The following is a 230,686-nucleotide window of genomic DNA, read 5'->3' as shown; positions in this document are numbered from 1 at the left end:
CATCTTCATCACCTACTTTCTTAAAAAAAGAATAGCAAACCAAGCCGCAAAGCCTAAAACCACAACATCTGAGATGAGCATAAGCATGAACTCCAAATCTGGCATTATGTGAATGTAAATCAACAATGACAAAGTTGTCAAAGCCAGTGCCGCCAGCTTAGCAACTGCTGGCAAGCCCGGAATCAAAGCTGCTCCGATTAGGACAAGGATGAGACCTCCGACTAAAAATGACTGAAAATCCACACTCAAACTGAAACCAACTGTCACACCACCGTAGCCAATGGTCAAAAGACCAATCGCGACCAGACAGATACCTAAAATAGCCAATCCGCTCATGGCAAATCCTCCTTGCTTATTCATTCTTTTCCTCACTTTCTGTTTTTGAATGAACAGTTCCTAATATTCATTCAAAACTTTCTAAAAAAATAATTCACTTTATACTTATCCAATCACATTTCTTGAATACCTTCCAATTCCTATTCGCACTACATAAGACATCACCTCCTTTGTTAATGAATGAATCTCCTTAAATATTCATTCACTTCAGCTTCTAAGTAAAGGAATTTCCTCTATTTGGAAAAAATTCCCTTAACAAAATATTTCACTAAAGTCTCAAGACTATCGAAGTAGCCTGAAAATTCCTGCTCTGTGACATGCATGTCTATGTAGTAAATCAAGTCATAAACCTTCATGATCTCAGCTATTTTCTCCTTCGAAAACCCCTCTTCCTGCAAGCGCTGGCTGAAGGTCTGAATCAGAAACTGATGAAAGGCATTGGATCCTCGGCCGGAATCCTGATTATAGTAATCGTGCAGAATATGAGAAATGCCCGGCTTGTTCCACTCAGCCAAAATTTTATTGGGTGAAATCAACTCAAAAGTGACTGCAAAAAGTTGTTCAACGATTGCCTCGGGCTCGCCCTGCCAGTCTACGCGTTGCATGATTTCCTCACGTATACGGCTATTTTCAGCTACATAAACCTCCAAGAAGATAGCTTCCTTAGACTCATAATACTTGTAAAAGGATCCGACAGCCATCTGACTTCTCTTAGCAATATCAGAAATTCCAGCTGCCTTATAGCCTTTTTCTGCAAAGACTTCTCTAGCCGCAGCCAGGAGCTCATTTTTTTTATCCATTTCCATGCCTCTTTTGTGAATGAATTTATTTTTATGTTCATTCATATTTTAACACAATCTTGCCACTTGTCAAGCATTTATGTTATACTATACAAAAAAAGATAGTTTGGTAATCAAATTATCTTTTAGAATATATTTTGGAGGTTGAGCTATGCTCAAGGAAAGACGAAACCAGGGTACCATCGCCCTACTGGTAATTTCTCTTATTTTTCTAGTTGTTGCTGCAGTGATGGGCTTTATCCAATACCAAAAAGTCAACACCAAGACTGCCTATGACCGAAATAGCGAGTCTGGAGCAGATTCAGCAGTCTATGCTGAAGTGTCATATATTTTCCCAGAGGCCCTGATTGAAGTAGAAGATAATACTCAAGTTTGGCTGGTTGCCTACCAAGACGGATATGTTGGTCTGCAGGCTAAAAAAGGGGACAAGCAGATTGCCCAGCTCTTGGAAAAAGAGAAGAGTGGAGAGCTAGAAAAAAATCCTGTCCGAATTGTTGGCTCCTACGTTAATGCTAACTCCCCTAAGAAGAATCAGGGATATATTTCTAATTATGGCAGCCTCGTTCGCGGTCTCCTAGCAGACAATCCCGAAGTCATCACAGTAATGTCAAGCAGCTCCTATATCTCTATCACTGAATTTGAATCTGACAATCTTGCATTCATGTTCTATATTCTGTTTTTGATTGGACTCAGTGCTTTCTTTGTCGTTATAGGAATTATCGGCCGCAAGAAAAATATCGCTGCCTACGAAGAAATCTATGCAGCCTATCCAGAGACCAAAGATAATCTCAATATCCTGCTTGAGCAAGCTTCTTTCCACGACGATGTGCTGAAAATTGCTGTTTATAAAGACCATCTCATTACCTACTATCGAGGTTTCAAGGCGATTGATCTCAAACAGGTCATCCATCTCTACCACCACATTCTTACCATGCATCGCGGCTTCGTTGCTTCAAACAGAAACTCAACCTTAGTTGCTATTCGAAACAATCAAAAGAAATACCAAATGCCTATTAAGAACATTGGTAAAACAACAGATACCAAACTCCAGTCAACCTTTGACTATCTCTACAACCACTTCCCTCATATCAGATTGGGAGTGTAATAGCACATAAAACTCAAGCTAGAAAATTTAGCTTGAGTTTTTTAGATATAAAAAACAGGAGCAGGATATAGTCCAGCTCCATTTGTTTTTATGATATGCTTGTCAGAACGTTTTTCAGTAGATTAGTTGCCTTCTTTTTCCTTTCTGCGCTTGGCCAAGGCACTGTTAATCTTCTTGGTCTTAAGATTTGTATCCAAGTAACGAAAGAGCCATACAAAGAGATAAATCAGAATAAAATTAAACCAGAAATGCCAGCTGGCAATTAAAAATCCCCAGTTATTATAGACCATGAAACAGCATACTAAGACTGCGACAGCGACGAAATGCAGTAAAATCGAGACTGAAAAAGAGAATCGGTCTTCAAGAGTTTTTAACATTGAACTGATAATCCCAATCAAGCCGCTCATCACCATGACACTGATGATATTACTTGTTGTGGGCGGATTTTTTTGAATAGAGAGAGCAAGGACAATCAGATAGACTGCACTCCCCCTCTGGATGCCCATCAATATAGCGTGTAGACATTTTTTTATACTCATCACTTACCTCCTAGATTCCCAGATATTCCATCAAGAGCTTGACATAGCGACGGCTGACTTCGGTTTTGATTTGATTAGTCAGCTTGGCCGTCATATTGCCAGAAAAGCTGTCAGACAAAGACTCCAGATGGTCAATATTGATGACAGCATGCCGGGAAACCTGGATAAAGTTCGAGCTGCTAATCCGCTGCTGAAAGCGAGTCAAGGTCTCTGTCGTCTGGTAAATGCCTTCTCTGCTGTAAATCATCAACGTTGTCTGGTTGATGTCTGCTAGGATAATATCTTCAGTCTTCAGCATGACCAGCTTATCGTCCGACTTGATAGGCAGGACGCCACTTGGCCCTGCCTTGTACTGTTCTAAATAATCTAAGATGGCCTTGGCTTCTGCCCCTAGCTGGTCTGCCTTGACCACAACCAGCGGATCCTTGGAAGAAATAGTCGGATCTGTTTCAAATTTTGCTTGCAAGAGGAAGCTCCCTATTCACATTCTATTGTAGTTTCAGCCGGCGGATGGCAATCATATTTTGCACCATCCAAATAAGCGCTATTGCAACTAAAACTATTCCAACTATATAGAAAGTTTCTGTCCTTGTCAAGAGCTCCTGCCATTCAATGCGAATTCCCATTGTTTTTTCAAAAGCTGCTTGTGACTGGCTGCTATTAGCAAAAGTATCTGCTAGACTTTCTTTCATGAGAACCTGTCTGAAAAGAGATGCCATGTAGTTAGAAGGCGTAAGCATCATCAGGTTTTGCGCCATATTCGGCAAGGTTCCAATGGGGATATAGGTACCCACTAGAAAACCAGAAGTTGCTCCGACTACTGTTGCCAATTTCCCTAAACTATCCACTGATTTGAAGCATTGAACAATCAGAGCATTTATCAGTGTGGCCAAGAGGCTGTTTAAGAGCATCAGAAGAACCAGGTAAGGAAAGATTCCCCACTCAAAGGAAATGTTATCCGCCAGCGTAAAATAGCTGAGCATAAAGGCAAACATAGTGACCTGCATCAAAAAGCCGATAATAACAGAGCTGACAAGATAACTAAGCTGCAAGCCCCATGGTCCCAAGTCTGTGATAAAGAGGTCGTCTGTCACCTTCCGCTCCCGGTCTTCGACCTGCCGGGAGAAAGCTGCCAATGTGGTCGTTAATCCTGTAACTGCCAACACGCCGCCAATCAGCCACAAGTCCATCAGCTGGCTGGAATGGTCTTTGTAATTATTTTTCAAAAAAACGATATAAAGCATAAAGGGAATAATTGCTCCGAAGAGGGACAAAATTACCCCACTGCGGTTGCGGAAATAAAGTAAAAAATTACGTTTTATCAAAGCGAGCATATTAGCGTACCTCTCTTCCTGTCAGTGCCATAAAGGCATCGTCCATGGTTCCGGGTTGGAATTCAAATTGTTCAATATAGGGACCAGCCTGAGCCAATAAGGTCAGAGCTTCTTGAGTCGTTTTAGGGTGGAGGATAAATTCCCCTTCCTTGACTTGCTCCCAAGCGCAGCCTCTTGGCAAGCTTTTCTCTAAACTTGCTGCATCTTGACTTAAAATCCGTAAGACATTGCGGGCATAGTTTCCCTTAATCTGGTCTGCAGAGCCTTGGGCAATGACCTGACCATGATCTACGATATAGATCTTATCTGCATCATCAGCTTCATTGAGATAGTGGGTTGTCAAGACAATGGTCATCTGCTCTTCTTTCTGAATCTGCTTGAGCAGGCTCCAGATACTCTCCCGAGTCTGAATGTCCAGGCCTGTCGTAGGCTCATCTAGAAAAAGCAGGTCGGGACTATTGAGCAGGGCTCGAGCAATGTCCACCCGACGCTTTTGGCCGCCAGATAGCGTTCCATAAGGCTGCTTGACAAAGGCTGACAAGCCTAGCTGAGAGACCAAGCGCTCAATTCTACCTGCCGTCATCTCCTTGTACTGCTTGGCCCTGATAGTCAGATTTTCCAAAACTGTCAGCCGGGCGTCCAACACACTGTTTTGGAAAACCACACCCAACTTAAGCTTTTCAGCATAGCAAATCTGCCCGGATGTCGGCCGCAAGAGACCTATCAACATCTGAATAGTCGTAGACTTTCCTGCACCATTAGGGCCTAGAATAGCTGTAAAACTGCCTCTCTCAATCTGAATATTCAGATCATTAACTGCAACTTGATCGCCATAAACCTTGCTAAGATTTTTCGTTTCTACTAACATGATCTTTTCTCCTTTTCTTTACTTCTGAGACTATGATAGCAAGTCTTTTTTGAAAAATCTCGGCTTTTTGGACAAGCGGTAAAATGAAGGAGATGAGAGGTAAAAATCCAGACATCAAAAAATCCCCGACCAGAGGTCAGGGATTTGCTCTTAGCGGGCGACAATCTTGCGGTAGCTGCGTGAAGTCAGAAGAAAGACCAGAATATAGGTTAGGAGGAAGACTCCACAAGTTGCAAGTGTTGTCTGAATCAAAAGAGGAAGATTGGTCACACCCAATAGAGCAACTATCAAGCGCAACATATGAAAGACCGCTGCTACATGTAGAAAAGCAAAGATGAGAGGTAGGAAGAAAACAGTCAAAATCTGTTTTCGAATGGTACTTCTAGTCTGCTTTTCATCTAAACCAACTTTTTGCAAGATGATAAAGCCATCTCGGTCTTCATATCCTTCAGAAATTTGCTTGTAGTAAATCACGAGAACAGCTCCCAGAAGGAAGATAACCGAGAGGAAGACACCGATGAAGAGCAAGGTTCCAGTAAGTTCCTGATAGCTCTTTTCTGCGCTGTAACGGTCACTAGCCATTGCGAAGCTACCATCTTGAGCTTGTTCCTGATCCAAAGCGTCCCTCAACCCCAGTTGGACTTGCTCGACAAACTTTTTACTGCCCTTAGTCTCTGAAGCAACTCCAATGTAGTAGTAATGTTCCACATCGAGATTAACATCTTTGCTATCATTGACCACCATATAGAGCCCCTGTTCCATGGTTACATCGTTTGGATTAGGGATTTCCCCATGCGTGAAATTCGACGATAAAAGCTGCTTAATCTTCCAGTCCTTGCCATTCACTCGGAGAGGCTTGTCCTTATTTAAGGAAATATTTTTCCCGTAAACTAGGGTTTCATCGTCTGCTAAGTCTATCTTTTCCCCTGTCATTTTTTCATAATCCTGGCGATTGATGACTGTAATCGTGCCTGCAGACTTGGTCAAGATACTTGTATCTGACTCCAGCTCTCTTTGCATTGGAACTGTCACATCATTACCAGCCAGTTTCGTAATGAAGGCTGATTGGTAGAGATAGGTAGTATAGCTTGGCTTCTTCAGATCTGTGTCCTGAGCGACTTGCTGGACCTTGTCCAACAGATCCTCCTTCTGATCGGTCGATTTCGGCAAGACGATACTGACATTATAATCCTTCGGATGCAAGGTAGTAATATAATCCTGACCTCCAACATAGATATTGATTGTACCGACCAGAGTCACTAAGAGCATGGTAGATAGAATGGAGATAGTTGCCAATCCTGCTGCATTTTTACGCATCCGCGAGATAAGATTGGAAACAGAAATGAAATTCTGCGTTTTATAGTAGTAGCCTTTGCGCTTTTTGAGAAATTGTAATAGTGTAATCGAACCTGCATTAAAAAGCAGATAGGTTGCGATGATAACCATGACCACAGCTATAAAGAAATTGCCGATAGCAGCGACAGGCTTGGTAACGGTCAAAGCCATATAATAAGCCACACCCATGAGCAGGAGCCCCAGCAAGGTTTGCAGAAAAAGGAAGCGTCCCTTCTTCTCGCCTGCTTTCTTTTCTTTTACAAGATGCAGAGAGCTATAGCGTAGAAGACGCGTAGAGTTGAGCAACAAAATCACCGCAAAAGCGACACCTAGACTAGCTAGAGTCATCCAGACATTCTGCCATTGAAAGGTCGAGGCAAGAACTGCCGGCATTCCCATCAATTTCAAAAGGACTGCGTAGAGCATCTTATCTAAAGCTAGACCAGACAAGATACCCAGACCAACTGTAGCTAGATAAAAAACACAGAGCTCAAAGAAGGTCATGACTAGCAGATGCTTTTTCTCCATGCCCAGCAGACTATAGACTCCCAACTCTCGGGAGCGGTTTTTCATCACGAAGCTATTGGCATAGGTAATGAGGATAAGGACGGCAATCTGAATGACATGGATGCCAAACTGCAAGGTCATGCGAGCTGCCGAACCGCCATAAGAGGTCTCCATATTCGGGCTATAAGCTAGTGAGACAAAACTATACAAAATTGCTGTTGCCAGTACCGTCGCCAAAGCAAATGGATAATACAAACTGCGATTTTTAACCAGATTGGACAAAGCCAGTTTACTCGTTAGTTTGAACATGATTGCCCACCTCACTTGCCATAACTGTCAGAGTGTCAGAAATCTCTTGGAACATCTGCCGCTCTGTCTTGTCACCGCGGAAGATTTGATTATAAAGAATCCCATCCTTGATAAAGAGCACCCGCTTTGCCCGGCTAGCCGCTGCTGTTGAGTGGGTCACCATGAGAATGGTTTGACCGCGGGCATTGATATCGTCAAAGACATCCAACAAGGCTGCCGAAGACTTGGAATCCAAGGCTCCCGTCGGCTCGTCCGCCAGCAGAATCTCAGGATCAGTGATAATGGCCCGAGCTACTGCGACCCGCTGCTTCTGGCCTCCAGAAATCTCATAAGGAAACTTCTCTTGCAGCTTGTTAATCCCCAGCTCATTACAGGTCGTAACCAGCTTTTGCATCATCTCGGTAATGGGACGGCGAGAGAGGACTAGCGGCAGGAGGATATTATCCTTGACCGACAGGGTGTCCAGCAGATTGAAATCCTGAAAGACAAAGCCTAATTTCTCCCGGCGGAAGCTGGAAGCCTGACTATTTTTGATGGTTGCCGTGTCAGTTCCGTTGAGAAAGACGCGGCCCTCAGTCGGCTTGTCCAACATGGCTAGGATGTTGAGCAGGGTGGATTTCCCGGAGCCTGACTCCCCCATGATGGCGACATATTCACCTTTTTCTACCGTAAAGTGAATGTCCTTCAAGGCCTCTACTTGGCTGCCCTGAAAGCGGGTTTTATAAATCTTTTTCACGTGTTGTACGTCTAATAATGTCATCTTGCTTCCTTTCTGTTTAGCAGGAACCTATCAAAGCCCTGCTTTTAGCAGTTTTTATAAACTGCCTCCTAATTGATAAGTCTATTTTATCTCAATACCAAACGCCCAGCCATAACCTAAGCTTACATTTTAAAGTGCAATCTTACACTTTTGTAAGATGAGATGGAGTTTATTTTACCCAAAAGGCAATCAAAGCAATTAGCCAAAGGTGGGCTGGATAGAAAATATAGAAGAAATATTTGCTCCACTTGCTGCTGGATCCTCGCTCACCATTATAGAAGTGCAAGAGAGGAAGAACACTGATAAAGAGCCAGTCTGAATTATAGAGCAGCATAGACAGAGTGTCCTGTAAGGTTGGATAAATTTGAATACTCATGGCAAAGAGAACTCCCGCCCAAACTACATAGGACAAGTTTCTGAAAAAGACTTGGTTTCTAAAAAGGTAGGTCAAGAGCATGAAAGGAAGCAGAGCCATGCCACCTTCGCTAAAGAGAAGCCCAGCCAGCAAGACTAATACTCCTGCCGCTATCCGCAAACCACGCTTCCTATCCTTAGCAGCTCCGCCATTTTCAGAAAAGCCAAAGAAAAGACTCAGCATGAGGACCCCGCAGGCCAAGGTCAGGAAGATGTTGTGAGTGAGGTAGATGCCCTTCTCCTGAAAGAGAAGCGTCAGGATACAGTTTCCTGTCTGCATCAGGGCTGCCCAAAAGAAGAGCCGCATATTGTAAGCCAGACGGTTGTGAGTGTGGAGAAAACCTTCCACTGCCATGAAGGCAAATGCTGCTCCGACACAGCGAGTTAGGGCATGCAAAACGCCATCCCATCCGTCCGGCACCAGCCCTGGTATCTGGCTGATATGGTCAAAAACCATAAGAAATGCCATGAAGAGCTTCAACTGAAAAGCATTTATACCTTTTGATTTCATTTTTCTGTCTCCTTCTTATTTCTTGACTCTATGATAATAAAAAAGAAAGGCCGGTACCATAACCTAACCTTTCATTTGCTAGTTTTATTCTTACAATTTTGTCACTTTTAAAAATCATGCAAAGCATCTACCTAAAATAGCTCAAAACCTAGTGACTTTTATGAAAACTTTCTTCCATCTGCAACTGTTCTAAAAAGTATTTGACCGCTTGTCGGTCTGCTTCCGTTCCAGAGCCCTCTATATTACGAATATGACGTAGACCATATTGCTCCACTATCTTATCCGTTGCCCCACAAAAGGTCCGCGGATAACGCTTCTGGTTGCCATTGATGACAAAGCCTTTGATTAGATGCTCATACTTTCTGATGAAGCGCTTAGTCGTCCACGGAATCTGCCCTGCTCCGCTATTTCTGCTGACTAAAATGCAAGGCTCCTCCAGCTTTTTCCAGACTGACTGGCTAGGCAGTCCCAGACTTTTAGCAAACTTCTTGCCCAAACCAGTCAGACTATCATAAACCACTACTAGCAACTTTCTTCCTCCTACTCAAAGATCAATTTCTTCTCAGGAAAGGCGATGGAAACCGCCGTTCCCTGACCAACTTGAGAGTCTATAGCAATCTTATGTCCCAGCTGATCAGCAATTTTCTTGGACAGATAAAGACCTAAGCCTGATGACTGCTGGGTCAGACGACCATTGTAGCCTGAGAAACCACGCTCAAAAACCCGCAGCAAATCAGCATTTTGAATCCCCAGACCCGTGTCCTTGATGTAGAGGCTGCCCTCATGAAAATAAATCTCTATGCTGCCTTCTTTGGTGTATTTAAGACTATTGGATAGGACCTGCTCCAAAATCACTAGAAACCACTTTTTATCAGTGACAATCGTGTGGTCTAGGTCATGAAGATTGAGGCTGAGTCCTTGCTGAATAAAGAAAAGGGCGTATTTCTTGACAACTTCTCTGACCAAATCAGCAAGATTTTCCTGCTTCAGAACTAGATCGTCATGGAAGCTTTCCAGACGGAGGTACTGGAGCACCAGATGAACGTAGGATTCGATCTTGAAGAGCTCCTGCTCCAGCTGAGACTTGGCTTCCTTATCTTTCAAGTCTCCAATCAAGAGTGAACTGGCAGCAATAGGTGTCTTGACTTGATGAACCCAAAGAGTATAGTAGTCCAGCAAATCATTGTATTTTTCCTGCTCAACCAAGAGCTGATTCTTCTGTTCATACTCCAACTCTTCCACTCTTTCCTGCAAAAGCTTTTCTAGAGGAGTCTGCGCCTGAGCAGAGGCTTGCAGCTTCTGGCTGCGATAAGCCTTATAGGCCGTCCAAGCATCTGCTCCGATAAACAAGAAAGACAGAAAAGCCAGCAAGAGCGCAACGTATTCCAGCAGACTGCGGTAAGCATCAAAGACAAAGGCAAAGAGCAGAATAAAGCCTAGCAGCAAAATCAGCAGAGCTAGAAAAAATCGCCGTGAATAAAGGTAAAATCTAAGAAAGAAAAATTTATCCTGTGTGTCCATTGATGAGACCGTATCCTATTCCTTTTTTGGTTTCGATGAAGTTTTTCAGTCCGTGCTCTTCAAGCTTCTTACGCAGGCGAGCGACATTGACCGATAGGGTATTGTCATCAATGAAAAAGTCACTGTTCCAGAGTTCCTTCATCAGGTCATCACGCGCCACGATACCATCAGAATGCTCGAAGAGAACCCGTAAAATCTGAAATTCGTTCTTTGTCAAGGTCACCACTTTCCCATCAAAGACCAGATCTGTTGACTTGAGATTGAGAATGACACCTTGGTGCTCCAAGAGACTTTGGTCATTTCCAAATTCATAGGAACGGCGCAGCAAGCCCTGAACTTTAGCCAGAAAGACATTGTTGTCAAAAGGCTTGGTCACATAGTCATCTGCCCCCATATTGATAGCCATGACAATGTCCATGGACTGATCACGGGAAGACAGAAACATGATAGGCACCGTTGAAATCTTGCGGATTTCCTGACACCAGTGATAGCCGTTAAACAAGGGCAGACCGATATCCATCAGCACCAGATGCGGCTCCTCTCGGACAAAGACAGTCAGCACATCCATAAAGTCCTCAACTGCCACTACCTGAAAGCCCCATTGTTCCAGCATCTTTTTAATCATTTGACGGATGACTGGATCATCTTCTACTAGTAAAATCTTGTGCATCTTTCCCTCCCGATTGCTTGCTAGTAACATTATACCAAAAAATGCGATTGCTTGTTTATCATCCTCAGTCTAAGGTAGGATTTTTCTGGAAAAGAGAAATTCTATCAGAAAAATATGCTATACTAACTAGTAGAAATTGGAGATATAATATGAGCAATATTTTTACTTACCTTGAAGAAGTTCAGCATGACAGCATTTATGATAAACCTTTCAATGAACTGGATCTGCTGATTCTGACAGAGATGACCTACTTGCCTTTTGACCAACTAGTGCACGAGGACATGTCCCCCTACTGCGACTGTCGGCTGCTGGATTTGGCCAATCAAGTACCGCGCGACCTCTCCATGATGGTCAGCAAAAACCGACTAAAACTGCTAGATTCGGCCGCAGCCTCTACCCGCTTTAAAAATCTAAAACTGATGGGCTATGTCAATGACGTTGACCAAGATATCCAGAAGCAATTCGCTGCCTTGATTTTCAAAATCAAGCCTGATACCTATGTTCTGGTCTTTCGCGGTACGGACGACTCCATTGTCGGCTGGAAGGAAGACTTCCACATGACCTATATGGCTCAAATCCCTGCTCAGAAAATGGCCGCCCGCTACCTGCAGAAAGCCTTAGAAAATCTGCCCGGTAACTTTATCCTAACCGGCCATTCCAAAGGAGGAAACCTGGCTTCCTATGCAGCCAGTCAGATGGAAACGTCGCTTCAAGACCGTATTGAAGCCATCTACAGTTATGATTCTCCCGGTCTCAATCACTCTGTCACCGAAAGCGATGGCTATCAGGCCATAGTTGAAAGGATGAAACGCTACCTGCCTCAGAACTCCATCGTCGGCATGATGCTGGAAACACCTAAGGAAGCTAGGATTGTTAAAAGCAGTGCCATCGGCGGCTTTGCCCAGCACGATACCTTTTCATGGAAAATCAAGGGAGACTCTTTCCTATTGCTGGATACACTAGATGCAGAGAGCCTGCAGATTGACAAAACGTTTAAAAATTGGGTGAGCACCGTTTCAGATGAAGAACTTAAAGACTTTTTCGACCTCTTTTTCGGACTGATTTTGGATGCTGGTATCCAGTCTGTCGACGAACTGTCCAATGTTGAAAACTTTAACAAAGTCCTTGATATCCTGAAAAATGCTCAATCTCTATCAGACCAAGAACGTGACATGCTGCTGCGCTTGTCCAAGCTCCTTCTGAATATGCGTGTTCAAAGCTGGAAGGATGACATTAGCATACCTAATCTTTCTGAAATTGGCAAAGATATCCGAGAAAATCTATCACGCTGGAGTAGGCAGTTGCCTTTCGGCCAGTCTGAGACTGACAAAAAGGAAGAGACTGCTACAGAAGTTCACGAGTAAAATCGCAAAAGTCCTCTTTATCTTATCCAACAGAAAACTTGGCCTTTCCATACCAAAAAAGAAACAAGCTCTTATCTTGACAGCTTGTTTTTTCTTTGTTAAAATGTAACAAAAACATTTACAACTAAGTAGTGATAAAAACAGAAAGGATACCATCATGAAATCTATCAAAGGAATCGCCCTTATCGCCGTCAGCATAATCCTGACTATCTATGCTTGGGCTTCAGCTGGGATGACCAACTTTATCGTACCTGGTCTAGCCTTGACTACCCTCTCGCTAACTTTTTTACTTGCGACTCGGAACTCCCTATTGGAAAAATGGTTCCATGGCATCGAAAAGATGTACGCCTATCATAAGTTTACAGCTATCTTTTCCGTCGTCCTGCTTGCTCTCCACAATGTTGCCATGGGTGGCAGTCTCTGGGGCTCTCATCTAGCAGCCCAGCTTGGAAATGTCGGCATCTATCTCTTTGTCAGTATTGTTCTGGTGGCCTATCTTGGCAAGCACATCAAGTATGAGGCTTGGCGCTGGATTCACCGCTTTGTCTATCTGGCCTATATCTTTGGTCTCTTCCACGCCTATATGCTGATGGGCGGTCGACTCCTGACACCGACCTTGCTAGGCTTCGTAGTCGGATTCTACGCTATCATCGGTTTAGCTTCTGGCTTTTATATCATCTTCCTCTATCAAAGTTTGGCCTTTCGCCATCTGGGAAAAATCATTCAGGTCAAACGCCTGAACCACGATACCGTGGAGTTGAAGATCCAGCTTAGTCAAAAGCTAGACTACCAGTATGGGCAGTTTGCCTTTGTCAAGATTTTCCAAGAGGGATTTGAAAAAGCGCCACATCCTTTCTCTATCTCTGGCGGTCATGACAACATTGTTTACTTTACTATCAAGAACTCTGGTGACCATACTAAAAAACTTTATGACAAGATCCAAGAGGGAACCAAGGTCACCATTGACCGAGCTTATGGCCACATGATACTTGACCAAGGGCAGGAAAAGCAGATTTGGATTGCTGGTGGGATTGGCATTACGCCCTTCATCTCCTATATCCGAGAAAATCCTAATCTGAATCGTCCAGTCAGCTTCTACTATGCTTATACTGGAGCAGAAAACGCTGTTTACCTAGACCTACTCAAAGACTACGCAGCCAAGAATCCGCAGTTTGACCTTCATTTGGTCGATAGCAAGGTCTCCGGCTATTTGGACTTCAAGAATTATCCTCTGGACGACAAAACTACGGTCTTCATGTGCGGACCTGTCAAGATGATGGATAAACTAGCCAACGAATTTAAAAAGACCAATCCTAAAGCAGATCTGGTCTATGAAGGCTTTAAATTTAAATAAAGAAGGCAAAAAGAGGAGTTCAATCCTCTTTTTTACTCTATTTGAATTTAACTAATTTTGAAAAAGATAAAATTTCTATCACTCAATATCCAAAAATAGACTTTTCAAACTACAAAAATATACGGAAAAGATTAATTCCAATCAGAATGAGAAAGAAAATAGAAAATCCGATAAACAAATATTTAAAATACTTTTCATTGCTGATGTAGCGCTCAACATATGCCTCTTCTGGATTCTTAGGATTATAATAGACCGTCATACCTGAGCCGACGGGAAATATTTTTTTCAAGTCTAGACTCCTATCCGAGCCGTAAACATAGTCACTTGAAAAGACATCTTTTTGGATTTTTCCTGAAGATGCAGGGATAAACTGTTTATACTTAAGACTTTTTCGATATTGTTTGCCGCGAACGGTATACTCTACAATAGGCAAGGCTACCTGAGGTGGCTTACCATGGCGACTATAGATAGTACTGTTATATCCTACTACTTTGCCTGATACTAAAGATGTAGATTTACTTCTAAGAGTAGCCCAAGCACCACAATCATAAACATAGGATTCATTACTATCTCCTTCGTTACTTTGATATTCAATACATATTGTATCAAAATTGTCATCGATACCAAATCCTCTATAAGATATCCTTTTGGTCTCAAAAAAATTATCGTTTTTCGATATATTTTTCTTGAAACACAATAAAAAATAGATTATAATAAAAGGAAAAGAAAATCTACTGCCGGCTGATTTTCGATAGAGGTAAGCATCATGAAAAAGATTGAATTAAAAAATAATTTTTTGCTCAAAGATATCGTTACTCTTCTGAATCTTATCATAGTGGGTTATGCTGCTATTTTGGTGTTTCTTACTATCCTAAGTGTGATTTCTTACACCGGTCTTTCCGACAGGTTGGGAATAAAGCTCAATGTTCAATTTCTGCCCTCAGTTGATTTTTCAAATTTGTGGAGTATTCTAACCTTTGTTATAAATCTTCTCACAGCTTCTTTGACTATTTATCTCATCTATCTTGCTCGTAATTTCATCAAAAATTTGATTGGTGGAAAGATTTTTGATTCATCAAACACGCAACTAGCTGATAGGGCATGGAAAGTCTTTCTGGCTCTGACCTTTCTTTCCGTTAAGGTTGCTGCATCAGGCAATCCCATCGCCCTCCCCTTCTCTTTTAACGCCAGTATGAGCTTTACACCTCTCTTGGGTGCTCTGATTATTTGGCTGATGATGAAAATTCTGGAAAAAGGGATTGATATAGCTGAAGAAAATGAATTTACTATCTAGGAGGCTGCTATCATGATTATCGTTAATCTTGATGTTCAGCTGGCCAAGAAAAAGATGAAACTGGGAGAACTAGCCGATATCATCGGCATCACAAACGCCAACCTTTCCATCCTCAAAACAGGCAAGGCTAAGGCTATCCGCTTTAGCACCCTCAATGCTATCTGTAAAGCCCTTGATTGCCAGCCCGGAGACATCCTAGAATTTACAGATGATGAAGAATAAAAAAACTCCCGTCCTAGCCGATTTTATTTAGCTAAGAATGGGAGTTTTGCTTTTCTATTCAATCATTTGTGTTTCAGCTAGTTTCTTATACCAGCGAGCGGATTTCTTCGGATAGCGTTCCTGCGTTTCGAAGTCTACGTAGAATAAGCCGTAGCGTTTTTCATAACCGTTAGACCAAGAAAAGACATCCATCAGAGACCAGATAAAGTAGCCCTTGACATTAGCCCCATCCACAATCGCATCAGATAAAACTTCCAAATGCTGCTTGACGTAGTCAATACGAGCATCGTCGTAAACCGTATTGTCCACAAATTCATCCTTATAACCCAGACCATTTTCTGTGATATAGATCTTCTTGTAGTTGGAATAATCTTTCTTAATCCGCATGATTTGGTCATAGAGACCTTGCGGATAGATAATCCAATCCCAATCAGTTTTTGGTATATGGGTTGGAGATTCTCTGCGCCCTACACCCTTAATCTGGTACTTGGAGCTTCCCTTTTCGCCTTTTCCGTTATGGATAATTTCTGTTTCACCGTCAAAGTCGCGCATCCAGTCACTCATATAGTAGTTGATGCCAAGGAAGTCATTGAGGTCTTTAGCCGCTTCTAGAGCCGCGAAGTCTTCATCTCGCAGATCCAGCTGGCCACCATTGACCTTAAGGATATGATTCACTCCTGCCAGAGTTACATCTGAATAGTGTCCCAGATAAGTCGCATCTAAGATGAACTTGTTATGAATAATATCTTCCAACTCTGCCGCTCTGACATCTGCTGGATTTTCTGGATCATAAGGATATTTTGTCGGAAGTGCATGAACGACACCGATTTCACCCTTGTATCCCTTGTCCTTATAGAGCTTAACAGCACGAGCATGGGAGACCATCATGTTGTGATGGGATTGGAAAACCTTGGCCAAGTCATACTGGATACCCGGAGGGAATTTTCCAACTAAGTACTGGCCATCGCCAATAGGGCCAATTTCATTGAAAGTCGTCCAATAGCGAACTTCTGGAAATTCTTCAAAACAGAAAGCCGCATAGTCTACAAAGTGCTCAATATTTTCCCGATTGAGGAAATCGCCATTTGAATGAAGAGCCTCTGGTGTATCAAAGTGGTGAAGGGTCACAAAAGGTTCTACATGACGCTTGTGACATTCTGCGAAAAGATTATGGTAAAATTCCACACCTTTTGGATTGACCTCGCCAAAGCCTGTCGGGAAAATCCGTGACCAAGCAATGGAAATTCGAATACCATTGACGCCATACTCCTCAGCCAATTTCAGATCCACTGGGTATTTATGGTAAAAGTCACTGGCAGGTTCTGCCGTGTACCAGTAGTTATCCTCTAGGTACTTATCCCAGGCAACAGGTCCTTTTCCATCTGTGTGGGTTGCTCCCTCAGCTTGATAGGCTGCTGTTGCACCACCGAAAATAAAATCTTTAGGTAAGCTTTTTGTCATCTTATTTTCCTTTCAATAGCCTTTGAGGTGAAACAAGTAAGTAAATAGGTGAATAACAGGGGAATTGAACTTTGCTTCACCTCAAATGAACTAACAAATTAGTTGTTGAATTGCTCCTGAACGAAGGCTAGCGCTCCTTTGCCATCACGGGTGAGTTTGATGTATTGGCCGCCTTCAGTCTTAGCTAGCTTGATGCCTAATTTATCTGTTTCCGCCTTCATGTCTTCAAAGTTGGAGGCAACTTGAGGAGCCAGGATAACCAGGTCAAACTCAGGCAGCATTTCACGGTGAGCACCGTATCCACCCGCTGCTGCTTTGACAGGGACATTGTATTCAGCTGCTGCTTTATTCAAAGCGTTGGCCAGCAATCCGCTAGTCCCACCACCTGCACAGAGCACCAGAACATTGGTTTCTTCGCTAATATTGTTTTGCGCTGGAGCTTCTTCCTCCACTCCTGCTTTTTCAAGGATAGCATCTGCTTTAGCAGTGTTAAAGTTGGCTGCTACTTTTTCTTTAAGAGCATCATTAGCTTTGCCAGAACGTTCTTCTTCTAGGATTTGTTCGTCATAAACCTTGACAAATGGATAGTAAATAATCACATCTACTACGACAAGGAGGGCTGCTAGTACAAAGGACAGAAGCTGGAAGTTGGTACCCAGCACAATTCCCAGAGGTCCAGGTGTTACCCAAGGAAGGTTGGCTGAGAAGGAGTTCATGTTTAAGGTATCAACAAAGAATTTAAAAATCCATACGTTTGCGATAGGTGCAAAGATAAATGGAATGAAGAAAATCGGATTCAGTACGATTGGTGCTCCAAAGAGAATAGGCTCATTGACACCAAAGAAAGTTGGGACAACAGATGCCCGTCCAATTGCACGGTTACGCTCGGACTTACAGATCCACATGAAGAGGAATGGAACAATCAAGGTCGCACCAGTACCACCCATGGTAACGATGAACATTTGCGTACCAGAAGTGATGACCTTATCCGCATGCTGACCAGCTTGAACTAGAGCCAAGTTAGCATCGATATTGGCATAAGTAATGGCAGCAATGGCAGGCTCAACGATAGATGGACCGTGAATTCCCACAAACCAGAAGAAAGCATAAGCACCAAAGATAAGTGTGATTCCCAGATAGCCATCTGCCGCTGAGAAGAGTGGAGCAAGAAGTGTTCCGATGGATTCAGCAACCGTCACTCCCAGACTTGCTTTAACAAGCAGTTCCAAACCGTAGAGCAGAACGACTGAAACAGTAAATGGAATCAAGTCTTTAAATACTTGCGAGATATTTGGTGGAACTTCTTCTGGCATGCGGATGGTGACATTATTTTTCACACAAACCTTGTAGACATTAACCGTAACGAAGGCTGCGATGAAGGCTGTCAAAAGACCTTTCGTTCCCATGAAGGCAGTTAGGAAGCCACCTTCCTTGGCAGGTTCAGCCGCCATGAGGAGGAAGCCGACCATAGAAGCCAGCATAGTAGACAAGAAGTTAATCTGGTTTGTCGCAGGCAGGTCGCGGTTGACAGAGTCTGTCAGCGCCTTAGCAGTGGTCCCACCCACAAAGAAAGCCAGAATCCCCATCGAATAGCTATAAGGGGTCATTAGGAAAGTTTCAATGTCCTTAGACCAGTGGAAGCCCCAAGCATTTGGCACATAGGCAATCAAGATAAAGATAGATGAGAAGAGGATGACTGGCATACCAGCGATAAAGCCATCCCGAATAGCACGGAGATAGATATTCCGAGAAATCTTCTCAAAGAAAGGCTTCCCTTTCTCAATAAGTCCGATGAGTTTGTTCATTATTTCACTCCTCTTTTGTATAGTTCAATCAAATGGTGCATCATGTCTTTTAGCAAGATAGTAGTCATTAAGTGATCTTGGCCGTGCATCATGGTCACACTGTAAGCCAAGTCCTCACCAGCAGCTTCTTTTGTCAAGAGACTGGTCTGAGCGTGGTGTGCTTCAGCGATGCAACCATTGGCTTCTTCTACCAAGGCATCTGCCTTAGCAAAATCCCCAGCTTCTGCGGCTTTCAAAGCTTCTAAGAGCTTGGAGCGAGCGTCACCAGCGTAGGCCACAATTTCAAAACCGAGCAATGTTATTTCTTCTCTATTCATGAGAGTTCCTCCTTGTATTCTTGTGTGAAATGTTATTATTATTTTCTACTATAAAAGGCGTTGAATATGCAGCACCAGGTAGACCCGTTCGCTGCGGTAAAGATCAATTCCTGTCTTCTGGGCAATGATGTGGTAAATATCACTTCCGACCTGATAGGCTTGAGGGTAGGTCATCTGGATCTGACTTTCCATTTCCAGCAGGGAAACATTGTCATCACGGCTTCTGTCCAGATAGTCCAAAAAGTAGTTCAGGTGAATCATAAAACGGTCATAAAAGTTGCTGTTTTCTGCACTTCTTTTAATGCCATTTTTCTTCAGCTCTGCCTCAACTGCAGCCAGAATATCTTTTCGCCTGCCCAAATGGCTTTGTCCCTCAGGATTGGTCTCCCCTTCGGCATTGATAAAGTGATAGGCAATGCGATTGACCTCGTCGCCAGGGAAATTATCCAACAACCGCTCGCGGTATATGGCTACCGCTTCCTGGGCAATCTGATAAGGGACAGGGTATTTGTCCGAAGCATCTGGCAGGCCACTCTCCTTGTACCGCCCCTGCTGCAGAGCCTGATATGAACAGTAAATGTGATCCGTCAGCGTGACATAGATATAGTCCTGGACAGGGTAATCATACTTCTTAGAAAGGGTATCAATCACATCATAGGTCACTGTGATAAAGTCCAGTGGAACATCTTTGAGCAAGGCCACAAAGTTTTCTTTAGACTCTTCCGTTCTTAGGCGAAAGATTTTCTCAATCTTACTTTCCAGAACGATGTCACCCTTCTTTTTATTAAAAGCTATGCCACTGCCAATCAGAACAACCTCTTCACCATTTTCATGTTTGGCTAGAGCAACATTGTTGTTCATAGGATGTATGATTCGATACATATCTCCTCCTCTTCATTTTCTAGGGTTCTGGCAAAACAAAAAGACCACAAACAAACCGAGGCTATATCTTCCCTCAATTTATTTGCGGTCACGCCTAATCCAACTTAGTAACGCTCACCCTATTCAATTTCTGATTTCATTATAGCATATCAGTCTCGGAATGTAAACCCTTACTTTATTTATTTTTTAACAAATTTTAGGCTCTTTCTTTCCAAGAGGTAGCTGTTTTTTGAAGAACCTTGTTGAGCTCATCAATATTTTCAAATCCTGTTGTACGAAGCCACTTGCGAGCTGCTTCTTCACCTTGCTCAATGTAGTCTTTGACACTGCCAGCCCAAGTCGCACGTCCGCAAAGAACACCGTTGAAGTTAGCACCTGACTCATGAGCAAACACAAGTGTTTCTTGGAAAAGTTTCGCAGATACACCCGCACTCAAGTAGATGTATGGCAAGTTCGTTGCCTCATCTTGTTCCTTGAAGAAGGCAGCTGCTTCAGCTTTTGTATGCACCACTTCACCATCGCCAAAGCCTTCAACGTATTTAACATTGACTGGAACTTCCACTTTCAAGACATCAATGTTGAAACGTGGATCTGAGAAGACCTTCATGGCACCGATAACCTTGTGAGGTTTAATTTTAGCGTACTCAGCGCTGGAAGCATCCGCAATCTTTTCATCGTAAGCCAAGATTTCAAGGAAGAAAGGAATATCTTCTGCCACACACTCTGAACCCACACGCTCGATATAAGCCTGCTTTTGCTGGTTGAGTTCTTCAGAGCTGTCTACATCATAGTAAAGAAGGAATTTCACCGCATCCGCACCTTGTTCTTTGATGCGTTTTGCTGACCAAACATCCAGACAGTCTGGCAGGCGCTTGGTACTAGAAGTATCATAGCCTGTCTTTTCATAGGCCAATAGCAAGCCAGCGTTCTTGTCCAAAGCCTTAGTAGCAGGCAGTCCATACTCAGGGTCCAGCAGCATAGATGAAGCGTAAGGAGTCAGCTCTTCTGCAACCAAAACTTTCAGTTCTTCCATTTGAGCTACTGTTGGTTCTGCTTCCTGGTGTTGAGCCATAAGGCGTTTCAAAGCACCGCGTTGGTCAAATGCCAAGGCAGAAATGATGCCATTCTCATCAGAAAGTTTTTCCATGTACTTGCGTTTTTGTTCTGTTAATACCATTCTTTATACCTCTTTTACTGTAATTTGATTATATAAATTATCATAATTGTAGACATTGACATGTCCAGTCATTTTTTCTTGGGCATTGAGCATGCCCAGAACATTTGCTTTTTTGAGCAGAGAGACATCATCTTCTTGATGACTCAAGGCTGAGGAGATCCCTGCAACAGTTGAGTCTCCAGAGCCAACTGGATTGACCACTTGGATTTTAGGAATATCTACTTTATAGAAAGTATCCCAGTGCTTAGCAAAAGCTCCATCTGCACCGAGTGATACGATGATCCACTCGATTCCATCAAAGAGCGGTTCTGAAAGGACAGCTTTTAACTCATCCAAATCTTTGGAAACTTCGCGACCCAATAACTGAGAAAGTTCCTCGTTATTTGGTTTGATGGCAGTTGGTTTGACATCTGATTTGAGTACAGCTTCCAGAGCTGCTCCGGAGCAATCCAGCACCACCTTATTGCCAGCTTGATTAGCCATTTCAATCAGCTGAATATAGTAGTCTTTCGGTAGGCCCGCTGGCAGACTGCCCGAGATACTGACAACATCTGCCTCAGCCATCAAAGACCGGAAGTGTTCTTGAAAATCCCTCGCCTCATCTGCTGTAATAGTCGGACCGGCTTCCAGGATTTCTGTTTGCTTACCTTCGTGCAAGACAGCAATGCAATTTCTCGTATCTCCCGAAATATTATAAAAGCATTGTCTAACATTAGGATGGAGATTTTGTAATAAAAATTCTCCATTGGTTCCACCGATAAGTCCCGTCGCAGCGACATAGTCTCCAATTTCTGCCAAGACCCTGGTCACATTGAGACCCTTGCCTCCTGCTGTCTTACTGACTTCAGCAACACGATTAACAGTATTTATTTTCAATTCTTCTAAGGGATAGGAAATATCGATAGAAGGATTCATGGTCACTGTAAGAATCATCTGGCTACCTCACTAGTCGTGGTACTCTCCACGATCCCATTTTTCAAGAAATTCTGTAAAGAAGTTGGCATCTGTTTGATGAGCATTGTGAGTCTCAACGTGCTCAATTTTTGCGATCAATTTTTTATTTTCTTCAGTCGGCTTGTACTCCGCATGAATGAAAGCTTCGATGATGTCACACATAAGGAGCTCACCAGTGATTTTTCCGCCAAAACCGATAACATTGGCGTTGAGTTCTTCCTTAGCATAGAGAGCTGAAGTCATGTCACGTACCAAAGCTGAACGAACACCAGGAACTTTATTTACAGCGTTGTTGATACCGACACCTGTACCACAGATACAAACACCAAGATCAGCTTGTCCACTAACGACTGCCTCCCCTACTTTTTTACCAAAGATTGGGTAGTGAGTACGTGTATGGTCATAAGTACCAAAATCAAGAACTTCATAGCCTTTTGATTTTAGAAAATCAGAGACTGCCATTTTTTCATTGGTAACGATATGGTCACATCCAATTGCAATTTTCATTTGATTTCTCCTTTTCTTAGCACATCTTGTTGAGCATGTCGACCCGGATTTGGTGACGGCCGCCGTCGTATTTACCATTGACAAAGCCTTTGGCAATGTTCTTAGCCAGCCCTTCACCAACGATTTCAGCTCCCATCGTAATCATGCGAGAGTTGTTATGACCGCGAGTCATGTAGGCAGAGCGTTCATCTGAGACTTCCGCCGCTACCATGCCTTTGATTTTGGTCGCTACCATAAATGGACCAGCTCCATAAGCGTCAATGACAATACCAAGATTTTCCTCTTGTTTATTCACCTCAGCCGCAACTGCAAGGGTCACATCAACAAAATCCTGATCTTCTTTCGTCACATCCACCACTTCAAAGTTTTCTCCAACGAGAAAATCCTTAACCACATCTTTCAGCTTACTTCCAGCAGTATCTGCTCCAATAATAATTGCCATGAGCATTCTCCTTTGTTTGATTTTTTGCACAGAATATTGTTTATAAAAAACACTTTCTGTTTCCTATAAGCATACTATACTCCTTTAAAAGTTATTTGTCAACAGATTTTTGTTTGTTTTAATCAAAATATTTTTAAATATGATTAAAATAAACAAAAAAAGCCCTAAAAAGAGCTTTCTGATAATTTTTTCATCTATTTAAAATAAACTAGGAAATAATCTTGGTATAAACCTCAAGTTCTTCTTGAGCATTTTCAGACATCTGGTCTGTGATAACAGCTGTAATATCAGCCAAAGGACAGATAGAGGTAAAATCTTCCTTGCCAATCTTAGAAGAATCAATCAATAGGTAAGTCTCTGTCGAGCGCTCCAAAGCTAGCTTCTGAGTGTAGGCTTCTTCAAAAGAAGAGGTCATAATCTGTCCGTTTTTGATGCCATTGCCACTAAAGAACATCTTGGTAAAGTACATCTTATCCATGATGGCATTGGTCATCTCGCCAACAAAGGCTTGAGTCGCTTCCCGCATCTCCCCACCAAGGAGAAAGACTTTGAAGGTATCCGACTTCTTTTTTAAAAGATCGTGAAAAATAGGCAGACAATTTGTAATCACGCGCAGATGCTGATTGCTGATTTCCTCAGCCAGCACCTCCACAGAAGTCCCCGGCCCAAGAAAAATAGTATCGCCATCTTCAATCAGCTCCACAGCCTTCTTGGCCACAGTCCGCTTGGCCTCGATATTCTGATAAAGCTTCTCTTCATGAGGGATTTCTCTGTACTTGAGGTGCTGATTACTTTTAGCCCCACCGTGAACACGAGTCAGAAGCCCTTTACTTTCCAGCTGAATCAAGTCCCGCCGAACCGTCATGTCGGAGACCTTCATACTCTCTACAATATCAGCAACCGTCACCGTCCCAGCTCGATCCACCAGCTTAACTATTTCGCCCTGTCTCTGATTTTTACCCATACTATTCCCTCTCTACACTCTAGTTTTGTTTATTATAACTCATTTTTCTGTTTTTTTCCATATTTTTTGTTTGTTTTAAACAAAAATGAGGGTTTGCGATATGGTATAGGAGATAAAAAAGCACCTCGCAATGATGTGCAAGATGCTTTCCCCAGTTGATAGAACGACACATTTCACTATCAGCTAAACTGTAACAATACTCAAAAAGTTATGATTCCTATTTATTCATATTTTTAAAAGTTACTTTAGCCTCTGAGTCAATACTAGTCACGATATTTGTATAATAGGCTTCCGCTGATTCTGTAATAAGATTTTTATACTGTTTAATGTATGCTTCTTGTTCTTTATTGCTAAGAGATTTCGCAACATGCTCTCCAGTATCAATATTTTCTGTTGAACCGCTCAACAGCTGTCCACTCATATCATAGAGTTTATATCGATCTTTTGGATTATCTGAGACCTCTACACCTATGACTTCATATTTAGGTATAGTTAGCTCGTACTCATGTTCAGAGATTTTCCTAACCTTGACTCCTTCCTTAATCCCAAATTTAGCCGTATAATTAAGAATGATAATAGCTTTCTTAACAGACAGTGGAATACTGATATTGGTACCAGGAATCTTCTTATCTTTCTCAATCGTTTCAACCTTTTGAATCCCTATATCCAAAAAAACACTTTCGTTGACTTTCTCTAAGCGAGTTATTTGAGTATAGATTTGACTTCGCTCATCTGAAGCATTTTTCCCTTGAAAATATCCAATGATATTATAAGTTTTCGCAACAACAAAAAAGATAGCAAGAACGGCTACCACAATCCATATGTAAACTTTAGCCCCCAAAACTTTTTTTATGAAATCCTTAACTATTTTCATTATATTACTTCCTCCGAATCAAAAATGCTACTCCAAGACTGATGATAGCCAGAAAAGCTGCCAAATAAGGATTCAGCGGAAAGAGAATGACAATTAAAAGCAACAACAAAACAAGTGATGCAATTTTTACTATTTTCATAATATAACTCCTAAAACTTTTTCAATAAAAATTATATAAATATATATACCTTTTGTCAAGCGGTTTCAAAAAGAATATTACATCAAAAATCCCCCAGCAGCCTCCTGCTGGGGGATTGTCATTAGATAAAAACTTGCTATCCAATCAAACTGCCATTTGGGACTTTCTCGTCTACAGTAAGGAGAGTCAGTTGGTCGCCGTGCTCGGCTGATAGAATCATACCTTGGCTGATACGGCCCATCATTTTGCGCGGTTTGAGGTTGGCTACGATTTGGACTTTCTTGCCGACCAGTTCTTGCTCATTTGGATAGTGTTTAGCAATACCAGAGAGGATTTGGCGGTCCTCACTGTCTCCTGCATCCAAGCGGAACTGGAGAAGCTTATCAGATCCCTCAACTTTAGACACCTCTTTGACTTCTGCGACACGGATTTCTACCTTATCAAAGTCGTCAAACTTGATTTCCTTGCGGTTAAGTTTGAGCTCGACTTCTTCTGGATTCCATTCTTTTTCAACCGCAGGTTTGTTGCCTTCCATTTGTCCCTTGATATAAGTAATTTCTTCTTCCATATCCAGACGTGGGAAGATTGGTGTCCCTTTCTCTACAACTGTCAGACCTGCTGGGAGTTGGTCAATTGCTAGATTTTCCAGAGACGTTGCTTGAGGCAAGCCTAGTTGACTGAGGACAGCCTTGCTGGTTTCCATCATGAAAGGCTCAATCATGTGGGCCACAACACGAAGGCTAGCTGCTAAGTGGCTCATGACACTTGCAAGTTGATTGCGGAGGGCTTCATCCTTAGCCAAGACCCAAGGAGCAGTTTCATCAATGTATTTATTGGTGCGGGAGATGAGCATCCAGACTGCTTCTAGGGCGCGTGGGTAGTCTACTGCATCCATGTGTCTGTAGTAGTCAGCGATGGATTGTGCTGCTACCTGAGCCAAAGCTCCGTCAAAATCCGTTACATTTTCTTCGTAGACTGGTATTTGACCGTCAAAGTACTTGTTAACCATGGAAACAGTACGGTTAAGCAGGTTCCCAAGGTCATTAGCTAACTCATAGTTGATACGACCTATATAGTCCTCAGGAGTGAAGGTTCCGTCTGAACCAACAGGAAGACTGCGCATAAGGTAATAACGCAATGCATCCAAACCATAGCGTTCTACCAGCATTTCAGGATAGACCACATTGCCCTTAGACTTGGACATCTTGCCATCTTTCATGACAAACCAACCGTGGGCAATCAAGCGGTCAGGTAGCTTAATATCCAGCATCATGAGCAGGATTGGCCAGTAGATAGAATGGAAACGCAGAATGTCCTTGCCCACCATGTGGAAGACTGTCCCATTCCAGAATTTATCGTAGTTAGCGTGATCATCCTGACCGTAGCCAAGAGCAGTCGCATAGTTAAGCAGGGCATCAATCCAGACATAAATTACGTGTTTAGGATTAGATGGCACTGGCACGCCCCAAGTAAAGGTCGTCCGAGATACAGCTAGGTCTTCCAGACCTGGCTCAATGAAGTTTTTCAGCATTTCATTAAGACGTCCGTCTGGTGTGATAAAGTCTGGATGAGATTTGAAAAATTCTACCAAGCGGTCTTGGTACTTGCTGAGGCGCAGGAAGTAAGACTCTTCTGATACCCACTCCACTTCATGTCCAGATGGCGCAATTCCGCCAGTTACTTTCCCATTTTCATCACGGAAGACTTCTGCCAGCTGGCTTTCTGTGAAGAATTCCTCATCTGATACAGAATACCAGCCTGAATATTCACCCAAGTAGATATCATCTTGGGCTAAGAGTCGTTCAAAGACATCGGCTACAACCTTTTCATGGTAGTCATCGGTCGTCCGGATAAACTTATCATAAGAAATATCCAGCAGTTTCCAGAGTTCCTTGACCCCAACTGCCATCCCATTGACATAAGCTTGAGGACTGATACCAGCTTCTTCAGCTTTTTGCTGAATCTTCTGTCCATGCTCGTCAAGGCCAGTCAGATAGAAAACATCGTAGCCCATGAGACGCTTGTAGCGAGCCAGAACATCACAAGCAATGGTCGTATAGGCAGACCCGATGTGGAGTTTACCGCTCGGATAGTAGATAGGGGTTGTAATATAAAAGTTCTTTTCAGACATGATTTCTCCTTACGAGGCAAATGAGACCTCTTTTTATTCGGAAATTGCCATTTATCACGCAGATAAACCACAAACTTCAACACTTTATTTTATCACCATTTGAAAAATAAAACAATTGATTGCTAACCTGGATGTATCTGCTAAGCAAAGGTGAAAATGGATGTATTTCTAAAAACAAAAATTAAATTGCAATATTTAGTGATTTATAATATAATAAGATAAATAAAATTATTTAGGAGATTATTATGATTTATGCATATCTTGATTTTTGGCGGAGAGCTTTTGACTTCGCTGGGCGGTCAGATCGCCCAGATTATTGGTGGGCTGTATTTGCCAATATGTTGATAGCTGTCTTATCTTTAATTTTCTTACTTATGGTTGGAGAGGAAGCAGCTCCTCTTCTATCACTAATTCAGATTTATGGTTTCTTTACTATCATTCCAAATCTATCTCTGTCCATTCGCCGTCTGAGAGATGCGGGTTACCATTGGGCTTTTATCTTCGTATCTTTTATTCCAGTTATTGGTAATTTCATTCTACTCTTCCTCCACTGTCAACCTTCAGAATACTAAAAAATTAACATTAATCACTTTCTGATAATCAGACCAACCCAAACTGTACTGCCCCCAAAAGTTAGATTTTTTGTATCTAACTTTTTTGGGGGTATTGCAAACAGGTTGGTTTTTATGTTACACTATTTCACTAAAACGCCCTGTATTTTCTGAAAACTTGCAAATATAAGCCAAATATAGTACACTAAATAAAAAAATAATAAAAGGATTTTTAATATGATTGATGCATATAAAAAGTTTTGGAAGGGCTATGTAGACTTTACTGGTCGCTCAACTCGTTCAGAATATTGGTGGCCCGTTCTGTGCCATATCTTGGTGATGATACTACTTCCTAGTTTTGCTCTTGTGATTGAAACAGCCTTAAATTCCGAGACTGGAGGAGTCTTATCTACCATCTTTGCTGGCCTGTTAGTTATCTATTTTATTTCGATTCTGCTTCCCTATCTCGCTATTCAGATTCGACGTCTGCGGGACGCTGGCTTTCATTGGGCACTTATCTTTTTATCCATTGTTCCATTTGGCCGCTTGGTTTTGACTATTCTTTATTGCCAACCTACAAAATATGAACCCGTTATAAATAATTACTATAATAATCAGAATTACCAAGAACAACAATTTGTCCAAAATTCTTATCAAAATCAGCAAAATTACCAAGGGCAGCAATTTGATCAGAACTCCTATCAAAATCAGCCCAATCCTCAACAAAATTTTGCATCAGCTGAAAACGAGCAAAGTCCATTTGAATAAAGCAAAAGCCATTCCGCTTCTGGAATGGCTTTCTCTTTGCAAGATTTTCTCAATACGTCACAACATTCAAGTTGCCACTTTCATACTCTGCGATGAAGATATTCGAAATATCGGTGTATCCGTCTTTAGCCAGTCTCTCCACCAGCCACTCTTCTGTTTTGTCAATAGACTCTAAAATATCAATCTGGACAACACCATCTGTGATAAGGGGATATTTAGGATTCTCTTCACCAGCTTGTACAATAATCAGCTGGCCGTTTTGCTCTATAACCGCCCGTTTGACCTGCTTGAGCTGGAAAATACCTTGGCTGCGTAGCTTCAAAGCTACATCTGCTGCTGAAAGACCAACAGAACGGCAGGCTTCGGGACTCAATTTCCCGTGCTGAATCAACGTTGTCGGCTTGCCATCAATCAAATGCTTAACCGCACGAACATTGTTATTGAGCCACTTTAGGGTCAAGACCAAGATGGTCCACATGATGAGAATGACCGCATACTGGAGGATGTTAATGGAGCTATTGTAAATCACCCCACCGATAATACCACCAAGAACATAGTTTTGAATCTGGTCGATTGCTGAATTAGGCGCCAGATTGCCTTTTCCCGTCACGTTGATGACAAAAACTAGTGAGAAAAGCCCCAGCGCTAGTTTAATTAGGATTTCAAGAAAATTCAATGTCATTTTTCAACCTCCACTATTTCGATATCTGTCGTCTTATGCAAGTCAATTTTTTCAAGCAGATATTTATCCGGCTCACTACCGCTCATAGCCCGATAAAAGTTCTTTCCGACCTTCAAAATCGCTCCATCCGTCGCGGCTGAAGTATTGACATAGACCTCCGACTTATCTACACCCAAGTCTTCTGAAATGACCTCAATAAAATGCAGAGAGGTTTGAAACTGGTTGTTAGAGTCTTGGTCAGTCTGAAAATTGCTAATGCCAATCAAGACCATGGCCACCAAAGCCAAAACAGAAATGATGGCTAGTTCCCGGAATTTTGAATCACGCTTATTGCGATAGGCCTTAAAAGCAAAAAATCCTGTCACAAGCAGCAGCAAGACAGAAAGTGCAACTGTCACCCAGTTTTGCTGACTAATCTGACTCAAAACATAATCATAAGAATAGAATTTCATGGCTTCCCCCTATTTTCTCGCTCTATTATAGAAAATCTTTCCTACTTTTTCAAGTCTCTTACAATCTCTTTGCTATAAATCAGTTCTAAATTTTGTTATAATAAACTCAGCAAACTTCTACTAGAAAAGGAAATTTTATGAAACTCATCTCTTGGAACATTGACTCTCTCAACGCTGCATTGACCAGTGATTCTGCCCGAGCTCAGCTCTCTCAGGCTGTCCTTCAAACCTTGCAAGCGGAAAATGCTGATATTATCGCCATTCAGGAAACAAAACTGTCTGCGACAGGTCCGACAAAAAAACACTTGGAGATTTTGACAAATCTTTTCCCAGACTACGAAAACACTTGGCGTTCCTCTCAAGAGCCGGCCCGCAAGGGCTATGCAGGAACCATGTTCCTCTACAAAAAAGAACTGACCCCAACCGTAACCTTCCCTGAAATCGGCGCTCCGTCAACTATGGATGTTGAAGGCCGCATCATTACGCTGGAATTTGACGACTTCTTCGTCACTCAGGTCTATACACCCAATGCTGGTGATGGCCTCAAACGCTTGGATGACCGTCAAGTCTGGGATGCCAAATATGCTGAATACTTGGCAACACTAGATGGACAAAAACCAGTCCTCGCTACTGGCGACTACAATGTGGCCCACAAGGAAATCGACTTGGCCAATCCAGCCAGCAACCGCCGTTCACCAGGATTTACCGATGAAGAGCGTGCTGGCTTTACCAACCTGCTGGCGAAAGGCTTCACCGATACCTTTCGCCACTTGCACGGCAATATTCCTAACCAATACACTTGGTGGGCGCAACGCAGCAAGACTTCTAAAATCAACAATACAGGCTGGAGAATCGACTACTGGCTGACCAGCAACCGAGTGGCTGACAAGGTGACCAAGTCTGATATGATTGACTCCGGTGCGCGCCAAGACCACACACCCATTGTCATGGAGATTGAACTCTAAGGAGAAAACGAATGGACTATCAAGCTGTCATTCCTGAATTTGTAGTATCTGACATCGAAAAATCACGCCAGTTCTACTGCGACCTGCTAGGATTCTCTGTCGAATATGAGCGTCCAGAGGAGAAATTTCTCTTCCTCTCACTTGAAGACTGCCAACTTATGCTAGAAGAAGGCAGCGTAGAAGAATTAGCCCAACTAACCTATCCTTTCGGGCGCGGTGTCAATATTTCCTTTGGCATTGAAGATGTCCCTCAGCTCCACCAAAAACTACTGGAAGCTGACTATCCCATCCATCGTCCTCTGACGAAAAGAGAATTTCGAGTGGGAGATAGCTTTATTTATCCCCATGAATTTGCGATTTTGGATCCAGATGGTTATTTTTTAAGATTTAGTGAATAAGAAAGCGAAGTCATCAGACCTCGCTTTTTAAATGTCTTTAAAGTTATAGAGTTGCGGATAGTGATCGCACTCGGGATTTTTAGGATGGCAGATGGCACGTCCAAAGTAAATCATGGCCTGATGGGCTGGCAGCCAACGTTCCGGTGGAAGGACATCCATAACTCGCTTTTCTACTTCCAGTGGCGTTGCCGACTTTTTAACGATATCATGGTGCTTGCAGATGCGCTCCACATGGGTATCGACAGCAAAGGCTGGAACGCCAAATCCCACACTCATGACTACATTGGCCGTCTTGCGACCAACTCCCGCTAGACTTTCCAATTCTGCCCGCGTTTGTGGTACTTGACCGTCAAAGTCGTCCAAAAGCTGCTGGGCGCATTTCTTCAAAAACTTGGCCTTGTTGCGGTAGAGCCCTAGGCGGGAGATGTATTTAGCAATGTCTGCTTCACCAGCCATAGCCATGTCTTGAGGACTTGGATAGGCTTCAAACAGAGCCGGCGTTGCCTTATTGACAGCAGCATCCGTCGTCTGAGCCGACAGCATGACCGCTACCAAAAGCTCAAAGTGATTGCGAAAATCCAGACTGGGCTTGGCGTCAGGGAAAAGAGCAATAATCTCTTCAATCACATGACGAGCCCGTTTTTTTGATAAAACCATGATTCTTCTTTCTAAGATTGAGATAGATTTATTATATCATGAAAGGATGAAGCATCCAAAAAACATGATTGAGAAAGCAGCTGGTCTTAATATTTCACAAACCTAACTCTTCATACGCCTTTCGGTAGCCAATCTGCAAGATCTGGTTATCTCGAACCAGGAGCGGTCGTTTAATCAGCATGCCGTCTGTCGATAATAAATCTGCAGCTTCCTGAGCTGTCATATGTGGCACCTGTTCTTTTAGTCCCAGTTCACGGTATTTGAGCCCGCTGGTATTGAAAAAGGCCTTGATCTCAAAATCAGAATTCGAAATCCAGTCTAGGAGCTGATCCCGGCTAGGTGTATTTTGGACAATATCCACCGCTTCAAAATCCACTCCTAATTGATTGAGCTCAGCCTTGGCCTTGCGGCAGGTAGAGCATTTGGGGTATTCGATAAATTGTAACATTGTTTTTCCTCCGTCCCTATAATAGCCCAGCTAGCTCCTTCTTGTCAAGCCGAGACTCATTAGAAAAAGCCGACAAGAGAAAGGCTCATCGGCTGGTATAGGCGCATTCCATGAAGAAACACATCTATTTTCGGTTATTTTTTAATCAAACGCACGCGCACAATATTGTCGCTATTCTCAAATTTATCAACCAGCTCCTGAATCTTGCTTTCGTCTGACTCATCCAGATCCAGCAAAGTATAGGCATAATCACCCTTGGAACGATTGATGATATTGTCGATATTGATATTCAAATCACTGACCGCTGTTGAAATCCGAGCCACAATATTCGGTACATTTTTGTTAATCAAGGTAATCCGATAAGGCGCTGAGAGAGCCTGACGGACATTAGGGAAATTCACTGAGTTAATTATCTCGCCCGTTTCCATGAAGCGGCGGATGGTTTTCCCAGCCATAATGGCACAGTTGAGCTCAGCTTCCTCTGTCGAGCCACCCAAATGCGGAAAGACAGTAATCTGTGGATGACGGAGCAGCTCTTCTACACCAAAGTCTGTGATATAGCGCTTGACTACACCAGCTTCTATGGCTTCAAAGAGGGCAGCATTATCCACCAGCTCGCCACGAGCAAAGTTGATGAGGGTTGTTCCCTTTTGCATAAGACCAAAAGCAGCCTGATCGAAAGTAGCGCGTGTATCCTCAGTCAGAGGGACGTGGATAGTGATATAATCACTCTTCTCAAAGATTTCCTTAATGTCTGCTACCCGTTTGACATGGCTAGAGATATTCCAAGCTGTTTCAATGGATACATAAGGGTCATAACCCAGGACATTCATCCCCAGGCGATAGGCATCGTTAGCAATACGGCCGCCGATAGCTCCTAACCCAATGACTCCCAAAGTCTTCTCTGCAATCTCTGTCCCAGCAAACTGCTTCTTACCAGCTTCCACTTGCTTGGGAACATCATCTCCAGAAAGGCCGTTAGCCCAACTGTTAGCTGCGATATAGTCACGCGCAGACAGGAGAATGGAAGCCAAGACTGCTTCTTTCACCGCATTGGCATTAGCTCCTGGCGTGTTGAAGACCACAATTCCCTGAGCCGTTGTCTGGTCGACAGGAATATTATTGGTTCCTGCGCCTGCCCGCGCAATAGCTTTGAGCTTGCTTGGAAATTCCTGTCCATGCAGGTTTTGACTGCGCAGGATATAAGCATCCGGATTGTCAGACTTATCTCCGTCAATCTGAAAAGTATTGCCCAGCTCCTTAAGTCCGATTTGATTGATATTATTAAAGGTTTTGACACTAAAGACCATAGTTTCCCTCTCTTAAGAATTTTCTTCTTCAAATTTCTGCATAAAGGCAATCAAGTCCTTGACACCTTGGAGCGGAAAAGCATTGTAGAGACTAGCTCTCATGCCGCCTACGCTGCGGTGCCCCTTGATATTCTTGAATCCCGCTGCTGCAGCCTCTTTGTTAAATTTGGCGTCCAGCTCTTGGCTAGGAGACACAAAGGGAATATTGGCGACTGAGCGCTGCTCCTTATAACGGACTGGACTGCGGTAAAAGTCTGACTGCTCAATGAAGTCGTACAAAAGGCCAGATTTTTCACGATTACGCTTTTCCATTTCTGCTACGCCACCTAGCTCCTTAACCCACTCAAAGACCAGTTTGGCCATATAGATGGCAAAAGTCGGTGGTGTATTGTAAAGAGAGCCATTGTCCGCCTGAATGCGGTAATCCAACATGCTAGATAGAACTGGTTCGTCATCCAGCAAGTCTTCTCGGATGATGACAACTGTCACGCCAGCAGGTCCGATATTCTTCTGAGCCCCAGCATAAATCAAACCGAAATCCTCTACTCGGTATTGAGCAGCCAGGATATTAGAAGACATGTCCGCCACAATCGGCACGCCATTAGTCGCAGGAAGGTCATAAATAGCCGTTCCTTCGATTGTATTATTGGTTGTCAGATGCACATAAGCCGCCTGCGGATCAATCTCCTTCTCATCAAAAGAAGGAATTTCCGTGTAATTTAAATCCTCTGACGAAGCCAAAAGAATCGGCTCAAATGGAATGAACTTAGACAGCTTGACTGCTTCAGTGTAAGCTTTCTTTCCCCAAGATCCGGCCACTAGGTAGTAGGCCTTGCCACCTTGGGCTAGATTAAGGGGAATCATGCTAAACTGGGTAGAAGCCCCACCCTGTAGGAAGAGCACGCGGTAATTGTCCGGAATATCCATGAGCTCACGCAGCAAGCTCTCAGCTTCTTTGATAATATCGTCAAATTCCTTGGATCGGTGGGACAGCTCCATCACACTCATGCCACTTTGGGCATAGTCTAAAAACTCAGCCTGAGCTTTTTTCAAGACTTCCTTGGGCAATACTGCCGGTCCAGCAGAAAAATTGTAAATCGTCATATCCTACCTCCAAAATTTATTTTGTATATCATATCACAAAGTTTAGAAAATATCTATTTTATTTCAGAAATCTAGCACTTTTTTAGCCAATTCCCGAACATTGTTGAAATATAGATAAGCAAAACCAACTGTCTAATCTAGATAACAAAAAAATCCTGAGTTTAAGTCAGGATTAAATAGTCTTACTAAAAAGCTGAGTTACGCTTTTTCCAATTTTTAAACAGACAACTGGTTGTATTGAGAAATTTCTGAGCTTCTATCAATCCTTATTTTCATGATAAACCGCATAGAGCTCGCTCTTGTTCCTACCGTATTTCTTAGCTACATTCTTGATGGCATGATTTTTTTTGCTGCCGGCTTCAACTAAAAGATCAATTTCAGCTAGGATCTGCTCTTGAGATATTTCTTGTGGAGCATCTTCTGCCGCCCCAGCTACAATCAAGAGACACTCTCCTTTAGGCGGATGTTCAGCCGTATAGGCCAGCAACTCTGAAATCAGCCCTCGTTGATACTCTTCGTGAATCTTAGTCAGCTCGCGCACCAGGACGACTTTGCGGTCACCATAAACTGCCAGCATATTTTCCAGCGTAGCCCGAACCCGATGAGGAGATTCGTAGAAAATCTGGGTCTCAGGATAGGATTTTTTGCTAGTGAAAAATTCCTTCTGCTGGCCAGCCTTTCTAGGCAGAAAACCATAGAAAATATGCGGTTGGGGAGCCAATCCGCTAGCAATCAAGGCTGTTATTCCAGCACTAGGACCAGGAATCGGTACTACAGTAATTCCAGCTTCTAGCGCTGCCTGAACCAAATCATGTCCAGGATCAGAAATACTGGGCAGACCAGCATCCGAAACCTGGGCTATATCATTTCCACTTTGAAGCATGTCCAAGAGAACTGGGATTTTCTCCTTGGCATTGTGCTCGTGAAAACTGATTTGCTTGGTCTCAATCCCAAAATGCTTAAGCAGAAGGCCCGTATTTCTCGTATCTTCAGCCGCAATCCTGTCGACCTCTTTCAGGGTATTGACCATACGGATGCTCATATCATCCAGATTGCCGATAGGAGTCGCGACCAGATAGAGTTTGCCGTAGGCAGTTTCGCCCTTAAAACTTTTTTGAACCTGCATCACTACTCCCTAAATAACAATTCATCGCAGAACATGCACTCTGCGTCATTCTCCCGGCGCTGACCGTAGAAATCCGTACAGACATGAAAGCCGTCATAGTAAAGCTTACGTAGATTATCTCGGTTTTTCTTGGTCTTGGTCGGAGTTTCCTTCTCCACTTCTCCCAAGCGCTCCCTCAGCTTGTCATTTTCCAGATGCAGGGCAATATTTTCCTCTACCACACTCTTGAGATTTTTCTTGACAGCCTCCACCTCAGCAAGGGTCACTAAAAGCGTCTGTGAAAAATCATCCAAGGCGTCAAATAAGTCTTTTTTATCCATTTTATACTCCTGTGCTGCCTCTTTTTACTTTACCTTCAAAGTCATATATTCTAAAGCGTTTTGAAAAGATACATTGGCCCGCCACATCTTCCGAGCCAGCAAAAGCTGCTCCAAGGCCTGTCGACCGCTTTCTGTTGCTATGTCCTTATAAAATAACACTTCCAAGAGCTTGAAGACCTGTTCCTGCTTCTCCTTATCATCAGCCAGCTTTGCCAGACGCGAAACCTGCAGAAATGCCTGACTGGGGCGATTTTGAAAATCCTTGACAAAGCGCTCGCATTCGCTGACTAATTCAAAAAAGGCGTTATTATGAGCCAAGCTTTCCGCTTCTGACTGAGTATGACTATAAGCAGCTAGTAGCTCCGCTCGACTTTTAATCAAGCCATCCTGTTCCAAACTTTGCTGCAGAGTAGCTGTATTTTTCAAAAAATGATAAACCTGAGTCCGACTTCGAATTGTCGGCAGAATCAACTGTTCATCAGCAGTCAGGAGAAAGATATAAATCTCGCTCTGCGGTTCCTCAATGACTTTGAGCAAGGAATTGGCTGCATTTACGTGCATCCGATCCGCACCGCAGATAATGAAAACCTGCCGACTGCCTTCCAAGCCACTTTGAGAGAAATTTCGGACCAGCTCCCGAACTCGGTCTGTTTTGATAATGTTATTAGCTGGTCGCACCACCGTTACATCAGAAAAATCTTCTGCTGCAATCAAACGACAAGAACGACAGGACTGACAAGGCCAGACGCCTTGCTTATTCTCGCAAAAAAGACTCTGAGACAGGATTTGGGCCATTTCAAAACTGCCAAAAGCTCCGGTAAACAAATAGGCGTGACTAAGCCGCCCCTGTTCCAGAATATGCTGAAACTGCTCAAACAAGCTGGGCTGGCTTTGCTGTAACTCTTTTATCTTCATGACGGATTCCCAAATCGTTCCTGAATGATGGCCAAACTATCAGCCACCACCTTATCCAAAGGTTGGCTAGCATCCACCTTGACAAAGCGCTCGGGCTCCTTATCAAGAATCGCCAAATAGCCCTGCCGAACCCGCTGGTGCAAGTCCAAACCTTCCAGATCAAGCCGATTCACCTCTCGACTCTCGCTCCTAGCAATCCGCGCCAGCCCTTCTTCCACATCAATATCAAAATAGAGGGTCAAATCAGGCTTGAGTCCATCGGTTGCAAACTGATTGAGCCATTCAATATCTGCCACATCCAGACCCCGTCCGTAGCCCTGATAGGCCACTGAACTATCGATAAAACGGTCCATCAAGACAAGCTTTCCTTGCGACAAAGCTGGCAAAACCCGCTCAGCCAAGTGCTGACGGCGGCTGGCAATGTACAGCAAGAGCTCAGTCTTTGCATCCATAGCCGTATGACTAGGCTCCAAAATCACTTCGCGGATAGCCTCCGCAATCTGGACGCCACCCGGCTCCCGCGTCGTAATAAGACCAGTGCCATAATTTTTCAAAAAAGGAAGCAAGGCTTCCAACACACTCGACTTTCCAGCCCCTTCTGGACCTTCCAGCGAAATCAAAATACCATTTTTCATCTTTACTTTTAATCTCTAACTTCTATTTTTTGTTCTTTATAAGAAAATGCAGATAAGACTTGCCCTAAAGCTTGATATAATCTACTTTGCAGAGTCCGTCCACATTACTGTGCAGGCTGATAAGAGCCGATTCCGTCAACTCATTATTTTCATCCCACTCTTTTTTATCTATTGTTTATTTTACCAAAAAAAAAGCTAAAAGCCCATCATAAGAAAAGACTTTAAAAATTTTTTCAAAGTGTTTCACAAAGGCTAAATTTTTGGTAAAATATATTCAGAATAACTTTCTGGAAATAGATTTAGGAGGATGTTATGTTTAAATTAAAAAACGTACTGGCCATCATTTTTGGGGCTGGAATTTTTTCTTTTGGGATTCATTATTTGGTCATTCCTTTTCATTTATATGAAGGTGGCGCGACGGGTTTGACCTTGATTGCCTACTATCTGTTTAAAATCCCTGTCTCGACGACCAACCTGATTATTAACATTCCTCTCTTTATTATTGCTTGGAAGCTGTTAGGCTCGCGAACCCTCTATCTCAGCATTCTAGGGACCTTCTCCGTGTCTGCTTGGCTCAAAATTTTTGAAATCCTACCTGCCTCCAAACACCTGCAAAACTATTTTCTCTCAGCTCTGGACGGGGATGTTTTACTGGCCTGTCTTGGAACAGGGATTGTTTTGGGGATTGGACTGGGCATCATCTTCAATGCTGGTGGAACGACGGGCGGTACTGACATTGTAGCCCGCATCTTTAATAAATATACGAGCATTTCCATGGGCAAACTCATGCTGACTGTTGATTTTGTAGTCATTACCTTGGTTCTCCTTGTTTTCAAAGACCTACGCATGGTGTCTTATACCCTAATGTTTGTCTTTATCACCTCGCGCGTCATTGACCTGATCGCAGAAGGAGGTTTTGCCGGCAAGGGATTCCTTATCGTTACCAGCAAACCGGCAGAACTGGCTGAAACTATCAATAACAAGCTGGATCGTGGAGTGACCTTCCTCAAGGGGCAAGGCTTCTATAGCAAGCAGGATCTCCAGATTGTCTACTGTGTTGTTTCCCGTAACGAAATGCAACAGATGAAGAAACTCATTAACCAAGTCGATCCATTTGCCTTTACAACTATTACCGAAGCCCATGAGATTTTGGGCGAAGGCTTTACTTTAGATGCCAACAAACAGCCTATTGTACGTTAAAAACCTCATCTAACGATGAGGCTTTTTTATCGCTTATAAAGCTTTTGCAGCAGTATGTGTAATCTCAGCCAACTCAATAGCATGCTCCTCAAATTTTTTCTTGAGAAGCGCCGTATCTATATTACCGTCTAACTGTACTTCAATGACGACTTTGCCATCCTTGCGTGAGATATTGACGGTATTGGAGATGTTGAGATTTTCTTCCACCAGAAGACGGATAATCTGCTCAAGAACCCCCACCTTATTCTCAGTGACAAAGCGCAGACGGACTCCCTCTTCACCATAGCCAGATACTTCTAAGAAAGCCTTGAAAATATCACGGTCAGTAATAACCCCGTAAAGTTGCTCATTGTCCACGACAGGCAGGATACCAATCTTATTTTTCAGCATCAGATAGGTCGCATCTTCCAGACTGGCAAACTGAGAAATCGTGACAACATCACGAATCATAACATCACCAACTTTTGTTTTGTTGAGAAGATAATTCATCTCGTAAATGGACAGACTCGTTGCCTTAGATGGACTAGCTTCTGCAATCGTTCCTTCTGTCACCAGTCCCACTAGTTGGTCATTCTCAATCACCGGCAGACGGTGGAGTTTCTGCTCACGCATCATATCTGCCGCATGAGCAATCGTTGTATTTGGGCTGATATAAACCACCTTACGCGTCATAAAATCTTTAACTGCCATAAAAGTTCCCTCTACTTCCTATCCATAATTCTTATACTTATTATACTTTATTTTGAAGCTGATTTCAAACGCTTCCAAGGCCTTTGCCTAAGTTTTCAAAATTTAGAAAAATCCCGCGATTGGAAAAATTGAAGATGGACAATGGCTAGATATACTATTTTAAGCATCTAAGAGAAGAAAAAAGGTCCAATGGACCTTTTCTAACTGTTAAGTTAATATCGTAACTTTCTATCAACAACCTAAAAATGTCTCCCAGACATTTTAAAGAAAACTCGCTCTCGCGAGTTCCCATCTGCAACCTGAAACAATCCCCCGGGCATCTTGACGAAAACCTTGTTTTCTTTATCTGCAACTTAAAAAGGTCCATTGGACCTTTTCTAACTGTTAAGTTAATATCGTAACTTTCTATCAACAACCTAAAAGTGTCTCCCAGACATTTTTAGCCACCTAGATATGCTTTGCGGACTTCGTCAGAAGCGAGGAGCTCTTGGCCTGTTCCGGACAGAACAATTTTACCTGTTTCAAGGACATAACCTCGGTCAGCGATAGAGAGAGCCTTATTTGCATTTTGCTCAATCAAAAGAACTGTTGTCCCTTGCCGCTGGATATCTTGGATAATATCGAAGATTTCCTGGATAAAGATTGGCGCCAAGCCCATAGAGGGCTCATCCAGAAGCAAAAGCTTAGGAGTAGACATCAGAGCCCGTCCCATCGCCAGCATCTGCTGCTCACCACCTGAAAGGGTTGCAGCATCTTGGTTTTTACGCTCTTCCAAGCGTGGGAAACGAGAGAAGACCTTTTTGAGATTGGCTTGATTTTCTTCGCGGTTTGTTTTGAGAAAGGCGCCCATTTCCAAATTTTCCAAAACTGTCAAACCCGGAAAGACATGACGTCCTTCTGGTACTTGCGAAAGCCCAGCTGCTACAATTTTTTGAGCAGGAACTTTTTGAATTTCATTGCCGACAAATTCAATTTTACCAGCACTTGGACGAACCAAGCCTGAAATAGTCCGGAGAATAGTCGTTTTTCCAGCACCATTGGCGCCAATCAGGGAAACGACTTCTCCTTCGTTTACTTCAAAGCTGACATCACGGACAGCCTGAATCATGCCATAATGGACAGAGAGATTCTCAACTTTAAGCATGGACATTAGGCTTCACCTCCTAGATATGCTTCAATAACGCGTTTGTCATTCTTGATTTCATCAGGTGTTCCGTGCGCAATCAAGCGGCCGTACTCCAACACATAGATTCGCTCAGTAACTTCCATTACCAAACTCATGTCATGCTCAATCAGCATGATAGTAATATTAAATTCGTTTTTAATCCGTCGAATCAATGCAGTCAGCTCTGCTGTCTCCTGAGGGTTCATCCCTGCAGCAGGCTCATCCAAGAAAAGGATCTTTGGCTCCGTTGCCAAGGCCCGAACAATCTCCAAGCGGCGCTGCTGACCATAAGCTAAGTTCTTAGCCAAGGTTTCTGCTTCCTTATCCAAGTCAAAAATTTTCAGCAACTCCAAAGCCTTGTCTTTGAGTTCTTCTTCGTTTTTGTAGTAGGCTGGCAAGCGGAGGAAAGAAGCCAACACATGAGCCTTATGATGATTACCAAAGGCAATCAAAACATTATCCAAAACACTAAGGTCCTTAAAGAGCCGGATGTTCTGGAAAGTCCGCCCTAGACCTAAAGAAGCAATCTTGTAAGGTACCTTACCATTGAGCAAATGACCATCTAGTGTCACTGTTCCTTCACTAGGCTCATAAACACCAGTCAAGAGGTTAAAAAGGGTCGTTTTTCCTGCACCATTAGGGCCAATCAGACCAACCAGCTCGCCCTCGTTGAGTTCCAAGGTCACATCGCTGACAGCAGTCAAACCACCAAAGTTTTTAGTTAGATTTTTCACATCAAGAAGTGCCATTATTCTTTGACCTCCTTATTCTTTTTGAAGAGCTTAGACAGGCTGAGCTCCCAAGTTCCTAAAAGTCCGCCTGGACGGAAAATCATGACCAAGATCAGGGCCAAAGAATAGACAATCATCCGAATGCTGGATACATCCTGCAGCAACATATTGAGAATTCCCAATACTACTGCAGCCACAATGGTTCCAGTCATAGAGCCTAGACCACCAAAAACGACAATAATCAAGATATTGATAGTGTTGGTAAAGGAATAGTCCTTAGGAACAACTGAACCAACGAAGCCAGCTTGAAGAGAGCCAGCAATCGAAGCCGTGATAGCTCCCAAGACAAAGGCTGTCACTTTGATTCTAGTAGTATTAACCCCAACAGACTCGGCAGCAATCTCATCCTCACGAACAGACAGAGTGCTGCGACCGATAGGACTGCGCAGGAAATTCAAGGTCAAAATAGTTGTGATAACAACAAAGATATAGACCATCTGCCAAGAGGTAAAGGGCGGAATGGATAGGATACCAGCTGCCCCATTAGTCAAAGTACCCCCATTAATAATCAGAATACGGATAATCTCTGAGACACCAAGAGTCGCAATCGCGAGATAGTCCCCTTTAAGACGAAGCGTAGGCAAACCAACTGCCAAAGCCACAATACCAGCAATGACAGCTCCTAGCAGCATAGCAATGAAGAAAGCTCCATAAGTTGGCGATTTAGAGCCAATAATGGCTACTGCGTAGGCACCGATTGCCATAAAACCAGCATGGCCAAGAGAAAATTGACCTGAGAATCCGACGATGAGATTAAGCCCCACAGCCAGAATAATATTAATCCCGATCTGCTCTAAGATTTGAATATAAAAAGCATTGAGAACACCGGCACTAACCAATACTGTCATCAACAAGTAGCCAATTAAGACAAGGCCAAGCCAGAAAATATTTATCTTTAAATTCTTTTTCATACCTTACACCTTCTCTTTCACATTTTTGCCGAGGATACCAGCTGGACGGATCAGAAGAATGACAATCAAAATCGCATAGACAATGGCATCTCGGAAATCAGATAGTCCAAGCGCTGTCGCAAAAGTTTCCAAAAGACCGATAACAAAACCGCCAAGCGCTGCACCAGGAATGATTCCAATACCACCGAGAACGGCCGCTACAAAGGACTTAATACCTGGAGTCATCCCCATTAAAGGCTCTAATGAATTATAGTAAAGGGCAATTAGAACACCAGCAGCTCCTGCAAGAGCTGACCCCAAAGCAAAGGTGAAGCTGATTGTCCGATTGACATTGATTCCCATCAGCTGAGCAGCATCACTATCTACAGACACAGCACGCATAGCCTTACCCATCTTTGTCTTCTGCACGATAAACTGCAGAGCCACCATGAGGAAAATCGAAATTCCCAAAATCAGCAGCTGAATATTTGAGATAGAAATCGGCCCTAAGTTAAAGCGTACCGTCTTTATAACCTGCGGGAAGGAACGAGTATTGGCACCGACAAAGAAAATCATGCCATACTCAAGGAGAAAAGAAACCCCAATGGCTGTAATCAAAGCCGCAATCCGAGTCGAATTTCGCAGAGGACGATAGGCTAAAAACTCAATAACCACACCGAGAATCGCTGTCCCAATCATCGCTAAAATGAGAGAAAGGAAGAAATTAAACTTCAGGATATTAATCAAGTAATAACCCATAAAGGCACCAATCATATAGATATCACCGTGGGCAAAGTTAATCAGCTTAATAATCCCATAAACCATGGTATAACCCAAAGCCAGAAGCGCATAAACACTACCCAGGATTAGACCGTTGACTAATTGTTGGAGCATTAGACACCACTCTTTCTATAATAAAATAAGGAATGGGACAAAAATCAGCAGACTAGGTCGTGATTTTATCATCCCACTCCCAAAATACGAATAATAGTTGATTGAGAAACGAAGAAGAATAGATTATAAAACAATACTCTTTCAAATCCGTAGATTTATAAAGAAAGAAATCATCTACTAACTTGCTCAAGCAACTAGAAATAGAAAACAAGTCAAAGACTGGGATAGCCCCAGCCTCGTAACTATTATTCCGCTTTAACTGTTTCTACAGTATCTACTTGACCGTCTTTCAAGCCAATCATCAGAGCTGTTTTCACTGGATTGTGATCTTTATCAATAGTGATTGAACCAGTTACTCCATCGAAATCTTTAAGCTTAGCCAAGTTGTCTTTGATATCTACAGAAGTTTTAGCACCTTTGGCTGCTTCTGCTGCCATATAAACAGAGTCATATGCCAGAGCTGCAAACATAGAAGGCTCTTCTTTGTACTTAGCTTTGTATGCTTCAATAAACTTCTTAGCTTTTTCTGACATTTCACCAGAAGTTGTAAAGCCAGATACATAGTAAACATTTGTAGCTGCAGCAGGAGTTGCTTGCTCAACGAACTTAGCATCACCAAAGCCATCAGGACCAACGATTGTTTGGTCAATACCTAAACCACGCGCTTGATTGACAATTTTACCAGCTTCAGTATAGTAACCTGGAACAACCAGAGCGTCAAATTCTTTACCCTTAATCTTTGTCAAAGCAGCTTGGAAGTCTGTATCCTTGGATTGGAAGGTTTCTGTTGCTACAATCTCACCCTTGAATTCCTTCTTGAAGGCATCCGCCATTCCTTTAGCGTAGTCACTAGATTGGTCGTAGTAAAGAACGACTTTCTTAGCTTTCAAGTTATCAGTAACATACTTAGAAATGATTTTACCTTGGTAGCTATCAATGAAAGTTGCTCGGTAAAGATAATCTTGCTTGTTGGTCAGATCATCCTGTGTCGCACTTGGTGTAATGATTGGTACACCTGCTTTAGCAGCATTTGCAGTAGCTGAAGCTGTAGCTCCAGAAGTCGCAGGGCCAATGATTGCATTTACCTTGCTTTGGGTAACCAAGCTAGTAGTGATGGTAGATGCTTCAGCTGTTTCTGATTTGTTATCCTTATCAGTAACTTCAATCTTCTTGCCATCTACGCCACCAGCAGCGTTGATTTCATCAACGGCCAACTGAGCACCATGTTGTTCAGCTGTACCGTAGGCTGCTACTTCACCTGATTCTTCAAAGTTAAAACCAAATTTAATCGTATCGCCAATTTCTGTACCAGTTGCTGTTGAGTTGTTATTGGATACTTCTCCACAAGCTGCGAGAAGGGCTGCACTAGCAAAAGCTACTAGGGATAGTGCAAATTTTTTCTTCATTCGGAAATCTCCTTAAGTGATTTATTTGATGATATAGTAAGAATATATCGAATTATCTGACAATTGTCAACCCTTTATAGAAATTTTATCAAATGATAACGTTTTCTTGCTCTCTATACAGGCTTCCAACAAAGTTTTGATCTAGTTCTTTTATGTGAGATATCCGAACTTGCTTAACATAGCGTTCCTTGGGCAGATTCTCCTGTAAGTTCTGGGCGTCCTCTTGATTGACATAGAGATGCAGATAACGATGCTTCTTAGAATGATAAATGATATCACCGAAGTTAGCCAGCTTTTTGGCATCTCGATTATAGTAAAGATAGACAATCAAGCCCACTCTTTCTTCTCTTTCTATCATAAAACTCCTTTCCGGTCCATGTAGTTCTTAGATGATTATAGCAAAGATAGGGCAAAAAAACTAGCCCTGAAAAGCTTTATGGCCTGCTTAAATCACCTGAACTTGGTAACTTGTCAGACTCAAAGCAAAAAAGGAGCCGCTTTTGGCTCCTCCTCTGTTAGCTCAGATTGCTATTTTCCATGATTTCATCAATAAAGCCGTATTCCAAGGTTTCCTGAGCACTCATCCAGTAATCGCGTTCCGCATCCTTATGGATTTGCTCAACGGACTTGCCAGAGTTTTCGGCCAAGATTTTTTCCAAGGTATTACGAGTTCTAAGCAAGTGCTCAGCTACAATAGCCATATCCGTTTGCTGAGTACCACTTCCAGCTCCTCCCATTGGCTGGTGAATCAAATATTCCGCATTTGGCAGCATGAAGCGTTTGCCCTTAGCACCACTGGAAGCAATGATTGTTCCCATGCTGGCAGCTACACCCATAACAATGGTCTGAACATCAGACTTGATGAAGTTCATAGTATCCACAATTGCCAAACCTGCTGAGACAGATCCACCCGGCGTATTTACATAGAGGTAAATATCTTTAGTATTGTCCTGTGCATCCAAGAAAAGAAGCTGGGCAATGACAGAATTAGCCATATTGTCCTCCACTGGACCAGTCAGCATGATAATGCGGTCTTTTAATAGCCGGGAGTAAATATCATAGGAGCGTTCTCCTCGGCTGGTTTGTTCAATAACTACAGGAATCATAGTTTTCTCTCTTTCTCTTTTTAAAATTTTCTATCAAACTAGAAAATAGAATTTCAAATTACGAGACTATTATATCCTTTTGGTCAAAAAAGGTCAAATAGAAACTCCTTTTCCCAGAATCTCTTCACAAATTGTCAACATTTTAATTTGTCCTATACACAAATTAAAAATTTATTTTTTCCAGTTTGAGGGAGAAAAACCGATATATGAGTTGTTCTTATATTCTAAATAAGCTAATTTCCCAATAGTATCCTGTTCGTTTTTATTAATAGTATATCGAAAACGAATCTCTTTCCCATTTAATAAATCAGTTATTTCTTGTTCAGAGAATTCATATCCCCCCCATATACGCTTAAAGCGCACCTCTTCACCGTTCCATATACCAATTATATACTCTCCTTTAACAGCATAATTTCTTGAATCCGAGCTATCGAAATAAATATCCATATATTCGCTTACGTGGCTATCGTAAGCGTCAGCAATGTTTTCCTCTTCGCCCAAAATTTCTTCCCAATCAATTGCCATATCAAATTCCTACTTTCATTTTATTTAGTTCCAAAAAGACGATCTCCTGCATCTCCCAGTCCTGGTACGATATAACCATGATCATTGAGATGGTCATCCAGAGCCGCTGTGAAAATATCAACATCTGGATGAGCTTCCTGCAAGGCTTTTACTCCTTCAGGCGCAGAAACCAAGCAGACAAATGTAATGTGGCTAGCACCACGTTTCTTCAGAGAATCCACAGCCAAGATAGCAGAACCACCCGTAGCTAGCATTGGATCTACAACGAAAATTTGACGTTGGTCGATATCTTCTGGCAACTTGACCAGATACTCAACCGGCTTCAGAGTTTCTTCATCACGGTACATTCCAATATGCCCAACTTTGGCTGCTGGAACCAAGCTCAGAAGTCCATCCACCATGCCAATACCAGCCCGCAAGATTGGAACAATAGCTAATTTTTTCCCTGCAATCTGCTTTTGGACTGTTTTTGTAATTGGTGTTTCAATTTCTACATCTTCAAGTGGTAAATCGCGCAAAACTTCATATCCCATGAGCATTGCGATTTCATCAACTAATTCACGAAAAGCCTTGGTAGAGGTATCTGTACGACGCAAGATAGACAATTTATGCTGAATAAGCGGATGAGCGATAACTTCAAGTTTTCCCATGATTGGATTTCCTTCTTTCAATTTATTCTTCTTATTATATCAAAAAAAGTGTGAAAAGGCTTGCCATAAGCAAGCCTTTTCAAAGATTTTCTACACCTTACAGCCATTCTCTATAGCGCTTGATATAAAGGTGTTTAACAAGAGTTACACTAACCATATAAAGCACAATAATCAAGAAAAGAAAAAGGAAATAAGTGCCATTCAGCGGGGCAGTTTTCAGAACTGACGCAAAGAGGCTGTATGGCAAGGAAGTAACAAAGAGAGCTGCTGCCATGGTCGTCACAATGACAGACAAAGCAGGACGACTTTGCACAAATGGCAGCTTAGGTGAGCGCAGCATGTAGATGACCATGGTCTGGGTCCACATGGACTCAATGAACCAGCCTGTTTGAAAAAGAGTGATAAAGATTTCTGCTTGCCCACTACCAGCTTGATAGCTACCTCCTGTTATCATAGGCACGATAATAAAGTAGAGCACCAGATAGGTCAAAACATCAAAAACGGATGAGATAGGCCCAATCCAAGCCATAAAGCGGGTAATAGAGTTAGCAGACCAAATCCGTGGTCTCTTGAGAAATTCACTGTCTACGTTATCAAAGGGCAGAGCGATACAAGACAAGTCATAAACCAGATTGAGGACAATCAGATGAACTGGTGCCATAGGCAGAAAAGGCAGAAAGATACTGGCAAAGAGGAGAGAAAAGATATTCCCAAAATTGGAACTGACCGTCATCTTAATGTACTTGGTCATGTTGGCATAGACCTTGCGTCCCTCTACCAACCCCTTCTCCAGAACCATGAGGTCCTTGTCCAGCAGAATGACATCTGCTGTTTCCTTGGCAATATCGACAGCTGTATCAACAGAAATACCCACATCTGCTACCTTCATAGAAGGTGCATCATTGATACCATCACCCATGTAGCCAACCTTGTGGCCATTGGCCTTGAGTTGGAGAATGATCCGAGCTTTTTGGTCAGGTGAGAGCTTGGCAAAAACCGTTGTATGCTCTACTGCTTGGCTCAATTCCTCATCTGATAAAGCATCTACCTCTAAGCCTAGTAAGATATTATCTACATCTAACCCAACCTTTTCACAAACTGCCTGGGTCACCTTATCATTATCACCGGTCAAAATCTTAGTGGCAACTCCGTACTCAGCCAAGGTTTCAATAGCTGGAGCCGCAGATGACTTAGGTGGATCTAGAAAGGCCAGATAGCCCGTCAAAATCATGTTAGATTCATCCTTGACTTCATAGTCGTAATCTTCTTCTAAGTCTGACTTGTAGCTAACACCAAGCACGCGCAGCCCTTGCTCATTGAGTTGAGCCACTTCCGCAAGGATTTCCTGACGAATCTCCTCAGTCAATTCCGTAATGCGTTTCTTGTATTCTACATGGCTAGAGATAGCCAGCATTTCCTCCAAGGCCCCCTTGGTCACCATGCTGATAACATCCTCATCATCCTTGACGATGACACTCATACGACGACGCTCGAAATCAAAGGGCAGTTCATCAATTTTCTTAAAGGTTTGGTCTAGATTACGGACAATCTCATGCTTTTCTGCTTCTTTCTCCGTCCGATTGATAATGGCCCGGTCCATAAGATTTTTGAGACCAGTTTGATAGTAGGAATTGAGAAAAGCACGACGGAGCACTGCTAAGTCCAAATCTCCATGAATATCCAGCGGGTATTCTAACACAATCTCGTCTTGGGTCAGTGTGCCCGTCTTATCCGTACAAAGGATATCAATAGCTCCTAGGTCTTGGATGGCATTCAGCTTCTTAATCACGACCTTTTCCTGAGCCATGATAATAGAACCTTTAGCCAGGCTCGCTGTGATAATCATAGGCAGCATTTCTGGAGTCAGGCCGACCCCAACACTGAGGGCAAAGACACCTGCTTCCAGCCAGTCGCCGTCTGTCAGACCGTTGATGAAGAACACGACTGGAACCATGACGAGCATCAGACGAATCAAGAGCCAGGAAATGCTATTCATCTCGCGCTCAAAAGAGGTCGGCTCATCGTAGGTGTTCAGCGTCTGCTCAATGGCTCCCATCATGGTCTCATCTCCAACCACCAGCACCAGAGCTGTAGCTCTTCCGGAAATAACGTTTGTTCCCATAAAGGCCAGCGACTCTGTTTCTAAAAGGCTATCAAGTTTTTGTTCATCTGACTTGGCCAGACAGACCTTTTCTACCGCATCGCTTTCGCCTGTCAGGCCGGACTGCTGAACAAAGAAATCACGTGAGTCCAGTAGCAGCACATCTGCAGGAATCATGTCTCCAGCACTAAGTTTGATGATGTCTCCCACAACAAGCTCATCAATCGGCAGTTCCTGCTCTACTCCTTCACGGATAACCGTAGCCGTGTTGACAATCAGCCGAGACAAATTACTAGCAGCGCGGTCGCTCCGCAATTCCTGAACAAAACGAATACCTCCAGAAATCAGCACCAGAACAACAATGATGATGGAAGTCGTCGGATCTTCCTCACCAGGCTTAGCCAGCCAAACATTGGTCACTAAAGACACTAGGGCAATCACCAATAAGATGACTGTAAAGGGGTTAATGATAGACTCGTAAATTTTCTTTAGAATAGAGTCTTCCTGACCCTTTGTGATGATATTTTCACCATAGAGGTTACGATTTTCTTCGACCTGCTCTTCTGTCAGGCCACGAAAAGAACTCTTGTAAAAAGCCAGAGTTTCTTTTACAGGAAGCTGCAGAGCAGCAACTAATCTTTCTTTTACTGTTTTCATTGGTTTCTCCTTGATGTATGATTGATAAATTTCATACACAGGAACCAATCACTTTATAAGGACAGAACGACACAAATCAGCGATTGGCTGTGTATGTGCGGTTCCGGATAATCGTCAATTTGCATCGCGTGTCTCCTTTCTTAATTTATAAAAACAATTAAAAGTCCCAAGATGCCTGCAAGACATCAAAGGTGGCATTCATCTTCTGTGTCCAATCTTGTAATTCTGGAAAATTTTCTTTTAAAGAAAATCCAATAACTTCTTCACGTAAATTCCACCAATCTACAAGAGCAACTACTTGGATTGTTGCAATATTTAAAGAGAGCCCTTGCTCAGTAGCCAGTTTCTCTAACAAAGACAAACTCCGTATATTTCTCTCTTCAATTTGCTGATGTCTGTCTTTCCACCAATGTTCTTTTTCATGGAAAAATTTCTCCGCAACAATCGGCATTGTATTTTCCAAAATTCCTTCAGCAATGGACAGTATATTTAAAATATGCCATTTATCCATTCCATTGGGGAAAAGTGAGACTTCCTGACCTAGTTCGTCTAAATATTGAGAAATTAAATCACTACCATATAACCATTCTCCACTGGAAGCTTGAAAAGCAGGAATTCTACCTAAAGGATTATCTTGATTGTGCGGTGAATTTCTATCAAAAGCCACCTGAACTTTCTGAATATCCACTTGCTCCTCTAAATGATGATGTAAAATTGTAACATATACTTTACGCGCAAAAGGACTGGTACTAGAATACCAAAATTTCATCACTATTCCTCCTTCTTTTTTCTTGAGAGGCAGGCAATCAACTATTTGCACTCTTGAAATATTTTCAGCAAAAAAGAATACCCTGCCAATTTCTCGGCAGAGTTGTTTGCATGTCAGGTTATTCGCTTCATTGTTTTATGCACAGATAAAGCAAGCATTTACCGTTCAAGCTTTAACTCCATAAGGCGATGAAATGAGCTTAGTCTTGACCTTGGCGATCAAGACTGTTGACCAACGAGTAGTGTCTCCACTGCTTTGCGGTAGTCATCCGTATCCTTATGGTAGCCTCACCTACCGATTTTCCACTATTACTATACTCCTCTTTGGAAGGATTGTCAATCTTTTTTTATCGCTTGAGATAAATTTCAAAAATATTTTGATTTATTTTGGCAATACCTCTGCAATACGGGAGCAGATTTCTTCAACCATCGTCTCTGGAGCAGCAACATTTAAGCGGGCATGACCTTTGCCTTCTTGACCAAAATCACTTCCTCTATTCAGGACGACCTTTGCCTCTTCTCGTAGCAGCTGAAAAAGCTGGTCATCTGTCAGGCCATAATCTGAAAAGTCCAGCCAAATCAGATAAGTCCCTTGAGGCTTCATGACCCGCAGACGCGGCGCTTCCTTGGCAAAATAATCAACCACAAAATTCACATTCTTCTCAAGAACTTCCTTGAGCTCCAGCAACCAAGACCAACCGTAACGATAGGCTGCTTCTGTCGCTAAAAATCCAAGACCAGGAATTTCATGCTGGTTGTTGGCCAGCTGGCGTTTTTTAAACTGATGCCGCAAGCTAGGATTCTCAATCACTGCATAGGAATTTTTAGTTCCAGCAATATTAAAGGTCTTAGTTGCACTAGCTAAAATCAAGCTAAAGTCCTTAAAGTCAGGCGAAACAGTATTGAAAGACTGATGTTCATGGCCAAACAGCGTCAAGTCTTGGTGGATTTCGTCTGAGACCAGGAGGACGCCGTACTTTTGGCAGAGGCGGCCAATTTTCTCTAACACTTCCCGTTCCCAAACTCGACCTCCGGGATTATGAGGATTACATAAAACATAAATCTTGACTTCATTGTCTGCAATGTCCCGCTCCAACTGCTCAAAGTCAATCTGAAAAAGGTCGTCCTGCTCTATCAGAGAATTGGTAATAAGCTGACGATTATTGAGCTTGACACTGCGGGCAAAAGGTGGGTAAACAGGAGTGTTGATTAGAACGGCATCACCTTCCTTGGTAAAGGCTTGGATAGCTGTCGAAATAGCAGGAACAACTCCTTCTATAAATACCAAGGCTTCCCTATCAAAGGTATAGTCGTGCTCATCCCGCTCCCAATCTAGAACGGCATTGATTAGGTCTTCACTGGCATAGGTATAGCCATAGACCAACTGATTAGCGTAGTCATGAACGGTTTGCTGGATTTCAGGCAGGACTTCAAAATCCATATCTGCAATCCAGGCTGGCAGGACTTCTTTGTCCTTCTCCGCTTCTTTCCATTTATAAGTATGATGCCCTACACGACAGGGGGCTTTTTCAAAATTATATCTTCCCATATTATTCATTCTCCAAGGCTGCTCGTAAATCGTCTACCAAATCTCGACTATCCTCAATTCCAATTGACAGGCGCAGCAAATCATCTGTCAAGCCATAAGAATGACGCACTTCAATTGGAATGTCTGCGTGAGTCTGGGTCGTCGGATAGGTAATCAGGCTCTCCACTCCACCCAAACTTTCCGCAAAGGTAAAGACTTTCAGGCTATTTAAGAGATGAGGAATCTTCCCTTCGTCCACAACTTTAAAGGAAATCATACCACCCTTGCCTGGATAGAGAACCTCTTTTACCGCAGGAGATTGCTTCAGAAAAACGACTACTTCTTGCGCATTCTGAGTAGAGCGCTCCATACGGAGAGCCAATGTCTTGAGACCGCGCAAAAGCAGATAGCTGTCAAAAGGAGACAGGACCGGCCCAGTTGTATTGAGGTTATAGAATAGCTTGTCATAAATAGCAGCATCATTAGTCATGATGGCTCCAGCCAAGACATCATTGTGTCCACCCAGATACTTGGTCGCAGAGTGCAGAACAATATCAGCTCCATCCTCCAGCGGTCTCTGATAAATAGGACTGTAGAAGGTATTGTCCACAATGACAGCTGCTCCTCGCTCGTGAGCCGCTTGGGAAATGCGGGCAATGTCAAACTCTACCATAAGAGGATTGGTCGGTGTCTCGATATAGACAATATCTATATCCTCTGTTAGACTATTCAGAAGTTCTTCTTCTGTATTGGCATAGGTAAAAGCAAAGCGCCCTTCCGCTTCAGCCTGAGCAAACCAGCGGAAAGAGCCGCCATAGAGATCCCGAACAGCCAAAACCTTGCTGCCGACCGGAAAGGCACTAAAGGCCAGCACAATAGCCGACATACCAGAGCTAGTCGCTAGGGCATAATTTGCACTTTCGATAGCTGCCAGAGTCTCTTCCAAGCTAACCCTTGTTGGATTCTTGGTTCGAGTATAGTCATAACCTGTTGACTGGCCAAACTCAGGGTGCTGGTAGGTCGTTGAAAAATGCAGGGGTGTTGTTAAAGCACCGGTTGTTTCATCTTTTTTAACCCCAGCCTGAGCCAGTAGTGTATTTAATTTTACGTCCTTACTCATATTAACCTTCCAATCCTTCGCTAATATTTCACCCTCTATTGTAACATCTTTTGAAAACATTTTTCTTTTTTCTTTTCAAGAGCTAGCTATAGTTTGAAACTATAATGTTAAAGTTTTAGAAAAACAAATCTAAAAATTAAAAAGCCCTGCGGCTTTTTAATAGATGTGAAAGCGTCGTCGCAGACTAGCCGCTTTTGAACCGATAAAGCGATCCATAAGGCGAACTTTGAGCGCCAGACCGCCATAGACAGCAAGACCGATACCGCCAATCAGAGCGATATAGACAAAGCTGGAAATCCGACCACTTGGATGTAGGAAGAGTCCAATGAGCAGCTCTGCCACCAAGACAAAGATGATCATCAGAACTGTCAGAATCACTGACAGGAGGCTCCGCTTAAAGAGATTCTTAGGATTCAGACCTGTTACCTTGCGAATTTCCTGATACATGAGCAGGATTGGGATAATCAAGCCAACTGTCGTCGCAAGAAGAGGACCATAAGCTTTGAAAATATAAATCAAGGGTACTTGCAGCACCAGCTTGACTCCTACTCCATAGAGGAAGTAAATAATAGCTTTTCGATTTTGGAAGAGGGCCTGAATCATCGGAGCCAACACCGTATATAGACTAAGGATAATGGTCTGCAGCATAGCAAAGATGAAAAGTCCCAGAGCTAAGCCGTCTGGCTTGCCATAGAAGACAGTATACAGAGGTTCCGCTACCAAAACAGCACCAATGGTTGCTGGCAAGATAAAGAAAATCAGCATGCTGAGATTATCCTGCACCAAGCGGGCAGCCGATCGGAAATCACCTTTGACATAGTTCTCGGTCAAAAGCGGAATCCCAACACCACCGATAGAAGTAGCCACTGCAATTAAAATCATGGTAATTTTATTAGGATTGGCTGAGAAATAGGCAAACTGAACCAGCAGCTCGGATTTGCTGTACTTGCTAATCCAACCCATGACATGGATAAAGGTAGCTTGGTCAATAATCTGAAAAAGCTGAATGGCAGATCCTGTGATAATGAAAGGAATGGCCTCCCGAATGGTATCCCAGAGCAGGGCACGGCCGTTAATCTCGCCGGCATTAGCAGGCTTATGAAGGATAGAAGTCAGCATCCCTGTCTTCCAGAGATAGAAGGCTAAGACAGCCATGCTAGCCAGCATACCGATAAAAGCGGCGAAGGTAGACTGGGTAACCGCTTCTACATAGTTGCCAGAACCGATTTTCATGATGAAAAAGGCTGTCAGGAGCATCCAGATAACCCGAATGACCTGCTCCGCAATCTGACTGATGGCATAGGGCTTGAGATTGTTAAACCCTTGGAAAAAACCTCGGATAACGCTCATTGATGGGAATATCAAAACAGCCAAAGACAGACTCTGCATGACTGGCACCAAGTCTGAACCACCGCCAGACATAGAAGCGAAAACTGGTGAGAGCAGATACATAATCACTGCAAAGACAGCTCCTAAAAGCAGCATAAACTTGAGGAACTCTCGAATGAGAGTGAAACTGTGCTCTTCCTTGTCAATGGTATTGTACTTAGCTACCTGCTTGGCCACTGCCACTGGCACACCGGCTGTAGAAATCAGTAAAAACCAGGCATAGATATTGTAGCCCATAGTAAAAAGGCCGTTGGCCTCAGCGCCGTGCTTGCCCATCCAGATATACCAAGGAATGATATAGATGGCACCCAGAAGACGACTGATAAAATTGCTGGCAGTTAGCCAGGCAGTTCCCCGCAGCATCTGCTGCTGCTGGCTTGTTGTTTCTTGGCTCATAGAAAACCTCTTCTATTTATTCTTCTTTTATTATAAACTTTTCCTTGCCTCTTGTAAAACCCAGCCATAAGGTTTACAATAGATTTATGATTAAAATTGAAACCGTATTAGATATTTTAAAAGAAGACCATAATTTTCGTGATATTGTCAAAGACGGAGAATACTTCTTCTCTTACAGCGGCTTGACTTTCGATAGTATCAGCTATGACAGCAGGCAAGCGGATGCCTCTACCCTCTTTTTTGTCAAGGGTGAGGCTTTTAAGAAAGAATTTCTAGAAAAAGCCGTCTCAGCTGGCCTGCGCTTTTATATCAGCGAGACAGACTTTCAAGTGGGCATTCCGGTCCTCTTGGTCAACGATGTCAAGCAGGCCATGAGTCTCTTAGCTATGGAATTTTACGGCCATCCTGAGAAAAAGCTCAAACTGCTAGCCTTTACTGGCACCAAGGGCAAGACAACTACAGCTTATTTTGCCTATCAAATCCTTTCCCAAAGCCATCGGCCTGCTTTGCTCTCGACTATGAACACTACTTTGGATGGCGAGACTTTCTTCAAGTCAACTCTGACCACACCAGAGAGTCTGGATCTTATTAAAATGATGGCCCAAGCCCTTGCTAATGATCGGACTCATCTCATCATGGAAGTTTCCAGTCAGGCTTATCTCAAGAAACGGGTCTATGGCCTAACCTTTGATGTGGGTGTCTTTCTTAATATCAGCCCAGACCATATCGGCCCTATTGAGCATCCAACCTTTGAAGATTACTTCTACAATAAACGGCTTTTGATGGACAATAGCCGAGCAGTTATTGTGAATAGCGGCATGGACCATTTCCAAATCGTGAAAGAGCAAGTCGCTTCTATGGAACACGATTTCTATGGAGCAGGCTCTAGTAACACTATCACGGATTCTCGGGCTTTCAGCTTTGAAGCGACTGGTAAGTTAGCTGGCCACTACGATATCCAGCTCATTGGCCACTTCAATCAAGAAAATGCAGTAGCGGCTGGTCTTGCCTGTCTGCGTCTGGGTGCTAGCCTCAAAGACATCAAAAAAGGAATTGCCGCAACCCGAGTCCCAGGCCGTATGGAAGTTCTGACTCAGAAAAACGGCGCCAAGGTCTTCGTTGACTACGCTCACAATGGTGTTAGCCTAAGCAACCTGCTGTCTGTGGTAGAGGAACACCAAAAGGGCAAGATTATCCTCCTCTTAGGTGCTACAGGCAACAAGGGTGAAAGCCGCCGCAAAGACTTCGGTCGCCTACTTAATCAGCATCCTGAGCTGACCGTTATCTTAACCGCAGACGATCCTAACTATGAAGATCCTCTAGCCATTGCGGAGGAAATCGCATCCTACATCTCCTATCCAGTGGACAAAATAGCCGACCGAGAAGAAGCCATCAAAAAAGCTCTCAGTCTGACTGAGCGAGAGGGAGATGCCGTCATTCTGGCTGGTAAAGGAGCAGATGCTTACCAAATCGTAGAAGGAGAAAAAGTAGCCTATCTAGGAGACTATGCTCTTGCTGAAAAGTATTTATAAGAAAAAAGGCGAGCATATCGCCTTTTTATTCTTGTTTAGTAGAGATTAACGCCATTTAATCAGAACGTACATCAAGCTGGAGCCAAACATATCCGCCAAGGCGTGCATGAGAAAGAAAGGCAAGAGGTTCTTGACCTTGTACTTGTAAAGGAAATAGTAAAAGAGACCGTACACCACTCCGATAACCAAGGCCCACAGCATGCCCTGATAGGTGTGGAAAGAAATCCGAATGATAGTAGAGTAGGCCAGAGCCCACCACTTATACTTATCCTTAACAGAGGTCATAAGCCCCAGAAAGAAGAATTCCTCATAGAAGCCATTTAGAAGTCCGTAGAGAATGGCCATAGGTGTCAGTTCAGCAAATTTCCGGAAGATTTCTAGAACATCTACATAAGACCAGAGAGTTGGATCAAAGTAATTATACTCGCCGCTCAGCGTCGTCACAATGTCACCAAAGAACCCTACTGCTACAAAAATAAGAGGAGTCCAGAGGAGAACCGACCAGCTCAGACGTATGGGAAGCTGCTTAAAGTCAAAGCGCCGGAGCAATAGATAAAGAATGGTCAAGACCAGCATCAGCAGCTGAAAATTGAAATTGCTAGAAAAAGCCGCTCCTTCAGTGGCTGTATTGGTCACCGTTTCAGTCGCTCCTGTGCTGGAAGCTGGTGCAAAGCTAGCTAAATAAAGCTCCGTTGAGCGGTAAATAAACTGCCCAAACATGAGCAGGGTAATCACAGCAATATCAAACCACCTCAGCTCTTTCAAAGGCGTAGAGGGGCGTAGGTTTGTCAATAATTTCATCATTTCTCCTTTCACCACCTGTAAATTTATATCATCATTGCAGGTTCTTTTTTATATTTCTATCTTAGCATGAAAAGCTTAAATTTTTATTATTTACAATTTTATAAAACTTTTTTATTTTATTTTTATTAAATTGTCAGAAAACTCTTTTTTTAGAAAAATTTTTATGGTATAATAAAAGATGTAATTCTGATAGAAGAATCAGCCAGAAAGGAAGTCTATGTCCACTATCTCTGCAGCAAGTATCCAGGTCGCCTACAATCAAAAGGTTATTATTGACGGACTGGACTGCCAACTCGCCGAGGGAAAGATTACAACTATTATCGGTAGCAATGGCTGCGGTAAATCCACGCTTCTCAAGGCTTTTACCCGTATTTTGCCGACAAAAGCCGGCAGCATAACTCTGGATGGACAGTCCATCGCCCTACTGCCGACCAAGGAGGTGGCGCAAAAGATTGCCTTGCTGCCCCAAACCATGGAGGCAACCGATGGCATCACCGTCTATGATCTGGTCTCTTATGGCCGCTTTCCACATCAAACTGGCTTGGGGCGGCTCAGTACAGAAGACCGGGAAAAAATCTGCTGGGCTATGGAAGCAACTCAGGTCAGCGAATTTTCGGACTGGCAGGTGGATGATTTGTCTGGAGGTCAGCGCCAGCGCGTCTGGATTGCTATGGCTTTAGCTCAAGATACAGAGACTATTTTTCTGGACGAGCCGACCACCTATCTGGATATGAATCATCAGCTGGAAATCTTGGAGTTGCTGAATGACCTAAACCGACTCAGCGGAAAAACCATTATCATGGTTCTGCATGACATCAACTTGGCTGCCCGCTTCTCCCATCAGCTGATCGCTATGAAAAATGGGCATATCCGATATCAAGGAAGTGTTGAGCAGGTCATGACTTCGGATATTCTGAGAGACATTTTTCAGATTGAAGCCCAGATTATTCGGGATCCTATTCAAGATAAGCCACTCTGCCTCAGCTATCAGCTCGTTAAATAAGTCATGTATTCATAGATATGTTTTCCATATTGCTTCATGAATACAGCTTCTAAACTTTTTATAGAATTGGAGGAAAAAATGAAAAAGTTTTTATCATTTGCCACCCTTACTGTCACCATCTTCCTTTTAGTTGCCTGCGGCAGCTCATCTAAATCTGAAAACTCTGCCTCTTCAGACAAGGTCGAGCTACCCAGCAAGCCAAAAATTGACGGATTCCACTACTACGGCGATATTCCTAAAAATCCAAAACGGATTGCCAGCCTCTCCTCAACCTACACAGGCTATTTGCTGCAACTAGGTTTCGACCCTGTCACTGTAACATCCTATGATGCCAAAAATCCTGTCCTCAAAGAAAAAGTCAAAAATGCCAAGGTCCTGATGCCGGAAGATTTGGAGTCTATCGCCAAGCAAAAGCCAGACCTTATCGTGGTAGATGCCAGTGACAAAAATATCGATGAACTAAAGAAAATCGCTCCAACTATTGCCATCGATTATGGAAAAAATGACTATTTAGAAATCCTGAATCGCTTTGGCCAAATCTTTGGTAAGGAAAAAGAAGCTGATCAATGGATTGCCGATTGGAAGAGCAAAACAGCTGATATTGGCAAGCAGTTAAAAGAAAAGCTGGGACAAAATGTCACTTTCACGGTTGTCGGGCTATATGAAAAGGAAATCTATCTCTTCGGTAACAACTGGGGACGAGGCGGAGAAGTTATCTACAAGTCTCTGGGATTTGATGCCCCACAAAAGGTGAAGGATGAAGTATTCCCAAGTGGCTACTTGCAAGTCAGCCAAGAAACGGTGAGTGAGTACATTGGCGATTATGTCCTGGTTGCAGCTGAAGATGATAAAACAGGCAGCGCTCTTTACGAAAGCGATGTTTGGAAATCTATTCCCGCTGTTCAACAGAATCATATCTTAAAAGTGGATGCCAATGCCTTTTATTTCAACGATCCATTGACACTTGAATACGAACTCAAAACCATTCAAGATGGCCTTGAAAAAATGAACTAGGCCATTCCTTGCAGAAAACTTAGACTAGTAAAAAACATTGCTAGTAAGCGATATATCTCATGACAGCTATTTGATTTTCGACTATATAAAGGATTCCAGATGACGCTTCATACACTCTTTACTCAAAAAAATAGGCCAAACATCTTTTGGCTTGTTTTTTTCTCCCTCATTCTCCTGCTGATTGGCGGACTCTATCTCTACCTGCGCTTTGGCATTCCCAGCTACTCCCATCGGCAACTGATAGAAACGCTGAGCCATCCTTTCAAGGAAAGTCCAGCCCAGAACATCATCATAGATCTGCGCTTACCTAGAGGAATTGCAGCTCTGCTAGTCGGAGCTAGCTTGGCCGTTTCAGGAGCCATCATGCAGGGAATTACCCGCAATGCCATTGCTGACCCAGGACTTTTGGGGATCAACTCTGGAGCTGGCCTAGCGCTCATCTGCGGTTATGCCTTTTCTAAGAGTATACACTACAGTAGCATCCTCCTGCTCTCACTTGCAGGAGCCTGTCTAGCCAGTATTCTGGTTTTTAGCCTCTCCTACCATCCTAGAAAAGGTTTTGAGCAACTACGTCTTGTCTTATCCGGTGCCATGGTAACAACACTCCTGACCGCTATCGGACAAGGCTTGACCATTTATCTCAACCTGACCAATGCTGTCATCGGTTGGCAGGCTGGAGGACTTCTAGGAACCAATTGGAAAATGCTGCAAATCATTGCTCCCTTTATCTTATTAGGCCTCTTACTAGCTCAACTATTTTCTCACCAACTAACCATTCTCAGCCTCAATGAAACAGTAGCCAAGGGCTTAGGCCAGCGAACAACTCAGATAACCCTGTTCTTTCTGAGTATTGTTCTACTGTTATCAGCGGCAGCCGTTGCCTTAGTAGGAAGCCTAGCTCTCGTCGGACTGATTATTCCGCACTTTGTCAAAACCATCAGCGGAAAGAACTACCAAAAAATCCTGCCTCTAACGATGCTAACAGGTGCGCTCTTTCTACTGATCTGTGATTTTGCTGCAAGTCATATGGTCGGTCTGCCTCTTAGCTCTATTATCAGTCTCGTTACGCTGCCAGTCTTCCTGTGGCTGATGAGAAAGGGGGCCTTCTATGAGAGATAAAAAACGGATTCTTTTGGTTCTAGTAAGCCTCAGCCTCCTGACTTTCCTAATTTTCCTACTGTCTCTATCATCAGGCGATCAGGAATTTAACGTCGGTGAAGCTTTTCGATATCTGCTGGGGCAAGGAGATGATGGCAGCACCTTTATCATGGAGCAGATCCGCCTGCCTCGAATTCTGGTCTGCCTTCTAGCAGGAGCTTCGCTAGGGATGAGCGGTGTACTGCTGCAGACCTTTACCCGAAACCCACTTGCCGATTCGGGAACCTTGGGAATCAATGCCGGAGCTGGTGTTATCATTACTCTTGCTATCAGCAAGCTAGAAGTGACTGATCCTTTCTATATTCGCTATCTTCCCTTTATCGCAACCTTTGGCGGTATGCTGACTGTAGCCCTTATTTACCTGATCTCACATCAAAAAGGCCAAGCAATCAGCCCTGTCAAGCACATTATCGCTGGTGTGACCTTGTCAACCATCCTGTCTTCCAGTATGATTGCAATCACTGGCCGTGTTAATCAGAATAAACTGACTTATGTAGTTAGCTGGCTAGCTGGTAAGATTACGGGTAATAACTGGGAAAGTCTAGCTATTGCTGGCCCCTTCTTGCTTTTATTCTGGCTGCTGACCTATCTGCGCTCCCACAAGCTCAATATCCTCAGTCTAAATGAAGAAACAGCTCTAGGCCTGGGGCTTCATCTAAAAAGAGAGCGGCAAATAACCCTGTTATTAGCCAGTGCTCTCGTCGCCTTTAGCCTATCTCTAGCTGGAAATATAGTCTTCATCGGTATGTTGGCTAGCCATATCAGCAAACGATTCCTACCCAGCGATCATCGCTTACTCTTTCCAGCCGCCATGCTGCTAGGTGCCTTTATCATGACAGGGGCAGATACGATCACAAGAACCTTCCTCATCGGAAGCTCAGTCCCGACAGGCATTTTGATTTCCATTATTGGAGCCCCCTATTTCCTCTACCTTATGTATCAGCAAAAAAAATAATCAGCCGAATAATCGACTGATTGTTTTTTATTTATCCAAGCTGTTTTTGATTCCTTCTACAGCACCTTCTACAGCTTCTTTAGCATCTTCAGCAACTTCTTTTGCTTTAGCAACTGTTTTTTCAACAACGCCCTCTGCTTTTGTCTTGTTATCGCCGGTAACTTTTCCTAGGCCTTCTTTAACAGCGCCCTTAGCTTGATCGAATTTATTTTCTAGTGACATATGATTGCCTCCGTTCTTTTTTACAGTATTTGATACCGTTTACAGTAGTATAAGTTTTTTCTTTTCAAAGGTCAAATATTCTGCTCATTCTATGAGAAAATCAGTGCAGCTGGAAAGTCAATCTCTCCTTATCAAAGCTGGCCTGTAACTCATACTTGCCTGCTTCGTTTTGCCGGATATAGCCCAAGATTACTAGGCTATCGACAAAAATGTCCCGCCGCTTCTGCATGAGCTCATCCTTGCGGACATACTTGAGAAGAAAGGTCGTCATGTACTTGAGTGCATACTCTGGATTGACATCGCCCAAAACAGCATAGAGAGGCTTTTGTGTCTCAGACAGCGGATATTGGCGCTGCATCTTGTAAAAATAATTAGCCAAGGTCAGCTTATCCCGCAGAAAATCTGTCTCTTCCAGCAAAACAGCCGCATTGGTCTGATTGGAAAGCTGGGTCTCAAAGCGCAGCTCCAAAAGTTCCTGATAGAGGGGACTATCATCACGAATAAAGACTTCCTGATCCAAACGCACATCCTCCAAACTTTCCAAAAGAGGCAGCGTCAGGTAATATCGCTTGTTCTCCCGCTTGATGTAGCCAGCCTTGATATAGTCCTCTATTGAGCGGTCAATATTAGCCACGCCCTCAAACTCTCGCTTAATCTCCCGCAGAATCACTTCCTCATGCTGATCCAAATAATCAATCAGCTCCTGAAAAAAAGGCTGGTGCGTCAAACGGCTGGGATTGATAATTTTAATCATGGAGTTCTCCTTTGTAGATGAGTGTTCTTGACTGAGCCAACTGGCTAGGATTCGTCCCAGGCTGATCTAGGGGAACCGCTAAGCCCAAGTCCCGATAATACTCCTGCCAAAAATCAGAAATTAGATTTTCCTCGTCTCCAAACTGCATGGGAATCGTATCAAAAATCGGCAAAATTTCCGCAATATACTCCGAACAGTAAAAACCATCGGACTGAGGATAAAAGCTGAAATTGTATGACTTTCCTAGATGTAATTTGGCCCTTTTAAAGACAGCTTCTGCTTCAATAGCTGGATAGCGATACACGTCATAAACATCCTCATCCTGCAAAAAATCAGACAAATTCTGATTGACAACACCATTCTCATGGGTTGCATGATAAATCTCACCATTAAAAAAGATGGCCACATGACTGTATGAACCAGTTGCTGCTCGGATTGCAGCAGCAATTTCTGAAGATCCGACTGTAAAAATCAAATCTCCATCTTGTAAATCTTGAATCTTCATTTTTCTCACCTATCAAAAAAGGAGTCAAGACTCCTTTTAGGTATGAGGGGAATAGCCCCTTCTAGTAATTTTTTCGTCAAATGAGCTCTTTAAGCATTAAAACTTTCTGTCAGTTGAGGCACCACTTGCTTCTTACGAGAAACAGCGCCTGCAAGGAAAGCATGGTTGTTTTCAAGAACAAAGTTAAAGGCTGCTTCGACCTTGTCCATATTGCTTCCGATAGCCAGAATCTCTGAGTCTGAGTTGATAATGTCTGTAATCATCAAGACGAAGTCAGAGTAACCATTTTCAGCGTTTGTTTTCTCAATAGCTGCTTCGATTTCTGCCTGACGCTCCAAAACTTCGGCAATATCAACTGTGTTGACCTGTGCCACACGGACATTGTTTCCGTTCAATTCAAAGGTTTTAGCATCAATGTCAATCAACTCTTCTGCAGACTTGCTAGCCAAGTTTGTGCCTGCCTTGAGCATAGCCAATCCATACTCTTCCAAGTTGACACCAGCCAGCTCAGCCAATTCTGGTGCAATGGCCTTGTCAGTCGGGTGGGTAGTTGGTGACTTGAGCAAGAGAGTATCAGAGATCAAACCTGACAGCATCAATCCTGCAATTTCTTTTGGAACTGCTACACCGTGCTCCTTGAACATGCGGTAAACAATAGAGGAAGCAGATCCCACTGGCTCCAAGCGCATGTAAAGGGGACTAGCTGTTTCAAAGTTGCCTACACGGTGGTGGTCCACCACGCCATAAACTTCAACTTCTGCAATATCTGCCACAGACTGCTGGAATTCATTGTGGTCAGTCAAGATAACTTGCTCAGCTCCCTCTGCCTTTGCAGATGTAATCACGCGCGGTGCTGCCACGCCAAAGTAATCCAAAACAAAGGCTGTTTCTTCATTAGGCTCACCCAGAGCAACAACTTCTGTATCCAAGCCATAAGCTTCGCGAGCCAAGTAAGCAAAAGCGTAAGATGAACCAATGGCATCTGAGTCAGGATTTTGGTGACCGAAAACTAAAATTTTAGACATGATAAACCTCTTCTTTTATATAATGTTTATTGCATTTATTTTACCACAATTACAGGCATTTCACAAAAGCAGAAGGGCATTTTCTGAAGAAAAATGGACTGGTTAGCCCACCAGCCCATTAATTCATACTCAAAGTAGATTAGCTATTATGTACCCGATTCATATACTCTGTATAGGATTCAGTCTGCATGAGTTCCTTGGCATTCTTGACCCGATCAGCTGTTGGAGGCTTAACTCCTTCCAGCTTGTAAGGGATACCCAGCTCCCGCCATTTGAATTCTCCCATGGTATGGTAAGGTAGAATTTCAAACTTATCAACATTCTTCAGTGTCTTAACAAACTTACCCAGCTCAATCAAGTCATCATCGCGGTCGGTCAATCCCGGCACCAAGACATGGCGTATCCAGACTGGCTTTCCAATGTCAGACAGGTACTTGGCACAAGCCAAGATATTCTTGTTGGTCTGGCTGGTCACAATTTTGTGCTGTTCTTCGTTAATCTCCTTGATATCAAGCAGGACTAAATCCGTCACTGCCATAAGCTTATCAAATTTTTTCAGATAGCGAGGCGTATTTCTGAAGGGTAGGGCACAGGTATCCAATGTACAGTGGATGCCCAGCTCCTTAGCCTTGGTAAAGAAGGCAATCAAAAAATCAATCTGCAGCAAGGCTTCTCCACCACTGACGGTGATACCGCCTTTATTGCCCCAGAAGCCCTTATAACGGAGGGCTTCTTGCAAGACATCATCCACTGTCCGCAGCTGAGATTTGTTGGTCTCCATCTCCCATGTGTCCGGATTATGGCAGTACTGGCAGCGCATGTGGCATCCCTGCAAAAAGACAATAAAACGGATACCCGGTCCATCAACAGCTCCAAAACTTTCAGTGGAGTGGACCATGCCCGTTACCTTTCCATAATCAACTGCTTCTTCAATTTTCTCTTCAACCATCGCGCAACCTCTTAACTCTGAAAACGTTTTATAACTAACTACATTATAACATGATTAAAGCAAAAATAGACTTAATTTGCCTATTTTTTAGAAAACAAACTGTTTTTCAGTTTCATTTTCAGTGTTTTACAACAGATAAAACTTTAGGTCGAAAGCAGTAGGCAAGCAAAAAATCAGGGCAGAATCTTTATTCCACCCTGATTTCGCTTTTTAAAATGATTTTAGTTAATTTCTGCTTCTCTTTTTGAGAGTAAAAGCAAACATTAGCAGGGTCAATCCCAAGACTGCCCAGCCACTGTTATTTTGGCCGGTCTGCGGGAGTCCCTTCTTCTTGCTGCCAGCTGTCTGACCTTGTCCAGTTTGATTGGACGATGGAGAATTGGTCTGAGACGGAGCTCCTTGTTCTACTGCTGCAGAAGATTGTCCAGTTGATTGAGACGGTTGGGAGCTGTCAGATGTTGAAGCTGCAACATCCTTAGAAAAGTCCAGCTGCACCACTACTGGATCATGGTCTGAAGCTCTGCCATGTTCTTCCATGAAAGAGGCATTGATATGTACAGGCGCAAAGACAGCCTTGCCTGCCAGGTTCTTCGAAATGAAAATGTTATCCAAGCTTTGGTTGCTGCCGCGGTAGAAGTAGGAATAACGGTCAGCCGCATCATGTTCCTGCATGAGATTAATCAGTTCATTGCCCGCCAGTGCTTTAGCTGTTTCGGAAAATTCAAAATCATTGAAATCACCAGTCAGCACAAACTTAAGGTTAGGATTTTGTCTCAGTCCTTCCTGAACAAAGCTATTTAAAATTTTAGCCTGCTCTATCCGAGCAGCCTGCGTATGCTGAACTGCTGGCTGAGCGGAGCCATAAACGGCGTCATCCCCAATCTTGGACTTCAAATGATTGGCGATAATAACGATATGCTGTCCCTTAAATTCAAACTCAGCTGCCAAGGATTTACGGACCTTGGTAAAGGCTGGATTTGTTGGAGCAATCCGGGCAGGATTCTTAACCAAATGGCCACCGGAGAAGCTAGCTGCTTCGTCACTCATACCGGCTTCTTTTTCGACTAACTTCACCCGATTTGGATCGTAGAGAAAGGCCACGCGGATATTAGAGCCAGGCTTGCCGCCATCTTGACCGTCAAGTGGGGCAACTTCAGTGTACTTGTAAGTTTTACCTCCCAGTTCTTTGATGCGAGCCGCTAGTTTCTCGCCACTTTTGACACCACTGGTCGTTCCGTCATTGACACTGCCATTCTCATCTTGAACCTCGATGAGCGTGATGATATCTGGACTATGGATTTCATTGATGAAGGAATTAGCGATTCTAGTCACTTTTTCCTCAGGTGTTTCACCTTTTTTAGCATTAGCAGAAAAATTCTCGATATTGTAGGAAGCAATGGTCAGCTTGTCCTCGCTTGGATAGATAGGAGAAACCTGTCTCTGCAAGCCACCGTCCACCAAATCAGGCAGCTGAGTTGACTCCAACTTATAAATCTTCCCACGATAGGTCACGACTCCGACCACATCACCATTGAAATAATCCTTGGCCTTGGCAATGAATTTATTGCCAACATAGACTGGAATGGTTGCGGTATTTTGAGCGTTTGGACGAAGATTGAGACCGCCGATATTGTTTAATGGCAAGGCTTGGTAGCCTTCAGGCAAGACATAAACATCGCCTCGGTACTGAGGTCCCAGAATATGCGGTTTCTTCACCGTCGTCAACATTCCTTCCAAACTTTCCCAGTAGTCCAACGCTTCACTTTGAGGCTGATAATTATTAATATCCTTATCGACCGTATCCTGAGGCATATTAGACACGATGTCTACTGGAGCAGGCAAATCAGCTTTCCCTTCCTTGGTCACTTTAGAAGCCATCAGCATGGTGACAGTCAAACTATCAATGGGCTTGTTGAAGGTTTGCCCCTGACGAACGCTGAGCTCTTCCATATAGCCCTCTTTGACGCGTCCTTCAAGACTAAGTTTGTCTCCAACATCAACTTTTTCTTTAGAAACAACATAAAGAGCATCAGAAGTCCTGCTATTTCCATCAGGAGTCAGGTCTTGAACATAAAAACCATAACGGTCTGTTTTCGTCACAACTACATTGGAGACTTGAACCTCTTTGTCCTCATAGGGAGAGGCTTGTGATTCTCCTTGAATTGTTCCCACATTGGGTACAACTTCAGGTCCGCTAACCGCGGCCTGTGCTGCAGCAGGAGCTTGGTCTGCCTTTTCCACTGCCTCTTCAGAAGTTGCCCTTGACTCTCCCGATTCTGCAGGAGAGCTTTCTGCTTGACTGGCAACCGACGCATCACTTACAGCCGGATTCTCTGTAAGAGCAGCCGCCTCAGAAGTCGACGAACTTACCGCTTCTTCTGCTCCGACTGGTTGGACAGAAAAAAGCAGAGATAGAAAAGCAGCTAGCAAGACCGCTATGGGAAAGAGCTGCCTGTAAGAAACTTGTTTTTTCATGAACTTCTCCTTTTCTGTATAAATGTATATTATCCTATTTAATTTTTATTATAAAGAAAAGACACAGAATTTGCAAAGGCTTTCTTAAAATTCTGTATTAGTTTCTCTCTCTTCACAAAAATACTTGTCTAGGCTGGCCAAACACAGAAAAAAGAATCTGGAAACATTTCCAGATTCTTTCGAGACTTTAGTTTTCCCCTACTAAGATTGCCAAGGTTTCGTATGGCTGCAGGGTCATCACATGGTCAATCCGAGTCTTGCCGTAATTGGATAGGAGAACCTGACCGCTTTGATAGTCTGGTAGGATGTCCACCGTAATCGGATCAGCATAAAAATTGTTAAGGACTAAAAGCTTTTGGCCTCGCCACTCCCGCTCAAAAGCATAGACCTGGGGACTGTCCTCATAGGCTGGCTGATAGCTGCCCTCTGCGATGATAGGCAATTCCTTACGTAGGGCAATCAATTTCTGATAAAAGGTAAAAATCGAGCCCTTGATTTCATTTTCCACATTGATGAGAGGATAGGATTTGCCCACCTTCAGCCATGGAGTTCCTGTTGTAAAACCTGCATTGACCGAATCATCCCACTGCATAGGCGTCCGAGAATTATCACGAGATTTAGCCTTGATAATCCTGAAGGCTGCTTCTGGCGATTGCCCTTCAGCAAGCAGACTCTGATAAGCATTGACAGACTCGACATCCACATAATCTTCCATGGAGTCATAGTCAGGATCCACCATACCAATCTCCTCACCCATGTAGATATAAGGCGTCCCGCGCGACAGATGAATACTGGCTGCCAACATGGTCGCTCCTTCATTGCGGAAATTCTCTACATCGACGAAGCGGTTGAGAGCTCGCGGCTGATCATGGTTGTTCCAAAAGAGAGCTGACCAGCCATCATGATCACTCATTTCCTTGCCCCAAGTATGGAAGAGGCGTTTTAACTCTTCAAAGTCAAAAGCCTTAAGCGTCCACTTCTGTCCATCCTCATAGTCCACCTTAAGATGATGGAAATTAAAAGCCATGGACAGTTCCTGACGATCTGGTGCGGTGTAAAGGATGCAATTTTCAATCGTCGTAGCACTCATTTCGCCAACCGTCATAAAGGAATCATCCTGACCAAAAGTTGCTTCGTTCATCATACGCAGATAGTCATGCACGATTGGCTTATCAGTATAGGCTGGCTTGCCATCCTGCTCAGGACAGTCCGTCAGCACCTCATCTTTTCCGATAACATTGATGACATCAAAGCGGAAGCCCTTGACTCCTTTGTCTCGCCAAAAATTCACCACTTTAAAGAGCTCTTGACGAACATTGGGGTTGCGCCAATTGAGGTCAGCTTGAGTGACATCATAAAGATGCAGATAATATTTGCCCGTATCGCCAAATGGCGCCCAGGCACTGCCGCCAAACTTGGACAGCCAGTCCGTCGGCTCATCCCGCAGGATAAAGAAGTCCTGATAGTAGGAATCCCCAGCCAGTGCCTTTTGGAACCACTCATGCTCAATCGAGCAGTGGTTAAGAACCATGTCTAGCATAAAGTCAATACCATGCTGCTGGCCGACCTTGACCATCTCTTCGAAATCTGCCATATCCCCAAAGATAGGGTCTACCGCAGTGTAATCAGAAATATCGTAACCGTTGTCCCTCTGTGGACTCGGATAGAAAGGATTGAGCCAGATCATGTCCACTCCCAACTCTTTCAGGTAAGGAAGGTTTTCAATAATCCCGCGAAAATCTCCCAAACCGTTGCCAGTCGTGTCTTTAAAAGATTTTGGATAAATTTGGTAGACAACCTTTGTTTTATCAAGTGTCATATTTTCTCCTTTTTTGAGAAAAGGGACAGATTTTAAAGCACCGTCCCTTTCTATAAGTCATTTCATTTTTCTTTAAAGCGGATTAGCTGTCATCAATTGGCTGCCTCGCTCAACTACCCGAGGAAGTTGTTCAAGCACCTCCACCTGATACTTGTCTGAGTTCGTAATGATGACTGGTGTTTCTGTTACATAGCCTGCTTTCTTGATCATGTCTATATTAAAGGAAATGAGTTTGTCGCCAACCTTGACCTTATCTCCCTGAGACACATAACCTTCAAAGCCTTTGCCCTCCAGATTAACAGTGTCCATTCCGATATGCATCAGGATTTCAACCCCTTCATCTGACAAGATACCGATGGCATGCTTGGTTGGGAAGAAGACTGTTACTCTACCATTAACTGGTGAAACCAACTCACCTTGGCTAGGTACAATGACAACTCCACGCCCCATCAAACCTTGTGCAAAGACTGGATCCGTTGCCTGACTCAATTCTTTGACTTCTCCTGCCAGCGGACTGGTGATTGTTACAGGGGTCAATGAATCAGCTGCTTGCACCTCTGGAGATGACTCGGCTTTGGATGGCCCGGCAAATTCTGCCTCCTCCTGAGCTGCAAACTCTGCCTGCAATTCTGGATCTTCCTCTGCCTTCGTCAAGAAGCCTGTCTTGTGGAAAAAGAAAGTCAGGAACATTGGTACAAGAATTGCTACAAGCATAACTAGAAGGAAAGGAAGCCAGTAGTTTGCCTGAATAGAAAGGATAGCTGGTAAGCCCCCTACACCAATACCAGTTGCTGTAACATTAAAGTTAAGGGATAAAACTCCAGCAATTGAAGATCCAATCATCCCGGCAACAAATGGATAAACGTACTTGACATTGACCCCGAAGAGAGCTGGCTCAGTAACTCCAAGGTAAGCAGAAATGGTTGCTGGAAGCGAAATTTGTGCCTCTCTTTCATCACGACGATGCATGAGATAGTAGGCAAATACAGCTGAACCTTGAGCAATATTAGACAGAGCAATCATTGGCCAAAGAGCTGTGCCTCCATAATCATTGGCTAACTGTGTATCAATGGCATTGGTCATATGGTGGAGACCTGTAATCACAAACGGAGCATAAAGGGCACCAAATACTGCACCAAACAACCATTTGAATGAACCTGTCAAACCAAGAAATACGAACTTAGACATGCCTTGTCCAACCCACCAGCCAAAAGGACCTAAAACCGTGTGAGCCAAAATCAGAGCTGGAAGCAGAGAAAGCAAAGGAACAAAAATCATAGAAATCACTTCTGGAATCCGTTTACGCCAGAAAATTTCTAAGTAAGAGAGAGACAGACCAGACAAGAGAGCTGGAATGACCTGACCTTGGTAACCATATTTGTGAAACTTAAGTATTCCAAAATACCAAGTGAAGTCTTTAGCAATCACAGCTTTAGAGGTATTGGCTACATCATAAGCATTCAGCAAATGTGGAGAAACCAAACAAATCCCTAAGACAATCCCAAGAATCTGACTGGTTCCCATCTTACGGGAGATAGACCAAGTAATCCCCACTGGTAAGAAGTGGAACACTGCTTGTGCCGGCAGCCAAAGAAAGTCGTTGACATTGCTCCAGAATTTAGATACATCAACAATTGTATTATAAACTGGCTGTCCATTTTTTACTTGTGCAACTCCGTCAACAATCTTTCTCCCCAAAGCTTCAATATGCACACCCTCAAGGACATTGCGGAAGCCCAGTATCAACCCTCCGACAATCAAGGCTGGAATCAAGGGTGTAAAAATTTCTGCCAGAGTGGCCATAACCCGCTGAAGGGGATTTTGCTTGCTCTTAGCAGCAGACTTGGCTGCTTCTTTTGATACTCCCTCAATACCTGATACAGCAGTGAAGTCATTGTAAAAGATTGGCACATCATTTCCAATGATGACTTGGAATTGCCCAGCATTTGTGAAAGTTCCCTTGACCACTGGGATTGCCTCAATGGCCTTGACATTGGCCTTTTTATCATCGCCAAGTACAAATCGCATCCGCGTTGCGCAATGACTAACTGCTGTGACATTCTCTTTGCCGCCGATTGCATCTAGCAAATCTTTGGCTTCCTTCTCAAATTTTCCCATTTGACTACTGGCTGAATGAGAATCCAGCACTCTCCTTATATTTTTTAAGAGTTAGTTTTTCAACACATCTCTGCAAATAATTGTAATCGATTTCAAAGATGTAGGCAAGTTGTTTGTTGAAAATATCCCTCATTTTTGATAAAATTTTCTATGTTGTATGCAAAAAAGAAAACAAGTGAAGTTTATGATGAAGAAATACAAACAATTATTCAAACAGATTGAGAAAGATATTTTAGAGGAACGATATGCAGTCGGGGACTTCTTGCCCAGCGAACATCAGCTGACAGAAGACTACAAGGTCAGCCGCGACACGGTACGCAAGGCTCTGGCCCTGCTGCAGGAAGAAGGATTGATTGAAAAAGTCCGCGGACAAGGTTCCAAAGTCATCAAGCAAGAACAGTTTGACTTTCCTGTGTCTAAGTTAACCAGCTATCAAGAAGTAGTCAGACAGAATAATATGCAGTCCAAAACCAATGTTGTCAGCTTGGAAAAGATTACCGTAGACCAGAAATTGTCCGACATCACTGGCTTCCCTCCTTACCGACTGGTTTGGCGAATCGTCCGTCAGCGCGTTGTGGACCAAGTCGCCTCTGTACTAGATATTGACTATTTAGACAAGGGCATCGTCCCTGACTTGACAAGGGAAATCGGTGAGCAATCCATTTACGCCTATTTGGAAAATGACTTAAAGCTCAAAATCGCTTATGCCAAAAAGGAATTTACCATTGACCACGCCAATGACCAAGACAAGATTCTCATGGACCTAGGCAAGGACCAGCAAGTCGTCTCTGTCAAGTCTCAGGTCTATCTGGCAGACGGCCGCCAGTTTCAATATACTGAGAGCCGGCACAAGCTAGACAAATTTCGCTTTGTGGATTTTGCTAAGCGTCAGAAAGAATAACCTTGATTTCCATCCAGACCACAAAACCACCTCTGCCTTCCAGCTGGCAGAGGTGATTTCTTTTATGAGTAGTCTAAGGCTGCTTTGTTTTGGAGCGACAAAGAGCCTCAAAATTTCTTTTTACTTGTTTTAGGAGATTTATATGAAAAAATTAGTTAAGGGCTTCTGCTACTTTTTAAACGTTACTGATTCTTATTACTTCCTTTCTTACTTTTGCGCCTGTGAGAATGTCAATACTTGCTTATCATATAGGGTAACTTTAGATGTCATTGGACTGTCCTCATTTCTATTTTGATGCTATTAGTATAATCCCAGAAACTTAAGACAGACTTATAAAAAACTTGAAGGAAACTTAAAAGACTGAGGTTATTTCTCAGCCTTTTCTGCTTCTTCAATAATGTCAGAAATTTCAACCTTAACCTTCGTAACACGGCCATTTTTAACCTTGTCATTGGTCAAAATGAGTAGCTTATTCTGACTTTCGACTTCATAGCTAATGCGTTCCTTCGGATCTGGAATAGTCCCTACACAAGTCAAGTAATAACCAGCTATCGTATCCACATCATCGCTTTCGATTTCGACTTCAAAATATTCATTAAAGTCATTGAGGGTCATGGTTCCTAAGACAATGTAGGTATTCTCACCAATTTCATGAACTTCAATCTCAGCCTTGTCAGTCTCATCGTCAATCTCACCAACAATCTCCTCCAAAAGGTCTTCCAGTGTGACCAGACCAGCCATACCGCCATACTCATCCAAGAGAATCGCCATTTGATTTTGCGTATTGCGTAGCTCCTTGAGCAAATCATCGACAAACATGGTTTCCGGTACAAAGAGTGGCTCCTGCAAAATCTTGCGCAGAACGATATTGTCAAAACCATTGACGAATCCTTCATTAAGCAGTCGCTTGGTATGAATCAGACCGATGACATTGTCCTTATCCCCATCATAAACGGGAATCCGCGAGAAGCTCTGTTTGAGAATGCTCTCGATGATTTCCTTGGTATCGTCCTGAATGTCCACCATAAAGGCATCCGTCCGCGGCACCATCAGTTCACGCGCCATCAGCTCATCCAGAGAGAAAATCCCCTGCAGCATCTCAATCTCATCTGCATCCAAGGTCTCCTCACTCTTAGTCAGCATATACTCAATCTCATCCCGAGTCATCTTTTCGTCTGCATCATCAAACTTCATCGGGGTTATCCGACTCAGTAGATTAGTCGACGCTGACAGCAACCAAACGAAGGGGCTGACAATCTTGCCAAGAAAGATAATAACCGGTGCAGCCCGCACAGCTAGATTGTCTTTCAGGTTCATGGCAATGCGCTTGGGATAAAGCTCACCCAAAACAATAGAAATATAGGTCAATAAGACCAAAGCCAAGAAAGTTCCGATAGCACGTGCTGTTTCGGAATTTCCCATCCAAGAAGAGAACAGTTTCCCCAGATTATCCGCAAAACTGGCCCCAGACAGGATATTGATAACAGTAATCCCAACCTGAATAGTTGATAAGAAGTTATTGGGGCTTTCTAAGACAGCTAAGAGCCGGATATACTTGAGGTCACCCTCTTCAGCCTTTTGCTCCACACGCGCCCGATTGAGCGATACCATTGCCATCTCAGCTGCTGAGAAAAAGGCATTTAACAAAGTCAATATAAACAGTAGTAAGGCTTGCCATAAAATATTCTGACTGCCAGGGTCTTCCATTGATTCTTTCTCCTCGAAATGTATAAGTAAATCTGATTATATCATATTTTTAAATTTAGTGCACAGGAAATGAAAATAAGACGGGAGGCCCTTCTTCCGTCTTATTTTCTGGTCTTGAGACTCTGGAATCAATCGATTTCCAAACTCATACTTATTTATTAATAATCCCAAACTCTTCGTTCTTCTTCTGCTGCTGGGCTTCCTTGTGATTGTCATAGAGATTTGCTAGGAATTTGGCGATTTCTTTAAGGATAGAATAGGTCGGGATTGCCACAATCATCCCCAGTACACCATAGATATTGCTGGATAAGAGCAAGAGCACCATGATGGTAATAGGATGGACCTTCATCACACCGCCAACGATACGGGGATAGAGGATATTGCCATCTACCTGCTGGATAATCAGCATGTAAATCAAGGCTGCCACCATCTTCTGAGGATCGGTAAAGGCATACGTAATGACCATGGGAATCAAGCCGATGCTCGGTCCTACATAAGGAATCAGATTAGCCAGACTGGAGAAAATAGCAAAGACCAAAGCGTACTTGAGCCCAATCACGCTATAGCCAATATAGGCCAGAGCACCGATAATCAGGGCATCGATTGAAATTCCACTGATATAGCGGGCAACAGTAGCATTGAGATTAGTCAGCAAGCTAGAGATATTGAGCTTATCGCGCTTGAGGACTGTCCGCTCCAGCATGGGTAAAAGCTTATGGCCGTCCATGAGGAAGTAAACCAAGAAAATCGGCGTCATAATTAAAATCATCAGCGTATTGACGACTGCTGACAGAACACTTCCCAGACTGTTAGTCACACTGTTGAGGATATTCTGCAAAATATCTACATAAGACAGGTTGAGCTGCTGAATGGTGGACTGGATATTCAGATTACGAAAGAGCGGATTTTTAGATAATTGATTGACAAAACTTTGAATTTCCCAATAAAGGCCTTGCGTTGAATTAATCAAGCTGCTCAGCTGATTAATCAAAATCGGCAAGAGATAAATAACGCCCAAGGCAATCAAGCCAAACAAAAGGCTGAGCGTAATCAGAATCCCAATCATCCGGTTGATTTTGAGCTTATCCTGGAGAAATTTCACCAGCGGATTCGTAATATAGTAAAGAAATCCTCCCACAAGAAAGGGAATCAAGATGGTATTCACAACGCTAACAATCGGGGTTATCATATCCCCCATCTGACGCCAGATAAAGAAAATAATCGTTAGCAAAAGGACCTCACTGGTCCAAAACATCAGCTTACTTTTATGAAACATTTGACTCCTCCTATCAGTTATTTTACCATAAATTTTGTTATAATAAAGGAGATTTAACGAAAGAAAGAGTAAAAATGGAAAAGATTATTGAACTGGAAAATGTAAGCTTGGCTAAGCAAGGCCGAACCATTTTAAAAAATCTCAACTGGCAGGTGAAAAAGGAGGAGCATTGGGCCATCCTTGGTCTCAATGGTTCTGGAAAGTCTACTCTCCTGCGCTTGCTCATGGCTGAACATTGGAAGACTCAGGGCAAGGTAACAGTTCTCAGTACGGAATTTGGTGCCGGCGACATTCCTCAGCTGCGAACTAGGATTGGAGTAGTTGGCTCCTTCATTGCTGAACGCCTGCCCAGCCGTCTCACATCTGAAGAAATCGTCCTGACAGGCAAGTATAAAAGCAGTATTCTCTACGCTCCTTACGGGCAAACTGAGCTGAACCAAGCTAGGGAAATGCTGGCTTCCATTGGCGGGCAAGAATTGATTGGCCGAAGCTACATCAGTCTGTCTCAAGGGGAAAAGCAGCTCTTGCTGATTGCGCGCAGTCTCATGGAAAAACCAGAACTGCTTATCTTAGACGAAGCGACCAGCGGTCTGGATCTCTTTGCCCGCGAGCGCCTGCTGGATCAGATTGGTAAGATTACACAGATGGACCAAGCTCCAACCATCCTCTATGTCACCCACCATGTAGAGGAAATCACTGCTGCTATGGATCATGTCCTGCTCCTAAAAGAAGGAGAAATCATAGCCCAAGGTCCTAAAGAAGACATTCTTCAAAAAGAGGTCATGGATCGATTTTATCCCCAGCCAGTCGAGCTGATTGAGCTGGGAGAAGACCGTTATTTCATCAAGGTGGAGGTCAGGTCCTCATGAAGCAATTTTCTAATACCATCTTCAATCTGGGCTACTTCCTGATTCTGACCATGACTGCGATTGCCTTACTTTTCCTGTCTGGGCAGATTCTGCTGTCCCATACTTACATCCCTTTGAGGATTGCAGAAGGAGTCCAATTCGTCAGTAATCCTTGGTATTTTTACCCTATCCTCTTACTCTTTCTCCTCAGCCTCTTTTTAATCCGGCCTCTGTTGGAAAAGGTTCAGACCAAGCATCTTTTTTGGTTTTTGTCCTTCCTCTTTATAGCAGTAGCGATTTTTCTGATAACGGCCTACGATGGCCGCATCCGAGCTGACGCCAAGCACGTTTTCAATGCAGCGCTAGCCTTTAACCGAGGAGATTACAGCTCACTGACAACCGTCGGAAGCTACATGTATCGCAACCCCCATCAGCTAGGACTGATGACTCTGGAGCGACTTTATGCTTTTATTTCTCCGACGACTCAGTTTGCTTTTAGCATGAACATCGTCTGGACTTTACTCAGTCATTTTTTGATTTACAAAATCACATCTCTCCTCAATGCCAGAGAAATGATTCAGAAATACACGATTCTGCTGACTTTTCTCTTTCTACCACAGCTCTTTTTTATCCTCTTTGTCTACGGTACCATTCCTGGACTCTTCTTCTGTCTGCTCAGTCTCTATGCTTTTATCAAGCTGGACCAAAAAGGAAACCTGCTCTATGCCTTGCTGGGAGCGGCCAGTATCAGTCTGGCCTGCCTCCTGCGCAACAACTACATCATCTTTGCCATCATGCTGATTGGAGTCTGCTTCCTGTCCATCTTTTATAAATGGTCTTGGAAGAAACCCTTAGCCATTATCCTGATTTTAGCTGGCATCCTTCTTTCAAATAAGGGTCTGACGGCCTACTATGAGCAGCTGATTGGGGGCAAGATTGGTGTCGGTACCCCAAAAATCGCCTACATCACTATGGGCCTGCGGGATGATCCCAATCGGCAGACCTTGGGAGGCTGGTACGATGCCTACAATACCAAGATTCTCAAGCGCAACAAATACGATGAAAAATTGGCTACAGAAATGGCCACTCGGGATTTGAAGGACATTTTGATTCACTTCAGTAAGCATCCGGCTTATGCGCTGAAATTCTTCTACGAAAAGGTCAAGTCGACCTGGACTGAGCCAACTTTTCAGTCTATTTGGACTGGACCTCAGATTGAGCGCCAACAATACATGAAACCAACTATCCTACGCAGCATTTATGAGGAAAGAAAAGGTTATCAGATTGTTAATTTCCTGCTCTTGACCCTGCTAGCCAGCATCTATCTGCTCTCCTGTTTCTTTATCCTGCATAAATTTTTCGTCGCCGAGGAAAAGCTGACGCCTTTTGACCTCTATCCCTTCATCTTTCTATTAGGGGGCGGCCTCTTCCACTTCTTCTGGGAAACCAAGAGCCAGTATGTCTATATCTATGTCCTCCTTCTCATCCCTTCCGCCGCTCAATCCTTAGTCGACCTGAGCGATTGGTGGAAGAACAAAGGAAAAGGTGAGCCAAAAGACCAACTTGAGAAAGACCTATAAAACTTGAACACTTGACAAGAATTCCTTATAATTTTATAGGAATATTAAGTGAAACAAAGTTGAATTTGTAACTGAAATATTTTGTATTTTACGAAAGGAGAATAGTGATTTATGTTTTCAATATTAGGTGCAGTATTATTTGGAATTATAGCAATTATGACAGTTCTTGTTGCTTGCGGTCTGCCTTTGGGCGAATTTACAATGGGTGGACAACATAAAATCTTACCTAAGAAATTTAGACTTGCGGCAGTCATTTCGGTAGCTATTCAAATTTTTGCCGTGATCATTATTTTGCAATCCGGAGGTTTTATTCCCCTGTGGCTGTCTTTCAAGGTTACTAAATATATTTGTTTCTTCTTTGCCGCTTACCTATCCTTGAATACGATTATGAACATGATTTCAAAAAGTAAGAAAGAAAAATATGTTATGACTCCGATTTCACTTATAGCCGGAATATGTTTTTGGATAACAGCATTTCAGATGTAGCATGTGAAATGAGGATCATCTACAGTGCGTTAAATTGAGAATTTATCTAAAAGGAGTTGATTTATTAAATATGGATAAAAGCAGAAAATTTATAGCGGTAATTTTAGCATTGCTTGCGGCTATTTTTTATGCAATAAATACACCATTTTCTAAAGTGCTTTTAAATAAGATTCCACCGACATTGATGGCATCTTTTCTATATTTGGGAGCTGGAACAGGTGTAGGTATTATGTACTTGTTTCATAGGAAAGTCGAAGAAAAGTATGAAAAGTTAAATAAGGCAGATTTACCTTATACTGTTGGAATGATTGTCCTTGATATTGCGGCACCTATATCCCTTATGATTGGTATAAATATTGGTTCAGCCTCAAATGCTTCACTGCTAGGTAACTTTGAAATTGTAGCAACAACAATTATTGCTCTTTTGATATTTAAGGAGAAAGTAACATCAAAGTTGTGGATTGCTATTGGATTTATCACAATATCAAGTATAGTTCTTTCATTTGAAGGGGCTGAAAGTTTCAAGTTTTCATTAGGTTCATTGTTTGTTATACTGGCAACTTGCTGTTGGGGACTTGAAAATAACTGCACTAGAAAAATTTCAGATAAAAGTACTTATGAGATTGTTTTACTAAAAGGTTTTTTCTCTGGTAGCGGTGCATTTATAGTCGCCCTTATTTTGGGAGAAAGAATTCCTGAAATGAAATATATAATGGCTGCTTTGCTACTTGGATTTGTGGCATATGGGCTCAGTATTTTTATGTATATCAGAGCACAAAGAGATTTAGGTGCTACAAAAACTAGTGCATATTATGCTGTAGCTCCGTTTGTAGGAACTTTTTTAGCATTTATAGTAAATGGAGAAAAACTTACTTTGGTATATTTCATTGGTCTTGTTTTTATGATAATCGGCAGCGTAATTGTTGCATATGATACAATGGTTAAACGTCACAGTCATAGTCATTCTCACATAATTGTTCACACGCATGATGGGAAAACACATACTCATATTATCACGCATGAACATGAGCATAGTCATTTTATATTAGAGGAAAAGCATAATCATAATCATAAACATAAAGATTATATGAACAGCAAAGAACATAAATTGATACATGAAAAGAGATTGTAAATTTATAAAAGTGCTGTATTTGAAACATAACAAATTAAAGTTTCAAATAAAATAAAAATTAAAAATTAAAGCAAGATTAAAATAGTTCAAGAAATTAGAAATTTGTAGAGGTGAGAAAAATGTAATGGCAACCTATTCAACTTAAATCGAAATAATATAAAATTACGTGGAAATTATAAGATGAACAATTATATAAAATTAAATGAAGATAGATGGAATAATGTAAAAAATGACTATACTGAGCCATTGACACATGAAGAATTAGAAGAAGTTAAAAATAATCCAATTTCTGTTGCATTAACTGTTGGGAAAAAAGTTCCAACAGAATGGTTTGAAAAAGCCAACGGAAAAAGGATATTAGGTTTAGCTTGTGGTGGTGGACAGCAGGGACCCGTTTTTGCTGCAAAAGGTTATGATGTCACCATAATGGATTTTTCTAAATCACAATTAGAAAGAGATGAGTTGGTTGCTAAAAGAGAAGGATTAAAAATCAATACAATTCAAGGCGATATGACAAAATCATTTCCATTTGAAAATGAAACCTTTGATATTATTTTTAATCCAGTTTCAAATGTATATATAGAAGATTTAGAAAATATGTATAAAGAAGCCTCTCGAGTATTGAAAAAGGGAGGACTGTTAATGGTCGGATTTATGAACCCTTGGATATACATGTATGATGCTGACATTGTATGGGACAAGCCTGATGAGGAATTACTTTTAAAGTTTTCAATACCTTTTAATTCAAAAGAGCTTGAAGAGGAAGGCAAGATAATCATAAATCCAGAATATGGATATGAATTTAGCCATACCTTAGAAAGTCAGATTAGAGGACAACTTAAAAATGGTCTCGCTATGATAGATTTTTATGAATCGTGTGACAAAAGACATAGATTATCACGTTATGGAAATGACTATATAGCTACACTCTGCATTAAACCATAATATTATAGAACATGCTTCAGGAGAATAGCTCATTTTATTTTCCTTAAGGGTTAAAATCTAAATCTCAGTTTGTATAATTGAATATAACGATTTGAGAAACAGTAAATCACAAAGGTTTACTGCTTTTTTGCTTATTTTGAGAAGTCATAACCACCCGTGAAAACAGGTAACTTGTACACCGGCTATATGCAATTTCCCTCCAGCGACGTCTAAAGAAGTTCGCTGAACATTGCTCGGGGCAATGCTATGTTCGTTTGACTAATGCCCGTAAAAACAGGCTTTTATCTTATTCTAAAACTGCCATCTGAGAACGGTTTGACACTTAACTTATCAAAGACAAGGTCATTTTTTCCCAATCACGTATATTAGAAACTATCTTTTCATTTAGGCCAACGATATTCACATAGTCCCCTCTCCCCCAAAACTTTCGATTGTCATAATATAACCCCTCTTGTTTTTCAATCTGAACAGGAGGGGTTGTTTTGAATGGAAATGAATAAGACTTAGTTTTGTGTTATTAGCATTTTCATCACTTCATTTTAATCGTAATCAGCATACCTCCACCAAGCTATTGTTGCGATAAGACCTAGAATACTTACCCCAAATAAACTGACAATGCTCCCAAAATTCAATAGTGCTTTTCCTGCAATACCACTTGCGAGTGCAGGAATTGCCCATGGAATGTATTTCCCAAAGTTAAGAGCAGAACCAAGCTGAGAAAAAATAATAGTAAAAATGATAAATGCCAATGGTGACAAATATCCCCGGCCTAAACAAGCAAAAAGAGCTACTGGAGTAGAGAGTATGATTGTAAGAGTAGTACAAAAACCAAAAGTAAGTATACCTTTGAGAATCACTGTTAAGCTCCCGCCCTCAAGTCCAATCAGATTGCCAGCTAATAATCCCAATAAAAGTGCAAAAATTGATAGAATATAGCTCCATAGAGCGACAACGATAAACTTGGATAATACGATTGTATCTCTTTTTATCGGAAGCGCTAATAGGTCTATCATCGTTTTATCAGAATATTCTCTACCAAAAATCCAAGATGCTGTAAATCCAAAAATGAGCAATCCCCCAACAGAAATGACTTGTGATACGGTCATTAAGTACGACGACCAGTCTGTTATCCTCATCATTTCCATTTTTGCAGAAATCAATCCAAGATTTTTGAAATTCTCTGGATATTTCATCATAGTTGCAAACAACCCAACAATAAAAGGAACTAAACAGATAGAACAAGCAGTTACGATGGAAAGTTTTGATTTTATTAACTTTTTCCATTCAATTAAAATACAGGAACTAAGCTTTTTCATTCGAAACACCTCCATTATAGTCATTCAGTATTCTTAAGAAATAATGCTCTAAATCTTCTTTTTCAACAATCAGTGTTTTAGGTGGATAACCTGCATGGACTAGCAATGTAGCAACATCTTCCGGGCATTCCACAGATTTTGTATCAATTAGTTCTAAGAAATGGATATTATTTTCTGTGTCTGATTGAATGTTTACCTGATAGCCATGGTTAGATAACACTTCTTTCATGGCCTTATTATTAGAACCACTTACTAGTAACTTCTTTTCTAAGTACTGCTCTAATTCATTGCTTTCAACTTCTCTTATAAGTCTGCCCTCATGTACAATAACTATCCTAGTAGCAACTTTAGATATTTCTTCCAGATTATGACTTGAAATAAGAACAGTTGTGCCTAGATTATTCGCCAATTCCTTTAATAGTTCTCTCACTTCAATAACTCCAAAAGGGTCTAATCCATTTGTTGGCTCATCAAGAATTAGAATTTTAGGTTTATGAATAATCGCTTTTGCAATTCCTAAACGCGCAACATTTCCTAAAGAAAGATGCTTCTCCTGTTTATGTTCATATTGCTTTAGTTTTAATTTCTCAATTGCCCAGTCAATATTATCTTTATTAACCCCTCTTAATTTACTAACGATTTCTAAATTTTCTCTCACAGTTAAGTCTGGATAAGAATAAGGCGTCTCAATAATATAACCTATTTCGTTTCGAAGTTCTAAATTACTCAGATCTAACTTTTTTCCTTGAATATAACACTCTCCTGATGTAGATTTTATCAATCCTAGCATCATTCTCATCGTCGTTGTTTTCCCTGCACCATTCAGTCCTAAAAACCCTACTATTTCACCAGGTTTTATTGATAGATTCAAGTTGTTGACAACATTTTTTGTTCCATATCTTTTAGAAAGGTTTGCGGTTCTAATTGCTTCTTTCACCATTACCTATCCTCCTTAGTAATTTGCTCAACAATTCCTTGTATGACTAACTTCAATGTAGTATCAAATTGTTCTTCACCGATTTCCTCGATGTGTAATATAGTCATAGCAATCGTTCTAAATAAAGCAGAGACGATTTCTACCGATACATTTTCTCTAATATTGATTCGGGATACAATTTTTTTTACCATCCTATCATCTATCAGATGATGATTTGTTATCGCCTCTTTCGGCAATTTTCTTATGAGTAATTCCATTTCATGATTTTTAAATATGGTATACATAAATGAATAGCGAAAATCTTGATAAAAATCATAAAGTAACTGTACAAGACGATTTGTATCTATCTTGACTTCCATACCTAATTGTTCTGTCAGGTGATTCATAACATCTATTTGATATTCTTCTAAGACCGCAAAAAATAACATTTCCTTTGAAGAATAAAAATTATAAAAAGAACCTTTGGAGATATCCACCATTGCTGCCATTTGGTCAACTGTGGTTTTCTTAACCCCATATCTTTGAAGGCATTCCTTTGCAACTTTATGTAATTTCTTTCTAATTACTTCTTTTTCTTCAGCAGTAAAAGCAGTAGCCATAACTTCCTCCTAAAAACATTGTGACGTTTTTTGTTTTTATAGTCATAGATTATCATATAAACTGAAAAATGTCAAAAGTCTTATATCTTCTATGTAAGAAAATATAAGATTTTAAATTTACACACACCTTAATTATCTTCATTTAGACCTGATTATTCGATTTTCACGATTTAAAAAATAAGGATACAGTACTGAAAGCTCCTATTATCTGGCTTTTCTCTCTGTATCCTTATTGTATCTCAAGTTCCTTCTCTCAATTTTTCAATCATGACCAAAAAAGGCGGATTATTAATCTGATTGATGGTCTTGTAGAGGGCAACAGTGAAATCCTGCTGAGGCAGTTGACTGACAAAGTCTAGGACCGCATCTTTTTCAACTTCGCCACCTTCATGCCCGTAGTAAATCATGATAGCTGCGCGGCCGCCTTTTTCTAAGCCCCAACAGACCTTTTCCAAAGCTTCCAGCGTCGTATCTGGTCGGGTAATGACAGACTTGTCCGCCGAAGGCAGGTAGCCAAGATTAAAAATAGCAGCCTTGAAATGGTCTGTGTATTGGTCCAGGGTCTCATGGCCAGCCAAGATTAGCTGAGCATTGTCCAAATCCGCTTCCGCCAAGCCTTGGCGGGTCTTTTCCACAGCCTGCTCCTGAATGTCAAAAGCATAGACCTGCTTGGCCAACTTAGCCAGAAAGAGGGTGTCGTGCCCATTCCCCATAGTAGCATCCACCACGATATCTTCCTTGGTCACCACTTCTGCCAAAAAGGCATGGGCCATCTGTAAGGGTCTTAACATACGAATCTCTGCTCCTTTGCTTTACAGCCTTGCCTGCTGCCACGGCGACGCATTTCTGCCTCAATGGCATTGAGAACTTCCCATTTATTGAGGCTCCACATAGGGCCAATCAACATATCTCGCGGAGCATCGCCTGTGATACGGTGGATGACAATATGCTCGGGGATAATCTCAAGCTGGTCGCAGACGATGGAGACATATTCCTCCTGACTGAGCAGCTGCAGCCGCCCTTCATGATAATCCCGCTGCATACGGGTATTAGTCATCAAGTGAAGCAAGTGAAGTTTAATTCCTTGAATGTCATTGTCTGTCACACAGCGGCGGACATTCTCCAACATCATCTCATGAGTCTCACCCGGCAGGCCATTGATCAAGTGAGAGACAATCTCCGCCTTGGGAGCCTGCTTACGAACTCGCTGGACCGTCTCCACATAGAGCTCATAAGAATGGGCACGATTGATGAGGTCCGAAGTCTCCTCATAGGTAGTCTGAAGCCCCAGTTCCACGGTCACATGCATACGCTCGGACAAGTCAGCCAAGTAGGCGATGGTCTCATCAGGCAAACAGTCCGGCCGAGTTCCGATATTGAGTCCAACGACACCTGGCTCATTAATGGCCTGCTCATAGCGCTCACGAATCACTTCAAGCTTCTCATGGGTATTGGTGAAGTTCTGGAAATAGACCAGATACTTGCGAACATCCGGCCACTTGCGGTGCATAAAGTCAATTTCCTTGTAAAACTGCTCGCGGATGGGCGCATCTGGTGCCACAATAGCATCACCAGAGCCCGAAACGGTACAAAAAGTGCAGCCTCCATGCGCTACCGTACCATCCCGATTGGGACAGTCAAAGCCCGCATCAATAGGCACCTTAAAAGTCTTTTCTCCAAAAAGTTTGCGATAATAATCATTCAAAGAATTGTAAGATTTCATACCTTTCATTCTACCACAAAAAAGAGTATAGAAACAAAAATTCCCTCTTTCACAAGGAAAGAAGGAAATCACCGTTCCCACAAATAAACTTTTAAATCCACACAGCCATTGGCCTTCAAGTCCACTCCCTCCGCCCAGAGCAAGTGCCTCTGGTCTTCCCAGCCAGGTGCGAGGCGCCCTGCTGCATTAACCACCCGATGGCAAGGATGCTTGCTACCATAAAGTTCCGACTGACTGAGAATCTTCCCTACCAAGCGGGCATTTTTTGGCCGACCAATCAAACGAGCAATCTGACCATAGGTCGCCACGCGCCCAGAGGGAATGCTATCTACTAATGCCAAAACAGCATTAATGAGTTCTTGATTCAAAACGGAAATGGCCCTCCTTTTTACAAAGTTGATCAGAAAGGCCGGAACACTACCCTTCGTTTTAGAAGCTATAGTATTAAACCTATTTCATTGATGATGTACTCATATCATTTCCGAGCAACTTCCATTCCACTTATAGATGTAAAGCCTCCTTAACCTCCACTCCATGGCAAGATTGTTCCTACGATGGTAGTAATCGAAACTTACTTCTACAGCTTTATTGATTAGCTAACTCTCTAAAAACTTCCAATAATGAAGGTTTAAGAGGTTATAAGTTTTTATACATTCCATTCTACCACAAAATCCGGCAGTGACTCGAAAAATCCCTTCTTCCATAAAGAAAAAGGGATATAATTATACTCAAAAAATATATAAAACAAAATATAATCAATCTACAGATTTTAATGCTTCTAACATTTTTATGTTTTTTAAACAAAAATTTACTACTGAACCTAGAATAGATAAAATTAAATTATCTCTTTATAGATATACATCGTCTCTCTTATCTATTTTGAAATTGATATTATTATTAGCGACAATCTCGCTGTCTCCTGATTTATATCGTTTAAAAGAATTACACATCTCTATATAGGTCATTTTATGCCTCCATAATTTTTCTTAATTTAGTCATCATAAATTTTAGCCAAAACATTATAATCACAAGTATCAAAAAATCTGAAATAAAATAAGAGGACCATAGGCCAGTTATTCCAAACAAAATTGGTAAAAATAATGCTAAAGGTATTTGAAAAATAATCTGTCTCAGAATAACTAAAAAAGTAGATATCCGCGAGAAAGAAATATATTGAAAATAGTTAGTTCCGATATTGATGATTCCTTGTACAGGTAACGAAATCATAACAAGTCTTATGGCTGTACTAGAAAACTTTATAAATTTCGGATCGCTTGAATTAAAAAGTGTAGCTATTTGCACTGCAAAAATTTGAATTACAAGGAACAAGCACAGAGAAAAAATTGTGCTGATTATTAGTGAAAGACTAAGTGATTGCTTTATTCTACTATAATTTTTTGCACCATAATTAAAACTAATTACAGGCTGAACTCCATTTGTAATAGCATTCATCAAAGAAATAATATAGCGATAGATTGAAGAAGTTATAGATAAAGCAGCAAGACCATAAGTACCAGCATAATCAAAAGCAACCCTATTATATAATATCAGTAATATCACAGATATGACAGTTGTGAGAAAGAATGGCAGCCCCATTGCAATAATTTTATTGATAAGCTTTTTATCAATAAATAATAAGCTCTTCAAATCCATTTTTAAATCGTTAGATTTTCCAGTGTACTCTCTGAATATCAAGATAAGTGCAGCAAGATTAGCCAGAACTGTAGATAAAGCTGATCCAAAAAAACCAGTATGAAATACAAGAATTAGAACTGCACCAGTCCCTGCATTCACAAGAAATGAAATAGCATTGATATGTAAAACTTCTTTAATCTTACCTTGAGCCCGCAAACAGTACAAAAGAGTGTGTGAGACAAAATATATAGGCGCTCCAATAAGAAATGTAAGGCAAAATTCTTTAACATAATGATACAGTTCTTGTGGTGCCCCAAAAATAATCAATAAACCTTCTAAGGAAAACCATAAAAGTATCGTCTGTAGAATTGATAAAATTAAAGAAACTTGAATAGAGGAATCTAAAATTAATCGGGCATTTTTGTAATCCTTTTTGCCAAGTGAGATTGTCAACAAGGATGCTGTTCCTTCGCTTGCTAGAGCTGAAAAAGCATAGACCAAGGCATATATCATAAATGTATATGTATTAGCAGAATTCCCTTCAAGCCCTAAGGTCTGTCCAATGAATATGCCATCAACTAAATTATAAGATCCACTTACTATTGCTGTAACTAATGAGGGAATAATTAGTTGAACTAACAGTTTTTTTACAGATATATTTTCTAATTTATTCATGACTATGTCTCATTTGTTCAAAGCTCTTTCTATTCCTAAAGATTCTTCCAGTCATATACTCTTTTAGACAACATTTCTCATTTTGATAAAGAGCATAGACACAATATAAATTACATAATAACATTTTCATTATACTGCTTCCAGTACCAAAAATTTACAAAATGTAACCAAAATATCTCGCTTTTACAGAATAATCAAATGCAATTTAGAAAATTTTTTACAAACTGTAATTTTTTTGTTAATATTGAATCTAATTAATCATACTTAGACTAAAATAATTTTTTAATAATAAGAATAGAAGTACTAGGCTACATATTGACTGACAAGGAGAATAACGGCAATGACCAAAGATACGCGAGAAAATATTATCACTGCTTTCTTTCGGCTTTCTGAAAAATATCCTGATAAATCTAACTTTTCTTTTTCTGAGATTGCAGAAGAAGCAGGCATAGCGAGACAAACAATCTATAAAAATCATTTCAACTCTCCTAACGAAATAATTGAAGCTATTCATCATGACATTGACGAACGAATAATGTCAAAAATGCTAGATTTTGTACCAGGTTCAAATGGATCCGATAATGCTCTTTTTATTGATTTCCTTGCTTCTGAAATAATACCATTAATTTATGAGAATAGAATCTGGCTAAAATATCTTTATTCAACTGCAGCTGATCCTAATTGGGAATTTTTTTTAAAGAAACAATATAAGACTTGGATCAGCCAAAACATTCAACTGCCTAGTAAAATGGGTTTATCTAAAGAGTTTACCGAAGAATTACTTGTTAATTATACTCTATCAATTATAAAGTCATGGATTACACAAGCAATTCCAGAATCTCCTGAAGTCTTTTCTAAAAAATTCAAATCACTTTGCAATCTATCTATTCAAGATATTATTCAAAATGCTTAAAACTAAAAAAACACCAAATGAACTACTTACAATGTTCATTTGGTGTTTTTCAACAATTCAATTATAACTCATTTTTTAACGGCCAGTGTATGATAACTGTAATCCAAAACTAAGTTTGAATTCTAAAACTCAAGAATTATGCCATAAATAATTTTTCGACTCTGTAACTCTGTTCCTATTGATTATTCTTATCAAAGTAAACGCTATTTCTGCTTTCCCTTGAAACGCCACTGGAAACGCAGCTTGTCATAAAAAGGAAATTCGATATTGAGAATGGCAAAGCCCATCAAGGCTCCTCCGATTACATCTGTCGGATAGTGCACGCCCAGATAGACTCTGGAGGCCATAACAGTGAAGATATAGACCAGGAGCAGGCCTTGTGCCAAGCGCTTTATTTTTTGGTTTTGAATTCGTTGCTGAGCGATAATAATCAAAGTCCCAAGAACAATAGCTGTCGCCATGGAATGTCCGCTAGGGAAAGAGTAACCGCCCTCTTGGACCAAATGCGAAAGACTCGGCCGGCTTCTGTGGTAAACGAGTTTAATCAGTTTAATCAAAATCCCGTGTAAGACCAGATTTCCCGCTAGCAAGGCAGCTTCTAGCTTCCATTTTTTGTAAAGGAAAAAAAGGACAAGAGCTGAAACCCAGATGATAATTCCCACTGGATCAATTACACTGGTCACCAGTTTGAAAAAAGTCGTCAAAGCTACAGGCAAGTCTCCCCGCAACCAGGTCTGAATCGGGGTATCAAAGTTGGTCAGCTGCTCAGGATAAAACTTGACCATATAGCCTAGCATGGCGAAAAGTAAAAGGGCAAAAGAGCCCTTTGTTAGATAAGATTGTTTATTTTTCATAGCGTTTTAGGACGGGCTGTAAGAGTTTGTAAATTAGCCAAAAGACGAGAGCCCAGATCACTCCTTCTAGTAGGTTAAAAGGGACAATCATGGTCAGCAGATACTTGGAAAGACCGTATGTTTTATAAATATCAAAACCTGCAAACCTTGCAAAGAGAGGAACTGCATAAATAACATTTAGAACAATCATTGTAACAGTTAGACCAAGCGTTGCTACCAAAGAAGCCTTTACATAGTCAAACAAGCTCTTCCTTTTTTTCCATAAAAGTGAAAAAACAGAAACAAAGACAGCTACCGCTAGTATATTCATGGGGAGACCGATTAGAGTACCCACACCATTATTATTCAAAGCTATCTTTAGGACAGAGCGAATCATGAGCACTGCCAAAGAGCTTTTTAAATCCAAGACTACCAAAGCCAGTAAAATCGGAATAATTGAAAAATCCAACTTTAGAAACTCAGTTATCAAGGGAATCTCATAAAGCATGAGTAGAAATGAAAGTGCAGATAAAACTGCTATAATCGCCAACTTACGAGTATTTGTCATCACAGGTTCCTCCAATTTATAAAAATTAGAGAAGCCGGAAAGGCCGCTGAAAAAAGCTTGTCAGCTAATGATTATTTAGTATAAGGCTCCGCCCTTAAATAAAGATTAAACGGCAAGAATGCTTCACTGCCTCTCGTCTTCTCCCATCCAGACTATACTGTCGGTTGTGGAATCTCACCACATCAGCTTGCGCTCGCGGACTTGATTTGGCATTGAGGAAAAAACATTTCCAAGCCAAAAATTACCGCCGGTCGGGAATCTCACCCTGCCCTGAAGACATCATTATCATAACAAAAAAAGCCTGCCAGAGCAAGCAATTTGATTGATGTAATTAAAAAAGTTTCAACAATAGTATTCTATCTATTAGGAAAATTAACTGCTTAGATACATTCATTCCGCTACTTCAGCTTGTCCGCTTCATACTCATGTACCAAATCTAAGCCAGCAAAATTCTGCTGACGCAGGGCTTCATAAACAATCATGCAGACTGTATTTGAAACATTGAGGCTACGAACATGCTGGTCGTTCATGGGAATACGCAAAGCCTTTTCTGGATGGCAACGCATAAATTCCTCTGGTAGTCCCTTGTCCTCACGACCAAACATAAAATAGTGCGAACCTTCTGCTGCAAAATATTCCTCAGAATAGACCTTCTCCGCAAACTTAGAAATCAGATAAAGTCGGCCGTCCATCTGCTCCATAAAATCTTCTAAACTATCATAGTAGGTGATGTCCAGCTTATCCCAATAGTCCAGCCCCGCCCGCTTCATCTTGCGGTCATCAATGGGAAAGCCCATGGGCTTGATGATGTGAAGCGGCGAATTAGTCGCGGCGCAAGTACGGGCAATATTGCCGGTATTCTGCGGAATCTGAGGCTCAAAAAGAACGATATGATTTTTCATAATAAGAATATTTTCCTAGTATTTTCTTTAGATAAAAAAATAGCCACACTGCCCGGAGTCAAGCTCAGCAAACAGCGTGGTTAAGGCTTCATTAACTTACATCACAACAGGTTTGAGGTAAACCAATGAAGGTACTCATTTAGTATAACACTTTCAGCCTACAAGTCAATAAAAAATGCTCAAAAAGTTGTACTTTTTTTAAAAATATCACAGGAAGATACCATTTTGGTAAAAAAATATTCGGAATTCTATAAATAAGCAAGCTATTCTGTATTTTATAGATGAAATTTAAATGAAAAAAGAGTATGATAGATACATACTTTGGAGGAATCTAAACTTATGAAAATTATCGTTGTTGGCGGCGGGAAGGTCGGAACGGCCCTCTGTCGCTCCTTAGTGGCTGAAAAACATGATGTTATCCTAATTGAGCAGGATGAGGCTGTTCTCAACCAGATTACCAAACGCTATGATATTATCGGTATTTCTGGCAATGGAGCTAACTTCAAAATCTTAGAACAAGCGGATGTTAGTCACTGTGACATCTTCATCTCTATGACTGAGCATGATGAAGTCAACATGGTCTCAGCTGTTCTGGCCAAACGTATGGGGGCTAAGGAAACCGTCGTTCGGGTGCGTAATCCTGAATATTCCAACCCTTACTTTAAGGAGAAGAACATCCTAGGCTTCTCGCTGGTGGTCAATCCTGAGCTCCTAACTGCTCGCTACATCGCTAATATCATTGACTTCCCTAACGCCCTGTCAGTAGAGCACTTTGCCAATGGCCGAGTGGCACTGATGGAGTTCAAACTCAAGGAAGACAGCAATCTCTGCCAGATGAGTATTTCCCAATTCCGCAAGAAATTTGGAAATATCATTGTCTGTGCCATTGAGAGAAAAGGGCACTTGGAAATTCCTGACGGCGACTTCACTTTGGAGCCCGGCGACAAGATTTATGTCACAGGTAACCGCCTGGACATCGTTCAATTCCATAATATGGTACGACCTAGAGTGGTTAAGAGCCTGATGATTATCGGAGCAGGAAAGATTGCCTACTACCTGCTCAATATTCTCAAGAATAGTAAAATCGAGCTCAAAGTCATTGAATCTAACCATGAACGGGCAACCTTTTTCAGTCAGGAATTTCCTGATCTCTATGTCGTTCATGGAGACGGTACTGCCAAGGATATCCTACTGGAGGAACGCGCCAATAACTTTGATGCCATCGCTACCCTGACTGGTGTAGATGAAGAAAATATCATTACTTCCATGTTTCTTAATAATCTGGGTGTGCAGAAAAACATCACCAAGGTCAACCGGACTAGTTTGTTGGAAATCATTGATAACCAAGACTTTGCCAGCATCGTGACTCCTAAAGGTATCGCCGTTGATACGGTTATGCACTTTATCCGCGGTCGCTACAATGCTCAGTTCTCTAACCTAGAAGCTCTGCACCATGTAGCCAACGGCCAAATCGAGACTCTGCAGTTCCAAATCAAGGAAGAAAACAAGATGACTGGTATTCCTCTATCTCAGCTTCATCTGAAGAAAGATGTCCTGATTGCGGCCATTATCCGCCAAGGTAAAGCCATCTTCCCTACTGGCGATGACAATCTGCAAGTTGGAGATAAAATTGTCGTGACCACTCTGCTGCAAAATATCACGCAGATTTACGATCTGTTAGCGAGGTAGGCCACATGAATAGATCTATGATTCGCTACCTGCTGGCAAAATTACTGCTGATTGAGGCGGCTCTGCTAATCGTGCCCATCATCGTCGCTCTAATCTACGGTGAACCTTTAAAGGTCTTTCTCTCTATTGGGGCGACCATGGCTATCCTGCTAGTTTTAGGTGGCATAGGCTCTTATTTAAAGCCCAAGGACCTACATATCTACGCCAAGGAAGGGGTACTGATTGTAGCCCTTTGCTGGATTCTCTGGTCCTTCTTCGGAGCCCTGCCCTTTGTCTTCTCTGGTCAGATACCGGACATCATCGATGCTTTCTTTGAGGTCAGCTCTGGCTTTACAACCACGGGAGCGACTATTCTCAACGATGTCGGCGTTCTCTCTCATTCGCTGCTCTTCTGGCGCAGTTTTACTCACTTAATCGGAGGGATGGGAGTGCTGGTCTTTGCCCTAGCTATTATGGACAATGCTAAAAATGGCCACTTGGAGGTCATGAAAGCAGAAGTTCCGGGCCCAGTCTTTGGCAAGGTTGTGTCTAAGCTCAAGAGTACGGCCCAAATCCTCTATATCATCTATCTGGCTCTCTTTGCTATCTTTGCGCTGCTTTATTTCCTAGCGGGTATGCCTCTCTTTGATAGTCTGGTCATTGCCATGGGAACAGCTGGTACGGGAGGATTCACCGTATACAATGACGGTATTGCTCACTACAATAGCTCACTGATTACTTATCTGGTCAGCTTTGGGGTCTTGGCTTTCGGTGTCAACTTCAACCTCTATTATTATCTGCTGATTCGCAAATTTAAGGCCTGCTTTGGTGATGAAGAGCTTAAGGGCTATCTCTGGATTGTCTTTCTTTCCACTGCCTTGATTGCCTTTAATGTCTTCCACCTCTATCAAGGCTTTGCCAAGAGTGTGGAGATTTCCTTCTTCCAGGTCTCCAATATCATCACAACGACTGGATTCGGCTATGGTGATACGGTCAAGTGGCCTCTCTTTTCTCAGGTCATCCTGCTCCTGCTCATGTGTATCGGGGGTTCGGCCGGATCAACCGCTGGGGGATTCAAGGTTATTCGGGGGATTATCATTTCCCGAATTGCCAAAAATCAAATCCTCTCTACCCTGTCACCTAATCGTGTCCTAACCATGCATGTCAATGGTGCAGTCTTAGACAAGGATACCCAACACAAGGTTCTCAAATATTTAGCAACCTATGTTTTGATCGTGCTGGCGCTGATTTTCATCGTCAGCCTGGATAACAACAATCTCATGACAGTTGTCAGTGGTGTTCTATCCTGCTTCAACAATATCGGTCCTATGATTGGGACGACGGATACTTTTTCTATCTTCAGTCCTTTTTCTAAGCTATTGCTGTCCTTTGCCATGATTGGCGGACGTTTGGAAATCTACCCAATTCTCCTGCTCTTCTTGCCTAAGACTTGGTCTAGAAGATAGGAAACACTCTGAGATTATAGATAAAAAAAGTCACACTAGCTATTTGGCTAGTGTGACTTTTTTCTTGTATCGTTCCTTTTCAGGCTGAAATGGTCTGGTACAGGATCTTCTCCTGGCTGAGACCAGGGATGACAGCGGAGAATTCGCGCCAAACCCATCAAAACTCCTTTAGCACCATGCTTCTGGATAGCCTCTATCATGTAGTTAGAGCAGGTGGGACTAAAGCGGCAAGATGGAGGAAAAGCAGGCGATATGAAGCGCTGATAAAAACGGACAGGAGCAATGAGCAGTTTTTTTATCATTTCTTGGTCTTGGTTACAGCCAGTGTATGCAGCTGGCTGACTTCTTTCTTGCTGAGCTTGCGATATTCACCAGGCTTGAGGCCCGTCAGGTCCAGATGACCAAAGCGAGTCCGTGACAGCTTATCCACTTGCAGTCCGACTGCTTGGAACATCTTCTTGACCTGATGGTTACGCCCTTCGTGGATGGTCAGCTGAACGACCGAGCGATTTTTCGCCGGATCAACCTTAATAATCTCATAAACTGCTGGCTTGGTTTTGCGCCCCTCTATCTCAATACCGCGAGTCAGAGGACGAAGAACTTCTTTATTGGCCAAACCTTTGACACGCGCCACATAGACCTTATCAATCTCATTGCGGGGATGAATCATCTCGTCGGTAAAATCCCCGTCATTGGTCAGAATGAGGATGCCAGAAGTATCCCAGTCCAAACGACCAACCGGATAAATTCGCTCCTTGACCTGAGGCAAGAGCTCCACGACCGTCTTACGTCCCTTGTCATCACTGACAGAAGAAATGACCCCGCGCGGCTTATTGAGGAGGTAATAAACCTTCTCTTCATTGTAGATAGGTTGGCCTTCTACTTCCACACGGTCGCCAGACTTGACGTTCGTCGCCAGCTCTCGCACCACTTGGCCGTTTATACTGACCTTCCCCTGCCTAATTAGCTCTTCTGCTTTTCGACGGCTGGCTATCCCAGCATGAGCGATGTATTTATTGATTCTCATTGATATCTGTCCTTTCAATAAAGAGCTGGCTTTCTTCAGCAACTAGCTCCGTTTCTTCGACAATCGGCAGCTCATCTAAGTGATTGATCCCCATATAGTCTAAGAAATAATCCGTTGTCACATAGAGATTTGGCCGGCCAATGACTTCCTTTTTGCCATCCTCTCGAACCAGTTCAAAAGCCAAGAGCTTAGCCAAAGCACCGCTGGAATTAACCCCACGGATGTCATCTATTTCTACCCTTGTAATCGGCTGCTTATAGGCGATGATAGACAAGGTCTCCAGTGCAGCCCGCGACAAACTTTGATTGATTGGCGCCCTTGAATAGGCCCGCAGAATCTCAGCAAACTCTGGCTTTGTAACTAGCTTGTATGTCTTTGAGGTTTCCAGCAGGGTCAGGCTAGAGTCTGGATTGGCTTCATATTGCTCAGCCAACTTCTCCAAACTCTGAATAACCCCGGTCGGCGGCAAAGAAAGGATTTCTGCCAATTGATGAACCTTGAGTCCATCTTCTCCCGCCACAAAAAGCAAGGCTTCAATCTCTGCTAACTTACTCATTTCCTCTTCCTACTAAATAAATATTTCCAAAGTTTTCTTCCTGAATGACTTGCACTTCCTGCACCTTGACCAATTCCAATGTCGCCAGAAAGAGAGTAATAACTTCATTCATGTCCTTGGTCTCTGCAAAAATCTCCTGCAGAGCCAGACGGCTCTTACCAGCACAACGCTGGCGCACCACTTCCATCATATCCTCAATCTTGTACTCATCTCGCACAATGGTTGTATGGCTCTTAGAAAACTCCTCTTGCTTCTTGGCGATAACCTTGGAAAAAGCCAAGAAAAGATCTATCGTTGACTTGTCATGCAGGAGCTCAGCATCCTCGTAAACCAGCTCCAGCTTAGGCTTAGAATAATAAAGCGCTCGGTCATCATGCTGGAGCGACATTTTCTCACCTAAGAGCTTGAACCTGCGGTATTCCTCAATCTGACTCAAGAGGTCTTGCTCCAAATCATCTTCCAGCTCAGCATTATCCGCCACCTTAGGCAGAAGCTTGCGGCTCTTAATCAGCATGAGCTGGCTTGCCATGACCATATACTCGCCCGTCACTTCCAGCTTCATGGCCTGCAAGGTGGCCACATAAGCCAGATACTGCTCGATGACCTCCGTAATAGGCACATCATAAATATCCACCTGGTACTTAGATACGAGGTGGAGCAGCAGGTCCAGCGGGCCTTCAAAATCTTTTAGTTTGATATCCATTTTTATCTATATTTTTCTAGTGTAATCATGGTTTTCAAGCCCAAATCTTGGGCAATATCATAGAGGCCAATCCCTTTCTCCCGCTGGCGCAAAATAAACTGCTCACGCAGGCTTTGGGCAGATAGACTGGCTTGTCCCTGCTCAATCAAGAAGGCCTCTAGCTGACGGAAGCCCCATTGACGAGAATAGGATTTGCCGTTTTTCTCAAATAAATACGTCCCTGTCAGATAGTCCTCCAGCTCACCCGTCAGGCTCTCAGGAATCTTGATGACCCGCTTCTGACCAGCCTTTTCAATCTTCAAAACCTGAAAATCAAGATTGACATCTGCCACTCTGACCTGCAGAATCTCGCTGGGCAGCAAGCCCATTTCCAAAATAAGAAGAGCCATCAGCCGCCCCCTGGGAACGCTTGATTCCTGCCAAAAAGCAGACAGGTCTAATAGTTCATTTTCCTGCTCCTTCGATACGGATACCTTGGGCAGGACTAAGCGGTGAAACTCCTCAATAAGCTGCTGCTGATAAAGGAAGTAGAGAAATTGATTGACTGCTGAGAGCTTCCGCTTCTGAACAGCCGCCTTAAAATCCTTGATAGAGGCCTGATAAATCCGCAGATTGGTCTCGGTAATCCGGCCATGTACTTCCTCGATAAACTGCTCCAAATCATAAGAATAGGCAATTTTAGAATTTTCTGAGATGTTTTTTTGATTTAAAAACGGTCTAATGTATTCTTTCATTTTTTGCGAATTTCGTACTTCTTGCTAAAGCCGTGCAACAAAGAATTGACAGCTTTCAAAATGGACTTTCTAGTAATAATTCCGTAAAAATGCTGATCCTCGCCCACAACCGGCAGGAAAGACTCGTCGACCAGCTTATGAAGCACATCTGATACAGTATAATCTGGCCCAACTGTCAAGTCGTCCATTTTGGTCATGTGGACGATGTCTGTCATCATGAATTCCTCTTCTGGCAAATCATGGCGCATGCGATAAGACATGATGTCTGTCAAGGAAATCGTACCAACAAACTTTTTATCTGCCGTCACGACTGGTACACGTGAGTATGTCATCTGACTCAGCAATAGGATAGCATGATCCACATTATGGGTGTCAATCATAACCGCCAAATTTTCCCCAGGCGTCAAAAAAGTTTCTTCATGTTCCAGCAGATAGTCTTCAAATTCCTTAGCAATCATCGGCTAAACTCCTTGGACAAGCTTGGATAAAGTTCATGATTTCGCGTATAGTAATCAACTTTAAAGCGGTCATCATCAATCTCTACCTTAGCGTAGAGGCGTTCGTTGATCAGGCCGCGTGGCTGGCTGATGGATCCCGGATTCAGAAAGAGCGTTTTGCCCTCCATTCGAGCATCTGGAATATGCAGGTGACCATAGAGGCAGATGTCTGCATTAACCTCTTGTGCCCACAAATCCAGCTTTTGAAAAGAAAAGTTGATATGGAAGAGATGCCCGTGAGTCTGGGCAATAATGGTCCCCGCCAAATCCGTCACCAAGCGTTCTGGATAGCCGTCGTAAAAGTCCATATTCCCTGCAACAACCTGAATCCCTTGCCATACCTCATCATCAGAAGGAAGCTCAGAGTCTCCGTTATGGAAAATCGCATCTACCTTTCCAATATAATGATTCCTAATTTCTTCTACAATAGCACGGTCGCCATGAGAATCACTCATGACTATAATGGTTTGCTTTGCCATGCTGGAAATACCTCCACTAATTTCTTAACTGCCTGAGCCCGATGGGATTGGGCATTTTTTTCTTCCATCGTCAGCTCTGCAGACGTTTTTCCTGTTTCTCCCACTAAGAACAAGGGATCGTAGCCAAAGCCATTTTCCCCTTTTGGCTCATGGGCAATGTAGCCCGGCCAATCCGCTTCAACTACCAGAGACTCCCTGTCAGGGCTGGCCACCACTAAGGTCGTATGAAAATGGGCCGAGCGGTCCTTGATTTCAAAAACCATAGCCAACTCATGCAGGAGCTTGATGTTGTTTTCATCGTCTGTCGCGCCTACTCCAGCAAAGCGAGCCGACCAGACTCCAGGCAAGCCGCCTAAAACATCGACCTGCAGACCTGAGTCGTCAGCTAGCACCATTTTACCGGTCAGTTTACTGATTGTCTCCGCCTTGAGCCGCGCATTTTCCTCAAAGGTAGTTCCAGTCTCTTGCACTTCTGGCAAATCAGGATAATCATTGAGATTTTCAACCTTATAGCCCAGCTTATCAAAGAGTTTGCGAAACTCTGCTGTCTTTCCTTCGTTGCGAGTCGCAATCAAGATGGTATCTCCGACAGCCATCTCTGACTCCTGCCCCTGACCAAAAAAGTCGGTCATCTTAACTCCATCCTTAGACAGGAAGAAGACCTTGCGCAGCAAGTCCTTTTCTGTAATCAGAATAGCCCCCTTATGACTGGTCGCCTTAAAATCCCGCTCCTGGCGGTCGTTAATCATATTGAGGACAAACTGGATATAGGACATGGGTGAGCCGTATTTGACCACAACTGTGGTAAAAGCGTTGTATTCTTCATCCAAATCACGCTCAATCAGCTCACTCAACTCTGCATCTATATGCTCCAAGAGCCTGTATGGGATGTCGTTGAAATGATAGCCGGCCTTGCGAAAGCGGGTCCATTCTCCGATATACCAATTGTTCTCGTCAATGTATTCATAAATTTTATTTGTCATAAGCTTACATGCTCCACATTCACTTTCAGGCCCAGCCAGCTTTCTGCAATTTCCGAAAAGCTCTTGGCATTGGCGGTTGTGTAAAATTGGTGATTGAGCTCCTGTTTTTCCCGGCTGCGGTTGATTTCAAAGTAATTGAGCAGGACAGAAATATCCCGTACGCACTCTGCCCCGCTGTCAATCAGTTTCACATCCGGTCCCATCATGTTTTGAATGATAGGCCGGAGCAAGGGATAGTGGGTACAGCCCAAGACAAGGGTATCTACCCGACCAGCCAGAGGCTGCAGCGTTTCATAGACCACTTTTTTGGTAAGACTGGAATGGAGTTCATTGGACTCTACCAAAGGTACAAACTTAGGGCAGGCCAAACTTTCCACCTGCATCTCCGGCGAGAGCGCTTCAATCTTCTGACGATAGATATCAGAGGAAACAGTCATTGGCGTTCCAATAACACCGATGCGGCCGCTGGCAGTTGACTTAATAGCCGCGCTAGCCCCCGGCAGAATCACGCCCAGTACTGGAATATCCAGCTTTTCCTTCACTTCTTCCCAGACAACAGCAGTCGCTGTATTGCAGGCAATGACAATCATCTTAACATCCTTGGTCAGAAGGAAGTTGACCAATTGCCAGGTATAAGCGCGAATCTGCTCAGCAGGCCTAGGACCGTAAGGAGCCCGCGCCGAATCTCCGATATAAATGACCTCTTCGTGGGGGAGCTGCCGCATGAGCTCACGGACTACAGTCAAACCGCCCACTCCTGAGTCTAAAAAACCGATTGGTCTATTATCCATAAGGTCTTCTTTCTAAAACAAGGGACTGGAAGCCGATTCCAAATCCCCATTTTTTTATAGATTTTCTCTACTGGTATTAAAAGCCAGCCTCTAGAAAATTATTTTTTCTTTTTGCTCTTAGCAAGCGCAGCTTTCTGCTGGCTGATAATTTGACGATAAACTTGCTGTACTTTCGCTTCATTTGGCCGTTGGCCACTAGCGCTAAGTAAGGTCCGAACTGCTTCTACATTCAAACGCGGATTTTCTGCAAATTCCTTCTCCACTTGCCGACGAAGCAGATACATACCCAAGATCACGCCTCCAGCAAATGCTGCCATAATCAAGAAAATTGCTAAAACTAAATTCATATCGAGAACTCCTCTATTTCCATTTTTACATTGCTCTTCATTATATCAAATTTTCTCTATTTTTCAAAATCAAAGCCATATAGTGTCGCAAAATAATCTTCTGGTTTTTCTGCCCGACGAATCATGCGAACATTGCCATCTTGTTCCAAGAGAATTTCGCTGGAGCGGAGCTTGGCATTGTACTGATAACCCATAGAAAAACCATGAGCACCAGTATCGTGAATCACCAAAGTATCACCGATTTGGCTGACGGGTAGCGGTCGATTAATAGCAAATTTGTCGTTATTCTCGCAGAGGCTGCCGACAACATCCACAATCTCTGTCTCACCCATAGGTCGATCCATATTAGTAATGTGGTGATAAGAACCGTACATGGCAGGACGTAGCAGATTGACCGCAGAGGCGTCCACTCCCAGATAGGTTCGGTAGGTCTGTTTCTTATGGGTAACTTTGGTGACCAGCAGGCCATAAGGTGCCAACATAAAGCGGCCCAGCTCCGTATAAATCTTAACCTGTCCTAGACCAGCAGGTGTCAGAATAGCTTCATAGGCCTGACGAACTCCTTGACCGATGACCGCAATGTCATTTTCCTCGCCATCAGGCTGATAATTAATGCCTACACCGCCAGATAGATTGATAAAGTCCAACTCAACTCCTGTCTCAGCCACTACTTCTACAGCCAGCTCAAAAAGCTGACGGGCCAGTTCAGGATAGTAGTCATTGCTGACAGTATTTGAGGCCAAGAAGGCATGAATCCCAAATTTCTCAGCTCCCAACTCCTTGAGCTCTTTGAAAGCCTGAATCAGCTGGTCCTTGGTCATACCAAACTTGGCTTCTTCTGGATTATCCATAATGCTGGTTCCCAGCTCAAAGACACCACCAGGGTTGTAACGGCAGGAAATAATCTTTGGAATACCCGCGGCTTCCTTTAGAAAAGCCACATCTTCATAGGCATCCAGATTGATAGTCGCTCCCAAGTCACGCGCAAACTGAAATTCCTCAGCTGGTGTGTTATTGGACGAAAACATGATATCCTGTCCAGCAAAGCCCAGCTTTTGGCTCATGAGCAGCTCAACATAACTGGCACAATCCACCCCACAACCTTCTTCTTTGAGGATTTTTAAAATAGCAGGATTGGGAGTGGCCTTGACGGCAAAATACTCTTTAAAGCCTGGATTCCAAGAAAATGCTTCATGCAGGGCACGCGCTCTTTCCCGAATTCCCTTCTCATCATAAAGATGGAAAGGTGTTGGAAACTGCGCCGTAATCTCCGCTAGCTTTTCACGACTGACAAAAGGAGTTTTCATACTATTCTCGCTTTCTATTTGCTGGCTTTATTATACCATAAATCCATAGGAGAAACAAAAAGCACTGGGCAAGCGCCCAATGCTTTAGTCTTATTTAGCTGAGTTATTTGTTTCTTCCAAAAATACGCAGCAAGCTGAGGAAGAGATTAATGAAGTCCAGATATAGATGCAGAGCCAGCGAAATTGCCCAGCCATTCCCTGGATTGCCATTGGTCTGCTCATAGACATAGCGGATTTTCTGATTGTCCCAAGCGATGAGCCCTGAGAAAATAAGGACACCAACGATACTGATGATAAAGTCCAAGCCACTGCTTCTCAAGAAGATATTAAGGACGCTAGCAGCGATAATACCAATCAAACCGGCCATACAAGCTCTGCCCATTCCAGAAAGATCCTTCTTGGTCACCTTGCCGATGAAGCCCATAGCAAAGAACATAACAGTCGTTGTCAGAAAGGCTAAGAGAACAGTTGACTGAAGATACAGCGCCATGATAATACTTAAGGTAAATCCATTGATGGCTGAATAAGCTAAAAACATAGGCAACGCCGCCGGACTATTGCTCCGAGCAGTTCCAGATGCTACCAACACAAGGATAAACTCAACTGCAATAGCTGCATAGAAAATCCAAGTGGAGCCTGTCAGAACAGAGATAATAATGTCCTGAAAGAAGTTCAGCATCAAGAGGGATACGATTGCTGAGATTCCGATACCGACACCAACGATAGAATAAATCTTTGCATAGAAAGAATTAATATCTGATTGATCTTGAATAATAGAATGATTCATAGTTACTCCTTTTATAATAAAACATTTACGGTTTCAGCATCTTTCGATGAAAGAGCTTGCGATTACTACCCTTGCGTCTCCAAGGTGCCGTTGCTTCTTTGACGGCCCAATACTTGTCCACCATCGTCACAACGAATGACTCTTTGTAGCGAGGCGGTGCCAAGGTCAGGCCCCACATATGCTTGACGATAATGTCCTCTTCGACTTTATTAAGCTTGGTAATCTTACGAGCATTGCGAACTGCCAGCCTCGGATGAACCCAAGCATGACTCTTCTTAAACTTGGTCACACGCCAATCATAGTAGAATAAGTCATGAAGCAGGGCACCGCGTGCCGTACTGCGGGCATTCCAGCCAAATTTTTTGGCAATTCTGTAACTAGTATAACTCACATTGATGGAATGTTCAAGTCTATTGGAATGAATATGATGGGGAATTTCTTTCAGGCGCTGCACACTAGGCATTTCAATCAGGTGCCCAACATAGGCCATAAATTCCTCGTCCTTTTTGTAAGGCATAGAATCACCTCCCTTGCCAACTATTATATCTCTTTTTCTGATTTTTAGCTTAAATGAAAGATTAAAATACCAGCAGCGACAGCAACATTGAGACTTTCTGCCTGCCCCTTCATGGAAATATGGACCAGAACATCAGCTGCTGCCGTCATTTCTGGACTAATACCCTGCCCTTCATTGCCCATGACTAGGGCAAAGCTCTCTTTACTATCCACCTCTCTGTAATCGATAGATGTTGACGACAAGGTCGACGCTAGAATTGGCAGACGGGAAGACTGAGCCAGCCTAATAAAATCAGCTGTATCCAACCGATAAACTGGCAGATGAAAATGGCTTCCCTGCATAGAGCGCAGCGTTTTTAAGTTATAGATATCTGCTGACAAACGAGAGATGAAAACCCCGTCAAAGCCAGCTGCATCAGCTGTCCGAATGATGGTACCGACATTACCTGGATCCTGAACGTCCTCCAAGAAAAGATAGCGCCCATTTAACCCCGATGGTATTTCCTCCCTTTCAAAAGCCACTTCCGCGACAATCCCCTGTGGCGTCTTACTATCAGCCAAATCTGCTAAAATCTCCGAACTGACAAAGATCACCTGAGAAAAATCAGCTAATCGCTCTGCGTATTCCGCTAAAGCAAAAATCCGAATCAGCTCTGCCCCGCTGCTGACAGCTTCCTCAAATAAATGCCAGCCCTCGATCAAATAAGAATCCTTGCGGTATTTTTTGTGATGAAGTTTTTTAGCTTTTTTTACCACATTATTGGCTTTTGAGGTTATAATATTCATAAGAACATTATACCACAATTTAGCAGACTTGCACTCATACTGAGGGCTTAAATCCCCTCGGTCCGCTCACTAAAGGAGGATGCCATGCAGAAGGTAAAAATGATAGCCCAAGGACGGGTACAAGGGGTTGGATTTCGCTGGGGAGTTTATTCTCTAGCGCTGGAAATCGGAGGTATTACCGGCCGGGTCTGGAACAATGATGACGGTACTGTTGGCATTCTGGCTCAGGCTGATGACCCAGCTCTGATGGCCAAATTTATCCAAGAAATCCGCAAGGGACCGACACCTTTTTCTAAGGTTAGTTATTTGGATGTGACCATAGCTAATTTCGACTCCTATCCTGACTTCAAAATTTCAAATTAGGTCTGCAGAACTATTGTATATTTTGCAAAAAAACAGTAGAATAGATAGGTATTATTTTTTAGAAACAAAGGATATGAACTCGTGAAACATTTCAAACGCTTTTTATTCTCCGGTATGGGACTGGCTGCGCTTCTTTTCCTGTCTGGCTGTGTGGGTCGCGACAAGGCCGGTAATCCTTCTGGTCTGATCTGGGATGTGATTGGTCAGCCTATGGCGGATGGTATCCAATTCTTTGCCAAGAATTCAGGCTTGGGTTATGGTCTGGCGATTATTATCGTTACGCTCATCGTGCGGATTATCATTCTGCCGCTGGGAATCTATCAGTCTTGGAAGGCAACGCTTCAGTCTGAAAAGATGAACTACTTTAAGCCGATTTTTGCCCCAATCCAAGAGCGAATCAAAAATGCCGAAACTCAGGAAGAGAAAATGCAGGCTCAGCAAGAACTGATGGCTGCTCAAAAAGAGAATGGACTCAGCATGTTTGGCGGTATAGGCTGTCTGCCTCTGCTCATCCAAATGCCTTTCTTCTCAGCCCTCTTCTTTGCCGCTCAGTATACTCAAGGAGTTGCAGGCAGTTCCTTCCTCTGGATTAAAGACCTGGCCAAAAGCGACTTGGCTTTGACTGCCATTGTCGGTATCCTCTACTATATCCAGTCGGTGCTCTCTCTGCATGGTATTGAAGATGAAACTCAAAGAAACAGCATGAAACAGGCTTCTTATATGAGTCCTATCATGATTGTTGGTTTCTCATTCCTCTCTCCTGCCGCAGTCACTCTCTACTGGGTAGTTGGTGGATTTATCCAAATTATCCAGCAATTTATCATCAACTATATCATCCGACCTCGCTTGAGAAAACAGGTAGCAGAGGAATTTGAAAAAAATCCTCCTAAAGGCTTGAAAAAAGCGAGTCGGGCTAAAGATGTCACTCCAAAAGCTCAGCCGGCTATTGAGCAAAAGAACAAAAAGAAAAAGAACCGTAATGCTGGTAAGCAACGGTCAAGATAAAGAAAAATTCTTCTAGTATTAGCTAGAAGAATTTTTTTAATCTCAAGTTAAAATCAGCATCGCCGATACAAAAAGCTCAGCAAACAAAGCAATAACTGATGAACGAGGTGACTCTATCACAGTAGAACAGTAAAGCCAATCAATCCTTTCTTATATGAAACCCAAATCCTGCCCTTGAAAATCCGCACCAGACTTTCTGCCATGGATAGGCCAATCCCGTAGCCAGGCTGCTTCTGATTGTGCGATTCGTCTTCACGATAGAAACGGTCAAAGAAACGACTGTAATCAACATTCTTACCGTCAGCATAACTATTGGCTACCGTCAAACGGGCTCGTTTCCCGCGCTTGGCCTTGGTCAAGGTGACAAAAATTTGCCCATCTTCGTCACAATACTTGCAGGCATTGTCAATCAGGATACTAACCAATTCATAAAGTTCATCTTCAGTTGCCTTGACATGGATGTCTTCCTGCAGCTTGATCTCGTACTTCTTGCCTGCCTTCTCGATGACAGACTTGAAGTTTCCAGCCACTTTTTTGACAACTTCTGAGAAATTCACATCTACCAAGGTAACATCTGGCTGCTCTTCCAGACGGGCCAGAACGACCATTTGATTGATTAGGTTGCTGAGACGCTTGACCTGGTACTTGGTGCTTTCTGTCCATTCATTTTCGCCAGTCATCAGCTCTTGCAGCTCCGTATTGGCTGAGATGATTGCCAATGGCGTCTTCAGTTCATGTCCAGCATTAGTGATGAAACGTTTTTGGTTTTCATAGTTTTTGATATAGGGACGGATGGCAAAGTTGGAAAATCCAGACACGACCAAGACAAAGAAAATAAAGCTATAGAAGCACAACTGGATAGACAGCCAGAAAAAGTCATTGCGGCTTTCGAGATAATTAGTCGAATCTAATACCACCAGTAAATAGCGCTTGGTCTTGGAATCCTGCGTTATCTGGTAGGAATAAAATTGACTGCCTACCTTAAAAACTCCACTGCTACGGCTGTCCTTAATCACTTTGTTAGCATAGCTGAGCGCCTGCTCCTTAGATAGATTGGAAAGATGGTCCAAGTTAGAGGAGTAAAGTGTTTTGTCTTCCTTATAGACCACGCTAAAATAGCGGTATTGGTAGATGGTATCAATGGTGATACGGTCGTTTTGCAAGCTCTCTGCCGTTTCTTCTACACTGGGAAAATCTCCATTATTGGCAGATAGAATATTGAGAACGGCTTGGATTTCTCCGTTGGTCTGCAGAAAGCGAACGGAGTTTAAGACAGCAATCATGGTCAGCAAAATACAGACAATAGCCGCCGAAGCCAGCAGAATGAACCGAATTTTAAGCTTCCGAAACATGACCATCTCCTTCCAGCGGCACCAGAGTGAAACTGCCGCCTTCCTCACCCAAGATAGCAAGATCAGCATGAATAGCCTTCAGCTTCTGACGCAAATAGGAAATATAAATCCAGACGAAGCCTTCGTCCAAATCCTCATCCTCGTCATTAGCCCAAACATGACGGAAGATTTCCTGAGTAGAAAGACTCTTCTGGGCATTAAGCATGAGAAATTCCATCATTTTAGATTCCTTACCAGCTAAGCGAATAGAATTGGAGCTAATGAGCTCATGTTCTCCGACATTGAGGCTGGTTTGGCCAATCTGCAGCAAATTGGGGGTGAACGTCGCTACCCGTCTGGACATAGAGCGCAGGCGAGCCAGAAGCTCTTTCAGAGAGAAGGGCTTGGTCAGATAATCATCTGCACCGGCATCCAACCCTGTGACCTTGTCATCCACCTCTGACATAGCTGTCAGCATGATGACGTGGGTCGTATTGCCGGTTTGGCGGATTTCTTTCAGCGCTTCAATGCCTGTCTTGACCGGCATCATGATATCCAGAATCATCAAATCATAGGCATTTTCCTTGGCCAAGTCCACAGCCTCCTGCCCATCAAAGGCTGTATCAACCTGATAGCCTTCATGGGTCATCGCTGTTTCCAAGACACGAGACAGCTGCTGCTCATCTTCAGCTAATAAAATCTTCATCATCTCACTCACTTTCTCGAATCAAATTGCGGATGGTCTGCATGGTCACATCACAGGACGCCAGCTCATCTGCACAGCGTTTCAGCTCACGAACAATCCGCTTGCTGTCTTTTATCTCGTGCTTGTACTTCATCTGATGCTCTAAGCTGGCCCAAGAGTCCATGGCAATGGTCCGAAGTTGGATTTCTACAAAATAGCGGCCGGGATTTTGACCATGACAATCCTCATAAGGAGTCTCCACCTCTAATATCAAGTGGTAGGAGCGATACCCATTGGGCTTGGCAGCTCGGATATAGTCCTTTTCCAGAACAATCTCACAGCCCTCCAGCTGACGAAGCACCTCAATAGTCTGATAGATGTCCTCGATAAAACCGCAAACAATCCGAATCCCAATCGCATCACGAATTTCTTTTAGGGCTGACTCTGGCGTCCTAGGCAGATTCTTGCGTTGACATTTCTCTTCCATACTGGCTGCCTGCTTGACCCGTGCATTAAAATGCTCAAAAAGCTTCTGCCCTGTTTCCTGCTTGACTCGATCATTAGCCTCTTGAATACGCTGACTAAGATCATCTAAAATCTTGGGCAGATAGACGCCGTATTTCCCATAAATATCTTGCTCTTGCATACAGTTCTCCTACTTTTCTAGCTTATTCTCATTATAGCATAACCATCTGTCTTTTCTCTATTTTTCCCCTGCTCTTCTTATCTATCCTATACTCTCTGTCTTAAAAGAAACGAAAAAAGAACCAGTCTTCTAGCCAGTTCCTTTTGGTATCGATTAAACGGTTTTTTCAACCTTGAGAATTTTAACGTCGTAGCTGCCAACTGGTGTTTCGACTGTTGCAGTATCACCTGTTTTCTTGCCAATCAAAGCTTGTCCAATCGGGCTTTCATTGGATACCTTGCCTGCGAAAGCATCTGCACCAGCAGAACCAACGATAATGTAAACTTCCTCTTCGCTTTCGCCTACTTCTTGGATGGTAACTGTTTTGCCGATAGCTACCTCGTCCTTGGCTACAGCGTCACTGTTTACAATCTCAGCGTAGCGGATCTTGGTTTCCAGACTAGAAATCTGTCCTTCCACAAAAGCCTGCTCGTCCTTAGCAGCTTCGTATTCACTGTTTTCTGACAAATCGCCGTATGAGCGGGCAATCTTAATACGTTCTACCACTTCTGGACGACGCACCAATTTCAATTCTTCTAATTCTTTTTCTAGTTTTTCCTTTTCCTCTAGGGTCATAGGATAAGTTTTTTCAGCCATTTTTTCTCTTTTCTTTTATTTTCTTTTATTTTTAAACTAAAACAAGAGGCTGAGACAAGTCTGTATCAGTCCCTTTTTTATATAGCAGGACCGAGAAAGCTAGAACTAAATGCACTAGCTTTCTCTCGTCTGCAATGATAGCAGTCTAATTAGAACTGCTGCTGGATTGAGTGAGCTTGCTGTTGACATGCTCCTCAACATTTTTGGCGTGTTCCTCATAAGTATTGGCGAAGTAAACAGCGCCTGTTTCAACATTTGCCACAAAGTAGAGGTAGTCCGTCTTACTTGGATTAATGGTAGCATCCAGAGCAGATAGGCTCGGACTATCAACTGGTCCAGGCATAAGCCCTTCTTTTTTATAGACATTGAAAGGCGAATCGATATTGGTATCAATTTCAGCGTCCTCTTTCAGAGTCGTTTTCTTTCCTAGCTTGCCTTGAGCATAAAGGATAGCGATATTACTCTGAAGCGGCATCGCTTGATTGAGACGGTTGTAAAATACGCTGGCAATATCTTTGCGGTCCTGGTCTGTTGAACCTTCTTTTTCCACTAGAGAAGCAAGAGTCAGAACTTCATTAACCGTTAGGTTCTTCGCTTCGATAGTAGAGTAATAAGAAGACAGATTGGTATTCATTGCGCCCAACATTTGATCAATCAAGCTTTCCAGATCCGCATCCTCACCATAGTTATAAGTGGCAGGGAAGAGGTAACCTTCTAAGCGATACTTGACTCCGCTGTCCTTGCTTGGCAATGTGCCCAGCAGCTGTGGATATTTAGCCGCCATCTTGGAAATGAAAGCTTCATCCTGCGCCTTAGCTAGGAAATCGTCCTTGCTAAAAGGTGTCTTACTAGTCTTCTTAGAAGTTGCAGCTGCATTAACCGTCACAGCCTCTGCAATCTGCTCCAGCGTATAGCCTTCAGGAATAGTAACCTTACCAACAACTGGTGGTTGTGGCGTATCCGTTCCACCTTCCTGAAGCTGCCGAGCAATGGTATCTAGATCCATACTCTTCTGGAGATTGTAATAGCCAGACTGGTAATTGTTAAAGCTTTTAATCTTGGAATACAGACTAAAAACTTGGGCATTTTTAATCAGCCCCTTTTTCTCAAGGATTTCTCCAATCTGCTTAGAGCTTGAACCTTCTGGTACTTCAACCGTCACATATTCTGTTGCGTTTGCATCAACAGGTTTAAGAGCTGAAGATACATAAGTATAGCCGACAACTCCTGTAACCACAAGTCCCAGTAGGACAATCAGCAGAACCGTTGTCATAATCCTGCGGGCTAAGGTGTTTTGACGTTTTTTCTTGACCGTGTTGTTGGCCCGATTAGCCCGAGATAGGACCTCATTGGGCTTCTTATCTTCCTCATCCAATCGGCCATAGACCTGAGGATGAGCCTTTTCATTCTCTGCAACCTTGTAGGAAACATCTACCGAAGCCGGTCTAGCTTCAAAGTCGTCCGCAGCTGCTGTTTCTTTTGCAGAAGCAGAGTCCGCTTCTGACTGGCTAGTTGAAGAGGGAGTTTGTTCTTCCTTTTCTCCAGCTAAATCTTTCAAAATCTGCTCTTTAAAGCTCAGATTCTTCTCTTTGTCTTGTGATTTTTCAGTCAAAAATTTGACCTCCTTCATCATAATCCCTAACATTATATCTTAAAAGTCAGATAAATGCAATAAGAGTAGGATTTTCTAGCTTATTATTGTTTTTTTTGCAGTTTGAGACTAGGATTTTCCCAGACCATATCAAACCAAGTAGCGCCTGCGTAAGTTGATTGTGACAAACCTTCATTTACAAAGGCATGCTTCTCGTAGTAAGCGGTGAGGTAGTCGTGGCAAGTCAGATTGATACCTTGGCGTTTATCTGCTATAGCAATTTCTTTCATAGCTTCCAGTAGCTTGCGACCGACTCCCATCCCCTGAGCATCCTTCGAGATAGAAAGGCTGGTCAGAGAGATAAAGCCACCCTCCAGATGGCCATAATCTTCAATCTCCTCTGTAAAGGAAATATCCTTTAAATAACGTTCTGGACGGACAGGTCCCTCCAGATAGCCCAAAATCTTACCGTCCTTTTCTGCCACCAAAAAAGTCGAAGATAGGGTTTGGATATGTGCTGCTAGGCTTTCTCGGCTAACAGCCTCTTCTGGACTGAAATTTTCCAATTCGATAGCATAAATGGCATCTAAGTCAGCCATTTGAGCTTGACGGATAATCATCACTTCTCCTTAAAATTGGGATTTTCCCACACCATATCAGACCAGACAGCTCCACCATGAGTTGAGTCAGAAATCCCTTCGTGGACGAAACCATTCATCTCATAATAAGGTATCAGCTCATCATGACAGGTAAGGCTAATGCCCTTTCGATTTTGCTGAACAGCTATCTCCTTGAGAGCTGCAAGCAACAAGGTTCCGACCCCCTGCCTCTGAAAATCCGGATGGACGGACAGACTTTGGACGGCAATAAAGCCACCTTCTGGAGAATTAGCACCCACCTTGTTAAAGAGATCATCTGTCAGATATCGCGCCTGAATAGCTGGTCCAACAATATAGCCCGCCAGCTGACCATGCAGCTCTGCTAGCAAAAAAGTATCTGGAATCTGCTCAATCCGCTCTTTGAGAACTTCTGCACCGGCCGCTTCTGCTGCTGGAAAATTCAGCTGCTGAATTGCAAGAATTTCTTCCCAGTCACTCAAGTCGGCCTGCCTGATTCGAATCGGTGCTTCCATCAAGTCTCCTCCTACTGAACGTTGCTGGTCAGATTGGACAAGAGACGTTCAAAGGAATATTCATAGGTCTGGATGTCACCAGCTCCCATAAAGACATAAACGGCATTATCGTGGTCAAGAAGTGGGGAAACATTATCCACATCAATGACCTTGGCCCGTTTCACAATCTTTTCAGCCAGATCTTCTACCTTAACATCACCCTTGTCCACCTCACGCGCAGATCCGTAAATCTGAGCTAGATAGACTGAGTCAGCCTGATTGAGAGCTTCCGCAAATTCGTCCAAGAGAGCAATGGTCCGAGTGAAGGTATGCGGTTGGAAAATTGCCACGATTTCCTTGCTTGGATACTTCTGACGTGCTGCATCCAAGGTTGCGATAATTTCCGTCGGATGGTGAGCAAAGTCATCAATAATAACTGTTTCGTTAACAATCTTTTCAGTAAAGCGGCGCTTAACTCCACCAAAGGTCTTGAGGTGCTCCCGAACTAGATTCAAATCAAGACCTGCAGTATACAAGAGACCGATTACTGCTGTTGCATTCATAATGTTGTGGCGGCCAAAGCTTGGAATTTGGAACTCACCCAGCTCTTGCCCACGGAAAGAAACTTTAAATCCTGAACCGCTGGTAGAACGCAAGAGGTCGTGAGCGACAAAGTCATTGCCCTCTTCCTTGAAGCCATAGTAGTAAATCGGAGCTTTGGACGTAATCCGGCGCAGCTGCTCATCTTCTCCATAAATGAAAAGCCCTTTGGTAATCTGCTTGGCATAGTCATTGAAAGCGTTAAAGACATCTTCTAGGCTCGTGAAATAATCCGGATGGTCAAAGTCGATATTGGTAATGATTGAATATTCCGGATGATAGGGCATGAAATGACGCTCGTACTCGTCTGACTCAAAGACAAAATACTTGGCATTGGCAGAACCACGGCCTGTACCGTCCCCAATCAGATAGCTAGTATCCGTGATATTAGACAGAACGTGGGAAAGAATACCCGTTGTAGAAGTCTTCCCATGGGCACCAGCCACTCCCAAGCTAACAAAGTCACGCATGAAGCTGCCTAAAAACTCATGGTAGCGTTTATAGCTGATACCGTTTGCGTCTGCATAGGCAATTTCTACATTGTTATCTGGACGAAAGGCATTGCCGGCAATGATTTCGAAGTCTGGCTGGATATTCTTTTCATCAAAAGGCAGGATGGAAATGCCAGCCTGCTCCAGACCGCGCTGAGTGAAATAATATTTATCAACATCACTGCCCTGAACCTTATGGCCCATCTGGTGCAGCATCAAAGCCAAAGCGCTCATACCAGAGCCCTTAATCCCGATAAAATGATAGGTTTTCGTCATGATTACTCCTTAAGATGATATAAGGCCATGAAAGCAAGTCAAAAGAGGAAAATCTCCTCAGACCCTAATCAGCCCGCAAGGATTTCCTTTAATTACAAACTTTTAGGCACCACCAAAACACCAAAGAAGCTGGACCAATCAATAAGTCCCAGCTTCTGGCATCGGTCTTCTTCAACCGATGACGGATGTTATATGCAGATAGATTTTACATTTACATAATCAAACAGCAATTTCCTTTATACACCAGAAAATGCAGGCAGAAAAGGATCAAGCAAGCCAGCTTTATTCGCTGTCCAAGCCTGTCAAATTCAGCTCTTGAGCCTTGGAATGCTTCAACTGCTCCTCCTTAGCCCTATCCTGATTATAGATCTGACTAGTTTTTAAAAAATCATAATTGTTCTTCTTAGGCTTTTCTTCCGGCTCCTGTGGCTGAGGGCTGCTATACTCAGGCTGAATATCTGCCAAAATATAGTTATCCTGCTGAAGCCTATCGCCAAACTTCGTAAATTCGCCCGATGTATTCTTCTGAAAAGGGGCTGTTGGCTTCGGTCTTTCCGCATTAGAAGCTGTTGGAAGCTTTCTGCTGCGGACCTTAGTCGGAAGGTCGCTGGTCAGATAAGACGCTGAACGCTTCTTTTTCAAATCTGCCCGAGCTTCCTCGCGTGCCTGCTCAGCATAACGAATGGCCGGATCTTTCTTATCAATCGGCTTTTTAAAATCCTTGAAAGCAGACTGCTTTTGCAGCGGTCTTCTGATAGCCTGACTGGCAGCGATAGGAGCATGCCTGCTGGAGTCCACAATCGGCATCCATTCCAAATAATTACGGTCTGTATAGTCTCCGGTAATGTTGCTAATGAGATCCAGTTCATCATAAAGATTCATATGCGGCATTTCCGTCAGCATGATTTCATCATCTGACACCAGAGGAAATTGTTTATCAGTCATATCTTTTTCCTTTCAATCCTTCATTATTATAAACTATTCAGGCTATTTTTCAAGCTATTCTGCCGAAATTCCCAGAATTTCTCGAATTTCCTCCACAGAGAGACTGGATTTGGCTTCTACTCCGTCAAGAATAGTCGAAACCAGATTGCGCTTGCTCTCCTGCAACTCCTGTATCTTCTCCTCAATCGTTCCCCGTGTAATCATCCGATAGACTTCGACATTGCGCTCCTGTCCGATACGGTGGGCACGGCCGATGGCTTGAGCCTCAACCGCTGGATTCCACCAGAGGTCGACCAAGATGACTGTGTCTGCACCAGTCAGATTGAGACCGACACCTCCAGCCTTGAGGGAGATCAAAAAGGCTGAACGCTGACCGTCATTGAAGGCTGTTGTCATGTCCTGACGCTCCTTAGCCGGAGTAGAGCCTGTAATCTTAAAGGACTCCATGCCCATCTTGTCCAGCTCACTCTCGATAATATCCAGCATACCACGAAATTGTGAAAATATGAGGACACGACGATTACCATCTTGTATCTGTTCAAGTAATTCCCGCAAACTTTCCAGCTTACCGCTCTCGCCCTCGTAATCTTCCATAAATAGCTTCGGAGTATCACAGATCTGACGGAGGCGCATAAGACCTGACAGAATCTCTATCTTGCTGCGGTTGATTTCATCTTCTGTCGCATGGATAATTCTGTCCTGCATTTGTTTGAGCAGAGCCAGATAAATAGTCTTCTGGCTATCTGCCAATTCATTGCGATAGGCAACTTCAATCAAATCAGGCAATTCCTGCAGCACATCTTCTTTCTTGCGCCGCATGACAAATGGTTTGATATAGCGAGCGACTTTCTCAGCCGGCAGTTTTAAAAATTCCTTTTTGTTTGGCAAAAGTCCTGGCATGACAATCTGGAAAATAGACCAAAGTTCTCCCAGATTATTCTCAATCGGCGTCCCAGAAAGAGCATAAGTATGCTCCACTTCAAAATCCCGCAAATACTGGGCAATCTTGGTCTGGTCATTCTTCATCACCTGAGCCTCATCCAAAATCAGATACTGGAAGTGGTTATCCTTGTATTCTTCCACATCCTGCCTGAAAGAAGCATAGCTAGTAATGGTAATCTGATGTTTCTCCGCAATCAGCTCATCACGAACATTTTTCAGACCATAAACCACCGCCACATCCAAATGCGGAGCAAATTTAGCAAACTCATCGCTCCAGTTGTAAATCAGGCTGGATGGCGCCAAGATTAAGACTTTCTTAGAGTCATCTATACGCGAACTCAGAAAAGAAATCGTCTGCAGGGTCTTTCCTAGCCCCATATCGTCAGCCAAGATGCCACCGAATCCATACTTATCAAGCATGGATAGCCACTTGACACCCGTCTCTTGGTAATCCCGAAGGTCAGCCTTGACTTGCAGCTTGGGAAGAGGAAATTCCTCAGGGTGAGTCAGGTCAAAGGCTAGCTGCTGCACATCTTTTGAAAACTGTACCTTATCCTTGCCCTTAAAAAACTCTGCCAGTTGGTAAGCTGCTAGACTGCTGGTCTGAATGAAGCCATTTTTAGTCCGCTTACTCCGCAGCTGCTGCAAAGTCCGACTCATCTCCTTGGTCTCTTCATCGAAAATCAAGACTTGCCCGGACTTACTGATAAAGAAGTCCTGCTCCTTAAAGAGTGAATCAAGAACTGCGTCTATCTCTGACTGCGCAATGCCAGCAAAATCGAAACCAACATCTAAGAGGCCGCCCTTCATCTTGACAGAGATCCTTGGACTTTCTGTCTGTGCCAGTGCCTCTAACTCTTCTGTCATGCTGACACGGCCCAAAGCCTCAAAATTGGGAATGACTTCTGAGAAGAAATGATAAATTTCTTCCGGCTTCAGAGGCGGTCTCTGACTGTAAAAGTCTGCCACAAAACCTGCCTGCAGCATTTGCTTAAATACCTGCTGCTCATGCTCAAAATTACCTGCAAAAGGCAGACGTTCCAAATCTTTGCGAGTCGTCACTTTCCTGTCTCCATAGTCAAAGACAGTGTCCAAAATCAGACGCTTGTCAGGACCGATGTCAAAGTCAAACTTGGCTGTAAAGTCATGAATCATCATACTTTCAAGTGCTTCTACCCGACCAACCTTTTTAAACTCAGACAAACTGGAAGCCAGCTTCGTTCTCTCTGACAAGTCGAATTGCAGGCGCTTCAACCGATCATGCTCTATAGGCAACTCCCGTAAAGCCTTAATTAGTCTTATCTGCTGAGGATTTAGCTGGTAGAAGGTATCTCCATAAAAAATAAACTGACCATCATAAAGCATCTTATAATTCTTCTCAGCAATGACTAGCTCAAAATGCTCTTCATACTCTTCCACTTGGAAAGTATAAACTTCTGACTCTTCATGTAAATCTTGGAAAAAGACTTCACTGTAGTCATAAAGGCTGTATTCTAAGCGGAAAGAAGACAGATTCATCAAGAAGATAACTCCCTCTTCAAAGATGCTAGCCGGGAAGAAAAGATTGCGCCCAGCATTTGGGAAAATCAAAGAGGAATCTTGCCCCTGATAGTCGAGCACTAGTCCTTGCAGGAAAACGAGCAAATCTTGACTGGCTTCATCAAAATCCTCCAAATGAATAGCCTCATAGTAACTCTTACCAATCTGATAATGTCCGCCCTTTTCCAAGGTCCGAAGGAAGGAAAGAACGTCTCGGACAACATAAGAGCGCTCGTCCGGCAAGCGACTGATTCGGAGACTCCAGAGAAACTGCCCTGTATAAGAATCCTCCTGACCAGTAGCCGAAAGCTCATAACGAACCTGTTGATTGGATTTATCCGGCAAGACTTTATCCAAGAACAAGCTTCCAAAAGAAACCAGCTCTTGGGTCTCCTGACTGGTCAACTCCTCTTCTTCCATACTCTTTAGCACATCTTTTCCAGATGGAGCATTTTTCAGATAATACTCCAAGGCTGCCAGATGGGCACAGTATTTTTTCTTCTGGAAAAAGTCGCAATAACAAAAGATGACATCATCATCCAAGCTATAGCGCAGATTACACTCGTCCACACGAGCATATAAAAGAGAATCACTGACCTCAAGGATTACTACCTTATTGTTTTCAACCAGGGCAATTCCTTCTGTCCGAATCTTTCCAGGAATTAATTTTGCCATAATTACCACCTTACATTTATCTCACCATTATACCATACTTTCGACATAAAAAAAGAAAAGCAAGCTCTTATGCTTACTTTCATTTTTGCATATAAACGTATGTTTGTCAAATTGCTGTTTTACAACTCTACTTCCGCTTCCTTGCAATCAAGTGAATCGGGGTTCCTTCAAAAATAAAGGCCTTGCGGATTTGATTTTCCAAGAAACGCAGGTAAGAGAAATGCATGAGTTCTTCTTCGTTGACAAAGATGACAAAAGTTGGCGGTTTGGTCGCTACCTGAGTCGCATAAAAAATCTTGAGACGCTTGCCCTTGTCAGTCGGTGTCGGATTAATCGCGATAGCATCCATGATAACATCATTGAGGACCGCAGAGGGAATACGGGTATTCTGACTCTGACTGATTTGCTTAATCATGTCCGGCAGCTTATGGAGACGCTGCTTGGTCAGGGCAGAGACAAAGATAATTGGCGCATAAGACAAATACTGGAACTGGTCTCGGATATCTTCTTCCCAGTCTTTCATGGTATGGTTATCTTTTTCTAGCGTATCCCACTTATTGACGACGATGATCATTCCTTTTCCAGCTTCATGGGCAAAGCCAGCGATTCGCTTGTCGTACTCACGAATTCCTTCTTCGGCATTCAGCACCATCAGAACGACATCTGAGCGATCAATGGCCCGCATGGCCCGCATGACAGAGTATTTTTCCGTATTTTCATAGACCTTGCCTGACTTGCGCATACCAGCCGTGTCGATCATGGTAAATTCCTGACCTTCACTGTCTGTAAAGACCGTATCAATAGCGTCACGCGTTGTACCAGCCACTGGACTAGCAATGACTCGATCTTCCCCCAAGATGGCATTGATCAAGCTAGACTTGCCGACATTAGGACGGCCAATCAAGCTAAACTTAATCATATCAGGATTTTCAGCCACTTCTTCATTTGGCAGATTTTCAACGATCGCATCAAGAACATCCCCTGTACCAATCCCGTGGACTGAGGAAACCGGGAATGGATCACCCAAGCCCAACGCATAGAAATCAAAAATCTCATTGCGCATTTCGGGATTGTCCACCTTGTTGACCGCTAAAATAATCGGCTTATGAGTCTTATAGAGCATGCGAGCCACATACTCGTCCGCATCCGTAATACCTTCCTTGCCAGACACGACAAAAACGATGACATCCGCTTCGTCCATAGCGATCTCAGCCTGGTGTTTGATTTGCTCCATAAAAGGCGCGTCAACATCGTCAATTCCGCCCGTATCAATAATACTAAACTTACGGTTGAGCCAGTTTGCGGTCGCATAGATTCGGTCGCGGGTCACCCCTTCAACATCTTCCACAATGGAAATCCGCTCACCCGCAATCCGATTGAAGAGCGTTGACTTGCCGACATTGGGACGGCCGACAATGGCAATAGTTGGTAAGGCCATGTTTTTCCTCTTTCATTCTTTAGGACAGAGCCAAACTCCGCCCTATTTTTCTAATTTCTTTTCTTTGAACAATTGGTCAATAGCCTGATTAGGCTCCTGACCAAATTGGGCAGCTAGGCGCTGACTCCAGGTTTCCTTAGCTCGCTCGCCAGCATATTCAGTCTGTACGCGGTCATAGGCTTGAATAGTTGAACAATCCTGTTCACGATATTCTTCCTCAAAGACCACTGCTTCATAAGGCAGACGTGGCTTGACTGCATGGTTCTGGTTAGGAGTCCCCAGAGCAATCCCAAAGACTGGATAAGTGTAGTCCGGCAGCTTGAAAAGCTCTGCTATTTGACTAGCAGCATAACGAACCAATCCAATGATTACCCCGCCATAACCCAAACTTTCAGCTGCTAACAGGGTATTTTGCCCCGCCAAAGCGGCATCTACTGAGCTAATCAGGAGATTTTCTGTTCCCTCAGGATAAAAGTCTTCCGTATGCATGTGAACGCCCTTTTGAGCTCGATTGAGGTCACCAACAAAAAGCAGAAAGGCTGAAGACTGCCTAATGGCTTCTTGAGGCACCAAGTCAAAGAGGGCTTCTTTTTTCTCTTTGCTTCGCACCACAATGATAGAATAGGACTGAAAATTCTTCCAGCTGGACGCAGCTCGCCCAGCATCAATGATAGCACGTAATTCCTTATCCGAAATCTGCTCCTCCGTAAAGCGGCGAACAGACGTATGAGATTTCATTAAGTTAATCGTTTCATTCATCGGCGGTTCTCTCCTTCTAGGCGTACCTCCTGAGCCAGATACTTAATCCGCTCCATAACTCGCTTAGCCTGCCAAGTCTCATCGCCATTCTTAGAGCTGGCAAAGTGACGCTCTAAATCCGCAAAACTAAAGTTAGAAGTAAAGAAAGTTGGCAGATTTTCCTGCATACGGTGCTGGAGAATGACTTGCAAAATCTCATCGCGCATCCAGGGGCTAGACTGCTCTGCACCGATATCGTCCAAAATCAGCACTTGAGCCGTCTTGACCTGGTCAATCTTATCCTTGACCAAGCCAGAGCTGATCGCATTCTTAACATCCAAAACAAAGCTTGGGTAATGGAGAAGAGTCGTTGAAACACTGCGCTTCTCTGACAGATCATGCGCCAGAGCTGCCATCATGTAGCTCTTTCCGACTCCAAAATCCCCGTAGAGATAAACAGCCTTCTGATAATGAGGAAACTCAGCAACAAAGTTGGTCAACAGTTCAAAAGCTTTGTAGCGGCCAACATCATCCAGATCCACCTGAGCTAGACTAGCTTCTTTGAGGCTGGCTGGTAGACTGATAAGATTGAGACGGCTTCTAATGGCCTCCTGTCTCTCCTGCTCAATCAACTCAGGCGTTTCTTCATAGGCAACATCCGCATAGCCTTCATTTTTCACCAAGATTGGCTTATACCCCTTAGCAATATAGGTCTCGTCCCCCAGCAAAAAGCGATTGCGCTCCGTAATATACTGGTTAAACTTGGAGACACTGCGCTGAATCTCAGCTTGGGTCAGCTTTTCCTGCTGGATAAAGGCTGCCACATCTGGGTCCGCCATGATTTGCTTGACCAGCTCCTGATAGTCAAACTGCCGCACCCTATTCATATGAGGCATATTCTGTCCTATTTTCTCCATTTATTCGCCTCCTCCTTCAAGTTTGGCTAAGAGCCGACGTTTCTGCTCATCTAGCTCGGCCTGCTTCTCTGCGCTCGTTTCATTTTTATAATCCGGCTGACTCCAGTCAGGTACGTTGCTCTTGGTAGAGCCTTGTCCAGATTTAGCTGGACGGTTCTGGGGCTGCTGGTTGCGCTCACGGATTCTCAAGACTGCTTCCTCAGCTGTCGTCACCTTTTGATAAGAAAAATCATTAGCTACCTTGAGGGCATACTTTTCATTGAGATTGGCTGAATCCACCTTATTAAAGGTCAAGAGCAAGATTACGTTGATAACCTCGTCCAAAAGGCCTAATTCAGCTAAATCTAGCAAAAGCTTTCTCTCCGTCCTCGTAATAGCAGCCTGACGGGTTTTTTTGATTTCTGCCAGGAAAACCATTGGCGATGTTCGTTTCGCTTCTTGGATAATAGACTGCTCTTGCTTAGAAAACTGACCTTCTGCTGGCTTCTGAACTAGCTTTTGCTTCATCCGCTTGGTAGAAATGACCTGAGAAACGGCAGTTTCTCTAGCCAAGACATAGGTCTCATACCAAGTCCACTTCTTCTGCTCAGCAATTGCAAACAATTCTAGCACATCTTCCTTTTCATTGGCAAAGCGAAGATTGTCCTGAGCCATCCGTTGCTTGAAATACTCCAAATCAAAATCATTGGCCTTTCGCACTGCCCTTGGCTGCTCAGCTTCCATACCAAACACCTGCATAAAAGGCTTGATCAATTTATCTCCGCTAGGATTTTCTGGTCGCAGGGCTTCTGCAGCAGCTTCTCCGATTTTCTTTTCCAAGAGCCGGCTGTACACATTATGGCTGAAAAATTCCTCCGCCGTTAAGGTCGGGTGGAGTTGAACCAGATAATAGTCATCTGTTTGATAAAGATCTACTAGCTTAATCGCCGCTAAACGCTCAAAACTTTCTTCTAAAATATTAAGTCCAAAATCTAAATGATTGAGAATCTGACTGAAGAGGTGCTGTTTTTGCCCATTATCACCAAAAGACAGCAGATAAAGATAAAGCGTTACTGCTTCTCTCCCCAAAATCGGTAAATAGAGCTTGGTCAAGATAGCAATATCTGGGCTGACTTCATTGTTGCGCAAGAAAGAAAACTGATGGTTTGGTTTCATTTATTTGTCCTTTTTCTTCTTGGACCCCTTAGTAATCTGCTTGAGCAGGCTTTCCAGCTCGCCTACATCCTTGAAGCTGCGGTAAACACTGGCGAAGCGAACGTAGGTGATTTCATCCAGCTCGGCCAGTTCATCCATGACTAAGGATCCAATATATTCACTATTGATTTCATTGTCGCTCTGACTGCGGACTTTTTGCTCGATTCGGTTGACAATCTCCTCTATTTCGTCACTAGATACTGGCCGCTTTTGAGCGGAGCGAATAATACCGTTAAAAATCTTATCCCGAGAAAATTGCTCACGTGTCCCGTCCTTTTTGACAACTACTAGGGTTCTCTCTTCGACGCGCTCGTAGGTCGTGAAGCGGTGCTGACATTCCTCACACTCACGGCGGCGGCGGATTGTATTCCCATCTTCTGCCTGTCTGCTATCAACTACACTTGATTTATTACCACCACATTTCGGACAACGCATACCATTTCCTCCTAGAATCCTAATACTTCATTATAACACGTTTTCAAGAATAACAAAAGACAGCCGTTTTTGGGGGTGTTATTTCGCTATTTTACCCTAAATATGTGTTTATCAAAAAGAAAAAGCGAGGCAAATCTGTTGCATTCACAGCCTTGCCTCATCTTTTTTGTTTTTATAATGTGACTTGCACTTCTATACCAAAGTGGTCACTGACAACAGGTGTTTCTTTCCCGTCAAAAACGACTGCGGAGCGCTCAACGTCCATCCCTTGGCTAGTGAAAACATAGTCTATCTTCAGAGCATGCTTATTGTCGTCCCAGCCTGCGATAGTCCCTTCTACTGTCGCCTCACCGCTAGCTTCTTTTGCAGCAGTATGACTATCCTGTAGCTTCAGTGGACTGGCTAAGATGGTCTGGTAGCCTTGCTGGCCAACCGGGTTGTTGAAATCACCTATGAGGACCAGAGGAGTTTCTGCTTTTAGCAGCTCTGCTTCAAGCTTAGCCCATTCCCCCTGAAAGCCTTTGTCCCACCAAGACAGATGGCAGGAGGCAATAGTCAGCAATTGACTTTCTACCTCAGTCTCGGCTAGCAAGACCTTGCGGGTATGGTAATCCGTAGGATCATTGGCTTCTGATACCAGAACTTCTCTAGGAGCCATAGGATTTCTAGATAGGATTGCCACTCCTTCGTTGTAAATATCAAACCCAATATGATTATAGGCCCAGGACCAATGATAGTCCAGTCCTGCCTCAGCCAACTTTTCTACCAGACACAGAGCAAAGTTGTCTTGATGAATCGCAATCGCTCCTTCAACCGCCTGATAGAAAGGAGCCTGAACAACCTGTTCAGACTCCGTTAATTGATTGACTTCCTGCAGGCAAATGACATCATATTTTTCTTGAAGAATGCGTTCTGCAAGCTGATTAAGCTTGGTTTCTTGCTCTTCTTCCATCCAACTATGAGTATTTAATGTCAGGAATTTTGCCATGATTTCTCTTTTCTATATTACAATTCAACCTTAGCAACAACTGTCTTAGCAGATGCTTGACCAAGTTTTTCTACCGTCACAGACTTGATAGCTGCTGCATTTGTGAAGACTACGATTGTTGAAGTTTCACGTCCTGCTTCTTTGATTGCTTCCAAGTCAGCTGTGACTAGAAGATCTCCAGCTGCAACTTTTTGACCTTCAGAAACATGAACTTCGAATGGTTTACCTTCAAGGCTAACAGTTTCCAAACCAATATGTACCAAGACTTCCAAGCCATTATCTGTCACAAGACCGATAGCATGCTTGCTAGGGAAGACGCTAGTTACTGTACCAGCAACTGGTGAATAAATCTTACCATTTTCTGGCTCAACTGCAAATCCATCACCCATCATTTTTTGTGAGAATACTGGATCTTTAACATCTGCCAAGTCAATGACTTGACCGTCCGCAACAGTTTCAACTTCCTCAGTCACACCTTTGTAAGTAACTTCGGCTGCTGCTGATTCTGCTTTTTGGCTAGGAAGTGTTTCAGGAATCACTTCACCAGAATCCAACAAGTCTTGAATATCAGATTTAAGAACGTCAGCTTTTGGTCCGTAGATAGCCTGAACGCCTTGGCCTTTCATAACCAAGCCCATAGCGCCTTCAGCTTTCCACTGTTCTTCTGTTCCAACTTTTTTAGCATCTTTGACAGTCACACGCAGACGAGTCATACATGCATCTACATCTACGATATTAGCGCGACCACCCAGAAGGTTGATAACATTTACTGCTTGAGATGCTTCAGCAACTTTACCACTAGTTGACTCTGATGAAGAAGCTTCATCTGAACCATCTGCTGTTTCATAGTTACCGTTACGTCCTGGAGTTGCATAGTTAAACTTCTTGATCATGAAGTTAGAAATGAGGTACATCACAACACCAAAGAGGATCGTTACCCAGATGAAGTTGATGATATCCATTCCCAAGCCAGCATTGATGGCCATAGGAGTACGGGTCAAGAATTCGATAGAACCGAATGAGTGCACACGAAGGTTAACGATGTCAGCCATTGCAAACGCAGCACCTTGTACAAATGCATAAATGATATACAGCGGTGTTGCAACGAACATGAACATGTACTCGATTGGTTCAGTAACCCCTGTCAAGAAAGTTGCCAAAGCAGTCGCAATCATCATACCTTTGTATTTGTGCTTCTTGTCAGCATCCACATTGCGGTAGATAGCTGCTGCTACCCCCATAAGGATACCAAATGAACCAATCATCTGACCAACTTTGAAACGAGCTGGATGAACTGTATCAAGCAAGTGCTGGTAAGTAGAAGGATCAGCTGATTTAGTACCAACCAAGTCAGTTACCCAAGCCAACCACAGTGGATCTTGACCAGCTACAGTTGTTCCCGCACCAGAACCAGTAATAACGTGGTAAACACCACCTAGTTCTGTGTAGTTCATTGGGATGGTCAACATGTGGTGCAAACCAAATGGAAGCAAGAGACGTTCCAAAGTACCATAGATGAATGGTGCCAAAACAGGTGCAGTATCTTGTGAGTTAGCAATCCAAATACCAAAGCTGTTGATACCTGATTGAACAACTGGCCATACGAATGACAAAACAATTGCTACGATTACTGAGCGCAAGATAACAACGAAAGGTACAAAACGCTTACCGTTGAAGAATGACAAAGCATCTGGCAATTTACGGAAATTATAGTATTTGTTATAAGCTGTCGCTCCGACAAAACCAGCGATAATTCCGACAAAGACACCCATATTCAGAGCTGGTGATTCCAGAACGCTGATGAAATAATCAGAAACCTTAATTGATGCGCCAAACATTGTTTTAACTACAGCAGCCTTATCTGAGAGCATATCGCTGGTAACGCCAAACATAACACCAGTGATACGGTTAATCAGGATAAAGGAAAGACCTGCTGCGAAAGCACCGCCAGCGCGTTCTTTTGCCCAGCTTCCACCAATAGCCAAAGCAAAGAGGATATGCAGGTTACCGATAACCCCCCAACCAATCTGCTCTAAGACACCGCCGATAGTGACTAAAACACCTAGATTTGGATTAATCATCGGAATCGATTTACCGATACTAATCATTAGTCCTGCTGCCGGCATAACAGCAACGACCACCATCAAAGCTTTACCGAATTTTTGCCAAAATTCAAAGCTAAAAATGTTCTTGAATGAATCTTTCATCATTCAGACCTCCTTATATTTTTTGCAAACCACTCCTTTTTGTGAAATCGTTTGCATGTCGATACATCTATTATAGCACGATTTTTTATTTTGTAAAGGCTTTTATAAAAATATTTTCTCTTTTTTTGCATCCTAAAGTTTAAAATTTTTCTTTACGAACCACATTCTTGCTATATTTTAACGAAAACGATTGCATAGAATAACCAGAAAGTCCGCATTATTTCTCCTATTAATACTGTAACAAGCGCAAAAAAACTCCGTCTCTCAAGGAGAACAGAGTTTTGATTTTTTTATTCTTGCATGGCATAACCAACACCGCGAACGGTTTTGATATAGCTTGGCTGCCCTTCCACATCAATTTTACTGCGCAGATAACGAATATAAACATCTACAACGTTGGTCTCCGTTGCACTCTCGTACTTCCAGACACGCTCCAGTAGTTGCTCACGGCTCATGACCTTATTGCTGCCCATCAGGGTTACCAGCAGATCGTACTCCCGCCGCGTCAGCGCAATAACTTCCTCGCCACGGTAAACTGTGTGATTTTTAATATCCACTCGCAGATTCCTGTAAGAGGTCGGAATTTTCAAGAGGCTGCAGTGCTGGTCGATAAAGTCGCGCCCGCGGAAAATGATAGAGACACGCTCCACTAAATCACTGATAATGAAAGGCTTGACCACGTAGGAAACAGCAAAATGCTGGATTGCTTCCTGCTGCTCCGCAATCTCTTCGCGACTAGCCAAAACGATAATGACGGACGCTGGCTTAATCAAGCTCAGCTGCTGAGCAAAATCGCTGGCAGTCATATCTTGAAGATCATAGTTGAGCAAGAGCAAGTCATAATCCACATCCTTAGCCAGAGCCAGTCCCTCTTGGCCAGTCTCAGCTAAATCTACAAGAAAGCTTTCCTTTTGTAGTTCCAAACTCACAAACCGTGCAAGATTTTTTTCATTTTCTACTAGTAAAATTCGCTTTGCCATAGGCCTATCCTATTTTTCGTCGTACCAAGAATAGTGGTAGGTACCTTCTTTGTCTTTACGGTTATATGTATGAGCACCAAAGTAATCACGCTGCGCCTGAATCAGATTAGCTGGCAGATTTTCCGCACGGTAGCTATCAAAGTAAGCAATGGCACTGGAGAAAGTTGGTACCGGTACTCCTGCTTGCACAGCCAAGCTGACAACATCACGGACTGCCTGTTGGTACTTAGCCGTAATATCCATAAAGTATTCATCTAAGAGCAGGTTGGCTAGATCAGCATCACGGCCATAAGCATCTGTAATCTTTTGAAGGAAGCGGGCACGGATGATACAGCCAGCACGCCAGATAGAAGCAATCTCTCCGAACGGCAGGTTCCAGTTGTTTTCCTTAGAAGCCACACGCAATTGAGCAAATCCTTGAGCATAAGACATGATTTTTGAGAAGTAAAGAGCCTGGCGGATCTTTTCAATCAACTCTGCCTTATCTCCCTCAAAGGTGAAAGCAGCTGGTTTTGGCAATACCTTGCTGGCAGCCACGCGCTCATCTTTATAGGTAGAAATGTAACGCGCAAAGACTGACTCTGTAATCAGTGGCAGCGGCACACCTAAATCCAAAGAAGATTGACTGGTCCACTTACCAGTTCCCTTATTACCAGCAGCATCCAGAATGTAGTCAACGATTGGGCCAGCTTGACCTTCATCGTCCTTGCGTGTCAAGATATCCGCTGTAATCTCAATCAGATAGCTGTCCAGCTCGCCTTTGTTCCACTCCGTGAAGATGTCTGCCATTTCACTAGCTGAAAGCCCCAGCAAGTGCTGCATCAGGTCATAACTCTCAGCAATAAGCTGCATATCTCCATATTCAATCCCGTTATGGACCATTTTTACATAGTGACCAGCGCCATCAGGACCGATATAGGTAACACATGGTGCGCCGTCTTCAGGAGCTTTAGCAGAGATTTCTTCCAAGACATCCGCTACCAACTCATAAGCTTCTTTTTGACCACCCGGCATGATAGATGGTCCTTCCAATGCGCCCTTTTCGCCACCGGAAACACCTGTACCGATGAAGTTGATACCAGAGTTAGCCAACTCTTCATTACGGCGAATGGTATCCTTGTAGAAAGTATTCCCACCGTCAATCAGGATATCACCCTTATCCAAGTGAGGAAGTAAGGCCTGAATAGTCGCATCTGTACCAGGACCAGCTTGAACCATCAGCATAATCCGACGTGGCTTTTCGATAGAGTTTACAAAAGACTCCACATCATAGCTTGGCACAAAGTTTTTCTCAGGATGAGAGGCAATGACGTCCTCTGTCTTATTTGCTGAGCGGTTATAAATGGCAACTGTATAGCCACGAGATTCGATATTTAGGGCAAGGTTACGGCCCATAACAGCCATACCAACAACACCAAAATTTGCTTTAGTCATTATGTTCTCCTATAGTTTGTTTGTCTTATTTTATCATTTTTAAGGCTTAAAAGAAAGTATTAAGTCGGAGAGGGATGAAAGAGGAGAGGTATAGAAAAACCAAGCTCAGATGAAACTGAACTTGGTTGAGGGAATTTATAATAAAGTAGAGACATTCATAGTAGTCTCCAAATGCCTAGTTGGAAATGCCTTCTTGCTGAACATCGTGAATATCCTAATTTTGATATATTTTTTTTAGAAGTTAATTTTATTTTATCTTTAAAATTTTCTTAAAGAAATTCAAAAATTTGCCTTCATTAAAACCTCGCATTTGTTTTTCAACAAAAAGTCTTGTCTTTTCATCTGAATATTCTAATTCTTTATTTGGTAATAACTTTTTTAGAACCTCCCTAACATAATCATCAAGAGCTATTGAAATGCGCTCAATCTCATTTTGGTCAAATTTTATTCTATTTCCATGAGTATGCTGCGACCTAATCTTATATGCAATGGCAATATTATCAACAATTTTTTGCTTTTCTGTTGATTCCTCTGACAATAAATTAGCTGTTATATACTTTAGCTTTCTTCCCATTCTACGCGTACCGTCTTCAAAGGCATATAAACACTGTAGAACTTGCATATATTTATCAATTTTAGAAGCAAGTAAACCACTATTACGTGCTTCTTGTAAATAGACAAGTGCTCTAGAATAACTTGCAAATTTACTTCTATCTATTTTATCATTTTCAAACGAAGTATAATGATTGGTAATATGATTGCTCTCAATTTCTTTGGTTCCTATACGAGAATTTAAAATCGGAAATACTAATTCATAATATTTTTTTATACTTTTAATTTCTCTGCCATCAACTGAAACCAGTTGATGGCTCCCATTTGCCATTGTATAATTCATATCAGAATTTGAAGCAGAGTAATACCCATTCTCAATAATCGTATAAGCTAAATTCGATTGTACACAAGAATCTTTCAAAAGCCAAATAGCAGTTGATAAAGAGACAAGTTTAATTAGCAAATTATAATGATACTCACCATAAACTCTATCAGCAAGCTCTTTAATTTTTTGGTTTTTTATAGCTTCACTAGCCAATTGTTGATGATTTAATTTATCCTCATGCGAAAATTTTATTTCTTCAATCAAAGATAATTTATTCAAAAATTCTTCTAATCTGACACTACCAAAATATTCTTTAAATTGTTTTAAAAATTTCTTGTGATTTAAAAAATATTTTTTAGATAGATCAACTTTTATAGATACACCAATCTCATCAGTATCTCTAATAAAATTAAATAGCTCCAAATCTGTTTCACTAACTTCTAGAAAATTAAATTCCATAGTAATTATATTCATTATCTTCTCCTTAATCATTAAGTATAAGATTATATTATACCAAAAAAACACAGTTTTTACACCGTGTTTTCTTGTGTACATTCATCAAGTATGACTAAAGCAACTTCTTCATCTCATCAATCCGCGCCACTGTCGCATCGTACTTGGCTTGGTAGTCAGCTTGTTTGTCGCGTTCTTTTTGGACGACTTCTGGTTTGGCATTGGCTACGAAGCGCTCGTTAGAGAGTTTCTTGCCAACCATATCCAGCTCTTTCTGCCATTTGGCTAGTTCTTTTTCAAGACGAGCCAGTTCTTCTTCGACGTTGAGGAGGTCTGCCAGCGGTAGGTAGATTTCTGCTCCTGTGATGATACTAGACATGACCAGCTCTGGCACTGCAAGGTCTGCTGCGATTTCCAAATGCTCAGGATTGGTGAAGCGCTTGATATAGTTGACATTGTCCTTGAAGAAAACTTCCAGCGCGCTGTCTGTCGTCTTAATCAAGATGGTAATCGGCTTGCTAGGCGCCACATTGACCTCTGCTCTGCTATTTCGCACCGAACGGATCAGATCCTTGAGGGCTTCCACGCCAGCTGCTGCCTCGGCATTTTCAAACTCTGGACGAACCACTGGATAAGCTGCTGTCACAATGGTTCCTTCCGAGATTTGACCAAAGATTTCCTCGGTCACGAAAGGCATGATTGGGTGAAGCAGGCGCAGGATTTGGTCCAGCGTGTAAAGGAGGACAGAGCGAGTGATGACTTTCTCGTCTTCATTATCGCTGTAAAGCACTTCCTTAGTCAGCTCCACATACCAGTCGGCAAATTCATCCCAAATGAAGTTGTAGAGGATATGACCAGCCACACCGAACTCAAACTTGTCGAAGTTCTCAGTGACCTTGCCAATGGTTTCATTGAGGTTGTGGAGAATCCAGCGGTCGGTGACATTGCCAGCCTGACCAACCGCCACCTGAGCGACATTCTCACGTGCCGCATCCAGCGTCAAGCCTTCATTGTTCATGAGGATGTAGCGAGAGATGTTCCAGATCTTGTTGATGAAGTTCCATGAAGCATCCATCTTTTCATAGCTGAAGCGGACGTCTTGGCCAGGGGCAGAGCCGTTTGACAGGAACCAACGCAGGGCATCGGCACCGTATTTGTCAATGACATCCATCGGGTCAATCCCATTGCCCAGTGACTTGGACATTTTACGTCCTTCCTCATCACGAATGAGACCGTGGATGAGCACATTTTGGAATGGCTGACGACCAGTGAATTCTAAAGATTGGAAGATCATACGAGACACCCAGAAGAAGATGATGTCGTAACCTGTTACCAAGGTTGAAGTTGGGAAGTAGCGTTTGAAGTCTTCTGAGTCAACATCAGGCCAGCCCATGGTTGAGAATGGCCAAAGGGCAGAACTGAACCAAGTATCAAGTACATCTTCGTCCTGAGTCCAACCATCGCCTTCCGGCGCTTCTTCGCCCACATAGATTTCGCCGTCTGCATTGTACCAAGCAGGGATTTGGTGACCCCACCAGAGCTGACGGGAAATTACCCAGTCGTGGACATTTTCCATCCATTGGAGGAAGGTATCGTTGAAGCGTGGCGGATAAAATTCTACCTTGTCATCTGTAGCTTGGTTAGCAATGGCATTCTTAGCCAATTGATCCATCTTAACAAACCACTGAGTAGACAGACGCGGCTCAACCATAACGCCCGTCCGCTCTGAGTGACCAACGCTGTGGACACGTTTTTCGATTTTAACAAGGGCACCGATTTCTTCCAACTTGGCAATGACTGCCTTACGAGCTTCAAAACGGTCCATGTCTGCAAATTCGAAGGCCAAGTCATTCATGGTTCCGTCGTCGTTCATGACATTGACTTGTGGCAAGTTATGGCGTTGACCAACCAAGAAGTCGTTTGGATCGTGGGCAGGCGTGATTTTCACGACACCTGTCCCAAACTCAGGATTTGCGTGCTCGTCGGCAACAATTGGGATTAGTTTATTAGCGATTGGAAGGATGACATTTTTACCAATCAAGTCCTTGTAGCGTGGGTCTTCTGGATTGACCGCAACGGCAACGTCCCCAAACATAGTCTCAGGACGAGTGGTCGCAACTTCAAGGGCGCGTGAACCATCCTCCAGCATATAGTTCATGTGGTAGAAGGCGCCTTCGACATCCTTGTGAATGACCTCTATATCAGAAAGGGCTGTGCGAGCTGCTGGGTCCCAGTTGATGATAAACTCACCACGATAGATCCAGCCTTTCTTGTAAAGCTCGACAAAAACCTTGCGAACAGCTTTTGACAAACCTTCGTCAAGAGTGAAACGCTCACGAGAATAGTCTACAGAGAGGCCCATCTTGCCCCACTGCTCCTTGATGGTTGTCGCATACTCGTCTTTCCATTCCCAGACTTTATCGAGAAATTTTTCACGACCGAGGTCATAGCGGGAAATGCCTTGCTCCCGCAAGCGCTCCTCAACCTTAGCCTGAGTGGCAATCCCAGCGTGGTCCATCCCTGGCAGCCAAAGCGTGTCAAAACCTTGCATGCGCTTCTGACGGATGATGATATCCTGCAAGGTCGTATCCCAAGCGTGACCTAGGTGGAGTTTCCCAGTTACGTTTGGTGGTGGAATGACGATCGAATAAGGCTTAGCCTTTTGATCGCCTGAAGGCTTGAAAACATCGGCATCAAGCCATTTTTGATAACGACCAGCCTCAACCTCGGCTGGATTGTATTTAGGTGAAAGTTCTGTCATTTTAGTTCTCCTTTATTCTACTAAATAATAATATCTTCCATTTTTAGAAATTATTCTTACTTCTTTATCTAATAAGTCGTCAGTTACATTTTCAACTTCAAGTGAAGCATTCAATTGTTTATTTATCTTCTTAACAATCAAATTGGATAAACTATTATATTTCCAATCTTCATTTATTAAGGCGGGTATTTTATAAGCAAAACCTTCCAATCCTTTCTTAGTAAGTCTGCTTTTTTGTAAATCAATTTTAAATTTTGTTATGTTCTCATTGTGCCACTTAGCCAATTTGTGTCTGGCTTCATTTGATTGTTCAACATAGCTTCGAAACGAATAATAACATTGTTCAGATGAAATAGCACCTTTATTCAACAGATAAATTAATCGGCCAATTTCTTCTAAAATAGTAAGTAAATATTGTTGGTAATTTGTTAACTTTTCAAACTCATCAATGATTTCTTTATACTTATCAAAATCACAATTTTTACTTTTCGAAATTAAATTTTCAATTGATAAATTCACTTGTTGTAATAATTCGACCGCTTCATCTTCGTGGCGTTCCAAATTATCTAAAGCACGTTTTCTTATTTCATCGTTTTCAATAATTTCAACATTAAATTTAGAAACTTTTCCAACTTTACTTATCAAAGCTAAAATTCGAGCTTTAAACTCCATCTGTTGAAAATCGAATACTTTATCCAAACTTTCCAACATTTTCTCCATGTTATTATTTATTTCAGCCATATAATACTGACCTACAACCATAGAGGAAACATTCATCACATTAGCAACTGCATTAGTGATGGAACTAATATTTTGCCCTTTAGTAATATCAAATGGTACAAGATTTGCTTGACCAGTAAGTTTGCCACCTATACTATAACCACCTCTATATGCTCCTTGCAATTCTTTGGACTTGTAAAGTTTTGCTCCTTCTGGAATAATTACTTGAAAAATTTTTCCTTCTCTTATTTGAGTTGATATATTTTCGACAACTTTGTTACTAACAAAATTTGATAAACTGTTAGTTATTTGAGGGACAAGCGCATCAAGCCTAGCAACAACATTTTTATCTGAAATCTCACTGAGCTTGGCTTCGTCCAAATTTACATCGGCAGACAAGGAGTCAATTTGGGGCATTAATGACAAAAAAGTTTCATTAACTGCTAATATTTCACAATCATTATTCTCGGTAAATTCTTTAGAGTTGTTAGAATCTCTACCTTTATCTTGATAAAATTTATAAAATCCCAAAATTAAACTTATTACAAATAAAATAATAATCCAATACATCTCTTCTTTTCTCCCTATAATCCACAAATTTCCTCCCACTCACTCCTCAGCAATCCATATATCAGACCGTCACAGCGATTGCCTTGGGAATCTTTGCGGTCCCGGATGCGAGCTTCGAGGGTGAAGCTAAGCTTCTCTGCGACTCGTTGACTTTGAAGGTTATAGCTAAAGCAAGACAATTCAATTTTATTTAGATTTAATTCTTTAAAAGCTAGGTCAATCAAGGCACGCGCTGCTTCTGGGACATAGCCTCGTCCCCAATAGTCTGGGTGCAAGGTATAGCCGATTTCCAGTACATCATCTTCATGGCGATGGTTGAAATCAACAGAGCCAACGATTTTATCAGTCCCTTTGACAACAATCCCATAACCTGCTGGGAGATTCTCCTTTTGATTACGCTCAGGAAGGATATGCTCTAGGTAATAAATCTCGTCTTCCAAGGTCTTGACGGGCGGAAAGCCTGCTGGATAGGAGACTTCTGGCCGACTGGCATAGTCAAAAATATCCAATGCATCAGACACGGTGCGGACTCGCAACACTAGCCGTTCCGTTTCTAATCGATCTGGTAATCGTGCTTGCTCCATCTTCCTCCCTCGCTTTCTACAAAAAAAGTCCCTGCCATATCCATGACAGGGACGAATGTGTTTATCCGCGGTACCACCCAATTTCGGGCAGATGCCCGCAACTTTAGTCTTTGAAGTAAATACAAAGACACTTTTATTTCAATTTATTATCTCATCAGCAACCAGCTTTGACACATTTGTGGACTTCTCAGCACCGCCACTTTCTGTAAAATGCTTGACTCAAAACACCTCTGATGAACATATTCTATCACCTTTCCAGCGAAAAATCAATAATTTCTCTCACCCAAAAGTCCGTCTGGCAGGTCGTGAAATGCTTTGCCCGCCTGATAGTTGGCGAATTTCCCTAAAAGGAACTGGTAGGCATCGAGACGACTTTCATAGCGAATGGCTGCTTCCTTAGCACGCTCATCCTGGTCCGCCTCATAGACCGCCTGACTCTCCTTGAGAGCCATCTCGTTAATCATGACCTGGGTCTTAACCCAAGCTTCAAACTCCTGTAAAAATTCCTGTTCGTAACTCATTTTTCTCACTTTCTAACTGCAAATACCTAGTCCAAATCTCGGTAAAAATCACTGTCAATATCTCGGAAGGCCTGAATGTCCTGTACATACTCCAGCACCCCCTGAAATTCACCAGATTCATCTCGAACCGCCGCATAGGTCACATGGACAAACTTGCCCCGTGATTCCGACTTGAACCACATCTCAAACTTGTCCCGCTCTCCCTCGCGCAGAGCCTTGAAAATCCGCCGCACCTTGTCTAAAAACTTGGGCGGGTGACAGAGCTCGACATTGCGACCTATCTGGGACGGCGTCCGCTTGAAAATCATCTCGTCTGCCGGCACACTGTCATTATAATACTGGAAAATATCGTCCTTATTGACAAAGGTAATCTCCATGGGCAGATGGTTCAAAATCAGATTAGCCTCCGTCACAGACAGATAGCCATGACCAAAAGGCTGTTGGGAGTCCCGATTAAAGGCTTGCTCCTTCTTTTCCTTGGGCTTAAAGGAAATAGTGACCTGACCATCCGGCGTATCAATGACCTGCTGAAATCTGCCATCACTAGACTGTTCTCTGCTGGCTGGCGCTTCGCTTCCTTCATCAGCAGCATCCCCAGCTTCCTCCTCCGAGAATGAGTGCCGCGCAGGAATCCATTTCTCTGTCGGCTTGATGATAGCATAGCCATAAGCATCGCTCTCCTCAGCAATCTTGAGCCAGTCATCCTGATGAAAGGACTCGAGGAGTATCATGAGAAGGATAGACTCTTCCTTGAAAATCATAGCTTCAAACTCAGCCGCAAAAGTCTCAAACTTTTCCTTGACTTTCTCAATCGAAGTATCAGGCAACTGCTCTGCAACAATCTTAGCCTCTTGGAAAAGGTCCCGAATCTGGTCATCTACCCCCCACATGACCTTGGGCGGCGAATCGTGGCCATAGCTCTCCATGATGGGAAACATGAGCTCTTCCTTGCGCTGATAGTGAACATCAAACTGCCCCACCAAACTCAACTGACGCTGGAGTCCCTTGCGGATTTCAGGAAGAAGCTCCTCATCTTCTGTACTTTCATAGGTAGATAGAAGCCTGCGAACCCGCATGAGGGCAGCCCGCAAGGCTAAATTTTCTTGCTTGAAGACTTGAACCGGATGACCTGGATGGTCGGTATCAGCCACCTCCACATCCTGAATGGCACCTTTAAAGAGGTTGGCATGGACATTGCAGAGGGACATGACATCTTCGAAGGTCACTCCCGTATCCGAGTTCATAAGCTCATGCTCCATCAGGCTGATTTCAATAGCGGACACACCAGCAAAATGCTCGTTGAAAAGCTCCTGAACAGACTCTGCAGAAGCTCCGTTATGTAAATCCAGCAAGATAGACTTGAGGACTTCAATGCGTTCAGTAGCCATGCCTAAATCCCCACCACTTCATAGCCATTTAATTCCAGAGTTTGCTTGATTTTATTAAGGTCAATGCCGTTCATACCAGCACCTTTTTTGATAGAAACCACGCGCCCGACTGTATTGCGCATGACAGGATTGGCCAGAGGCGTAAAGCCCAACTCGACCAGAACATCCAAAACTTCTGGCTGCTTCTCAATCACTTCTGCCACTGGGATAGACAAATCAATTACATTATCCATAGCTGTTCCCTCATCCTTATTTTTCTACAATTATACCATAAAAAAGCTATCTGCCTCAAAGCAAAAAAAGGTGTGAGTGTCTGCTCCTCTTATGCTTGTTCAAAAGAAATGGAATAGCGAATTAAGATAGACATAATGACAGATTGTTTCAATTTATTATTTCCTTAGACAACGATAAGAAAATATAAAGCACATTGCTTCGTCTTTTTTCCCTTTTGTGATAAGCTAAGATTAGTGAATTGAGAGGGTTTTCGTATGTATCTTGCAGACTTAATGGAAAAGAGTGAAGCGGGGCAGTTTATTGTCCTGTCTTATTTACAGCAGCATTCTACATCCAGTTTGAAGGACGTTATGTCTGAAACAGGCTTCTCGAAAGCAACCTTGACCAAGTACATTAGCTTGATTAACGATAAGGCTATGGACCATCATACAGCCTTATCCATCCAGCTTCAGGACGAAACGCTCATTCTGTCCATCGCATCTGATACCAAGGGACGGGATATTCGCAGGCTCTTTTTGGACAATGCAGTCAAATACCAGATTTTAAACTACCTGCTCTACCATCAGCAGTTTTTAGCCCATCAATTAGCTCAAGAGCTGATGATCAGTGAAGCAACCCTCGGCCGTCATATATCCGGTCTAAATCAGATTTTATCAGAGTTTGAGCTATCTATCCAAAACGGCCGCTTGAAAGGGCCTGAGCACCAAATCCGCTATTTTTATTTCTGCCTCTTTCGTAAGGTCTGGTCCAGCCAAGATTGGGAAAAGGAACTTCAAAAATCAGAAAGAAGGCAGGAAGTTGCCGTCTTAGAAGAACTCTGTGGAGCTCAGCTCTCGCAAGGGCAGCGATTGGACTTGGCCCTTTGGGCACATATCACCCAACAGCGACTAAAAGTCAATGCCTGTCAATTTCAAAACATTGAGCAGAAAATGCAGGGCTATTTTGAAAATATCTTCTACCAGCGCTTGCATCGCAGGACAAATGATTTCTTTGCTGGACAGCACATCACCCTGAGTCTCGAAGATGGCGAAATGATGATTTTCTTTTCATTTCTGATTTCCCATCGGATTCTGCCCCTGCACACCATGGAGTATATACTGGGCTTTGGCGGTGAAATTGCCAGTCTGATTACGCAACTGATTCAAGAGATGAAGGGCCAGGACTTGCTTGATGACTATATCGAAGATCAAGTGACCTACGAACTCAGCCAGCTCTGCGCCCGCGTCTTTCTTTTCAAAGGCTATCTCTTGCAAGATAAATACAAGCATGATCTGGAATTGCGCCATCCTTACTTATGGAGCGAATACGATTATCGACAAGTGGCAGACACTATTTTTAGCAAACTGCCTATTTTCCAGCAGGGAACATCTCTGGATAAAAAGGTGTTGTGGGAATGGCTCCAGCTGATGGAATACATTGCTGAAAACGACGGTCAAATCATCAAGATAGGCATGGACTTGACAGATAGCTTTATCGTTGTTTCTAGGATGACAGCCATTTTAAGGCGGTACTTAGAGTACAATCGCTTTATTACGATTGAATCCTACGACCTTACCAGAAATTACGACCTCATCATCACCAACAATCCTATTCATCAGGCCCAGCAAGTTCCCATCTATTATTTAAAAAATGACTTGGATTTGGAAGATTTGGCACAAATCCGTCACATGATATTTCATTAAGAAACTTGGAGAATTCCAGGTTTTTTGTGATTTTCGCACAATCTCCTCAATTTTTTTAAAAATTTAAAAAAAGTTGATAAAAAAGAAAGCGTTTTATTTTATATACTAGTTACTGTAGAGGAAACATCCTCAAGATTTTTACTAGGAGGACAGTTCATGTCACAAGAAAAATACATCATGGCCATCGACCAAGGAACTACTAGTTCCCGCGCCATCATCTTTAACAAAAAAGGAGAAAAAGTTAGCTCCAGTCAAAAAGAATTTACTCAGATTTTCCCTCAAGCTGGATGGGTTGAGCACAATGCCAATGAAATTTGGAACTCTGTGCAGTCCGTTATTGCAGGTGCCTTCATCGAAAGTGGAGTCAAACCTAACCAAATAGAAGCCATCGGAATTACCAACCAGCGTGAAACAACTGTCGTCTGGGATAAGAATACTGGTCTTCCTATCTACAATGCTATCGTTTGGCAGTCTCGTCAGACAGCTCCTCTGGCTGAACAACTGAAAAGCCAAGGCTATGTAGAAAAATTCCATGAAAAGACTGGTTTGATCATTGATGCTTATTTCTCTGCTACCAAGGTTCGCTGGATTTTGGACCATGTAGAGGGAGCGCAAGAAAAAGCTGAAAAGGGTGAATTGCTCTTTGGGACTATCGATACCTGGCTGGTTTGGAAATTGACTGACGGTGCTTCTCACGTGACCGACTACTCAAATGCAGCCCGTACTATGCTATATAACATCAAGGAACTCAAATGGGATGATGAGATTTTGGAAATCCTCAACATTCCAAAGGCTTTGCTTCCAGAAGTTCGTTCTAACTCAGAAATCTATGGTAAGACTGCTCCATTCCATTTCTACGGTGGAGAAGTTCCAATCTCTGGTATGGCTGGTGACCAGCAGGCAGCTCTCTTTGGACAGTTAGCTTTTGAGCCTGGCATGGTCAAGAATACTTACGGAACTGGTTCATTCATCATCATGAACACTGGTGAAGAGATGCAACTGTCTGAAAACAACCTCTTGACAACCATTGGCTATGGAATTAACGGAAAAGTTTACTATGCTTTAGAAGGTTCTATCTTCATTGCCGGAAGTGCTATTCAATGGCTACGCGATGGTCTTCGGATGGTTGAAAATTCACCAGAATCTGAAAAATATGCCCTAGATTCTCACAACAATGACGAAGTCTATGTCGTACCTGCCTTTACAGGTCTGGGCGCTCCCTACTGGGATCAAAATGCACGTGGATCTGTCTTTGGCTTGACCCGCGGAACCAGCAAGGAAGACTTTATCAAGGCTACCCTGCAATCCATCGCTTACCAAGTACGCGACATCATCGATACTATGCAGGTTGACGCTAAGACAGCTATTCAAGTCCTCAAAGTCGACGGCGGTGCTGCTATGAACAACTTCCTCATGCAGTTCCAGGCCGACATTTTGGGAATCGATATTGCCCGTGCTAAAAACTTAGAAACAACTGCTCTCGGTGCAGCCTTCTTGGCAGGCCTGTCAGTAGGCTACTGGAAAGACTTAGACGAACTCCGCACTCTCAATGAAACTGGAGAACTCTTTGAACCATCTATGAATGAATCCCGCAAGGAACAACTCTACAAAGGATGGAAAAAAGCCGTTAAGGCAACTCAAGTCTTTGCAGAAATCGACGACTGATACTGATTCATATTTTTATAATTAAGTCAGTAGAAGCATGAAATGACTAAGTTAGAAAGTGTATAAATATGGAATTTTCAAAGAAAACACGTGAATTATCGATAAAAAAAATGCAGGAACGCACCTTGGACCTCCTGATTATTGGCGGCGGGATTACCGGTGCTGGAGTAGCCTTGCAAGCAGCTGCAAGTGGCCTGGAGACTGGTCTGATTGAAATGCAGGACTTTGCCGAAGGGACTTCTAGCCGTTCTACCAAACTGGTCCATGGTGGCCTTCGTTACCTCAAGCAATTCGACGTAGAGGTGGTATCAGATACGGTTTCTGAGCGTGCTGTGGTACAGCAAATTGCCCCCCATATTCCAAAACCAGATCCTATGCTGCTTCCTGTTTATGAAGAAGAGGGCGCTACCTTCAGCCTCTTCCGTCTCAAAGTGGCTATGGACCTCTATGACCTCTTAGCCGGTGTCAACAACACTCCTGCTGCCAATAAGGTCCTCAGCAAAGAAGAAGTCTTAGAACGGGAACCTGAACTTAAGAAAGAAGGCTTGGTCGGTGGCGGTGTCTATCTTGACTTCCGCAACAACGATGCGCGCCTCGTAATTGAAAATATCAAACGGGCCAACCAAGACGGCGCTCTGATTGCCAACCATGTCAAGGCAGAAGGCTTCCTTTTTGATGAATCTGGAAAGATTACAGGCGTTGTTGCGCGTGACCTCTTGACAGATGAAGTCTTTGAAATCAAGGCTCGCTTGGTCATCAACACAACTGGACCTTGGAGCGATAAGGTGCGCAATCTATCAAATGACGGTGAGCAATACTCACAAATGCGTCCAACCAAGGGAGTTCACTTGGTAGTTGACTCTAGCAAGATCAAGGTTTCTCAGCCAGTCTACTTTGACACAGGCTTGGGAGACGGCCGGATGGTCTTTGTTCTTCCACGTGAAAATAAAACCTACTTTGGTACGACTGATACTGACTACACTGGCGACCTAGAGCATCCAAAAGTAACACAAGAAGATGTGGATTACCTCTTGGGCATTGTCAATAATCGCTTCCCAGAAGCAAACATCACAATTGACGATATCGAAAGCAGCTGGGCAGGTCTTCGTCCTCTCATTGCAGGAAACAGCGCTTCTGACTATAACGGCGGAAATAACGGTACCATTAGCGACGAAAGTTTCAATTCACTGATTGCGACTGTTGAAAGCTATCTGGCCAAAGAAAAATCCCGTGAAGATGTTGAAGCGGCTGTTACTCAACTCGAAAGCAGCACTTCTGAAAAACACTTGGATCCATCTGCTGTATCACGTGGCTCTAGTTTGGACCGTGATAACAATGGTCTCTTGACTCTTGCTGGTGGTAAGATTACAGACTTCCGTAAGATGGCAGAAGGTGCTATGGAGCGCGTGGTTGAAATCCTCAAAGCAGAGTTCGACCGTAGCTTCAAACTCATCAACTCGAAGACCTACCCTGTTTCAGGCGGAGAGCTCAATCCAGCAAATGTGGATTCCGAAATCGAAGCTTTTGCGCAACTTGGTGTCTCACGCGGCTTAGACAGCAAAGAAGCCTTCTATCTTGCAAACCTTTACGGTTCAAATGCTCCTAAAGTCTTTGCCCTCGCACACAGCATCGAGCAAGCACCAGGTCTCAGCCTAGCGGATACCTTGTCACTGCATTATGCTATGCGTAACGAATTAGCACTCAGCCCTGTTGACTTCCTGCTGCGCCGGACAAACCACATGCTCTTTATGCGGGACAGCTTAGATGCGATTGTAGAACCTGTTCTTGATGAAATGGGACGATTCTACGACTGGACAGAAGAAGAAAAAGCAGCTTATCGAAAAGATGTTCAAGCTGCCCTTGCAAATAACGATTTAGAAGAATTAAAAAAATAGAAAATACGAGAAGAGGCGGTAGGCAAAACAACTGTCTGCCACCCCTTCTTTTAAATGGAGTAATATAGATGATGAAAGAAATATTTGGCGAATTTTTAGGAACACTGCTCTTGCTCCTTCTGGGTAATGGTGTAGTTGCAGGTGTGGTTCTTCCCAAAACTAAGAGTCACAATTCAGGCTGGATTGTAATCACCATGGGATGGGGGATTGCTGTTGCCATCGCTGCTTTTGTATCTGGCAACCTTGGCCCAGCCCATCTGAATCCTGCCCTAACTATCGGAGTAGCTCTGAAAGGTGATTTGCCTTGGGCATCTGTTCTTCCTTACGTCCTTGCTCAGTTTGCAGGTGCTATGGTCGGACAGTTCCTCGTCTTCCTGCAGTTCAAACCTCACTATCTAGCTGAAGAAAATCCAGCTAACGTTTTGGGTACATTCAGCACAGGCCCAGCTATCAAAGATACCTTCTCTAATCTGATTAGTGAAATCCTTGGAACTTTTGTCCTTGTGCTGACTATCTTCGCTCTTGGACTTTATAAGCTGCAAGCAGGCATTGGAACTTTTGCAGTTGGAACACTCATTGTCGGAATTGGTCTCTCACTTGGTGGAACAACAGGCTATGCACTCAACCCAGCTCGTGACTTAGGACCTCGCATCATGCACAGTCTTCTTCCTATTCCAAACAAAGGTGATGGTGATTGGAGCTATGCTTGGATTCCGGTTGTCGGACCAATCATTGGTGCCGTCCTTGCAGTCCTAGTCTTTGGCTTATTCTAATATAACCGATTACCATTGGAGAACACTAAACGAGTGTTCTCTTTTTGTGACTAATTGAGGTGGGGACTAACCTTCCAAGCTTACGCTTCCGATTATTGCAATTTTGCCAAAAGAAAAGACTTAGCTCCGTATCACAGAAAACTAAGTCCTTTTTAGAATGATTTTGTCAACTCTAGCGAGCTGTTTCTGATTAACTCACACGAGTGCTGTCTTTCTTAGACAATTTCACCACTGCCTCGGTCCGAGCGGTATGCGGAAACATATCAACCGACTGGATGTAGCGGACATCGTAAACCCGACAGAGCTTGACCAAATCGCGAGCTAGAGTTGAGACATTACAGGAAACATAGACCATCTTCTCAGGTGCATAGCGAACAATCGTCTCCAGCAGCTTATCGTCCAAACCTGTTCGCGGCGGATCGACAATTAAGGCATCCGCCCTATAACCCTCAGCATACCAGCGAGGAATAATCTCCTCTGCCGTTCCAGCCTCGTAGAGCGTATTGGTAAAGCCCATCCGTTTCGCATTGCGCTTGGCATCTTCAATGGCCTCAGGGATGATATCCATGCCTCTCAGAGATTTGACCTTTTTAGCAAAGGCAAAGCCGATGGTCCCCACCCCGCAATAGGCATCAATCAAATGGTCTTCTTTCGTCACATCTAGCGCCTTAACCGCCTCCCTGTAGAGCACCTCTGTCTGCTCAGGGTTGAGCTGATAGAAAGCCCGAGGCGATAGGGAGAACTCATAGTTCAACACTCCTTCTTGGATAGCCTCCTCGCCCCAGATAATCTCTGTCTTATCCCCATAAATCTCACTGGACTTGCTCGTATGATAATTGACCGCCACTGTCTCCAGCTCTGGAAATTCAGCCACTAGGTCTTGAACGACTGGAGAAAAGTCCAGCTTACGCCCCGTCACAAAAATCATCTGCACCTGACCCGTTTTTCTTGCCCTGCGAATCATAACGGTACGTACTCCAGCAGTCTTCCTCTCATCATAAATAGGCAGCCTGTACTTGCCTAAAAGCCGAGCCACCTTATTGATGATCTTTTGCGTTACCTTGTCCTGAACCAGACAGTTTTTCAGCGAGACCAGATAGTGGGAATTCTGGGCATAGAGCCCCGCCTTAACTTCATCCTTATATTTCCGAGTCTGAAACTGCAACTTAGCCCGATAATAGAGCGACTCCTTCATACCAATAGTCGGACGAATCTCATAGTTTTCATAACCAGCTGGCGCAAATTTTTTCAAGGCCTGACGCAGCAAATCTTCCTTAAACTCCAACTGCTTGTCATAGTGGAGGTGCATGATTTGACAGCCCCCGCACCTATCATAAATCTCACAAGGCGCTTCCACCCGAAATTTTGACCGCTTGTTAATGGTCAAGAGCTTGGCCTCGATAAAATTACGCTGGACTCTAGTCACCTGACAGTAGACTTCCTCACCCTTCAAAGCCCCAGGCACAAAGACCAGCGTTTTCTTATAAAACCCAATCCCTTCCCCATTAATACCCATTTTCTTAATTTTCAAAGGGATTCTTTGCTTCACTTTCACATTCATGATTCTATTATACCACGCTGCCTCGCATTAGTTGAGAATATGGTACAATAAAAGTATGAAATCAGAAAAAATATCTCTTCCACTAGCCCAGTTTCCTGAGCAAATACGAACTTATCTAGAGGGAGCCAACTTTTACGACAGCTCCTCACATTCCGGAGCCAGCGTTTTCTATGTTGATACAGGCTATTATTTGAAAATCGACCAAAAAGGCCAGTTAGCCCAAGAAGCCACACTTGCCAAATGGTTTGAGAAGCAAGGACTCGGTGTGCCTATCATTCACTACCAAACAACAGATAAAGACTACCTGCTGACTAAAGAAGCCGAGGGCAAGGACGCCCTAGCCTTTCTCCAACAGCCAGAAGAACTTTGCCAAACAATGGCTGCCGCGCTCAAAAAACTTCATAGCATCCAACCCCAGTATTTCCCAATCAAACATCGTCTCCAGCACTATAAAGAAGTAGCAGAGAAAAATTATCAGAAAGGTTGCTTTTATCAAAAAGCCTTACTGCCTCAGTTTCACATCCAAAGCCGTGAGGAAGCATATCCGCTTATCCAAGAAAAGGGACACCTACTGACGGCGGACGCCTTGATTCATGGAGATGCCTGCTTGCCTAATTTCATTCTGAAAGACGCAGCAACCTTCTCCTGCTTTATTGACCTTGGCCTCGCCGGCCTTAGCGACCGCCACATTGATCTTTACTGGACAATCTGGTCTCTTACTTATAATTTATCTGATCCTAGATACGCAGAGCTCTTTCTTGACTACTATGGCAGGAAGGATGTTGATACAGACAAACTGCGCTTGATTGCTGCCTTTGAAGCATTTGGCTAAAAGAAAGGACTTTACCACCCCCCTATGAAAATCACAAAAATCGAAAAGAAAAAAAGACTCTACCTCTTGGAGTTGGACGTCAGTGAAAAGCTCTATATTACAGAAGACACCATCGTCCGCTTCATGCTGTCTAAAGGAATGGAAATCACAGAGCAGGAGCTATCAGAAATTCAAGACCATGCCCAATTTTCTTACGGAAAAAATCTAGCCCTCTATCATCTCTCCTTCAAGCAAAGAACTGCTAAGGAAGTTAAAGACTACTTAACACAGCACGACATCCAACCAGAAATCATCAGTCAGGTCTTGGACAATCTAAAAAAGGATAATTGGATTAATGATAGAAAATATGCTAACTCTTTTATCCAATCCAATCTTCTCACTGGTGACAAAGGCTCTTTTGTTCTCAAGCAAAAACTCAGTCAAAAAGGGATTTCTAGCACTATCATAGAAGAAGAATTGAATCAGTTTGACTTCACTGAACTAACAGACAAAGTTGCCGAAAAGCTGCTCAAAAAATACCAGGGAAAACTGCCCAGCAAGGCCTTGCAAGATAAAATTCTTCAATCCTTGATAAACAAAGGTTTTTCATACAGCCAAGCCAAAACAGCCTATCAGCATTTGGAAATCGAAGAAGACCAAGAAAACCAGCAAGAACTGCTTTATAAAGAGCTAGACAAGCAATACCGCAAGTACTCAAAAAAGTATGACGGTTATGACTTAAAACAGCGTCTGACCCAAGCTCTAGCTCGCAAAGGCTATGATTTCTCCGACATCGCTAGCACTCTGAGAGAATATCTTTAAGATTTTCTATGAAAACTTATGCATTTCTATGAAAATATGTTACAATAAAGAAGATAAACTTATAAATTGTAGAAAGTTGGTAAGTTATGAAACTTCCAAAAGAAGGCGACTTTATTACAATTCAAAGTTATAAGCATGATGGGAATCTTCACCGCACCTGGCGAGATACCATGGTACTAAAGACAACAGAAAACGCCATTATTGGTGTTAATGACCACACACTGGTAACAGAAAGTGATGGCCGACGTTGGGTAACACGTGAACCTGCCATTGTCTATTTTCATAAAAAATACTGGTTTAATATCATTGCCATGATTCGAGACAACGGAACTTCATACTACTGCAACCTAGCCAGTCCTTACTATCTGGATAATGAAGCTCTAAAATACATTGACTATGATTTAGACGTCAAAGTCTTTGCTGATGGTGAAAAACGCCTGTTGGATGTAGAAGAATATGAACGCCACAAAAAGCAGATGCACTATTCTGATGATTTGGATTTCATTCTCAAAGAAAATGTCAAAATCCTAGTTGATTGGATTAACAACGGAAGAGGTCCATTTTCAGATGCTTATGTCAATATTTGGTACAAACGTTATGTTGAACTAAAGAATCGATAAAGTTGTCAAAGAGCGTAAGCTCTTTTTCTTTTATCTAATTCGGCCACACTAAAGGTCAAATTCTTGCAATCTCAAGCATTTTCGGGTATCATATAAGAAAATCCAGACTGTAAGAAAGGAGTCTCCCATGGCATTTACAAATACTCTCGGACGATATGCCAGCTTTGGCATCATGACGAGCCTCCCTGAAGAAATTGTCGACTCATTCTGGTACGTTATTGATAACAATCTCAAAGGAGTCTTTGAACTTCGCCCAGTCCTCAAGTTCGAAATCATCAATAGCCAAGGAAGAGTATCTCTTCGCTTCTCACAAAAAAACTTCAACACCATTATTTCATTTGACTTAAACTATCAATTTGACCCTTTCTTTCCTAGAAAAGTCTACATCGTTGATAACAAGGGCAAAGAAACCATTATGCTATCTGACGAATACTCTTTGATGTAGTAAATCCAACTCAGCACATATAAAAACCTCTGAAAGCAACTATTCACTGCTATCAGAGGTTTTTATCTTTAATATTACTCATATCAAATGAAAAGTACATTAGAGCAGCTTGACAGATCCTAAACTCCCGGAACACTAAAATAAATCTTAACCCGATTAAATAATCAAATCCAATGCTTTCTAATAGGATTATATAAAGAGAGAAAACAAGTAGTTATAAAAGATTGTATCTCTAATTAAATCCGACTATAACTGAAAGAGCTCAACAACATATGTTAGCTAAGTTTCGGATAATGAACAAACAGTTTTCTTAAAAACAAAAAAGATAGATCAGTACATCTATCTTCGATGTTATCTAGTCGGGAAGACAGGATTCGAACCTGCGACACCTTGGTCCCAAACCAAGTACTCTACCAAGCTGAGCTACTTCCCGGTGCTTAAACAATCTAAAAACGGAGCCCTAAAGACTTCGCCTCTAAATGCACCCTAGAGGAGTCGAACCTCTAACCGCCTGATTCGTAGTCAGGTACTCTATCCAGTTGAGCTAAGGGTGCTCAGTATTCATATTAAATTCATTATAGCAAAACTTAAGAAAAAATTAAATAATTTAATGCACCCTAGAGGAGTCGAACCTCTAACCGCCTGATTCGTAGTCAGGTACTCTATCCAGTTGAGCTAAGGGTGCTCATCTTCTTCTACTGCCTCTTACAAGTCTATGCCGAGGACCGGAATCGAACCGGTACGATCGTTACCAATCGCAGGATTTTAAGTCCTGTGCGTCTGCCAGTTCCGCCACCCCGGCCGCCTCAAGCGAACGACGGGATTCGAACCCGCGACCCCCACCTTGGCAAGGTGATGTTCTACCACTGAACTACGTTCGCATCCTATTCAAAAATGCCGGCTACATGACTTGAACACGCGACCCTCTGATTACAAATCAGATGCTCTACCAACTGAGCTAAGCCGGCTCATTATTATCTTATATGCGGGTTAAGGGACTTGAACCCCCACGCCCTAAAGCGCCAGATCCTAAATCTGGTGCGTCTGCCAATTCCGCCAAACCCGCTCTTATGACCCGTACTGGGCTCGAACCAGTGACCCTTTGATTAAAAGTCAAATGCTCTACCAACTGAGCTAACGAGTCTCTTACTTTTATTGAAATCTTCTCGACTTCAACGGTCCCGACGGGAATCGAACCCGCGATCTTCGCCGTGACAGGGCGACGTGATAACCGCTACACTACGGGACCTATTCTTTTCAGAATATGGGAGTTAACGGGATCGAACCGCTGACCCTCTGCTTGTAAGGCAGATGCTCTCCCAGCTGAGCTAAACTCCCTTCGCTAAGCGACTACCATATCTCACAGGGGGCAACCCCCAACTACTTCCGGCGTTCTAGGGCTTAACTGCTGTGTTCGGCATGGGTACAGGTGTATCTCCTAGGCTATCGTCACTTAACTATTGAATTAACTGTCCTGTCCTCTCAGACAAGCCTTGTCAACTCAAAATTGAATACAATATCAAATCTAACATTTCTCTAAACCATTCGCTGCACTCTGATGAAGCTCTTATTCTAGGATAAGTCCTCGAGCGATTAGTATTAGTCCGCTCCATGTGTCACCACACTTCCACTCCTAACCTATCAACCTGATCTTCTCTCAGGGCTCTTACTAACTTGCGTTATGGGAAATCTCATCTTGAGGTGGGTTTCACACTTAGATGCTTTCAGCGTTTATCCCTTCCCTACATAGCTACCCAGCGATGCTCTTGGCAGAACAACTGGTACACCAGCGGTAAGTCCACTCTGGTCCTCTCGTACTAGGAGCAGATCCTCTCAAATTTCCTACGCCCGCGACGGATAGGGACCGAACTGTCTCACGACGTTCTGAACCCAGCTCGCGTGCCGCTTTAATGGGCGAACAGCCCAACCCTTGGGACCGACTACAGCCCCAGGATGCGACGAGCCGACATCGAGGTGCCAAACCTCCCCGTCGATGTGAACTCTTGGGGGAGATAAGCCTGTTATCCCCAGGGTAGCTTTTATCCGTTGAGCGATGGCCCTTCCATACGGAACCACCGGATCACTAAGCCCGACTTTCGTCCCTGCTCGAGTTGTAGCTCTCGCAGTCAAGCTCCCTTATACCTTTACACTCTGCGACTGATTTCCAACCAGTCTGAGGGAACCTTTGGGCGCCTCCGTTACCTTTTAGGAGGCGACCGCCCCAGTCAAACTGCCCGTCAGACACTGTCTCCGTAGATGATTAACCTACCGGGTTAGAGTGGCCATAACACAAGGGTAGTATCCCAACAACGCCTCCATCGAAACTGGCGTCCCGATTTCATAGGCTCCTACCTATCCTGTACATGTGGCACAGACACTCAATATCAAACTGCAGTAAAGCTCCATGGGGTCTTTCCGTCCTGTCGCGGGTAACCTGCATCTTCACAGGTACTAAAATTTCACCGAGTCTCTCGTTGAGACAGTGCCCAAATCATTACGCCTTTCGTGCGGGTCGGAACTTACCCGACAAGGAATTTCGCTACCTTAGGACCGTTATAGTTACGGCCGCCGTTTACTGGGGCTTCAATTCATACCTTCGCGTTACCGCTAAGCACTCCTCTTAACCTTCCAGCACCGGGCAGGCGTCACCCCCTATACATCATCTTACGATTTAGCAGAGAGCTGTGTTTTTGATAAACAGTTGCTTGGGCCTATTCACTGCGGCTGACCAAAGTCAGCACCCCTTCTCCCGAAGTTACGGGGTCATTTTGCCGAGTTCCTTAACGAGAGTTCTCTCGCTCACCTGAGGCTACTCGCCTCGACTACCTGTGTCGGTTTGCGGTACGGGTAGAGTATGATACAACGCTAGAAGCTTTTCTTGGCAGTGTGACATCACTCACTCGCTACTAAACTTCGCTCCCCATCACAGCTCAACGTTAGAGGTATAAGCATTTGACTCATACCACGCCTCACTGCTTAGACGTACATCCAATCGTACGCACGAGTTAGCCTACTGCGTCCCTCCATCACTTCATACTCTAGTACAGGAATCTCAACCTGTTGGCCATCGGATACACCTTTCGGTCTCTCCTTAGGTCCCGACTAACCCAGGGCGGACGAGCCTTCCCCTGGAAACCTTAGTCTTACGGTGGACAGGATTCTCACCTGTCTTGCGCTACTCATACCGGCATTCTCACTTCTATGCGTTCCAGCGCTCCTCACGGTACACCTTCTCCACACATAGAACGCTCTCCTACCATACCTATAAAAGGTATCCACAGCTTCGGTAAATTGTTTTAGCCCCGGTACATTTTCGGCGCAGGGTCACTCGACTAGTGAGCTATTACGCACTCTTTGAATGAATAGCTGCTTCTAAGCTAACATCCTAGTTGTCTGTGCAACCCCACATCCTTTTCCACTTAACAATTATTTTGGGACCTTAGCTGGTGGTCTGGGCTGTTTCCCTTTCGACTACGGATCTTAGCACTCGCAGTCTGACTGCCGACCATAATTCATTGGCATTCGGAGTTTATCTGAGATTGGTAATCCGGGATGGACCCCTCACCCAAACAGTGCTCTACCTCCAAGAATCTTCATGTCGACGCTAGCCCTAAAGCTATTTCGGAGAGAACCAGCTATCTCCAAGTTCGTTTGGAATTTCTCCGCTACCCACAAGTCATCCAAGCACTTTTCAACGTGCCCTGGTTCGGTCCTCCAGTGCGTTTTACCGCACCTTCAACCTGCTCATGGGTAGGTCACATGGTTTCGGGTCTACATCATGATACTAAAGCGCCCTATTCAGACTCGGTTTCCCTACGGCTCCGTCTCTTCAACTTAACCTCGCATCATAACGTAACTCGCCGGTTCATTCTACAAAAGGCACGCTCTCACCCATGAACGGGCTCGAACTTGTTGTAGGCACACGGTTTCAGGTTCTATTTCACTCCCCTCCCGGGGTGCTTTTCACCTTTCCCTCACGGTACTGGTTCACTATCGGTCACTAGGGAGTATTTAGGGTTGGGAGATGGTCCTCCCAGATTCCGACGGGATTTCACGTGTCCCGCCGTACTCAGGATACTGCTAGGTACAGAATCTATTTAAAATACGAGGCTCTTACTCTCTTTGGCTGACTTTCCCAAGTCATTCTTCTATAAATTCTGAGTCCACATTGCAGTCCTACAACCCCGAAGAGTAAACTCTTCGGTTTGCCCTTCTGCCTCTTCGCTCGCCGCTACTAAGGCAATCGCTTTTGCTTTCTCTTCCTGCAGCTACTTAGATGTTTCAGTTCACTGCGTCTTCCTCCTCATTCCCTTAACAGAAATGGGTAACAGGCATCAACCTGTTGGGTTCCCCCATTCGGACACCCCCGGATCGAAGCTTACTTACAGCTCCCCGAGGCATTTCGTCGTTTGTCACGTCCTTCTTCGGCTCCTAGTGCCAAGGCATCCACCGTGCGCCCTTACTAACTTAACCTTATTTTTGACCTTTCAGTCTTAAACTCATTAATTTTCACAGCGTTTTCGGTTTATTTTCTTGTTACTATTTGATATCGGTATTCAATTTTCAATGGACAAGTTCTTTATCTAGTCAAACTAGATAATGGAGCCTAGCGGGATCGAACCGCTGACCTCCTGCGTGCAAAGCAGGCGCTCTCCCAGCTGAGCTAAGGCCCCACATAGCCCTCTCAAAACTAAACAAGACTCAAGTGCATTCCGTGTGTCCTTACGGACTCCTTAGAAAGGAGGTGATCCAGCCGCACCTTCCGATACGGCTACCTTGTTACGACTTCACCCCAATCATCTATCCCACCTTAGGCGGCTGGCTCCTTGCGGTTACCTCACCGACTTCGGGTGTTACAAACTCTCGTGGTGTGACGGGCGGTGTGTACAAGGCCCGGGAACGTATTCACCGCGGCGTGCTGATCCGCGATTACTAGCGATTCCGACTTCATGTAGGCGAGTTGCAGCCTACAATCCGAACTGAGACTGGCTTTCAGAGATTAGCTTGCCGTCACCGGCTTGCGACTCGTTGTACCAGCCATTGTAGCACGTGTGTAGCCCAGGTCATAAGGGGCATGATGATTTGACGTCATCCCCACCTTCCTCCGGTTTATTACCGGCAGTCTCGCTAGAGTGCCCAACTCAATGATGGCAACTAACAATAGGGGTTGCGCTCGTTGCGGGACTTAACCCAACATCTCACGACACGAGCTGACGACAACCATGCACCACCTGTCACCTCTGTCCCGAAGGAAAACTCTATCTCTAGAGCGGTCAGAGGGATGTCAAGACCTGGTAAGGTTCTTCGCGTTGCTTCGAATTAAACCACATGCTCCACCGCTTGTGCGGGCCCCCGTCAATTCCTTTGAGTTTCAACCTTGCGGTCGTACTCCCCAGGCGGAGTGCTTAATGCGTTAGCTGCGGCACTAAGCCCCGGAAAGGGCCTAACACCTAGCACTCATCGTTTACGGCGTGGACTACCAGGGTATCTAATCCTGTTTGCTCCCCACGCTTTCGAGCCTCAGCGTCAGTTACAGACCAGAGAGCCGCTTTCGCCACCGGTGTTCCTCCATATATCTACGCATTTCACCGCTACACATGGAATTCCACTCTCCCCTTCTGCACTCAAGTTAAACAGTTTCCAAAGCATACTATGGTTAAGCCACAGCCTTTAACTTCAGACTTATCTAACCGCCTGCGCTCGCTTTACGCCCAATAAATCCGGACAACGCTCGGGACCTACGTATTACCGCGGCTGCTGGCACGTAGTTAGCCGTCCCTTTCTGGTAAGATACCGTCACAGTGTGAACTTTCCACTCTCACACCCGTTCTTCTCTTACAACAGAGCTTTACGATCCGAAAACCTTCTTCACTCACGCGGCGTTGCTCGGTCAGGGTTCCCCCCATTGCCGAAGATTCCCTACTGCTGCCTCCCGTAGGAGTCTGGGCCGTGTCTCAGTCCCAGTGTGGCCGATCACCCTCTCAGGTCGGCTATGTATCGTCGCCTTGGTGAGCCGTTACCTCACCAACTAGCTAATACAACGCAGGTCCATCTGGTAGTGATGCAATTGCATCTTTCAATTAATTATCATGCGATAAGCAATTTCATGCGGTATTAGCTATCGTTTCCAATAGTTATCCCCCGCTACCAGGCAGGTTACCTACGCGTTACTCACCCGTTCGCAACTCATCCAAGAAGAGCAAGCTCCTCTCTTCAGCGTTCTACTTGCATGTATTAGGCACGCCGCCAGCGTTCGTCCTGAGCCAGGATCAAACTCTCATTAAAAAGTTTGAGTTCGCACTCATTACTGTCCACTGACAGATTTATTTTCGTTTTTTTGACAGGTTACATATCTCTATGTCACCCTGCACTTGGTTCGTCTTGTTCAGTTTTCAAAGGGCTTTGTCTTTCGCGACAACTATATTAGTATATCACCTATACCTACTACCTGTCAATACCTTTTTTGAATCTTTTTTAATTTTTTTTGAAGTTTATTTTTCAACTATATGTATAAAGTTAATTTCTTTGTGCCTAGGGTAATTGTTCTATGTCAGCTTACAGTATGACTTTCTATAATCTAAAAAGGTTGAGAAACATGCTCTCAACCCTATTTTCTTATTTATTTGACTTCTAACAGACCAATATCTCCATCCTCACGACGATATATTACATTCGTGCTGCTGTCCTCTGCATCGGAATAGATAAAGAAATCGTGCCCCAATAAATCCATCTGCAGAATCGCTTCTTCCAAGTCCATCGGCTTCAAATCTATGTGTTTTGAACGGACAACTTTTGACGGAATTTCTTCTGCTTCTTCAGCAAAGGAATCTGTGAAAAGCTGGCTTGTAGCAACCTTATTGCGATTCTTTCTTTCAATCTTGGTCTTATTTTTGCGGATTTGGCGCTCAATCTTATCTGTGACCAAATCAATTGATCCATACATGTCCTGAGAGATATCTTCTGCACGAAGAGTGATGGAGCCTAGCGGAATTGTTACTTCCACTTTCGCAGTCTTTTCACGGTAAACCTTGAGGTTCACACGCGCATCAAGTTCTTGCTCTGCTTGGAAATACTTCTCAATCTTCTCAAGTTTAGAAACTACGTAGTCACGGAGAGCATCTGTTACTTCTAGGTTTTCACCACGGATACTATATTTAAGCATATAAGTACCTTCTTTCTAAACATAAATGTTTTATTTATAATATCATTATAACGCTTTCATTCCTTTTTTGCAAATTTTTTCTTATCTTGCGATTGAAAATGTCAAAATTTCTTTCACTCCTGCTTCCAGCAAGATTTGCTTGGCTAATTGCAAGGTTTTTCCAGTCGTATAGATATCATCAACCAGCAAAATTTTATCTGGCAAATCAACTCCATTCTTAATTTTAAAAGCCTGCTGCGTCTGCAGACGCTCCTCACGTGTCTTGCTCGACTGTGCTAGGGTGTCTTTTTTCTCTAAGATATCTCTGTATGACAAGTTTGCAGCATCTAAAATCCCCTGCACTTGATTAAAACCTCTCACTTGAAATTTTTCGATACTGACTGGAATCGGAACAATGGTATGTTCTCTAAACATTTTGACTGCTTTTTTAGCTGCTTTTGCAAATACAAAGCGCAATACATAGTCTCCCTGAAACTTGTATTGACTGAAATATTCCTTCATTGCTTCATTATAGGTAAATAGTGACTGATGCTGGACTTGATTGCCCTCTTTCTCCCATTTTTGGCAATCTGCACATAAATCTGATTGCCCGTTTCGAAAACAGCGTGGGCAATGCTCTTCAGATATGCGTTCAAAATTTTGATAACAAACGGGACAGCAGCTTGGTCCTCCTTCTTTTAATAGAAAAAGCTGTAAAAAACTACTTTTCTCCTCAATTTGCCCTTTGCACAAAAGACACTCTGTCATAATCCCGCCTCCTTATTCATATCTCTCATTTCCCGGATTGCCTTTTCCATAGCAAGGGTAGTCCCATCATGAAAAAATAGCAACTGTCCAGTCGGTCTATCCATACTACGGCCAACTCGGCCTGAAATCTGAACCAGAGCACTACGACTGAACAAGCGATGATTGGCTTCCAAGACAAAAACATCTACGCCAGGAAAAGTTACTCCACGCTCTAAGATAGTCGTTGTCACCAAAATAGTAATCTCCTTGCGACGAAACTGTTCGACAATCTCCAGACGATTTTCTGTTGTGGAGGCGACAAAAGCCAGCTTTTCATCAGGCAGAGCAATCTGCAAAGCCTGAGCAAAATCCTCTCCTCTTTGAATTTCTGCAGCAAATATCAAGAGAGGAAATTGAGTCTTTCTCTGTTTTTCTATATAGTTCAAAAGTTTAGGTGCTATTTTCTTCTTCTGAAGATGCTTTTGAAAATCAGATAACCAAATTTTCTGAGGGATAGTCAAGGGATTACCATGAAATCTTCTGGGAAGACTTAGGCGTTTCAGCTGGCCTTTTTGAACTCTTTTATCCAGTTCATCTGTGGAAGTGGCTGTCAGAAAAATAGTTGTAGCACTCTCTTTCACAGAACGCTCTACTGCGTGATACAGCATGGGATTATCCACATAAGGAAAAGCATCTACCTCGTCAACAATCAGCAAATCAAAAGCTTGATAAAATTTCAAGAGCTGATGGGTGGTCGTAATCACCAAGGGGCTGCGAAAATAAGCTTCTGATTCCCCATGCAGAAGAGCTATTTGACAAGAAAAGTCTTCTTTGATTCGTCGATAAAGTTCTAAACAAACATCAATCCGCGGGCTAGCCAGACAGACAGAACCTCCTCTATCAATAACTCTTGCAAGCACTTGGTAAATCATTTCTGTTTTTCCGGCGCCAGTAACAGCATGCACTAACGTATTCTGCCTTTTCTCTAGCGCATCAAGTAATCCTTTGGAAACCTTTCCTTGAAACTCTGTCAGTTGCCCCTGCCATTTAAGCACCTGATTCTTAGGAAAATCCTCTTGAGGAAAATAGTAGAGTTTTTGGTCACTACGTACCCGACCCAAGATTAAGCATTCTCTACAATAATAAGCTCCAACCGGCAGTTGATTTTCTCGTTCAATCAAACTATTGCAGCGTCCACAGTGGAGCTTGCCTTTTTCTTCTTGGATACTGAGAATTTCTTTTGCTTGTGCTCGTAAGCTAGACTCTAATTGATTTTCTGTAAATATTCGTCCTAAACAATCTTGTAACTCTAACATACTTATTTATTCGTATTTATTCGTAATTTTTTGGCAAAATTCATATTTTCTTGTAAAATATAGTTATGGAATTTAAGACAATTAAAGAAGATGGCATGGTTCAAGAGGAAATTAAAAAATCCCGCTTTATCTGCCATGTAAAAAGAGTTTACTTTGAGGAAGAGGCTCGCGCTTTTATAGCTGCTATAAAAAAAGAACATTACAAGGCTACTCATAACTGCTCTACTTTTATCATTGGAGGAAAGAGCGATATTAAGCGGACCAGTGATGATGGGGAGCCCAGCGGAACAGCCGGAGTTCCTATGCTGGGAGTCTTAGAAAAGCATGGATTGACCAATCTTTGCGTTGTAGTTACTCGCTATTTTGGCGGTATTAAGCTAGGAGCCGGCGGTCTGATTCGAGCTTATGCAGGCAGTGTTGCTCTGGCTATCAAGGAGATTGGACTGGTTGAGATAAAAGAACAGGCCGGCCTGCGCCTAAGACTGTCTTACAGCCAATATCAGGATTTTGCAAATTTTTTGAAGGCGGAAAATCTTGCTGAATACGATACTGAATTTACAGATACTGTCTCCACTCTTCTTTTCGTTGACAAAGGTGAAAGAGAACTGCTTAAAGACAAACTGACTGAGTTTTTTAAGGGCAAATTGGAGATGATGGATCAAGGACTGCGCCAAGTAGAAGTCCCCTTGATGTTTTGACATAAAGAAAAGCTATGGCTCTCATAGCTTTTTTATATTTTACAAAGCGCTTGTTTCATTTTATACTAATTCTATTAAATTATATTGAGGTATGTATTCTATGTCACGTATTTATCAAAACATTACAGAACTAATTGGGCAAACTCCCATCGTCAAATTGAACAACTTGGTTCCAGAAGGAGCTGCTGAGGTTTATGTGAAGTTAGAGGCTTTCAATCCTGGATCTTCTGTTAAAGACCGGATTGCTCTCAGCATGATTGAGGCGGCTGAGCGCGATGGCCTTATTAAGCCTGGCGATACCATAGTTGAAGCAACCAGCGGAAATACCGGTATTGGCCTTTCATGGGTTGGAGCAGCTAAAGGCTACAAGGTCGTCATTGTTATGCCAGAAACCATGAGTGTGGAACGCCGCAAGATTATCCAAGCTTATGGTGCTGAGTTGGTCTTGACTCCGGGTAGCGAAGGAATGAAAGGCGCTATTGCAAAAGCACAAGAAATCGCACAAGAACGTAATGGCTGGCTGCCACTGCAATTTAACAATCCGGCTAATCCAGAGGTACACGAACGAACAACAGGAGCAGAAATTATCGCTGCTTTCGGTGAAACTGGACTGGATGCTTTTGTAGGCGGTGTCGGAACTGGCGGAACCATTTCTGGTGTGTCTCATGCTCTCAAAAAAGTTAATCCAGACATCCAAATCTATGCAGTTGAAGCAGACGAATCTGCTATCCTTTCTGGTGAGAAGCCAGGCCCTCACAAAATCCAAGGACTTTCAGCTGGATTCATTCCAGAGACCTTAGATACAGAAGCCTACAACGGTATTGTCCGCGTAACTTCTGATCAAGCACTGGAATTTGGACGCTATATTGGCGGTCAGGAAGGCTTCTTAGTGGGAATTTCATCTGCTGCTGCTATTTTCGCAGCTATTGAAGTAGCAAAAAAACTAGGAGCTGGCAAGAAAGTCCTTGCTCTGGCTCCTGATAACGGCGAACGCTATCTGTCTACCGCTCTCTATGAATTTGATGCTTAGTATTTTTGAAAAATATGTCCATTTCAACTTAGTACTCAACTATGAATTGAATAGCAATTCTATCCAAGCAAAATATCCTGTTCTCTTATGGAACAGGATATTTTTTAAACTTTTTCTTCTTTTAAGAATTTTTTTGCCTCTTTGATCCAGATAGGTAGCTGTCTGCCTAAAGGCTCAAAACCAATTTTACAGCGGTCATTTGAAAAGCGGTGGCGTCTAGGGAGGCGGTGCTTTTCTTCTTCTAGGGTCCGCATGGACAGACTGGACTTCCCAGAAAATTCATCATAGTCCACAACCTGTACCAAGACTTGCTGGCCAATCTTTACACTATCATGGATATTTTCAATATAGCCCGGACGAATTTCTGAAATATGAATCAGGCCAATCGTTCCGTTTTCCAGTTCAACAAAAGCTCCATAAGGCTGAATCCCTGTGATTTTGCCTTTTAATTTATCACCGATTTTCATCAGTCTTCAACCTCAATCGTTTCAATCACAACATCTTCCACCGGCTTATCCATAGCCCCCGTCTCAACAGCTGCAATCTTGTCCAAAACGTGGTAGGACGCTTCATCAGCCAGCTGACCAAAGACAGTGTGGCGCCGATCCAAATGCGGTGTTCCTCCCTGACTGGCATAGACTTCAGCGATAGCTTCAGGCCAGCCGCCGCGGCTCAATTCCTTAGCTGAATAAGGAAGATTTTTATTTTGAACAATGAAAAATTGACTGCCGTTAGTATTCGGTCCAGCGTTTGCCATGGAAAGAGCCCCTCGAATATTGTACAATTCTGGTGAAAACTCATCTTCAAATTTCTCACCATAGATAGACTGACCGCCCATACCGGTACCAGTAGGATCACCACCCTGAATCATAAAGTCCTGAATAATGCGGTGGAAAATCACACCGTCATAATATCCATCTTTAGCAAGGGCAATAAAGTTAGCGACTGTTTTTGGTGCCTGTTCTGGAAACAGCTGAACTTTCATGTCACCATGATTAGTCTTGATAGTCGCTTTTGGACCTTCTGCTGCTGCAAGTTCTACTTGTGGAAAATGTAATTCTTTTTCTACCATACCTAACTCCTCTAAGGCGGCAAAGATACCGTCTTCTTCTACTGTTTTTGTAATATAATCTGCTCTTTTTCGCAGTTCTTCATGGGAAACGCCCATGGCAATGCCAATTCCGGCATAGTCAAACAATTCCAGATCATTGAGTCCGTCGCCAAAAACCATGACATTTTCAGGTTTCAAGCCCAGATGCTCGACAACCTTGGAAACTCCGGCTGCCTTGGAACCTTCTGTCGGCACGACATCTGACGAATGAGGATGCCAGCGAACCAAACGCAGATGCTCCGCTAACGCCTCTGGCAACTGCAGGCCATCTCCTCTATCCTCAAAAGTCCAAAGCTGATAAATATCTTTGTCTAAATGAAAGTCTGGATTTACAGGCAAATCTGGATAAACCACATCAATGGCCTCTGAAATCAGAGAATTTCGATTGGACAAGGCTGCTCCATGGCTACCGACCAAACCATAGTCAATCCCTTCCTCCTGAGCCCAAGCAATATAGGATGTCACTCTATCGGACGGGATAACCGTCTGAGAAATCACCTTCCCTTTGCTGTCTTCGACATAAGCTCCATTCAGCGTAACGAAAAAGTCTGGCTGCAAAGCTCTCAGTTCCGGCACGACACCAAACATTCCTCGTCCAGATGCAATACCCGTCAAAATCCCTTTGTCTTTCAACTGCTTGAAAACTGTCTGAATAGAATCTGGGATAAAGCCCGTATCCTTGACTCGCAGGGTATCATCTATATCGAAAAAGACAATTTTTATCTTTTTGGCCTTATACTTTAATTTTGCGTCCATATCTCCCCTTGTCCAATCTTAATCTTTTCTATTATACCATTAAAAGTCTTCTTGTGGGACAAGATGGTGCTGAAAAGCATAAACAACTGCCTGAGTGCGGTCGCTCACTTCTAATTTGGACAGGATATTGGAGACATGAGTCTTAACCGTTTTGAGGGAAATAAAGAGTTCATCCGCAATCCGTTGATTCTCATACCCCTTGGCTAAAAGCCCCAAAATATCACGCTCGCGAGCTGTCAAATCCTCATGGAGCTCAATATGGTTACGATGATACTCCACTTTCTTGCTGACCTCTGTTTCAATGGCAAATTCTCCCTTGGCCACTTTTTTGACAGCACGGAGAATTTCTTCAGCACTGGAAGTCTTGAGCATGTATCCATGAGCGCCTGCATCCAGAACAGGATAAATTTTTTCATTATCCAGATAAGAAGTCAAAATCAGAATCTTTGCTTCCGGCCACTCTTTTAAAATGGCCAGTGTCGCTTCAATCCCATTCATCTCAGGCATGACGATATCCATGATAATCACATCCGGACGATCTGCCAAAGCCTGCTCAACTCCTTCTTTGCCATTGACTGCTTCGGATACTTCTGCTATATCCTCTTGCAGTTCCAGATAACTTTTCAATCCCAATCTGACCATCTGGTGGTCATCCACTAACAATATCTTCATGATCTTCTCCTTCTAGTAAAGGTATCGTGATTTCAATAGAAAGACCTTTTCTGGGGGCTGTCAAAAGCTTAAAGGTACCCGCCATATCCCGTACACGGTCTTCCATATTTTTCAAGCCGTAGCTGAGTTCATCCTGAGCCAGCGGATCAAAACCGACGCCATTATCAGATACCTTGATTTTAAGCTCATTAGGTGCCTGATAGAGGTAAATATCCAGCCGACTGGCCTGGGCATGCCGCAGTGTGTTGTTGATAATTTCCTGCATGATTCTGAAGACATGCTCCTCCATCTGTTTGGGTAGATGCCCAACCTGATGATTGAAGTGAACATCAATGTCGCTTTTATCAGTCAGCTCCTTGATAATCACATCCATACCTTCGACCAGAGTCTTATTTTCCAACTCTGTAGGCCGCAGGTGGAGCAGGAGAATCCGTAAATCCTTCTGGGCTGTGTTCAGAATATCGGCAATCCCCTTGAGCTGCTTTTGCAGTTTTTGTCCATCGAGCCGTTCTACATTTCCAGCCACTCCTGAAAGAATCATATTGGCTGCAAATAATTCCTGACTGACAGTATCGTGCAAATCGCGCGCAATCCGCCGCCGTTCTTTTTCAATAATTTTTTCTTCTGTCTGCAGGGTTTGATTTTCAGACTTTTGGAGATTTTCTGTCAAACGGTGCAATCTCCTCTCAAGCTGATGCAGAGAGCTATCCAGTTCAGGCTGATCTGTCGGCTCCAGCCTCCGTCCATCCAGCAAACGCCGAAGATTTTTTTGCACATGGGCTACCGACAGATATTGGATCAAGCGAGCTGCTATCACAATCAGAATGGTCAGTGATAAACCGATAATCACAACAAAGAAAACAAATGACTGCAACAGCTCCAAATCATTAAAGAGCTCCTGCCAAGTAAAATCAAAAATATTGAAAATATAATGAAAGATGATAAATAAGACAAAGAAAGTATAGAGGAGAATGAGAAAATAATTTGATTTCTTCACTTTCTGACAACCTCCACATTTCCTAAGAAGCTGACGAGGACAATCTTCACTGTCTTATTGGCCCGTTTATAGTCTGGTGTCGTCAGCGAAATAGTTTCATTGCGCAGCTTGCGGGATGGATGATGCAGAAAGTTCAGTTCCCCGTAAAGAGTATTGATTTGCAGCTGAATTTCCACATCCAGCGGCACAATAATCTTGGTATCACCAAAACCTTTTCGAATGACAATGACGTTATCATGGTTGACTAAAATCACGTCTTCCAAATGAATGGTGTCTTTCCCAACAATGCGCAAGAGATTGATGTCGTGGAATTGACAGCTGTCCTTAGAAAAATGCTGCAGGTCCCCCAGCCAGCGATTCTTCTCACTCTGAATTTCTACATCTTCTTCGTAAACGAGATGGGTTTCTTGATTTTCCTTATAGATATAAGGGTAGGCCACAATCATCCCATAAACCAGCGCGAATAAAAGGGCAGCAATGACGTAGGGATTGAGCATAATAATGAAAAACAGCATAATCATGGAAGCGACTAGCAGAAAATTCCCTTTTTGCTTGCCGAAGTAATAATAGAGCAGCAGCAAAAAAAGGACCAAGATAATGACAACTCGTGAAAAATCAGCTGCCAACATGGTAACCAATGCCATGGATAATAAGACTGTTTCAACAAAAACAAATAATTGAACCTTCCACATAGCCGTTTCCTTTCTCTACCTTCCTATTTTAACAAAATTAGGCCAAAAATCCTCCGTCCAAGGCATGAAATGGGGAAATTTGTCCAGCAACAAAGAAAAAACCATCCTTTCAAGCCAGAAAGCTTAAAAGGATGGCCTAGCTTCATCAATGGTCGGAAGAACTAGAGCTACTAGAATGACTTTCATCATCGGACGATGAACTGCTCTTTGAGCTGCTACTAGACGATGAAGATGACGAGCTAGATGACGATGGTGTTGTTGCTTCTGTCACGTAAAGAGTGATTTTTTCATTAGACTTGAGGTCAATTGTCTGACCAGCTGCTGGTGACTGGGAAGTTACCAAGTCTGCCTGAGTAGAAGAGACCGAACGGTCAACAACTCGCTCAATTCGGGAAGAAGAAATTCCCATTTGAATCAAGTAAGAACGTGCATTAGCGTAGGTGTACTGCATGCTACCAAAGTCAGGCATAGACACACTAGTTACTTCTTTGGCCACTGTCAGCTTAATCTTATGATTAGAAGTCAAATCATAGGTCGAACCAGCTGCTGGTGACTGACGAATGACCTGACCTGGCTCGTACTCGTCCGATTCCTCCTCAACAATCTCAATCAATTTCTCAGAAACATTATAGTTTGTTTTCAGATTTTCAACCACGGCTGATTTTGCTTGACCGACATAATCTTCCATTACAAAGGTCTTGGGTCCCTTGGAAATAATCAGGTCAATCTTGCTGCCTTCGCGGCGCTGACTATTGGCCTGTGGATCAGTTTTAATGACTTTGCCAGATTCGACATTGTCGCTGTATTCTTCCTTTTCGTCTCCGACAACCAGCTTCTTAGCTTCGATAGCGGAGCGAGCCTCTGCTACAGTCTGACCAGAAACATCTGGCACGCTGGTATTAGACGGGCTGTTATAGAGAAGGACAACAAAAGCTGCCAAAACCAATAGGACTGCAAAGAAAAGCACCTTGTAACGCGTTCTCAAACGACGTTTCTTTGGAACTTTCTTAACCGTATCAGCTGTCTCTTCCTTAACTTCATCCGATTCCGTTTTAGCTGGAGTTGGCTTAACAGGTGGAACTGCTGGCTGCGGTACAGGTGAGATTTTTGGTAAGGTCTTGGTGTCTGCTTTCGCTACATCATCAAAGACTAATTTCTTTTCATTACGGCGCTCATAGGATAAGCTGCTGGACAAATCAACATACATCTCTGCAACCGACTGATAGCGATCCGTCAGTTTTTTGGCTGTTGCCTTAATGACGACATTTTCCAAGGCCTGAGGCACATTAGGATTTTCAGAAATGATGGATGGCAGCGGCTTTTGGAAATGCTGCAGGGCAATCGTAACGGCACTATCCCCATCATAAGGGATATGACCAGTCAGCATCTCATAAAAAATAATCCCCATCGCATAAATATCACTCTGAACAGTTGCTTTAGAGCCACGTGCCTGCTCAGGCGATAGATAATGAACCGAGCCTAGCATTGAGTTAGTCTGAGTCAGACTTGTCTCCGCAAAGGCCACCGCAATCCCAAAGTCTGTTACCTTGGCATTGCCATCTGGGGTCAAGAGGACATTTTGTGGTTTCAGGTCACGATGGACAATACCGCGTGTATGCGCTAAGCGCATTGCCAGCAAGATTTGTCCCATGATTCTGACTGCTTCTTCATTTGAAATCGGAGAATTCTCTTTGATATAGCGCTTGAGGTCAAGACCTGCCACGTATTCCATAGCCAGATACTGCTGGCCATCTTCTTCCCCAATATCAGTAATCCGAACGATGTGCGGATGGTCCAAGTCAGCCATCGCCTTGGCTTCCCGCTGGAAACGCGCGACAGCGATAGGATCTGTCTGGTAATTGGTCCTAAGAACCTTTACCGCAACTTCCTCACCATCCAAAATCAAGTCCTTGGCCAGATAGACATCTGCCATGCCTCCGCGGCCAATCTGCTTGATGATTTTATATCGCCCGGCAAAGATTTTGCCGATTTGAATCATGCCTTATCCTCCTTGTCAAAGCGAACCAGAGCAACTGTGATGTTATCCAGTCCTCCAGCATTGTTGGCAAAGCGAATTAAGGTTTCTGTTTTTTCAGACAGGCTGATGTCGCTGGTGACAATGTCACAAATTTCACTGTCTGAAATCATATTGGTCAGACCGTCACTGTTAAGCAGGAGGTAGTCACCATCTTCCAAGGTAATCATGCCATAGTCAGGCTGCACTTCGTCTTTTTGACCAATAGACTGGGTAATGATATTCTTCTGCGGATGACGCTCTGCTTCTTCTGGAGTAATCTGTCCAGCTTTCAACAAAGCATTAACAAGCGAGTGGTCATTAGTCAGCTGACGGTATTCATCACCGCGAATCAAGCCGATACGAGAATCGCCGATATGGGCATAAATGGCTTGATTATCAATGATAGCCAAGGCTTCCAAAGTCGTGCCCATGCCCTTGTATTCTTCATCTTGACCAAATTGATGAATGCGCTGATTTTCCTCTTCCAAGTGCTCCGCAAACCATTCACGCACTTGATTCACCGAATCAATCTGTGTATCAACCCAGGCAGCTCCTAAGTCTGTCACAGCCATTTCGCTGGCAATGTTTCCAGCTCTGTGGCCGCCCATACCATCTGCCAAGATGATAAGGGTCTTGCCCGCCCGGTTCACAAAAAGATTGGCATAATCTTGGTTATTTGTACGCTTTTGACCAACATCTGTTAATAATGAAATTTCCATACTGTCAGTTTCCTCCTCTTATTCCGATATCTTCCTAAATTGACTGATAAAAAATCCGTCGCTTTCATATAATTCCGGCGTAATCAAGATACAGCCGTCTTTGACGATATCTTTTCTTTCATGGTCTAATAAGACTTGCTCAAAGTTTGGATGACTGGCCAGAAATTTCTCGACAACCTCAAAATTCTCTTTGGCCATAATCGTGCAAGTACTATAAGCTATTATACCACCTTTACGTAGACTTTGACAAACGCTGTCTAGTATATCCAGCTGAATTTTTTGTAAATTCTCAAAATCTGCATTTTCTTTATTATATTTTATATCCGGTTTGCGGCGAATTAAGCCAATACCAGAGCAAGGAGCGTCCACCAGGATTTTATCGAAAGCATCTGGGCCAAATGTCTCAAACACCTTGGTCGCGTCTAGCTTTTTCGTAGTGATTTTATCAGCCAAGCCCAGTCTTTCTGCATTTTCTTCTACGAGCTCTAACTTATGATCGTAGAGATCTAAGGCTGTAATGTGACCGTTCGTCAGATAGGAAGCCATATGGACAGTCTTGCCCCCCGGTGCACTGCAGGCATCCAGAATCTGCTCCTCTCCTTCGATGTCCAGAGTAGGAGCCACCAGCTGACTAGACTCATCCTGAATCGTAATCGCTCCGCTTTCAAAGAGCTGGTGCCCAGCAAAATGCCCCTGTTTCTTAAACAAGGCTGACGGAGATAAGAGCGAGTCCTCAGCCCCTAAAAGCTGGCGAAGCTCTGCCTTTCGCGACATATCCGTCACTCGAATGCTGGCCTTACTACGAACAAAGAGACTGGCAAAGATAGCTAAAGCTCTTTCTTCGCCATACTCTTCTATCAGGTCTTTGACCAGCCAGACCGGCAGAGAATACTGAATCGAATAGCGCTTGTTTTTGCGCTTGATTGTTTCAAAATCAGCTACACCCTCACGCTCAATCCTACGTAACAAGGCATTGGCAAATTTTTCGCTGCCTCGTTTACGTATTTTCGCAATTTCAACAGCCTCATGAACAACTGCATGCTGAGGGATTTTATCCAGATAGAGCATCTGGTACAGACTGAGCATAAGCAGAATGTAGAGCCAGTTATCCAATTTGTCCCTATCCTCAATCAGATGGGATAAATACCATTCCAGAGTGATTTTCCGAGCAACTGTGCCGTAAACTAGCTCTGTTACCAGACCTTTATCTGCTTGATTCAGCGAGCTTTGACTCAGAGCCCGGTTTAAGGCGATATTGGAATAGGCTCCTTCTTCAAAAACTTCTTCCAAAACTTCTAAGGCCTGCCAACGGGCCGTTTTTTGCTTACTTTCCAAAAGTATCTCCTACGGATAGGCTGCGACCCAGTCCATTCAAAAAATCAACGATAGCCATCTTGGGCTTACCAGCAGGCTGAACTGTCTTCAGCGAGAGAGCTCCCTGTCCAGCTGCGACCACTAGCTCTTTTTTACTAATAGACAATATCTGTCCCGGCTGACCGCTGCCAGCTGCCATATCTGCTTCGTAAATCTTAAAACGTTGCCCTTGCAGCAAGGTATGAGCTACCGGCCAAGGATACATGCCACGAATTTGATTGAAAATTTGTCGGTTTGTTTTGCTCCAGTCTATCCGCTCTTCTTCTGGGCTGATATTCGGAGAGAAAGTGACCTGGCTAGGATCCTGTGGCTGAGGAATAATCTGCCCTGCCCTATAAGCTGGCAGCACATCCAATAACAGATCTCGACCAATAATCGCCAATTTTTCAAAGAGAGTTCCGACATTATCTGTCTCTTCAATCGGCGTCGCCTTGCTGGCTATCATGTCTCCAGCATCCATTTCCTTGACCATTTCCATAATCGTAACACCCGCTTGCTTATCACCATTGATCAGAGCATAGTGAATGGGCGCACCACCTCGGTATTTAGGCAGCAAAGAGGCATGAACATTCACCGCAAAATCAACACTGTCCAGCAAGCGGCTAGGCAAAAACTGTCCAAAAGCAGCTGTGACAATACCATCTGCTTCTAAGTTCATCAGCTCCTCTAAATCCGAGCTTTGAGCCAGTTTTTCCGGTTGATAAACCGGTAGCTTGTATTCCAAGGCCAGCTCTTTTACCGGAGTCATGCGGATCTCTCTTTTACGGCCGACGGCACGGTCCGGCTGCGTTACAACTGCTAACACTTCGTATTGACCGCTATCCAGCAACCCTTTTAGGACAGTCGCTGAGAAGTCCGGTGTTCCCATAAATATTATTTTCATCATTTTAAACTATTGATTCCTTCTTTGTTCCTTCCCTTATTATATCAGAAGTCGCCTACAACAACCTTAATCTCGGCTAAAATGCTTCACATAAAATTTTGTGGCTCATTATCAATTGTCAGGCGTAAATCTTTATTGTCCCGATTTTGTGTCCAGTCCAAGACTTGATTTAGCGTCGCCTGCAGCTTGTCCTCAAAGCGATATTTGAGCAAAATCTGATAATGATAGAGATTGTGGGTGCGGGCAATCGGCTTCGGCGTTGGACCCAGGATTTGAACTTTTTCTGACAGACCGCTTCGCAGAATATCCATAACTTCATAAGCTTTTCGCACTGCTGTCTCTTCATCCTTGTGCGACAGGGTTAGACCGACTGTAAAGTAATAAGGCGGATAGCCTAGCTGCCGGCGGATTCCCATTTCATAAGCATAAAAGCCCTCGTAATCCTGTTGCTTAGCAAACTCAATGGCATAATGATGAGGATTGTAGGACTGGATAAAGACCTGACCAGCCTTTTCAGCCCGACCAGCCCGGCCCGCCACCTGAGTCAGCAGCTGGAAGGTTCGTTCTGAAGAGCGAAAGTCCGGTAGATTAAGAGCAGTATCTGCATTGAGAACACCAACTAGCGTCACGTTTGGAAAATCCAATCCCTTGGCAATCATCTGGGTGCCTAAGAGAATATCTGCCTGCCCCTGACCAAAGCTTTCTAAAATGGCTTCATGACTGCCTTTCTTACGGGTCGTATCTACATCCATCCGCAAAATGCGAGCCTGTGGAAAGAGCTGAATCAACTCATCATAAGCTTTCTGCGTCCCAGTACCATAATAGCGAATGCTGCGGCTGGCACAGTTAGGACAACTCTGAGGAATATTCTTAGTAAAACCACAGTAGTGGCAGTTCATGGTCTTAGTGTCCATATGCAGGGTCAGAGAAATATCACAGTTGGGACAGCTGTCAACGGTCCCACATTCCCGACACATAACAAAGCTGGAATACCCCCGCCTGTTGAGCATGAGAACCGTCTGCTCTCCCTTATCCAGACGATCTTGAATAGCCTCTAGCAGGACTGGGGTGAAATTACTGGCCTCATGCTGCCCGATATAATCCCGAAAATCCACCACTTCCACTTGAGGAATCTGCGCCAGCGGATTTGCACGCTTGCTGAGCAGCTGAAAATCATAGACTCCACGGCTTGCTCGGGCACGGCTCTCCAAGCTCGGAGTTGCCGAACCTAACACTAAGACAGCTTGATTATACTGAGCTCGCAGGAGAGCCACCTCTCTAGCATGATAGCGAGGATTAGAATCCTGCTTGTAGGAGGACTCATGCTCTTCATCAATGATAATGGCTCCAATATTTGTCAAGGGAGCAAAAATAGCTGAACGCGCGCCGACAACGACCTGGGCAGCTCCTCGCTCCACCTTGCGCCACTCATCATATTTCTCACCGTCAGACAGACCTGAATGCAAAATTGCAACTTGGTCGCCAAATCTAGAAATAAAGCGATCTGTAACCTGCGGAGTCAGAGAAATCTCCGGAACCAGCATGATAGCGGTCTTGCCCTGGGCCAGTGCCTCTGCGATGACCTGAAGGTAAACTTCAGTCTTCCCGCTGCCAGTAACCCCTTCTAAGAGAACTGGCTGAGAATGACTCTGACCAATTTTCTGAGTGATTGCCGCAACCGCTGCAGCTTGTTCATCATTTAAGGTCAGACTTTGCTGCTGTCGCTCCTTTTGGAAATAAGCAACAGAACGGCTGATTTCTCTATCCTCAATGCTAATTAGGTTTTCTTTGATAAAGTAATTAATAATATCGCGCGAAAAATTTTCTCGCAAATCTGCCAAGAGCTGGCTATCCTGCTGCTCCAGCAAGACTTCTTTTAATGCTTGTTTTTTCTTGGCTTGTCGGGGAAGGTCATGATTTTGCAGAGCGGTATGATTGACCTGATACCATTTCTCAGTCTTAATATGCTTCTTGTCCGTCGCCTGATACTCCAGCCGAATGCGGCCAGTCTGGGTCAGTCGCATCAGCTTGGCCTGACTTTTCTTGTCCAAATCAGAAAAGCGAAGACTGTCCTCCTGACCAAAGATAGCTGAATGCTCCTCATCATTCAGCAGCTCCGTCGGATAGAGTAGTTTATCATAGCTGGAGTTGAGAAGACTAGGCAGCATGGCCTTTAAAAGGCTAATCTTATAGGAAAAGACTGACTTGCGCAGCTCATCCGCCAGCCAGAGCTGTTCCTGATTCAGCACGGGACTGAAATCAAGGACTTCCGCAATCTCCTTCAGCTCTTCTTGGTCTCCTGTCTCATCAAAACCAACCACAATCCCTTGAATCAGGCGATTTCCCTGCCCAAAAGGAACATGGACCCGCATGCCAGCTGTCAGCATCCCTACAAACTCTTCTGGAATAGCATAGCTATAGGGCTTGTCCGTCTGCATCAGAGGAACATCCACAATAATCTTTGCCACCTTCATATTCTCACCCCACTTTCCTAAACATCATTACAGAAAAAATAAGATTGAGCATCCCCAACCTTAAATCTTCTCACCTTCTTCTTTTTCTTTAGCGATTTGCTCTTTAATCTTGCGTTCTTCTTCTTCTTTACGCAGGCGCTCTTCTTCTGCCCGACGGCGAACTGCCTCACGCTTGCCTTCTGGATCTGGATGGATAACGACATTGCCGGATTCAATTTCTTCCAAAGCACGAAGAGTGGATTTGACAGACTTGAATTCCTGCGTAGCGGGAGCTCCAGCTTCAAGCTCATGAGCGCGCTTAGCTTCTAAAATAACCAAGGAATACTTTGACGGAACCTTGTCCAGCAAAGTGTCAATAGACGGTTTTAACATCATAATTTTCTACCTAATTTCTAACTTTCTATCGAATAATCGTTTCATTTTTTGGAAGCATGTCCTGATAACGGCCGATAACACGGTCTACTCGGAAATGCTCTGCTTCAATCACGCGCTTGACTCGGTCGGCAGCCAGCGGAACCTGATCATTGACAATGGCATAATCATACTCGCGCATGAGGGCAATTTCTTCTTTGGCCTTTTCAATGCGCTGGGCGATAATCTCAGCACTGTCTGTCCCACGGCCGACCAAGCGGTCTTTGAGTTCTTCTAAGTCTGGAGGAGTCAAAAAAATAAAGACGGCATCTGGAACTTTTTTCTTGACTTGCAAAGCTCCCTGAACCTCAATCTCTAAGAAGACATCAATACCTTTATCCAACGTTTCATTGACATAAGTCAGAGGCGTCCCGTAGTAGTTTCCTACATACTCTGCATACTCCAGCATCTGTCCCTGACGAATCAGCTCTTCAAACTCCTCGCGAGTGCGGAAGAAATAGTCAACTCCATCCACTTCACCTGGACGCTGAGGACGAGTCGTCATGGATACCGAGTACTGGAATTGGTTATCAGTGCTTTCAAAAATTTCTCGTCTAACAGTCCCTTTTCCTACACCAGAGGGACCAGAAAAGACGATTAGTAAGCCTCGTTCCGTCATCATGTCTCCTTCACAGTCTTTCTATCTAGTGTAACAAAATTAGGCTGATATTTCAAGAGGATAGGAAGAAATGTATGTGTCTAGAGTTTTGAGAAAATAGAAAAAATAAGCAAGCAATCATACGGAAAACTAAATAGGCCAGCAGAACATTCAAGAAAAAAGCAATCTGTTACCAGACTGCATTTCTTCTTTATTTTGCGTAGTCAACGGCTCGCATCTCACGGATAACTGTTACCTTGATATTGCCTGGATATTCTAAGTTATTTTCGATCTTTTCACGAACATCGTGAGCCAAAATCGTAATCTTGTCATCCTTAATCTTGTCCGGCTGAACCATAATCCGGATTTCACGACCGGCTTGTAAAGCAAAGCTGTTCTTGACACCCTTGAAGCTATTAGCGATTTCTTCCAAATCTTGGAGACGCTTGATATAGCTTTCCAGAGATTCACTGCGGGCACCTGGACGAGCAGCACTGAGAGCGTCTGCTGCAGCTACGATAACGGCAATGACACTTTCCGCTTCCACATCTCCGTGGTGACTGGCAATCGTATTAACAACAACTGGATGCTCCTTGTACTTACGAGCCAGTTCTGTCCCGATTTCCACGTGGCTGCCTTCAACCTCACGGTCGATAGACTTGCCAATATCATGGAGGAATCCAGCACGGCGAGCTAAATTAGCATTTTCACCTAGCTCAGCAGCGATGATACCGGAAAGCTTGGCAACCTCAATAGAATGCCTCAGGACGTTCTGACCATAAGAAGTACGGAACTGCAAGCGACCCATGATTTTCATCAAATCAGGATGCAGGTTAGGAGCTCCGATTTCATAAGCTGCTGCTTCCCCGTACTCACGGATGCGATTGTCAATTTCCAGACGATTCTTCTCAACCAACTCCTCGATGCGGGCTGGATGAATGCGACCATCTTTCAAGAGTGCTTCCATGGTCATACGAGCAATCTCACGTCGAATCGGATCAAAACCTGAGAGAGTAACCACTTCAGGCGTATCATCAATGATGACATCAATACCAGTCAGACTTTCAAAAGTTCGGATATTGCGACCTTCACGGCCAATAATCCGACCCTTCATACTGTCATCTGGCAGATGCACCGTTGAGTTGGTTTGCTCAGCTACATAATCACCGGCAATACGCTGCATGGCTTGGACCAAGATATTCTTCGCAACCTTATCAGACCGCTCTTTGATATCTTGCTCAGCATCCCGAATTCTAGTCGCAATCTCTTTAGAAAGCTTGTCCTCGGTCTGCGTCAAAATAATATCACGCGCTTCTGTCTGCGATAGCGAAGCAACTCGCTCCAGCTCTGCTGCCTTCTGCTTTTCAAGTTCCGCTACTTGTTCTTCACGCGCATCAATGTGTTTAGATTTATCTGAGAGACTTTGTTCTTTTTGCTCCAAAGCCTTTTCTTTGTTGCTTAAATTATCGTCTTTGCGGTCAAGGGTAGAAGCACGCTCTGTCAAGCGGCTTTCGATTTGTTTTAACTCTTGACGTTCAGACTTAAATTCTGCATCAACTTGTTCACGATATTTTCTGGCTTCTTCTTTTGCCTCCAAAAGTGCTTCTTTTTTAAGCGAACTTGTTTCTCGCTTGGCTTCTTTGACAATCAAATCAGCTTCGCGTTCAGCCTGTCCGCGTAAATTGGTTGCTTCTTGTTCAGCATTTAAAAGAGTAAGCTCTGCAGCTTCTTTAGATGATTTCATCTTAGCCGAGACACTTACATATCCAATCACTAAACCAATGATGGCAGCAAAAACAGACATAATTATAGGAAATAGGTCCATGTTTTTACTCCAAATCTATTTAATTGTTGAATTCAAAATTCCATACTATTCTATCACAAATCTAAAAAATTCACAAACCTATTTTTTGAAAATCAAGAAAGCTTTTGTCCATTTTTTAGAGACAAAATCATCAAAGTTTGTAGAAGCCTGAGCACCAAAACTTTTTCAAACCATAAACAAGATTATTCAAACTTTTTATTTTTCTAAAACTTAAACTTTATTCCCAAATAAAAAATTTTTATGCTATAATCAGAGAAAGAAAAGGAGTATATGAGACAGGCTTTTTCTTCGCTAACAAGACAAATCTATGGCTTGATATCACTAGAAAAACCTTCTCGCACTCGCTACATTGTAAAGGAGAAAACATGTCTAAAGAAGTTATCGTTGAAAGCTTTGAGCTGGATCACACCATTGTCAAAGCACCTTATGTCCGCCTTATCGGAGAAGAAACTGGCCCTAAAGGCGACATCATTTCCAATTTTGATATCCGCTTGGTTCAGCCTAACGAAGATTCCATTCCAACTGCCGGCCTGCATACCATCGAGCATTTGCTAGCCATGCTGATTCGCAAGCGCATTGATGGTATGATTGACTGCTCGCCTTTTGGCTGCCGCACCGGTTTTCACATGATTATGTGGGGCCAACACAGTTCTAACCAGATTGCTCAGGTTATCAAATCCTGTCTGGAAGAAATTGCTGAAACAACTAGCTGGGAAGATGTCCCTGGAACAACCATTGAATCCTGCGGAAACTACAAGGATCACAGCCTCTTCTCAGCCAAAGAATGGGCTAAACTTATTCTCAGCCAAGGAATCTCAGATGATGCCTTTGAACGCCATGTGATTTAAAACAATAAAAAGTTCTCGAAATCGAGAACTTTTTTTGTGCATATATAATGAAATTCATCAACAAACTAGAAATCAAGTGAGTCAGCATGACCCGGACCATTTCCGACGAAGTAGCCAGTCTTACAGTTGATACTGAAGAGGTAGGTGCCGTCTGGCTTGAAGAGGTTATAGTAGCCGTTTCCTTTAATAATATTGACGCGTTCCAGGATATAGTTATCACCAGAAATATAACCACGCTCACGAGAAGTTTGCAAAATTTTCTCCAGAACGCCAGGGTTGAATGTCCAAGCTGGATTGTTGACGTCATCAATAGCCGCTTGGTTATAAGGGACTCGACTGAGATCTCTCTGCAGATTTACTCCATTGCTTGGAAGACCATAGCCAGAGTATGAGCTGGAAGCGCCTGAACCAGAAGCAGACGAGCTTGAACCGCCGCTTGTACCCGTACCGGTGCCTCCCTGATCAGTAGCAGGCGCTGGTGTTGGTACTTGTTGACTACGTCCTTGGGCAATTGCTGCCTTTAGAACTTCATCTAACTTAGCATTGCCACTTGATACATCTGAGAAGGTCGCATTTGTATTGGCCTTGGCTTCCTTGTTCAAGACACCGTCAGTGATTGCTCCGCCATCAAACTGCGAATTGACACTTTGGATAGCCGAAATCTGCTTGACCAAGGAATCGTACTTGCTCTTGGCTGCATCATAATCTTTGCTGCCTTTTAGCTTTTCAAGTAAGGTTTTTAATTTTTCCAAGTCGCCGAATTTACTGTTTTTGACAGCTGTCTGATTGCTATCTGTGAAAAATGCAGCATATTCATCATTAAAGGCCTTCAAATTCTTGGCAGTATTATCAGAGCTAGACGAAGACGAGTTCTTTTTGCTGGACTGCGATGTTGAAGAGCTGGAGCTTGTTACGGTCTTGTGCCCCCAATTATGCCCCAGAGCAAAGTAAAGCCCCGTGCCCGCTACAGCAATCCCTAAAAGTCCTAAAACTGGATAAAGGAAAGCTTTTTTCTTGTAGAAAGGTGTCTTAGGAACCTGTAATTCCTTTTCATCAAGCGGTTCTGGAATAGGACCGTAAGATGTCTTTTGAACGGGAGCGGCAGGAACCGCATCTTCCTGCTCTGAGCGTTGACTGCGAGAACCTAAGGGATTTGGAGCTGCTTCTGGCTCACTTGCTGTCTCAGTGGCTGTCAACTGAGCTGCTGGAATCTCCTGCTCACTTTCAACCTCTTGCCGTCTTTCTTTGATGAAGTCGGTCAAATCAGAAGAGGCTTGCTCAGCTTGAGCAGCTTCCTGCTCCTGCAGCTTTCTGATTTTCTGAGTTTCAAATTTTCCAGCTTCGATTTCCTGACGGTGCTGCTTGATGTACTTATCCAGCACATTGTCGCTTTCATTCACACCGGCTTCCAGCTCCTCTTTTTTACGAGTAGCTTGACCGACTGTCATTTCCTTGGCCTCTTCAAAATCAAGGACCGACTCTTTCTTTTCTTCTTCCGGTGAGTAGTTTTCTTCTTTCGTCACGGCAAATCCTTTCTAATCTAACTGACGTTTGACACGCTGGCCAAAATACTGATATAAATCCACTTTTAAAGTACCATTATAAAGTTTGCGTTTTTTATCGGCCTGACTGCCATATTTGCTTTCAAAAGCTTCATCGCTAGTCAGGATAAACTTGCTCCAGGTTTTGAGCGGAGCAAAAGTTTCTCCCATCTCCTGATAAAGACGAGTCACAGTCTCATCATCTAGGAGGCGCTCCCCATACGGCGGATTAGAGATAATCACACCATTAATCTTATCTGTATGCAAATCCTGCAGACGCATCTGCTTGAAGTGAATCTGCTCTGCAACTCCTGCTTGCTCAGCGTTTTTTCGAGCTAGTTCTACCATACGGCCATCAATATCCGATCCAGAAATATCCAGCTGGATGGTCTGATCAATCTGACTGAGTGCAGTCGAGCGAGCCTGGGCTACCAGGTCTTTATCCACCCAATTCCAGTCTTCAAATGCAAAGGAACGATGGAGTCCCGGCGCCATCTTCATCCCAATCATGGCTGCCTCGATACAAAAAGTACCAGAGCCACAAGTCGGGTCAATCAAAGGCTTATCTGGATACCAATTTGATAGAAGTAAAATAGCTGCTGCCATATTTTCCTTGATCGGTGCACCGCCCTTATCTGCCCGATAGCCACGTTTGAAGAGGCTAGATCCTGTCGTATCAATCATGACTGTCACAACATCCTTTAAGATAGAAACCTCTATCCTAAACTCAGCTCCATTTTCCTGCAGGGGCACCCCTTCGGGACGTGCATAATGCTTCTGCAGCTTCTTGACAACTGCCTTTTTAGAAATAGCCTGAACGCTAGGCTCATTGTGAAGTTTTGACTTGACGCATTTGGCCTTGGCAATAGGAAATTTAGCTCCCAGAGGTAGATAATTCTCCCAATCCAGAGCAAAAACTCCCTGAAAGAGCTCTTCAAAAGTCTTAGCTGGAAAACTGCCAACTACAATCTTAATCCGATTGGCCGCGCGCAGCCAGAGATTGGTTTGAATAATGGTACTGACATCACCCTCGAAGCGAACTCGGCCATTTTCGACCTGACAATCAAGTCCCAGCTCTCTGATTTCACGGCCGACGACAGCTTCTAGCCCTGCCGCTGCGGTCGCAATTAAATTAAATTTTTCTTTCATCTCGGCTTTTAAATGGATTCCAATCTATACAAACAAAGGGAGTGAGACAAAAATCGTGATTTCGTCACATCGATTTTCCTCACTCTCCCTTTTTAAATTTTGGGCTGAGAAGGTTTCGCTGCCATTTATCAATTAGCTCATTCCTTGAAATGTCCATCAGACAAATGAAGCAACAGCTAGTTGAACTTGGCAGAGAATAGAGCGCTCAGCCACTCTCTTGCTATTCTATTATAAAATTTAAAGAGGACAGGACTTGCCGTCCCAGCCTCAGCCTATATGCAATTTTCTGTAAGCCATGTTTTGTTCCGGAAATGACTAGGTACCATTTCCTTCGATAATCATCTGTCTACTGTTTCCAGTCAGAGTGCTATGTTCGCTTCCACGCACTCCATGCCCCGACCAAAGTTTGGGTTGCTAGCTTGAGGGGTTTACCGCGTTCCACTTCTTCTGTTTCCAGAAGAACTACGTCACTGTGGCACTTTCAGACCTAATCAGACATATCCAAAGACTTAGCCCTTTCAGTCGCCGTAACGGAAAAATCCGTCCCTAGGCTTATTTCTTCGCCTAGCACAAACACTACCGGCATCACAGCCAGTGCTAGCATGGACTTTCCTCATGAAAATCTAAAATTTCCACGCGATTATCCAAAAATTGCACTGTTCTAAAAGAACCATTATTCACGATCCAGAATTTGTTTCCCGAATACTTCCTTTTCAAGACGGTTCAAGCGCTTCAAGATATCAAAATTAGTCGCAGAAGTCATCTGAGGGAAGCTTTCCACAGTCGACTGAGTCGCTTGTGTTGATTGGACAGGCTGAGTCGGCTGAACCGGTGCTTTTTCAACCGGCTTCGCAGCCAACTCTTCCTTGAGACGGCGATTTTCCTCACGCAGCTCCTTTACCAAGGCTGCATAAGTCTCATAATCCTTGATAATATCATCCAAAAACTCATCCACTTCGGACTTGCTATAGCCGCGTACTTCGCGTTTAAAATCCTGATCAAAAATATCTTTTGCTGTAAAAATAATACTTGCCATCTTCTCTCTCCAATCTAGTTTATCATATTCAATTATAAACAAAATGCCTAATAAAAATCAAGATTTATCATCTAATTTCCCGAAAAATTTTCAGCCACTTCATTCAGGTCATCAAATGTTAATTTTTTGATAAAATATTGTTCTTGTTTTTTCATTTCTTGGTAAAGATATTCCAATTTTGTCTCCTGTTCTTCATCGTAAAAGAGGTAGGCTCCATCCGTATTTTGAATAATGAATTGATTGTAATCACGAAACTGGCTGGGATTTTGATAGGTCGGATAAGCATACTTGACGAAATCGGTCTGCTTAAAAGCAGCTAATTTTGCTTGATTGGCTTCGTTCCAATTTTCACCTTGATTCTCAAAGAGAAAGATGGTTGCCATCTGAAATTCATAATCCTTTTTCAATTCATTAGCTAGATCCAAAACCCAAGACTCAAAGCCCAGATTACCCATAAAAACCAGCCAGTCCACTCCATCTTCCAAAAAACGGATTAAGTCCCTCTTAGCGGCTTCTTTTATGATGTTTATTCTCATATCTTTTTCCGTCGAAATGCCGATTTCAAAGGCTTTGTAGCCTGTTATTAATAGACTGGTCATTTATTCTCCCTTAAAAAAGTTTTTTGTGGTATAATAGAGTGATGCTATTGTACCAATAAGGAGTTTTATGGTCAACTATCCGCATAAGCTAAAGGCAAAAAGCAGTATCAATAGGCCAGTTCCCAGCATGATTAACTTTGCCAATCGTGGGATGTCTTTTGAAAAGATGATCAACGAATCCAACAACTACTATCTAAGCAGAGGACTCGCTGTCATCCATAAAAAGCCCACCCCCATTCAGATTGTCAAGGTTGATTATCCGCACCGTAGCCGAGCCAAGATTGTAGAGGCTTACTTTCGGCAAGCTTCCACAACAGACTATTCTGGTGTCTACAAGGGCCATTATATTGACTTTGAAGCCAAGGAAACCCGACAGAAAAAATCGATGCCCATGAAAAATTTTCATTCGCATCAGATTGAGCATATGGAGGCAGTCCTTGAGCAAAAGGGCATCTGTTTTGTCTTACTGCATTTTTCCAGCTTAAGTGAGACTTACCTACTTCCCGCTTCTTATTTAATTGAGTTTTACAAGATCGACAAGGGAGGGAAGTCCATGCCTCTAACTTACATCCAAGAGCATGGTTATCCGATTGAAATGCAACAGCTTCCCAGCATCCCTTATCTTGAAATTATCGAACAAAAACTACTAGGTGGTATTATAAATGAATAAACAAACTCTTATGCAGGCTTTGAAATATCTTGCAAGTGCACTTATAACCCTGCTTATGATTGGATTCGTGATTGGCTGTTTGGTATTTACCTACTATGCGGTCAAGGCTCCTAAGCTTTCTGAAAAAGACCTCATCGCGACCACATCCAGTAAGATTTTTGACAGCAATAACAATTTGATTGCGGACCTAGGCGCTGAAAAGCGGGTCAATGCTGAAACTAGTGAAATACCTACGGATTTGGTTAACGCCATTGTCGCCATCGAAGACCATCGCTTCTTCAACCACCGCGGGGTGGACTTTATTCGGATTGCAGGTGCCCTTGTTAGCAACATCCGCGGAGGTCGCCAAGGGGGATCAACTCTGACCCAGCAGTTGATTAAGCTGTCCTATTTCTCAACTTCTTCTTCAGATGCGACTCTTTCACGTAAAATCCAAGAAGCTTGGCTGGCCGCTCAGCTTGAGCGTAAAGCGACCAAGCAGCAAATCTTGACCTATTATGTCAACAAAGTCTACATGTCTAACAGTAACTACGGTATGCAGACAGCAGCCCGAAGCTACTATGGCAAGGACCTAAAAGATTTGAGCTTACACCAAACGGCTCTGCTGGCAGGTATGCCTCAGGCACCGAATCAATACGACCCCTACACCCATCCAGAGGCTGCAACCAATCGCCGTAATCTGGTACTTCGTGAGATGCACGATCTCAAATACATCACAGATGAACAGTATGAGCAAGCCAAAAACACACCTGTAACCGACGGACTTCAAAGTCTGAAAGCTTCTACTAGCTACCCAGCTTACATGGATAACTATATCAAAGAAGCAATTGAACAGGTTGAAGAAGAAACTGGTTATAATGTCCTGACAACTGGTATGGAAGTCTATACAAACGTCAACACAGAGGCTCAACAGAAACTCTGGGATATTTACAATACTGAAGACTATGTAGCTTATCCAGATGATGAAATGCAGGTTGCCTCTACAGTTATGGATGTCCAAACTGGTAAAGTCATTGCCCAACTCGGTGCCCGTCACCAGTCTACCAACGTATCCTTTGGGACCAACCAAGCTGTTGAAACCAACCGTGACTTTGGTTCAACTATGAAACCAATCACGGATTATGCTCCAGCTCTTGAAAATGAAGTCTATACTTCAACAGCTGCTCCTATCACGGATGCTCCATATAACTTCCCGTATTCCAGCACACCAGTCTACAACTGGGATAAGAAATATTATGGCGGGATGACGATTCAATACGCTATTCAGGAATCCCGGAACGTTCCTGCCGTGAAAACGCTGGAAGCCGTTGGTCTGGATGAGTCCCTCAAGTTCCTAAATCGTATTGGGATTAACTATCCTGAAATGTTTTATGTTAATGCCTTTTCAAGTAATACCAGCAAATCCGGTAACGAGTACGGAGCCAGCAGTGAAAAAATGGCTGCTGCCTATGCTGCTTTTGCCAATGGCGGTACTTACTACAAACCTCAGTATGTCAATCGCGTCGTCTTCAGTGACGGAACGGAGAAGACCTTCTCCAACAATGGTTCCAAGGCTATGAAGGAAACGACAGCCTACATGATGACTGATATGATGAAAACAGTCTTGCAGTCTGGTACAGGTACAAACGCTGCTATCTCTGGGGTTTATCAGGCCGGTAAGACCGGAACCTCCAACTATGCTGATGATGAATTAGCCAAGCTGACCAAGCCTTACTACTACTCTAGCATTGTCACACCAGACGAGCTCTTCGTTGGTTACACGCCTAAGTATTCAATGGCTGTTTGGACCGGCTACTCAAACCGTCTGACACCAATCCTTGATGACGGGGTTAAGGTTGCGACAGATGTCTACCGCGAAATGATGCTTTACCTGGCTCAAGATGGCTCTGCTTCAGAGGATTGGGAAATGCCAGATGGTCTCTACCGCAGTGGCTCTTATGTCTACCTCAACAGTGGTACTGGCTATAACCGTTACTACAATAACCAGCAGTACTATAACTATTCTAGCTATAGCAGTTACAGTACAGAAGCTAGCTCTGACACATCAGCTTCTAGTGAGCATTCTGGTGATTCAAACAATAACTCTTCTAGCCACAATGACTCCTCTTCCGGTAACGGTGGAGATGACTAGAGTGACGAAGATTAGAACACAAACTAAAAGAGTAAGAATGAAAAATTCTTACTCTTTTCTTATTCTCTCATCAAAGCTTACTTTGCCAAAGCACCCATGGGATCCCAGGGAGATAAGACAGTAGGCTCTGCTTCATATGCTGCTAATTCTGCGGCAGTCAGAAACTCCTTTCGGACGACGATTTGATAGGTATACTCATCCATCCAAGCGTCAGAGGCTACGAAATAGCCCTTGTTACCAACCTTTTCGCCCCATGAGTTTTCGACCTTCCATTTCTTAGCCTTGCCATTTTCATCCAAGTCTACCCCTGTCAAGACCATGGCGTGGGTCATGAGGCTTTCGCTATAGTCCAAGCGGCCAGCCTTATCCTGAGTTAGTCGAATATCCATGCTAGCAGTGAAATCGTGCATCCCCTCTGCCATAACACCTGCCTTGCGATTGCTAGACTGACCAACATCCGAGCCAAACCAAACGGTCTCGCCAGCCTGCATTTGCGCAATAGCCAGCTCTTTTAGTCGGTCCATTTCAACATTCAAATAACGAACGGGCTTACTTCCAACGACATTTCCCAACATCTCAACCGTATAGGACCGACCATAAGGCTTGTCAGCAGTCGGTGCATTGATGATAGAGACATAGTCATCTAGCTTAAGATCGACATATTTTTGATAGAAAGTCAGAGGTGTCAATCCGCTCTCGCTGTGGAAATGATTGTCCTTATCGCGATAAGAAAAGTCAAACTGGCGAGGCGGCAAGCCTAAGTTCATAGCTAGGAAGTTAAAGACTTCCTGGAGAAGTTCTTCTTTCTTGGCCTGAAGTTCAGCAGAGTTTGCACCCTCTGCCACTAATTCTCGCAAAATCTGTGCATCCTGGCGCAAGAGCTTATTGAGAATTTGATTGAGCTCACGGCTGTTACTGGAAGAAATTGACTCCGGATAGACTGACTTAGGCACGACGCCGTATTTCTCAAAGAGGGAAACAACCATATCCCATTGACCCCCATCCTGCTGAGGCGTATCTAAGAGAAACTTGACCTTACGACTGGTCAATTCTTGGTCAGCTGTCGCAATCACCTGCTCCAAGAACCAGTTGGATTTTTCATATTTATCCCAAAAGAAAGTATGGGCTTGAGATAGCTCAAAATCCTCCAGTTGGAAACCAGCAATCATCTTGTGGCGGAAGGTATTAAGAGCTGCAAACATCCAACAGCGTCCAGAAGCTTTCTGGTCGCTAACCTTGTCCTTAGTAAGATCCAGCGAAAAGACAGGTGTGTTTTCCACAGCAGTGCTTCGCTTCTCCAAGGATGTCAAGAGACCATTGTGGCTGATGGCATTTTCCATTGCTGCAAACTTGGGATTGGCCTCATAAGCAGCATACAGCTTATCTGTGAAATTTTGTTCTAACGAATGCATAGAATCCTCCTTGTCATTATACATCTATTATAGAACTTAAAAAAAGAAGCGCAAGTAAAAAGGCTAGACAAGAGAGTCCTAGCCTTTTTCTAAATCAGATGTTAGGATCCCATAAACGGAAAAATCTTTGACTTGCCCTTTATGAAATACAGCCTGACGGAAAGTGCCTTCGTAGCTCATTCCAGCTTTAGCCATAACACGCCCCGAAGCTGGATTGGCTGTTACAAATTTTGCTGCGACACGATTGAATCCTGCGTCTTGCAAGAGATAGTTCAAAACAGCTTTCAAAGCTTCTGTCATCAATCCTTGTCTCCAATAGTCTTTACTTAGAATATAACCGACCTCGCAAGCATTGACTGCCTCATCCATGTCCACCACACTGATGTCACCGATTACAGAATCAGGATTTTCTTTCAGACAGATGCCCCACTTGTAAAAATCCATGTTTTGATAATTCTCAACCCAGCGAGCAATAGACTGTTGAGTGACTTCAGGACTCTCATGAGCATCCCAGGTCACATGCAGCAAATTATCCGGACGAGAAGCCCAGTTGTCATACATAGCTTGAGCATCCGATTCCAGAAAAGGTCTTAGCAAAAGACGTTTGGTTTCAATGGACTGTGTACCTATCTTTTTCATAGCTTCCTCGTTTCTTAGCTCAAACTAAAAAGTTTCAATAGAGATTTCACTTCCAAAATTCATCAAAAACTGTAATCGGCAAATGCCGTTTGTGCTGGCCTTTATGCCACCAAGACTCGATAGTTTCTTGGGCTTGGGCTGAAACAGACTTGCCTTCGAGGTAGTCATCAATTTCATTGTAGGTCACGCCCAGAGCGATTTCATCCGCAATCCCAGGTTTTTCCTCTTCCAAATCAGCCGTCGGCACCTTTTCATAGAGAGCCGGATCAGCTCCTAAAGCGGCCAAAAGCTGCTTGCCTTGACGTTTATTGAGGCGGTAAAGTGGTAAGATATCTGCTCCGCCATCCCCAAACTTGGTGAAAAAGGCGGTGACATTTTCGGCTGCATGATCTGTCCCAATGACAGCCCCACTGTATGAACCGGCCAAAGCATACTGGGCAATCATACGGCTGCGAGCCTTGATATTACCCTTGTTAAAATCAGAGACTTTGGCACCCGTTGCCTCCACAGCCTTTGTCATGGCATCAGCAGATTCCTTGATATTGACTGTCAGACTGACATCAGGCTGGATAAAAGCCAGGGCTTTCTGAGCATCAGCTTCATCTGCTTGAACTCCATAAGGAAGACGGACTGCGATAAAGTGATAACTATCATCTCCTGTTTCCTTCCGCATCTCTTCGACAGCTAGCTGGGCTAGGCGGCCAGCCAATGTTGAATCCTGACCACCAGAAATTCCCAGAACATAGCTTTTCAAAAAAGGATGCTTTCTTAGATAGGCCTTGAGAAAGTCCACCGACTTGCGGATTTCTTCCTCCGGGTCAATGATTGGTTTGACACCCAGTTGAGCGATGATTTCTTCTTGTAGACTCATTTTTCTGCTCCTGTCTGATAGGCTTTCTTGCGCATCTGGTCAATCAAGTCCATCTTATCCTGCCAGATATCACGAGCCAGGTCAACTGGATAATCCTGTGGATTGAGAACTCGTTTGTACTCATCCCAAAGTTTATCAAATTCCTTACGGGCATAGGCTTGAATCTCAGTCAAGCTCGGCTGATTATAGACCAAATTCCCCTCTTGGAAAATATCCACCAAAAGCGGTACAGCATCAAAATTTTTGACCGTTTTATTGATGTAGGTATAGGTCGGATGGAACATTTCCAGCTCTCCCAAGCCATTGACATCAATGCCGTCATAGGTAATGTAGTCTCCCTCGGACTTCCCTTTTTCGCGGCTGGTAATACGCCAAACCTGCTTCTTACCTGGAGTCGAAACTTTTTCGGCATTATTGGACAGCTTGATGGTATTGCGCAATTCTCCATTCTCATCTTCAATAGCAACAATCTTATAAACTGCTCCTAAAGCCGGCTGGTCGTAGGCCGTAATGAGCTTGGTTCCCACACCCCAGACATCAATCTTAGCTTTTTGCATTTTCAAGTTGAGAATGGTATTTTCATCCAGATCATTGGACGCATAAATCTTAGCATCAGGGAAGCCAGCTTCATCTAATTGCTGCCGAACTTTTTTAGAAATATAGGCAAGGTCTCCCGAATCAATGCGGACACCCAGAAACTTAATTTTATCTCCTAGCTCACGCGCCACCCGAATAGCTGCCGGAACACCTAGACGCAATGTATCGTAGGTATCTACTAGGAAAACACAGTTATGATGAGTCTCAGCGTAAGCTTTAAAGGCTTCATAATCATTTCCATAGACTTGAACGAGAGCATGGGCATGCGTTCCCAAGACTGGAATATCAAAGAGCTTGCCAGCCCGGACATTACTAGTACCGTTCGCTCCGCCAATCACCGCAGCCCTGGTCCCCCAAATAGCAGCATCCATTTCCTGAGCCCGGCGCGTACCGAACTCCATCAGAGGCTCATCTTCGATGACAGAACGGATACGAGCTGCCTTAGTGGCAATCAGCGTCTGAAAATTAACGATATTGAGCAGAGCAGTCTCAACCAGCTGACACTGAGCTAGTGGACCTTCCACCTGCACGATTGGTTCATTGGCAAAAACCAAATCACCTTCTTGAACAGATCTTACTGTCAGGCTCATCTTGAGATTCCGCAAATAATCCAGAAATTCTCCGTGATAGCCCAAGGATTGCAAATAATCTAAATCGCTCTGGCTGAATGTCAGATTATTGAGATAGGAAATAATTCTTTCCAAGCCCGCAAAAACTGCGTAGCCGTTATTAAAAGGATTTTTACGGAAAAAAACTTCAAAAACTGCACGCTTGTTGTGAATATTTTGCTTGAAATAAACCTGCATCATGTTGATTTGGTACAAATCAGTGTGCAGAGTTAAACTATCATCTGGGTACATCTTCTTGCTCCTTTACACTAGATACCTTTTATTATATCATAATTCCAAAAAAGCTAAGCAAATCCTGTCAACTCACTTGAATAGACACACTTGCTTAGCTTATATTTTTATGCTTACTCTGTAAGGTATTTGTAGGCTTCCTGACTGGCAATAGCACCATCGCCAACAGCCGTTGTAATCTGACGCAGGTCTTTCTGGCGAACATCACCAACAGCGTAAATGCCTGCTACTGACGTTTTCATCTGATGATCCGTCAGAATCCAGCCAGCCTCATCAGTGATACCCAAGTCCGCAGCAAATTCACTAACTGGATCCAGACCAACATAGATAAAGATACCACCAAACTCTGCCTGACTAATCTCACCTGTCTTGACATTCTTGAAGGTTACGCCAGTCACCTTACGCTCATCACCATGGATACTTTCCACTACAGAATCCCAGACAAAGCGAATCTTTTCGTTGGCAAAGGCGCGATCCTGCAGCACTTTTTGTGCTCGCAGCTCATCTCGACGGTGAACAATGGTCACACTTTTTGCAAAGCGCGTCAGGAAAATAGCTTCCTCTACCGCCGAGTCGCCACCACCGACAACCAGCAGGTCTTCATCGCGGAAGAAGGCACCATCACAGACCGCACAGTAGGAAACGCCGCGGCTGTTGTAGTCTTCCTCGCCAGGAACCCCTAAATGACGATGATTGGCACCAGAAGCAATGATGACTGTTTTAGCTTCAAAACGCTCATCTTCTGTGATGATTTCCTTAAAATCGCCTCGGTCTTCAATTTTTTCTACTAGGCCAAATAGATGTTCAACACCTAGATTCTCCAGAGGTTCAAACATTTTCTCTGCTAGCTCAGGACCGCTGATATTGGCATAGCCTGGATAGTTTTCAATGTCAGCAGTATTGTTCATCTGACCGCCAGGAATACCACGCTCCAGCAGAGCAACTTTTAGATTGCTGCGGGCTGCATAGAGGGCAGCTGTCATGCCAGCAGGCCCAGCTCCAATAATAATTGTATCGTACATAACTCTTCTTTCTCCTTGTTGTAACTAGAATTATTCTAACAACTTTTCTACAGTTTTACAAGCATTTAAGCTTTTAGGACAATGAGCAGGCCCAACGTCGCAAAAGACAGGACTGGAATCGTCATAATGACAATCAGAAGGACATCATACAGATGACTCTGGCGCTCCTTGGCTGTCTTGTCCTTGCGGCGAATCATCCGCAGTCCAATCCATAAACCCGCAATGATCCCTACACCGACTGCAGTATAAATCAAGCTCTCGATATAAAGTGCAAATATTTGATCTAACATGTCAACTCCTCAAAAGTCAATCAGCCTCATAGTGCAAAGAAAGGGAACAACTCTAAATCTAGCCGTCAGCATAAAACACCCACTAGACAAGAAAGCCTGCTCCACTGCATGCTGAGACTGAAAACAAACTCAGCTGGTCTAGCCAACTGAGCCTTCACTGTCTCTATTATATCAAATATAGGTCCGTTTGTAACTAGCAAAAAATTCCTTGGTTCTTTCTTCCTTTGGATGATGGATAATTTCATCTGGTGTCCCAGACTCTATGATTTTCCCCTTGTCCAAAAAGAGTACTCTATCTGCAACCTGAGCGACAAAGGACATATCATGACTGACCAGAATCATGGTTTGGCCAGACTTGGCTGCATCAGCGATTGATTTCTCTACTTCTCCGACCAACTCGGGGTCCAAGGCTGAGGTCGGCTCGTCTAGTAAAAGAACATCTGGCTTCATAGCCAAAGCCCTTGCTAACGCTACCCGCTGCTTCTGACCACCTGACAAATGTCTAGGATAGTGATTTTCTCGGTCTGACAAGCCAACTTTTGCTAATTCTTCCTTGGCTATCTTGGTCGCTTCTTGGTCTGACAGTTTCTTAACTACCAGCAAACCTTCCTTGACATTTTCCAGAGCCGTCCGACGGGAAAAGAGGTTAAACTGCTGAAAAACCATGGCTAGCTTGCGGCGCAGTAGCAAAATCTCATCTTTGGAAATCCTTGAAAAATCCACTTTGAAACCGTCGATAGCAATCTTTCCGCTATCTGGCTGTTCCAGATAGTTGAGGCTACGGAGAAAGGTTGACTTCCCAGCACCCGAAGAGCCAATCAAAGCTACCACTTCGCCTTTTTTAATGTCCAAACTGAGATCATCCAGAACCTTTTGACCTGAAAAAGTCTTACTTAAATGTGAAATATTAATCATCAGATTCCTTCTCCTTCTGCTTGCTGAAGCGATTCAAATTTATCCGGCTGTTTGATATCCATCATCTTTTCGATCCAGCGGCCAAGTTGCTCAATGAGAATATTGACTGCCCAATAAATCAGCGAAACCGAAATAAAACGCTCAAAGTAACGGTAGTCCGCCCCCGCGATAGCCTGTGCCTTGGCAAAAATTTCCACTACACCGGCACTAAAGGCCAGAGAAGTTCCCTTGGTTAAGCCAATCAGGGAATTAATCAGACTAGGTGTCGCCACTACTGCTGCATTGGGGATAATGACACGCATATAAACCTGCTTGTTGGTCATCCCTAAGCTGCGAGCAGCCTCGATTTCTCCCGGATCCACGGACAAGATTGCAGCCCGGATAGTCTCACTGGCATAAGCCGCTTCGTTGAAAGCAAAAGCAACAATCGCAAAGACAGACGCTGGAATCTCGTTGATATTAAAGCTTGTGCCATACTTCTGATTGATGGCCTTGAGCAATAAAGGAATCCCAAAATAGGTCAGCATGAGCTGGACCAGCAACGGTGTTCCTCTCAGAAAGCTGACAAAGAAAGCCTGAATCGGATACAGGACTTTAACCCGATTAATCTTGACGATAGCAAAAACCATGGCAAGCAGAATACCAAAGACTGCACCACCCGCTGTCAAGAGAAGGGTGATTGGCAGATTTTGCAAAATGCCCGGAATAGCCTCAAAAACGGCCCTTAAACTAAATAATTTACCATCTGGAATGAACTTGAGGAACTCCTCATACCAACCAGTTGTCAGAAGATAAGTTGTAACCACCATTATTACTTCCTTTTCTTGATAATGAAATATTTTAACATAATTCTGGAACAAAACAAAGAATTTGCTTCGCTTTTACTGTCTTTTAGCAGTCAAAACGTGAGTAGCTAGTGCAAATCTCGTGTTCCTAAATATCAAATAAGCCACACTAAGCCCAATATAAAAATAGACTAGTTTCACTAGTCTATCATATCTATCTCATAAAGACTAATATATTTTTCTTATCACAGCGATAAGAAAAGTATATCACTAAAAGGTTTGGCGCTTAGCCTTACGCTCTGCCCGGCCACGTGCACGATTCTCTGCTCGCTTGGTCTTGCGGCGCTTTTCGTTAACAGCCCACTGGATTTTTTTCTTGTAGCCTGGTTTGATTTTTTTCTTTTTCTTCTTGACCAGCCCCAGCATTTCCGTGTCCAGCTTCTCCCGGCTCTTTTCCCGATTGGCCCGACGGTCTCGGTCGTAGGTATCCTGAAACTCGTCATCCTTTATCATCTTGGGAGTGAATTTGATCCCCATCTTTTCCAGCTCCCGAATATCTGAGTCGTCGCTCGGCTGGTAGAGAGTAATGGCTGTACCAGGAAGACCATTACGGCCGGTTCGGCCTACCCTATGGACAAAGAAAGACAAGTCCTGAGGAATGGCATCGTTGATAACATGGCTGACACCTTCGATATCAATCCCCCGCGCTGCCAAATCAGTAGCAACAATGTACTCAAAATCCAGATTCTTGACCTGATTCATGATACGCTTGCGCTCCCGCGGAGCAATATCTCCATGAATTTTAGTAACTTTGAGCCCTTGAGTTGTCAGATAGCTGTGCAGCTCATCTGCCCTCGTCTTGGTATTGACGAAAATCATAGCCAAATAAGGCTGCAGAAGCTGACTGATTTGATAAATCTGAGCATTCTTGTCTCGTCCCTTGGTTGACAAGAGCCAGTTTTCAATGGTGTCCGCAATGACCGTCTTGGTCTTAATCTGCTCAATCACTGGATTAGACAGGTATTTTTTCAAAAATGGCTGAAGCTTCTGTGGAATAGTCGCTGAAAAAACGAGAAACTGCAGATCTTTAGGCAACCGGCCTGCAATCTTATCAACCGTCGCCAAAAAGCCCATGTCCAGTGTCATATCCGCCTCGTCAACGACAAAGGTCTTAGCCTTGTGAATGGCCAAATCGCCAGACTCTACCAAGTCATAAATCCGCCCTGGCGTTCCGATGACGATATGCGGCTGACTGGATTCTAACTTCCCAATCTGACGAGTTTTGTCAGTCCCACCAACATAATTGGCCACCCGAATCTCTTTTTCAGAAAAGCTAGCCAACTGACGAGCAGCCTGATAAATCTGCGCTGCCAGCTCCCGACTTGGGGCTGTAATAACAGCCTGCACGCTGTCTGCTTCCTCATCCAGTATTTGAAAGATCGGCAGCAAAAACGTGTGGGTCTTACCAGAGCCTGTCTTGGACTCACCGACCAAATCCCGACCTGACAATACCACTGGAATCAGCTTCTCTTGGACCGGAGTCGCTTCAACGAAGTTCAAATCCCTGAGCGCTTCCTGAATATAATCTTTAAACTTAAATTCTGTAAATTTCATCTTATCCTCTATTCTATTATCCTAACTATTATACCAAAAAATTGACCATCCTGCTTATCCTCAAATCTAAGAAGCAGAAAAGCGAGTCAGAGACTCGCTTCTTGCTATAGATATAGGATAGCCAGGGTCAAAAGACTGCCCACGATACCGATTCCCCAGAAGAAGAAATCGACCTTCCACTCGCTCCACTCCTTGCCGTGGCCAGTTAGGCCTCCCAGCTCAAAGTGGTGATGAACCGGGGTCATCCGGAAAATTCGCTTGCCGCCGGTCAGCTTGAAGTAAGTCACCTGCATCATGACCGAGGTCGTTTCAAACACATAGACGATACCAATCAAGAGCAGGGTCCACTCTTGATGAAGGGAAATGGAGATAGCAGCCAGCATACCGCCCAAAGCCAGACTTCCTACATCGCCCATGAAGATTTTAGCAGGCTTATGGTTGAAAACAAAGAAGCCTAGCAAGCCACCAATCATACTGATGATGACAATCAAAATATCAAAACGCTTCTGCTCAACAGCAATTACAGCATAGGCCACCAAGCTAATGACCACCGAGATACTGGCCAAACCATCAATTCCATCCGTCAGATTGACAGCATTGGAGAAGCCAATCAGCCAAAAAAGGACGAAAAAGACATAGAGGAAGCCTATCTGGACAGGAACGGTGAAGACATTCAGCTGGTCACCTGCACCGTGCTGATTATAAAAGAAGTAAAAGACAACTCCGCCGACCAGCTGCAAAAACAGTTTCTGCTTGGGATTTAGACCCTCGTTGATCTTACGAAACACCTTGAGGAAGTCGTCCAAAAAGCCGACAACGCCATACAGGACCAAGATAAAAAGAATCATGATAAGGCCGTTGGACAGCTGATGAGAAAATAGACCGATAACAAAGCTAGCCAAAACAGATGTCAAGAGAAAGACTGTGCCACCCATGGTAGGTGTTCCGGCCTTGGCCTGATGCTGCTTGACATCTTCGTGCATCTGTTGGCCTGTGATACGAGCCTTATGGTAAAAACGAATAAAGGCAGGAATGCCGATGATAGTTAGGATAAAAGTTACGATTCCTGCAATAAGAGCAATAAGCATATTAGTCTCCCATTGTAATTGTTATTTTCTTGAGATTTTTCAGCGAAGTATTGGTCTTTTCGCTCTGCTTCACGACCTTGGAGCCCTCTCCTTTGAAAGTGACTTCAATGTCCTGCCACTTCGCAAAACGTTCGACATTGGCCTTGGTCCAGCCGTACATATCAGGCAGACTGTCTAAATCATCTGACAAGATCAAAACCTGCTGGTTGGCCTTGAGATTTTTGCCCTCTTTGACAGATACTTTTTTAATCTTGCCACCTGTTCCCAGCACAATTGGTTGGACGAGGTTGCGGCGCAATTCATCTGCCAGACCGCCAGGACTGATTTGATGTTTCAGACCTAGTTGCTTGGTCAGTTTTTCAACTGATGGCATTTTATAACTGGTTTCTTCAGTGACTGTTTCAAGAGCCGGAGTCGCTTCCGTTGTCAGATTAAGGCTGTCTTTGAGAGCGACCGCTTCTTCCAAGACCGGATTGACCACTTCCTGCCAGAATATAGGCTGGAATTTTTCCTCGGGCTGCTGAACTGTCACATACATGATAAATTCAGGATTTTCTGCCGGCGTCATGGCAACAACTGAGTAGATGTAGTCGTTCTCACCCTCTAGATAACCATTTTCAGAAGCGATCTGAGCGGTCCCTGACTTGACAGCGACATTCTGACCGGCCACTTGAATGACGGGTTCTCCACCGACATTCAGGGTTCCTTTGTAGGGGTCTGTTCCGACCTGAACCATATAATCCCGAGTGGTTTGAGCTGCTTTTTCTGAGACAGGATTTCCGATAATTTCTGTCGCTGTCTTACGAGCTGTATTGGTTTTTGGATCATGGATGGCATTGATAAACTTAGGCTCCACCATGACGCCGTCATTGGCAACGGACGAGAAGGCACGCAACATCTGCACCTGGGTCACACCAATCCCTTGACCAAAGGAGCTCATGGCAATCGTAACATAGTTATCACCTGGCAAAGAGCCATAGGTTTCATTGCCCATCCCAAAGCGGGTCGGCAGACCAAATTTAAACTTACTCAAGTAGTCCAGCCACTTGTCATTGCCCATCTTCTGCTCCAGAATAGTCATACCGACGTTACTGGAATAGGTAAATCCTTGGGCAAAGGTCAGGGTTTCCCCTTCTGAAATCCCCATGTTGACATTCCAGTCCCGAATGGTCGCATCCATGACCTTGTACTCTCTACTGTCATAGGTATCGTTAGGATTAAAGCTGCCATTATCAATAGCTGAAGCTAGAGTCATGACCTTCATGGTAGATCCAGGCTCGTACTGGCCTTGATAGAGCATGGTGTTCCAGTTGCCTAGATTTTTCTCATTCAAGCCTTCCTTGGTATCTGCATTATAGGTCGGCCGTTGAGAGGTAGCTAGGATTTCACCGGTCTTGGCACTGACCAAGGACGCATTGACAAACTTACCTTTGACTTTCTCCTGAAAGGCGTTCATCCGCGTTTCCAGATAGGTTTGCAAATCCGCTGACAGCGTTGTATAGACGTCCTTGCCGTCCTCTGCTTGTACAGAGACCTTTTCTGATCCAGGAACTACATTACCATTCCGGTCTTTTTCATAGGTCACAATCCCATTCTGACCAGCAAGAATCCTATCCAGAGCCTGCTCCATGCCAGAAGTCCCTTTCAGCGTCTTATTGCCTTCCTTATCCTCCTGCAGCTGGGCAAGACCGATAAACTGGGAGGCAAATACACCGTTATTATAACTGCGGTTAGGACTGGTAGTAAAGTCAATCCCTTCAATACCAGCAGCTTCAAAGGCTTCACGCATGGCATTCATATTACTGTAGGTAATGCCATTGCCCTGTGCCCCGAAGGAAACCTGCTTGAGATTTTTCTGCGACAGCTGGGTTTTGACGTAGTCCTTATCCAACTCTAGGTACTGATTGAAAATCTCTGCCACCTTATCATACTGGGATTCTTCTACGTAGAGAATCTTGCCAGTAGCTGACTTGTAACTCTTATCAATAATGGCATAGACATTATAGGTCGTGGCATCCTCTGCAATGGGAACTCCATTTCGGTCATAGATTGTTCCCCGCCGGGCAGCGACTGTGACCGTCTTTTGATGTACTACTTCTGCACCCTTTGATAGATTAACCCCGAACTTCTGGTCTGTCCCGATAATGATGGCAAAATTAATCAAGAAAACGAAAAAGAGAAAGATAGCTAAGATGCTCATGCTCTTTCCCACTTGCCGCCGATTGTATTCAGGGGTTTGCCTATTTTTCAGGGCGTATTTTTTAATTCTTTCAAAAATTCTATTCTTCATCCGTTGAACTCACTGTTTTACGATTTCCCTTCTGGAGTTTCATATCCTGAGAGCTGGCTAACTGAGACAGTCTTTCATAGCGAGTCAGTTCATTGACTTCCTGCTTGATATCGGCCAGCTCTGTCTGCTCCGCTTCAATCTGGGTATTGACTTCCGTCAAATCCCGATCCACCTGCAATAACTTGGTCTGCATAAAGACGATGCTGACTGCTAAAATAATGGCAGTCAAAACGATGGAGCCATAAAAGGCCTTCTCAACTCGGGAAAATTTTCGCATCTGATCTTGAAGCGGGTTTGGTCTTTTTTCTGACATTTCTTCCTCACTTGTGTATCTTACGGGCCACGCGCAGCTTAGCGGAATGAGCCCGGTTATTGCTTTCTAATTCTTCTTTGCTTGGTAAAATTGGTTTGCGGCTGACCAGCTCCAGCTTAGGCTGCAGTTCATCAGGGATAAAGGGCAGGCCCTTGGGAACATCCACTGTTGACGCTTCCTTGAAAAGCTGCTTGGTCAGACGGTCTTCCAGTGAATGAAAGGTAATGACCGCAATCCGGCCGTCTACCGCAAGCAGATCAATGGCCTGCTGAATAGACTCATCCGCCGCTCCCAGCTCATCATTGACCTCAATCCGAATGGCCTGAAAAATCTGCTTGGCTGGATGGCCTTTCTTCTTCAGCTCCTTAGCTGGCTTAGCTGACTTGATAATTTCAGCCAGTTCTGTCGTTGTTTCAATAGGCTTGATACTTCTAGCCTGCTCAATCTTGCGAGCAATCTGCTTAGAAAACTTGTCTTCGCCATATTTAAAAAAGATTCGTACCAAATCCTGATAGCTATAATGATTGACAACCTCAAAAGCTGTCAAGGCAGCCTCGCGGTTCATGCGCATATCCAAAGGCGCATCCTGTTTATAGGAAAAACCACGCTCACGCTGATCCAGCTGAGGGCTGGAAACGCCTAAGTCATAACAAATCCCATCAATTTCTTCCACATCGGCTTCTTGCAAACGGCTCTTGAGGTGGCGGAAATTGTCCTTGATAAAAGTCACCATCCCCCGCTCTACATAAGGAGCCAGGCGCTTTTTAGCATTGTCAATAGCTGTCTGGTCCTGATCAAAGGCATAAAGATGCCCCTCATCCCCGAGCTGGCTCAAAAGATATTCGCTGTGACCAGCACCCCCAAGGGTCGCATCGACATAGATGCCGTCAGGCTTAACAGCCAGCTGGTCAACCGTTTCATGAAGAAGAACCGTAATGTGATGAAATTCGTTTGTCATATCTTACTTATTATATCACATTCAAAAGCAAAAAAAAATTTAAAAGAAAAAGTAAGCGGATGAAATCCTTTTTAAAATTTTTTGTCAGATATACTTGACACTTTTTCCGAAAAGTATTATACTAGCATAAAATAAAAGTCAAATATAACTGACAAACTTACTGAAAGTTATTAGTTATAGTATTAGAAAGGAAGGGTGTAATGAATCGTGTCAAAGAATTTCGAAAAGAAAAAAAGATGTCTCAGCTAGAGTTGGCCAAGTCTATCGGGGTATCGCGGCAAACTATCAATATGATTGAAAACAACAAATACAACCCTACCCTCGAGCTCTGTATCAATCTGGCTAGAGCGCTGGATACTGACCTCAACGCCCTCTTTTGGGAACCCCAGCTGACAGATGAAGATTCAAATGACTAAGAGTTTTTCCCTGAAGCAACATTCATACCTAAAGAAAGGAAACAAACATGAAAAAAGAAACATTCTCAGACAAGATGATTAAACGATTTTACGGCATTACCGGACCTTTGGACGAGCAAAAACGCCAACAGGCTGAACATCTAGGAAATATAGGCTTTATTTGGCTTTTCTTGATTTTGCAAGTTGGTAATTTCCTAGCTTTCATGCTAGCCGATATCTATCCAGGATTAGATGCTCGAATTTACCCCATTATTATAGAGCTTCTTACCTTTATAATAGCTGGCATCATTTACTTCAGGTCTGAGAAAGAGCACCTGGCAGATTTGGATTTGGAACTCATGAGTGAAAAAGAAAGGCGCAAGCTTCAATATCCTGGTCTTAAGATTGCTCTCTTCGTTGGGTTGACTTTCCATCCTATCTTTAGCCTTGTAGAGGCAGTCACTCTCAAGCAAGACTTTTTCACTCTCTTTTTAAAAGCTGATCGAATCCTGAAAACAGCCTTGGTCGCTAGCATTTTAGGTGTTTTTATCAGCTTTTACTTCAAATCACGCAAACACCATACTGAACAGAGCGAATAATCCCTTGACCTAAGCTAGAAAGGACACAAACATGAAAAAAGAAACATTCTCAGACAAGATGATTAAACGATTTTACGGCATTACCGGACCTTTGGACGAGCAAAAGCGCCAACAGGCTGAACACTTAGGAAATATAGGCTTTATTTGGCTTTTCTTTATTCTGATTTTTGGCAATGCCATCGCCTTTCCCCTAGCCTTTCGCTGGCCCAAAATTATCGCTCTTGCCTATCCTATCCTGCTGGAAATCCTTATCCTCGGCTTCTGTGTCTATATAATCATCCAAGCACGGCGCAAAGGAATTGATGATCTAGAGCTAGGACTTCAGGATGAAAAAGAAGAAAAAGCTATGAAACATGCTGGTCTCAAAGCAGGCTTCTCCTATTGGCTGCTCTTTTACCCTCTCTTCGGCATCATGATAGCTGTCATGGAAAAGAAAGATATCCTACAAGTTTTGCTTCAGCCTAAACTTATTATAACTGGATTAGCCGCAGGTCTTGGATTTGGACTGATTATGCATTTCATTGCCAAAGGAAAGATTCGTCAAGCACAAAAAAAGGAGGAAGATGACCTATGAGACTTAATCTCAAAGAAAAAATGGATCTAGGGATTCTGTCCCTCATTATCGCTATCGCTGCTTACTTCTTTTTCCGTATCACGGAGCCTTGGATTTTCTGGCTGGATGTAGCAATCATTGTTAGCTGCACCTATATGGCTCTCCGCATTTTGAAAAAACGTAAACAAGAATAAAAGAACCCCTCGACAGGAACTTTCTAGCTTCCTAGCGAGGGATTTTTTATATTTACTTAAGACTCTGGGTCATCCAGACTGCGGCCATGAAGACCTTTCTCGCGCTGAACTTGACGCAACTTCTCAGGTGTCACATCATTGCCTTCCTCGTCAACAATCTTAATACCTTCGATGTGATGGCGAACAGAGCGACGGTAACCTTCGATATACTCTTCACGAAGCTTGGCCTGCTCTACCTTTTCTTCACCAGTCAGACCGACGGTTTTTTTCTTTTTAGCCAGTTCATTAATACGGGCAATTTTTTTAGGATCCATGATTCTACCTCTCTTACCTTTTATTTGGTATTAATCTGATTAAACTGGGCCAGCTGTCCCGCCTTAGCCGTCAAAGAAGCTAGGAGAGCTAGGCGGTTGCTGCGCACAGCCTCATCTTCTGCCATGACCATGGTATGGTCAAAGAAAGCGTCAATAACTGGACTGAGAGCAAAGAGTTGGTCCAGATTGGCAGCTAAGTCTGCCGTCAGCTCCACTGCTTCAATAGCAGCTGCCAAGTCTTTTTCCTCTTGATTTTCAAAGAGTGCTGGATTGACAGCTGTCTGCCCTTGGGCTTTTTCAGCTAGATTAAAGACCCGAGACAGGCTTTCGACTGCTGACTTGAAGTTGTCTTCCTGAGCTTTTTCTGCTAGAAGCGCTGCTGTTTCTACCAAATCGCGTACGACAAAGTGAGTGCTTTGAAGAACAGACGTAACAATGTCTTTCGGAATGCTGCGATCCATCATTTTCTCAACACGGGCACGGAAGAAGTCCAGCACCGCCTCTTGATTGTCATAGCTTAAGCTATCAAACTTGAGTTCGTAAAGTCGACCAAGAAGCTGAGCCAAGTCAATGTTCCAGCCAAACTTATCCAAGATACGCACGACACCCTGAGTCGCACGGCGCAGTGCATACGGGTCATTGGAACCGCTCGGAATCAAGCCAACTGAGAAGAAAGACAGAATGGTGTCCAACTTATCGGCCAGCGCCAAGACCGCACCAACCTTAGTCTCAGGCAATTCGCCATCGGCTGAAGTCGGCATATAGTGCTCCCGAATGGCAGCTGCCACTGCAGCATTCTCACCAGCCAGAAGAGCATACTTCTCACCCATGATACCTTGCAACTCATCAAATTCCCCAACCATACCAGTCAGCAAGTCAAACTTATAAATAGCCGCTGCACAAGCCAAGTCAGCTGTCTCATCAGCATCCAATCCTGCTTCTTGCGCCAAGAGAGCAGCAATCTTGCCAGTCCGCTCCATGTGCTCTGCTAGAGAGCCAATCTTTTCGTGGAAGGTCACATTGCTCAGCTTTTCAACCAAGTCGGCAATAGCCAGTTTTTGGTCTTCCCGCCAGAAGAATTCCCCATCTTCCAGACGAGCCACCAAGACTTTCTCATTTCCCTTGATGACATTTTCCAAGTGCTCTGCATTTCCATTGCGGACAGAGATGAAGTGCGGCAAAAGTTTGCCTTCAGCATCGCGCACAACAAAATAACGCTGGTGCTCTTTCATGGAAGTCACCAGCACTTCCTCAGGCACATCTAAATATTTGGCATCAAAATTACCCAAGAAAGCAGTTGGATATTCTACCAGATTCAACACTTCATTGAGCAGGTCTTCGTCAATCTCGATAGAAACCCCGTGCTCCTCTTCCAGTGCTCGAATCTGCTCAACAATCATATCTCCCCGCTCAAGAGGACTGGCAATGACAAACTGAGCCCGTAGGTCATCTTCATAGGAATCCGCTGAAACAATCTCCGTTTCTTGCCCCAAGAAACGGTGTCCTCGGCTCGTACGGCCGCTCTTGATATCCAAGAAATCCAAATCAAAGGCCTGCTCATCTAGGAGCACAGTCAAGGTGTGGACTGGGCGGATGTATTCAAAGGTATTGTTGGCCCAGTGCATGCTGACAGGGAAGGTCAGAGCTTGCAGAACTTCTGTCACTGCTGGGATGATTTCCTCTACCGGGCGGCCGACCTCTTCCTTGGTCACATAGACGTATTCTTCACCCTTGATTTCACGGAAAGTAATATCCTCAACCGTCAAGCCCTTGCCACGAACAAAGCCTTCTGCAGCCTTGGTGAAGTTCCCATCTGAATCCAGAGCAATTTTCTTAGAAGGGCCTTTGAAATCTTCGGTCAAATCAGACTGCTTGTCCGCCAAGCCAACTACGCGCACCGCCAAACGACGCGGTGTGGAGAACATTTCAATTTTCTCAAAGGTCAGACGATGGTCTGTCAGGAAAGCCCCCATCTTGTCGCGCAACTGCTTCATGCTCGGTGTCACGACATAGGCTGGCATTTCCTCCAAGCCTAATTCAACTAATAAATTTTTTACCATAATTATTCTCCCTCCTCTGCCAAGAGTTTCTCGCGAGTCTCTGCATCCAAAAGTGGGTAGCCCAGACGCTTGCGCTCAGCCACAAAGGTCTTAGCCACAACACGAGCCAGATTACGAATACGGGCGATATAGCCAGCCCGCTCTGTCACAGATACGGCACCACGCGCATCCAAGAGGTTAAAGGTATGCGAGCATTTGAGAACATAGTCATAGGCGGGGTGCACCAGATGCTCGTCCAGACAGCGCTTAGCTTCCGCTTCAAACTTCTCAAAATTCCCCAAGAGCAAGTCTTGGTCGCTGACCTCAAAGCTGTACTTGGAATGTTCATACTCAGGATGCGTGAAAATTTCGCCGTACTTAACGCCATCAGCCCACTCAATGTCGTAAACTGAGTCCACTTCTTGGATATAAGAAGCCAGACGCTCCAGGCCATAAGTCACCTCAGCTGTCACCGGTTGAGTTGACAGACCTCCGACCTGCTGGAAGTAAGTGAACTGAGTGATTTCCATACCATCCAGCCAGACTTCCCAGCCCAGACCAGCCGAGCCAGTTGACGGATTTTCCCAGTTATCCTCAACAAAGCGGATATCGTGCTCCAGCGGATTGATACCCAAGAGCTCCAAAGACTGCAAGTAAAGTTCTTGGATATTGCTTGGAGATGGCTTCATAACCACCTGAAATTGATGGTGCTGGTAAAGACGGTTGGGATTTTCCCCATAACGACCATCTGCCGGCCGGCGAGATGGCTCTACATAGGCCGCATTCCACGGCTCTGGCCCAATAGCCCGCAGGAAGGTGTAGGGACTCATCGTTCCCGCCCCCTTCTCATTATCATAAGCCTGCATGAGCATACAGCCCTGATCATTCCAGAACTGCTGTAAAGTCAAGATAATTTCTTGAAATGTTAACTTTTTAGACATTTTTTACTCCTTTTGTTTCTTGAGATCCTTGCGAAGCGTTCAAAAGGGAACGATTATTTCCCTTTTGAAAAGCTAGTACATCGCCTAGACAAACCGCCCATAGCGGTTGTCGTTAGTCAATCGAACCTTTAGGTTCGCAATTGACTTTGGCGAGGTGAAAGGTAAGTTTCTTGGACATTTTTTACTCCTTTAGTTTGTTTATATCTCTTTGTCTATTATTTTCTGCTGTATGAACCAATCCAACAAGGGAAGTGTTTTATCTGTATTTGCCCACCGATGATAAGAATCAAAGACCGCTTGCACACTGCCTAGATTTTCTACTAGCTTGTCGACTGTCAAAAAACTGCGCCAGTATTCATAAAAAATACTAGCATAATTCCCTTGATAAGTCGAAGTGCCGAAATCATTCAATGAGTGCCAACCGTGCTTTTTCTGAAAGAGCTTTACGAGAGACTGATTACAAGCTTTTTCTGCTCGAAATTCCTCATCTGTAAAGAAATACTTGCGGCTAATATACTCAACCATCCCTTCTTCAAACCAGATATAGGCACCGTATCCATCAAAATCATCTGAAAAATGTTCTGACCAATGAGCCAACTCATGGCCCACAATCTGTAAGAGAGAATTTTCAGACAAAGACTGATAATGGCTTTCTATTGCTCGAGTTTGGTGAGAGGTCTCGTAATTCTCCAACTGAAGGAGATACACATCTTTCCAAACCGTCAATTCGGGAGTCATAACCATCCGCCTATCATTTGTATAGGCTGGTACAGGAATTTCCCGAATGATCTGCGTAGCAGAATCAAAATCGGACCAAATGATGGCTTGCGGCAAGTCATAAACCGCAAACTCGTCTTTTAAAAATGTTAGATAAGCCTGCAACTTTGCGGAATTCTTTGCGACGAAATCTCGAAAAGCTGCTAATTGGTTCTCGTCTTTTACAAGATAAAGGTTCTCCACGAATCTCCTTTCTTTCGAACAATAGACTCAGTACGCAAAAGAACCACATCCGACACTCCTAGGCTATTTCACCTAGGGGCGTCAAGACGCGGTTCCACCCTAATTTATTACTTCATTACTTTAAAAATTATAACCGAAAGCGCCATCTGCACTGCTTCCCTATCCGGCTCACACTATCCCGAACTCGCTAAAAAGTAGACAATGAGAATTCTTTCTAAAAAAGATTATAGCAGAAAATAGGGCCAATGTAAAATACTTATCGAAAAATCCCTCAAGTTTCAACTTAAGGGATTTTAACTGACTTGAAAACCAATTAGACTTGTTTAGGTTTTTTCGGTTTTACTACTCTTGGCTTTCTGCCATCAAGCTTTCTCTTGGCTGCTCTGAGATTGGCAATGGCTTCTTTGACATCTTCCTGGCTGGCACCTGGATTAGCCAAAACTTCCTTAGCCTGTGCATAAGCTTCTAGATAAGCCGCCTTAACTGCGTCAGTCGCATAGATAAACTTATTGCTGATGGCTTGGTAATGTACCTCATCATCGACTAGCTTCTTGAGATTAGTAAAGTTAGTCGCCTTGCCATCCAACTTCTTCTCTGCTGTAGTCAGCTGAGCTAGGGCTGTATCGATTTGCTCCTGGGTCACCTTGTCCTGCACCAAGAGCAGAGCCACTGCTTGGAAGGCCTTATCATAAGCACGGCGAGTTCTATCCTTAGCATTGGCATAAGCACCTGTCTTAGTGGTAGCTGCATAAGCTTCTACAGCCGCCTTAACCGCAGCAATATCAGAGTCCTTGCCGTCTAAATTAGTAGATGCTGTTTCTAGTTTTGCTCTTACGGCATCAACTTGCGCTTGGGTCAGTTTACTTGTCAAAGCTTCCTTGGCTGCCTGATATGCTTGGTCATAGGCTGTGCGCTTCGCTGCAGAAGCATTGTAATACTGAGCAGTGCCGACCAGACTAGACTGCTGATTGACAGCCGCCAGCAAGCCTGACTTGACGATAACTCCCAGCTTGAGCAGGTTATTCTTACCCTCTTTGACCTCAACAGTCGGCTCATTTTCCCAGAGCTCGTAACCCGTCGGCAGGTTGACAAAGACAGAGTAGAATCCAGCTGCTACAGATCTTCCAAAGGCATGCTTGCCAAACAGTTCTGCTGGAAGCGTATAGGCATCGCCATTGTTATTCTTGAGAACCACTTGAGTATTCTTCGGAACAGCTTGATCAAAGGCAACGCTGACCGGTGCAAAGACCAACTTCTTGACTAGAAACTCAATCGTCTTAAAGCTATCTTGGGCTGTCAGCTCAAACTCCTGAGTCAGATCGCTGTAGAAACGAAGCCCATCCTTATCATAAGTAAAGATCTCTGCTGTATAGCGGCCAAATGGCAGAGCGTTGATTTGCTTGCCCTTGTCCAGTTCGACATACTTGCCCTTGCTATCCTTGATTCGATAGACAAAGGTCGACGATACATCCTGACGCGTATTGGCATCCACCAGAGCAACACGGATACGACCATCATTTTCAGCACTTACTAGCTCTGACAAAGCTATGGCATCACGGTTACCCGCATAGTCCTCTACCACATAGAAAATCTTAGACTTGTCCACTCCTTTTGGCAAGGTGTAGCTACCATCCGCATTGGCTGAGATGTAAACTCGACGCTCGTAATCACGCTCAATGCCAAAATCATCTACGGCTTTATAAGTCTCTTTCCCTTTTTCATCTGCTTGCAGATAGAAGACCTGTTCTCTCAAAATACCGCCGTTGCCGACATCTTTTGGCTTGCGAGCCGTAAAGGTTTCTGCGCCATCCTTGGTACTGATATAGCCTGAACTAATCAAAGGTTTCTGCGTATCGATCTGCAGCTTAAAGCTAATCTGCTGCTCTTTAGCACCTGGTACATCTGGCGTATAGCGAACCACATAGGTATAGAGGCCATCTTCCAACTTCTCACCCTTGCTATCACGACCATCCCAGTATGTATCTTCCAGTAGGTAGGACTTAGGATTGTCTGACTGACCACTATAGTAGTTCTTGCGGCCTTCTCTAATCGTGCTGCTCTGCCAGATTGGGAAGCGATAGTCCTTATCATCTGCCGTATAGACACTAGCTGTCAGATTATTGATATTGCGATAGAGAACTGTCCGATACTGGATGCTGTCCTGATTGCCATCACCATTAGGTGAGAAGGCCAGACGAATCTTGCCATCCGCTCCCAGCTGCAGCACATGCTTACCATCCGCATTTTCTGCAGTTCCCAGTACAATTGAGCTGCGGGCAGCTGTTCCACCGGTAGAGTAGAGGGTATCATTTGACTCCGTCACAAGGGAAGAGACATTGTCATCAGACAGGATACTCTTGTCTTTTGGCACTGGGTAATAGAAGCCTGACTTGCCTTCTTGGACTAGATCATAGATTGGTCTTTCTACAGCTGGAAGATCTTGGAATTGCCCACGGAAGCCCATAAATGGCAGACTAATCACATCGCCGTCATCCGCTGGATCCACAAAGCGGACAAAGCCTTCTAAGAAATAGCCATTCGGCATCTGCTTGATCAACTCTTCCGCAAACTTAGCAGTATTTACCTTGACCGTCACTTTCTGGCTGCTGTGAGCCTTGACCGTAACTTCTGGCCAAACCGTTTCAGTTAGTTTGCGCGGTGTCAGAGTAAAGTAGCCATCCTTGACCGCATCCGTATTAGTATTGACAATCATCTTCAGGGTCCGGTCCTTATCCGTGATATTATGAACCGTAACATCAAAGGTGAAGCTGTCTTGGACATTGCCCAAGGAAACGCTAGGATATTGATTATCCCCTGTCACATAGAGGCCGGTAGAAATAGCCGCTGCCGTATCTACGATACCAGCTCCCTGCTGACGCGGAGAGGTGTAGACACCAGTTTCCTTATTGACGTGCAGCTTGGCTGTTGACATGATGAGGGCTTTGACTAAGTCTGCATTCTGGGCAGGTGTTAAGTCTGGATAGTGCTGAAGGAGATATTCCTTGACCAGAGCCGCCACACCAGCCACATGAGGCGTAGCCATACTGGTTCCCTTCATAGAGCCATAGGTATTGTCATTAAGCGAAGAGTAAATATCGCCACCTGGTGCTGTCACATCTGGCTTGAGCAAACCATCTGTCGTTACGCCCCAACTAGAGAAGTCAGACAGACTACCTGCTCCTGGATGCGGCCGATTGACCTTAAGACCATTAAAGACCACCTTGTAATTACCAGCTGCCAAAGCCTCTCCATATTCCTTACTGATAAAGGCTGACGGAACCTTTTTAGATTCACTGTCTAGGCTCATCGTTAGGTTAGCTCCGTCAACATTATTGTAGATCAGAGCACCAACAGCACCATGGCTGATAGCATTTCTAACCTTTTCAGCAAAGGTAAAGGAACCACGCTGGATAAGAGCCAGCTTACCTGTCAGATCCTTACCAGCAAAGTCCTCTTCACGGCCAAGACCAACATGGACATACTCATATTCCTTGCCCTTTTCAAAGGTTGCATTTGTCTCACCCATGGAGTAGCTGAAATGACCGTTCAAAAGCTTATCATTCTTTTCCAGACCACGCACTTCCATGACTTCCTCTGTCAGAACAGTGTTATTGACAGAGGCGACTGAGATAGAGCTTTCTACTGTTGAAGGACTGTCAACTAGACCATAGTCTGGATTTTCAACTAGCGGTTTAGAGTAGCCGCTGCCAAAGGTATTGTCATTACCCGCCGCAATGATCACACTCACCCCCTTGGCCCGAGCGCGCTCAATAGCCGCCTGCAGACTAGGGCTGACATCAACCGTTGAACCTGTTGCTGAGCCTAGACTCATATTGATGGTATCAGCTCCCAAAGCTACTGCATCATCAATAGCTTTGATATAGATAGCGTCGCTAGTTGTGCGTTGACGGTCTGAGAATACCCTCATAAACATAACTTGCGCTTCCGGTGCAACACCGTAGACATACTCATCATTAGGAGCTTTCTTGTTGGGATTTCCCACTGAAATCCCTGTTACGTGCATACCATGCGAGTAACTGTTCTTTTCCTTGATATTGTCATCACCGTCGATATAGTTATAGGCATAGACAACCTTGCTGTTGTACCACTTCCCGTAGTCAATACCAGCCTTTTTCTTAGCTTCTTCCAGAGCTGCCTCTGTCTGATACTTGGCCTTTGACGGGTCAGAAATCTTCAAAACCTCATGATGGACATCCAGACCTGAGTCGATAATCGCTACCAGCCGGCCTTGACCTTTATAGCCCTGAGACCAGGTCTGAGGAACCTTGATAATCTCATTGGTACTGATGCTGCTTGGTTTAGCATCCCGAGAAGTTGGTGACTCTGCTACTGCATCAGGATTAGCAGCAGGCTTGTCTGAGTTTACGGCTGCCGGAGACTCTACAGTCGGACTAGCTGTAGCTGTCGGCTTGGACTCTGCGGCAGATGGTTGAGTTACCTTCTCAGCACTTGAAGAAGCCTCTTCCGATGAAGAAGTCGCTCCTTTCTCTACAGGATCTGCAGCTGCTTCCTTAGCCTCTGCCGTAGAAGGCTGGCTCGCCTGCTCTGTACTTGAAGCTACCGATTCAGAAGAAGCTGGTGCTGCTTTCTCCACAGCAGCTGGAGTTGCCGGCTGACTCTCAGGTCTAGCTGCTTGAGAAGCGGACTCAGTCGCTGATACCACAGCGGCAGTCGGCTGACCTTGCCCTGACGAACTAACTGTCGCCTGCTCATCCGCCTGAGCCTGTCCAGCACCAAAAACCAGAGCAGTTCCTAGCAGAACAGAAGCCAAACCGAACTTGTATTTACGGAGTGAAAAACGTTGTCTTTGCATAGAAGTCTCCTTATCTTTATTTATAAACCATATTATAATAAAAATTTTCTGACAATTCATACAATCCTAACAAATTTAACCAAAACGTAATAATGGCGAATGTTCTAACCAAAAACTGCTATATGATAAAGTTTCAAGTCTCTATTTATTTGAAATACAGAATAAATACAGTTTAAAATCCGGAAATAAGAAAAAACCAATCAGAACAAGCGCAGAGTGCTCTAGTTTGATTGGTTTGTGATAGGTTGTTTATTAAGATATTATTTCTCAAACTCAGTCAAAAACTTCTCTAGTTCTTCCTGAGCTTCAGGCGTTGTGCCTCTGAGCTGGCCCAGCATGTTTACAAGTTCAGCTGTTTTACTTTCAATCTCCTTATTAGTACGATTAATCTTAGTCACAATCTCAGTCAATGGCTCGACTTCTTCTTCCTCAAAAGTATCTACGTAGCGAGGAATATTAAGATTGTAGTCATTTTCGACAATTTCTTCAAAGCTGGCCAGATGGGCAAACTTATCTACGTCTTCCCTAGCCTTATAGGCTTTCAGAATCTTGTCAATATGAGCATCCGTCATAATATTCTGGTTCTTGCCCTTGTCAAACTCCTTAGACGCATCAATGAAGAAAACATCACGGTTCGTCCGATCTTTCTTGAGAATGATGATAGTCGTTGGAATGCTGGTATTAAAGAATATATTAGCAGGGAGTCCAATGACTGTATCAATTGCCCCTTCCTCTAGAAGAGCCTTACGAATCTTACCTTCGGCATTGCCCCTAAAGAGGACACCATGAGGCAGGACGATAGCCATGACACCGCCGACCTGCTTGAGGTGATAAAAGCCATGTAGGAGAAAGGCAAAGTCTGCCTTAGACTTAGGCGCCAGAGCACCAAAACCAGAGAAACGTGGATCCTGCAGGAAACCATCTGCTGCTGACCACTTGGCTGAGTAAGGCGGATTCATCAGTACTCCGTCAAAGTTGGTCGGCTCCTGGGTCGGCCAGTCTTCATCCAAAGTATCAGCATTATGGAGAAATTGGTTCTCAATCGGAACGCCGTGCAGAATCATATTCATCCGAGCAAGGTTATAGGTAGCAGTATTAAGCTCCTGGCCGAAGTAAGAGACAGTCCCTGCCTCATGAGAATAGCGCTTGGCATTGAGCAGCAGCGATCCTGAGCCCATGGTCGGGTCATAGAGAGTGAAGCCTTTCTGATCTTTACGCCCTAGAAAAGCAATCTGGGTCATGAGCTTTGCGACGGGCTGAGGCGTATAAAACTCGCCGGCTTTCTTGCCCGAGTCAGTCGCAAACTGGCCGATCAGATATTCATAGGCATCGCCTAGCATATCGCCAGCATGACCTGCCACATCTAGGACAGCCAGCTCCTTCATAACCGCAGCTACTGTTTGATTTTGCTTCTGAGGCGTTGCTCCTAACTTTTTGGAATAGAGGTCAATGTCCTCGAAGAGATTTTCAAAGAGCTCATCGCTCTGCTCAATATTACGAAAGCCCTGGGCTAGATGCTCCAGCTGGAAAGTACCGCTATTGACCTGCAGCACCAAGTTCGTAAAGGTCAGATCTGGCTCCATGGCATAGGACAGCTCCTGCTTGATGACATCGATTAGATCAGCCTTGGTCTCCTCATCCTCATAGTAGCCACGGTAATTATCCAGCGCCTGCTCCAAGTCTTCCGTTTCCTCCCCCATGGTCTCTGCCACGAAAAAGAGCAGCTTATCGGACAGGTACTTATAAAAGACCATGCCTAGCAGATAAGACTTGTAGTCATTAGCATCCATCTTTGAGCGAAGCACATCTGCTGAGTTCCAGAGGGCCTGATAAAGCCCCTGGGATGTTTGAATTGTTTCTTGTGTCATAAGTTTCTTTCTAGTTGTTAGGGTGTTAGTAGAGAAATTGAGATAGTAGAATCAAGTTCTAGTATATAATTTTATCACCAATGATATTTTCGAGATAAGGTCGTATATTATTTATAATTAGCGCATTTATTTTCTTTTGTTGCTGTTGAGATGGTGGCTTTTTTTGATTAAACATTTTAATAAGAAAATTATAATCATTAATTGGTGTATAATCGTTGTATATACTAGGTTGAAAAGCGCCATTTTGGTAAAGATATTCAATTAATTTACGAGAAAAATATTCTGAAGATAAGGTAATAAATTTATTATCTCGAATGGCGTGCAGAAGAGAGAACAGCTTTTCATGTACAGTTGTAAAGTCGTTCAGATCCTGTCTATCAAACTTATTGATACACCGACTACCAATTGGCACTAATTCATTACCATTGTTATTCTTAATCGTATAGCAATATTTAATACATTCTTTTCCACAAATACATGAAGATAATAAGTTTTCATCCTCATAACAATCAACTATCTCCCATTCATGGACTGCATCATTCCAATTATTGCTTTCTGAATTATTTATAACTTTTAAAATTAGATTATCGTTATATGAACTCATCTGTAAAATCTCCATCTTTAATTTAACATATCCTGCAAAAGCTTTTTCTTCAAGGTTTCCAACTGAGAAATCATATCTTGGTATGAATTGATAAGAGTGTCAAGATTAGAGAAGAAATTAGCAATATCTAGTTGCTCTTTTGGTTCAGGGAACATAAATTTTAAACTAGAAAAATCTTTAAAACTGATGCTTTTACCATCACGTATTCCATAAGTAACTGTTTCAAGCAATTTAATAAAACTTTTAGAAGTTAGAATACAGTTCCAGAATTCTGAACAGTGACTATCTTTTTCAACAAAGTCAATAATTGTATAGGCCGGCGAAGTAATACCCTCAATTTTTGAAAGAGCAAATCCACCTTGAAACGATCTTAAATGGATGACAAACTGATTTGGCTTAACTACTTTATAATTTATTAAAGTAGTATTATCGTACTTGATATCAATACCAATTTCATCGCGTAATACCATTCCATTAACTTGTGAAGCAGAAAGAACAGGCAAATCCGCTCTATTTTTTTCAGAAACAGATTTAAAGATTTTATCAGCTCTATCTCGCTTCCACTCCCCACCAAATCCAGCCAAACGAATTTCTGGAACATTCTGACCACTCTTGGGAAACATCTTGGACAACATGGAAGATTTTAAGTCCTGATAGTTGGTGAGTTTTTCCTTATAAACAGCCAACAAATCGTCTAGAGTGCGAAAGAGGGAGCCAATAGCGGATTGTTCTTCTAAAGAAGCAGGAATAGTCATTTTCATGCTCTTCAGTATTGATGTAGATAAATTACCAATTGCACCATTTCCTCCCTGAATAAATTGTAATACCTTTTTATACTCCTTAGAACTCATCCAGGCATTTACAAAAGTATTCTGTTCAGCCTTAATAGCTAGCATGAATCCCCCATGAACAGCCAACTCATCGTCTGATAAATTTTTAACAATCGCATGTTTTCCCACCAACTTTGTTGAACCGTTAGCAGCTGTTACTAAAATATCGCCATTGCTTATTCTAGGAATATTTACTGCTCCCTTATCAACAAAAACATCATCGTCTGATATAACAAAAGTATCTTCTGCGATGTTTGAGCTTCTTAAAACTCTAACACCATTGTTCCTCACGTCACTGGGTTTATAGGTCAGTCCCCTTCTAATTTCTACTTGTTCTATCAACAAGGACTTCTGCCAAGCATCTTCAAAATCAGCGTATCTTAACTTGGGTAACGTATTTTCTTCCATCTATTCAATCTCCATTCATAAACGATATCTTTCATGCAAGTCAGCTGCAAATTTTTTAATTGCAACATTGAGTTCTTGTCGATAATGCAACTTATTTTTATTGTTCTTATCGGGAAACTCGTTATAATTTGCTGAATTTCTTAAATCCGTTTCACCAAGCTGCTTGCCATTCTTATTTCCAGTATCAAAATTTAACACATAAAAAGTCAATGCTTGTCTATCAACTGCCCATTTTTTAGCAAATTCACTAATTTCTTTTTCGATTCTACTAGCTTCTCTACAATTAATATCTCTCGAATCATCAGAATGTAGCAATTTATTTTCAGTAAGATAATCTAAAATCATTTTCGAAACCTTATCCACAGTTTCAATAGCTGTATTTCTAACTTCTGCTTCTCGAGGAAAAGAAGTCTCAAAGCTCTTTACATTCGCGTTTTCTTCAACAACTTTCTTATGTGGAGTTGTCATAGCAAGACCAATCCCCGGCCCTAAATCATCAAACAGCACATCACCTGAGGGTAACGCTACTTCAGATTTTGTTTGACTAACTTCCTGTTTCAATCTTTGTGTACTTTGTTCCCTCAACCATAATTTTATAAGTTCTGTTTGTTCACCATTATAAGTGATTTGTTGCGTATTAGGAATAACATCAAAAAGCAATTCCCGACTTTCATCAATGGCTGATAACTCTATCTCTTTCAGATTTGATAAATGTTTTGTCTTTTTGTTTTCGTTTTTATCATCGCTCTTGAAGTTAAAAAGAGAAGAAAATTTGTATACTTCCTTTTCTTTTCCTAGTTCCGTAAAAGATACATCTATCAGCTTAAGAACCCTAATACTTGTCGAAAGAGTGATACCTGATAAACTAGGTTCACTGTCCACTTCTTGAGCATCTAATATAAAGGTTGATACATTCGGAAAATCTACTTTAAGACCAAATCCGCCTGTAATTGGATAATCTAACTCAACATAACGACTGTTTTGTGAAAAAAACATCAACGAATCTTTTGTATTAATATTCAAATTCCCATGGACAATAATTTTTTTTAAAGTTTTGCTAATTGTATTATTTTTAGCATCTATATTAATTTGAGTTGTATCATTATTATTTTCACTTATTTCTAAATATTCAATATTTTGAAGACGGCTTATATCGATATCATCTACAACTACTTCGTCACCAGAATAAAAACTACAATCTCTAATTTTTAATTTTTGGCAATTTTCAGCATTTAGAATGAGAGTTGTTAATTTGTCAATACTTAATGAAGAATTCGTAATTTCGATACGCTTACTTTTTTTAACACATGTGACAAATTCTTCCATTTCAAACAAGTCGTCTAGAACTGGCTTATCATTATTGATTTCTTTTACTTTATCAAGTATTATATTTAATCCGTCGATGTTAGTTTCTTGTATATCTAAAAAACTTAATATTTTTTTAAAAGCTTCACACTCTAAACGACTAGAAATTTTAATGTATTGAAACTGATTAAATATAAAAAGTTTATTAGTTAAGATAAATTTATCAAAAGGAACAGTGATTGGCAATGATGTATTAAATATTCTTTTTAATAGCTCAATGTCAGTATTACCTAGCTGAATTGAATTAGGATTATTAACTCCAAATTCTAGATTTTGTTCTTTAGTATCAATCAAAATATCATAGAAAGGTACTAAAACTATTTTTTCTAAAATTTCTGAGCTCAACACCTTACTAATCATCTGCAACTTAATTAGATAGTCATTACCGTAATAAAATAAGTAGATTCTTTTAGATTTTTCAAAAACTTTAGATAAAAACGGTAAGTCACTTCCGTATATAGAATGTCCTATTATAAATGTATCAACTGAATTCTCTTGATAATTATTTATTTTTGCTAATAATTGTGTACGTTTTTCAAATAAATCTGTATCTTTTTTAATCCGAATAAGTTTATCATTGTCCATAGACCCCGGAACATTGAAAACGGTAAATTTTTCATTGCCAGTGAATCCACCACCAAAAATGATATTCTTTTCAAATAAGGAGCCGTGTACTTGAAAATAACTTGAACTTTTATTCACTCCAGGTTGTACTAACCCTAAGTCAGATAAAGTCCTCGTATAGTTAAAATTTATAACATCCGCTTCTTTAAAAATATTTTTGTAAACTTCATTAACTCCCAACCCCTTATTATTATTTCTTCGTGCTCTGTAATAATTATACCAGCTCTCATAGGTATCGGATAAATAATCCGAAAACAATTCTTCCAACTCTTTAAGATAGCCATTAATTTCAGTTATACTATATCTACTTCTGATTTCGTCATCACTATTGTAAGTTATTTCATTTATCTCTTTAATGTGACTTTCAAAAATAGACTCTAAATCATTCCAATTCAATGATTTACCATCAAACTTTTGCAAAAACAATTTATTAAAATTATAGATATCTTCGTTAGTTTCAAGTTTTTCTTCTAATCTTATATGTTCCACAAAGTTATTATATGAACTACGTATTCCAGCGCTAATATCAAAACCATTTCCAACGATAATCATTTTGTGATTAGTTGTTTTGAAGCTGGTTATTTTAACATTCTCTTTTTCATTTTCCATAATTTCCTCGGCCATTACACAAATACCTTTCTATATAAAACAAATGGTTAAATGTTTAAAACTCACTTCTATGAAAACCACACCTCTATCATTATATCAATTATCCCATATTCTATAAAGCATTTATATAAAAATCCAATGTATTATATCGACTTTCACCCTCACATTCCCTCACTATTGTCTATTACACGCAAAAATCCCCTAGAATTTATAATTCTAAGGGATTTTTCTTATCCTGTTACTTCCGGAGTCTGTTCCGGTTTGGTTTTCTTATTTGGACTGGCCAGGCGGCGCTTGCTGTCTCGGATAGTATTGAGATCCTTGAGGAGTTTGGCAAAGTGGGCTTTCTCGGGGTAGGCTTCTGCGGAGGCTGCGGTATAGCGCATAAAGAGGTCATAAGTGCGGGATATTTCCGCGCGCAGTTGCTTGGTCTTACCGACTTCCTTGCTGGACTTGGCTGCACGCGCTAGGGCTTCGGCCTTATCATAGTCTTCCTGAGCAGTCGTCACTGCGCTAATCACTGGTGAGAATCCCAGCGTACTTACTGCCGCATTGTAGGGCTCTTCCTTGAGGGTTTTGAGGAGACTCTTAATCTCAGCAGTAGCTACATCGTTATTATGCTTGGTGATATCCTTGTATTTAGTCAGGACTGGATCCAGTGTCTCATGGGCTTCCTTGAACTTCGCTTCCTTTATCTTAGCAAATCCCCTATGCAGGGTAAAAAGTCCGACCAGAGCGCTGTCCCGCTCCTTATCTACCTCTGCCAGACTCGTGGTCTGCTTCTTTTCCACGCTGGCTAGCTGTTCTTGGAATTCTTCTAGCTTGCTCGCAAAGGGCTCCAAGTGCGTGCTATACATCTCTTCGTTCTTGTTGGACTTGACAAAGTCTGTGATGATTTGACGAGAATCTGTCATCAAACTTTCAAACTCACGGTGAGTAAAGTTGCTATAGGTCAGGGGACGAATGGTGTAGTTAATAGTCATAATAAAACCTCTCCAATAATTTGATGAACTAAGTATAGCATGTGACAATAAATCTTTTGCAAGGCTGCCCTGAAATGTCATTTTTTATCCCTGAAATACCACTTTTTCAAAATCAAAGACATAAAATATCCCCACCCGATGATTTCTTTAACTTCGGATGGGGATTATTTCTCTTAAAAAATGAATTATCAAGGCATTTCACGCTTAGAACACTTTAAAATTTTAACAAACGCTAGTATTCGAACTTTAGAAAGCTTGTAAATTATAACAAACTACAACATACGACAGATAGAAAGCCTGGGTTTTCTCACAAACAGGACTATTCGAAAGTTAGATTATCCAAATATTTTAGTAAGTGCTCGTGTTCGGCTTTTAGATTGATTGGTTTTTTAGCCAGAGACTATTCTTCGAAGTTTTGATGATTCCCTTTTTCTCTTATCTCCCCGCTCTCAAGGGCTCGATGACTTCCTCAATCAGTCGAATGCAAGCTTCTTTAATTTCTTTTTTGTAGCGCAGAGGATTAAGAGCGCCTTCAACTTCCGTCTTGTACTCTTTGTATCGTTGGCTATGGTTTAGCTGACTCTCGCCGGCTTGTTTTTTCGCTCCTTTGCGGTAGTTATCGATGAAATAGCGAAGCTCATCTGCTCCAACATACCACTGCTTGGCAAAGGTCTGGACGTGTTGGTCAATGACTGATTGGATCATCTGATCTAGGATGTGGGAGATGGACTGACCGCGATAATTCTCAGGGTCTTTCTGGATTTCCTGCCAGAGGTCAGCGATAATCTGGGCTAAAGCTGGATTGGTCCTGCTGAGACTGGCGATATAGTCACCAACAGCTTGGACATCCTTTGGACTCAGCTCTCGGCTGTCTATATCCTCTTGAGAGATAAAGGCTTGGATGAGGGAGAGGATATAGCTGTAATTGATCTCATCAATATGGACAGATTCCAGCTCATAGAGGATATCCAAAGGCTCATCCTCGTCTGTACCGTCCTTGCGAAGCTTGAGCTCAGCAAGGATATTCTGATACAGGCCAAGATAATTCTCCAGACTCTCATCGCTAAGTCCAGTCTCCTGATAAAGCGTCTCCTTGTCATACTCAGCATAAACCTGGATAGAGGCCATATACTTGTCCAGTTGCTGGTAGCTTTTGGCTAGCTTCTTCAGCAAGGCTGTCGGGGCGCTTTCGATAGCTAGTCCATCCTCGGAGCTACTAGATAGCTGTCCCTGAAAATCAGCTAAAGCCCGGTCAAAGTTAGCTTTCTCCTCCGGCCATTCTGGAGCCAGCACCTCATTTTCTCCCCCATTGGAGTAGAGTCGCAGGGCATCGTCCACTGCATCCTTAAAGGCTAGTGGCTTTTGAAAGGTCATGATATGTCCATAGGACTTACGCTGATCAAAGATCCGATTAGTCCGACTGAAAGCTTGGATCAGATCCTGCGGCTGCATAGGCTTTCTATCAATATAGAGTGTCGATAGGCAAGGGGCATCAAAACCTGTTAGGAGTCTATTGACGACAATGACCAAGTCCAGCTGCTCATCTCGATAGAGATACTTCTCTTTCTTTCTGGATAGACGATTATTGACATCAGTATTAAAGCTCCCAAGAGTTGATAGACTGTAGTGAGTGCCAAACTCCTGATTGTAGTCATCCAAAGCCTGCTTCATCTTGTCCTGATTGACAGAGGATTCCTCTTCATTCTCTGTCACTGAGTAGGTAATAGTAAACTTAGGAAAGTCTGGCAGCACGCGCTTCGTCCGCTCAGAGACCTTAATGCGAGTCTGACCTTCCTTGACCTGTTTGAGCAGGTCATAGTAGCGTTGCGCCTGATGAATTGACTTGACAGTCAGGATGGCAGTATAAGTCCGGCCAACGCCATTTTCAAGACCCAGCTGACGATGGCTTTTATTGAGGATAGCATCCAGCACTTCCAGCATATGATCTTCATGCTCATAGGCACTATCTGGGATAGCTTCTTCTTCTGCGTCCGTGATAAGAGTGTTGCGATAGTCCACCTTGAAGCCTAGCACAGAATTGTCATGAATGGCTTCCTTGACCGTATATTCATGCAGACGCTCTCCATACTGCTGCTGGGTAGTCTGAGCCAAATCCCCTACCTGCTTGCGTTTATTTTCCCCAAAGATAGGTGTTCCAGTAAAGCCATACCAGAGCGAGTAGATAAAGAACTCGCTGAGAGACTTGTGAGCCTGTGGCGTGACAGCTCGGTGGCACTCATCCACAACAAAGGCTACTCTGAGCTCTTTGATTTTCTTGTATTCCCGCTGGTAATGTCCCTCTTCAAACTTGTGCAGCATGGCATTGATCTTCTGAATGGTCGTAACGACCAGCCCTTTATTATCTTCATAGAGACGGCTGATCAGTTCTTTAGAATTGTCCGTCTCATCAATATCAATGATATCATTGGCTGCATAAGAGAGAAAGCTAGAAGTCGTCTGATCATCGAGCTCTCTGCGGTCTACGACAAAGATTGTTTTTTGAATCGATGGGATTTGCAGGAGATTCCGAGCCACCTTATAGGAAGTCAATGTCTTCCCAGAGCCCGTCGTGTGCCAGATATAGCCCGACTCCTGACGCATGGAGGCTTCTCGGACGGCTTCAATAGCATGCACCTGATAAGGCCGCAGTAAAATAAGCGACTTTCTCACATCATCAATGACCGAATACTGCATGACCATCTGATGGGCACGCGGAATAGACAGCACTTGCTCCGCGAAGTCAAAGAGATCTGTAACCGGCTGGTTCTGGCTATCAACCCACCTGGTCAGAAACTGCGCATTGAGCTTGTTTTCCTTTGCAGCTGCGATATAACGGGTGTCAATGACATTGGATACGACAAACATCTGCAGGCTGGAGTAAATCCCGCGAAACTTCCCTTCCTTGTCGTAATTCTGGATTTGCCGAAAAGCGTCCAAAAAAGGCTTTTGACGGCTTTTCAGCTCGATATGAATCATGGGCAGGCCATTGATGAGCAAGGTCACATCCAGACGACGGTTCGGATCCATTGGATAGGCCTTGTCACGCTCCACTTGATGGACAATCTCATAGCTAGACTTGCCACCTGCCACATTGTCTCGCCAAATAACTGAGAGACGAACCTTTCCAAGTCTGGCATCTTCTCGCTGAACCTGGACTTTTGCAATTCCATTCTCACCTGCCAGCCATTTAGCTGCTTCATAGTAGTTGACAAAGTTGAGCTGGTTTTTGATTTGCTCCTTTTCCTGCGCAGTCAGCATCTGATCTTTCAAATCAGGCAGATTATTTTGCTCTAACTTAGCAAAAAAATTCTCCCACAGCTGCTCCTCTGTCCGCAACTCTTGCCGATAAGTCCATTGACTTTCTCCACTTGTCAAGCGCTCAATTAGCTGTCTTTCGATTTCCAATTCTTGGGTCTTCTTCATCTAACTCTCCCATATTAGTGTTTCGTTGGATATTGGTCTCATTTTACATCTCTCATTATAGCACATAAGCAGCTTGTTTTATAGTTTCTTCTGGCGGTAGAGATAAAAATCCCCAGCTCTTTTCAAACTGGGGATAGCTTTATATTTTTAATTCATATACTTCCTGCCAGCCGGCTGGTCCTAATATGCGCTGGGGCTTTTTGCTAAAGCCGGTCTCTCGGTAGAGATAGGAAGCTACTTGATTTCTCTCATTGACGCCTAGTATGATGCTTTTATACATAGGCAAATGCTCTCTTATGAAATCAGGCAAGAGCTTCAGCGTCTGACTACCGTATCCTCGCATCCGAAAGCCTTCATCCGTTGAAAAACTACGAAGGAGCAGGCTATCTGGCTGACCGCCATAAGCAAACTTCTTTTCTCCAGCATCCAAGATTAGAAAGGTTACAATTTGATCTTCTTCAAGACCCAAGATAGCATAGCGATTTTCCAAATCAGCGACAGCCTGGCTCGGATGACTGGTAAATCTCAAGTCGGTTAAATGGTAAGACTGCAAGGCTTCTCTATCTGAACTTCGATAGAATCGGATTTGCATCTAAAAATCCATCCCATCCGGATTTGGTGCGCCACCGGCCAAACCGCTGACATTTTTGAGCACTTCCAAGTCCGCAGCATCTAGCTCGATGCCAAAGCAGTCCAGATTGCTGGCAATCCGGCTCGGAGTGACCGACTTAGGCAGGGGCAGGAAGCCTTCCTGCAAACTCCAAGCTAAAGCGACTTGGGCAATGGTCTTGCCATACTTATCTGCCACAGCCTGCACGGCTAGATTTTGGAAGAGCTCACCTTGGCCAAATGGTCCCCAAGCCTCCAGTAAAATCTCATGCTCACGGCAGAAATTCACCGCCTCTGTCTGATAGACACCTGGAGCTAGGCGGATTTGATTGACAGCAGGAGTCATACGTGCTGTTTCAAGCAAGGCTTCTAAGTGATGAGGCAGGAAATTGCTGACGCCAATCGCTCGAATCTTTCCGAGATTATAAAGATCTTCCATAGCACGCCAGACTTCGGCATTGCGCTTTTTCCAAGCATTGTTTTCCCTCAGGGGTTTGGGATTCGGCCAGTGGATGAGGTAGAGATCCAGATAGTCCAGTCCCAACCGCTCCATTGAGGCCGCAAAGGCCTCTTGAGCCTCCTCATAAGTATGAATGTCATTCCAAAGCTTGGTCGTGATGAAGAGCTCCTCCCGCGGAATGCCGCTGTCCTTGATTGCCCGTCCGACACTCTCTTCGTTCTTATAGATAGCTGCCGTATCAATGTGACGATAGCCTGCCTTGAGAGCGGCTAATGTTGCTTGATAGGCTTCTTCGCCATCCTGAGCCTTCCAAGTACCGAAGCCCAGCACCGGAATGCCTACACCATTGTTCAAAAGATATTCTCTCATCTCATGTCTCCTTTACAAATTCCATCTACTGCCTCCAGCAAGGCAGCTACTATAGTGTTCACAAGAGCAAAACTGCTCACTTCTTTTCCTTTTTCTTCAGTATTGGCTTGGGTTTGAAGATATTTTCCTTGGTCGGCTCCATCCCTTTACTGAAAAAGCTATAGATAATGAAAGCAAGTCCTGCGACAAGGATCAAGATTCGTCCAAAGATCAGTCCCGCCAGCAGCAAAACAAGTCCCATTATCAAAAATTTCGCATCAATTCGTTTCATAGCCTACTCCTGTTTACATTATAGTCTCATTATATCACGCCTAAGAAAGCAATTCAAATCTAGGAGAAGGCTATCAAGTAGCTTGTCAATCAAAAAGAACAGGTTTCCCTGCTCTTTCTGAAAAATATAAGGAGACTAATTTAAATACCTGCGGTTCTCATACATGGAATCGTTCTTGACCATCAAGATAAGTAGCTACCAGCTCTAAATCTTTATCTAAAACGATAAAGTCAGCATCGTAGCCTTCCTTGATCTGTCCGCAGACATCATCAATATGGACGGATTTTGCTGGAATCAGGCTAGCCATCATAACCGCCTGATGAGGATTGGCAATGCCCCATTTGACCACATTTTTCAATCCGTCCTTGAGCTTGAGGATAGACCCAGCTAGATTGCCCGTTGACTTGAGCCGAGCTGTTCCTTCAGCCACAACCACTGGAAATTCTCCTAGCATGTAGTCACCATCTTCAAGACCTCCTGCGGTCATACAGTCAGTTATGAGAGCAATATTTTCATGTCCCTTCTGCTTGAGCAAGATGTCACAGGCCTTAGGGTCAACATGGTGGCCGTCACAAATCAGCTCTGCATAGGTGTGGGGTAGCTCATACATGGCACCAACCATGCCCAGCTCCCGGTGGGTCAAGCCCCGCATACCATTGTATGCATGCACCCACACACTAGCGCCTGCTTCGACCGCAGTTTTGGCTTCATCATAGGTTGCGTTAGAATGTCCCAAAGCAACGGTCACGCCCTCGTCAGTCAAAGTCCGGACAAATTCCTCCACACCATCACGCTCTGGCGCGAGAGCTATCTTATTGAGCAAGCCATTTGCGGCCTTTTGCCAAGCACGAAACTCATCCATGCTAGGATCTTTCATATAGGCCGGATTTTGAGCGCCTTTATACTTTTCGGTGAAATAAGGCCCTTCAAAATAGAGTCCGCGAATCTTGGCCCCGCTGGCTTCTTGATAGCGAGCACCGATATTTTCAGTAACCGCTAAGAGCCGCTCATAGGACGAAGTCAGCGTTGTAGGTAAGAAGCTGGTCACACCGGTAGTCAAGAGACCCTCACTCATGGTATGAAGAGTTCCTTCGATGTTGTTGTCCATGACATCAACACCGCCGAAGCCGTGAATATGAGTGTCCACTAAACCTGGTGCAATCGAGTAGCCACTGTAGTCTATGACTTCTGCATCCTGCGGAACAGACTGCACCAGCTTGCCAAACTTGCCGTCAATCAGCTCTAAATAACCGCCCTGACGGATTCCTTGAGGATAGAAAAATTGATCTGCTTTGATATATGTAGGCATAAGACTGCCTCCCTTGTTCTTGAATGCTATATTCTCGGCCATTCAAAGCGGAAGTCTGTGATAGAGCTAGCATCTTTCTATAGCTACTTTCTACCCCCCGCTTTTGAATCTCTGAGTTTTCTTGACTATATTATAACTCTTTCTTTTTTATTTGTAAATGGTATATACCTATTTTTGTAAAAAATTGTTATATTAAATTTAAAAAACAGAAAACCCAGCCATGACAGCTGAGTTTCTGCTTTACTTTTTATCTAAATCGCGCAGCATCTGGTCGATTTTATTGCCATACTCAATGGATTCGTCCTTGACAAAGGTCAAATCTGGAATCTTGTACATCTTCAGATTGTGACCCAGCTCTCGCTTGATGGTACCGGTCGCTTTTTCAAGACCAGTCTGAGCTTTTTGATTATCAGAGGCCAGATTACTCATAATCGTGTAGTAGACCTTGGCCATGGATAGATCGCCCAGCATCTGGACATCGGTAATGGTCACTCCCTGCACCCGCGGGTCACGAACTTTCTTCTGCAAGATTTCATTGACTTCGCGCTTGATTTCCATGCCCACACGGTCTGTACGAAAATTATTTGCCATGAGATTTCCTTTCTAATTTTCTTTTCTGCAATATAAGCTAGGCTAGGCCTAGCTTATATGTTTTGTTTTGGTTGATTAAGATTCGTTTTAAACTCTTGGTGAAAAAACGTGGGACTAGAAGTATAGACTTCCGCCAAATATGATTTTACTGCGAGTTTTTAACCTACTTCTTATCTTATTTCTTAATTTCTTCCATGACGTAGGCTTCAATCGTGTCATCTACTTGGATGTCATTGTAGCCATCAATCATGAGTCCACCTTCGCGGCCGTTAGTAACTTCCTTAACATCATCCTTGAAGTGCTTGAGGCTGGCAAGCTCCCCATCGTAAATCACGACACCGTCACGGATAACGCGAACCTTGGAATCACGGGTAACTTTACCGTTGATAACCATAAATCCACCGATAGTACCAACCTTGGAAACCTTGAAGGTCTCGCGGATAAGAGCTTCCCCGATAATCTTTTCTTCGTATTCTGGATCCAGCATTCCCTTCATGGCATCTTCCATTTCTTCGATAACCTTGTAGATAATGCTGTGAAGACGGATTTCGACATCATCAGCTTCTGCCTGTTGGCGAGCTTGAGATGTAGGACGAACGTTAAATCCGATGATGAAGGCATTTGAGGCTTCTGCCAGTGTTACGTCAGATTCATTGATAGCACCAACCGCTGAGTGGACGATGGTAATCTTAACGCCCTCCACCTCAATCTTCTGCAGGGAAGCAGACAGAGCTTCTACAGAACCTTGTACATCAGCCTTGATGATAACATTAACAGACTTGACTTCACCAGCTTTGAGGGTATCAAAGAGATTTTCCAGACTAACGCGGTGAGTAGCTTGACGCTGTTTGAGAAGGGCACGTTTGGCACGTTCTTCACCGGCTGCACGCGCAGCTTTTTCATCTTCATAGACCGCAAAGTGGTCACCAGCCATCGGAGTTTCATTGAGACCAGTGATAGAAACCGGTGTAGATGGTCCTGCCACCTTAACACGACGGCCCAAGTCATTGGTCATAGCACGAACCCGACCGAAAGTATTACCAACAACGATTGGATCCTGCACATTCAGAGTTCCTTGCTGAACCAGAAGGGTTGCGACAGCACCTTTTCCTTTATCCAGACGGGCTTCAATAACTGTACCAATCGCTCGAACAGTAGGATCTGCCTTGAGTTCTTGGATTTCAGCCACCAAGAGGACTGTTTCCAGTAAGCTATCGATATTTTGATTGAATTTCGCTGAGATTTCTACAAATTCAGAATCTCCGCCCCAAGCTGTTGACATGACACCATGCTCAGCCAATTCACCAATCACGCGCTCAGGATTCGCTCCTGGCTTATCAATCTTGTTGATAGCTACGATGATTGGGACATCAGCGGCTTTGGAATGATTGATAGCTTCGATCGTTTGCGGCATAACACCGTCATCAGCTGCAACGACCAGGATAGTGATATCCGTAACAGAGGCACCGCGGGCCCGCATAGAAGTAAAGGCCGCGTGTCCAGGCGTATCCAAGAAAGTAATCTTCTTGCCGCTTTCCTCGATCTGGTAAGCACCGATGTGCTGAGTGATACCACCTGCTTCACCTGTTGCTACGCGAGAGTTACGCAAGGTATCCAAGAGGGTTGTTTTACCATGGTCAACGTGTCCCATGATGGTGACAACCGGTGGACGCTCTACCAAGGCATCTTGGTTGATATAATCTTCTTCTACGAAGAAGCGCTCAATATCAGCTGCGTCAACTTCTACCTTTTTCTTAGCTTCGATACCATAGTCCACCATGAGGAGCTCAATAGTATCGCCATCAAGAGATTGGTTTTGCGTTGCCATTACGCCCATCATAAAGAGTTTCTTGACAATTTCAGCTGGCTCGCGCTTGATCCGTTTTGCAATTTCTGCAACGGTCATTCCGTCTGTATATTCAAATTCAGTTGGCAACTCATGGAACTTACGTTCTGTAACAGGTTTTGGTGCCTGATTATTGTTGCCCTTTCCTTTTTTATTTTTCTTGTTTTTATTCCAATTACTATTTCTTTGATTTCTCACTTGATTTTGACTGCTTCGATTCTTTTGTTGTTTTCTTGGACCTTCTTCTTCGCGATCAAAATCATCGCGCTTCTTATCTGGTCGAGCTTGCTTCTTACGACGCGTATCCACAGCAGCTGGCGCTGGGTTTGGATTCGCTGCCGGAGCAGATGGAGCTGGTGCAGGCTGAACTGGTGCACTTGCTTCTGCCTTAGGCTGCTCCTTGCGGCGGTTTTGCCGTTCCAGCACTTCTTTTGCTTCCTGAGCTTGCTTAAAGCGTTCCTCGCTGGAGCGAGCGTATTCAGCATTCTGCTCTGCTTTCAAAGCTGCTGCCCGAGCCTTAAAGTCAATCTTCGGTCCTTGAGGCTGTTGGCGGTTTTGACCGTTAAATCCTTGATGATTCTGACCATTGCGGCGGCCATCTTGACCACGATTATCACGACGGTCATTTGGACGATTGCCCCTATCTCGGTCGTTGCGGTTTCCGCGATTCTTATTTCGATTATCGCGATCCTCGCGCTTGCCTTGCTCTTTGTTTTGTGGTTTGCGGTTGCCTTGCTGCTTACGACGCTCTGCCTCTTCCTTGGCTCTCGCTTCACGTTCTGCCTTAAAGTTACGGCTTTGCGGGCGCTTGACTGGCGCTACCGTTTCTGCTTTCGCTTCTGGCTTAGCAGCTGCTTTTGCTTCTGTCTGTTCTGCCTTGACTGGTGCCGCCTCTTTGGCAGGAGTTTTTTGCGGTGATGGCTGAGCTGCTGCAGGCTTTTCTGCAGTAGCTTGAGGTGCGGCTGCTTTCTTGAAGCTGGATTTGATTCGCTCACCAGCGTCAGCTTCTACGCTGGACGAATGACTTTTGACATCCAGACCCAGCTCCTTCGCACGAGCCACTACCTCCTTGCTTTCTTTTCCCAGTTCTTTGGCGATTTCATACAATCTTACTTTAGACAAATCTTGTCCTCCTCTTCTATTACATAAGAGACCTCATTTTCTTTGTAAAACCAGCATCTGTCACGGCGAGCACTTTTCTGGCCTTGCCAATGGCAGAGCTTAATTCCAGTGTTGAAAACACGGTTGATACTTCTACTTGGTAGTAACGACTTTTATCAGTGATTTTCTTGCTGAGATTAGGAGCTGCATCCTGGGCCAAAAAGACCAGATGTGCTTTTCCTTCCTGGATAGCCTTGACGGTCAGCTCCTCACCAGAAATGATACGGCCGGCCCGCTGAGCCAGTCCCAGCATATTTGCAAGTTTCTCTTTATTCAAGACCTAACTCTCTTCTTTTGACCTTGTGATCGACATAAGCGATTAACTCATCATAGAAAGCCTCATCCACTTCCATACTGAAGCTGCGGTTAAAGACCCGCTTCTTCTTAGCTTGAAGGGCTTCCTGATTGTCCAGCTTGATATAAGCTCCACGGCCGTTGGCCTTGCCTGTCGGATCGATAAAGACTTGACCTTCCTTGTTCTTGACAATCCGCAGTAAATCACGCTTGTCAATCACTTCGTTGGAAACCACTGATTTTCTTAAAGGGATTTTTCTTGTTTTTGCCATTCCAGCCCCCTTAGTCTAGTTCTTCAGCTTCGCTTTCTAAACCAACTGTTTCCAGTACAGTTTCCTCTGCAGTTGCGTCAAAGTCTGTCGCTTCTGTTGCTGAAACCTCTGTCTCTAGAACAGCTGCATCCCCAAGAATTTCTTCTGCTTCCTGAGCAAATCCGCCCAGTTCATTGGCTGCTTCCATTTCTTCAAACTCTGTGGCAGACTTGATATCGATTCTAAAGCCTGTCAAATGAGCTGCCAAGCGTACGTTCTGTCCGCGACGGCCGATAGCCAGAGAAAGCTTGTTGTCCGGTACAACAACCAAGGCCCGCTTGTTATCTTCTTGGTTAAAGATAACTTGGTCAACCTCTGCAGGAGCAATAGCGTTGTAGATAAATTCAGCTGGATCTGCTACCCACTCGATGACGTCGATATTTTCTTCAGTCGGCACCATACGGCCACTCTTCGGATCGTATTTGGCAGGATGGAACTTGCTCGTAATTTTCTTGATATTGGCTCCACCGCGTCCGACGATTGTTCCGATGGCATCCACATTAGGGTTGTGGCTGCGAACCGCTACCTTGGTCCGATCGCCTGCTTCCCGTGACACGCTCATGATTTCCACAGTTCCGTCATAGACTTCAGGGATTTCCTGCTCCATCAAGCGCTTGATCATTTCTGGATGGCTGCGGCTGACAAAGACATTGACACCACGAGGATTATCTTCTACCTTGTAGACAAAGACTTCGATGCGGTCATGAGAGGCAAAGACCTCACCAGGAATCTGGTCTTGCTTCGATAATTGTGCTTCAATGCTACCAAGATTGACATAGATAAAGCGATTGTCAAAACGCTCCACCGTTCCTGACATGATTTCATTTTCATGCTCTTTATAGGTATTGTAGGTGATTGCTCGGGTCTGCTTGCGCATCTTTTCCATGATGGTTTGCTTGGCAGACTGAGCAGCGACCCGGCCAAATTCAGCTGGTGCTTCTTCAAACTTGATCTTGTCTCCCAACTCATAGGCTGAACTAATAGCCAAGGCATCTTTGAGACTGATTTCCAAACGGCTGTCAAAGACCTCGTCCACGACTTCGCGAACAGTATAGACACGGAAATCTCCTGACTTTTCGTCAAACTCAATGGCTGCGCTGTCTGCCTGACCATAGCGACGACGATAGGCTGAGCGGAGTGACTCAGTCACTGCGTCAATGATATCTTCTTTCTTGATTCCTTTGTCTTCTTCCAAAATACGGAAGGCCTCTAGCATTTCTTTACTCATTTTCATATAACTTTTGCCGAAACAAAAGTGTTCCTTTCTTTTCTATATTGCTTCTGCGGCTAAAACTTAACGGCTAATCTGGCTTTGGAAACCAGACTGTAGGGAATTTCGACTTCTTTTCTGCGAGTCTTGTCCAGATATTCCATGTGCAGAACATCCTCTTCAAAGCTCAGCAAGGTGCCTTCAAAGACTTTCTGCTTGTCAACAGCCTTATAGAGACTGACATGGATATAACTGCCGACTGCATCGGATAGCTGTTCCTTGGTCTTGAGCGGACGCTCCAAGCCCGGACTGGTCACTTCCAGAAAATACTGTTCTGGGAAGGGATCTGGCTTGATTTGATCCAAGAGCGGACTGATAATATCCGTCAAATCCGCTGTATCATTGACCGTAATGCCCTCAGGTTTATCTACAAAGACACTGAGAACGTAGTCCCCGCCCATCTTTCCGTACTCAATATCGACTAATTCATAGGGGGCCAAAATGGCTGGTTCAATAACCTCCCTCACCAATTCAACAATCGTTGCGATATGACGACACCTCCTCACAGATAAGAGGCGAAGATACTTCCTCGCCTCTCTTTCCTTATTCATTATTAGTATTATAGCACGACAAGTCCCAGAATGCAAGGGAAATATGCTGTACAAGCTTTTAAAGACGGAATCCCACTTAAAACGATCTTATTTTTAAGCAAAATTCTTTCCTAATAATAAAGTCTTCAAGGAGTATTTCCTAGAAGACTCTTTCTTATTCAAACGCTGCTTCCACCCGATAGATGACTTGTCCCTTGTTAGCAAATTTCTGCTCATACTCAGTCAGGACATTGTCTTCAAAGTCGCTGGCATGCAAGTCTAACCACACGCCCTTTAACTTCATACCATACTGAGAAAAGCTTACTAAGCTATACTCAAAAAGACCACGATTGTCCGTTTTGAAGTGGATTTCTCCATTTTCTGGCAGAATCTGCTGATAGGTCGCCAGAAAAGACTGATAGGTCAGACGGCGCTTTTCATGACGTTTCTTGGGCCAAGGATCCGAGAAGTTCAGATAGAGGCGGTCAATCTCGCCATCTTCAAAATAATCAGTCAGATCCGAACCGTCCACCCATAGAAGCTTGATATTGGGCACATCCGTCGCCAGCACCTTGTCCAAGGCATAGCTGAGGACCGATTTCTGGATGTCAATCCCGATGTAATTGATCTCAGGATTGGCCTTGGCCATGCCCGATACAAAAGCTCCTTTGCCACTGCCAACCTCTACATGAATGGGATGGTCATTGCCAAAAATCTCCTGCCATCTGCCCTTGGCGTCTGCTGGATTCAAAATCACATACTGGGGATGCGCCTCTAGCAGTTCCGTCGCTCCCTTACGATTCCTTACTCTCATTGTCCTCTTCCGTATTTGGAACGGAAGTTTCGTAATGCGTAAATCTCCCGGTTCACATTTTCTAAATCATTATTTTCATAGTATTTGGCAATCTGCATCAGATAAGAATACTGACCAAACCAGTATAGCTTATTGAAAACAGTCTGATTATACTTATAGCCATAAGCGCTCAGCCACTCTTGCCAGCCTGAATCAGGCACATAATGGCTCAAAATATGAGCTACATCCATCATCCTGTCTGTCAGGCGCACAGAATCCCAATCCACCAAGTAAATAAGCCCGCTGTCGGTCTCTACCCAGTTGCTGTGGCGCACATCTCCGTGAACGATGGTCGCATAATCCTCACGAAAGGCCGGCACTGTCTGGCGTAGGTCGCGGATGACTGATTGCAGATATTGATTATTCCTCAAAGCAAGCGGCACTTGATTGAGCCAAGCATTCAGCAAATCAGTCGGCGTTTCCAAAGTATAGCCCAGCTTGGTCAGCTGCGTCATCAACGGGCGCGAGCGATGCAGCCGTGTCAAAATATTGATCACCTGCTTTTTGGACATATCATTTGGGGTCAGAATAGTGCCTGAAAGCCACTCCTGTCCACTCATTACGTTGCCGTCCGGCATCCGACGGCTCCACAAAAGCTGCGGTGCGATTTGTTCTCGAGCTAAGCCTGCTAAGATAGGGGTTGTATTCATCTTGACGAAAACGCGCCCCCCGTCCGGATAAGTCCCCATATAGGCCTTTCCGCTCTTACCAGCTATCGGTGTCAGGGTCAGCTCGTTATCAACCAAGTCCATGTTTCCCCTCCGTAAAAAGTTTCTTTATCATTTTACTAATTTTACCTCTTTTAGTCAACCAATCTCCGTAACTTAAACGGCAGATAGAACAGATAGAGTAGGGCAGTCGCTCCCAGCACGGCCAGCACGGCTGTCTTGTCTTGGAAAAAGAGCAGAGCAGTCAGCACTTCAGCCAAGAGAACACTGCTGCCAATAGATGTGATAATTTGTCTTGCTCCCTTCAGCTTTTCCCCTATTTCTATTGGAAAAAGCTGGGTCAAAAATTGATAGTCAAAAGCTTCATACAAAGCCGTCAGCTGGAAGAGCAAGAGGTAATTGAACAAGACCGCAAAAGCTGCAGCAATCCAAGCTTGACTGACAAAAATCAAGGCCAAAAGAGCTAGAAAGAGCAGTCTTAGGGTTAAAGCAAAGAAGTCTCCATTTCGCAAGTAAGAGCGCAAAAAGAGATTCTGCCAGGTCTTGCTATGCTGCTTGCCCACAAGTCTGGTCAAACCATCCAGATAGGCCCGGCGCTTGACACTGTTTGAAATGCCTTTAACATTGGTAAAGAGAGCAAAGAAGCGCAGAATCGTCTGCTTTCGGGCTGCTTCATAAGCGACCAGAACCTGCCAATCTAAACCATTTTCAGTAAAGAACTTCTTAGCCTTAGCCTGAAACAAAAACCATTTTAAGACTAGCATAAGGAGGCAGTAAAGCCCGAAGCCCCAAACAGGCAATCCCAGAGCCAGAAAAAGCGGAGCCAGTAACAGTAAGATTCCAGTCTGTAAGACTGCATACAAGAGATAGGAACGCAGAATCTGAGCCTTGATAAAAGCCCTGACTTCTGCTTCTCTGACCAATAGAAAGAGAGCATCCGGCTTTTCCAGATAGGTCGCAATCCGTCCAAAAGGCAGGATAAAGAGCGATAGAATAACCAGACTAGCAATAATGGGGAGGTGATTAGTCGGAAAGTGCCGCAAAAGCTGACTGTACTGAACACCTAAAAATCCCATAAAAATCAGTAGAAAGAGCACGAAATGATCATTAAGAACATAACGCAGGTATTTCAGACACTGCTGACGAAAATCCTGCTTTCGTTTAGCAAATAATTCTTTCATAGCGCTGCCTCTTCTGTCAGGGCCAGATAGATGTCATTCAGACTAGCATCCGGCATTTGAAATTGAGCACGCAACTCAGTCAAGCTGCCCTTGGCCCGTACTTGGCCCTTGTGCAAGATTACAAAACTATCACACATCTTCTCGGCAGAGTCCAGGACATGGGTGCTCATCAGAATCGACTTACCCTTCTTCTTTTCCTCATCCAAGAGCTGGATAAGGTCTGCAATAGCTACCGGATCCAGACCCAGAAAAGGCTCATCCACAATAAAAAGGCTGGGATCAACTACAAAAGCACAGATAATCATCACTTTTTGCTTCATTCCTTTTGAAAAGTGAACAGGGAACCAATCCAGTTTTTCCTTGAGTCGGAACATTTCCAGCAACTTATCCACACGCTCAAAAGCTGTCTCCTGCTCAATGTCGTAAGCCATAGCTACCGTCTCAATGTGCTCGCGCAGGGTTAATTCTTCATAGAGACTAGGCGTTTCCGGAATAAAACCGATTTTCTTACGGTAATCACTGGGATTAGTCCGCAGCTCCAACCCATCAATCTGAATCTGCCCCTTATAAGGCGTCAAAAGACCGATAATCTCACTGATAGTCGTGGACTTGCCTGCACCGTTGAGACCAATCAGACCAACCAGCTGGCCATTGCCCACTTCAAAGCTAACATCCTTTAAAACCGGGATATTAACATAGCCGCCCGTAAGCTCTTTGATTTCTAACATATTTTCTCCGAATTCTGGTATAATGGTTCTTATATTATAACAAAATCTAGCGAATAGAGGTACCATTTATGGCTGATTGTATTTTTTGTAAAATTATTGCTGGAGAAATCCCTTCTTCTAAAGTCTATGAAGACGAGAAAGTCCTTGCTTTTCTGGATATTTCCCAGGTAACACCAGGTCATACCTTGGTTGTCCCTAAAGAGCATTTCCGAAATGTGCTGGATATGGATGCCGACAGCACCAGTCAGCTCTTTGCTCGCGTACCTGACATTGCTCGAAAGGTGATGAAAGCCACAGGTGCAGCTGGTATGAATATCATCAACAACAACGAAGAAATTGCTGGACAGACTGTCTTTCACACCCATGTGCATTTGGCACCGCGCTACAGTGATGCAGATGACCTCAAGATTACTTTCGCAGCCCACGAACCAGACTTTCCATCTCTGGCCGAATTAGCTGAGAAGATTGCGCAAGCTTAAGGAGGGAATATGAAACTTTCAAATATTTTCCTATTTATCGGTGCCGTAGCAGTCAGTTACAAGCTGGTTGAAAACCGTCAAAAAATTCAAGAAGAAATCATTGAAACAACAGATAGTCTAGACAAAGTAAAGGACAGTCTAGCCAATATTCAACGAAATATTGCCATCATTCAAGAGCAAAAAGAGCAAGTCAAAGACATCGCTCAAGATCTTACTTATAAATATAAAGTCCTTGAAAACCAAGCTCAAGTGCAGATCCAGCAAGTCAAAGACATCTGGGAAAAGTACGAGTCGTGATAGAGAAAAGGTGGGTGATAGGGAAACAAAAACTCCAATCCACTACCGCGTCAAGAACCTCCAGTCATTACCAAAAGAGACCGAGACATTTTGTCTCGGCCTCTTTTTATATTTAACTTTCTACTCTGTAGTCGCATTGACTACTGGCTGACTTTGTGGGGTGCTGACACTGACATCTGCAGCTGGGGCAGAGGAAGCCGCTGGAGCAACTGGAGTCGTATTCGTAGTTCCAACTGTTGTATCTGTCGTCGGATAAGAGTAATTCTCATAACCATTATTATAAGTAGGCTGACTATAAGAATTCTGGTAACTGCTATAGCTTTCTGTGCTACTAGATGTACTACTGCTATTGCTGCTTCTTAGACTGTTGCCACCCATAATATCTTCATAGAGAACAGCATTGGTCTTCAGACTCTTAACTGTGTCCAAGCCCAGAGACTTGCGAATTAGATTCTGCATGCTCAGCAGATGCTCCGACGTCACTAGCTGATAGCTTCCACCATCAGGCAAGGTCGCATCTTCTCCACGCAGCTGTTCAGACTTGATGTTCTTAAAGGCATCCTGATAGCCTAGCAGTTGTGGAATGCTTTTTGAATCAAGCGCGATATTGGTCTGCATGTTGCTGCTGACAGCTTTTAAAATAGCCTGATAATGGCTGACACTGTTGAGACTGAGAACTTTTTCAACCACTTTCTTAATTACTTCACGTTGACGCTTTTGGCGGCCATAGTCACCCTCAGGATCCTGATAACGCATGCGAGCATAGACCAGCGCCTGATCACCATTGATGGTTTGCTTGCCAGGTTCCACCTTAGCAGTATACTCAGGCTCATTATCCTCAATAGAAATTGGGAAGTCAAAGGTATTATTGACCTCAATACCGCCTACTGCGTCTACTAGCTGAACCAAGCCCTGCATATTAATCATCACATAGCGGTCAATGTGGATATTCATCAGGCTCTCAATAGTCGAAATGGCTAACTCTGCTCCGCCATTCGCATAGGCAGCATTCAGTTTGGCTTCAACTGTCTGACCGTTCTCATCAATCTGAGTCAAAATATCACGTTCCAAACTCATCATGACTGTTTTCTTGGTCTTGGGATTGACACTCAGGAGAATCATGGTATCGCTGTTCCCAACCCAAGTATCCTCGCGGGAGCCGCTCCCTGTATCCACTCCCATCAGCAAGATGGTCATGGGCTTAGTCGCAGAAATGACATCCGTCTCATTTCCCAAGCCCTTATAAGTCTTGGACAGTTCATCTGTTGACTGACCATAAATCGTCCATGCATAAGTACCAATACCAGCTGTCGTTACGACAAGGAGGCTGAGAAACATCATTATAATCTTTTTAAACATATCTTTTTTAGTCTATCAGTTTACCCATCAGGTAAACATCAAGAAATTTCCCTTCTTTTAAATAGGCTCCTCTTCTTTGTAAGCCTTCAATTTCAAATCCTAAATCTTTATAGAGATGAACTGCTCGTTCATTTCTAACCTGAACGCTCAATTCCAAACGTCTAATAACTTGAGAATCTTCTGCCCAAGTCAGTGCCTCTTCCAGCAATATGCGTCCCAGTCCTTGGTTCCAGAAAGCCTTCTTCACCACAACAAAGACTTGACCAATATGGCGAATTCGCTCATGGAAATCGGCTGTGATGCTGACAAGGCCAGCAATCTGACCATTTAAAAACGCCAACAGATAAAGCTGATTACTAGAAGCAGCCTGATGCTCAATGAATGAAGCCATCTCATCTTTATTCATCAAGATTCCAGCCTCATCAAGCGTCATATAATCTGACTCAGACCCGACCTGATTGAGGAAGGCAATCAGCTCAGCTGCATCTGTTTTTTCCGCTTCACGCAAGCACAATTCATATTCAGTCATTCTGCAGTCCCTCAAGTAGCTCTTGGGCTCGCTTTCCTTGGGCTTCAAAAACCAATTCACGCCCGTCTTCCTTTTTCAAGAGGCTTAATTTGAGATAGTCTTCAGGCAGATTTTCTCCCAGCAGCTCCCCCCATTCAATGACCGTCACACCCTCCCCGAAGAGAAAGTCATCCAAATCAATGGAATCTGGATCGTCTCCGATGCGGTAGACATCCAGATGATAGAGCGGCAAGCGCCCCTCGTATTCCCGAACAATGGTATAGGTTGGACTTTTAATCATCTGACTGATGCCTAAACCTAGAGCCAGACCCTTAGTAAAGGTTGTCTTCCCTGCTCCTAAATCTCCCGTTAAAACCAGTACATCCCCTGCCCGAAGCAATTTGCCCAGACGCTGACCCCACTGGATTAATTCTTCCTCATTATGACTAAACATTCTCTTATTATACCAGAAAAAATTTTTTTCTGCTTAATTTTGCAAAAGAAAAATCAGCTACTAAAAGCCGATTTTTTATACTGAAAATATAGCCTATTTCTATATAAAGGGTACTAAACTCAAGGAAATCCAGCAATGTTTAGACCTAATTTAAAGCCAGATTAACGAAATTCAAAATAAAGAGAAGATCCAAAATCCAAATCATAGAATGTACATCCTTGGCTTGACCTTTGAAGATTTTGACCAAAGTGTAGGTGATAAACCCAGCTGCTATCCCGTGAGTGATAGAATAGGCAAATCCCATAAAAATAGAAGTAAAGAAAGCTGGAATAGCCTCCGCCATATCATCCCAATGGATATTTTTCAGACTAGCCAGCATCATAATCCCCACGATAATGAGAATCGGTGCAGTTGCAGCATTAGGAACAATAGCCAAGAGTGGGCTAAAGAAGCTTGACACCGCAAAGCAGATGGCTACGACCAAGGCGGTCAGACCTGTTCGGCCTCCAGCTCCGATACCAGCTGCAGACTCCACATAAGTCGTCACGTTAGAGGTTCCAGCAATGGCGCCAATAGAAGTTCCGATGAGATCCGAGTAAAGCGCCTTATCCAAACCTTCTGATTCATGGTTTTCCCCAGAAGTCGCCACAATCCCGACCTTTTCGCCTGTACCGATTAAGGTACCAATGGTATCAAAAATATCTGTCAAGGAGAAAGCCAGAATGGCCATACATGTCTGAGGCCAGCGAGCCGAATCTGCTAAGAGGGCACCCAGACCTTTCGGACCTACTGCCACCCCAAAAATCTGCCCCAGTTCACTAACAGCAGTGCCAATGTTATTCTGCCCAAAGTCAATGGCTGACAAATCAACCAAGCCAACCAGAATAGCTACCACTGTCGTTACTAGGATGGATAGGATAACACCACCCTTGATATTTTTCACGATAAAGAAGATTGTGATGGCCAAACCGACCAGGGCTACTAGGACCGCTGGATTGTTAAAGTCTACCAGACCTGGAGTTGCTGCTGAATTAGCCGTAATAGCCGCTGCAGCCTTATCTGCTCCCTTGCCAGCTACTGTATAATTGCCCGGATCGATTGAAAACTTGAGCAAGCCGGCATTTTTAATACCTACATAAGCCAGAAATACTCCGATCCCAGCTGAAATAGCTGCGCGCAAGGAGCCAGGAATTGACTCGATGATCATCTTACGCACCTTGGTCAGAGTGATAATGAGCGAAATAATTCCGCAGATAAAGACCATAGCCAAGGCTTCCTGCCAAGTGTAGCCCAAGGCAAAGACGACCGTAAAAGTGAAAAAGGCATTCAACCCCATACCCGGCGCCTGCGCATAAGGCAGGTTGGCAAAGAAGGCCATCATCAAGGTGCCGGCAACAGCCCCGATAATCGTAGCTAGAAAAACACCCTGCTTAGGCATACCTGTCTGAGCCAACATAGCCGGATTGACAAATAAAATGTAGGACATGGCAAAGAAAGTCGTCAGACCAGCCAAAACTTCTGTCCGGACATCTGTCCCTTTTTCGGTCAGTTTGAAAAATTTATCCATTTTTCAATAAATCTCCTTTTGAGTAAAATTTCTAACATCTAGTTCAATAACAAATAAAAACATATTGAATTTCGTTTATTTGCGAACGATATTTTAAATTATAATAAAAAACATTCACTTTTTCAAGGTGAATGTCTCACTGTTCTTATTTTTTATTATCTTTCATCAGAAACACCAAACTCATAAACTGCAAAAAAGTAAAACCAAGAATGAAAGGCAGACGATCAGGCTGCAAAGTTTGCAAAAGCTTCTGTATAACCAGCTGTGGATGAAGTAATAAATCCCAGCTATTGAGGCGATCATAACGTCCTATGTAGATAGCCAGACTGGACACAGCCGACAAAGCTGCTGTCAGCAACAAGTCCAAATACCAGTTAAGCTTCCAGCCTTCCTTGATGACATACCAGCTCTCCATACCACAGAAAATACCGAACAAAATACTAGAGACAAAAGCTAAAAAGAGCAGGAAAACACTTGGCTTACTCAGAACATCTGCCACCCAAGTCATATGAATCAAATCGGTAATCATATAGAAAGTGTTGGGGAAGAAAAGCAACCACAGCAAGAAAAGAAGAGGATAAGCCCATTTCTGTTTCTTGAATAAAAGTGTCGAGACTGCTACATCATAGCTGATTAAGGCCAAGGTCATATTCCAGATGAGATAGGTCGGACCGCCATTTAGAGATTGGATATAGATAAAAAAGGCAATCATCAGAAAAAGAGCATGAATCATGATCGGTTTACGCATACGAAAAGCTCCTCCTTGGTGTGTCATAATTGTGACTGATTAGAGCACCATTATAACATAAGTCGTGTTATTTACACTGAATTCTGTTATAATAGTCTGTATTATCACTGAAAAGAGACTCACATGACAAAAAAAGTAATCGCTGTGGATTTGGACGGAACCTTGCTGGATTCTAGCAGCAAT

222 protein-coding genes, 11 tRNA genes, 3 rRNA genes, 1 other RNA gene and 2 riboswitches (2 of these 239 running past the window's edge) are annotated in these 230,686 nt (G+C 43.5%); of the genes, 46 read left to right on the top strand and 191 right to left on the bottom strand.

The window, feature by feature from the left end; all coding sequences use genetic code 11:
- The 3 genes from J1C91_RS03520 to J1C91_RS03510 all read right to left on the bottom strand — a co-directional run.
- Nucleotides 1-12, bottom strand: the 5' end (the start) of a protein-coding gene (locus tag J1C91_RS03520; protein ID WP_002909209.1) for a class Ib ribonucleoside-diphosphate reductase assembly flavoprotein NrdI. Its footprint begins 345 nt before the window's first position; 12 of the gene's 357 nt are visible here — the first part of the coding sequence; its start codon is at nt 10-12; its stop codon lies off the left edge, out of view.
- Nucleotides 13-360, bottom strand: coding sequence for a hypothetical protein (locus tag J1C91_RS03515; protein ID WP_002909208.1), 348 nt, complete (start codon nt 358-360; stop codon nt 13-15). It lies immediately after the preceding gene.
- 209 nt (nt 361-569) lie between these two features.
- A complete protein-coding gene (locus tag J1C91_RS03510; RefSeq protein WP_002909206.1) occupies nt 570-1,181 on the bottom strand; it encodes a TetR/AcrR family transcriptional regulator in 612 nt (203 codons plus the stop codon).
- Between the two features lie 106 nt (nt 1,182-1,287).
- On the opposite strand from J1C91_RS03510, the gene J1C91_RS03505 reads away from it, so the two are divergent.
- Nucleotides 1,288-2,241, top strand: coding sequence for a hypothetical protein (locus J1C91_RS03505; protein WP_002909205.1), 954 nt, complete (start codon nt 1,288-1,290; stop codon nt 2,239-2,241).
- Between the two features lie 122 nt (nt 2,242-2,363).
- Here the strand turns inward: J1C91_RS03505 and J1C91_RS03500 are convergent, their stop codons facing one another.
- From J1C91_RS03500 to J1C91_RS03455, 10 genes are all read right to left on the bottom strand, one after another.
- Nucleotides 2,364-2,780 (bottom strand): DUF3021 domain-containing protein, encoded by a 417-nt coding sequence (locus J1C91_RS03500; RefSeq protein ID WP_002909204.1) that lies wholly within the window; start codon nt 2,778-2,780, stop codon nt 2,364-2,366.
- Nucleotides 2,781-2,790: 10 nt separating this feature from the next.
- Nucleotides 2,791-3,246 carry a LytTR family DNA-binding domain-containing protein gene (locus tag J1C91_RS03495; RefSeq protein ID WP_002909203.1) on the bottom strand — a complete coding sequence of 152 codons (456 nt, stop codon included), beginning with the start codon at nt 3,244-3,246 and terminating at the stop codon, nt 2,791-2,793.
- A 22-nt stretch (nt 3,247-3,268) separates the two neighbouring features.
- Nucleotides 3,269-4,114: an ABC transporter permease gene (locus J1C91_RS03490; protein ID WP_002909202.1), complete on the bottom strand. Its 846-nt coding sequence runs from the start codon at nt 4,112-4,114 to the stop codon at nt 3,269-3,271.
- A gap of 1 nt (nt 4,115) precedes the next feature.
- Nucleotides 4,116-4,982 (bottom strand): ABC transporter ATP-binding protein, encoded by an 867-nt coding sequence (locus tag J1C91_RS03485; RefSeq protein ID WP_002909201.1) that lies wholly within the window; start codon nt 4,980-4,982, stop codon nt 4,116-4,118.
- 150 nt (nt 4,983-5,132) lie between these two features.
- Entirely contained in the window at nt 5,133-7,133 is a 2,001-nt protein-coding gene (locus J1C91_RS03480) for an ABC transporter permease (RefSeq protein ID WP_002909200.1), read from the bottom strand.
- The gene (locus J1C91_RS03475) at nt 7,114-7,893 is read right to left on the bottom strand and encodes an ABC transporter ATP-binding protein (RefSeq protein WP_002909199.1); all 780 of its coding nucleotides are present in this window, start codon (nt 7,891-7,893) and stop codon (nt 7,114-7,116) included. Before J1C91_RS03475 ends, J1C91_RS03480 begins: the two co-directional genes overlap by 20 nt.
- Nucleotides 7,894-8,062: 169 nt before the next feature.
- A complete protein-coding gene (locus J1C91_RS03470) occupies nt 8,063-8,818 on the bottom strand; it encodes a TraX family protein (RefSeq protein WP_002909198.1) in 756 nt (251 codons plus the stop codon).
- Nucleotides 8,819-8,966: 148 nt separating this feature from the next.
- Nucleotides 8,967-9,347, bottom strand: coding sequence for a class Ib ribonucleoside-diphosphate reductase assembly flavoprotein NrdI (locus J1C91_RS03465; RefSeq protein WP_002909197.1), 381 nt, complete (start codon nt 9,345-9,347; stop codon nt 8,967-8,969).
- 11 nt (nt 9,348-9,358) lie between these two features.
- A complete protein-coding gene (locus J1C91_RS03460; RefSeq protein ID WP_002909196.1) occupies nt 9,359-10,339 on the bottom strand; it encodes a sensor histidine kinase in 981 nt (326 codons plus the stop codon).
- A complete protein-coding gene (locus tag J1C91_RS03455) occupies nt 10,323-11,009 on the bottom strand; it encodes a response regulator transcription factor (protein ID WP_009659088.1) in 687 nt (228 codons plus the stop codon). Before J1C91_RS03455 ends, J1C91_RS03460 begins: the two co-directional genes overlap by 17 nt.
- 41 nt (nt 11,010-11,050) lie before the next feature.
- Here J1C91_RS03455 and J1C91_RS03450 point away from each other — a divergent pair, with 41 nt between their 5' ends.
- Together J1C91_RS03450 and J1C91_RS03445 are read left to right on the top strand one after the other, a co-directional pair.
- Nucleotides 11,051-12,373 carry a DUF2974 domain-containing protein gene (locus J1C91_RS03450; protein ID WP_002909195.1) on the top strand — a complete coding sequence of 441 codons (1,323 nt, stop codon included), beginning with the start codon at nt 11,051-11,053 and terminating at the stop codon, nt 12,371-12,373.
- Nucleotides 12,374-12,530: 157 nt separating this feature from the next.
- The gene (locus J1C91_RS03445) at nt 12,531-13,727 is read left to right on the top strand and encodes a ferredoxin reductase family protein (protein ID WP_002909194.1); all 1,197 of its coding nucleotides are present in this window, start codon (nt 12,531-12,533) and stop codon (nt 13,725-13,727) included.
- 109 nt (nt 13,728-13,836) lie between these two features.
- Here the strand turns inward: J1C91_RS03445 and J1C91_RS03440 are convergent, their stop codons facing one another.
- The gene (locus J1C91_RS03440; RefSeq protein ID WP_032912402.1) at nt 13,837-14,424 is read right to left on the bottom strand and encodes a DUF3592 domain-containing protein; all 588 of its coding nucleotides are present in this window, start codon (nt 14,422-14,424) and stop codon (nt 13,837-13,839) included.
- A 69-nt stretch (nt 14,425-14,493) separates the two neighbouring features.
- On the opposite strand from J1C91_RS03440, the gene J1C91_RS03435 reads away from it, so the two are divergent.
- Both J1C91_RS03435 and J1C91_RS03430 read left to right on the top strand, forming a co-directional pair.
- The gene (locus J1C91_RS03435) at nt 14,494-15,021 is read left to right on the top strand and encodes a DUF2975 domain-containing protein (RefSeq protein WP_002909185.1); all 528 of its coding nucleotides are present in this window, start codon (nt 14,494-14,496) and stop codon (nt 15,019-15,021) included.
- A gap of 12 nt (nt 15,022-15,033) precedes the next feature.
- Nucleotides 15,034-15,243 (top strand): helix-turn-helix domain-containing protein, encoded by a 210-nt coding sequence (locus J1C91_RS03430; protein ID WP_002905070.1) that lies wholly within the window; start codon nt 15,034-15,036, stop codon nt 15,241-15,243.
- A gap of 54 nt (nt 15,244-15,297) precedes the next feature.
- Here the strand turns inward: J1C91_RS03430 and lacG are convergent, their stop codons facing one another.
- The 12 genes from lacG to metG all read right to left on the bottom strand — a co-directional run bounded on the left by lacG (nt 15,298) and on the right by metG (nt 26,896).
- Entirely contained in the window at nt 15,298-16,704 is a 1,407-nt protein-coding gene (lacG, locus tag J1C91_RS03425; protein ID WP_002909184.1) for a 6-phospho-beta-galactosidase, read from the bottom strand.
- Between the two features lie 98 nt (nt 16,705-16,802).
- The gene (locus J1C91_RS03420) at nt 16,803-18,509 is read right to left on the bottom strand and encodes a lactose-specific PTS transporter subunit EIIC (RefSeq protein WP_125438207.1); all 1,707 of its coding nucleotides are present in this window, start codon (nt 18,507-18,509) and stop codon (nt 16,803-16,805) included.
- On the bottom strand, nt 18,509-18,826 hold the full coding sequence (locus tag J1C91_RS03415; protein ID WP_002909182.1) for a PTS lactose/cellobiose transporter subunit IIA: 318 nt from the start codon (nt 18,824-18,826) through the stop codon (nt 18,509-18,511). Before J1C91_RS03415 ends, J1C91_RS03420 begins: the two co-directional genes overlap by 1 nt.
- A gap of 48 nt (nt 18,827-18,874) precedes the next feature.
- Nucleotides 18,875-19,708 carry a PRD domain-containing protein gene (locus tag J1C91_RS03410; protein ID WP_002909181.1) on the bottom strand — a complete coding sequence of 278 codons (834 nt, stop codon included), beginning with the start codon at nt 19,706-19,708 and terminating at the stop codon, nt 18,875-18,877.
- 196 nt (nt 19,709-19,904) lie between these two features.
- Nucleotides 19,905-20,885: a tagatose-bisphosphate aldolase gene (gene lacD / locus J1C91_RS03405; RefSeq protein WP_002909179.1), complete on the bottom strand. Its 981-nt coding sequence runs from the start codon at nt 20,883-20,885 to the stop codon at nt 19,905-19,907.
- A 3-nt stretch (nt 20,886-20,888) separates the two neighbouring features.
- Nucleotides 20,889-21,818, bottom strand: a complete 930-nt coding sequence (locus J1C91_RS03400; RefSeq protein ID WP_002909178.1) for a tagatose-6-phosphate kinase — start codon at nt 21,816-21,818, stop codon at nt 20,889-20,891.
- A gap of 12 nt (nt 21,819-21,830) precedes the next feature.
- Nucleotides 21,831-22,346, bottom strand: coding sequence for a galactose-6-phosphate isomerase subunit LacB (gene lacB / locus J1C91_RS03395; protein WP_002894723.1), 516 nt, complete (start codon nt 22,344-22,346; stop codon nt 21,831-21,833).
- Nucleotides 22,347-22,362: 16 nt separating this feature from the next.
- Nucleotides 22,363-22,788, bottom strand: a complete 426-nt coding sequence (gene lacA / locus J1C91_RS03390; RefSeq protein WP_032911878.1) for a galactose-6-phosphate isomerase subunit LacA — start codon at nt 22,786-22,788, stop codon at nt 22,363-22,365.
- Between the two features lie 208 nt (nt 22,789-22,996).
- The gene (locus J1C91_RS03385) at nt 22,997-23,752 is read right to left on the bottom strand and encodes a DeoR/GlpR family DNA-binding transcription regulator (protein WP_004185878.1); all 756 of its coding nucleotides are present in this window, start codon (nt 23,750-23,752) and stop codon (nt 22,997-22,999) included.
- 217 nt (nt 23,753-23,969) lie between these two features.
- Nucleotides 23,970-24,626 carry a DUF4230 domain-containing protein gene (locus J1C91_RS03380; protein ID WP_002909176.1) on the bottom strand — a complete coding sequence of 219 codons (657 nt, stop codon included), beginning with the start codon at nt 24,624-24,626 and terminating at the stop codon, nt 23,970-23,972.
- 4 nt (nt 24,627-24,630) lie between these two features.
- Nucleotides 24,631-24,765 (bottom strand): hypothetical protein, encoded by a 135-nt coding sequence (locus J1C91_RS03375; protein ID WP_002909174.1) that lies wholly within the window; start codon nt 24,763-24,765, stop codon nt 24,631-24,633.
- A 136-nt stretch (nt 24,766-24,901) separates the two neighbouring features.
- On the bottom strand, nt 24,902-26,896 hold the full coding sequence (gene metG / locus J1C91_RS03370; RefSeq protein ID WP_002909173.1) for a methionine--tRNA ligase: 1,995 nt from the start codon (nt 26,894-26,896) through the stop codon (nt 24,902-24,904).
- Between the two features lie 245 nt (nt 26,897-27,141).
- On the opposite strand from metG, the gene J1C91_RS03365 reads away from it, so the two are divergent.
- Complete coding sequence (locus J1C91_RS03365; protein ID WP_002909172.1) at nt 27,142-27,468, top strand: DUF805 domain-containing protein; 327 nt, start codon at nt 27,142-27,144, stop codon at nt 27,466-27,468.
- 216 nt (nt 27,469-27,684) lie between these two features.
- Nucleotides 27,685-28,215 carry a DUF805 domain-containing protein gene (locus J1C91_RS03360; protein ID WP_002909171.1) on the top strand — a complete coding sequence of 177 codons (531 nt, stop codon included), beginning with the start codon at nt 27,685-27,687 and terminating at the stop codon, nt 28,213-28,215.
- Nucleotides 28,216-28,264: 49 nt separating this feature from the next.
- Here the strand turns inward: J1C91_RS03360 and J1C91_RS03355 are convergent, their stop codons facing one another.
- Both J1C91_RS03355 and J1C91_RS03350 read right to left on the bottom strand, forming a co-directional pair.
- The gene (locus J1C91_RS03355; protein WP_002909170.1) at nt 28,265-28,897 is read right to left on the bottom strand and encodes a DUF421 domain-containing protein; all 633 of its coding nucleotides are present in this window, start codon (nt 28,895-28,897) and stop codon (nt 28,265-28,267) included.
- Nucleotides 28,894-29,349, bottom strand: a complete 456-nt coding sequence (locus J1C91_RS03350) for a DUF3290 family protein (protein ID WP_002897090.1) — start codon at nt 29,347-29,349, stop codon at nt 28,894-28,896. Before J1C91_RS03350 ends, J1C91_RS03355 begins: the two co-directional genes overlap by 4 nt.
- Before the next feature lie 137 nt (nt 29,350-29,486).
- On the opposite strand from J1C91_RS03350, the gene J1C91_RS03345 reads away from it, so the two are divergent.
- Together J1C91_RS03345 and J1C91_RS03340 are read left to right on the top strand one after the other, a co-directional pair.
- Nucleotides 29,487-30,314: an exodeoxyribonuclease III gene (locus J1C91_RS03345; protein ID WP_125438210.1), complete on the top strand. Its 828-nt coding sequence runs from the start codon at nt 29,487-29,489 to the stop codon at nt 30,312-30,314.
- Nucleotides 30,315-30,325: 11 nt separating this feature from the next.
- On the top strand, nt 30,326-30,712 hold the full coding sequence (locus tag J1C91_RS03340; RefSeq protein ID WP_125438213.1) for a bleomycin resistance protein: 387 nt from the start codon (nt 30,326-30,328) through the stop codon (nt 30,710-30,712).
- Nucleotides 30,713-30,739: 27 nt separating this feature from the next.
- Here the strand turns inward: J1C91_RS03340 and nth are convergent, their stop codons facing one another.
- The 8 genes from nth to tmk form a co-directional block, all read right to left on the bottom strand.
- Entirely contained in the window at nt 30,740-31,369 is a 630-nt protein-coding gene (gene nth, locus J1C91_RS03335) for an endonuclease III (protein ID WP_125438216.1), read from the bottom strand.
- A gap of 94 nt (nt 31,370-31,463) precedes the next feature.
- The gene (locus J1C91_RS03330) at nt 31,464-31,817 is read right to left on the bottom strand and encodes an arsenate reductase family protein (protein ID WP_125438219.1); all 354 of its coding nucleotides are present in this window, start codon (nt 31,815-31,817) and stop codon (nt 31,464-31,466) included.
- Nucleotides 31,818-31,951: 134 nt separating this feature from the next.
- Nucleotides 31,952-33,127: a 3-phosphoglycerate dehydrogenase family protein gene (locus J1C91_RS03325; RefSeq protein WP_125438222.1), complete on the bottom strand. Its 1,176-nt coding sequence runs from the start codon at nt 33,125-33,127 to the stop codon at nt 31,952-31,954.
- Nucleotides 33,128-33,139: 12 nt separating this feature from the next.
- Nucleotides 33,140-34,231, bottom strand: a complete 1,092-nt coding sequence (gene serC, locus J1C91_RS03320; protein ID WP_002894694.1) for a 3-phosphoserine/phosphohydroxythreonine transaminase — start codon at nt 34,229-34,231, stop codon at nt 33,140-33,142.
- Nucleotides 34,232-34,490: 259 nt separating this feature from the next.
- A complete protein-coding gene (gene rsmI, locus J1C91_RS03315; RefSeq protein ID WP_002909166.1) occupies nt 34,491-35,357 on the bottom strand; it encodes a 16S rRNA (cytidine(1402)-2'-O)-methyltransferase in 867 nt (288 codons plus the stop codon).
- 2 nt (nt 35,358-35,359) lie between these two features.
- Nucleotides 35,360-35,677: a DNA replication initiation control protein YabA gene (gene yabA / locus J1C91_RS03310; RefSeq protein ID WP_002909165.1), complete on the bottom strand. Its 318-nt coding sequence runs from the start codon at nt 35,675-35,677 to the stop codon at nt 35,360-35,362.
- Nucleotides 35,678-35,701: 24 nt separating this feature from the next.
- Nucleotides 35,702-36,592, bottom strand: a complete 891-nt coding sequence (locus J1C91_RS03305; RefSeq protein WP_125438225.1) for a DNA polymerase III subunit delta' — start codon at nt 36,590-36,592, stop codon at nt 35,702-35,704.
- On the bottom strand, nt 36,589-37,227 hold the full coding sequence (gene tmk / locus J1C91_RS03300; protein WP_002918528.1) for a dTMP kinase: 639 nt from the start codon (nt 37,225-37,227) through the stop codon (nt 36,589-36,591). The genes J1C91_RS03305 and tmk overlap by 4 nt, the downstream gene beginning before the upstream one ends.
- Nucleotides 37,228-37,539: 312 nt before the next feature.
- On the opposite strand from tmk, the gene J1C91_RS03295 reads away from it, so the two are divergent.
- Nucleotides 37,540-38,427 (top strand): YitT family protein, encoded by an 888-nt coding sequence (locus J1C91_RS03295; protein ID WP_002918527.1) that lies wholly within the window; start codon nt 37,540-37,542, stop codon nt 38,425-38,427.
- A gap of 33 nt (nt 38,428-38,460) precedes the next feature.
- Here the strand turns inward: J1C91_RS03295 and J1C91_RS03290 are convergent, their stop codons facing one another.
- The 15 genes from J1C91_RS03290 to J1C91_RS03220 all read right to left on the bottom strand — a co-directional run bounded on the left by J1C91_RS03290 (nt 38,461) and on the right by J1C91_RS03220 (nt 54,503).
- A complete protein-coding gene (locus J1C91_RS03290) occupies nt 38,461-39,117 on the bottom strand; it encodes a CBS and ACT domain-containing protein (protein WP_002914607.1) in 657 nt (218 codons plus the stop codon).
- 439 nt (nt 39,118-39,556) lie between these two features.
- Complete coding sequence (locus J1C91_RS03285; RefSeq protein WP_002894681.1) at nt 39,557-40,267, bottom strand: ABC transporter ATP-binding protein; 711 nt, start codon at nt 40,265-40,267, stop codon at nt 39,557-39,559.
- The gene (locus J1C91_RS03280; protein ID WP_002909160.1) at nt 40,267-41,031 is read right to left on the bottom strand and encodes an ABC transporter ATP-binding protein; all 765 of its coding nucleotides are present in this window, start codon (nt 41,029-41,031) and stop codon (nt 40,267-40,269) included. Before J1C91_RS03280 ends, J1C91_RS03285 begins: the two co-directional genes overlap by 1 nt.
- Nucleotides 41,031-41,984, bottom strand: a complete 954-nt coding sequence (locus tag J1C91_RS03275; protein ID WP_002909159.1) for a branched-chain amino acid ABC transporter permease — start codon at nt 41,982-41,984, stop codon at nt 41,031-41,033. Before J1C91_RS03275 ends, J1C91_RS03280 begins: the two co-directional genes overlap by 1 nt.
- A gap of 3 nt (nt 41,985-41,987) precedes the next feature.
- A complete protein-coding gene (locus tag J1C91_RS03270; RefSeq protein ID WP_002897070.1) occupies nt 41,988-42,857 on the bottom strand; it encodes a branched-chain amino acid ABC transporter permease in 870 nt (289 codons plus the stop codon).
- 245 nt (nt 42,858-43,102) lie between these two features.
- Nucleotides 43,103-44,263, bottom strand: a complete 1,161-nt coding sequence (locus J1C91_RS03265; RefSeq protein ID WP_002894677.1) for an ABC transporter substrate-binding protein — start codon at nt 44,261-44,263, stop codon at nt 43,103-43,105.
- Between the two features lie 88 nt (nt 44,264-44,351).
- The gene (locus J1C91_RS03260; protein ID WP_002894676.1) at nt 44,352-44,621 is read right to left on the bottom strand and encodes a YlbG family protein; all 270 of its coding nucleotides are present in this window, start codon (nt 44,619-44,621) and stop codon (nt 44,352-44,354) included.
- Between the two features lie 157 nt (nt 44,622-44,778).
- Complete coding sequence (locus J1C91_RS03255) at nt 44,779-45,396, bottom strand: ATP-dependent Clp protease proteolytic subunit (RefSeq protein ID WP_223310285.1); 618 nt, start codon at nt 45,394-45,396, stop codon at nt 44,779-44,781.
- A gap of 144 nt (nt 45,397-45,540) precedes the next feature.
- Nucleotides 45,541-45,894 (bottom strand): DNA topoisomerase I, encoded by a 354-nt coding sequence (locus tag J1C91_RS03250; protein WP_125438228.1) that lies wholly within the window; start codon nt 45,892-45,894, stop codon nt 45,541-45,543.
- A gap of 20 nt (nt 45,895-45,914) precedes the next feature.
- Nucleotides 45,915-46,544: a uracil phosphoribosyltransferase gene (gene upp, locus J1C91_RS03245; RefSeq protein ID WP_002894672.1), complete on the bottom strand. Its 630-nt coding sequence runs from the start codon at nt 46,542-46,544 to the stop codon at nt 45,915-45,917.
- Between the two features lie 97 nt (nt 46,545-46,641).
- Nucleotides 46,642-49,302, bottom strand: a complete 2,661-nt coding sequence (gene mgtA / locus J1C91_RS03240) for a magnesium-translocating P-type ATPase (protein WP_032912401.1) — start codon at nt 49,300-49,302, stop codon at nt 46,642-46,644.
- Between the two features lie 157 nt (nt 49,303-49,459).
- Nucleotides 49,460-50,071: a glutathione S-transferase family protein gene (locus tag J1C91_RS03235; RefSeq protein ID WP_125438231.1), complete on the bottom strand. Its 612-nt coding sequence runs from the start codon at nt 50,069-50,071 to the stop codon at nt 49,460-49,462.
- 149 nt (nt 50,072-50,220) lie between these two features.
- Nucleotides 50,221-50,377: riboswitch (M-box (ykoK) riboswitch) on the bottom strand.
- 75 nt (nt 50,378-50,452) lie between these two features.
- Complete coding sequence (locus tag J1C91_RS03230) at nt 50,453-51,628, bottom strand: MalY/PatB family protein (protein WP_002909155.1); 1,176 nt, start codon at nt 51,626-51,628, stop codon at nt 50,453-50,455.
- Complete coding sequence (locus tag J1C91_RS03225) at nt 51,621-52,778, bottom strand: cystathionine gamma-synthase (RefSeq protein WP_002909154.1); 1,158 nt, start codon at nt 52,776-52,778, stop codon at nt 51,621-51,623. The genes J1C91_RS03230 and J1C91_RS03225 overlap by 8 nt, the downstream gene beginning before the upstream one ends.
- 96 nt (nt 52,779-52,874) lie before the next feature.
- Nucleotides 52,875-54,503 carry a putative polysaccharide biosynthesis protein gene (locus J1C91_RS03220; protein ID WP_002909153.1) on the bottom strand — a complete coding sequence of 543 codons (1,629 nt, stop codon included), beginning with the start codon at nt 54,501-54,503 and terminating at the stop codon, nt 52,875-52,877.
- An 86-nt stretch (nt 54,504-54,589) separates the two neighbouring features.
- On the opposite strand from J1C91_RS03220, the gene J1C91_RS03215 reads away from it, so the two are divergent.
- The gene (locus J1C91_RS03215; protein WP_125438234.1) at nt 54,590-56,035 is read left to right on the top strand and encodes a UDP-N-acetylmuramoyl-L-alanyl-D-glutamate--L-lysine ligase; all 1,446 of its coding nucleotides are present in this window, start codon (nt 54,590-54,592) and stop codon (nt 56,033-56,035) included.
- Between the two features lie 45 nt (nt 56,036-56,080).
- Here J1C91_RS03215 and J1C91_RS03210 read toward each other — a convergent pair whose 3' ends face one another.
- On the bottom strand, nt 56,081-56,836 hold the full coding sequence (locus tag J1C91_RS03210; RefSeq protein ID WP_032912396.1) for a CPBP family intramembrane glutamic endopeptidase: 756 nt from the start codon (nt 56,834-56,836) through the stop codon (nt 56,081-56,083).
- 220 nt (nt 56,837-57,056) lie between these two features.
- Between J1C91_RS03210 and J1C91_RS03205 the strand changes: the two genes are divergently transcribed.
- From J1C91_RS03205 to J1C91_RS03190, 4 genes are all read left to right on the top strand, one after another.
- Nucleotides 57,057-57,842 carry an ABC transporter ATP-binding protein gene (locus tag J1C91_RS03205; RefSeq protein ID WP_002909150.1) on the top strand — a complete coding sequence of 262 codons (786 nt, stop codon included), beginning with the start codon at nt 57,057-57,059 and terminating at the stop codon, nt 57,840-57,842.
- Nucleotides 57,843-57,920: 78 nt separating this feature from the next.
- Nucleotides 57,921-58,856 carry an iron-hydroxamate ABC transporter substrate-binding protein gene (locus J1C91_RS03200; RefSeq protein WP_032911869.1) on the top strand — a complete coding sequence of 312 codons (936 nt, stop codon included), beginning with the start codon at nt 57,921-57,923 and terminating at the stop codon, nt 58,854-58,856.
- Between the two features lie 99 nt (nt 58,857-58,955).
- A complete protein-coding gene (locus J1C91_RS03195) occupies nt 58,956-59,975 on the top strand; it encodes a FecCD family ABC transporter permease (RefSeq protein ID WP_125438237.1) in 1,020 nt (339 codons plus the stop codon).
- Nucleotides 59,965-60,969, top strand: a complete 1,005-nt coding sequence (locus tag J1C91_RS03190) for a FecCD family ABC transporter permease (protein WP_111675456.1) — start codon at nt 59,965-59,967, stop codon at nt 60,967-60,969. Before J1C91_RS03195 ends, J1C91_RS03190 begins: the two co-directional genes overlap by 11 nt.
- A gap of 27 nt (nt 60,970-60,996) precedes the next feature.
- On the opposite strand, the gene J1C91_RS03185 is transcribed toward J1C91_RS03190, so the two are convergent.
- From J1C91_RS03185 to treP, 8 genes are all read right to left on the bottom strand, one after another.
- The gene (locus J1C91_RS03185) at nt 60,997-61,191 is read right to left on the bottom strand and encodes a CsbD family protein (RefSeq protein ID WP_002909139.1); all 195 of its coding nucleotides are present in this window, start codon (nt 61,189-61,191) and stop codon (nt 60,997-60,999) included.
- A 100-nt stretch (nt 61,192-61,291) separates the two neighbouring features.
- Complete coding sequence (locus J1C91_RS03180; protein ID WP_002909137.1) at nt 61,292-61,945, bottom strand: DUF1803 domain-containing protein; 654 nt, start codon at nt 61,943-61,945, stop codon at nt 61,292-61,294.
- Nucleotides 61,938-62,450, bottom strand: a complete 513-nt coding sequence (locus J1C91_RS03175) for a YiiX/YebB-like N1pC/P60 family cysteine hydrolase (RefSeq protein WP_125438240.1) — start codon at nt 62,448-62,450, stop codon at nt 61,938-61,940. Before J1C91_RS03175 ends, J1C91_RS03180 begins: the two co-directional genes overlap by 8 nt.
- 89 nt (nt 62,451-62,539) lie before the next feature.
- The gene (locus J1C91_RS03170; RefSeq protein ID WP_125438243.1) at nt 62,540-63,475 is read right to left on the bottom strand and encodes a manganese-dependent inorganic pyrophosphatase; all 936 of its coding nucleotides are present in this window, start codon (nt 63,473-63,475) and stop codon (nt 62,540-62,542) included.
- A gap of 139 nt (nt 63,476-63,614) precedes the next feature.
- Nucleotides 63,615-64,424 carry a pyruvate formate-lyase-activating protein gene (gene pflA, locus J1C91_RS03165; RefSeq protein WP_002894645.1) on the bottom strand — a complete coding sequence of 270 codons (810 nt, stop codon included), beginning with the start codon at nt 64,422-64,424 and terminating at the stop codon, nt 63,615-63,617.
- A gap of 225 nt (nt 64,425-64,649) precedes the next feature.
- Nucleotides 64,650-66,899 (bottom strand): endonuclease/exonuclease/phosphatase family protein, encoded by a 2,250-nt coding sequence (locus J1C91_RS03160; protein ID WP_125438246.1) that lies wholly within the window; start codon nt 66,897-66,899, stop codon nt 64,650-64,652.
- A 187-nt stretch (nt 66,900-67,086) separates the two neighbouring features.
- The gene (gene treC / locus J1C91_RS03155) at nt 67,087-68,718 is read right to left on the bottom strand and encodes an alpha,alpha-phosphotrehalase (RefSeq protein ID WP_002909133.1); all 1,632 of its coding nucleotides are present in this window, start codon (nt 68,716-68,718) and stop codon (nt 67,087-67,089) included.
- A gap of 72 nt (nt 68,719-68,790) precedes the next feature.
- Complete coding sequence (gene treP, locus J1C91_RS03150) at nt 68,791-70,836, bottom strand: PTS system trehalose-specific EIIBC component (protein ID WP_002909131.1); 2,046 nt, start codon at nt 70,834-70,836, stop codon at nt 68,791-68,793.
- A gap of 187 nt (nt 70,837-71,023) precedes the next feature.
- Here treP and treR point away from each other — a divergent pair, with 187 nt between their 5' ends.
- Nucleotides 71,024-71,737: a trehalose operon repressor gene (gene treR / locus J1C91_RS03145; protein ID WP_032912580.1), complete on the top strand. Its 714-nt coding sequence runs from the start codon at nt 71,024-71,026 to the stop codon at nt 71,735-71,737.
- A gap of 366 nt (nt 71,738-72,103) precedes the next feature.
- Here treR and J1C91_RS03140 read toward each other — a convergent pair whose 3' ends face one another.
- Both J1C91_RS03140 and J1C91_RS03135 read right to left on the bottom strand, forming a co-directional pair.
- A complete protein-coding gene (locus J1C91_RS03140; protein ID WP_002909126.1) occupies nt 72,104-73,444 on the bottom strand; it encodes a hemolysin family protein in 1,341 nt (446 codons plus the stop codon).
- A 151-nt stretch (nt 73,445-73,595) separates the two neighbouring features.
- Entirely contained in the window at nt 73,596-74,720 is a 1,125-nt protein-coding gene (locus tag J1C91_RS03135; RefSeq protein WP_002894636.1) for an AI-2E family transporter, read from the bottom strand.
- Nucleotides 74,721-74,794: 74 nt separating this feature from the next.
- Here J1C91_RS03135 and J1C91_RS03130 point away from each other — a divergent pair, with 74 nt between their 5' ends.
- The 5 genes from J1C91_RS03130 to J1C91_RS03110 all read left to right on the top strand — a co-directional run bounded on the left by J1C91_RS03130 (nt 74,795) and on the right by J1C91_RS03110 (nt 79,711).
- Nucleotides 74,795-75,589: an ABC transporter ATP-binding protein gene (locus tag J1C91_RS03130; RefSeq protein WP_125438249.1), complete on the top strand. Its 795-nt coding sequence runs from the start codon at nt 74,795-74,797 to the stop codon at nt 75,587-75,589.
- Nucleotides 75,586-77,148, top strand: coding sequence for a beta-carotene 15,15'-monooxygenase (locus tag J1C91_RS03125; RefSeq protein WP_125438252.1), 1,563 nt, complete (start codon nt 75,586-75,588; stop codon nt 77,146-77,148). Before J1C91_RS03130 ends, J1C91_RS03125 begins: the two co-directional genes overlap by 4 nt.
- A 111-nt stretch (nt 77,149-77,259) precedes the next feature.
- Entirely contained in the window at nt 77,260-77,634 is a 375-nt protein-coding gene (locus tag J1C91_RS03120; protein ID WP_002909121.1) for a hypothetical protein, read from the top strand.
- A 70-nt stretch (nt 77,635-77,704) separates the two neighbouring features.
- Complete coding sequence (locus J1C91_RS03115) at nt 77,705-78,766, top strand: DMT family transporter (RefSeq protein ID WP_002909120.1); 1,062 nt, start codon at nt 77,705-77,707, stop codon at nt 78,764-78,766.
- 180 nt (nt 78,767-78,946) lie between these two features.
- The gene (locus tag J1C91_RS03110; protein ID WP_002909119.1) at nt 78,947-79,711 is read left to right on the top strand and encodes a class I SAM-dependent methyltransferase; all 765 of its coding nucleotides are present in this window, start codon (nt 78,947-78,949) and stop codon (nt 79,709-79,711) included.
- A 539-nt stretch (nt 79,712-80,250) separates the two neighbouring features.
- Here J1C91_RS03110 and J1C91_RS03105 read toward each other — a convergent pair.
- The 7 genes from J1C91_RS03105 to J1C91_RS03075 all read right to left on the bottom strand — a co-directional run bounded on the left by J1C91_RS03105 (nt 80,251) and on the right by J1C91_RS03075 (nt 86,596).
- The gene (locus J1C91_RS03105) at nt 80,251-81,027 is read right to left on the bottom strand and encodes an ABC transporter permease (protein WP_125438255.1); all 777 of its coding nucleotides are present in this window, start codon (nt 81,025-81,027) and stop codon (nt 80,251-80,253) included.
- Nucleotides 81,014-81,967, bottom strand: coding sequence for an ABC transporter ATP-binding protein (locus J1C91_RS03100; protein ID WP_125438259.1), 954 nt, complete (start codon nt 81,965-81,967; stop codon nt 81,014-81,016). Before J1C91_RS03100 ends, J1C91_RS03105 begins: the two co-directional genes overlap by 14 nt.
- A complete protein-coding gene (locus tag J1C91_RS03095) occupies nt 81,967-82,563 on the bottom strand; it encodes a TetR/AcrR family transcriptional regulator (RefSeq protein ID WP_002909111.1) in 597 nt (198 codons plus the stop codon). Before J1C91_RS03095 ends, J1C91_RS03100 begins: the two co-directional genes overlap by 1 nt.
- A 239-nt stretch (nt 82,564-82,802) precedes the next feature.
- Nucleotides 82,803-83,354, bottom strand: coding sequence for a tRNA (mnm(5)s(2)U34)-methyltransferase (locus tag J1C91_RS03090; RefSeq protein ID WP_002905895.1), 552 nt, complete (start codon nt 83,352-83,354; stop codon nt 82,803-82,805).
- Nucleotides 83,348-84,295 (bottom strand): TIGR01212 family radical SAM protein, encoded by a 948-nt coding sequence (locus tag J1C91_RS03085; RefSeq protein ID WP_002905894.1) that lies wholly within the window; start codon nt 84,293-84,295, stop codon nt 83,348-83,350. The genes J1C91_RS03090 and J1C91_RS03085 overlap by 7 nt, the downstream gene beginning before the upstream one ends.
- A gap of 59 nt (nt 84,296-84,354) precedes the next feature.
- A complete protein-coding gene (locus tag J1C91_RS03080) occupies nt 84,355-84,654 on the bottom strand; it encodes an MGMT family protein (protein WP_002909110.1) in 300 nt (99 codons plus the stop codon).
- 598 nt (nt 84,655-85,252) lie between these two features.
- Nucleotides 85,253-86,596, bottom strand: coding sequence for an MATE family efflux transporter (locus J1C91_RS03075; protein ID WP_125438265.1), 1,344 nt, complete (start codon nt 86,594-86,596; stop codon nt 85,253-85,255).
- 340 nt (nt 86,597-86,936) lie between these two features.
- On the opposite strand from J1C91_RS03075, the gene J1C91_RS03070 reads away from it, so the two are divergent.
- Nucleotides 86,937-87,509: a TetR/AcrR family transcriptional regulator gene (locus J1C91_RS03070; RefSeq protein WP_125438268.1), complete on the top strand. Its 573-nt coding sequence runs from the start codon at nt 86,937-86,939 to the stop codon at nt 87,507-87,509.
- A 203-nt stretch (nt 87,510-87,712) separates the two neighbouring features.
- On the opposite strand, the gene J1C91_RS03065 is transcribed toward J1C91_RS03070, so the two are convergent.
- The 3 genes from J1C91_RS03065 to J1C91_RS03055 all read right to left on the bottom strand — a co-directional run bounded on the left by J1C91_RS03065 (nt 87,713) and on the right by J1C91_RS03055 (nt 89,812).
- The gene (locus J1C91_RS03065; protein ID WP_125330437.1) at nt 87,713-88,363 is read right to left on the bottom strand and encodes a phosphatase PAP2 family protein; all 651 of its coding nucleotides are present in this window, start codon (nt 88,361-88,363) and stop codon (nt 87,713-87,715) included.
- Nucleotides 88,353-88,910 carry an ECF transporter S component gene (locus J1C91_RS03060; protein ID WP_002909107.1) on the bottom strand — a complete coding sequence of 186 codons (558 nt, stop codon included), beginning with the start codon at nt 88,908-88,910 and terminating at the stop codon, nt 88,353-88,355. The genes J1C91_RS03065 and J1C91_RS03060 overlap by 11 nt, the downstream gene beginning before the upstream one ends.
- 131 nt (nt 88,911-89,041) lie before the next feature.
- Nucleotides 89,042-89,192: riboswitch (FMN riboswitch) on the bottom strand.
- A gap of 116 nt (nt 89,193-89,308) precedes the next feature.
- Nucleotides 89,309-89,812: a tRNA (cytidine(34)-2'-O)-methyltransferase gene (locus J1C91_RS03055; protein WP_002909104.1), complete on the bottom strand. Its 504-nt coding sequence runs from the start codon at nt 89,810-89,812 to the stop codon at nt 89,309-89,311.
- A gap of 339 nt (nt 89,813-90,151) precedes the next feature.
- On the opposite strand from J1C91_RS03055, the gene trkA reads away from it, so the two are divergent.
- Together trkA and J1C91_RS03045 are read left to right on the top strand one after the other, a co-directional pair.
- Nucleotides 90,152-91,501, top strand: a complete 1,350-nt coding sequence (gene trkA, locus J1C91_RS03050) for a Trk system potassium transporter TrkA (protein ID WP_002909103.1) — start codon at nt 90,152-90,154, stop codon at nt 91,499-91,501.
- Nucleotides 91,502-91,506: 5 nt separating this feature from the next.
- A complete protein-coding gene (locus J1C91_RS03045; RefSeq protein WP_002909100.1) occupies nt 91,507-92,946 on the top strand; it encodes a TrkH family potassium uptake protein in 1,440 nt (479 codons plus the stop codon).
- Nucleotides 92,947-92,993: 47 nt separating this feature from the next.
- On the opposite strand, the gene yidD is transcribed toward J1C91_RS03045, so the two are convergent.
- From yidD to J1C91_RS02975, 14 genes are all read right to left on the bottom strand, one after another.
- The gene (yidD, locus tag J1C91_RS03040) at nt 92,994-93,248 is read right to left on the bottom strand and encodes a membrane protein insertion efficiency factor YidD (RefSeq protein ID WP_080556555.1); all 255 of its coding nucleotides are present in this window, start codon (nt 93,246-93,248) and stop codon (nt 92,994-92,996) included.
- Entirely contained in the window at nt 93,245-93,973 is a 729-nt protein-coding gene (locus tag J1C91_RS03035; RefSeq protein ID WP_002909097.1) for a pseudouridine synthase, read from the bottom strand. Before J1C91_RS03035 ends, yidD begins: the two co-directional genes overlap by 4 nt.
- Nucleotides 93,960-94,529 carry an SMC-Scp complex subunit ScpB gene (gene scpB / locus J1C91_RS03030; RefSeq protein WP_002909096.1) on the bottom strand — a complete coding sequence of 190 codons (570 nt, stop codon included), beginning with the start codon at nt 94,527-94,529 and terminating at the stop codon, nt 93,960-93,962. The genes J1C91_RS03035 and scpB overlap by 14 nt, the downstream gene beginning before the upstream one ends.
- Nucleotides 94,522-95,232, bottom strand: a complete 711-nt coding sequence (locus J1C91_RS03025) for a segregation/condensation protein A (RefSeq protein ID WP_002909093.1) — start codon at nt 95,230-95,232, stop codon at nt 94,522-94,524. Before J1C91_RS03025 ends, scpB begins: the two co-directional genes overlap by 8 nt.
- A 2-nt stretch (nt 95,233-95,234) precedes the next feature.
- Complete coding sequence (gene xerD / locus J1C91_RS03020) at nt 95,235-95,966, bottom strand: site-specific tyrosine recombinase XerD (protein WP_002905881.1); 732 nt, start codon at nt 95,964-95,966, stop codon at nt 95,235-95,237.
- The gene (cbpB, locus tag J1C91_RS03015; RefSeq protein ID WP_002894606.1) at nt 95,963-96,424 is read right to left on the bottom strand and encodes a cyclic-di-AMP-binding protein CbpB; all 462 of its coding nucleotides are present in this window, start codon (nt 96,422-96,424) and stop codon (nt 95,963-95,965) included. The genes xerD and cbpB overlap by 4 nt, the downstream gene beginning before the upstream one ends.
- A complete protein-coding gene (locus tag J1C91_RS03010; RefSeq protein ID WP_002905880.1) occupies nt 96,421-96,942 on the bottom strand; it encodes a metallophosphoesterase in 522 nt (173 codons plus the stop codon). Before J1C91_RS03010 ends, cbpB begins: the two co-directional genes overlap by 4 nt.
- Nucleotides 96,921-97,925 carry a nucleoside-triphosphate diphosphatase gene (locus J1C91_RS03005; RefSeq protein WP_002909090.1) on the bottom strand — a complete coding sequence of 335 codons (1,005 nt, stop codon included), beginning with the start codon at nt 97,923-97,925 and terminating at the stop codon, nt 96,921-96,923. Before J1C91_RS03005 ends, J1C91_RS03010 begins: the two co-directional genes overlap by 22 nt.
- The gene (racE, locus tag J1C91_RS03000) at nt 97,922-98,716 is read right to left on the bottom strand and encodes a glutamate racemase (protein ID WP_125438271.1); all 795 of its coding nucleotides are present in this window, start codon (nt 98,714-98,716) and stop codon (nt 97,922-97,924) included. The genes J1C91_RS03005 and racE overlap by 4 nt, the downstream gene beginning before the upstream one ends.
- 98 nt (nt 98,717-98,814) lie before the next feature.
- Nucleotides 98,815-99,063 (bottom strand): YneF family protein, encoded by a 249-nt coding sequence (locus J1C91_RS02995; protein ID WP_002894600.1) that lies wholly within the window; start codon nt 99,061-99,063, stop codon nt 98,815-98,817.
- 56 nt (nt 99,064-99,119) lie between these two features.
- Entirely contained in the window at nt 99,120-100,370 is a 1,251-nt protein-coding gene (locus J1C91_RS02990; protein ID WP_125356672.1) for a diaminopimelate decarboxylase, read from the bottom strand.
- 103 nt (nt 100,371-100,473) lie between these two features.
- Nucleotides 100,474-101,157 (bottom strand): Bax inhibitor-1/YccA family protein, encoded by a 684-nt coding sequence (locus tag J1C91_RS02985; protein WP_002899730.1) that lies wholly within the window; start codon nt 101,155-101,157, stop codon nt 100,474-100,476.
- Nucleotides 101,158-101,182: 25 nt separating this feature from the next.
- Nucleotides 101,183-101,674: an HD domain-containing protein gene (locus J1C91_RS02980; protein WP_002905148.1), complete on the bottom strand. Its 492-nt coding sequence runs from the start codon at nt 101,672-101,674 to the stop codon at nt 101,183-101,185.
- A gap of 44 nt (nt 101,675-101,718) precedes the next feature.
- Complete coding sequence (locus J1C91_RS02975) at nt 101,719-102,459, bottom strand: TrmH family RNA methyltransferase (RefSeq protein ID WP_125438274.1); 741 nt, start codon at nt 102,457-102,459, stop codon at nt 101,719-101,721.
- 84 nt (nt 102,460-102,543) lie between these two features.
- On the opposite strand from J1C91_RS02975, the gene J1C91_RS02970 reads away from it, so the two are divergent.
- Nucleotides 102,544-102,822 (top strand): acylphosphatase, encoded by a 279-nt coding sequence (locus J1C91_RS02970; protein WP_125438277.1) that lies wholly within the window; start codon nt 102,544-102,546, stop codon nt 102,820-102,822.
- 81 nt (nt 102,823-102,903) lie between these two features.
- On the top strand, nt 102,904-103,827 hold the full coding sequence (gene yidC / locus J1C91_RS02965) for a membrane protein insertase YidC (RefSeq protein ID WP_125438280.1): 924 nt from the start codon (nt 102,904-102,906) through the stop codon (nt 103,825-103,827).
- Nucleotides 103,828-103,943: 116 nt separating this feature from the next.
- On the opposite strand, the gene J1C91_RS02960 is transcribed toward yidC, so the two are convergent.
- From J1C91_RS02960 to J1C91_RS02835, 26 genes are all read right to left on the bottom strand, one after another.
- Nucleotides 103,944-105,179, bottom strand: a complete 1,236-nt coding sequence (locus tag J1C91_RS02960) for a sensor histidine kinase (protein WP_125438283.1) — start codon at nt 105,177-105,179, stop codon at nt 103,944-103,946.
- Nucleotides 105,163-105,864, bottom strand: coding sequence for a response regulator transcription factor (locus tag J1C91_RS02955; protein WP_032912578.1), 702 nt, complete (start codon nt 105,862-105,864; stop codon nt 105,163-105,165). The genes J1C91_RS02960 and J1C91_RS02955 overlap by 17 nt, the downstream gene beginning before the upstream one ends.
- A gap of 4 nt (nt 105,865-105,868) precedes the next feature.
- Nucleotides 105,869-106,489, bottom strand: coding sequence for a GTP pyrophosphokinase (locus tag J1C91_RS02950; protein WP_002909074.1), 621 nt, complete (start codon nt 106,487-106,489; stop codon nt 105,869-105,871).
- 153 nt (nt 106,490-106,642) lie between these two features.
- Entirely contained in the window at nt 106,643-107,125 is a 483-nt protein-coding gene (gene greA, locus J1C91_RS02945; RefSeq protein WP_002894584.1) for a transcription elongation factor GreA, read from the bottom strand.
- Between the two features lie 145 nt (nt 107,126-107,270).
- Nucleotides 107,271-108,770, bottom strand: a complete 1,500-nt coding sequence (gene mltG / locus J1C91_RS02940) for an endolytic transglycosylase MltG (protein WP_002909073.1) — start codon at nt 108,768-108,770, stop codon at nt 107,271-107,273.
- A gap of 50 nt (nt 108,771-108,820) precedes the next feature.
- Entirely contained in the window at nt 108,821-109,336 is a 516-nt protein-coding gene (locus J1C91_RS02935) for a GNAT family N-acetyltransferase (RefSeq protein ID WP_048772938.1), read from the bottom strand.
- Nucleotides 109,336-109,848 (bottom strand): GNAT family N-acetyltransferase, encoded by a 513-nt coding sequence (locus J1C91_RS02930; protein ID WP_002909071.1) that lies wholly within the window; start codon nt 109,846-109,848, stop codon nt 109,336-109,338. Before J1C91_RS02930 ends, J1C91_RS02935 begins: the two co-directional genes overlap by 1 nt.
- 11 nt (nt 109,849-109,859) lie before the next feature.
- A complete protein-coding gene (murC, locus tag J1C91_RS02925) occupies nt 109,860-111,194 on the bottom strand; it encodes a UDP-N-acetylmuramate--L-alanine ligase (protein ID WP_002909068.1) in 1,335 nt (444 codons plus the stop codon).
- 282 nt (nt 111,195-111,476) lie between these two features.
- Nucleotides 111,477-112,139, bottom strand: a complete 663-nt coding sequence (locus tag J1C91_RS02920) for a hypothetical protein (RefSeq protein ID WP_002909065.1) — start codon at nt 112,137-112,139, stop codon at nt 111,477-111,479.
- A 54-nt stretch (nt 112,140-112,193) separates the two neighbouring features.
- Nucleotides 112,194-115,295 carry a DEAD/DEAH box helicase gene (locus tag J1C91_RS02915; protein ID WP_002909062.1) on the bottom strand — a complete coding sequence of 1,034 codons (3,102 nt, stop codon included), beginning with the start codon at nt 115,293-115,295 and terminating at the stop codon, nt 112,194-112,196.
- A gap of 127 nt (nt 115,296-115,422) precedes the next feature.
- On the bottom strand, nt 115,423-116,733 hold the full coding sequence (gene der / locus J1C91_RS02910) for a ribosome biogenesis GTPase Der (protein WP_002918434.1): 1,311 nt from the start codon (nt 116,731-116,733) through the stop codon (nt 115,423-115,425).
- Between the two features lie 42 nt (nt 116,734-116,775).
- Nucleotides 116,776-117,492: an NADPH-dependent oxidoreductase gene (locus tag J1C91_RS02905; RefSeq protein WP_125438286.1), complete on the bottom strand. Its 717-nt coding sequence runs from the start codon at nt 117,490-117,492 to the stop codon at nt 116,776-116,778.
- Complete coding sequence (gene dnaI / locus J1C91_RS02900; RefSeq protein ID WP_009659093.1) at nt 117,489-118,388, bottom strand: primosomal protein DnaI; 900 nt, start codon at nt 118,386-118,388, stop codon at nt 117,489-117,491. Before dnaI ends, J1C91_RS02905 begins: the two co-directional genes overlap by 4 nt.
- Nucleotides 118,389-119,543, bottom strand: a complete 1,155-nt coding sequence (locus J1C91_RS02895) for a DnaD domain protein (protein ID WP_125438289.1) — start codon at nt 119,541-119,543, stop codon at nt 118,389-118,391.
- Nucleotides 119,544-120,017 carry a transcriptional regulator NrdR gene (gene nrdR, locus J1C91_RS02890; protein WP_002894570.1) on the bottom strand — a complete coding sequence of 158 codons (474 nt, stop codon included), beginning with the start codon at nt 120,015-120,017 and terminating at the stop codon, nt 119,544-119,546. It abuts the gene before it with no gap.
- A 172-nt stretch (nt 120,018-120,189) separates the two neighbouring features.
- Complete coding sequence (locus tag J1C91_RS02885; protein ID WP_125438292.1) at nt 120,190-121,005, bottom strand: endonuclease/exonuclease/phosphatase family protein; 816 nt, start codon at nt 121,003-121,005, stop codon at nt 120,190-120,192.
- 17 nt (nt 121,006-121,022) lie between these two features.
- Nucleotides 121,023-123,215: a PTS transporter subunit IIBC gene (locus J1C91_RS02880; RefSeq protein WP_125438295.1), complete on the bottom strand. Its 2,193-nt coding sequence runs from the start codon at nt 123,213-123,215 to the stop codon at nt 121,023-121,025.
- A 287-nt stretch (nt 123,216-123,502) separates the two neighbouring features.
- Entirely contained in the window at nt 123,503-124,192 is a 690-nt protein-coding gene (locus J1C91_RS02875; RefSeq protein WP_002909043.1) for a response regulator transcription factor, read from the bottom strand.
- Between the two features lie 9 nt (nt 124,193-124,201).
- Nucleotides 124,202-125,626, bottom strand: coding sequence for an NADP-dependent phosphogluconate dehydrogenase (gene gndA, locus J1C91_RS02870; protein ID WP_002894560.1), 1,425 nt, complete (start codon nt 125,624-125,626; stop codon nt 124,202-124,204).
- A 247-nt stretch (nt 125,627-125,873) separates the two neighbouring features.
- Nucleotides 125,874-126,977, bottom strand: a complete 1,104-nt coding sequence (locus tag J1C91_RS02865) for a hypothetical protein (RefSeq protein ID WP_125438299.1) — start codon at nt 126,975-126,977, stop codon at nt 125,874-125,876.
- A gap of 94 nt (nt 126,978-127,071) precedes the next feature.
- Nucleotides 127,072-129,717, bottom strand: a complete 2,646-nt coding sequence (locus tag J1C91_RS02860; protein ID WP_002909041.1) for a valine--tRNA ligase — start codon at nt 129,715-129,717, stop codon at nt 127,072-127,074.
- A 12-nt stretch (nt 129,718-129,729) separates the two neighbouring features.
- Nucleotides 129,730-131,007 carry a hypothetical protein gene (locus J1C91_RS02855; protein ID WP_032912576.1) on the bottom strand — a complete coding sequence of 426 codons (1,278 nt, stop codon included), beginning with the start codon at nt 131,005-131,007 and terminating at the stop codon, nt 129,730-129,732.
- A gap of 14 nt (nt 131,008-131,021) precedes the next feature.
- On the bottom strand, nt 131,022-131,591 hold the full coding sequence (locus J1C91_RS02850) for a GNAT family N-acetyltransferase (RefSeq protein ID WP_080556554.1): 570 nt from the start codon (nt 131,589-131,591) through the stop codon (nt 131,022-131,024).
- 266 nt (nt 131,592-131,857) lie between these two features.
- Nucleotides 131,858-132,112: a DUF1912 family protein gene (locus J1C91_RS02845; RefSeq protein WP_002920525.1), complete on the bottom strand. Its 255-nt coding sequence runs from the start codon at nt 132,110-132,112 to the stop codon at nt 131,858-131,860.
- Nucleotides 132,113-132,138: 26 nt separating this feature from the next.
- Nucleotides 132,139-133,500 carry a DUF438 domain-containing protein gene (locus tag J1C91_RS02840; RefSeq protein ID WP_125439452.1) on the bottom strand — a complete coding sequence of 454 codons (1,362 nt, stop codon included), beginning with the start codon at nt 133,498-133,500 and terminating at the stop codon, nt 132,139-132,141.
- Nucleotides 133,501-133,502: 2 nt separating this feature from the next.
- Nucleotides 133,503-133,733, bottom strand: coding sequence for a DUF1858 domain-containing protein (locus J1C91_RS02835; RefSeq protein WP_002894544.1), 231 nt, complete (start codon nt 133,731-133,733; stop codon nt 133,503-133,505).
- 255 nt (nt 133,734-133,988) lie between these two features.
- Between J1C91_RS02835 and J1C91_RS02830 the strand changes: the two genes are divergently transcribed.
- The 4 genes from J1C91_RS02830 (at nt 133,989) to J1C91_RS02815 (ending at nt 139,749) form a co-directional block, all read left to right on the top strand.
- The gene (locus tag J1C91_RS02830; RefSeq protein WP_125439454.1) at nt 133,989-135,416 is read left to right on the top strand and encodes a helix-turn-helix domain-containing protein; all 1,428 of its coding nucleotides are present in this window, start codon (nt 133,989-133,991) and stop codon (nt 135,414-135,416) included.
- 156 nt (nt 135,417-135,572) lie between these two features.
- Nucleotides 135,573-137,081, top strand: coding sequence for a glycerol kinase GlpK (glpK, locus tag J1C91_RS02825; RefSeq protein WP_002913179.1), 1,509 nt, complete (start codon nt 135,573-135,575; stop codon nt 137,079-137,081).
- A gap of 68 nt (nt 137,082-137,149) precedes the next feature.
- Nucleotides 137,150-138,976, top strand: a complete 1,827-nt coding sequence (gene glpO / locus J1C91_RS02820) for a type 1 glycerol-3-phosphate oxidase (RefSeq protein WP_125439456.1) — start codon at nt 137,150-137,152, stop codon at nt 138,974-138,976.
- A 68-nt stretch (nt 138,977-139,044) separates the two neighbouring features.
- Nucleotides 139,045-139,749, top strand: coding sequence for an MIP/aquaporin family protein (locus J1C91_RS02815; RefSeq protein ID WP_002913182.1), 705 nt, complete (start codon nt 139,045-139,047; stop codon nt 139,747-139,749).
- A gap of 190 nt (nt 139,750-139,939) precedes the next feature.
- Here the strand turns inward: J1C91_RS02815 and rlmD are convergent, their stop codons facing one another.
- The gene (rlmD, locus tag J1C91_RS02810) at nt 139,940-141,310 is read right to left on the bottom strand and encodes a 23S rRNA (uracil(1939)-C(5))-methyltransferase RlmD (RefSeq protein ID WP_002909026.1); all 1,371 of its coding nucleotides are present in this window, start codon (nt 141,308-141,310) and stop codon (nt 139,940-139,942) included.
- 55 nt (nt 141,311-141,365) lie between these two features.
- Here rlmD and J1C91_RS02805 point away from each other — a divergent pair, with 55 nt between their 5' ends.
- From J1C91_RS02805 to J1C91_RS02790, 4 genes are all read left to right on the top strand, one after another.
- Nucleotides 141,366-142,142, top strand: a complete 777-nt coding sequence (locus J1C91_RS02805; RefSeq protein WP_002909025.1) for an aminoglycoside 3'-phosphotransferase — start codon at nt 141,366-141,368, stop codon at nt 142,140-142,142.
- A gap of 24 nt (nt 142,143-142,166) precedes the next feature.
- Nucleotides 142,167-142,943, top strand: coding sequence for a recombination regulator RecX (gene recX / locus J1C91_RS02800; RefSeq protein ID WP_002909024.1), 777 nt, complete (start codon nt 142,167-142,169; stop codon nt 142,941-142,943).
- A gap of 86 nt (nt 142,944-143,029) precedes the next feature.
- The gene (gene ntdP / locus J1C91_RS02795) at nt 143,030-143,563 is read left to right on the top strand and encodes a nucleoside tri-diphosphate phosphatase (protein WP_002896978.1); all 534 of its coding nucleotides are present in this window, start codon (nt 143,030-143,032) and stop codon (nt 143,561-143,563) included.
- Nucleotides 143,564-143,690: 127 nt separating this feature from the next.
- On the top strand, nt 143,691-144,008 hold the full coding sequence (locus J1C91_RS02790) for a DUF960 domain-containing protein (RefSeq protein WP_002909023.1): 318 nt from the start codon (nt 143,691-143,693) through the stop codon (nt 144,006-144,008).
- Nucleotides 144,009-144,367: 359 nt separating this feature from the next.
- Here the strand turns inward: J1C91_RS02790 and J1C91_RS02785 are convergent.
- From J1C91_RS02785 to J1C91_RS02705, 17 genes are all read right to left on the bottom strand, one after another.
- A tRNA-Pro gene (locus tag J1C91_RS02785) sits at nt 144,368-144,441 on the bottom strand.
- 47 nt (nt 144,442-144,488) lie between these two features.
- A tRNA-Arg gene (locus J1C91_RS02780) sits at nt 144,489-144,562 on the bottom strand.
- 57 nt (nt 144,563-144,619) lie between these two features.
- Nucleotides 144,620-144,693: transfer RNA gene (locus tag J1C91_RS02775), tRNA-Arg, on the bottom strand.
- Nucleotides 144,694-144,724: 31 nt separating this feature from the next.
- Nucleotides 144,725-144,810: transfer RNA gene (locus tag J1C91_RS02770), tRNA-Leu, on the bottom strand.
- 7 nt (nt 144,811-144,817) lie between these two features.
- A tRNA-Gly gene (locus J1C91_RS02765) sits at nt 144,818-144,889 on the bottom strand.
- A 14-nt stretch (nt 144,890-144,903) separates the two neighbouring features.
- Nucleotides 144,904-144,976 (bottom strand) — tRNA-Thr (locus J1C91_RS02760).
- 16 nt (nt 144,977-144,992) lie between these two features.
- Nucleotides 144,993-145,074: transfer RNA gene (locus J1C91_RS02755), tRNA-Leu, on the bottom strand.
- Nucleotides 145,075-145,079: 5 nt separating this feature from the next.
- Nucleotides 145,080-145,152: transfer RNA gene (locus J1C91_RS02750), tRNA-Lys, on the bottom strand.
- Between the two features lie 32 nt (nt 145,153-145,184).
- A tRNA-Asp gene (locus J1C91_RS02745) sits at nt 145,185-145,257 on the bottom strand.
- A 16-nt stretch (nt 145,258-145,273) separates the two neighbouring features.
- Nucleotides 145,274-145,346: transfer RNA gene (locus J1C91_RS02740), tRNA-Val, on the bottom strand.
- 3 nt (nt 145,347-145,349) lie between these two features.
- A 5S ribosomal RNA gene (rrf, locus tag J1C91_RS02735) occupies nt 145,350-145,465 on the bottom strand.
- 116 nt (nt 145,466-145,581) lie between these two features.
- Nucleotides 145,582-148,481: ribosomal RNA gene (locus J1C91_RS02730) — 23S ribosomal RNA — on the bottom strand.
- Between the two features lie 127 nt (nt 148,482-148,608).
- Nucleotides 148,609-148,681, bottom strand: a tRNA-Ala gene (locus J1C91_RS02725).
- A gap of 64 nt (nt 148,682-148,745) precedes the next feature.
- Nucleotides 148,746-150,293: ribosomal RNA gene (locus J1C91_RS02720) — 16S ribosomal RNA — on the bottom strand.
- The 16S, 23S and 5S rRNA genes sit together here with 11 tRNA genes alongside, the layout of an rRNA operon.
- A 334-nt stretch (nt 150,294-150,627) precedes the next feature.
- Nucleotides 150,628-151,170, bottom strand: a complete 543-nt coding sequence (gene hpf, locus J1C91_RS02715) for a ribosome hibernation-promoting factor, HPF/YfiA family (RefSeq protein WP_002893481.1) — start codon at nt 151,168-151,170, stop codon at nt 150,628-150,630.
- Nucleotides 151,171-151,251: 81 nt separating this feature from the next.
- Nucleotides 151,252-151,917: a ComF family protein gene (locus J1C91_RS02710; protein ID WP_002909022.1), complete on the bottom strand. Its 666-nt coding sequence runs from the start codon at nt 151,915-151,917 to the stop codon at nt 151,252-151,254.
- Nucleotides 151,914-153,212, bottom strand: a complete 1,299-nt coding sequence (locus J1C91_RS02705) for a DEAD/DEAH box helicase (protein ID WP_002909020.1) — start codon at nt 153,210-153,212, stop codon at nt 151,914-151,916. The genes J1C91_RS02710 and J1C91_RS02705 overlap by 4 nt, the downstream gene beginning before the upstream one ends.
- Nucleotides 153,213-153,277: 65 nt before the next feature.
- Here J1C91_RS02705 and J1C91_RS02700 point away from each other — a divergent pair, with 65 nt between their 5' ends.
- Entirely contained in the window at nt 153,278-153,910 is a 633-nt protein-coding gene (locus tag J1C91_RS02700; RefSeq protein ID WP_002909018.1) for a YigZ family protein, read from the top strand.
- A 100-nt stretch (nt 153,911-154,010) separates the two neighbouring features.
- Nucleotides 154,011-154,940 carry a cysteine synthase A gene (gene cysK, locus J1C91_RS02695; RefSeq protein ID WP_002893488.1) on the top strand — a complete coding sequence of 310 codons (930 nt, stop codon included), beginning with the start codon at nt 154,011-154,013 and terminating at the stop codon, nt 154,938-154,940.
- A gap of 104 nt (nt 154,941-155,044) precedes the next feature.
- Here cysK and J1C91_RS02690 read toward each other — a convergent pair whose 3' ends face one another.
- The 13 genes from J1C91_RS02690 to J1C91_RS02630 form a co-directional block, all read right to left on the bottom strand.
- The gene (locus J1C91_RS02690) at nt 155,045-155,407 is read right to left on the bottom strand and encodes a S1 RNA-binding domain-containing protein (protein WP_002901252.1); all 363 of its coding nucleotides are present in this window, start codon (nt 155,405-155,407) and stop codon (nt 155,045-155,047) included.
- Nucleotides 155,407-156,807: a bifunctional Cof-type HAD-IIB family hydrolase/peptidylprolyl isomerase gene (locus J1C91_RS02685; RefSeq protein ID WP_125439263.1), complete on the bottom strand. Its 1,401-nt coding sequence runs from the start codon at nt 156,805-156,807 to the stop codon at nt 155,407-155,409. Before J1C91_RS02685 ends, J1C91_RS02690 begins: the two co-directional genes overlap by 1 nt.
- A 39-nt stretch (nt 156,808-156,846) precedes the next feature.
- Nucleotides 156,847-157,479, bottom strand: coding sequence for a response regulator transcription factor (locus J1C91_RS02680; protein WP_002909007.1), 633 nt, complete (start codon nt 157,477-157,479; stop codon nt 156,847-156,849).
- Complete coding sequence (locus J1C91_RS02675) at nt 157,457-158,476, bottom strand: sensor histidine kinase (protein WP_002909004.1); 1,020 nt, start codon at nt 158,474-158,476, stop codon at nt 157,457-157,459. The genes J1C91_RS02680 and J1C91_RS02675 overlap by 23 nt, the downstream gene beginning before the upstream one ends.
- Nucleotides 158,473-159,168, bottom strand: a complete 696-nt coding sequence (gene liaF / locus J1C91_RS02670; RefSeq protein ID WP_002893496.1) for a cell wall-active antibiotics response protein LiaF — start codon at nt 159,166-159,168, stop codon at nt 158,473-158,475. The genes J1C91_RS02675 and liaF overlap by 4 nt, the downstream gene beginning before the upstream one ends.
- Nucleotides 159,169-159,313: 145 nt before the next feature.
- Nucleotides 159,314-161,167, bottom strand: a complete 1,854-nt coding sequence (gene pknB, locus J1C91_RS02665) for a Stk1 family PASTA domain-containing Ser/Thr kinase (RefSeq protein WP_002909001.1) — start codon at nt 161,165-161,167, stop codon at nt 159,314-159,316.
- Nucleotides 161,164-161,904 (bottom strand): Stp1/IreP family PP2C-type Ser/Thr phosphatase, encoded by a 741-nt coding sequence (locus J1C91_RS02660; RefSeq protein WP_002893499.1) that lies wholly within the window; start codon nt 161,902-161,904, stop codon nt 161,164-161,166. The genes pknB and J1C91_RS02660 overlap by 4 nt, the downstream gene beginning before the upstream one ends.
- 18 nt (nt 161,905-161,922) lie before the next feature.
- The gene (gene rsmB, locus J1C91_RS02655) at nt 161,923-163,239 is read right to left on the bottom strand and encodes a 16S rRNA (cytosine(967)-C(5))-methyltransferase RsmB (RefSeq protein WP_002908999.1); all 1,317 of its coding nucleotides are present in this window, start codon (nt 163,237-163,239) and stop codon (nt 161,923-161,925) included.
- Nucleotides 163,229-164,164 carry a methionyl-tRNA formyltransferase gene (gene fmt, locus J1C91_RS02650; protein ID WP_002908995.1) on the bottom strand — a complete coding sequence of 312 codons (936 nt, stop codon included), beginning with the start codon at nt 164,162-164,164 and terminating at the stop codon, nt 163,229-163,231. Before fmt ends, rsmB begins: the two co-directional genes overlap by 11 nt.
- 83 nt (nt 164,165-164,247) lie before the next feature.
- Nucleotides 164,248-166,635 (bottom strand): primosomal protein N', encoded by a 2,388-nt coding sequence (locus J1C91_RS02645; RefSeq protein WP_002908992.1) that lies wholly within the window; start codon nt 166,633-166,635, stop codon nt 164,248-164,250.
- A 60-nt stretch (nt 166,636-166,695) separates the two neighbouring features.
- On the bottom strand, nt 166,696-167,010 hold the full coding sequence (gene rpoZ, locus J1C91_RS02640; RefSeq protein ID WP_002893503.1) for a DNA-directed RNA polymerase subunit omega: 315 nt from the start codon (nt 167,008-167,010) through the stop codon (nt 166,696-166,698).
- Nucleotides 167,011-167,035: 25 nt separating this feature from the next.
- Nucleotides 167,036-167,668 (bottom strand): guanylate kinase, encoded by a 633-nt coding sequence (gmk, locus tag J1C91_RS02635; protein ID WP_002893505.1) that lies wholly within the window; start codon nt 167,666-167,668, stop codon nt 167,036-167,038.
- Between the two features lie 187 nt (nt 167,669-167,855).
- Nucleotides 167,856-169,469 carry a ribonuclease Y gene (locus J1C91_RS02630; RefSeq protein WP_002893506.1) on the bottom strand — a complete coding sequence of 538 codons (1,614 nt, stop codon included), beginning with the start codon at nt 169,467-169,469 and terminating at the stop codon, nt 167,856-167,858.
- Between the two features lie 365 nt (nt 169,470-169,834).
- Here J1C91_RS02630 and J1C91_RS02625 point away from each other — a divergent pair, with 365 nt between their 5' ends.
- Entirely contained in the window at nt 169,835-170,317 is a 483-nt protein-coding gene (locus J1C91_RS02625; RefSeq protein ID WP_002901276.1) for an S-ribosylhomocysteine lyase, read from the top strand.
- Nucleotides 170,318-170,382: 65 nt separating this feature from the next.
- Here J1C91_RS02625 and J1C91_RS02620 read toward each other — a convergent pair whose 3' ends face one another.
- The 5 genes from J1C91_RS02620 to J1C91_RS02600 form a co-directional block, all read right to left on the bottom strand.
- On the bottom strand, nt 170,383-171,840 hold the full coding sequence (locus J1C91_RS02620) for a cell division site-positioning protein MapZ family protein (RefSeq protein WP_002901279.1): 1,458 nt from the start codon (nt 171,838-171,840) through the stop codon (nt 170,383-170,385).
- 12 nt (nt 171,841-171,852) lie between these two features.
- Nucleotides 171,853-173,007 (bottom strand): THUMP domain-containing class I SAM-dependent RNA methyltransferase, encoded by a 1,155-nt coding sequence (locus J1C91_RS02615; RefSeq protein ID WP_002908990.1) that lies wholly within the window; start codon nt 173,005-173,007, stop codon nt 171,853-171,855.
- A gap of 284 nt (nt 173,008-173,291) precedes the next feature.
- Nucleotides 173,292-173,659: RNase P RNA component class B (rnpB, locus tag J1C91_RS02610), an RNA gene on the bottom strand.
- Nucleotides 173,660-173,680: 21 nt separating this feature from the next.
- Nucleotides 173,681-174,043, bottom strand: a complete 363-nt coding sequence (gpsB, locus tag J1C91_RS02605) for a cell division regulator GpsB (protein ID WP_050540601.1) — start codon at nt 174,041-174,043, stop codon at nt 173,681-173,683.
- 71 nt (nt 174,044-174,114) lie between these two features.
- Complete coding sequence (locus J1C91_RS02600; RefSeq protein ID WP_002908987.1) at nt 174,115-174,642, bottom strand: DUF1273 domain-containing protein; 528 nt, start codon at nt 174,640-174,642, stop codon at nt 174,115-174,117.
- Nucleotides 174,643-174,709: 67 nt separating this feature from the next.
- Here J1C91_RS02600 and recU point away from each other — a divergent pair, with 67 nt between their 5' ends.
- Together recU and pbp1a are read left to right on the top strand one after the other, a co-directional pair.
- Complete coding sequence (recU, locus tag J1C91_RS02595; protein ID WP_002908985.1) at nt 174,710-175,312, top strand: Holliday junction resolvase RecU; 603 nt, start codon at nt 174,710-174,712, stop codon at nt 175,310-175,312.
- Nucleotides 175,305-177,443, top strand: a complete 2,139-nt coding sequence (pbp1a, locus tag J1C91_RS02590; RefSeq protein ID WP_002908982.1) for a penicillin-binding protein PBP1A — start codon at nt 175,305-175,307, stop codon at nt 177,441-177,443. Before recU ends, pbp1a begins: the two co-directional genes overlap by 8 nt.
- Before the next feature lie 77 nt (nt 177,444-177,520).
- On the opposite strand, the gene pepC is transcribed toward pbp1a, so the two are convergent.
- The 13 genes from pepC to rsmH all read right to left on the bottom strand — a co-directional run bounded on the left by pepC (nt 177,521) and on the right by rsmH (nt 191,097).
- Entirely contained in the window at nt 177,521-178,855 is a 1,335-nt protein-coding gene (gene pepC, locus J1C91_RS02585) for an aminopeptidase C (protein ID WP_032912393.1), read from the bottom strand.
- A 78-nt stretch (nt 178,856-178,933) separates the two neighbouring features.
- The gene (locus tag J1C91_RS02580) at nt 178,934-179,494 is read right to left on the bottom strand and encodes a GNAT family N-acetyltransferase (RefSeq protein ID WP_002908980.1); all 561 of its coding nucleotides are present in this window, start codon (nt 179,492-179,494) and stop codon (nt 178,934-178,936) included.
- A gap of 46 nt (nt 179,495-179,540) precedes the next feature.
- Entirely contained in the window at nt 179,541-180,365 is an 825-nt protein-coding gene (gene nadE / locus J1C91_RS02575; RefSeq protein WP_002901298.1) for an ammonia-dependent NAD(+) synthetase, read from the bottom strand.
- Nucleotides 180,362-181,822: a nicotinate phosphoribosyltransferase gene (locus J1C91_RS02570; RefSeq protein WP_125439265.1), complete on the bottom strand. Its 1,461-nt coding sequence runs from the start codon at nt 181,820-181,822 to the stop codon at nt 180,362-180,364. The genes nadE and J1C91_RS02570 overlap by 4 nt, the downstream gene beginning before the upstream one ends.
- Before the next feature lie 113 nt (nt 181,823-181,935).
- Complete coding sequence (gene trxB / locus J1C91_RS02565) at nt 181,936-182,844, bottom strand: thioredoxin-disulfide reductase (RefSeq protein ID WP_002908975.1); 909 nt, start codon at nt 182,842-182,844, stop codon at nt 181,936-181,938.
- A gap of 65 nt (nt 182,845-182,909) precedes the next feature.
- On the bottom strand, nt 182,910-183,134 hold the full coding sequence (locus tag J1C91_RS02560; RefSeq protein WP_002896945.1) for a DUF4059 family protein: 225 nt from the start codon (nt 183,132-183,134) through the stop codon (nt 182,910-182,912).
- Between the two features lie 171 nt (nt 183,135-183,305).
- Nucleotides 183,306-184,049, bottom strand: a complete 744-nt coding sequence (locus tag J1C91_RS02555) for an amino acid ABC transporter ATP-binding protein (RefSeq protein ID WP_002908974.1) — start codon at nt 184,047-184,049, stop codon at nt 183,306-183,308.
- The gene (locus J1C91_RS02550) at nt 184,049-184,858 is read right to left on the bottom strand and encodes an amino acid ABC transporter permease (RefSeq protein ID WP_002893524.1); all 810 of its coding nucleotides are present in this window, start codon (nt 184,856-184,858) and stop codon (nt 184,049-184,051) included. Before J1C91_RS02550 ends, J1C91_RS02555 begins: the two co-directional genes overlap by 1 nt.
- Nucleotides 184,859-185,104: 246 nt before the next feature.
- The gene (locus J1C91_RS02545) at nt 185,105-186,448 is read right to left on the bottom strand and encodes a DEAD/DEAH box helicase (RefSeq protein WP_002908970.1); all 1,344 of its coding nucleotides are present in this window, start codon (nt 186,446-186,448) and stop codon (nt 185,105-185,107) included.
- Nucleotides 186,449-186,552: 104 nt separating this feature from the next.
- A complete protein-coding gene (mraY, locus tag J1C91_RS02540; protein ID WP_002893527.1) occupies nt 186,553-187,536 on the bottom strand; it encodes a phospho-N-acetylmuramoyl-pentapeptide-transferase in 984 nt (327 codons plus the stop codon).
- Nucleotide 187,537: 1 nt separating this feature from the next.
- On the bottom strand, nt 187,538-189,826 hold the full coding sequence (pbp2X, locus tag J1C91_RS02535; RefSeq protein WP_125439267.1) for a penicillin-binding protein PBP2X: 2,289 nt from the start codon (nt 189,824-189,826) through the stop codon (nt 187,538-187,540).
- Nucleotides 189,816-190,139, bottom strand: a complete 324-nt coding sequence (gene ftsL, locus J1C91_RS02530; protein ID WP_002893529.1) for a cell division protein FtsL — start codon at nt 190,137-190,139, stop codon at nt 189,816-189,818. Before ftsL ends, pbp2X begins: the two co-directional genes overlap by 11 nt.
- 7 nt (nt 190,140-190,146) lie before the next feature.
- Nucleotides 190,147-191,097, bottom strand: coding sequence for a 16S rRNA (cytosine(1402)-N(4))-methyltransferase RsmH (gene rsmH, locus J1C91_RS02525; RefSeq protein ID WP_125439269.1), 951 nt, complete (start codon nt 191,095-191,097; stop codon nt 190,147-190,149).
- 200 nt (nt 191,098-191,297) lie between these two features.
- Between rsmH and J1C91_RS02520 the strand changes: the two genes are divergently transcribed.
- The 4 genes from J1C91_RS02520 to J1C91_RS02505 are packed head-to-tail and all read left to right on the top strand — an operon-like array spanning nt 191,298 to nt 192,838.
- The gene (locus tag J1C91_RS02520; protein WP_002893537.1) at nt 191,298-191,513 is read left to right on the top strand and encodes a helix-turn-helix transcriptional regulator; all 216 of its coding nucleotides are present in this window, start codon (nt 191,298-191,300) and stop codon (nt 191,511-191,513) included.
- A 47-nt stretch (nt 191,514-191,560) separates the two neighbouring features.
- Nucleotides 191,561-192,091 carry a DUF3278 domain-containing protein gene (locus J1C91_RS02515; protein WP_125439271.1) on the top strand — a complete coding sequence of 177 codons (531 nt, stop codon included), beginning with the start codon at nt 191,561-191,563 and terminating at the stop codon, nt 192,089-192,091.
- Between the two features lie 31 nt (nt 192,092-192,122).
- The gene (locus J1C91_RS02510; protein WP_125439273.1) at nt 192,123-192,665 is read left to right on the top strand and encodes a DUF3278 domain-containing protein; all 543 of its coding nucleotides are present in this window, start codon (nt 192,123-192,125) and stop codon (nt 192,663-192,665) included.
- The gene (locus tag J1C91_RS02505; protein ID WP_125439275.1) at nt 192,662-192,838 is read left to right on the top strand and encodes a hypothetical protein; all 177 of its coding nucleotides are present in this window, start codon (nt 192,662-192,664) and stop codon (nt 192,836-192,838) included. Before J1C91_RS02510 ends, J1C91_RS02505 begins: the two co-directional genes overlap by 4 nt.
- Before the next feature lie 56 nt (nt 192,839-192,894).
- On the opposite strand, the gene J1C91_RS02500 is transcribed toward J1C91_RS02505, so the two are convergent.
- From J1C91_RS02500 to J1C91_RS02380, 25 genes are all read right to left on the bottom strand, one after another.
- Nucleotides 192,895-193,152 carry a DUF896 family protein gene (locus J1C91_RS02500; protein ID WP_125439277.1) on the bottom strand — a complete coding sequence of 86 codons (258 nt, stop codon included), beginning with the start codon at nt 193,150-193,152 and terminating at the stop codon, nt 192,895-192,897.
- A gap of 20 nt (nt 193,153-193,172) precedes the next feature.
- The gene (glyS, locus tag J1C91_RS02495; protein ID WP_125439279.1) at nt 193,173-195,212 is read right to left on the bottom strand and encodes a glycine--tRNA ligase subunit beta; all 2,040 of its coding nucleotides are present in this window, start codon (nt 195,210-195,212) and stop codon (nt 193,173-193,175) included.
- A 2-nt stretch (nt 195,213-195,214) separates the two neighbouring features.
- Nucleotides 195,215-196,132, bottom strand: a complete 918-nt coding sequence (glyQ, locus tag J1C91_RS02490) for a glycine--tRNA ligase subunit alpha (RefSeq protein ID WP_002908958.1) — start codon at nt 196,130-196,132, stop codon at nt 195,215-195,217.
- 198 nt (nt 196,133-196,330) lie between these two features.
- Nucleotides 196,331-197,092 (bottom strand): hypothetical protein, encoded by a 762-nt coding sequence (locus tag J1C91_RS02485; protein WP_002908957.1) that lies wholly within the window; start codon nt 197,090-197,092, stop codon nt 196,331-196,333.
- Nucleotides 197,093-197,405: 313 nt separating this feature from the next.
- Nucleotides 197,406-201,926 (bottom strand): S8 family serine peptidase, encoded by a 4,521-nt coding sequence (locus J1C91_RS02480; protein WP_125439281.1) that lies wholly within the window; start codon nt 201,924-201,926, stop codon nt 197,406-197,408.
- A 260-nt stretch (nt 201,927-202,186) separates the two neighbouring features.
- Nucleotides 202,187-203,794, bottom strand: coding sequence for a type I restriction-modification system subunit M (locus tag J1C91_RS02475; protein WP_125439283.1), 1,608 nt, complete (start codon nt 203,792-203,794; stop codon nt 202,187-202,189).
- Between the two features lie 58 nt (nt 203,795-203,852).
- Nucleotides 203,853-204,398, bottom strand: coding sequence for a hypothetical protein (locus J1C91_RS02470; protein ID WP_185761347.1), 546 nt, complete (start codon nt 204,396-204,398; stop codon nt 203,853-203,855).
- Between the two features lie 17 nt (nt 204,399-204,415).
- Nucleotides 204,416-205,636: a restriction endonuclease subunit S gene (locus J1C91_RS02465; RefSeq protein WP_125439285.1), complete on the bottom strand. Its 1,221-nt coding sequence runs from the start codon at nt 205,634-205,636 to the stop codon at nt 204,416-204,418.
- A gap of 15 nt (nt 205,637-205,651) precedes the next feature.
- Complete coding sequence (locus J1C91_RS02460) at nt 205,652-208,234, bottom strand: AbiH family protein (RefSeq protein ID WP_314865282.1); 2,583 nt, start codon at nt 208,232-208,234, stop codon at nt 205,652-205,654.
- A 230-nt stretch (nt 208,235-208,464) separates the two neighbouring features.
- Nucleotides 208,465-209,217, bottom strand: coding sequence for a DUF6261 family protein (locus tag J1C91_RS02455; protein WP_185761349.1), 753 nt, complete (start codon nt 209,215-209,217; stop codon nt 208,465-208,467).
- Nucleotides 209,218-209,652: 435 nt separating this feature from the next.
- A complete protein-coding gene (locus J1C91_RS02450; RefSeq protein WP_125439291.1) occupies nt 209,653-212,640 on the bottom strand; it encodes a type I restriction endonuclease subunit R, EcoR124 family in 2,988 nt (995 codons plus the stop codon).
- A 139-nt stretch (nt 212,641-212,779) separates the two neighbouring features.
- Nucleotides 212,780-213,232 (bottom strand): GNAT family N-acetyltransferase, encoded by a 453-nt coding sequence (locus tag J1C91_RS02445; protein WP_125439293.1) that lies wholly within the window; start codon nt 213,230-213,232, stop codon nt 212,780-212,782.
- On the bottom strand, nt 213,233-214,078 hold the full coding sequence (locus tag J1C91_RS02440; protein WP_125439295.1) for an aldo/keto reductase: 846 nt from the start codon (nt 214,076-214,078) through the stop codon (nt 213,233-213,235).
- A 76-nt stretch (nt 214,079-214,154) separates the two neighbouring features.
- Nucleotides 214,155-214,349 (bottom strand): hypothetical protein, encoded by a 195-nt coding sequence (locus J1C91_RS02435; RefSeq protein WP_002918060.1) that lies wholly within the window; start codon nt 214,347-214,349, stop codon nt 214,155-214,157.
- A 157-nt stretch (nt 214,350-214,506) separates the two neighbouring features.
- Entirely contained in the window at nt 214,507-215,658 is a 1,152-nt protein-coding gene (nagA, locus tag J1C91_RS02430; RefSeq protein ID WP_032909878.1) for an N-acetylglucosamine-6-phosphate deacetylase, read from the bottom strand.
- A gap of 240 nt (nt 215,659-215,898) precedes the next feature.
- Nucleotides 215,899-216,249, bottom strand: a complete 351-nt coding sequence (gene rbfA / locus J1C91_RS02425) for a 30S ribosome-binding factor RbfA (RefSeq protein ID WP_002908941.1) — start codon at nt 216,247-216,249, stop codon at nt 215,899-215,901.
- 175 nt (nt 216,250-216,424) lie between these two features.
- The gene (gene infB / locus J1C91_RS02420; protein ID WP_125439297.1) at nt 216,425-219,217 is read right to left on the bottom strand and encodes a translation initiation factor IF-2; all 2,793 of its coding nucleotides are present in this window, start codon (nt 219,215-219,217) and stop codon (nt 216,425-216,427) included.
- Nucleotides 219,218-219,236: 19 nt separating this feature from the next.
- A complete protein-coding gene (locus J1C91_RS02415; protein ID WP_125346887.1) occupies nt 219,237-219,533 on the bottom strand; it encodes a YlxQ-related RNA-binding protein in 297 nt (98 codons plus the stop codon).
- Nucleotides 219,526-219,822: an RNase P modulator RnpM gene (gene rnpM, locus J1C91_RS02410; protein WP_002893558.1), complete on the bottom strand. Its 297-nt coding sequence runs from the start codon at nt 219,820-219,822 to the stop codon at nt 219,526-219,528. Before rnpM ends, J1C91_RS02415 begins: the two co-directional genes overlap by 8 nt.
- 10 nt (nt 219,823-219,832) lie before the next feature.
- The gene (gene nusA / locus J1C91_RS02405) at nt 219,833-221,089 is read right to left on the bottom strand and encodes a transcription termination factor NusA (protein ID WP_312023182.1); all 1,257 of its coding nucleotides are present in this window, start codon (nt 221,087-221,089) and stop codon (nt 219,833-219,835) included.
- A 59-nt stretch (nt 221,090-221,148) separates the two neighbouring features.
- Nucleotides 221,149-221,637: a ribosome maturation factor RimP gene (gene rimP / locus J1C91_RS02400; protein ID WP_032912391.1), complete on the bottom strand. Its 489-nt coding sequence runs from the start codon at nt 221,635-221,637 to the stop codon at nt 221,149-221,151.
- 199 nt (nt 221,638-221,836) lie between these two features.
- Nucleotides 221,837-222,475 carry a tRNA (guanosine(46)-N7)-methyltransferase TrmB gene (gene trmB / locus J1C91_RS02395; RefSeq protein ID WP_002896910.1) on the bottom strand — a complete coding sequence of 213 codons (639 nt, stop codon included), beginning with the start codon at nt 222,473-222,475 and terminating at the stop codon, nt 221,837-221,839.
- Nucleotides 222,472-223,266, bottom strand: coding sequence for a cell cycle regulator CcrZ (gene ccrZ, locus J1C91_RS02390; RefSeq protein WP_002893562.1), 795 nt, complete (start codon nt 223,264-223,266; stop codon nt 222,472-222,474). The genes trmB and ccrZ overlap by 4 nt, the downstream gene beginning before the upstream one ends.
- Before the next feature lie 50 nt (nt 223,267-223,316).
- Complete coding sequence (locus J1C91_RS02385; protein WP_002908934.1) at nt 223,317-224,363, bottom strand: ABC transporter permease; 1,047 nt, start codon at nt 224,361-224,363, stop codon at nt 223,317-223,319.
- Entirely contained in the window at nt 224,360-225,091 is a 732-nt protein-coding gene (locus J1C91_RS02380) for an ABC transporter ATP-binding protein (RefSeq protein ID WP_032912390.1), read from the bottom strand. The genes J1C91_RS02385 and J1C91_RS02380 overlap by 4 nt, the downstream gene beginning before the upstream one ends.
- A 68-nt stretch (nt 225,092-225,159) precedes the next feature.
- On the opposite strand from J1C91_RS02380, the gene J1C91_RS02375 reads away from it, so the two are divergent.
- Together J1C91_RS02375 and J1C91_RS02370 are read left to right on the top strand one after the other, a co-directional pair.
- A complete protein-coding gene (locus tag J1C91_RS02375; RefSeq protein WP_002908929.1) occupies nt 225,160-225,570 on the top strand; it encodes an HIT family protein in 411 nt (136 codons plus the stop codon).
- 9 nt (nt 225,571-225,579) lie between these two features.
- The gene (locus tag J1C91_RS02370) at nt 225,580-225,867 is read left to right on the top strand and encodes a hypothetical protein (protein WP_002908928.1); all 288 of its coding nucleotides are present in this window, start codon (nt 225,580-225,582) and stop codon (nt 225,865-225,867) included.
- A gap of 120 nt (nt 225,868-225,987) precedes the next feature.
- Here J1C91_RS02370 and brpA read toward each other — a convergent pair whose 3' ends face one another.
- The 5 genes from brpA to J1C91_RS02345 all read right to left on the bottom strand — a co-directional run bounded on the left by brpA (nt 225,988) and on the right by J1C91_RS02345 (nt 230,530).
- Nucleotides 225,988-227,226 (bottom strand): biofilm formation/cell division transcriptional regulator BrpA, encoded by a 1,239-nt coding sequence (brpA, locus tag J1C91_RS02365; RefSeq protein ID WP_002908927.1) that lies wholly within the window; start codon nt 227,224-227,226, stop codon nt 225,988-225,990.
- Between the two features lie 7 nt (nt 227,227-227,233).
- On the bottom strand, nt 227,234-227,755 hold the full coding sequence (locus tag J1C91_RS02360) for a GNAT family N-acetyltransferase (RefSeq protein ID WP_002908926.1): 522 nt from the start codon (nt 227,753-227,755) through the stop codon (nt 227,234-227,236).
- Nucleotides 227,748-228,188: a tRNA (adenosine(37)-N6)-threonylcarbamoyltransferase complex ATPase subunit type 1 TsaE gene (tsaE, locus tag J1C91_RS02355; protein WP_002908925.1), complete on the bottom strand. Its 441-nt coding sequence runs from the start codon at nt 228,186-228,188 to the stop codon at nt 227,748-227,750. Before tsaE ends, J1C91_RS02360 begins: the two co-directional genes overlap by 8 nt.
- A gap of 145 nt (nt 228,189-228,333) precedes the next feature.
- A complete protein-coding gene (locus J1C91_RS02350) occupies nt 228,334-229,755 on the bottom strand; it encodes an NCS2 family permease (protein WP_002908917.1) in 1,422 nt (473 codons plus the stop codon).
- Nucleotides 229,756-229,900: 145 nt separating this feature from the next.
- On the bottom strand, nt 229,901-230,530 hold the full coding sequence (locus tag J1C91_RS02345; RefSeq protein ID WP_080979545.1) for a DUF1361 domain-containing protein: 630 nt from the start codon (nt 230,528-230,530) through the stop codon (nt 229,901-229,903).
- 96 nt (nt 230,531-230,626) lie between these two features.
- Here J1C91_RS02345 and J1C91_RS02340 point away from each other — a divergent pair, with 96 nt between their 5' ends.
- Nucleotides 230,627-230,686: the beginning of a Cof-type HAD-IIB family hydrolase gene (locus tag J1C91_RS02340; protein ID WP_125439301.1), read on the top strand. The gene runs 753 nt beyond the window's last position; the window shows 60 of its 813 coding nt (coding positions 1-60); its start codon is at nt 230,627-230,629; its stop codon lies beyond the right edge, outside the window.

Source organism: Streptococcus sanguinis, from assembly GCF_050222175.1.
GTDB classification, from domain to species: domain Bacteria; phylum Bacillota; class Bacilli; order Lactobacillales; family Streptococcaceae; genus Streptococcus; species Streptococcus sanguinis_M.
Note: the sequence above shows the minus strand (reverse complement) of the source record. Positions and strands in the feature narration are given on the sequence as shown.

Excerpts from the sequence above, each read along its gene's own strand:
- J1C91_RS03515 (WP_002909208.1), bottom strand. The coding sequence starts at position 360 with ATGAATAAGCAAGGAGGATTTGCCATGAGCGGATTGGCTATTTTAGGT.
- J1C91_RS03510 (WP_002909206.1), bottom strand. The coding sequence starts at position 1,181 with ATGAATGAACATAAAAATAAATTCATTCACAAAAGAGGCATGGAAATG.
- J1C91_RS03505 (WP_002909205.1), top strand. The coding sequence starts at position 1,288 with ATGCTCAAGGAAAGACGAAACCAGGGTACCATCGCCCTACTGGTAATT.
- J1C91_RS03500 (WP_002909204.1), bottom strand. The coding sequence starts at position 2,780 with ATGAGTATAAAAAAATGTCTACACGCTATATTGATGGGCATCCAGAGG.
- J1C91_RS03490 (WP_002909202.1), bottom strand. The coding sequence starts at position 4,114 with ATGCTCGCTTTGATAAAACGTAATTTTTTACTTTATTTCCGCAACCGC.
- J1C91_RS03485 (WP_002909201.1), bottom strand. The coding sequence starts at position 4,982 with ATGTTAGTAGAAACGAAAAATCTTAGCAAGGTTTATGGCGATCAAGTT.
- J1C91_RS03480 (WP_002909200.1), bottom strand. The coding sequence starts at position 7,133 with ATGTTCAAACTAACGAGTAAACTGGCTTTGTCCAATCTGGTTAAAAAT.
- J1C91_RS03475 (WP_002909199.1), bottom strand. The coding sequence starts at position 7,893 with ATGACATTATTAGACGTACAACACGTGAAAAAGATTTATAAAACCCGC.
- J1C91_RS03470 (WP_002909198.1), bottom strand. The coding sequence starts at position 8,818 with ATGAAATCAAAAGGTATAAATGCTTTTCAGTTGAAGCTCTTCATGGCA.
- J1C91_RS03460 (WP_002909196.1), bottom strand. The coding sequence starts at position 10,339 with ATGGACACACAGGATAAATTTTTCTTTCTTAGATTTTACCTTTATTCA.
- J1C91_RS03455 (WP_009659088.1), bottom strand. The coding sequence starts at position 11,009 with ATGCACAAGATTTTACTAGTAGAAGATGATCCAGTCATCCGTCAAATG.
- J1C91_RS03450 (WP_002909195.1), top strand. The coding sequence starts at position 11,051 with ATGCGATTGCTTGTTTATCATCCTCAGTCTAAGGTAGGATTTTTCTGG.
- J1C91_RS03445 (WP_002909194.1), top strand. The coding sequence starts at position 12,531 with ATGAAATCTATCAAAGGAATCGCCCTTATCGCCGTCAGCATAATCCTG.
- J1C91_RS03435 (WP_002909185.1), top strand. The coding sequence starts at position 14,494 with ATGAAAAAGATTGAATTAAAAAATAATTTTTTGCTCAAAGATATCGTT.
- J1C91_RS03430 (WP_002905070.1), top strand. The coding sequence starts at position 15,034 with ATGATTATCGTTAATCTTGATGTTCAGCTGGCCAAGAAAAAGATGAAA.
- lacG (WP_002909184.1), bottom strand. The coding sequence starts at position 16,704 with ATGACAAAAAGCTTACCTAAAGATTTTATTTTCGGTGGTGCAACAGCA.
- J1C91_RS03420 (WP_125438207.1), bottom strand. The coding sequence starts at position 18,509 with ATGAACAAACTCATCGGACTTATTGAGAAAGGGAAGCCTTTCTTTGAG.
- J1C91_RS03415 (WP_002909182.1), bottom strand. The coding sequence starts at position 18,826 with ATGAATAGAGAAGAAATAACATTGCTCGGTTTTGAAATTGTGGCCTAC.
- J1C91_RS03410 (WP_002909181.1), bottom strand. The coding sequence starts at position 19,708 with ATGTATCGAATCATACATCCTATGAACAACAATGTTGCTCTAGCCAAA.
- lacD (WP_002909179.1), bottom strand. The coding sequence starts at position 20,885 with ATGGTATTAACAGAACAAAAACGCAAGTACATGGAAAAACTTTCTGAT.
- J1C91_RS03400 (WP_002909178.1), bottom strand. The coding sequence starts at position 21,818 with ATGATTCTTACAGTGACCATGAATCCTTCTATCGATATTTCCTATCCC.
- lacB (WP_002894723.1), bottom strand. The coding sequence starts at position 22,346 with ATGAAAATTGCAATTGGATGTGACCATATCGTTACCAATGAAAAAATG.
- lacA (WP_032911878.1), bottom strand. The coding sequence starts at position 22,788 with ATGGCAATTATTATTGGAGCAGATACTGCTGGAAGTAAGCTGAAAGAT.
- J1C91_RS03385 (WP_004185878.1), bottom strand. The coding sequence starts at position 23,752 with ATGGGTAAAAATCAGAGACAGGGCGAAATAGTTAAGCTGGTGGATCGA.
- J1C91_RS03380 (WP_002909176.1), bottom strand. The coding sequence starts at position 24,626 with ATGAAAATAGTTAAGGATTTCATAAAAAAAGTTTTGGGGGCTAAAGTT.
- J1C91_RS03375 (WP_002909174.1), bottom strand. The coding sequence starts at position 24,765 with ATGAAAATAGTAAAAATTGCATCACTTGTTTTGTTGTTGCTTTTAATT.
- metG (WP_002909173.1), bottom strand. The coding sequence starts at position 26,896 with ATGTCTGAAAAGAACTTTTATATTACAACCCCTATCTACTATCCGAGC.
- J1C91_RS03365 (WP_002909172.1), top strand. The coding sequence starts at position 27,142 with ATGATTTATGCATATCTTGATTTTTGGCGGAGAGCTTTTGACTTCGCT.
- J1C91_RS03360 (WP_002909171.1), top strand. The coding sequence starts at position 27,685 with ATGATTGATGCATATAAAAAGTTTTGGAAGGGCTATGTAGACTTTACT.
- J1C91_RS03355 (WP_002909170.1), bottom strand. The coding sequence starts at position 28,897 with ATGACATTGAATTTTCTTGAAATCCTAATTAAACTAGCGCTGGGGCTT.
- J1C91_RS03350 (WP_002897090.1), bottom strand. The coding sequence starts at position 29,349 with ATGAAATTCTATTCTTATGATTATGTTTTGAGTCAGATTAGTCAGCAA.
- J1C91_RS03345 (WP_125438210.1), top strand. The coding sequence starts at position 29,487 with ATGAAACTCATCTCTTGGAACATTGACTCTCTCAACGCTGCATTGACC.
- J1C91_RS03340 (WP_125438213.1), top strand. The coding sequence starts at position 30,326 with ATGGACTATCAAGCTGTCATTCCTGAATTTGTAGTATCTGACATCGAA.
- nth (WP_125438216.1), bottom strand. The coding sequence starts at position 31,369 with ATGGTTTTATCAAAAAAACGGGCTCGTCATGTGATTGAAGAGATTATT.
- J1C91_RS03330 (WP_125438219.1), bottom strand. The coding sequence starts at position 31,817 with ATGTTACAATTTATCGAATACCCCAAATGCTCTACCTGCCGCAAGGCC.
- J1C91_RS03325 (WP_125438222.1), bottom strand. The coding sequence starts at position 33,127 with ATGGTCTTTAGTGTCAAAACCTTTAATAATATCAATCAAATCGGACTT.
- serC (WP_002894694.1), bottom strand. The coding sequence starts at position 34,231 with ATGACGATTTACAATTTTTCTGCTGGACCGGCAGTATTGCCCAAGGAA.
- rsmI (WP_002909166.1), bottom strand. The coding sequence starts at position 35,357 with ATGCAGGTTCAAAAAAGTTTTAAGGGCGAAACTGCCTACGGCAAACTC.
- yabA (WP_002909165.1), bottom strand. The coding sequence starts at position 35,677 with ATGGATAAAAAAGACTTATTTGACGCCTTGGATGATTTTTCACAGACG.
- J1C91_RS03305 (WP_125438225.1), bottom strand. The coding sequence starts at position 36,592 with ATGAAGATAAAAGAGTTACAGCAAAGCCAGCCCAGCTTGTTTGAGCAG.
- tmk (WP_002918528.1), bottom strand. The coding sequence starts at position 37,227 with ATGAAAAATGGTATTTTGATTTCGCTGGAAGGTCCAGAAGGGGCTGGA.
- J1C91_RS03295 (WP_002918527.1), top strand. The coding sequence starts at position 37,540 with ATGTTTAAATTAAAAAACGTACTGGCCATCATTTTTGGGGCTGGAATT.
- J1C91_RS03290 (WP_002914607.1), bottom strand. The coding sequence starts at position 39,117 with ATGGCAGTTAAAGATTTTATGACGCGTAAGGTGGTTTATATCAGCCCA.
- J1C91_RS03285 (WP_002894681.1), bottom strand. The coding sequence starts at position 40,267 with ATGTCCATGCTTAAAGTTGAGAATCTCTCTGTCCATTATGGCATGATT.
- J1C91_RS03280 (WP_002909160.1), bottom strand. The coding sequence starts at position 41,031 with ATGGCACTTCTTGATGTGAAAAATCTAACTAAAAACTTTGGTGGTTTG.
- J1C91_RS03275 (WP_002909159.1), bottom strand. The coding sequence starts at position 41,984 with ATGAAAAAGAATTTAAAGATAAATATTTTCTGGCTTGGCCTTGTCTTA.
- J1C91_RS03270 (WP_002897070.1), bottom strand. The coding sequence starts at position 42,857 with ATGCTCCAACAATTAGTCAACGGTCTAATCCTGGGTAGTGTTTATGCG.
- J1C91_RS03265 (WP_002894677.1), bottom strand. The coding sequence starts at position 44,263 with ATGAAGAAAAAATTTGCACTATCCCTAGTAGCTTTTGCTAGTGCAGCC.
- J1C91_RS03260 (WP_002894676.1), bottom strand. The coding sequence starts at position 44,621 with ATGATAGAAAGAGAAGAAAGAGTGGGCTTGATTGTCTATCTTTACTAT.
- J1C91_RS03250 (WP_125438228.1), bottom strand. The coding sequence starts at position 45,894 with ATGGCAATTGATTGGGAAGAAATTTTGGGCGAAGAGGAAAACATTGCT.
- upp (WP_002894672.1), bottom strand. The coding sequence starts at position 46,544 with ATGGGAAAACTTGAAGTTATCGCTCATCCGCTTATTCAGCATAAATTG.
- mgtA (WP_032912401.1), bottom strand. The coding sequence starts at position 49,302 with ATGAAAACAGTAAAAGAAAGATTAGTTGCTGCTCTGCAGCTTCCTGTA.
- J1C91_RS03235 (WP_125438231.1), bottom strand. The coding sequence starts at position 50,071 with ATGAAATTTTGGTATTCTAGTACCAGTCCTTTTGCGCGTAAAGTATAT.
- J1C91_RS03230 (WP_002909155.1), bottom strand. The coding sequence starts at position 51,628 with ATGAATAATATGGGAAGATATAATTTTGAAAAAGCCCCCTGTCGTGTA.
- J1C91_RS03225 (WP_002909154.1), bottom strand. The coding sequence starts at position 52,778 with ATGTTTTCAAAAGATGTTACAATAGAGGGTGAAATATTAGCGAAGGAT.
- J1C91_RS03220 (WP_002909153.1), bottom strand. The coding sequence starts at position 54,503 with ATGAGCCAAGAAACAACAAGCCAGCAGCAGCAGATGCTGCGGGGAACT.
- J1C91_RS03215 (WP_125438234.1), top strand. The coding sequence starts at position 54,590 with ATGATTAAAATTGAAACCGTATTAGATATTTTAAAAGAAGACCATAAT.
- J1C91_RS03210 (WP_032912396.1), bottom strand. The coding sequence starts at position 56,836 with ATGAAATTATTGACAAACCTACGCCCCTCTACGCCTTTGAAAGAGCTG.
- J1C91_RS03205 (WP_002909150.1), top strand. The coding sequence starts at position 57,057 with ATGTCCACTATCTCTGCAGCAAGTATCCAGGTCGCCTACAATCAAAAG.
- J1C91_RS03200 (WP_032911869.1), top strand. The coding sequence starts at position 57,921 with ATGAAAAAGTTTTTATCATTTGCCACCCTTACTGTCACCATCTTCCTT.
- J1C91_RS03195 (WP_125438237.1), top strand. The coding sequence starts at position 58,956 with ATGACGCTTCATACACTCTTTACTCAAAAAAATAGGCCAAACATCTTT.
- J1C91_RS03190 (WP_111675456.1), top strand. The coding sequence starts at position 59,965 with ATGAGAGATAAAAAACGGATTCTTTTGGTTCTAGTAAGCCTCAGCCTC.
- J1C91_RS03185 (WP_002909139.1), bottom strand. The coding sequence starts at position 61,191 with ATGTCACTAGAAAATAAATTCGATCAAGCTAAGGGCGCTGTTAAAGAA.
- J1C91_RS03180 (WP_002909137.1), bottom strand. The coding sequence starts at position 61,945 with ATGATTAAAATTATCAATCCCAGCCGTTTGACGCACCAGCCTTTTTTT.
- J1C91_RS03175 (WP_125438240.1), bottom strand. The coding sequence starts at position 62,450 with ATGAAGATTCAAGATTTACAAGATGGAGATTTGATTTTTACAGTCGGA.
- J1C91_RS03170 (WP_125438243.1), bottom strand. The coding sequence starts at position 63,475 with ATGTCTAAAATTTTAGTTTTCGGTCACCAAAATCCTGACTCAGATGCC.
- pflA (WP_002894645.1), bottom strand. The coding sequence starts at position 64,424 with ATGGTTGAAGAGAAAATTGAAGAAGCAGTTGATTATGGAAAGGTAACG.
- J1C91_RS03160 (WP_125438246.1), bottom strand. The coding sequence starts at position 66,899 with ATGAAAAAACAAGTTTCTTACAGGCAGCTCTTTCCCATAGCGGTCTTG.
- treC (WP_002909133.1), bottom strand. The coding sequence starts at position 68,718 with ATGACACTTGATAAAACAAAGGTTGTCTACCAAATTTATCCAAAATCT.
- treP (WP_002909131.1), bottom strand. The coding sequence starts at position 70,836 with ATGGGAAAATTTGAGAAGGAAGCCAAAGATTTGCTAGATGCAATCGGC.
- treR (WP_032912580.1), top strand. The coding sequence starts at position 71,024 with ATGAAGAAATACAAACAATTATTCAAACAGATTGAGAAAGATATTTTA.
- J1C91_RS03140 (WP_002909126.1), bottom strand. The coding sequence starts at position 73,444 with ATGGAAGACCCTGGCAGTCAGAATATTTTATGGCAAGCCTTACTACTG.
- J1C91_RS03135 (WP_002894636.1), bottom strand. The coding sequence starts at position 74,720 with ATGTTTCATAAAAGTAAGCTGATGTTTTGGACCAGTGAGGTCCTTTTG.
- J1C91_RS03130 (WP_125438249.1), top strand. The coding sequence starts at position 74,795 with ATGGAAAAGATTATTGAACTGGAAAATGTAAGCTTGGCTAAGCAAGGC.
- J1C91_RS03125 (WP_125438252.1), top strand. The coding sequence starts at position 75,586 with ATGAAGCAATTTTCTAATACCATCTTCAATCTGGGCTACTTCCTGATT.
- J1C91_RS03120 (WP_002909121.1), top strand. The coding sequence starts at position 77,260 with ATGTTTTCAATATTAGGTGCAGTATTATTTGGAATTATAGCAATTATG.
- J1C91_RS03115 (WP_002909120.1), top strand. The coding sequence starts at position 77,705 with ATGGATAAAAGCAGAAAATTTATAGCGGTAATTTTAGCATTGCTTGCG.
- J1C91_RS03110 (WP_002909119.1), top strand. The coding sequence starts at position 78,947 with ATGAACAATTATATAAAATTAAATGAAGATAGATGGAATAATGTAAAA.
- J1C91_RS03105 (WP_125438255.1), bottom strand. The coding sequence starts at position 81,027 with ATGAAAAAGCTTAGTTCCTGTATTTTAATTGAATGGAAAAAGTTAATA.
- J1C91_RS03100 (WP_125438259.1), bottom strand. The coding sequence starts at position 81,967 with ATGGTGAAAGAAGCAATTAGAACCGCAAACCTTTCTAAAAGATATGGA.
- J1C91_RS03095 (WP_002909111.1), bottom strand. The coding sequence starts at position 82,563 with ATGGCTACTGCTTTTACTGCTGAAGAAAAAGAAGTAATTAGAAAGAAA.
- J1C91_RS03090 (WP_002905895.1), bottom strand. The coding sequence starts at position 83,354 with ATGTTAAGACCCTTACAGATGGCCCATGCCTTTTTGGCAGAAGTGGTG.
- J1C91_RS03085 (WP_002905894.1), bottom strand. The coding sequence starts at position 84,295 with ATGAAAGGTATGAAATCTTACAATTCTTTGAATGATTATTATCGCAAA.
- J1C91_RS03075 (WP_125438265.1), bottom strand. The coding sequence starts at position 86,596 with ATGAATAAATTAGAAAATATATCTGTAAAAAAACTGTTAGTTCAACTA.
- J1C91_RS03070 (WP_125438268.1), top strand. The coding sequence starts at position 86,937 with ATGACCAAAGATACGCGAGAAAATATTATCACTGCTTTCTTTCGGCTT.
- J1C91_RS03065 (WP_125330437.1), bottom strand. The coding sequence starts at position 88,363 with ATGAAAAATAAACAATCTTATCTAACAAAGGGCTCTTTTGCCCTTTTA.
- J1C91_RS03060 (WP_002909107.1), bottom strand. The coding sequence starts at position 88,910 with ATGACAAATACTCGTAAGTTGGCGATTATAGCAGTTTTATCTGCACTT.
- J1C91_RS03055 (WP_002909104.1), bottom strand. The coding sequence starts at position 89,812 with ATGAAAAATCATATCGTTCTTTTTGAGCCTCAGATTCCGCAGAATACC.
- trkA (WP_002909103.1), top strand. The coding sequence starts at position 90,152 with ATGAAAATTATCGTTGTTGGCGGCGGGAAGGTCGGAACGGCCCTCTGT.
- J1C91_RS03045 (WP_002909100.1), top strand. The coding sequence starts at position 91,507 with ATGAATAGATCTATGATTCGCTACCTGCTGGCAAAATTACTGCTGATT.
- yidD (WP_080556555.1), bottom strand. The coding sequence starts at position 93,248 with ATGATAAAAAAACTGCTCATTGCTCCTGTCCGTTTTTATCAGCGCTTC.
- J1C91_RS03035 (WP_002909097.1), bottom strand. The coding sequence starts at position 93,973 with ATGAGAATCAATAAATACATCGCTCATGCTGGGATAGCCAGCCGTCGA.
- scpB (WP_002909096.1), bottom strand. The coding sequence starts at position 94,529 with ATGAGTAAGTTAGCAGAGATTGAAGCCTTGCTTTTTGTGGCGGGAGAA.
- J1C91_RS03025 (WP_002909093.1), bottom strand. The coding sequence starts at position 95,232 with ATGGATATCAAACTAAAAGATTTTGAAGGCCCGCTGGACCTGCTGCTC.
- xerD (WP_002905881.1), bottom strand. The coding sequence starts at position 95,966 with ATGAAAGAATACATTAGACCGTTTTTAAATCAAAAAAACATCTCAGAA.
- cbpB (WP_002894606.1), bottom strand. The coding sequence starts at position 96,424 with ATGATTGCTAAGGAATTTGAAGACTATCTGCTGGAACATGAAGAAACT.
- J1C91_RS03010 (WP_002905880.1), bottom strand. The coding sequence starts at position 96,942 with ATGGCAAAGCAAACCATTATAGTCATGAGTGATTCTCATGGCGACCGT.
- J1C91_RS03005 (WP_002909090.1), bottom strand. The coding sequence starts at position 97,925 with ATGACAAATAAAATTTATGAATACATTGACGAGAACAATTGGTATATC.
- racE (WP_125438271.1), bottom strand. The coding sequence starts at position 98,716 with ATGGATAATAGACCAATCGGTTTTTTAGACTCAGGAGTGGGCGGTTTG.
- J1C91_RS02995 (WP_002894600.1), bottom strand. The coding sequence starts at position 99,063 with ATGAATTTAGTTTTAGCAATTTTCTTGATTATGGCAGCATTTGCTGGA.
- J1C91_RS02990 (WP_125356672.1), bottom strand. The coding sequence starts at position 100,370 with ATGAAAACTCCTTTTGTCAGTCGTGAAAAGCTAGCGGAGATTACGGCG.
- J1C91_RS02985 (WP_002899730.1), bottom strand. The coding sequence starts at position 101,157 with ATGAATCATTCTATTATTCAAGATCAATCAGATATTAATTCTTTCTAT.
- J1C91_RS02980 (WP_002905148.1), bottom strand. The coding sequence starts at position 101,674 with ATGCCTTACAAAAAGGACGAGGAATTTATGGCCTATGTTGGGCACCTG.
- J1C91_RS02975 (WP_125438274.1), bottom strand. The coding sequence starts at position 102,459 with ATGAATATTATAACCTCAAAAGCCAATAATGTGGTAAAAAAAGCTAAA.
- J1C91_RS02970 (WP_125438277.1), top strand. The coding sequence starts at position 102,544 with ATGCAGAAGGTAAAAATGATAGCCCAAGGACGGGTACAAGGGGTTGGA.
- J1C91_RS02960 (WP_125438283.1), bottom strand. The coding sequence starts at position 105,179 with ATGTTTCGGAAGCTTAAAATTCGGTTCATTCTGCTGGCTTCGGCGGCT.
- J1C91_RS02955 (WP_032912578.1), bottom strand. The coding sequence starts at position 105,864 with ATGAAGATTTTATTAGCTGAAGATGAGCAGCAGCTGTCTCGTGTCTTG.
- J1C91_RS02950 (WP_002909074.1), bottom strand. The coding sequence starts at position 106,489 with ATGCAAGAGCAAGATATTTATGGGAAATACGGCGTCTATCTGCCCAAG.
- greA (WP_002894584.1), bottom strand. The coding sequence starts at position 107,125 with ATGGCTGAAAAAACTTATCCTATGACCCTAGAGGAAAAGGAAAAACTA.
- mltG (WP_002909073.1), bottom strand. The coding sequence starts at position 108,770 with ATGTTAGGGATTATGATGAAGGAGGTCAAATTTTTGACTGAAAAATCA.
- J1C91_RS02935 (WP_048772938.1), bottom strand. The coding sequence starts at position 109,336 with ATGATTATCCGTCAAGCTCAAATGGCTGACTTAGATGCCATTTATGCT.
- J1C91_RS02930 (WP_002909071.1), bottom strand. The coding sequence starts at position 109,848 with ATGGAAGCACCGATTCGAATCAGGCAGGCCGACTTGAGTGACTGGGAA.
- murC (WP_002909068.1), bottom strand. The coding sequence starts at position 111,194 with ATGACGAAAACCTATCATTTTATCGGGATTAAGGGCTCTGGTATGAGC.
- J1C91_RS02920 (WP_002909065.1), bottom strand. The coding sequence starts at position 112,139 with ATGACTGATAAACAATTTCCTCTGGTGTCAGATGATGAAATCATGCTG.
- J1C91_RS02915 (WP_002909062.1), bottom strand. The coding sequence starts at position 115,295 with ATGGCAAAATTAATTCCTGGAAAGATTCGGACAGAAGGAATTGCCCTG.
- der (WP_002918434.1), bottom strand. The coding sequence starts at position 116,733 with ATGGCCTTACCAACTATTGCCATTGTCGGCCGTCCCAATGTCGGCAAG.
- J1C91_RS02905 (WP_125438286.1), bottom strand. The coding sequence starts at position 117,492 with ATGAATGAAACGATTAACTTAATGAAATCTCATACGTCTGTTCGCCGC.
- dnaI (WP_009659093.1), bottom strand. The coding sequence starts at position 118,388 with ATGGAGAAAATAGGACAGAATATGCCTCATATGAATAGGGTGCGGCAG.
- J1C91_RS02895 (WP_125438289.1), bottom strand. The coding sequence starts at position 119,543 with ATGAAACCAAACCATCAGTTTTCTTTCTTGCGCAACAATGAAGTCAGC.
- nrdR (WP_002894570.1), bottom strand. The coding sequence starts at position 120,017 with ATGCGTTGTCCGAAATGTGGTGGTAATAAATCAAGTGTAGTTGATAGC.
- J1C91_RS02885 (WP_125438292.1), bottom strand. The coding sequence starts at position 121,005 with ATGGCAAAATTCCTGACATTAAATACTCATAGTTGGATGGAAGAAGAG.
- J1C91_RS02880 (WP_125438295.1), bottom strand. The coding sequence starts at position 123,215 with ATGATGAAAGATTCATTCAAGAACATTTTTAGCTTTGAATTTTGGCAA.
- J1C91_RS02875 (WP_002909043.1), bottom strand. The coding sequence starts at position 124,192 with ATGGCAAAGCGAATTTTACTAGTAGAAAATGAAAAAAATCTTGCACGG.
- gndA (WP_002894560.1), bottom strand. The coding sequence starts at position 125,626 with ATGACTAAAGCAAATTTTGGTGTTGTTGGTATGGCTGTTATGGGCCGT.
- J1C91_RS02865 (WP_125438299.1), bottom strand. The coding sequence starts at position 126,977 with ATGAATATAATTACTATGGAATTTAATTTTCTAGAAGTTAGTGAAACA.
- J1C91_RS02860 (WP_002909041.1), bottom strand. The coding sequence starts at position 129,717 with ATGACAGAACTTTCACCTAAATACAATCCAGCCGAGGTTGAGGCTGGT.
- J1C91_RS02855 (WP_032912576.1), bottom strand. The coding sequence starts at position 131,007 with ATGTATTGGATTATTATTTTATTTGTAATAAGTTTAATTTTGGGATTT.
- J1C91_RS02850 (WP_080556554.1), bottom strand. The coding sequence starts at position 131,591 with ATGGAGCAAGCACGATTACCAGATCGATTAGAAACGGAACGGCTAGTG.
- J1C91_RS02845 (WP_002920525.1), bottom strand. The coding sequence starts at position 132,112 with ATGAGTTACGAACAGGAATTTTTACAGGAGTTTGAAGCTTGGGTTAAG.
- J1C91_RS02840 (WP_125439452.1), bottom strand. The coding sequence starts at position 133,500 with ATGGCTACTGAACGCATTGAAGTCCTCAAGTCTATCTTGCTGGATTTA.
- J1C91_RS02835 (WP_002894544.1), bottom strand. The coding sequence starts at position 133,733 with ATGGATAATGTAATTGATTTGTCTATCCCAGTGGCAGAAGTGATTGAG.
- J1C91_RS02830 (WP_125439454.1), top strand. The coding sequence starts at position 133,989 with ATGTATCTTGCAGACTTAATGGAAAAGAGTGAAGCGGGGCAGTTTATT.
- glpK (WP_002913179.1), top strand. The coding sequence starts at position 135,573 with ATGTCACAAGAAAAATACATCATGGCCATCGACCAAGGAACTACTAGT.
- glpO (WP_125439456.1), top strand. The coding sequence starts at position 137,150 with ATGGAATTTTCAAAGAAAACACGTGAATTATCGATAAAAAAAATGCAG.
- J1C91_RS02815 (WP_002913182.1), top strand. The coding sequence starts at position 139,045 with ATGATGAAAGAAATATTTGGCGAATTTTTAGGAACACTGCTCTTGCTC.
- rlmD (WP_002909026.1), bottom strand. The coding sequence starts at position 141,310 with ATGAATGTGAAAGTGAAGCAAAGAATCCCTTTGAAAATTAAGAAAATG.
- J1C91_RS02805 (WP_002909025.1), top strand. The coding sequence starts at position 141,366 with ATGAAATCAGAAAAAATATCTCTTCCACTAGCCCAGTTTCCTGAGCAA.
- recX (WP_002909024.1), top strand. The coding sequence starts at position 142,167 with ATGAAAATCACAAAAATCGAAAAGAAAAAAAGACTCTACCTCTTGGAG.
- ntdP (WP_002896978.1), top strand. The coding sequence starts at position 143,030 with ATGAAACTTCCAAAAGAAGGCGACTTTATTACAATTCAAAGTTATAAG.
- J1C91_RS02790 (WP_002909023.1), top strand. The coding sequence starts at position 143,691 with ATGGCATTTACAAATACTCTCGGACGATATGCCAGCTTTGGCATCATG.
- hpf (WP_002893481.1), bottom strand. The coding sequence starts at position 151,170 with ATGCTTAAATATAGTATCCGTGGTGAAAACCTAGAAGTAACAGATGCT.
- J1C91_RS02710 (WP_002909022.1), bottom strand. The coding sequence starts at position 151,917 with ATGACAGAGTGTCTTTTGTGCAAAGGGCAAATTGAGGAGAAAAGTAGT.
- J1C91_RS02705 (WP_002909020.1), bottom strand. The coding sequence starts at position 153,212 with ATGTTAGAGTTACAAGATTGTTTAGGACGAATATTTACAGAAAATCAA.
- J1C91_RS02700 (WP_002909018.1), top strand. The coding sequence starts at position 153,278 with ATGGAATTTAAGACAATTAAAGAAGATGGCATGGTTCAAGAGGAAATT.
- cysK (WP_002893488.1), top strand. The coding sequence starts at position 154,011 with ATGTCACGTATTTATCAAAACATTACAGAACTAATTGGGCAAACTCCC.
- J1C91_RS02690 (WP_002901252.1), bottom strand. The coding sequence starts at position 155,407 with ATGAAAATCGGTGATAAATTAAAAGGCAAAATCACAGGGATTCAGCCT.
- J1C91_RS02685 (WP_125439263.1), bottom strand. The coding sequence starts at position 156,807 with ATGGACGCAAAATTAAAGTATAAGGCCAAAAAGATAAAAATTGTCTTT.
- J1C91_RS02680 (WP_002909007.1), bottom strand. The coding sequence starts at position 157,479 with ATGAAGATATTGTTAGTGGATGACCACCAGATGGTCAGATTGGGATTG.
- liaF (WP_002893496.1), bottom strand. The coding sequence starts at position 159,168 with ATGTGGAAGGTTCAATTATTTGTTTTTGTTGAAACAGTCTTATTATCC.
- pknB (WP_002909001.1), bottom strand. The coding sequence starts at position 161,167 with ATGATTCAAATCGGCAAAATCTTTGCCGGGCGATATAAAATCATCAAG.
- J1C91_RS02660 (WP_002893499.1), bottom strand. The coding sequence starts at position 161,904 with ATGGAAATTTCATTATTAACAGATGTTGGTCAAAAGCGTACAAATAAC.
- fmt (WP_002908995.1), bottom strand. The coding sequence starts at position 164,164 with ATGATGAAAATAATATTTATGGGAACACCGGACTTCTCAGCGACTGTC.
- J1C91_RS02645 (WP_002908992.1), bottom strand. The coding sequence starts at position 166,635 with ATGAAGGTGGCAAAGATTATTGTGGATGTTCCTCTGATGCAGACGGAC.
- rpoZ (WP_002893503.1), bottom strand. The coding sequence starts at position 167,010 with ATGATGTTAAAACCGTCTATTGACACTTTGCTGGACAAGGTTCCGTCA.
- gmk (WP_002893505.1), bottom strand. The coding sequence starts at position 167,668 with ATGATGACGGAACGAGGCTTACTAATCGTCTTTTCTGGTCCCTCTGGT.
- J1C91_RS02630 (WP_002893506.1), bottom strand. The coding sequence starts at position 169,469 with ATGGACCTATTTCCTATAATTATGTCTGTTTTTGCTGCCATCATTGGT.
- J1C91_RS02625 (WP_002901276.1), top strand. The coding sequence starts at position 169,835 with ATGTCTAAAGAAGTTATCGTTGAAAGCTTTGAGCTGGATCACACCATT.
- J1C91_RS02615 (WP_002908990.1), bottom strand. The coding sequence starts at position 173,007 with ATGAAAGAAAAATTTAATTTAATTGCGACCGCAGCGGCAGGGCTAGAA.
- gpsB (WP_050540601.1), bottom strand. The coding sequence starts at position 174,043 with ATGGCAAGTATTATTTTTACAGCAAAAGATATTTTTGATCAGGATTTT.
- J1C91_RS02600 (WP_002908987.1), bottom strand. The coding sequence starts at position 174,642 with ATGACCAGTCTATTAATAACAGGCTACAAAGCCTTTGAAATCGGCATT.
- recU (WP_002908985.1), top strand. The coding sequence starts at position 174,710 with ATGGTCAACTATCCGCATAAGCTAAAGGCAAAAAGCAGTATCAATAGG.
- pbp1a (WP_002908982.1), top strand. The coding sequence starts at position 175,305 with ATGAATAAACAAACTCTTATGCAGGCTTTGAAATATCTTGCAAGTGCA.
- pepC (WP_032912393.1), bottom strand. The coding sequence starts at position 178,855 with ATGCATTCGTTAGAACAAAATTTCACAGATAAGCTGTATGCTGCTTAT.
- J1C91_RS02580 (WP_002908980.1), bottom strand. The coding sequence starts at position 179,494 with ATGAAAAAGATAGGTACACAGTCCATTGAAACCAAACGTCTTTTGCTA.
- nadE (WP_002901298.1), bottom strand. The coding sequence starts at position 180,365 with ATGAGTCTACAAGAAGAAATCATCGCTCAACTGGGTGTCAAACCAATC.
- J1C91_RS02570 (WP_125439265.1), bottom strand. The coding sequence starts at position 181,822 with ATGTACCCAGATGATAGTTTAACTCTGCACACTGATTTGTACCAAATC.
- trxB (WP_002908975.1), bottom strand. The coding sequence starts at position 182,844 with ATGTACGATACAATTATTATTGGAGCTGGGCCTGCTGGCATGACAGCT.
- J1C91_RS02560 (WP_002896945.1), bottom strand. The coding sequence starts at position 183,134 with ATGTTAGATCAAATATTTGCACTTTATATCGAGAGCTTGATTTATACT.
- J1C91_RS02555 (WP_002908974.1), bottom strand. The coding sequence starts at position 184,049 with ATGATTAATATTTCACATTTAAGTAAGACTTTTTCAGGTCAAAAGGTT.
- J1C91_RS02550 (WP_002893524.1), bottom strand. The coding sequence starts at position 184,858 with ATGGTGGTTACAACTTATCTTCTGACAACTGGTTGGTATGAGGAGTTC.
- J1C91_RS02545 (WP_002908970.1), bottom strand. The coding sequence starts at position 186,448 with ATGAAATTTACAGAATTTAAGTTTAAAGATTATATTCAGGAAGCGCTC.
- mraY (WP_002893527.1), bottom strand. The coding sequence starts at position 187,536 with ATGCTTATTGCTCTTATTGCAGGAATCGTAACTTTTATCCTAACTATC.
- pbp2X (WP_125439267.1), bottom strand. The coding sequence starts at position 189,826 with ATGAAGAATAGAATTTTTGAAAGAATTAAAAAATACGCCCTGAAAAAT.
- ftsL (WP_002893529.1), bottom strand. The coding sequence starts at position 190,139 with ATGTCAGAAAAAAGACCAAACCCGCTTCAAGATCAGATGCGAAAATTT.
- rsmH (WP_125439269.1), bottom strand. The coding sequence starts at position 191,097 with ATGACAAACGAATTTCATCACATTACGGTTCTTCTTCATGAAACGGTT.
- J1C91_RS02520 (WP_002893537.1), top strand. The coding sequence starts at position 191,298 with ATGAATCGTGTCAAAGAATTTCGAAAAGAAAAAAAGATGTCTCAGCTA.
- J1C91_RS02515 (WP_125439271.1), top strand. The coding sequence starts at position 191,561 with ATGAAAAAAGAAACATTCTCAGACAAGATGATTAAACGATTTTACGGC.
- J1C91_RS02510 (WP_125439273.1), top strand. The coding sequence starts at position 192,123 with ATGAAAAAAGAAACATTCTCAGACAAGATGATTAAACGATTTTACGGC.
- J1C91_RS02505 (WP_125439275.1), top strand. The coding sequence starts at position 192,662 with ATGAGACTTAATCTCAAAGAAAAAATGGATCTAGGGATTCTGTCCCTC.
- J1C91_RS02500 (WP_125439277.1), bottom strand. The coding sequence starts at position 193,152 with ATGGATCCTAAAAAAATTGCCCGTATTAATGAACTGGCTAAAAAGAAA.
- glyS (WP_125439279.1), bottom strand. The coding sequence starts at position 195,212 with ATGGTAAAAAATTTATTAGTTGAATTAGGCTTGGAGGAAATGCCAGCC.
- glyQ (WP_002908958.1), bottom strand. The coding sequence starts at position 196,132 with ATGTCTAAAAAGTTAACATTTCAAGAAATTATCTTGACTTTACAGCAG.
- J1C91_RS02480 (WP_125439281.1), bottom strand. The coding sequence starts at position 201,926 with ATGCAAAGACAACGTTTTTCACTCCGTAAATACAAGTTCGGTTTGGCT.
- J1C91_RS02475 (WP_125439283.1), bottom strand. The coding sequence starts at position 203,794 with ATGACACAAGAAACAATTCAAACATCCCAGGGGCTTTATCAGGCCCTC.
- J1C91_RS02470 (WP_185761347.1), bottom strand. The coding sequence starts at position 204,398 with ATGAGTTCATATAACGATAATCTAATTTTAAAAGTTATAAATAATTCA.
- J1C91_RS02465 (WP_125439285.1), bottom strand. The coding sequence starts at position 205,636 with ATGGAAGAAAATACGTTACCCAAGTTAAGATACGCTGATTTTGAAGAT.
- J1C91_RS02460 (WP_314865282.1), bottom strand. The coding sequence starts at position 208,234 with ATGGAAAATGAAAAAGAGAATGTTAAAATAACCAGCTTCAAAACAACT.
- J1C91_RS02455 (WP_185761349.1), bottom strand. The coding sequence starts at position 209,217 with ATGACTATTAACTACACCATTCGTCCCCTGACCTATAGCAACTTTACT.
- J1C91_RS02450 (WP_125439291.1), bottom strand. The coding sequence starts at position 212,640 with ATGAAGAAGACCCAAGAATTGGAAATCGAAAGACAGCTAATTGAGCGC.
- J1C91_RS02445 (WP_125439293.1), bottom strand. The coding sequence starts at position 213,232 with ATGCAAATCCGATTCTATCGAAGTTCAGATAGAGAAGCCTTGCAGTCT.
- J1C91_RS02440 (WP_125439295.1), bottom strand. The coding sequence starts at position 214,078 with ATGAGAGAATATCTTTTGAACAATGGTGTAGGCATTCCGGTGCTGGGC.
- J1C91_RS02435 (WP_002918060.1), bottom strand. The coding sequence starts at position 214,349 with ATGAAACGAATTGATGCGAAATTTTTGATAATGGGACTTGTTTTGCTG.
- nagA (WP_032909878.1), bottom strand. The coding sequence starts at position 215,658 with ATGCCTACATATATCAAAGCAGATCAATTTTTCTATCCTCAAGGAATC.
- rbfA (WP_002908941.1), bottom strand. The coding sequence starts at position 216,249 with ATGGCAAATAATTTTCGTACAGACCGTGTGGGCATGGAAATCAAGCGC.
- rnpM (WP_002893558.1), bottom strand. The coding sequence starts at position 219,822 with ATGGCAAAAACAAGAAAAATCCCTTTAAGAAAATCAGTGGTTTCCAAC.
- nusA (WP_312023182.1), bottom strand. The coding sequence starts at position 221,089 with ATGAGTAAAGAAATGCTAGAGGCCTTCCGTATTTTGGAAGAAGACAAA.
- trmB (WP_002896910.1), bottom strand. The coding sequence starts at position 222,475 with ATGAGAGTAAGGAATCGTAAGGGAGCGACGGAACTGCTAGAGGCGCAT.
- ccrZ (WP_002893562.1), bottom strand. The coding sequence starts at position 223,266 with ATGGACTTGGTTGATAACGAGCTGACCCTGACACCGATAGCTGGTAAG.
- J1C91_RS02385 (WP_002908934.1), bottom strand. The coding sequence starts at position 224,363 with ATGAAAGAATTATTTGCTAAACGAAAGCAGGATTTTCGTCAGCAGTGT.
- J1C91_RS02380 (WP_032912390.1), bottom strand. The coding sequence starts at position 225,091 with ATGTTAGAAATCAAAGAGCTTACGGGCGGCTATGTTAATATCCCGGTT.
- J1C91_RS02375 (WP_002908929.1), top strand. The coding sequence starts at position 225,160 with ATGGCTGATTGTATTTTTTGTAAAATTATTGCTGGAGAAATCCCTTCT.
- J1C91_RS02370 (WP_002908928.1), top strand. The coding sequence starts at position 225,580 with ATGAAACTTTCAAATATTTTCCTATTTATCGGTGCCGTAGCAGTCAGT.
- brpA (WP_002908927.1), bottom strand. The coding sequence starts at position 227,226 with ATGTTTAAAAAGATTATAATGATGTTTCTCAGCCTCCTTGTCGTAACG.
- J1C91_RS02360 (WP_002908926.1), bottom strand. The coding sequence starts at position 227,755 with ATGACTGAATATGAATTGTGCTTGCGTGAAGCGGAAAAAACAGATGCA.
- tsaE (WP_002908925.1), bottom strand. The coding sequence starts at position 228,188 with ATGTTTAGTCATAATGAGGAAGAATTAATCCAGTGGGGTCAGCGTCTG.
- J1C91_RS02350 (WP_002908917.1), bottom strand. The coding sequence starts at position 229,755 with ATGGATAAATTTTTCAAACTGACCGAAAAAGGGACAGATGTCCGGACA.
- J1C91_RS02345 (WP_080979545.1), bottom strand. The coding sequence starts at position 230,530 with ATGACACACCAAGGAGGAGCTTTTCGTATGCGTAAACCGATCATGATT.